Below are 223766 nucleotides of genomic sequence, written 5' to 3'. Positions count from 1 at the left end.
ATAGAATGACACACCACTGCTTGGGTACTGCTGGTTAAACTTCTCTTTAATATCAAGAAGTTGCCGTGCTTCAGAGTGCGCGTATCTGCTAAATACGAAGACAATAAGAATTGGATAGTCTGGCGTTAAGTACTTTTGCGCTATTAACTCAAGGGTGCGCTCAACTCTAGACGGGTTAATTACTGTCTGGAATTTGACCTCAACGGCTAGGATAATTTTGTTTGTTTCGTTCTCAATAATTACGGCGTCGTACTGAACTGGCCCATTTCTATTCTCAACCTGCACATGCTGCTCAATGAACTGGCTCTGCGGATCGATTTGTCTGTGCAGCTCAACCAAGACGAGCTTTTCAACCTCGTCAATGCTTTTCGGTGTAACGGTGCGAGGGGTAGATTGAGCAGGGGTGTCGCGCTTGCCGGAGTCGGCGTTTTCGTCGGTGAGTTGTCCGTTATCGTCACCACCACCGCCGTCACTTGCATCGTCGTCCGAGTCCTGGTCGTCCTTGTCCTCATCGCCTGCGGCACGCTCCGCTTCAAGTTCCTGACGGGCGCGCACGTTGTCTTGGCTCATTTTTCGCCAGTTATAAGCAATCTTGCTAACTCCCTCGTGATTGGAGTTAAGAACAGCTGCTAAGAAAAGCATGAAGTTTTCGCTAGCAATGAGAAGTCCGCCTATGAACAGACCGGTGAGGTACACGCTCTCATGGTTCGCGACGACTGCAACCATCAGGATCATTGTGCCGCCGGATATTTTGAAAAGACGATGTTCGCGATCTTTACCGAGTACACCGGCCAGTAGACCTGCCAAAAACGCCAGCAAAGCGGTCAGGCCAAGTAGAGCGATTGCTATAGCCCTCAAAACATCTGAAGGGCTTAAGGCGCCGAGAAGGTCATTCATGTGCTGATTTTAAGCTGAAGGTGGCGTATCAGCAAGCATGTACATTATGCTGTAAAATAATAGTTACAGACTTCCTTCGCCACGGCTCGCCATATAGAATTCGTCCGGCTTTGAACCGACAATGAATGTGCCGAAGGCGCATCATCGCCGGTACGGGCGCTGCCATGCTAACCAGCGTTGACATGGTTAGCATGAGCGAACAACACAAGTAAACTCTCCTGCGCTCTAATTTAGCCCCTATCTTCAGCTGGGCTGGGGATGCTCCACCCTAGCTCATCAAAGTATGCCTTAATCATCTCACTATGTGGCGCTTCCATGCCAAAGTCCCAGTAGAATTGCTCTATTAACTCTGTGACTTTAGAAATTAATGCCGCTTTGTCACTCAGCTTAAATGTGTCGAGCTCTGGAAGCTCCCATTCATATGAGTCTATTTTTTCTAACTTACGTTTGCGCCCGTAATTACTCGCGGGCCAACCGCTTGGCGCAAGCGGATACACTGTTAGTCCTTTTGCATTATCAAGTGTAAGTCTGCAGTTAAGTAGTCCATTAAATCCCGCCAGATTATAGAACTTCCTGGCTACCTCAAGCTGGCGAATTAGGGGCCTGGTGAGGTGGGTCATCCACAGCTGTTGGCTGTCGTCCTTCGGGTCGATATAAAGTACATTTATAATGTTATCTATTAAGCCATTGTCTAAAACAGTACCGTACTCAAAATTTAAAATAGACTCGTCCGTGCTTGAGAACATAATTCCTCGGGGGATGGTTTCCAAAGGGTGTCTAGGAAAGTCGTCATCGTACCTACTTTGCACCTGGTAGTCATCCATGCGGGCTTTGATCATCCGGTAATCGATAATGGGGTCTGCGGGCGCCACGGGTAAAATTGAAATCCTATACGGCACGTCTACGTCAATATCGTACGGCGAGAGTGGCAGGGCAAATGCCGAAGATTTTTCCGCGTGTCGTTTCTCTGCCTTTGGACGTAATGCTGCCCGGTAAACTTCGTACGATAAATCTAATGCGTTTGCGCGAGCCTGTGGTGCTTTTGCTCGTTTTTCATAAAGTTTCTCAAGCTCTCGAGAGTCAGGATTACGCAAGGGCGTACTAACGTTGCCAGTGCGCATCTTAATAGTTAAGTCGTTGGTTGGCATGTATGGAGGCTGATCGCCTTCCGCAATCTTTATCAAAATAAAGACCTTGCCTTTCACTTCATCGGTTGCTCGAACACTGTAGCGAGGAAAAGGATCGACGTTCGACGCATGCTGGTGTATTTGATCAATCAACTTGGCGTCAAAAACAATTCCATCGTATGTGCTGGGCCTTCCGGTACTATCTTCCTCAACGCCAATAATTATTAAGCCACCAAATGTATTGGAGAATGTGGCAAAATGCTTCGACAAGCTGCCCGTCATATTCTTCTTATAGTCTAAATTGAATGACTCTAAGGCCCCAGTTTTACAGAAGGCAACAACATTTTCGAATGTAATGCTATGAAATGGCATAGTAAGGATATTCATGTCTATATTCTAGCAGCCGCTGACACGGCATAATAGTTCCAAACTTCCTCCGCTACGGCCCGCCATATAGAATCGCAAAATCACCCCAACGGGTGATTTTTTGATTCTATCCGCCGTGCACCGCCCGGATCCGAACCGGCGATCAATGTGCCGCCAGGCGCATCATCGCCGGTACGGGCGCTGCCATGCCAACCAGTGTTGGCATGGTTAGCATGAGCGAGCCAAGCGGGCGAATTATCCGGTCGGGCCCGCCATGCAAAATCGCAAAATTCTTTAGCGAAACCCTATGATTCTAAATTTTGTGTTTATTTCTAAACCTCTCCTGCATCTCCGCAAACCGCTTCGAATATTTTGCCAGCCGCTCGGCATCCCGTTTTGAATGCAATAATGGCTTTCCTCTACCAACAACCTGAACGTCCGCATTAGGGAAGACCCCTTTTACGGATACGTAAGGCGCAAAATACTCGCAACGCGTATTGGGCAGCGCAACTGATAGACGAGCATACTCTTCGGTATCAAACTGTCTTGATAGGTCCAGTTCTTCAAGCCTGGAAAGGTTAGCCAAAGGCTTAAGGCCACCCTGCGCGACGCTGAGGTTGGCCAAACATAACTTCCGCAGTGATGTCAAGGCACTGAGTGGCTCAAGAGATCGTAACTTAAGCTTATTCCAGATGCCACCAGTCAGGGACAGCTCGGTCAGCTGCGTAGCGTCACTAAGTGCCGCTATATCATGCAGTTTAGAAAAGTCATTGATACTCAGCTTGATCAGCCTAAGGTTGTCGCGCATGTCCCACAACTCGGTGGTTTTGGTATTCCAGTTCAGCTCTAACTGCTCCACGGTTGATAGTTGAGCGAGTGGCGACAAATCCGTTGCCCGCAATTCGTACAGCCTCAGTGACTTTGGCCGGGCAACCAAGCAGATCTGCTCTAGTTGCGCTTGATTAAGGGTGTAGACTGATAATCGCTCTAGACGATGCATTTCTCCTAGAAATGCCAGGTTCTTGGCATTGCCGTGGATGCGTATCTTTTTGGTATCAGGAGAGAGCTTCGCCAGATCTTCGATAAATACTCTCAGTTTTGGTGTGCGATTGAAGAACTTCATACTTGTTACTATAAACCACTCTCACGGCTTAGTGGCTCACGTGGCGGGTTGGTGGTTTGTTCGTTATGAAGTGTATGATGTATGTATGAGCGAGCAAGAGAAAATGTTCAAGCGCTACTATTTGGAATTGAAAGTGATTCCGGACGTGATCGCGACTTATTCTGAGAATGAGGATCGGGAGGAGTGGGCATTCACGAGCAGTATCCGCAACGCTCTGCCGGTGGCGCTGTACTGGTGGCATAGCGGCGGGTCATTCGTCGGACTCGAAGTTGAAGGTGTTGACTGTGGACATTGGCACACGGCAGAAGAAGAAAATCTCGAGTACCATATAGAACTGGCAAAAGCTGCGCTCATGGGAAGGGTTGGTTACAATCGATCGCCAATCTTTAAATTCAAAGAAGTTTGCTTCAGAGTGGACGGCAAATGGGAATGCACTCTTACGGACAAAGCAGGCTCGTATCACTACATAAAAACCCGTAAGAAAATTAAGCATCCTGCTGGCGTGGCTTGCTTGGTATGTGGCAACATAACAATCTCTGAACGCGGCAGCTTTGATATTTGCCCGGTTTGTCTTTGGGAAGATGACGGCGAATATGACAATCCCAAAGAAGTGCGGGGCGGGCCAAATGGTGATTTGAGCCTTGAAGGAGCAAGGAGGAACTATTTGAAGTTTGGGGCTGTAGAGAAGCATTATATCAAGGATGCTCGTCCGCCTACGCCCAACGAATTAGCTTGATAGTAGTTCCATACTTCCGCCGTTGTGAACCGCCAAGGGTAGTGCTGAAAAACAAGTAAAAGAAGTTTACAGTTTACACTTGACTGTAAACTGTAAACAGTGTATAATGAAAATTATGGATACACCGGCTAAAATAGTTGGATTTCTCAAGCAATCCCCACGCACCGCAAATGATGTCTCAAACTTTTTGGGCATCTCCAGGCAAGCGACGCACCGGCATCTGGCAAGAATGATTGCTAACAGGCAGCTGGTGAAAATGGGTACGCCGCCAAAAGTGTATTACTCAGTGTCTATTGCTCATGATGCACCTATCTCAAAAGCCGTAGAAGTAGATGCTTCGACGAGGCAGATTATTGATGATAATTTTCTCTATATCACCCCGATGGGCGAAAAGCTGCTAGGATGGCCGGGATTTGTTATTTGGGTTACTGAAAGGCGGCAAGATGTTGCACAAATGGCGGTGCAGTACGCTAGGGTTCGTAGCAAGTACGAACAGTTTAAGTCACATGGCCTCATAAACGGTATGACTAAAATGACCACTACATTTAGTGAGGTTGCCTTGGACGCAGTGTACTACGCTGATTTTTATAGCGTAGAAATTTTTGGGAAGACTAAGCTTGGACAACTTCTCTTGCATGCTAAGCAAAGCCAGGATGTTGTACTCATGAAAGAGGTAATTGAGAATATCAGGCCTAAAGTACTCGATGTCATGGATATGTACGACATTGATGGTGTCGCTTTTGTGCCGCCAACTGTCAAGCGGGAATGGCAGTTTATGAAAGTCCTTCAAAAGCAGCTTGCACTACCGCTTAGGAATGTAAGCTTGGAAAAAGTCAGGACGCCAGTCGTAGTGCCGCAAAAAACGTTGAACAAACTGAATGATCGCATAATTAATGCCGAACAAACTATTGTCCTGACGGACAGGAGCGTCTATGGAAATGTCTTGATTATTGATGATGCCATAGGCTCAGGCGCAACCATGAACGCAGTGGCTGCAAAGATTCGACATAGTGGCATCTGTCGGGGAAAGCTTGTTGGACTGGCGATTACAGGTAGCGCTAACGGGTTTGATGTTGTTAATGAAGTGTAATCTAGCCAGTCTGTTATCATAAACCCAATGCCAAAAGACTATAAAACTGTTTGTTCACATTGCGGTCAGCTCATCCAAGGCCAGCTGCCGGCGCTGGCGTTTGCTGCGCCTGCCGCCTGGAACGATAACGATGAGCATAAGTACGGATATTCACTTGGCTCCGACTTCTGCACAATTGATAATCAGTACTTTTTTATCCGCGTCGTCTTGCGGATTCCCATCATTGACTCAGAGGATAGTTTGGAGTGGGGAGTCTGGGTGTCGCTCAGCGAAAAAAACTTCAAACGTTACGGCAAAGTGTACGGTACTGATGCGGAGTTAGAAGAGGAGCCGTACTTTGGCTGGCTAGCGAACGAGCTGCCTACGTATCCTGATTGCTCACGGATTGAAACTTATGCGCACCTAAGGGGTGGGGGATTGCGCCCAATGCTCGAGTTGAATCACGATAACCTACATCCTTTATGTCAGGACCAGCACAACGGAGTGTCTTTGGGCCGTGCACACGAACTGGCGCAATTCGCAGGTATTGACTAATCCGACCAAGCATTCTATTAATACTTAGTCGCATCAATTCGCGTCACCCCCTCCAAGATCGGAGCACAGCATGACCGAAGCACCCACCCAGCCGGCCCCCACCCGCCGCACCTTCGTCGCCGCGGTCCGCGCCGCCGTCACTGAGTACGTCGCCAGCGCGCCCACGCACGACGAGGGCCTCGGGGTCACGGTCATCCGTGAACCGCGGGTGACCCTGCACCGTGAGGGCCTCGGCGTCCGCGTGGTCTGCCCGGTGCTGCACTGCAAGGACGAGTTCGACGCAGGCACCTACAACCGCGAGTGGACGTACGGCCTGCTGCTGGAGCTGACCCGCGACCTGCAGGCCAAGGGTTATCAGGTCTCCGAGGTGATCATCGACGAGGTGACCGACCTGCCGGACGGCATCGACGTCTCGCTGCCCGACGCCGCCTGATCCCAAGCGACCCCATTCACACCCTCTACCGAAGGGAGGCTCCACCACGGAAGCCCCTCGGCCGAGGGTGTTTCCATTTGTAGTGACAGTGCGATAAAGAAAAGTCCCGGCCAGCCCCGCAGATGGGGCTGGCCGGGGAGGAGGACCGCGGCGACTCAGCCGAGCCGCCGGTCCATCCCGAAGCGCTCGGGCCGTCGCCGACCGCGCAGCCAGTGGTACAGATGGGCGCGGGGATCGCGGGGGTCACCCAGCTCGCGCAGTATGTCGCGCATGATCCACAGCAGTACCATGTCGTCCGCCTTTCGGTACAGGAACATTGGCAGCTATATTATACAATATTATTCATGAAATGTTGAACCCGCCATCGCAGCGGGCCCAACATGGACTAGCGGCGGGTGGCGGGTAGGTGGTCTTCGGGCAGGGCTGCCCGTGGCGGGTTCTCGTCCAGCAGGGTGGCGGCGGCGAAGAGCGCCAGCAGGCGGTCCCCACTACTCTTCCTGCCGTCCTCGGCGATAGCGAGGTACTGCTCGGCGTCGTAGCGCGCCTCGTCGTTGGCCGAGGCCGCCCGTTCACGCAGCAACGGTGCCTGCTGTGCGACGTGGCGGCTGACGACGGTGCGCATGTGCAGGTCGAACTCGCGGCGCTGTTGCTCCGAACCGCTGGCCAGCCGCCGCTGGGTGACCACTGCCTCACTGGCCGCGTCGTAGAAGCGGTGCTGCCGCCCGAGGCGCTGGATGGCAACCAGCCGGATGTTGCCGGCCGGCCGCACCGCCACAGCCCCTTCCGGGGTGCCGGCGGGGCACATCGCCACCAGGTAGTACTCGTAGGTCGGCTTGGGCAGCGGCGGGTCGTACAGCTCGGGGATGGCCGGCCGGATGGTCCAGCCGGGTGCCCGGTACTCCAGTTCCTCGCGCAGGACCGCGATGCAGTCAGGCGTGATGTCGCGCGCCGAAGCCGCCAGGACGTCCGGCAGCTCCACCTCGATGAACGGGGTGAGGCTGTCTTTGTGGGCGGCCATCAGCCGGGCGATCTGCTTCAGTGCGTCGTCGTAGTGCCAGTTGCCACTGGAAACCATGGTGCATCCTTTCGGACTTGCTGGGAGAGACGATTACTATTTTATTATAACACAGTTTTTACTTTTGTACAAATCTTCTGCTATACTGCCAGAGGCATTTCGTACGTCCGATCCGTCTGGAGTTTCCATGACCTATGTGAACTACCGCCTCCCGGTCACCGCCCAGGAGTGCAGGCGCCTTATCGGCATCGCCCTGAGGGGCACCGATCTGCGCGTCGTACCCGACGATGGCGGTCTGTCAATGCGCCCCGATGAGACTGATGCCGCGGCGCTCGCCGCCGGTGGAGCCTGGTGCGCCGAGCGCAGCGAAGGTGTCCAAAGCCTGGCCCAGCTCGCCCGCCGGGTACTGGCCGACTACGACCGGGCGCCCGTGGTGGCCCCGGAACGTTTCCTCAGTCAGGTGCTCGGCCCGGACGCCACGGCTGCCCGCCAGCTGCTGGAGCAGGCACCCGGCCACGTGCTGGGACAGATGGTGAACGTGACTATCGACCTGCCAAACGCCTTCAAGCAGGTGCTGCAGGTCTTCGCCGACCTGGCTGCCTGAGGATGGCCTCCCGGGGCGGCTTTGGGCTGCTTCCGGGAGGTCTTTATACATAAGGACGGCCCGACGGATGACATTATTGATTATTTATAATAATGTTATATAATAATATAAATGACCTGTCGTGTTGCACCATAGGGCCACAAGCCCTGCCGCCGCATGTCATCGTTCCCATCATTGCTACTCACTCCGAACCCTGTGCCGCGTGAGCGGCTCCGTCCCTGTGAAAGGGGGTGTGACACCATGATATTCATCATTGGTGCCATCCTTGGTATCATCATCGGCACCATCACCCGGTCAGTCGAACTGGGAGTGGCTGGCGGCAGCGTCGTTGCGCTGTTCCTGCTGACCATCCGGTACATCCTGCAGCTCATCTACGCTTCGTACTTCGACTCGAGGCGGGGGATGACCTACAGCTGGTGGGCGATCGGTGCGCCGCTGTTCTGCCTGACCTTCTGGGGCTACGGCAAGCTGGCTGGCGGCCAGGCCTTCGTGACGTTCCTCGTCCTGGAGGGCCTGTTGCTTGCCGCGATGGGCCTGCTCAAACTGCGCGACACGCTCGATAGCAAGTGGGGTACCTGACCCCGCCTGCGCACCGCTCATCCTTACCACCAACGATCGGAGTACGCACATGACCGTCACAGACCAGCGCCCTGCGGGCCGGATCCTCGATGAGGCCGCCATCGAGCGGATCGTCGCCGGCTACATCAACAGCGCCCCGTCCTACGACCAGGCCTCCGGCTGCCACGTCAGCCGGCAGTACCGCCTCCACCGCAGTGAACCGGGTGTCATCAACCTCGGCTGCCGTGTCCGGCACCTCGCCGACCTGGAGGGCACCGGAAGCTACAACGGCACCTGGACCCGCGGGCTCCTGATGGAGCTGGCGGCAGAGTTGCGCAGGCACGGCTACGTCGTGAGCGATGTCATGGTCGGCGTTCTGCTGAACGTCGACGTGTCGCTCGGCTGAGCTGGCAGTGAGGCGGGGTGAGTCATCGCCCCGCAGTGGTGGGAAAGGCCCGAACGCACGGGAGCCGGCAGCAATGCCAGCCGGCTCCCGTGTCAGTAGGGCCTTTTTCTTTTTAAAGTGTACATGGGCCATAGAAAGACAAATGGCCCCGCGTCACCGCGAGACCATCTGTCTCAAGCGGTGCGCGGGGCCGTGGGGCCTGGCGGTGGGTCAGGCGGTTGCCGGCAGCGGGTCTGCGGCCAGTGCCGCCACCGCTTCCAGCAGTGCAGCCTGCTTGTCCGGCGCTTCAGCACCCGGCAGCAGGTAGACGCCGGTGACCTGGCTGTTGCCGTCCTGGGTGGTACGGGTCACCACCCAGGTGGGGTTGCCGGTGAGGTGGTAGGTGACCATCGACACGTCGCGGCCGCCTTCGCGCACCGTGGTGCCGTAGCGCCGGATGCCGCCGTCGGATGTGGCGCGGGTGTTCAGGCTGAGCGCCCGGGTGGTGGGGATGCCACGCACCGGGAAGATCTGCCAGTTCTCGACACCGAGGTTTCGCAGGGCGGCGATGAGCTCCTCGTACGGCTCGACGGGCTGTCGCGGGTCGAGGACGAAGCTGCGGAGCCCGTTCTCTTCCTGGTTGCCGTAGAAGCGGATGGTGCCATTCCGCACCGTCTCGCGGCTCCGCTTGATCATGATGACGTAGCCGTCCGGATGGGTCCGGCTGAGGCCGACGCGGTGGGCGACGAAGCGGTGCTCGCCGTCGAGCGGGTAGTACCGCCCGGGTTCGATGAGCGTGCCGTCGCCCAGGTGAATGGTGCGGTCGGCGAACCTGACGAAGATTTCCAGCATGGATACCTCACTGGTCGATGTGGCAGGGAATGAGGGCTGCAAGAGCCCAATATATGTATTATAATATTTTTTACTAAAAATGTCAAAGCAATAGGATGGATTGTTATTGATTTATACAACGTTTTCTTTTATAGTATAGCAATCCAGATTGACCCACCGAGAGAAGTTTGGAGTACACCGCATGGCCAACCCCCTGGCCATCCCGGCCACCGACTGAACGGAGAACGACTGATGGACACCGACGAGACCCTGCCGCTGCCCGCGACGGTCGAGGACCTGCGGGTGGAGATGGGGCTGCGGCTGCTGGACATGATTTTCCAATCGGAGGTCGGCACTGACGCGCCGGACGACGTGAAGCGCAGCGCGCCACGCCACCAGCTCACCGCGGCGGCCAACCTCTGGATCTCGCAGCACGAAGCCGGCTTCACGGCACTGGCCGTGGCGGCCGAGCGGGCACTGCGCACGGAAGATCACGACCGACGGCTGGACAGCTTCCATTCGGACATCCTGACCGGCAACGCCCGCGGCGCGCTGGAGGTGATGGAAGGCCTCGGCGACAAGTACCTGATGCGCCTGCTGCTGGCCGCCCTGCGCGGCAGTGAAGATGACTTCCGCCAGCTGATGGAGCTCTTCGGCGCCCTGAAGCCCGTCACCGGGTAGCCCGTCCATCGACGGACAAACCCCAGATCATCTGGGCCGCCCGGCCCCGAAGCGACCCCGGAGCTGCGCTGCAGCTGGTGGCCGCTCCGGGGCCGTTTTAATTGTAATTTTTACTTTTTATGCTATAATAAATATAGGACAGGCCCAGACCTGTTTTTTCGTACCCATACATCGTGGCAGCCGTGTGCTGCCGCGCCGACCCGAAGTGAGAGACTGATGTCGGAGAGAATCAGCCGTACCACCCTCGACCCGGATGACCTGCACCTCGTCGACGGCATCGTCGCCGAACTTGGCAACGAGGCGGACGACGAGGCATACCTGCGCCGCGCCCTCGAGCTCGGTGCCGGCCACGACGTCCTGGTGCTGGCCTGCGTCCGGTTCCTGGGGCGTGACACGGTAGACCGCAACCGGGTGACCGGGCTGCGCTACGTGCCCATCATCAGCCGGGACCGGGGCGACGAGACCGCCCGCCGGGTGGTCGAAAGTCTCTGCCTGACCCCGGGCGATGACCACCATTCGCCGTACCACCACCTGCTGGGCTTCCTGCGGGATGGGGCGGCACAGCGCCTGTTCGCTACCCGCGGACAGGTGATGGGCTTCGCCACATCGCTCATGCGCTACCACGCGCCGGCGCTCCTAAGCTCCGACAACGGGCTGCTCCGCGAGTGGCTGGCATCGACCGGCGTCATGGAAGAGGGTGACCTGATCTGCATCGAGCTGGCCGGCGCCCTGCGGCTGTACCGCATCGCCGACGAACATCAGCTCGGACTGGTGCTCAGACTGGACCCGTCCAGCCGCCTGAAGGTGGCCGAGCGGTGCCCGGCCAGCAGCTGGAGCCTCGTCCTGATGGCCTACTGCATCGCACAGGACGAGTGGTCCGACCGGTTCGCCGTGCTGCGCCAGAAGATCGATGAACACCTGCAGAGCCGTCCCAGGCGGGCGGCACTGATCTACCGGCTGTACTGCGACGGCGTGCTGCGCTACCAGCAGGATCGGCAGCGCACCAGGGGCACCCGCTCGGGCCGCACGCCCGAGGAGGCGATGGCAGCCGCCATGCACGACTCCTGGATCCGTGCCGTCCTGGCAAGCCAACGCCACGGCTGGCACTTCTTGCAGCTGGACGGCAACCTGCGGGTGACCATTCGCCGTCCGCGCGGCTTGCCGCTGATCCTGCAGCACCAACCCGGCGACGACGTCCCCTGGCAACTGCAGCCGGGCGACGAGGTCATGGTGCGCCCGGGCATGATCCGGGGACGCCACGGCCACATCGGTCCCGCCGGCCAGCTGTACACACTGCCGCTGCCGCCGACCCGGCCGCTGCTGTCTGAGCTGGCAGCCCTGCCGCCATTGGCGGACGGCCGCGAGCGGCTGCAGTGCCTGTTCTCTGACGGGCGGCGGCCGGAAGACCTGCCGCTGGCCGGCTGGGAACTGCCGTACTGGGCCTGAACCACTGCCCGGACCGCGCTCCTTCGTGGAGTGCGGTCCGGGCACTATTTCGTATATCTCCGCGGCAACCCCGGTGTCGGCAAAATCACCGTCGCCCGCATCCTGGAAAAAGAGCTGGATTGGAAAGTGTTATGGTTCCATGATCTCAAGAATGCCGTGTACAACATCGTCAAGGAGCACCGCATCCCGCGCCTCATGGATGAGGTGACGCAGCCAGTCATCCGGCACCTGTTGGGGCAGGGCGGCAACATCATCTATACCCGCTGCTCGCCGGACAAGGTGACGGTGGATGGCGTCCGCGCGGTGGTCGCGGATAACCCCGATTACATATTCAAGCCGATCCGCCTGATTGCATCATACGAGACGCTGCTGGAGCGGGTGGAAGGCCGCCATGACCCGTATCGGATTGAGAATAAACAGGATCTTGATGAGTATCTGAACAGCCGCGAGACGGCCGAGATCGGGGATGAGCTGGTGATCGATACCGACGGCCTGACACCGGAGCAGGTGGCTGAAAAGATCAAGGCCGCCTTGCGATAAAAAGCTTTGATACTTTAAAATATTATGATATCTTGGTCAAGAAGCTGTGACAACGATGTCATCAAGCCCGTACCTGCACGACTCTAGAAAGGGGTGTAGATGGCAGGGTACACGTACCGCGGTGCCAGGGTGTTGATCGCCGGCACGGCGGACATGCCGCGCACCATGCGGCCGGGCGGGCGGTTCTCCGGCCTTGTCCAGGAGCTGCTCGACGAGATCGACCCCTGGCGGGGCAGCCAACACATCATCGAGACGCTCTGGGACACCGGCGAGCCGGTGTTGCCCATGGCCGTTCCGGTGCTGGGGCGCCGGCGCATCTGGGGCGTCCACGTCCGCCACCGGGCCCGCGAGCCCAAGCTGTCGCCGTTCGTTGCGCCACGTACCAAGTGGGTCAATCAGGGTGACCGCAGGGTCGAGGCCATTACTGAGCCGACGGGCCCATTGACGATCGAGCTCACCGGCACGGTCGACAAGCCCACGCTGATCCGGGCGTACGGTGGCGAATACACGCCGCCGTTGCCCTGGATGTCCAGTGCCGACAAGGCGGAGGGCGGCCGGGACGCCTGTCTGGCGTTCTGGATGGAGCATGCCTACCTCATGAGCACCGACGCGCTGATCAGGGAGGGCAGCCGGACCACCAGGCCGCCACGCTGGTTCGCCGGCCGTCCGGGCGACAATCCCGGGCGGCGCGATGATGCACCGCGCCGCTCCCCTGATGGCGTCCAGCGTCGTGGCCGTGGGCGTCGCGGTCACGGCCGTGGACGCGGGCGCGACAGGGGTCGTGGCCCCAACGACGGCAACCGGTCGGTGGCCTAGCAGCTTGGCCCTGCGCACTCCTCTGGTGGGGGTGCGCAGGGCCATTTTTCTTTGTCACTGCGTCATCCGCGCCGTCCGCGCAACGACGGCTGTGCGCCAAATCATTGACTAAACTACTGTAAAATGATATAATAGAAAGGTCATCGTACGACCAGTAGTTACGACATCTGGAGGTAGTCATGATCGATGCAGTTGAGTACCGTGCCCCCTCGGGCCGGCCCGTACCATACGGTGCTGCCGCCCTGCAGGGCGCCAAGGTGGTCAGCGGCATCGTGATGCGATGCGGCACGTTCAAGGGAGTGGCGCTCCAGGGTGGCCGGTACCTGAGCGTAGAGGTGGGGCAGGCGGCCGGTACGCCCAGCATCGTCCCGGCCTTCACCGACATCAGCAATGACGATGTCATCACCTGCCACGACTTCTCGCACCACAGTGAACGGCTGGCCGGGCTGATGGACACGATGGAGATGTTCAGCGTCGAACGGCTGAGCCTCTACGACCGGATGAGCCTGCTGATCCTGTCGGAGCTGAAGCGGGTGGGCGAGGGCAATCCGCTGCGGGCCGGTAACATCTGGGCCGTGTTCGGGCATCTGGTGTTCCGGCACGTCCACGTCACCGCTTGCGACCGGCGGCTCTACGAACACCGCTCGGCGTTCGCCATGGCCTGGCGGGCGATCGTGGCCGCCTGCCGGGACTAGACACCTAGCCCCGGATAGGGTATAACCGAATGGTCGTATGTCTACGGATGGAAGTGAGGTGACGCGCCATGCGCAACCGCGACTGGTGATCACGCGGGGCGAATGCCCCCCCAACCGCCGGCCCCTGCAAGGAGGCCACATGCGCAACTGGAACTGGTGACACCCGGCCCCGGTGGCCGCTGTCGCACTGCCGCCGGGCGGCGGGTCTGCTCCCTGCCCCGCCGCACGGCACCCCGCCGCCCCGCACTGCAGGGCGGCGTTTTCAATTACTACAAAATATGCTATAACTGCCTCGTCATGCACTACACGACCCGTTAGGAATGTCACATGGCCATCAACCCCGATACGCTGTACGACCACGACCGGCTGGAGCACTTCGCACTGGCCACGGCCGCGGTGCAGATGAGCATCGGTGCGCTGCGCCGCAACTCGTTCGCCACCTACGTCTGGCACAACGACGAGGCGCACTGCGACCCCACCAGCTACCTGCCGGTGCAGCGCATCACCTTCGACCTGCTCGAGAACGGTCTGCTGGTCGGCGAGCACGACGCCGGCTGGTACCTCACCAATGCCGAGGGCAAGGCCAGGATCTGTGCAACGACCCAGCGGGACAGCCTGGAGGTGGCACACCTGGATCCGGCGCTGATAGTCGGCATCTCCGGCGCCTACCCGCACGGCGGCGGTGTCATCGACCGGCAGAGCGGCATCATCGTGGCCACCTCAGGGTTCGAGGAGGACGAGGACGTCCAGTTCTCGCGCCTCGTCCTGGACCGCATCAACCTGGAGCGCAACCGCACCGGCAGGCTGGTCCGGGACTTCGTGGTCCGGCGCAGCGACGACCCGCAGACGGCCGCCCAACGCCTGATGCGCGGCCCCGACCTCGAGGAGGTCCTGGCCGCACTCGAGGAGGAGCGGGCTGCCGCAGCCGCCTGAGCATCTCCCGTTCCACCCCCGTCGCCACCACTGGCGGCGGGGTTTTTAATTGAAACGTCCCAGTCTGCCGGCGGGGCAGACTGGGACGGGGGCGCTATTGGCGCGCTTCGGCGGGGGCGGGCATGGCACCGGCCGGCGCGTCCGCGCCATTGGTGCGTGCCGCCGTCGAGGCCGGTACGCCCCAGCGCTGAGTGATGTGGCCCTGACGGCCCACCGACAGGCCACTGCCGGACAGCGGCCGTACCTCGATGTCGTAGCTCGGCCGCTTGTCGCTCCGGCGCTCGAGCAGCTCCCGCAGCGCGCGGTGTACCGCCTCGGCGATCCTGGTGCGCCGCACATCCTCCGGCAGGGGGCCGCCCGCCAGGAGTTCCGGCTGGATATCCAGCCAGACGTCGGGCACGTTCTTGCTCAGGGGGTGGTAGTGATCGGCGAGAATGATGACCTCATTCTCGTCCATGGCGCTGCCATCCACCCCGTTGACGGCGTTGATGACGATGCCGGGCAGCTGGGCCAGGATGTCGCGCAGCAGTGCCTGCTCGCGGCTGCTGGCCCCGCAGCCGGGGGAGACCAGCCACTCGTACGAGGCCTTGACGGAAACGACGGGCATGTTCTTCTCGCTTACCGGAGTCGGGATCTGTGACGCCGGCCAGTCGGCCGGGTTGCATTACTTTTACCATATTGAAGCCTGGGCTGCAATCTTCTACCATAGGAAAGAAAGGTATGCGCCGCCCCTATGCCGGCGCCAGAATTATCCGTCATGACAGACCTACTCTATATGCAGGATTTCGATGTCGAACACTGCGAGGCTACCGTCGAGGCAGTCCGCGACACCGAGGACGGCCGGGTGGCCATCATGCTTGACCGCACCTGCTTTTACGCCCGCGGCGGCGGCCAGGACTGGGACCAAGGCACCATCAGCAGCGGCGAGGCCGTCTTCAGGGTCGAAGAAGTCCGCCTTGATGAGGCGGGCGTGGCGCACCACATCGGCAGCTTCGAAAGTGGCCGATTGGCGCCCAAAGACCACGTGGTCTGCCAAGTGGATTACGACCGGCGCCGCATCAACACCCGGCTGCACTCGGCCGGGCACGTCATCGACATGGCCATCGACCGCCTTGGCCTGGACTGGGTCGGCGGCAAAGGCCAGCATTACCCGCACCTCTCGGCGGTGGAATACACCGGCACCTGGCAGCCGGAGCAGGCCGAGCCGCTCCGTGCCGCCATCGAACGTAAGGCGAATGAGCTGATCGGGCAGGGTATAGAGAACACTATCCGCTTCATGCCGCCGGAGCAGATGCACACCGTTTGCCGGCACGTACCGGAGAATCTGCCAAAGAACAAGCCGGGCCGGGTGGTCATCTACGGCGACGACTTCGGTGTGCCCTGCGGTGGCACCCATGTGCGCAGCCTCGACCAGGTGGGTGCCATCCGCCTCACCAAGCTGAAAGAGAAGAAGGGCATTATCCGCGTCAGTTACGCCGTGGATGGCATCAACTAGTCAATTTGCAATTGCATCTTTAAGCTTGTATCATCTGCATAGCGCCCATCTGTTGGGCGCGGTTCCGCGTTTTCCGAGCGACCAGAGGCGAGCATATGAAACTCGAGTATCGAGATGTCGAGCCCATCAAGGTGCAGCGCCACCTGCTGCGGCGAAGCCAGCTGACCTTCCGCATCCACACTGTCATCATTCAGGGACAGTGGCACATCACGGCCACTGTCCTGCAGGACAGCGCCACGGCCATCAAGGCCGGGCGGATCGTCACCACCGTTGAACCTTGGTCCTCCGAGGACATCACCGACGCCACCGACACGGCGGCCGTCTGGGTTCAAGAATGGTGTGAAAAGAACAATTACGCCGTGGAGGGTGAGATCCAGCCCGAACGCCGGCAGGGCAGCCGCCCGGGTTCGCCGGCGGTACAGCCCACCGAGATCGCCGGCAACTTCACCCTGGAGGTGAAGCGGCCATCCGCCGGGGCCACGTGAACGCCCCATGGGGCCGCTCCGCGCGGCCGCCGCCCCTTACCGGGCGCCTTTCGTCCACAGCAATGCAAGACGAGAGGTGCCCGTAAGGGGCATCTTTCGTTTCCGGAGTGTCTTGGCGGCTGTATACTAGGGGTATGATGCGTCGTGCCGCTCCCACCAGTGATGTCCAGGCTTCCATACCACCCGGACGGCTCCGGTTACAGGCGCCCGTTGAGCTTGTCGATCAGCTATTGACTGCCGCTGAGCTCGCCCCGGAGGCCAGTCTGCTTGGATATGGCGCTGGCACCGAGCAGCTTGGCGCGCAACTGGCGGAGCATGGCCACACCGTCACCGCCGCCGACCCAGCCGATCTGCCATCCATCGCCTTCGACCTGGTCTTCGCCGCCACCGCGCTCCATGTCCAGGAGCCAGCCGAAGTCTACGACACACCATATGAATTACTGAAGGACGATGGCTATCTGGCCATGCTGCACAGCTACCACATCACCGACGGGGCAGGTGACAAGCCGCTCACAGCCAGCCTCCCCCTGTATGACCGTTATTTCCACCCGGGCCTGCACAAACGCCTGCCACTGCCGGAACTGGCCGCCATCCAGCCCGCCCAGGCCGATGTCCGGCGCTTCAAACCAATAGGCTTTTGGAAGGCGCCGCTGGTGGTACGCTATACTACCGAGCGTTATGCCCAGCTGTTTGAAAGTCTGCCCGCCGTCCAGTCATTGGTGCCGGAAAAGCGTGACGCGTTCATGGAAGAGCTGCGCCAGCTGGTGGATAAGCAGTTCCGCGGCCGCGTCAGCAAGCACTATGCCGTCGCCCTGACACTGGTGCAGAAGACGCGGCCAAAGGACGGCCCGGCTCTGGCTTGTGTCCGCCGGGCGCCGCATTTCTTTGATGAATAATGTGCCGGCCGCGCCCGTGGCAAGCTGTAAGCAAGGCATATTGACAAAATTACAATTTTGTGCTATGGTCAATGGCGTCCATTGCCCGTCCGGCCGGCTCCTGTAAGAGCAGGCCGAGCGGACAGGTTCGTTGATAAACAGGCTGAGGCCATATGCGGCGTACGGCCGCCGATGATTCAGCCCCGATACGTCTTCCGACAGAGAAGGTGACACCGTGAAGAAAACACCGGCGCGCCATCGCGCCACCCGCCGGCGACTGCCCCTGCGCCTCGACTCCCGCGTTATTCGCGTGGGAGCGGTCGCCTTGGTCGTCATGGCAGTGGTGTCAAGCATCACGCTCGCCATCCGCATGACACAGCCGCCCGCACCGCAGACCCTGAGCGCGGCTCAGGGTGGTTCCGGTGCCCGCTGGCTCATCAATGGCCGGCAGGTGCTGAACGACCCCTTCCAAACATTCACCAGAGATGGTGAATGGGGGTTGCCACAACTGCACAGTGAATGGCGCCAGCTAGAGGCGCCCGTCACCCTGGAGTACGCCGATTTTCCGGCCGACCTCCAGCAGCTCACCATCGAGCAGCGCGCCATCCGCTTCTTCCAGGAGCGGGCGGCCGACCACGGCAAGGTCAATCAGCTCACCGGTCTCTACCGGGCTCTGCCGCCGCCCGCCGATGCCCCGCTTGGCGGGACGGCATGGGGTGAGCGGCAGGCGGAGCTGAGCTCCTTCGCCGACCCGTTCGCCTACTTCGAGCGGCGCGATGGGCAGCTGTCCATCGTTCTGACGGGCAGCGGCGAGACCAACCAGCCGCGGTTTGATGCGGCCCGTGCCCTGGGCAAGCCGATCGGTACCGGCAATGACGCCTATGTTGCCGCCGGCGTCCTATACGCCCTGGCGGACAACGTCAGCAGCGTCCATCCGCCAAGCGGCGACCCGGAGGACTGGCTCGACAAGCGCGTCTGGTGGGCCAGGGGCTTCAAGGCCGGCTGTGCGCCGGACGAGCGCTCGGCGCAGTGTCTGCTGGTGGCCTCGCGTGATGAAGGCCTACTGGTACTGGTCAGCAATCTTGATTTCGTCGAGGTTGACGAGCCGGCACCTGGCCCTGTGCCGGACACGCTGGCCCGGAGGCGCCTGACAAGCACCGCCTACGTGCTGCGCTTCGGCACCGAACCAGGCCGGCTGCTGGCGGTGGACTACGCCGCCGGTGACTACGCCTCGGGTGGCATCGACCTGGGCACCCTGGAGGCCTACGGGCCATGAACCCCGTCCGTCCGCGCCGCCACTAGTGCAGCTAGCTGGTGGCGCGGACGGGTAGGACATGGATCAGCCTGTTTATCAGACCGTTTTCGTACATGCGTGTGTGCGCTGATGATTCCAAAAGGATGAAAAACGGGCAGGATGGGGCAGTGCCCACGGCAGATGTTTGCTATAATAGGCAGACAGCGACTATGTTACCCAAACAAGAATTCAAGAAGTTTGCCCGCGATCGGCTGGCCCTCGGCATGGCTATCGGCCTGGCTTTGACCTGCCTGATTGTTTCGGCGTTGCTGGTGCTTTGGCTGCAACCCAGCGATGTCCAGATTCCGATACGCTATAATGGCTTCGGCCTTGAGCTGGGCAGAACCCAGGGTTCGCTGGCCAGCGACCAGTGGTACGAGCGTATCTCGTTCGTCGTCTTTGCCGTCTTCATGTCGGCCGCCTGCCTCTGGTTGTCGGTCAAGATGCACGAGAGCTACAAGGTGTTGGCCAAATTCCTGCTGGGCAGCAGCCTGCTGCTGCTTATTATCCTGGCGCTGGTCGGCTTCTTCGTCAATCGGACCATTACGCTCTGAGCCGCACCCTAACAGATTTGGACTATCCATATGCATGATATTGAAATTCCCTTAGGCAAGCGGTCCAAGCTGTACCGCTTCTTTGAGATACTGCCTGGGCTGTTGAGCCTGTCACTACTACTGTTGCCGATTATCCTGGCCGTCTTCAATCCGCTGCTGGCGGCTATTTTCATCATCGTCTATACCATCAGCTGGATCATCCGGGCGCTGGTGCTGGCGGTGCGGACGCTCCAGGGCTATAGCATCATGCGCGTGGCCGAGGACATCGACTGGCAGGCCAGGCTGAACGACCTGTCCGACCCCGCGCGTGCGCTGGGGCAGGCCGCCGATGACGGTGGCAAGCCGCAGTACCGTGCCGCTCACCTCGCCAATCTGAAGCGTCTAAGCGGGCAACGGTATCCGCTGCCGTCGGAGATTATCCAGGTGGTCATCATCGCCACCTATAACGAGGCACGGGAGGTGTTGGAGCCGACGGTCCAGTCGGTGCTCAGCAACAGCTTCCCGGCCAAGCAGACTATCCTGGTCATCGGCTATGAGGCCCGTGGTCCCGAAGCGACCCGTGCTACCGCCCGTGAGCTGGCCGACCAATACCGCGAACATTTTTATGCAGCCTTCGCCTTCGAGCATCCCAGCGACCTGCCCAATGAGGTGGTGGGCAAGGGTGGTAACATCGTGTACGCCGGCCGGCAGCTGCAGGCCTGGATGGAGAAGCGGGGTGTCAATAAGGAACATGTCATTATCACGACGCTCGATTCCGACAACCGGCCGCACCCGTCCTACCTCAGTTACCTGGCCTATGAGTTCATCGTCAACGAGCGCCGCCACGAGTGCGCCTACCAGCCGATAGCGCTGTTTTTGAATAATATCTGGGATGTGCCGGCGCCGATGCGTGTCCTGGCTACTGGCAACTCCTTCTGGAACATGGTCAACTCGCTGCGGCCGCACATGCTGCGCAACTTTGCTGCGCACGCCCAAAGCCTGGTCAGCCTGGAGAAGACCGATTTTTGGAGCACCCGTACCGTCGTCGAGGACGGCCATCAGTTCTGGCGCAGCTATTTTGCCTTCAAGGGACAGTATGAGGTGATTCCGATTTATGTGCCTATCTATCAGGATGCCGTGTTATCCAGCACCTATGTCAAGACGCTCAAGGCCCAGTTCATCCAGCTGCGCCGCTGGGCATACGGCGCCTCTGATGTGCCGTACGTGGCCACGCGGGTCTTTAGCCGCCACCGCGAGGTGCCGCTGCTGGATGGCTTCTTTAAATTCCTGCGCCTGCTGGACGGCCATGTCAGCTGGGCCACCTCATCTATCATCCTGGCCTTCGGAGCCTGGGCGCCGCTGGTCTTTGCCAATGAATCCAACCGCAGTATCGTGGCGCATGAGCTGCCAGACCTGGTCAGTTATCTGCAGTGGCTGGGCTATATCGGCCTGGTGCTGAGTATCTTCCTCTCGATGAAGATGCTGCCGCCGCGGCCGGCCCGCTATAAGCGCCGCCGCAACCTCTGGATGATCCTGCAGTGGGCCCTGATGCCCGTGACGTCCATTCTGTACGGCTCGAGTGCGGCCATCTACTCGCAGACGCGGCTGCTGCTGGGTAAATACCTCGATAAGTTCGACGTTACCGACAAGTCGGTCGTCAGTCAGTCCGGCTCCGGCCGCGTACAGCACACCGCCAGCCATGAATAAATAAAAATGTGTTCAGTGACGGCTTTTGCCCGGCTGCTACAGCCGGGCTTTGTAGTTTGCGGCCAGTAGTTCGTCGTATGCCGCCAGCGTCGCCATGACGATGGCCACATACTCGTCAGCCGGCAACGTGAACTGCCGGGCCGCGGCGACCCGCATGGCCCGTGCCGCCGCGGTCTGCGCCAGCCACACCAGGTCGTCCTGACGCTTCACGTGGCCGCCAGCCGTGAACAGCTCGCGGAGCAGGCCGGCATGGCTGAATGGCCGGCGGTCACGCTTGCGCCGGCCGCGGATGATGACAAATCCGCCGGAATATTCTGGTAATTCATGCGTAGTGAACGTCAGGCCGCATGTCGTACAATGACGTCGCCGCCACACCCTGGTCTCACGGGGGTGTTTGCGGGAATTGGTGGTCTCCAGTTTCGTATTGTCACAGGCGAGGCAGCGCATATTCGATTATCCTTATGTCTACATAGTGTCATAACGCTATTGTTTTTGCTAGTGGATAAACGGCACCTCTGGTGGAAAAGCTTGCAGCGGGCAGCTGCGTGGTATAGTGGTGGCAGTATGAGCAGGGTGGAACTTTTCAGGCACAAGAAGACGGCGAACGGCACCGGCTTGCGGCGTGGGTTTACTATCGTTGAGCTGCTGATCATAGTGGTAATCATCGGCATCCTGGCTGCCATCGCGCTTACCGTCTTTTCACGGGCACAGAAGCAGGCACGGGATTCGCACACCATCTCGACGGTCAAGGCGTACCAGAAGGCGCTGATAGCCTACGCGACAGATAACCGGGCCTACCCGACCACATGGGCCGCCTGTCTTGGCGAGGGCAATGCCGACGGGTGCTGGGCCGGTAGCAACGACGCCACGTTCAATACCCGGATACGGCCGTATATGAGCAACGCCAACCCATTGCCGCTGCCGAGCATCGTCGACTTTACCGGCTGGGGCGGCACGCGTGAAGGCGCGACTTTTTACCCGGACAACATGTTTACACTCGATGGCAGTACGTACCCTTGGGGACTGACCTGCTACCTGGAAGCGGCCACCAAGTGCCCGGTCGGGCCGATTATGGCTCCGGCCGAACCACCGTACTGGCCGAATTTCTCGAGCACGCCGGCCCAGAGCAACTACACGGAGATACGGGGGAGTGAGATTATGTGCCGGCTGAAGTTGCCGGATCCTTCGACGTTGTAGGGAATAGGGATTGTTGTAAAAAAATATCATTAAATAACAGTAGTAGCTGAGTGGATCCGGCAGGATAATTCTCTCGCTGCGCTCATGCTAACCCTGCCGACACTGGTCGGCAAGGCAGCGCCCGAACTTCTTACGGTTCGGATCCTGCCGGAGACGCCAATGAATATAAAAACCACCCGGGAGGGTGGCTTTTTCATATTCATCTGGTGGATCCGGCAGGATTCGAACCTGCCACCTCCGCAACGTCAATGCGGCGCTCTAGCCAAATGAGCTACGGATCCAAATTGTGAAATACGCGTGCTTTCGCACTGGTCTACAGCATAGTAGCAAAGACAGGGGCGGGAGGCAAGCATAAGCAGTGTGCTACAATAGGCACATTATGAAGCGCTCTTCTTCACCTCTCGCCAGTGCAGCCAGCAAAGGTTTCAGCATTACCGAGCTGATTCTGGTCATCGTCGTGCTGGCCATCATCGGTGTCATCGCCAGCAGCACATATAACTCCTCGGCCCAGCGCTCGCGCATCCAAAAGGCCAATGCCGACATGACGCAGCTCAAGCGTGTCATGCTCAACTACAAGGATCGCAAGGGTGAGCTACCGCCCGTCGGCGATGCCTGGAACGGCGACACCAATCCGCCCTCGGCTCCTGAATGGGAGCGGACGATCGACGCCCTCAAGACCGAAGGCCTGGTAAATAATGAAGCGCCGACGCGTGATCCCTGGGGCACTCCCTATGGCTACGACGACAACGACTGTCTCAGCGGTGCCTCGGATTATGTCTCGTCAGACATCTATTCGTCCGGTCCCGACCGCTTGGCATACACCAGCGACGACATCTGGATGAACATCTCGCGCGGCTGCCGCACCTAAGCAGTGGGTATGTGTTAATCACTCAAGGCTGTATTCTCCAGGCCGGTGTGCTACACTAGAGGCAAGCAACGAAGCGGCCTCACCACCCGCTGAGCTTCGCGGGAGTGACGACGACGGGCGAACCGAAGGTCGTAAGAGTAATAGTCGAGGTGGAACCTCCTGAAACTGCACATAACGCAGCGCCAGGACCGAGACGCACGGAAGCACCATATGCCATTGGCAGTCAGGAGCAACCGGGCGGCTTTTTTATTGCTAACAGCGGTAGAGTTTACATATTTTTCACAACATTAAACGCACGAAAGAGGAGACTGCCCATGTCCCACCAACACGATGACCTACACCCCATGCGCCACAGCCTGGCCCACATCATGGCAACGGCCACCATGCGGCTCTGGCCGGAGGCCCGTCTTGGCATCGGCCCAGTGGTAGAGAATGGTTTTTATTACGACATTGATATCCCGAATGTAAAGATTTCCGAAGACGATTTCAAAAAGATCGAGAACGTCATGCGCAACATCATCAAGGACGACCAACCGTTCGAGCGCTCCGAAATGAGCGTCGACGAGGCAATCGTCTGGGCCAAGAAAGGCAAGCAGCCGTACAAGGAAGAACTGCTGAACGACCTCAAGCGTTCCGGCACTACCGTTGCCAAAGATCTGGATGCCAGCGAGATGGGCACTATCGCCGAAGGCGACGCCGCCATCGAAACCGTCTCGTTTTATACCAATGGCAGCTTTACTGACCTCTGTCGCGGCCCGCACGTCGCCAGCACCGGCAAGGTCGGCGCCTTCAAGCTGATGCGCGTCGCCGGCGCCTACTGGCGCGGCAGCGAGAAGAACCCGCAGATGCAGCGGCTGTACGGTGTGGCCTTCGCTACCCAGGAAGAGTTGGATGCTTACTTGGAACAGCTCGAAGAAGCCAAGAAGCGTGACCACCGCCGCCTTGGCAAAGAACTTGACCTCTATACGACGTCGCCACTGGTCGGCGTCGGCCTGCCGCTCTTCACGCCGCGTGGCACAGTCCTGCGAGAGAAAGTGGCGCAGTACTCCAATCAGCTGCGCGAGCGCAATGGCTTCACCAAGGTCTGGACGCCCCACATTACTAAGAAGAACCTGTATGAGACCAGCGGCCACTGGGCAAAGTTCGGTGGCGAACTTTTCTTGGTGAAGAGCCAGGAAACCAGCGATGAAATGGCGCTGAAGCCGATGAACTGCCCGCATCATACCCAGATTTTCGCCAGCCGTCCCCGTAGCTACCGCGACATGCCAGTGCGTTTCCTGGAGACCACCACTGATTACCGTGACGAAAAAACCGGTGAGCTAGGCGGCCTGAACCGCGTCCGCTCGCTGACACAGGACGACAGCCATGTCTTCTGCCGACAGGACCAGATCGGACAGGAAATCAACGGCCTGCTGGCGGCCGCCAACGAGCTCTATGTTTCGTTTGACATGAAGTTGCGCGTCCGCCTTAGCTACCGTGACGACAGCGATGGGTATCTTGGTGACGCCGACCTCTGGCAGTCCGCCCAGGAACAGCTTAAGTCCGCAGTTATCGCTAATAAGCTCGACTACTTCGAACAAGAAGGCGAAGCTGCGTTCTACGGTCCCAAGATCGACTTCATGGCGACCGATGCCATCGGCCGCGAGCATCAGGTGGCCACGGTCCAGCTTGATTTCGTGCAGCCTGAGCGCTTCGGCCTAGAGTACATCGATGCCGAAAACAGCATCCAGCGGCCAGTCATGCTCCACTCCACCTTGCTGGGCTCGATTGAGCGCTTCCTGAGCGTCTATATCGAACACACCGCAGGCTGGTTCCCGCTATGGGTAGCACCGGAACAGATTCGCATCGTCACCATCAACGACAGCATTCTGGATTACGTCGATCGGATCAAAGCCGTCCTCGACAACACTGTCCTGATGCAGCCGGTCAAGTTCAATGAACTCCGCTACACCGTCGACGCCCGCAACGAATCCCTCGGCAAGAAGATCCGCGAAGCCACCGGCCTGAAGATTCCGGTCCAGATCATCGTCGGCCCCAAGGACGCCGAAGCCGGCGAAGTCAGTCTGCGCCTGCGTGACCGTGAAGAGAAGGTGAAACTGAGTGAACTCAAGGCCTACATCGAGGCGCTCTAAACGCTCACTGATACGCAAGCAGGAAAGCGCATAATGTCAGCATCATCACATCAGGAACACACCCCTGGCGGTTTCCGCGAGCGCGTATACGAACTCGTCGCCCAGATACCAAAGGGCAGGCTCATGACGTACGGCGATATCGCCGGCATGGCCGGCAGTGCCTATGCCTCGCGCCAGGTCGGCCAGATAGCCCACTACGGCCCGCCTGAGTTGCCGTGGCAACGGGTCGTCAACCGCCACGGCGGCCTGGCGTCGGCGTATACCTGGGGCGGCCTGGATGGTCACAAGGCGGCACTTGAGGCGGACGGCGTCGCCATCGATGAGATGTACCGCGTCGTCAACTTTGCAGAGCTGCGTTGGCACCCCGATCCCACGACAGGGAAGCCGCAGTGAGCGCTACGGATCTCATCGCCATCGTCGGCCCCACCGCCTCCGGCAAGACCGGCCTGGCGCTCGGGCTCGCCGCCCGCCGGCCGGTAACTGTCATCTGCGCCGATTCCCGTACTATCTACCGGGGGCTCGACATCGGCACCGCCAAGCCCACGCCTGCCGAACGCCAGGCCACGCCGCACTACGGCCTCGACCTGGTGACGCCGGCAGACACCTATAGCGCCGCCCAGTTCCAGCAGGCCGCCCGTGGCTGGATTGCCGAGGCCCGGGCCGCAGGCCGTCTGCCGGTCATCGTCGGCGGCACCGGCCTCTACGTGGAGGCCCTGTTGTATGAGTACAAATTCGGTGCGCCCGTCGACCCGGAGCGTCGCGCCCGGCTCGAAGCCATGGATCTGCCCGCGCTGCATGCCCTCTGTGCCGAGCAGGGAATACCACTGCCAGAGAACAAGTTGAACAAACGCTACGTCATCCGCGCCATCGAACTGGCCCTTGACCACGGCGTTCAGCGCGCTCAAAGTCCCAGGCGCCAACGCCAGCTGCCACCCGGCACCCGCCTGATCGGCCTCGACCCCGGCCGCGAAATCCTGCGCCAACGCATCACCGACCGTGCCGACCAGATGTTCGCCGGCGGTGTCATCAAAGAAGCCCTGAAAGCCGCCAGTGCCTACGGCTGGGACGCCCCCGGCCTGAGCGGCAATATCTATCCAATCATACGGAAATTAAACGACGGTGAAATCAGCCGGCAGCGGGCCATAGAATTGTTCATCACGGCCGACTGGCAGCTCGCAAAACGCCAACTGACCTGGTGGCGCCGGGACAAAAACGTGCAGTGGTTCGGTTCGGCCGCCGAGGCGCTGCCGGCCATGTGCTACAATGAACAAGTAAACGAAAAAGACGACGAAAACCGGTAAACACCTATGATTGACACACTATTCGGTTCAAAGACGCGGGTCAAACTGCTGCATCTCTTCCTGAACAACCCCAGCAGGTCGTTTTACGTACGGGAAATTACCCGCAAGATTGATGAACAAATAAATTCCGTCCGCCGTGAGCTGGCCAATCTGCAGAACATCGGCATCATCAAAAGCGACAGCTCAAACAACAACCGGCTGTACTACGAAGTGAACCAGGAATATGTCCACTTCAAACCGCTCAAGGCCATTTTTCAGGACCAGTCGGTGGCCCGCGAAGTGCCCACCGGCATGGTCGCCAGCGACTGGAAGAAGCGCCTCAAGCCACTCGGCGACGTCCGGCTGGCCATCTTCAGCGGCAAGCTGGTCAAGGGGTCCAACTCCGCCGCCGACGTCCTGCTGGTCGGCGACATCAACAAGACCCAGGCCAAGCGTTTCATGAAGGAACTCGAAGAGGACGAGCGGCTGACCCTGAACTATGCCGTCATGTCCTACGATGATTTCTACTACCGCTACAGCATCAAGGACCGTTTCGTCGTCGAGGTGCTCGACCGCTCCAACATCATCCATGACGAGGACGGCGTCCTGACCAGCCAGCAGAAGTAACCCCACCCCGAGGAAAGAGGAGACCACAATGACCGACATCACCTACAAAGGCGCCAACTGCGTCACCATCCAGACCAAGACCACGGCTATCATCACCGACCCCGTCATCGACGGCGCCAAGCCTCCCAAGGAGCTTGCAAAAGCCCGCGCCGTCCTGATCAGTCAGCCGCGCTACGCCGTCGACATCAACGAAGCCGAGCAGATTGCCTTCACCGTCCCCGGCGAGTACGAGGTAGGGGACTTCTCAGTCTCCAGCCGCCAGTCCGAAAGTCAGCTTGACCCCGCAGTCAAGGCGACCGTCTTTCGTATCGAGACGCCTGATGTCCGTCTGGCCACCCTCGGCCATGTCAACCCCGACAAGGTGGACGACGCCCTGATCGAAGATCTCGGTGTCATCGACGTCCTCATCCTGCCCATCGGCGGGGCCGGCTACACCATCGATGCCCATGGTGCAGCCAAACTGGCCCGCCGTATCGCGCCGAAGGTGGTCATTCCCGTCCATTTCAAAGAGGACGGCGTCAATTACGAGGTGCCACAGGGCACGATCGAAGACTTCGCCCGCGAGCTGGGCGTCCAGATCCAGGAAGAAGCATCCCTGAAAATCAAGCAGGCCGGCCAGTTGCCCGAGAGCCTGAGCCTTATCCGCTTGACGGTTTAGCCTAATTCGGCTAAAATAACCCCTTAGTTACCGGTATCCGCCTGGCTACTCATGCCTGGATAACCGTCATGCGAGACAGCATAGTGATAAAGAATAGCGATTAGTAGAAGCAAGGAACCCATCATGGCAACAAAATGTGAACTGACCGGCAAGGGCAAGATGTACGGCAAGAACGTCCCGTTCTCGCTGCACCGCACCAACCGCACCTTCAAGCCGAACCTGCAGAAGAAGACCTTCGAAAGCAACGGCCAGAAGATCACCCTGACCCTGAGCACCCAGGCAATCCGCACCCTCAAGAAGAAGGGCCTGCTGAAGCCAGTCGGCGCCAAGGCCGTCGCTGCCAAGTAGCCGCCGGCGAACGCAGCAAGAAAACGCACTCCATCACGGGTGCGTTTTTTGATTCCAGCGCCGTACGTTTGCTATAGTAAGGGCACCAACCAAGCGGGAGTCACTAGAGTCATCGTATGAAAACACACGCCAAGCCGCGTCCCGGCATCAGCCCCGTCATCCTCACCGTCATCCTGTTGAGCGCCGCCGTCCTGGCCTACGCCGCCTTCACGGTCGCACCCCGGGGCCCGACTACCAAGCGCGAAGCCGAAGACGCTGCCGGCAAGAACTCGACCGTCGAAGTCGTCAACGACGAGGAAGCCTCCGGCGAAAAAGCCCTGAAGTTCTGAGGCGCCCGGCCTGCACCCCGTCTTGCCGTCCCGATTGCTCTTATGGTTAAATAGTGGGTAAGTGAAAAAGAAAGAAATCCATCCTATGCACCAGCCCGCCGCCGCCAAGGCACGGTCAAACAGCAATGTTATAATTTCGGCCGCGGCTGGCATTAGCATCGCCGTGGTCGGTTTCGCCATCTTTGCCGCCCTCGCGGCCGGCCCGGCGGCTTTTATCGAGGCCGAAGACGCCGACGGCAGTCCAACCACCGGGGCCAGTGTCATCAGCGACCCTGCCGCTTCGCAAAGCCAGGCCGTCCTCTTTGGCCAGGTAGCGACCGACCCGGGTGGCGACCCCGGCGACGATCCGGGCACTGACCCCGACCCAGGCAGTGATAAGGACGGCACCCAGGCCGCCAAACTCCTCAACTGGGGACCAGTCATCAACGGTGACGAATTTGATTATGAAGGTGCCCCCGGTCCCAAATGGAGCCCATACGACGGCCCCGGCCACGCCGGTAATGGCATCCGCAGCCCGGGTGCATTCTCAGTAGCAAACGGCATCATGACCATCTTCGGCGATCAGGGCGGCACCACCGGCGGCGCAGCCTTCAACGACGCCAGCTCCATTACATATCGCGACGAAGCCCGCGTCCGCATGTACGCCACCGGCGGCGGCAGCGGCTCGCAGTACCACCCGGTACTGATCCGCTGGCCGGACAGTGACGAGTGGCCCGAAGGTGGCGAGGATGATTACATGGAGACTGACATCGGCGACCCCGGCGTCTCAACCTTCATCCACCATCCCAACCAGAGCAGCGGCAGTGCCCAGTCGCACGCCGAGGTCGAAGTGGATATCACCCAGTGGCACAACTACGCCATCGAGCGCAGCGACACCCACATCACCGGCTACCTCGACGGCAAGCAGTGGTTCCAGTTTACCGTCGAAGAAACCAACGGCCAGGTGCCCGGCCCGATGCACCCGACCTTCCAGATGGATAACTTTGGTGGCGATTCGCACTTTGAAGCCAAGTTTGAGATTGAGTGGTATCGGATTTACGCTGCGCCTTGATAGGGTAGGCAACAGATCATGCTTATAAAAGCTCCGACCTCGCGTCGGAGCTTTTTGAATGCTCGGCAGACCCGTCTTACCAAGCATTATGGCCACGCCTAAGCCCCCGTGCACGCTTATGTTTATAAGACGACCATATTGACATGGTCCCGCCTTTAACAGCCCCACGGCCTTCCTGCGTTGCCACAGGGGCAAAATACGCGGCAATATGACCCATCAACCAATCTGTTTTTCCCACCAACAATGCTATAATGAATCCCAGTTACCGGACAACCGGACATTTCGGGGTGTAGCGCAGTTGGTAGCGCGTACGGCTGGGGGCCGTGAGGTCGCAGGTTCAAGTCCTGTCACCCCGACCAAGCAGAATCCAAAAAGAACTCCCACGCAGGGAGTTCTTTTATTTAGCTCTTTCGCCTTCTTGAGAGTAATTTGTGCATCGGATGCCGGTCAACAAGGACTGCGGCGACCTTTCGGACTGAAGGGTCCGGATGGAACATTGCACACACTGAAAACAGCAGATAACTTCCCAATAAGGACAAGATGATACAGGCCAGCGCCGCCGCTCCAAGCAGGGGGTAGGGGTCGGGAACGTTTGCCAGTGCCCGCTGTAGTGACTGGATCCCGGCAATGCCGTTACGTACCCATTCCATTTCCATCCCCTTGTGAATCCGTGAGCCAGCGCGTGGTGTAATGCCTGTGGTCCATAGCGTATCTCCTCACTTTCAAAAGATGAGCGGGGTGTGTAGACGCTTGCGCCAAAAATGCGCTCAGCCTTTGTGAAGGTGTTTAGTAGTGATGTGTTGCGCCCCGGACAAGGCAGTAATAGCTGCCGCGGGACGGCAAGAGAAGCAGGCTACCCCCGCCACCTGTCCTTTGCGGGCACGTGGGAGGATATTGCTTCTGGCGCTGCGATAACCGCGTGTTCCATGTTCCTCCTAGCGGGTTATGTTTGCCTGAGCCTGGAGTCTCCACCGAGACCGACCAAGCTGCTAATTTCAGCTTAATAACTTTTTATAAGCAACACAATACAGGTTTTTCGAGGGGTAGAAATTATCAGATATACAACGACGCATGTGTAATGAACAACGAAAAACGCCAAAAAAAGCAAAAAAATCAGCCGAGGCTGACAAGCATGAAGCGAAAATAACATCAGGTGCTCACAGCCTGAAACGAACCACTTTTACCCTGCAACAAAACAGGTGGGTGCTCGCAGACCGTCTCCACGGAGGCGGACCATTAGAACTCCCAATATAAAAGCATTCAGGAAAAAATACATTCGCTCCAGGAGCTGTGAACACTACTAATTATAGCAGTACAGGGGTCAAGGACTAGTCTTGACTTAATTTTCACGACACTCTTACGGCGGCGCCACTAAAGAAGCGGCAGCTAGAACGTCACCTGCACGCCGGACAGCGCCGTGATGACCGTCGCCATCACGTTGCCGAACGGCCGCGCCAACACCGTATAGAACAGGAAAATAAAGATAATGATTGCCATGAACCCGAGGCTCTCAATGGACCGCATCAGTGCCCGCACCGGTTCCGGCGCTACGGCGTAAAGGAAGCGCGACCCATCAAGCGGCGGGAAGGGGATGATGTTGAACAGGAAGAAGCCGACGTTGACCGCCATGAAGGTGAACAAGAACTGCCCGAGCACCTCATTCTGCACCAGGCCGAGCTGGAAAACAGCTCCAGCCAGCACCGCCAGTACCAGGTTAGTAAACGGACCGGCCAGTGCCACCGTCGCCGCGCCAAAATCTCCCCAGCGTAACCGCTCCGGGTTGAACGGCACTGGCTTGGCTGCACCAAAGATTGGCAGCTGGGCAATGGCTAGGAAGACCGGCAGCGCCACAGTAGTAACTGGATCGATATGAGCCAGAGGGTTGAGTGTCAGCCGTCCCTCGTGCCGGGCAGTGTCGTCACCCAGCGCATTGCTGGCAAAAGCGTGCATCGCCTCGTGGATGGTCATAGAAATAAGCACCGACGTCAGGGCGAATATGATGAGTAAGGGGTCGAAGTTCATATGTCTCTCTAGTATAGCAGATGGGAAGGGTGGTGGCTTGGCGCGCCGGCCTTGCGCCGCTCAGACTGCCCTGGGCTCACCCTAAGCATAACCATCATTGCAATTTAATTAAATTCGTGCTATAATTATGTCATAAGCAGTATGGTTTCATTAAATACCCGAACGTTTAATGAAACCAACCACCCATCCGCGCAAACCTTCATGAAACAAAAAGTCTCAGTCTACGCCATCATCAAACACAACGGCAAAGTCCTGCTGCTCCGGCGTGCCCTGGGCCGCAGCGACATCATTGGTAAGTATGAGCTGCCTGGCGGCGAGTTGCCATACGGCCTGTCGCCCCAGCAGGCCATGACCAAGTTTATCACCGAGCAGACCGGCGCCGACCCGCAGACCCTGCAGCTCTACGATGTCCGGGCCTACCCCTCGGTCTACGATGACCGTACCCAGCGCGTCGACATCGTCTTCCTGGTCTCCATCCATTCGCCGCCCGGCATCGAGCTCTCCGGCCGCCACAGCAAATACGCCTGGCGTGCCATGCACGAGATCCATCAGAGTGATGTCACCGAAGCCACCTACAATCTGCTTGGCCTCGACAAGACCCCCGAATTCCTGTTGTCCCTTGGCCTCACCGCCGCACCCCAGCTCAACAAAAACGCCGCCGACATCCTGGTCATCGCCTATGCCGACGGTGGCTCGCGCGGCAACCCTGGCCCCTCAGCCTCCGGCTTCGTCCTTTATGACGAGCACGGCCATCTGTTGCAGGACGGCGGGGAATACCTGGGTATCACTACCAATAACCGCGCCGAGTACGAAGCCGTCCGCCTCGCTCTCGAAACGGCCATCAAGCGGGGCGTTCATCGCATCCAGTTCCGTCTCGACAGCCAGCTGGTCGTCAACCAGATGAACGGCACCTTCAAGGTCAAGAACAGTGAGCTCAAGCCTATCCACGACCACGTCACGTCGCTGATCAAACAGTTTGAACACGTCACATTTGGCCATATCCGTCGTGAATTCAACCACGAGGCTGACGCCATCGTCAACCGTATTCTTGATGAGCATGCCGCAGCCATCGCCGAAGATGATATAATGGCCGATGTCAGATAGCTGGATGATCGCTCCCGCACCCGCGGGAGAGGAAAGTCCGGGCAGCAGAGAGCAAGACAGTTGCTAACGGCAACCGGGGGCGACCCTAGGGAAAGTGTCACAGAAACGAAACCGCCGGCCCATGCGGCCGGTAAGGGTGAAACGAGTGGGGTAAGAGCCCACAGCGGCGCATGGTGACATGCGACGGAGGTAAACCCTGTCTGCTGCAAGGAGGTCTGCTCACCGTTCTTTTGGAATGGGAGTTGCTCGCTTGGCGGGCCGTTTATAATCCGCTAGAGCCGACGGGTGACCGGCGGCGTAGATAGATGATCATCCAGTGGCTTCGCGCCATGGACAGAACCCGGCTTACAGGCTATCTGATATGAGGGGCACCGCTGTAAAGGGCGGTGTTTTTCATGCCCATTCCGCTTACGTTTATATTGACAAGTTAAGTAAAAAGTAGTATAATTATATATGAAGCAGCAAGCATTAGCGCTATGTTGCTCGCCCTACGAAAGGTACTCCCGTGACTGAGTCTGCTGCCGCCCGCCGTGCCGCCGCCACCGCTGCGCTTCTGGCGGAAGGAGCGTCCGTCCAGCGTGACTTCGCCGTCAAGGCGGAGCACCTGCTGGTCGCCCACCGGCACTCGACCGCAGGGGACCTGCCCGTCCACATCGCGATTCCCGGCGGCTACTTCACCGTCCGGTTCCGCGAGGGAGAGGTCTACCCCTGCAAGACGAATCACCCCGCCGGCCACGGTGCCTGCACGCTCTACTGGTCCTACGTCAGTGAAGACCGGCTCGTCGCCTTCCACCTCCCGGAAGACGGCAGTGATGCCATCTTCTACGTCACCGACCGCCAGCGCCGCTTCCACCTCGCGGTGGACCCGGACCCGGCCCTCAACCAGCTGATCGCGCGCAACGCGACCAAGGATGAGGCGGCCTGGCACTTCGGTGATGGCACCCGCGGCTGAGGCCGCACTTCGTAGGGTAGCCCCCTCTGCGCTCTGGCGCGAGGGGGCTTTCCCTTTGTCAAAAAAGTTGTCACAATGAAAAACACCGCTGTTGAAGGCGGTGTTTTTACTGCAACGATACTGGCTATTTGTAGTAGACGCTGCCGTTGCCGGTCAGGGTACAGCCGATTGATTTGGCCATGCTCTTGTGCGCCGAGACGCCCGGCTTCAGGACGGAACACATCTTGCTCCAGGTCTTGGGGCCGACGATGCCGTCAGCCGACAGCTTGAAGCCCTGTTGGAAGGCGACGACCTTGGCCTTGGTGTTCTTGCCAAAGATGCCATCCTGCTTCAGGCCGAAGTACTTTTGGACGACCTTCACACAGGAGCCGGTCGAGCCCTGCTTCAGTGTCTTGCTGCGGCAGCTGGCGCTGGCCTCACTCTGGCCGACCATGATGGCGGCCGTGGCGACGATGACGGCCGCTACGACCACGCCGGCCAGAACCTTCCAATTTGTTTTTGCCCCTGCCTTGGCGGCGACGTTTTTTGAGGCGGCAGCTGCTGCCGGTTTTTTGCCCTTTGCGGCCGTCGTGGTCCGTTTGGTCCGGACGGCTGGTTTCTTTGCGGCGGGCTTTTGGGTGGCCATAGAGCTATGATCCTTTGTTAATGTCTTACTGTCATGCTACGGTGTCGCAGCGGCGGTTGTCAATGACACAAGCCCTAAAAATGAAATAAGCACCCGGAAGTGCTTATTTCACAGAGGAGGGGAGGGGTCCTACTTCTTGGCGAGCTCGACGATAGCCTTGAAGGCAGCCGGTTCGGTGGCGGCCAGTTCGGCCAGCATCTTGCGGTCGACTTCGACGCCGGCGGTCTTGAGCTTGTTCATGAAGACAGAGTAGCTCATGCCTTCTTCGCGGACGGCGGCGTTGATGCGGGTGATCCACAATGCACGCAGGTCGCGCTTACGGTTGCGGCGGTCGCGGTAGGCGTACTGCAGCGCCTTGATGACGCCCTGCTTGGCCAGACGGAACGAGCGGGTGCGGTTGTGCTGCATGCCCTTTGCGAGCTTCAGGATTTTTTTGTGACGGTTGCGGGCGGTAACGCTACGTTTGACGCGCATTAGTTAGCTCCTTTCGCGGCGGTGCCGGCACTCTTTGTGGCGCGGGCCTTGCCGCCCTTGACGCCGAGGGCGCGCTTAAGGTTGGCGGCGATTGAGCCGGTAATAACGGCGCTGCGGCCGATGGTGCGCTTACGGGCGGCGCTCTTCTTCTGCAACAGGTGGTTGCCAGAAGCGCGGCGGCGCATCAGTTTACCGCCAGCAGAAATCTTGATCCGCTTGGCGGTGCCCTTGTGGGTCTTCATTTTTGGCATTACTTACTCCTAATTACTATACTCAGATTTCGTCCTGCCATCTGAGGTTTGCCGTCAACTATAACGTTTTCACCAAGTGTTTCCACGACGGTCTCCAGCAGCTTGTAACCAAGCTCCTGATGAGCCATTTCGCGTCCACGGAAGAAGGCAGATATCTTCACTTTATGGCCGTCCTCAAGGAATTCACGGACTTTACGCAGCTTGATATCAAGGTCGCCGCGGCCGATTTTCAGGCCAAGACGAATCTGCTTCAGTTCGCTCACCCGGGCATTCTTGCGGTTCCGCTGCTGTTCCTTCGTCTTTTGGTACTGGTATTTACCCCAGTCGATTATCTTGACGACAGGCGGAGATGCGCCAGGTGAAATTTCTACCAAATCAAGCTCATGCTGTTCGGCCGCTTTGAGGGCGTCGCCTATTGATAGGATGCCGAGCTGGGCACCATCAGGACCAATGACGCGGACCTGCGGAGCACGGATAGCTCCGTTAATACGCACAGATGTATTGATAGAAATACTCCTCTTCTTACTACAACGTTATTGCTGTTCGCAGGACAGTATAACAGATACGAACGAGTAATTCAACAGGGAAGGCGGCAGAATGGTGGTGTGCTGTCCAGGGCGAGGCTGGCCTGTGGTAATGGAGCATGGCGGCCGGATGTGCCGACCTCGGGGTGGCAGGCGAGAGGACATGGAGTGTCCCTGTGTGAAAGTAACAGAGGTAATAAAGAACAATAAAATTGTTCAAAGTGGCAATAAACGCCTTAACTTACGCACATTTACAGATGAAAAAGTACGTCTTGTTATGCTACGGTGCCCGCTGCCGGTACTGCAGCGCCTCGCTGACGTGGCCGCTCAGAATATCCGGGGAACCTTCGATGTCGGCAATGGTACGTGCCACTTTGAGCGTACGGAAGTGGGCGCGGACCGACAAATGCATGCGTTCCGAGGCTTGTCTCAAAAATGACAATGCTTGCCGATCCGGACGCATCAGCCGGGCAATGTCGTGCGTCTCTGCCGCTGCGTTCGTCGTATCATCGCCATAGCGTTCGAACTGAGCTTGGCGAGCCCGCTCAATCATGTGCAACGGCAGGTGACTGCCGGGCAAGCCCACCGTTTCGTCGCTTGAGTTGTATAAATGATCTGCTAATAGCTGGGGCGGTAGTCTTGGAACGTAAACGGTCATGTCAATCCGGTCCAATAGCGGACCCGACAACTTGCGGTGGTATCGTTCAATGTCTGCTGGCGGGCAGATGCACGGCTTCTCCTTGTCACCCAAATATCCGCAGGGACACGGGTTCTGTGTGGCTACCAGCATGAAATCTGCTGGGTATGTCACCCGGCCATTGACCCGGGCCAAATGGATGCGGCGATCTTCAAGGGGCTGGCGCAAGGCCTCAAGTGATGGACGGGTATACTCAGGCAATTCATCCAGGAATAAGACGCCGCGATGCGCCAGACTCACTTCACCCGGGCGGGGTGGCGAGCCGCCACCGATGATAGCTGCATGACTGGCAGAATGATGCGGAGAGCGAAAAGGACGAGTATTTACCACATCGTTATTGTCCAAGAAAAGACTATGTAATTTTGTAAGAGAAATTACTTCGTTTTGGCTCGGTTTTGGTAGTAAATCAATCAACGATTTTGCCAGAAGGCTTTTGCCCGTGCCAGGCGGCCCATTGAATAAAATATTGTGTCGGCCGGCAGCGGCCACCACTAGTGCCCGCTTGGCGAATGCCTGGCCGATAATGCCGGCGAACGGCTGCCGGTGGGGCGGTAGAACGTCGCTATCGTTAGCGGTATACGCCTGCACATCTCGCTGCTTTTTCAACAACACAAAAACCTCCTGCAGGCTTGACATTCCGTAGACGGGCAGCCCCTGAATCAATGCCGCTTGTGCAGCATTGCATTTTGGCACTATCAAGCCACGAGCGCCAAATCGTAAGGCCGCCTCGGCAATATGGACGATACCGCGCACGCCTCGCAGCTGCCCATCCAGCGTCAGTTCACCGGCGAAGAAATAATCGTGGCTGTCACTGGGACGAAGTATCTTGCCTATTGTCATTACGGCAACGGCAATAGCCAAATCGTAATGGCTGCCATCCTTTGGCAGATCGGCTGGCGCCAGGTTTATAATCAGCCGCCGCGCGGGCGGACTGAAGCCGCAGTTGCGCAAGCTGGCGCGTACGCGTTCGCGTGCCTCATCGATAGCCTTGTTGCCCAGTCCGACAATCTGCATGCTGGGCAGGCCCTGGGTGCTATCGCACTCTACATCAATGATACGCGCGTCATGGCCATAAGGCGCGGCGGTTTTTATTACAGCAGTCATAGCCAATACCTGCTGTAGAACAGGGGTGAGCAGGCTGATATTCTTTTTCTCATGACCCTATGGTACAGGGTAAAAATTAAATAGACGTGAACTGCAGCAACAGAGAGGCAATTATCTGTATATTGATAGGTGGGGCGGCGCATCCGAGCCGTAACAGGGGTAAGAAATATATTTTACGACATTGACCCAACCCCTTCAGCAGGTATCAAAGACCGCTAAAAGTACAAATGTCGAATTTTCGTCAGCGCATCTGCATGCGGTGTTGCCCTAATAATCGCAAGTCCGCGATCTTCAAACGGCATAAACTCACGGGGGAGTATATTCAGAAGCTCTTGTGCTATAAAGCGGGAATCATGTATATCATGCGTGATATAGCCAAGTCTCAGCATATACCATGCGGCGATGAATAATGAGCAGGGATATTTTTTCGTGCGGATATAGTCGCAGAGTTGACGCTGCAGCTTTATGTCAGTCATGAGGCCGATAACCGTGTCGCAGGCTTCTATGAGCTGTGACTCACGGATCATAATGTCCGGCGTGGCCTGTTCGTCCGCTAGCCAGCGGCGAAGGCCGGCGTAATCAAACATCGGCTCGGGGCAGGAATAGTCATCAACCATCACCACCAGGGCCGTCGCGGTGCGCGGTACGGTTGCCAGTTGCTCGTGAAGCAGTGCCACCGAGCGCCGTTGCTCGCTGCTAATGGTCTTGTTGGTATAAATGTGACAGTATTCAATGGAACACCGCTTGGGGGCGGGAACGGTACGAGGACGCGGCTGTTTGGCAGGTTTAGATGTCATTATTACATAATAGCAAACAGAGATGACGATTGGCACTGTTAATGAAGTTTTAATGAAACGCAGTGCGGTAGGGCGGTGAACAATCGCGACGAATTAAAAAAAAGAGGCCCCTGGCGGGCCTCAATACTACGCAACATGGTGGAGCTGCGGGGAATCACACCCCGGTCCGTCTGGTAACCGACTAGCCGTCTACAAGCATAGTCCAGTTCAGGGTGATTAACGAACAGGGCAGCAAAAGATCTGGACGAAGTAACTGCACTGCTCGCGCTGAAAGTTTCATTCCATAGCGCTAGCGGGGCACTTGAAACTGAGCACGATAGATATGACACCGATCGACAATACCGTGCATCTTGCGATCGACGGCTGCTAGTTAAACTGCAGCTGGCGCAAAAGCGAGTTGCGGCGTGCGGACTGCGTTAACAGCCGAAGCGACAAATTCTTTTGCTTTGGTGAATGCGTTTGCATCTATTAAAACTGTTGCGGGAGTTATCCGGCTTGCAAGCATAGTCTGTTAAAGTCCTGACGTCGAAGCTTAAGTCAGCCCCATGTACCCATAGTATATAAAGACTGGCGCCACCTGTAAAGCCTGGCGGCGCAATAATAAGCATTACCTCTATATAATTCTTACAACTTTTTATGATGGTATACTACAAAGTATGCCGCAGAAGTACGCCATCAAGCAGCTGGAGCCGGAGTCATACTGTCATATCTTCATTGAAGGTGCCGGCGGGCAGGCTATATTCCGGGATCAGGCCGATTACCAGTACTTCATCAGCCTGTTTAGCCGGTACCTGGATAGGACGATCAATCGCCGCGACCTCGGACGTGCGTATCCGCACTACTGGCGTGATATCGAGCTGGCAGCTTATGCCTTGATGACGCGTCAGTTGCACATCGTCGCCTACATCCGTCAGCCCGATGCCTTGCAGGCGTTGATGCGCAGTTTGCTCACAAGCTACGCGCGATACTTCAATCGTCGCCACAAACGCAGCGGCGCGGTCTTTTCCAGCCGCTATAAAGCCCGGATAATTCCCGCGGAATACGTGCCTGCCGTCAGCCGCTTCGTACATCGCAGCCCGCGGAACTGGCAGACATACCGGCATTCCAGCCTGGCATTTTTCATTGATACAAGCCCGCCTGGATGGCTGGCGCCGCGCCATGTGGCCGGGTATTTTGCCACGCCCTACGCTTACGCAAGCTATATGGAGCACGATGCGGAGGCGGGGGAATGGCGGGCAGCGTTAAAAGAACAACTAGCCATATAGACGCTGGCCAAGCGAAATCAATAGGATCTCGTACTTACATAATTATTACAACGTATGAAGATTAAAGAACAACATAAGTATTCAGTGTATAGCAATGAAAATACCTAAAATAACAGATATAACGATGCATAAAAGTCTACATAATGCTTATGGTTACTGCTGTGCTTTTTCATGCGCCGCCGCGCAGCAAATACAAAACATAAGCTGATAATACGTAGAAAAAAATGCTACAACTAGTAGTGCCCGGCCGGCATTTCTTTGTCTGGCGTCAATCATAAAATCCTTGTATAATACCTTCCACTATGAGCGTGACCGTGCAGCTGCTTCCACCCTCCATGTCCAGCCGGGCAGGGCAGCTTGCGCGGCTGGAGCAGGGTCTGCCGATCGACGTGGTGGCCGACCGACCGCTCCGCATCAAGGTCAATGATGTCTGCGGCAATGCCTGCCATTTCTGCCATAACGAAGGCACGGCCGTCGCGGGCAGTGGGCGTGGCATCAACGCGCTGCGGCGCTCCGTATATATACGCGCGGACGGCCCGAGCGGCGCCAGTGACAAGGCGCGCACCCTCGTGCCGGCCATCGTGCGGCCCGATGCCGAGTACGCCAGGACGATTACCTGGTTACGTGACCATTGCCGCACCACCGAAGCCCATTTGACGGGTGACGAGCCGACGCTGCACCCTGAGCTACCCGCACTGGTCGAAATGACCGCCCAGACGTATAACGTTGTTAAAATGACTAGTAATGGCGAACGTGGTAGTATTGGCTGGGCAGAGCTTGGCCGGGCCGGGCTGAGCAGTGTCAACTTCAGCATCTACGGCCTCTCGATTGAACATTTTTTGCAGACACAGACACCTGGCTTCCCCGCAGCGATGGCCGAGCACCGCATTGCAGCCGTCCAGGAGGCTATGGCCACATCACTGGCAGCTCTAACCAGCATGTCGCATACCGTCTGGCGGATGGCCGACAGGTCAGCCTGAAGAGTTTCCGCCATTCGCGCCTGCCAGGCGTCTGCAACGGTTGCACTATTGATGCGGCCGGCAACTGTCAGGAAGGGCACTACGGCTTGCGGCTGTACCAGGAAAAGCTGGGAAAATTGGTAGTCGGTCTCTGTGTCCAGCGGGTAGGGGACTTGACGATGACTCTGGCCGAACTGCAGGAGGACCTCGCCTTACACGAAGGAAGCTCATTGGCCGCCCGGCTGCACGACCAGCCCTGGGCCGATGCGCTGCATACCGTTCCGCGTGACCAGCGCACCGCCTGGCGCTTCCGTATCGACGATAAGCGCTACTTTGACGCAATCCCGCTTTATGATTCCATCGGTGTCCAGACCGTCTTCATGTCGACTGGCGGCCACAGCTTGGCCACGTGGAATGGCGACCCGCTGGAAGTAGGGCAGTTGGCGCGGCAGATGTGTGAAGATGCCGATCCGAATCTGCCGGCACCGCTGCGCAGCACTGTGGTCTGGGGCTGGTAGCGCGTTGGTACGGCTATTGCAATAGAAAAAATAAAAGTATATAAAAAGTAGCTGTACTGTCGTTGTGCCGTCCGTCTTCGACCCTACGTCACAAGGAGCATGCATCCATGACACAGCCCCTTACGGACCTTGGCGACCGTCAGCGGGGAATCGAGAACATCCCATGGCCGCAGCTGCGACGTTGCCACATGGCCTGGTGGCCACCCAGCCACTGGCGCCTGGAGCTACTGCAACGCCTGAATGCCAATCGTCTCTCGCCGCTCGGTGGCTTCAGCCGGCTGGTGGCACCGACGCCCGGCATCCCGGCGCACGATTGCTACTCCCGGCTGACGTTCTGGCCCGATGAATGGCGCTGGGGCACGACGTATCCGGAGCGGATTTACACGCTCCTGGTGCCGGTGCCGGGCGCCCGGCTTGGCCCGAAGTTCCGGGGCTACCTGGTCTGCAGCGGTGCCACCTGGACCGATCGCGGCGACTATGTGCTGTACCTGCCACGTAACTTCCGCTTTGCCTTGCCGCCTGGTTGGAGGTACTGAACCGCAGTCACGCCTGCCGGCACCGCCCCTTCGAATGGGTGGTGCCGGTAGGCGGTTTTGCTCTTTTTACCCTGTAAAATTGCCTGTATATAAGAAAATGACCGCCTGCGAGTAGCGGTCATTTTCCTTTTAGTTCGTCTTTTTGTGTTTGGCTCATGAACACTTTATTTATTCATGAACTACCCCTATATTAACGACGAAAAGAGCTAGTGTCAACAGGTTTTTTACCATTGTGCATATAGTGTGGAAAACCATCATTTTGCTTGTGCCTGGCACTGTATTTGGGGTCTGGCGACCCTGCGCCTACGCCATCGGACAAAAAGCTGACTGCCAGTCTCCGGGCGGGCGCTGCGGGTGGGGCCGTACCGCAAATGTACTGCGGCTGAAGCGGGCAGGGACATGGAGCGGCGGGTCCGACGTACCCGGAAAGCGGAGTGTGGTTGCGACGAAGATCTTCAGGTGCTTTTGCGACATGACGGCCGGCTGCATGTGTGCCGCCAACACCCGCATCAGGCCGGGTTCTGATGGCTTCGGGTAGTGGCGCCGCGGGCAAAACGCGGGCGGCTGGGCGGCATGGTAGATCGCAATCAAAAAACAAAATCGTATGATGCGCAAGTAGCGGTGGCGCGTGTTTAAAAAACTGCCTATAGCACTGTTTTGCAATTATGGCCATAAACGTACATGCATATAGTAAGCGATATACACCAGCCACGCGGGCCGCGCGGCCGTGCTGGCGCCACGACGCGCCGGCGGGCCGCGCGGGTGTGCGCAGGGCTGCCCGCGTTCGCGCCGGCTGGCAACGTTGCGGCCGCGGCGGCGGCAGGTGCGGCCGCCATGCAGGCCGCGCACGCAGCCTAATTGTCTGCGCCATGCATGTACCAGCACGTCCACGCCCGGCCCGCCGCCACGAGCCTTTTGCAGGCTTTAGGCGGTGCCCGCTACGGCAGCTCACGCGCCTCGGCGGCCATGCTTTCGGCTGGCGTGGAGGGCCGTCAGCGGACGCGAGGGAAGGGACGTGGAAGGCGAGGGGCGAAGTAGTTTTACGTTATCAAACATACAACGCGTTGTATAAATTATTATTACAACAATTAGTATTTACAGATTAAAATTTAATGAAATGTATGAATTACTACAAATAAAACACCGTAAATTATTGACTTACGCCCCTATCCGTGCTAAGGTGATAACAAGCTCCGATGCGACAAAAGCATCCAGCCAAAACAAACATTCGTACCCGCACCTTAACATCTACAACTTGTCACTCGACCGTCCCTTAGACGGAGCCATTGGCAACAGACTACCGGCTTTTTGCCACCCGGTCGGTTGCCATTACTCCGCCAGTAATGGCGTAGCTTGCGTCCACCGAAGCGCAGCAAGAGTGACCCGCACGAGTAACAATCTTTGTTATTTGAGTGGTATAAGTTGTGCTCCCTCGTCCCTTCATTGGGGCAGAGAGCGATCGGTTTGCCTGGTGCAGCGAGCGCCCATAAATCTATATACAGCGGCGGATTCGCTGCCCAGGTTCTTTAACTCCCGACAGTCAGGTTGGTTCGCCAGCAAGACTGGCAGTATGATTCGTATACCTGTGTACCGCGGACGCAAGTACACTCACCATACACTAAGGAGTCAAGATATGGTCATATCACAGTGTTCTGGTCTATGTTCTCATGGCATCAGGGCAGTATGGACCTATCTATCGTCGGCGCATTGTGAGAGGTGCGGCCCGAGTCCGTTCTCACGGCCTGTTCGTCGGCCGCAAGTGCACTTCTTCCGATCAACCGAATCTTTATAACCCGACGGCCGAGAGGCTACGGTGCCGTAATGCAAGACGGCGTAGCAGCAGTTCAGTAGATAAGCAGTAGGCAATAAGCATGCAGCCAGTGGCTATGCAAGCGAGCAGCCCCAGGTATGTGACATCCGCGCAGTGGCGCAGGATGTATACTTGACGGCGGGCGCATAGTGCAGGCGGCGTACTTGCGGCTTATGTTCGCCCATCTGTTATTGGGCGATGTATTGGTGACATCGAAATTTTCAAGCTTATGCTTTTAACTTTTGGTGTTCTCCGGTTTTTGCCGTGCTTTCAGGCACGGCGGTATCCAACTAATCCGCGCGTCCGCGTCGGCCGTATGGCCATGCGATCTGGATGTGTAGGGAAGGAATGTCGATCATGAGACAGGCGGCAGATTTCCTCAATTCATTACCGGCAGCAGCATTGCTGTTGGTGTTGACGTTGGCGGCGCTTATCGGCGTCATCGTCACTGTCAGTCCGCTATCGGCCGGTCCGGCCGGTGCCATGGCGGTCTTTTTACTGATGTACCTGTGTTTCTTCGCGCTGTTCCTAGTGGGCGCACATATTTATTTTTTACTACGATATCGGCAGGATGCCCCTGATGAACAGCATGCGCCGCAGCGTCCGGCGCCTTCTTCGCGGGTGGTGGCGGCCACCGCCACCTGGGCTATCGCGCCCATTATCATCCTGGCTCTGAGTTCGCTGCAGCAGCTCGATACGGTCAGTGTCATATTGCTCATAGTCTTTGAAATACTGGCCAGCGTCTATGTTTTTCGTCGGTAGTAGATGGTACAATAGAAGCTAACATGCAGCCTGAACGATTTGCACCAGCGCCTGCGCCCCAAGAGGCTCCACAGCTTCCGCCGGCGGGCAATGAGAGGGTCCAGCAACCGGGTCAACAGCCAGAGGTGGCGGCAGCGCCTGCCCATTCGCCCGAACAGCAGCGGTCCGCTGAAAGCCGCGAACAGCTGGCTGCGCAGGCCGCCCAGCAGGCCGGACAGCCGATGGCGCCTGTGCCACCGCCAGCCGCCTTGCCGCCACCGGCGTCCGCGGCACCGCCGCCCGCTCCGGCTGCCAGTGCCAACCCGCTCGCCGCCGATGATGCGGATGTCATCGAGAAGGAATGGGTCGACCGGCTCAAAGCCACGCTCAAAGCAACCGAGGGGGATCCATTCATGAAGGAGCAGGAGGTCAGCAAGATGCAGGCCGATTACCTGGAGAAGCGGTTCGGCGTCAAGGTCAAGTTACCGCAGGAATAAGTAAAGGCAATAGCAATAATCGGCAGACGAAAAGCGTGAGGTAAAGGTGGGGTTAGAAATCTTCCTGGTCATATTGTTGGTAACCGGCGCGCTCGGCGGCGCCAGCTATGCTGGTTTCGTCTACTATCGCAAGATTCTGCGCGAGGCCAAGAATTACGAGCGCGGCCTCAAGATGGTGCCGCTGCGCATCCACTTGCCGCCCAGCAGCGACGATATCGAAGGCAACGGCCGCGATGCCCGTGACGTGACCGAAGAAGCCCTCAGCCAGGCCCAGGTGATGTACAACATCATTGCCAGCACGGCCACTAAGGGGTTCAAGAGCTCGGTCTACGGCCAGCGCCACGTCGCCTTCGAGATCGTTGCCAGCAAGGGGCTGATCCAGTTCTACGTAGCCGTACCTCTGGTGATGGAAGACGTCGTGCGCCAGGCGGTCATCGCCGCCTATCCTTCGGCGCGTCTGGAGCAGGTGGAAGAGCAGAACCTCTTCAACAAGCAAGGCAAGCTCAGCGGCACTATCGGCGGCGAGATGAGCATGAAGAAATCATATGCCAACCCGATTGCCACCTACACCGAGACCAAGCGTGATGCCATGCAGACCCTGATGAACGCCTTCACGACGCTTGGCGACGGTGACGGTGCCGGTGTGCAGGTCCTCATCCGTCCGGCCCACGAGGGCTGGACCAAAGTCGCCATGAAAGAGGCCATCGACCTTCGCGGCGGCAAGGAAAAGAAGACCGGCCTGGCAGCCCTCGGTTCCGCCAAGGACTTCGCCGGGGCGCTTTGGAAGCCGCCGGAGGCCAACCAGAACGACAAGAAGCCCGAGGACAAGCCGGTATCGGCTGTCAGCCAGGCCAAGGCCGAGGCCATTGAGGAGAAGGTCAAACATCCGGGATACGAGACGCTGATCCGTGTCGTGGCCAGCAGCAACACGGCCGCCCGTTCGCAATCCATCCTGAAAAACCTGGTTTCGTCATTCTCGCTGTTCGAGGCAAGCGGCCGCAATGGTCTCAGCTTTACGGTTGCCAAGAACATTGATGCATTTACCACATCATACATCCTGAGGATGTTCCCCCAGACTTTTAATAAGACCATCCTTAATACCGTCGAGCTGGCCACTATCTTCCACCTGCCGGATCAGAAACACACCACAACGTCACAATTACAACGCCAAATGTCGAAGCAGGTGGACGGCCCGTACCAGTCGGTAGAGAAGGGTATCCTCCTGGGCTACAACATCTACCGTGGCGTTAAGAAGCAAATCCGTCTGGGTGATGTTGACCGTCGTCGTCATACCTACATCATTGGGCAGACCGGTACCGGTAAGTCAAAGCTGCTGGAGAACCTGGCCCTGCAGGACATGCTGGACGGCAAGGGCTTCGCCTTCATCGATCCGCATGGCGACTCGGCCGAAGCGCTGCTGGGTATGGTGCCCAAGGAACGTGTCGAGGATATCATTTACTTTAATCCGGCAGACATGGAATTCCCCGTCGGGCTGAACCTCTTCGAGTTCGAGGACAAGGAGCAGCGTGACTTTTTGGTGCAGGAAGCCATCGCCATGCTGTACCGCCTGTATGACCCGGGCCATACCGGTATCATCGGGCCGCGCTACGAGCACTGGTTCCGCAACGCCGCCCTGACCATCATGAGCGACCCGGCCGGCTCCAGCTTCATCGACATCCCGCAGGTCTTTAATGACAACGAATTCGCCAAGAGCAAGCTTAAGTATGTCACCGACCAGACCGTCCTCGACTTCTGGAACAAGGAAATGGCGCAGACCAGCGACTACCACAAGAGTGAGGTGCTGGGATGGTTCGTCTCTAAGTTCGGCGCCTTCCTGAGCAACGAGATGATGCGCAACATCATCGGCCAGACCAAGTCCGGATTCAACTTGCGTGACATTATGGACAACAAGAAGATTCTGCTGGTCAACCTTAGCAAGGGCCGTACCGGCGAGCTGAACAGCCAGTTGCTCGGTATGATCTTCGTCATGAAGTTTCAGGCCGCCGCCATGGGCCGGGCTAACATTCCCGAGGACGAGCGCCAGGACTTCACGCTGTATGTGGACGAGTTCCAGAACTTTGCCACCGACTCCTTTGAGAACATCCTGAGTGAGGCCCGTAAATACCGCTTGAACCTCGTACTGGCCAACCAGTTCATGACCCAGCTGACCGATAAGATCCGCGAGGCCATCATCGGTAACGTCGGCACCATCATCTCAGGCCGCATCGGTGTGACCGATGCCGAGCTGATGGTGAAGAAGTTCGCCCCGGTATTTGATGTAGAAGATATAACGAAGTTACCAAACTTCGAGGCGATAGCCAGCGTCATGATTAACAACGTTCCCTCCAGCCCGTTCAGCATGGCCCTGATTCCGCCGCTGGGCAAACCGAACCCGCAGCTGGCCGATGCCTTGCGCCGCCTCTCGGCCGCCAAGTTCGGCCGCAGCCGCGGCATGGTCGAGCAGGAAATCTTCACCAGGCTGCGTGCCGGTGATGATGCCAAGAAGCAGCGCCAGCAATCGGCCCTGGATTCCTTCAAGAAGCGGGTCGGTGCAGGTGGTGCCCAGGGCGGGGCAGCGCCTGCTGCGGGCGGAGCTGCCGCGCCTGGCGCCATCGCCAAGCCCGGTGCCGGCGCCAAGCCGGGCAGTTCTACTTTCTTGGACGAATGGCTGGCCAAGCGCCGCGCCCAGCAGGGGCTGCACCAGGCGCCTGCCATGCCGGCCCAGCCTTCAACGCCAGCTGCGCCGCAACCCGCCGCACCGCAGCCGCCCGCCATGCCGGCGCCGGGCGCTACTGGCACATTGCAGCCCCCGGTTATGCCGCCCGTCCAGCCCGGCATGGGCATGACGCCGCCGCAACCCAAGCAGCCTGAAGGCCTGACAGACCCTCGGAGCCTGGCGCCGAACACCAACGTCACCTTCAAGCCGAATACGATCGGCAACGCTCCTGATGCCGCTGCGCAGCCCACAGCGGCCGACCTGCAGCTGACGCACGAGATTGCCAGCCAGCAAGCCAATAACAACCGGTTCACCGGCGTCAACTATAAGCAGCCGCTCGATACCGAAGCCGGCGACCCGACGCCACAGGACGCCCAGAAGCTTGATACCACCCTAACCGCGACCGAGCACGAAATCCTCCGCAAGAAGCACGAGGAAGAGCGCGAGCGCGCCAATGCCGCCCCGGCTCAGCCGGCCGACACGCTGACCGTCAATGGTCCCGATACCAAGCAGGACGAGGGCGATCATCTGCAGGAAATCGATATCGACCTGCGTGGTAATGTCCACATCGTTGATGATGAAGAGAACCCGATCCAGGGAAGTGTCAAACACTAGCGGGTGAGGGCGGGTGTATCCGTGCCGTAGCGCGCGCCATATTCCACTACTGTTACAGCGGGCAATATGCCCGCTGTATTTTACTCTACGATAATAGCCAGAACGCTTATGGTTGCTGATGCGTCTGCGTGCCAATCCCGCCCTGGCCGCCACTTATGGCATTCGGTCGCAGGAAGCGGTATGTCACAAGACTGAAAGCAGCCGCATCAACAATATGCGACAGCAGGTCCCAAGGCAGGTGCCCGATAGCTTCCTTGTCGCCACCGGTGCTGCCGACGACAGCCAGCAGGGCGGTCAGGGCCAGCGACAGCACCGAAAGCCCGACGAAGCACAGCGTCGCGGTCAGCCGGGCGCGTGCGGCATCGGCAAAGACGAATAGTTCACGGACGATCAGCGTACCGACATAGGCACTCAGGGCAGTTACCACTAGGCTGGCGGCATATATGGCCGGCAGCATACCGGGGAAGTCAAAGGAGTTTTCACTCCCGGGGCCGAAGGCGCCCGGGTCACTGAGGGCGATAATCATCATCACCGAGCCGCCAAGCAGCGTCAAAAGCATGCCGATTGCAATCGGCATGACCACCCCTCCGAATAAGAATTGCATGAACCCGGCGAACGTGCCGGATCGGAGTGGCTTGGTCTGCGTGGGGTGTGGTGATGTCATGTCTCCAGTGTACGGCCGATGCTGAAAAGCCGCAAACATAGGCGCCATACTAATGTATCCCGTGTGACCGCGCAGGAAGCCCTAGGAGGGCCGTTTGCCCCGGAACAGCAGCCTGATAGTGTCGAAGCTTGAACCAAGCACCCAGCCGATCAGGAAGGCCAGGAGTGGTTCTGTGCCCGAAAGCGGAAAGCCGATGTAATGGGCGATGCCGTAGGTCGCGCCCATCAGTACCAGCGCCGTCAGACTGCCGAACAAAATCTGGTTCGGCCGGGCGATCGACGAGCCGATGACCTCGGAAGCCTTCTCGACTGCCGGCGTATGTATGATTTTGCTGAAACTGCGCGACGCCGGCGTCAGCTTGGACTGTACGCTGGTCATCGTCTGTTGGTATTCCTGCTGCTTGGTCTTCTTGGTGGCCACGGGTTTCACGGAAGGGCCGGGCTCGCCGCCGCCTTTCTTTTCGCCGCCTGCTTCTTTGCCAAAGACAGCTTCCAGCTCGGCCTGCTTGCGGGCATGCTCGGCGGCGCGTTCCTGGCTTTTGGCGTCCCGCTCGGCGCTGTTCTCGGGGGACTTCTTAAGCCGTTCGAGCTGCTCGCCGGCTGCCTCCGCCAGGTCGTTATGCCGTTCGGCTGAGCGGGGTTCTGGTAATCGTTCGCCATCTGCCATGACGGGTTCTCCTGTTTATGGTTGGTGGTTGTTTTTCGGGCTACAGTGTGCCGGCTGCAAATTCCTTGCGGACCAGGCGTATCTCTTTGCCAAGCTGCCGGCTGCGGGCGTAGAAGTAGACGGTAGTCATCAGCAGAATGCCGGCAAACAGCATATTGGGGCCGGCACCGGTGCTGGGCAGGGTCCGTACCACGGCCTCCACCACCTTGGGGGCGGGGCATTCAACCTTGGTGTTAGTGGTCGTGCCAAAGCTGTTGGTCATGACGCAGTTGTATGATTCCGGGTTGCCGACGTTCAATGGTGAAGCAGGAATCTCGCTCTTCACCTGGACGGTCACCGTGCGTACCAGCTTCTGTCCGGGCTGAATCTTAGCCTCGGGCCAGGTGATATAGCGCAGGGAAGCCTGGGTGGCGTCGTCGTCCAGCACGCCGTCGTTCTTGTCGACGATGGTGGCGTATTCCAGCACGTCCGCCAAATTCTCACGCAGCGTCATGGTGCCAGTGGTCTTACCCTGGTTCTCGACGGTCAGGGTGTACTGCAGCTTGTCGCCCGGCTTGACGGTGGTGTTGTCGGCGTTGCCGCCGCCGGCGCTCAGGTTGATGACAGATTTGCTGGGCACCAGCTCTGCCTTGCAGTCCTCATCTTTGTACCAGAGGCCATTGGAGTCAGGGCAGGGCTTGCACTCCGGACTGCTCTCCGGAAAGTTGACGTTATATTCACAGCGGGGTTCCGGCGTCACCTTCAGCGGTTTGGCGCAGTCGTCGCTGGTCTTGGCGCCGGCGCTGGTCTGCACGGTCACCTTGGCCAGGAAGTCGCCGTCGTCCGGCACGGTCAGCTCGGTGCTGGCAGTGGCGTCGGTACTGGGGACGTTGCGCTCGACGACCGTCTCGCCATCATAATTTTTGATGACAAAATCATAACGGCTGACCGTAGCGCCACCCTCGGTCTTGGCGCTGGCTTTCAGCACGAACTTGTCACGGCTACCCTGGACAGGTGTTATCTGCAGAGCGGTGCAGACGGCGGCCGGGGTAGGGGCCGGAGGGGTCGGTTCCGGCTCTGGTGCTGTGGGAAACTCTACAAAATTCAGGTTGCCGCAGTCGATGGTGATGGCGAACCATTTACCGTCGACGGCGCGCTTGCCGATGATCGCCCGGTAGTGGGTGCCCCTGTCGTTGCGGTCGTAACGGTGGAGCTTGCGGGCATAGACCGTGCTGTCGGTGCCAGGGATCTTGTGGGCCTGCTCGTCACGGCTGCCGGCATCCCATTCCAAGCGGCCGATATCCCAGATGCCCAGGTTAAAGTCACGCGAGTGGAAGCTGCCTTCCTCGGCGTTCTCTATGTCCCGGATGGTAACACCGAAGTATTCGTAAATCTGCCGGATATCAGTCCGGCCGGCGCCGTCCTTCCCGCGCCGCAGCGCGTCCACCATCTGTTCCTTGCTGGTAACGCCTTCGTAGATAATGTTGTTGTAATTGGCCTGGGCCTGCGCCTCAGGCGGCGAGAACACCGACAGCGACTGGACGATGATCGCCAGCGCCGTGAACACCAAACCAGCCCGACGCGTCATCTCTTCCTGACGCAACCGCCGAGCGTAAAATCCCACCTGACCGATCAGCGCCGGGCTGAACGGAAGATTCGACACCAAGTTTTTAAACATTTTTGTTTGTACTCCTAGGCCCAGAATAGCACACAGAATTTGTTCAGGGCAACGGTATTTTTGAACACGGGAATAACGGGGAAGAGTGGCGGTCATGGCCCGAACTTGGCCTTCAAACAAGCATTGAAGAACAGGGTCGGGGCCGGTGGCCGCCACACCCCGCGATTGGGATGGGTGGCCACCGGAGTGGCAGATCAGCCGACCCTGCCTGCGCGCAGTGCGCGGTGCCAGGCGTCGTAGCGGCGCCAGGCCTCCAGGGCGTGCGGGTCGCGGGTGGTCCCCCGCCAGCTGGCAACGGACGCCCGCCGCTGAGTGCGCCCTTCCGCCATGTGGACGGTGTAGGCGGCGTGTCCGCGGCGGTCGACCCAAAGGTCCACCACCAGCAGGCGCCCGGCACCGTCCTCCTGCCGCGCCAACTGCCGCTGCTGCTCCCGGGCGAGGGGCAGTACGGACAGGTCGCGCGGCATCGGGCCGAGGTAGAGCCACTGGTCGTTCGGTGGGCCGTCGAAGTACGGCTCCGTAACCATCAGCTGCGACAGGTACTGCGCCGCCGTGGCCGCCAGCACCGAACGTTGCCGTTCACCGATCGGCATAGCATCGCCGAAGGTGTCGAGCCGGTGGATCCAGGCGAGCTTCTCTTCACCCCACGTCAGGCTGTCGGGCGCCATGCGGAACATGGCTGACAACTGCTGCGGCGTGAGGTCCGGCTGTGTGGCCAGCCACCGCACGATCGCCTCCGCCGCCATCGCTGGCGTCCGGGCCGCGTACGGGCTGAGGTCGGCCTCCGCCATCAGGCGGAAGGCCACCTCGTCGAACGTGGCGAGCCGGGTGAGCGGGGTCGGGGTGGGCACGGGGTCGGTCATAACAAATCCTCCAGGTTGGAGACGGGGCCGTATACTCTGCTGTCTACGGCCCGGCCCCAGTACTCAAGCCTCTATGGCATATAGACTTGAATCCTAAGGTCGGGCCGGTGGCCGCCCAGTCCCAAGGGGGAAGGGCGGCCACCGGTATGGCGGACCGATCAGGAGGCGTCGAACCGCCGCCACGCCTCCCGCAGGTGCGGGTCGGTGACGGCGTCACGCTGGCCGGCGTCACAGGACTGCCGATCGCCGTGTGCGTTGGGCAGGTACTGGACGTAGACGGTCCGGCCGGTGCGGCGGGCCCAGAGGTCCACCATCAACAACTGCGGACTGACCGGCCGCTGTCCGCGCTCCACCAGCTGCTGCTGGGCCCAGGTGAGCCCAAGCACGGAGGTGTCACGCGTCAGCTGTCCCAGGAAGACCCACTCGTCGTCCAGCTCGCCGGTGAACAGTGGCGGAGCCCAGGCCAGCTGGTGCAGTCGCTGGGCCACGAGCGAGGCCAGGACGGCCCGCTGCTTGGAGCCGACCTGGACATCCGGGCCGGTAGCGGCGAGCCGTTCACTGCGCCAGCCGTTCAGGCCGGGCTCGAGGCTCAGCTCGGGCGCGATCTGGACGATCTGGTGCATCTGCAGCGGGTCGAGCCCGGCGAGAGTCAGGCCGATCGCCTCGACGTTGAGCGATGCGGTCATTCCCGCCTCGTCCCGGCTGAGGTCCGCCGCCGCCATGCAGCGGAAGACGAAGACGTCGAACGCGGCAGGTCCGGTCACATCGAGGTTCTCGATGGAAACGGTCGTGGTGGTCATGAAACTGTCCTTACTGACGTGGCTGCGATCCTGATTGTCGCGGCCGGATTCCCGCCATAGTAACGAGGGCAATATGAAAGGAAACCGGCCACGCTGTCCTGCCAAAGTACACTCAAAGAGCATCTTATAATTATAGCACAAAAACATACTTTAGTCAATTTGTTAAGCATGAGCAGCATACCAGCTGCCGGCTAATGTTTATTTCCAAGGCCCTTCAGAGCCTCCCTAAGCCCTTTTTCTTGAAAAGACGCCATCTATACCGTATAATTGGAATTAGTTAATTGCTGGCGCGTATATTCACTGCGCCTCAAGAGATGCTGAGACGAGTCAGGTACTAATAGAGGGAGTAGAGGTTGTCTGTTTATGGCTGCGACGAAACAAAAAACTGATAGCTATGATGCTAGTCAGATCCAGGTGCTGGAAGGCCTCGAGCCGGTCCGCAAGCGCCCCGGCATGTACATCGGGAGCACCGGCTATGACGGTGTCCATCATCTTATCAAGGAAATCGCCGATAACTCGATCGACGAGGCTATCGCCGGCCACGCCTCCAAGGTAGAAATTACCTTGCTGGCCGACGGCGGCGTCCGCGTCGACGACAACGGCCGCGGTATCCCGGTGGACAAGCACCCCAAGACCGGCAAGAGCACGCTGGAAACCGTCCTGACCGTGCTGCACGCCGGCGGTAAGTTCGGCGGTGGCGGCTACAAGGTATCAAGCGGTCTGCACGGCGTCGGTTCAAGCGTGGTTAACGCGCTTTCCACCAAGCTGATCGCCGAGGTCCACAAGGATGGCAAGCTATACCGCCAGGAGTACGCCATCGGCGTGCCACAGGCCGAGATCAAGGCCGTGGGCAAGACCGACAAAAGCGGCACCTCCATCACGTTCTACCCGGACCCGACCATCTTCGAGACCGTCAAGCTGGACTACAAGTGGGTCGTCGATTACATCCGCCACCAGGCCTACCTGACCAAGGGCATCTACCTCTCCGTCGATGACGAGCGCACCGGTGAGCGCATGGCCTTCTACTTCGAAGGCGGTATCAAGTCGTATGTCAAGCACCTCAACATCGGCAAGGAAGTCATCAGCGACGATATCTTCTATGTCGAACGGCCGGTCGAAGACTGTATGGTCGAAGTGGCCATCCAGTACAACGACACCTATGTCGAGAATGTCCGCGCCTTTGCCAACAACGTCTTCAACCCCGAGGGCGGTACGCATGTCGCCGGCTTCCGCGCCGCCATGACCCGCGTCATCAACGAATACGCCCGCAAGAACAGCCTGCTCAAGGAGAAGGAAGAGAACCTGACCGGTGACGATATCCGCGAAGGCCTGACCGCCGTCATCCTCGTCAAGCTGCCCGACCCGCAGTTCGAAGGCCAGACCAAGAACAAGCTGGGCAACACCGAGATGCGCCGCTATGTCGAACAGGTAATGAACGAGTACCTGGCCTACTACCTCGAGGAAAACCCCAACACCGCCAAGAAGATGATCAACAAGGCGCTGCTGGCCGCCCGCGCCCGCAAGGCCGCCCGGGCCGCCCGCGACAACGTCATCCGAAAAGGCGCGCTCGATGGCATGAGCCTGCCGGGCAAGCTGGCCGACTGTTCCAGCCGCGACCCCAAGAATTCCGAGCTCTACATCGTCGAGGGTGACTCGGCTGGCGGTTCAGCCAAGAGCGGCCGTGACAGCAAGACCCAAGCCATCCTGCCGCTGCGTGGCAAGGTGCTCAACGTCGAGCGGGCCCGCCTCGACAAGATGCTGAGCAACAACGAGATCGTCAGCCTCATCAAGGCCATGGGCGTCGGTATCGACGAACAGTTCGATTTGGGCGGCCTGCGCTACCACCGCATCATCATCATGACTGACGCCGATGTCGATGGCAGCCACATCTCGACACTGCTGATGACCTTCTTCTTCCGCTATATGAAGGAAGTCGTCGATGGCGGCCACATCTACCTGGCCAAGCCGCCGCTGTTCCTGCTCAAGGGGCAGGGCAACAAGCGCTACTACGCCTACAGTGACGAGGAGCGCGATAGCATCATCCGCCAGCTGATCGAAGACCGCGCCGCCCGCGGCACTAAGATCAACGACAACGACCCGCCAAACAAGCAGGCCGGCCTGATGGATATCCAGCGCTACAAGGGTCTGGGTGAAATGGACGCCGAACAGCTTTGGGAGACCACGATGAACCCCGAGAACCGGGTGTTGATCCAGGTGCGCGTCCAGGACGCCGAAGCGGCCGATGCCATCTTTACCAAGCTGATGGGCGATGAAGTCAGTCTGCGCAAGACCTTTATTCAGAGCCGCGCCAAATTTGCCAACACGGAGGACCTTGATATATGAGCCAGACCAACGATGCCGATAAAGATCACGGCGAAGATATCATCCCGGCTGCCGAGGGCGACACCAGCCTCGGCCACGATGCCGCCCACGAAGCCAACAATCCGGTTGAAAGCCCGATTGTCTCCGGGGAGATCCTGGAGCGCCAGGACCACTCGCGCCAGGTAGAGCTGCGTACCGTCGAGAACGTCATGGAGGACAGCTACCTCCGCTACTCAATGAGCGTCATCATCTCGCGCGCCCTGCCGGATGTCCGTGACGGCCTCAAGCCGGTGCACCGCCGCGTCCTCTTCAGTATGGAGAAGAACGGCTGGCGCCCGGGCGGCAAGTTCGTCAAGAGCGCCCGTATCACCGGTGACGTCATGGGTAAGTACCACCCGCATGGTGACGTCGCTATCTATGACGCCATGGTGCGTCTGGCCCAGGACTGGTCAACCCGCTATCTGCTGGTGGACGGTCAGGGTAACTTCGGCTCCATGGACGGCGACCCGCCAGCCGCCCAGCGGTACACCGAGGCCCGTATGGGCAAGATCGGTGCCGAGCTGCTGACCGACCTCGACAAGGACACCGTCGACTTCCGCGACAACTACGATGGTTCCGAGCAGGAGCCGGCCGTCCTGCCGGCCAAGCTGCCCAACCTGTTGCTCAACGGCCAGATGGGTATCGCCGTCGGTATGGCCACCAACATCCCGCCGCACAACCTCGGCGAGCTGGTCGATGCTACCGTCCATCTGATTGATAATCCCGAGACCACTACGCTAGGCGACCTCCTGCAGTACATCAAGGGGCCGGATTTCCCGACCGGCGGCATCGTCTATGGCGGCGACAGCATGCGCCAGGCCTACGCTACGGGCCGCGGCAGTGTCACCGTCCGGGCCGTCGCCGATATCGAGGAGACCAGCAAAGGCCGCTCCCGCATCGTCGTCACCGAAATGCCATACGGCGTCAACAAGGCGACGCTGATCGAGCGCATCGCCGACCTGCACAAGGAGAAAAAGGTCATCATCCAGGATATCCGCGATGAGTCCGCCCGTGGTAACGTCCGGGTCGTCATCGAGCTCAAAAAGGATTCCTACCCCAAGAAGATACTGAACCAGCTGTACAAGCTGACGTCGCTGCAGACCAGTTTCCACTACAACATGCTGGCCCTGGTCGATGGCATCCAGCCGCGCATCCTCGGCCTGCAGGAAATCATCGCCGAGTATATCAAGCACCGCCAGGTCGTCGTCCGCCGCCGCACCGAGTATGAGCTGAAGAAGGCCAAGGCCCGGGCGCACATCCTCGAAGGCTACATGATCGCCCTCGACCATATCGACGAGGTCATCAAAGTCATCCGCGCCAGCCAGACCACCGACGAAGCCCGCACCAACCTCATGGAGAAGTTCAAGCTGAGTGAGATCCAGGCTAGCGCCATCCTGCAGATGCAGTTGCGTGCCCTGACCGGCCTGGAGCGCCAGAACATCGAGAACGAGCTCAACGAGCTGCGCAAGCTGATTGCCCGCCTCGAGGAGATTTTGGCCAGCGAAGAAGAAATCCTGAAGATCATCAAGACCGAACTGCTCGAGCTCAAAGAGAAGTTCGGTGATGCCCGCCGCAGCAAGATGGTCGGCCACGAGCTGGGTAAGTTCAGCGATGAGGAACTGATCCCCGAGGAAGACGTCGTTATCCTGCTGACCTCCGAGAACTACGTCAAGCGCACTAAGATGAGTGAATACCGCCGCCAGAACCGCGGCGGCAAGGGCAAGAAGGGCATGACCACCAAGGAGACCGATGTCATCGAGCATCTGGTGGCCGCCAGCACCCACGATTGGCTGCTGTTCTTTACCAACAAGGGCCGGGTCTTCCGCCTCAAGGCGCACGAAGTGCCGGTCGCCGGTCTGAATGCCAAGGGCGTGGCCATCGTCAACCTCTTGCAATTACAACCCGAAGAGCAGGTAACCTCTATCATCCACAGCGACAAGGCTGAAAAGGGTGAAGGCTTCCTCTTTATGGCTACCGTCCAGGGCACCATCAAGAAGACACCGCTCAGCGACTACGCCAACATCCGCACCAGCGGCCTGATCGCCATCAAGCTGGACGACGGCGACGAGCTGCGCTGGATCCGCCAGACCAACGGTCGTGACGATGTCATCATCTCTACCTACCTTGGCCAGGCTATCCGCTTCAGCGAGGAAGATGCCCGCCCGATGGGCCGCACCGCCCGCGGCGTCCGCGGCATCCGCCTGCGTCCCAAGGACCGGGTCGTCGGCATGGACATCGTCGAGCGTGACCGCCAGCTGTTGGTTATCTCCGAGAACGGCTACGGCAAGCGCACCAACGCCGCCAACTTCCCAAGCCACAAGCGCGGCGGCGTCGGCATCAAAGCGGCCGTGGTGACCTCCAAGACGGGCAATATTGTCTCCGTCAAGGCCGTCGATACCGACACGCACGAGTTGCTGATCATCTCGGCCCAGGGCCAGGCCATCCGGGTAGCCATCCGCGATATCCCGCTGCTTGGCCGCACTACCCAGGGTGTCCGCATCATGCGCCTGCGTGATCAGGATACCGTCGCTTCCTTTGCCATCATCGAGGCCCCGGCCGAGATTGAGGACGAAGCCGAAGACATCGTCATCGAAGCCGTCGCCGCCTAGGCACGCCGAGAAGCACCAAAAACTGCAGTCCAAAGATGGGGCTGCAGTTTTTGCGTTGTGCCGTTTGCGACATGTTGTTGCCTTAATTAAAAGTTAATTAAATAAAGCTGGACACACTAGACGCTTATGGTATACTGGCATTTGTGTTTAACGAAAAACAGGGGAAAACGGCACGTTGTGCTATCTATAAACATGACAAAAAATAGACTTACTTACGGATTTACCATCGTCGAATTATTAATTGTCGTCGTCGTGCTTGGCATCCTGGCACTCATCGTCATTTCGGCCAACCGCGGCGTCCAGGCCGAGGCAAAGGAGGCCAAGGTGGCTAGCGACCTGCGGGTCATGGAAAAGGCCATCCTGACGGCGCGCGAAAGCAGCGGCCGGACACTCTACCAGATCACCGGCCAGAGCTGCCCGCGCTGCAGCTGTCCGACGGCTCCTGGCGACGCCACCGCGTATCATACCTTGCCCAAGACACACGCCTGCTGGACCAATTACTATAATGCCCTTGGCGCCATCGAGTCAGCCTCCGGCGCCAACCTGGCCGACCTGCGCGCCGGCGACCCATGGGGCAGTCCATACCTGCTCGATCCCAATGAGGGCGAGGTGCCGGCCAATCCATGTTCCCGTGACCACATCGAAAGTGCCGGCAGCAGCGGCAACCAGGGCGGCGGCACCATCACCGGCCACACCGACCTGCGGTACTACCTGACGCAGTGCTAGGTATATGCAACAGCCAGCCCGGCTGTTGTTTTTATTTGTTAAGACATAAGCTTTTTGGCATAATGGAGGGGCTATGAAGTCGTTCACGCACATATCAAAAATACTGGAGCGGTCGCGGCAGGGAAGACGGGCGGGCTTTACCATCGTTGAGCTGCTGATCGTCATCGTCGTCATCGGCATTCTGGCTCTCATCGCCGTCACTGCCGTGAGCCGGGCCCAGGACGACGCCCGCGTCGCCAAGGTCAATAGCGACCTGCGCCTGCTCGAAAAAGCCATCATGGCTGCCCGCGAGAATAGCGGCGAGACGCTCTTTCAGATCACTGGTAACGGTTGTACCCGCTGTGCCTGTCCATACTCCGGCGGCAATACGACGCCATACAACACGCTAGCCAAGACCCATGCCTGCTGGACTAATTACTATGACGCCCTGACAGATATCGGCAACGCAGCCGAAACCAATCTGTCAGAACTGCGTGATGGCGACCCGTGGGGCACGCCGTACATCCTTGACGAGAATGAACTGGAGCTGTCAGCAAGCGATTGCCGCCGCGACCAGATTTCCAGCGCCGGCAAGGGCTCCAACATCAACGTCGGCCCGGTCGTCGGCGTCCGCAACCTCCGTCCTTTCGCGTCAGCCTGCGTCTAATAACAGGGGTGACGCCCCAGTTGTATTTTTAATATCAATTTTCTTTGTGGAAAACGTTGACAGAGTGAGAATTCTAACCTAAGATGAGTATCAGTCTGTGTGAAACGCCACTCCACTGGTCACTCGCTAAAGAGTAACCGACAAGATGGCATAAGTATTCATACGTATGAAGTTTTTTAACAATTGTGCAGTGCAAGTCAACAATGTCAATTAAATCCCTGAATTATATTCATAGAATATATTCGCAATCAGGGTAGTTCTCTTATCTCACGCCAGTGAGGTAAGACAATTCTTTTTGGAGAGTTTGATCCTGGCTCAGGATGAACGCTGGCGGCGTGCCTAATACATGCAAGTCGAGCGGCAGCGCGGTCTTCGGACTGGCGGCGAGCGGCGGACGGGTGAGTAACGCGTAGGAATGTACCCCAAAGTGAGGGATAAGCTCAAGAAATTGAGTCTAATACCGCATGTGGTCTGAAGACAATCGTCTTCGGATTAAAGCTTTAAGCGCTATGGGAACAGCCTGCGTAGGATTAGCTTGTTGGTGAGGTAATGGCTCACCAAGGCGACGATCCTTAGCTGGTCTGAGAGGATGATCAGCCACACTGGAACTGAGACACGGTCCAGACTCCTACGGGAGGCAGCAGTAAGGAATCTTCCACAATGGGCGAAAGCCTGATGGAGCAACGCCGCGTGCAGGATGAAGGCTTTCGAGTCGTAAACTGCTTTTATTAGTGAGGAATATGACGGTAGCTAATGAATAAGGGTCTGCTAACTACGTGCCAGCAGCCGCGGTCATACGTGGGACCCGAGCGTTATCCGGATTGACTGGGCGTAAAGCGTTGCGTAGGCGGTCTGTTAAGCGAATAGTGAAACCTGGTGGCTCAACCATTCAGACTATTATTCGAACTGGCAGACTAGAGAACAGTAGAGGTACCTGGAATTTCTAGTGTAGGGGTAATATCCGTAGATACTAGAAGGAACACCAATGGCGTAGGCAGGGTACTGGGCTGTTTCTGACGCTCAGGCACGAAAGCGTGGGGAGCGAACGGGATTAGATACCCCGGTAGTCCACGCCGTAAACGATGGATGCTAGCAGTGTGCCGTATCGACCCGGTGCGTTGCGAAGTTAACGCGTTAAGCATCCCGCCTGGGGAGTACGATCGCAAGATTAAAACTCAAAGGAATTGACGGGGACCCGCACAAGCGGAGGAGCGTGTTGTTTAATCGGATGGTAAGCCTAGAACCTTACCAGGGTTTGACATCCTAGGAATTATGTCGAAAGACGTGAGTGCCGCAAGGAACCTAGTGACAGGTGTTGCATGGCCGTCGTCAGCTCGTGTCGTGAGATGTTTGGTTAAGTCCATCAACGAGCGCAACCCTTATGGTTAGTTGGATTTTTCTAGCCAGACTGCCTCGGTAACGGGGAGGAAGGAGGGGATGATGTCAGGTCGGTATTACCCTTACACCCTGGGCTACAAACGCGCTACAATGGCCGGTACAATGGGCAGCCAAGTCGTGAGACGGAGCAAATCCCATCAAAGCCGGTCCCAGTTCGGATAAGAGGCTGAAACTCGCCTCTTTGAAGTCGGATTCGCTAGTAATCGCAGGTCAGCACACTGCGGTGAATACGTTCCCGGGTCTTGTACACACCGCCCGTCAAGCCATGAAAGTCACCAATGCCCGAAGTCTGAACTTGTTTCGGCCTAAGGCAGGGGGGATGATTGGGGTTAAGTCGTAACAAGGTATCCGTAGCGGAAGCTGCGGATGGATTACCTCCTTTCTAGGGAGTTACGCCATAGATTCGAGCAATCAATCTATGAAGCGAGGTCGGTCCTGTTGTTTTGCCGGATCTACAAAATAACATTAGCCTCGTAAGAGGTAGGACGAGATTCAAAACCCGATATTGATTGACCTGCACTGCACAGTTGTGAATACACAGACCAAAAAACACCTTTCGTTATGAGAGGTGTTTTTTGTTTTACGACACACTTATTTTTCACAAAAGCTGGCCTGCTTATCGCTACGATATGATGATGCTGACTAGCATATACACCGCATACAGCCCACCAAGCACCGCCACAATCCGATACGTCCACGGATTATTCGCATCCCGCACGAACGAAGTTCCAATCACATCGTCCACAAGCCTGGCCACTTCCTCTGCATAAATGAACAGCAGCACACATGCCACGAGCCCCACAAGCGTTTCTATGAAGTACATAAGCACTAGCATAAAGCCAAACCGCTTACGCTGCAATTCTAGCGGGGCAATACCGAGAAGCAACAGGGGTCAGATCGAACACATCCATTGACTAAACACAAGCATTATGCTATAATTAAAAGTACGACAACATAACGATTGTTGCCGCGCACACCCGCACACCAACAGGGCAGAGCACCCGGCTCGCCCTGCTTCACCCAAGGAGCATCCCATGTCCGTCACCACCAACGGTTTCTACGCCCAGGCCCCCGAGCAGCTCTCGACGGCCACCGCGCTGCGCCGTCTGGTGGGCGGCGTGCGGCACAACAGCGGCGGCCAGGCCATCAGCCTGGGCATCGCGCTGGTGCTGGGTGCCATCGGCATCCTGCTCCCGCTGCTGGACTCACTCAGCTACGCCTGGCTGCTGGTCCCGGCCTTCGGGCTGTGGCTGGTCCGCCGGTGTGACTCGCGCCTCACGTGTGAGCGAGAGTACCGGAGTGAACAGTGCGAACACTGCATCCAGCAGGACGACGCGCAGATCGCGCTGGGCCTCGCGCCCTCCGTGCTGCCGCGTGCTCGGGTGCGTCGGGTCGTCTGACCCACACCGCTGCGGCGGGGGATTGAGTGTACGGTCACTGACCGTCGGCCTTCCAAAGGCCCTCATCCTCCGCCCGGCGGTTTTCGTTTTTTCTAAGCACCAACGGCCGCACGTAACTATTGACTAAACATAATCAAAGTTATATAATAAGTGTAGTGACAGCCTTCAGTTTCCGCTGTCCGCACCCGATAGGTTCCGAGTTTCAGGAGTGATCATGTCCGTTCCGTCCATCGTCACCGACGGTCTGCCCATCAACACCAACATGCACCCCAGCGACCGCGAGACGCTCGACGCCCTGTCGTCCGTCCGACAGGCCCGCCGCACCCGCTGGCTGGGGCTGCGGCACCTCACCATGGGGCAGTCCATCATCCGGCTGCTCAGCTGGTCGATGATCGGCTTGGGCATGGTGCTGGGAGTGGGTTTCGGGCTGTTCCTGCCCGGCGCCGCGTCCCTGCTGTTGGCCGTGCCGCTGGTGCCGCTCGGCATCCTGCTGCACCTGGTAATCCACTGGGACACCTTCCTCGCCTGCGTGCAGGAGGGGTTCACCAAGCCGGGCATGCCGGGCCTCTGCGCCTCATGTGCCATCCAGCACAAGGCGCAGGTCATCCTGGGGCTCACACGCTCAAGTGGTGAAAACCAGTAACCCCTGCAGCCGCACACCCCTCTGGTATGCGCACCGCTGGAGCGGAGGATCGAGTGCGCGGTCATCGACCGCGTGAGAGCCGTCGGCTCCTCACCTCCGCCCAGCGGCGAACGTCCATAACTCGCAGGTTATGCTGATGAGTCCAGTAGGACGAAACGTTCGTACCCCTGTTGGGTAGCAGTAATTCATTGACTAAACGCAAGCACTATGCTATAATTATATATAGGCCCGCTATGGCAGTATGCCCGTTGTGCGGCCTGCACCTCACCGTGTTTCCCAAGCGAAAGGACTGTCCTGATGGATGCCGAGCTGTTCCCCTACGCCCTCATCGTCCTGCTCCTGCCCGCGCTCCTCGCGCTGGTCAAGATCAGCTGGACGGATGGGGGCTGGAAGCCGACCATCTTCACCAGCCAGGAGGTGGTCCTGCACATCTTCGTCCTGCCGATCCTCAGCTGCTCGCCACTGCTGGTGCTGCCGCTGTCGGTCGGCGCTCCGTGGATCATCGCCGCCATGCTGGCGGTGGCGGTCACGACGGAGGCGATGCTGGCGGTCCTCGTCCCCAACCAGAAGACCGCCGACAGGAGTGAACGGGTCGCCGGACACGTGTGACAAACCGCTGCGGCGGGGGATTGAGTGTACGGTCACTGACCGTCGGCCCTTCGGGCCCTCGTCCTCCGCCCAGCGGTGTTCCATTTTCAGACTATCGTTGCGACGCGCAGAGCGGCGGACAGCATTGCAAAAACAGATGAAGTTCTATACAATAACGTGGAACTTGTCGTGAGACATTTTGATAGCCATTCCATACGATCATGGGGCGTTAGCTCAGTTGGCTAGAGCACCTGCTTTGCAAGCAGGGGGTCCAGGGTTCGAGTCCCTGACGCTCCACCATATGTGAGCCTGTACGTATGGGGCTATAGCTCAGTTGGTTAGAGCGCGTCACTGATAATGACGAGGTCTCTGGTTCAAGTCCAGATAGCCCCACCATGCAGCACTTCACAGGGAACTTAGGCGACCGTCCGGTCGTTTTTTGTTTGTCAACGATTTTTATACAACATGCTTATGCTATAGTAATTTTATGTATAAGCGCCGCAATGGTTTTACAATCGTAGAACTTCTTATCGTCATAGTAGTGATTGGCATTCTGGCCGCCATCGCTCTCAATTCGTACGCTGGCATTCAGCGTAACGCCCGCAACCAACAGAATGTCTCGTTGGCCCAGGCGTGGCACAAGGCCTTGCTGGCCTATGCGGTGGCCAACGGCAACGCATACCCCTCAGAGATGGCTGGCGGCACCGAAGTATACTTCTGTCTCGGCAGCTATCCCGATGTCGACTCCAACGGCACGGGGGATTGCCAGGTAGCAGCAAACGGCACCACGTCGTTGGCCAGCACCATCCCCAGCTTCAATACCAAGATGAGGGCTTATATTGATACGACCGCGACGGCCAGCGGAGCCAAGTACCTGGAGGGAGATAACAGCAACTCTTCGGGCGTATGGCTATGGATTATTCCGTATGCGACGCTGAACGGTACCGCGCACGCCTGGTATCTGGCGTACGTGATTGAGTCGCCGGCTACTTGTGCGTATGGTAAGCCGATATACGAGACTGGCGGCTGGGGAGTATTCGGTACGAACGCCCCAAGTGGCTATACCTATGGTGGAAGCGCCGCGCGCTGGTGTGCGATTCCATTGCCCGATCCTGCAAAGGTATAGAGAAATCAGTTCGCCACGTAACACGCCTTCGCCGCCCCGTTCCCAAAGCCGGCGGTACCGCAGTACGTCGTCTCTCCGGCCAGTACGAACGAGCTGCCGGAGGTGCAGTAGTGGGCGTGCCGGAAATTTTCGGGCGACATGCGCAGTGCGAACTCGCCGCCGGCAGTCGTGACCTCCGGGATGGTGAAGCCGCGGGACGGCGCCCTGCTCATCGCCGTGACCTTTTCCCTCCTGAGAATACTTCCTGCAGGATGACGAACACCGCCGCCAGGAACAACAGCTGCAGCGCGTAATTCACGCCCATGATCCAGATGACCGGTGCATGGTCCTGCTGGCATTCATCATTGTAGTTGGCTCGGAAAGGGAAGCCGACGGCATTGTGTTCGACGATGGTGCATTTGCAGACGTGGCTGACGCTGACGCTGGCAGCGCAGGCCTGGCGCGTCCGGGCGAACGGCATCTCCAGGAACCAGATGCCGCTGTAGGTCAGTAGGTGCAGCAGGCCGAAGGCTGCGGCCAGCAGCAGGGCGGTCAAAGTTTTTTGTGCGTTGGTCATGAACATTCCTCAATTACCCGCTAAGTATTGCCCTCATTGTATAGTGTCGGACTGGCGTGGGGCAATCGTGATGCTTATGGTATAATCGCCGTATTAGCTATGAAAACATCAAAAATAGTTAACAATCTGCTCGGCGCAGGCCGGAAGGGGCGGAGTTCCCGGGGTTTTACCATTGTCGAACTGCTCATCGTGGTGGTCGTCATCGGCATCCTGGCGGTCGTGGCCATGAATTCGTATGCCCGTTCGCAGGACCAGGCCAGGGCCGCCCGCATCAACTCCGATCTTTCGGCTTTGATGAAGGCCATTAAGACGGCCCGTATCGCACGGGGTGATGTCGCCCTGATGGCCATTACCAATGATGCCGGCACCGCCTGGGAATGCGTCCATAAGGTCGGTGGCACTAACTTTGCCACGCTTAATAAGAATACCGACCCCTGCTGGACGGATTACAAGGCAGCCCTGCAGGCGATCGGCAATGCTGCCGGCACCAACCTCACCGGCCTGGAAGACCCTTGGGGCCGCCCGTATTACATCGACGAGAACGAGACCGAGGGCGGCGGCTGCGGTTTCCTGGATAAGATTGGCATCTTTGCGACACCGCACCAGCTGGATACCTGGGCTACCGTGGCCCAGCATGACCAGTATGTGCCGTACATAACCTTAGGGTGCTAAAATTACTACACCTTAGCACTCAAAAACTATTGCAATAGTAATAACTTTCACTTACTATTACTTTCAGTACGCGAATGTTTCGCCAATAAGTCATCAACGACTTGGGAGAAACCTCTGGCCGCCACGAGGTGTGGCATCGGAGGTTATTTTTATACGGCTGCGCTAAAGCAAACCGCATAAGGATGACACGACGAAAAAAGTCCTTTACAAACAGAGGTAACTACTGTTACACTATCCTGAGTTGTACAGAGTTGCGTTCTGAATTGAATTCTCAAAACAGGAGCTGACGAGGTATGTCCGAGCGAATACCATCCGATGAGCTACTGTTTCGAGAACTCAATCGCTGCACGGCCCACAGGCCGCGAGTGATATTGGTGGAGTTCTGCAGATTAACAATTTGATTAGATGATGAAAGGACGACGGCAGTTGTTGTGCATGAAAGTGTATACCAACTACTAGTCGACCAATGCATAAAAAGGTACTCAAGGGCACACAATGGATGCCTTGACACGTAATACCGATGAAGGACGTGGAAGACTGCGATAAGTTTCGGGGAGCTGTCAACAAGCTTTGATCCGGAAATTTCCGAATGGGGAAACCCGGCTAGAGTCATGTCTAGTCACCGTTACCTGAATATATAGGGTAATCGAGAGGGAACCCGCTGAACTGAAACATCTTAGTAGGCGGAGGAAAAGAAAGTAAATAACGATTCTCGGAGTAGTGGCGAGCGAAACGGGAAGAGCCCAAACCTTATATACTTTTGTCTGCCCACTTCCTTGGATTTATCCTGGGAAGCAGGCATAGAAAAAGTCGCACTATGCGATTTTTTCTAAGAAAGACAAGTAAGCTGACAGGCGAATGTATAGAAGGGGTTGTGAGATAACACAAGACCATGTCATAGGACTTAACCTCGGTTGAGCACTATGACATGCGATACTGAGCTGTCACTTCAGTAGTAAAGTAAAAAATTAGCGTTGTTAGTAGAAGCTTCTGGAAGGGAGCGCCAAAGGACGTGAGAGCCGTGTATACGAAAACGACGCTAGCTTTATATGTGTTTTCTCGAGTAGGCCGGGACACGAGAAACCCTGGTTGAAACCGGCTGGACCACCAGCCAAGGCTAAACATATTACGTGATCGATAGTGAACAAGTACGGCGACGGAAAGGTGAAAAGAACCCCGGGAGGGGAGTGAAATAGATCCTGAAATTGTGTGCCTACAAGGAGTCGGAGCCGATTTATTCGGTGACGGCGTGCTTTTTGTAGAACGATCCAGCGAGTTAATTTGTAGTGCAAGGTTAAGTCAATTGACGGAGCCACAGTGAAAGCGAGCCTGAATAGGGCGAATTAGTACTACGGATTAGACCCGAAACCGGGTGACCTAACCATGGCCAGGCTGAAGCTGCGGTAACACGCAGTGAAGGGCCGCACCAGGACACGTTTCAAAGTGTTTGGATGAGCTGTGGTTAGCGGTGAAATGCCAATCGAACTCGGAGATAGCTGGTTCTCCTCGAAATAGCTTTAGGGCTAGCGTCATGTGGTAGCAAACGGGGGTAGAGCTCTGTAAAGGACTGGGGCTGGCAACGGTACCCACCCTTAACAAACTACGAATACCGTTTGTGGAATCATGGCAGTTAGAACGTCGGGGCTAAGCTCGGCGCTCGAAAGGGAAACAGCCCAGACCATCGTCTAAGGTCCCTAAATGTACACTCAGTGGGAAACAAAGTGGAGTTTCTTAAACAGCGAGGATGTTGGCTTGGAAGCAGCCATTCATTTAAAGAGTGCGTAACAGCTCACTCGTCAAGAGATTCTGCGTGGAAAATGTAACGGGGCTAAAGTGTACTACCGAAGACATGGATTGTACGCCTAGCGTACAGTGGTAGAGGAGCGTTCCTCTCTGCAGTGAAGCAGTATTGGAAAGTATTGTGGAGCGTGAGGAAGTGAGAATGCTGGAATGAGTAACCATAAGATGGGTGAGAATCCCATCGGCCGAAAGAGCAAGGTTTCCTGGACTATGATAATCAATCCAGGGTTAGTCGGGCCTAAGCCGAGGCTGTTTAGCGTAGGCGATGGACAACGGATTAATATTTCCGTACCGGTTATACTTTGTAACATGTGCACGGCATAGTAGATTAAGCGGATTCATGGTTATATCCGTCTAACAGGAGTAACGACCTGGAATGCGAGTTTGCCTTCGGGCGAACGAGTTAGTCGAAAGTGCTGGCTAGAAAAGCAATGTTACGCGTGGGTATAGCCGCCCGTACCGCAAACCAACACAGGTGCTCAGGTCGAGTAGACCAAGGCTTACGAGAGAACCTTCGTTAAGGAACTCGGCAATACAGCGACCGTAACTTAGGGATAAGGTCTGCCCCGCACCAATCGGTGTGAGTGATATAGAAATATATCTGTAAAGCTGCGTTTTCTCAGCGTTGAGATGAACGTAAGCGTGTCACGAAAGTGGCGCGTAAAAAATGGTATGAGTATACCTTATGTAATCGAGATCAACCGGACAACCGGAAGATCAATCATCGTCTGAGACAGACGCAGCGACTCTCGTACCAATTGGTGCGGGGCCGCAGCTAAAGAGCCCACGGAACTGTTTATCAAAAACACAGGTCTCTGCTAACACGAAAGTGGATGTATAGGGGCTGACTCCTGCCCGGTGCCGGAAGGTTAAGGGGAGAGGTTTACGCTTTGAACTGAAGCCCCGGTGAACGGCGGCGGTAACTATAACCGTCCTAAGGTAGCGAAATTCCTTGTCAGGTAAGTTCTGACCCGCACGAATGGAGTAATCATGTGGGCACTGTCTCAACGAAGGACTCGGTGAAAGTGCATTGGCGGTAAAGATGCCGTCTGTCCGTACCAGGACGAGAAGACCCCGTGGAGCTTTACTACAGTTTTACATTGAATCGGGTTACAACTTGTGTAGCATAGGTGGGAGACTTTGAAGCAGATACGCCAGTATTTGTGGAGTCACCGGTGAAATACCACCCTAGTTGTGATCTTATTCTCACGATGACCGTTATCCGGTTATCGGACAGTGTATGACGGGTAGTTTAACTGGGGCGGTTGCCTCCTAAAGAGTAGCGGAGGCGTTCAAAGGTCGGCTAGCTTCGGATGGAAATCGAAGTGATAGTGCATACGCATAAGCCGGCTTGACTGTGAGGAGGACATTCCAAGCAGGGACGAAAGTCGGAGTAAGTGACCCGCTGGTCGTACATTTGTACATGAATGTGGGATTGCCAGCGCAATCGGATAAAAGTTACCCCGGGGATAACAGGCTTATAGCGCCCAATAGTTCACATAGACGGCGCTGTTTGGCACCTCGATGTCGGCTCATCACATCCTGGAGCTGGAGCAGGTTCCAAGGGTTCGGCTGTTCGCCGATTAAAGTGGTACGCGAGCTGGGTTCAGAACGTCGTGAGACAGTTCGGTTTATATCCGGTACGGACGTCAGGAAATTTGAGAGGATTTGCCCCTAGTACGAGAGGACCGGGGTGAACGAACCTCTGGTGTATCGATTGTTCTACCAAGGGCATTGTCGAGTAGCTATGTTCGGAGCAGATAAGCGCTGAAAGCATCTTAAGCGCGAAACTGACCTCAAGATTAGATTTCCCTATGAGGACACAGATAGACGATCTGTTTGATAGGCGCAAGGTGGAAGTGCGGTAACGTATGGAGCCGAAGCGTACTAATAGTCCCATTGCCTTTTTATGTTCCATGATTTGTTCGCTAGGCGTATCGTTGATACGCTGTGGTCAGTGATGACACGGGCAAGTCATGGGAACCAGAGGCGAGCTAAGCAATTAGCAACACACCTGGTAGGTCGACTAGTAGTTAGTGTACAATATCTACACTATACCGATCGTTCTTTCACATCTTTTCGTACACCGTATGGACATCGAGTTGGTCCTATCCCAGATAGACCCGACTCGGTGCCCATGGCGCTAGGGAAACACCTGTTCTCATGCCGAACACAGAAGTTAAGCCTAGCAGCGGCGATTATACTGCTCAGTCGAGTGGGAAACTAGCACGGTGCCGAATTGACAAGAAACGAGCCCCTAGAGGGCTCTTTTTTGTTGTTCAGACGCATGCGACGGGCTGCTCACATCGTGCTGTGACAGTGGTGAAAAACAGACTGCTATCTGTTAGATATGTGCATAAATAATATTTGAAACGTATGCGTAATGCGTTATAATGGTGCTAACGATAGCGTAAAAATAAATATAAGGAATCAGTCATGAAAACCAGACCAGTCACCGCCAGGCAACTGAAACTAGGGATTAGCACTAAGTTCGGCAAGACGCCGCAGGGTAAGCAGTCGGCCGTCGGATTTACGATCGTCGAGCTGCTGATTGTCATCGTCGTCATCGGCATCCTGGCCGCCATCGTGCTGAACACCTTCAGCGGCGTGCAGGCTCGCGCCCGTAATACCGAGCGCGCTACGGACATAAAAGCTATTTCCGGCCAGCTTGAGGTGTACTACACCAACAATAACAGCACATATCCTCTCGCTTCTGCGCTGGATTACAACGACACCGTACCAAAGACGGGTGATGACGTCGCAACTATTCTGACAGGTATCGATAAGAATGCCTTATTGGCTCCTGGTGGCACCGGCACGAACAATATCGATAACGCTCAGCCGGCATCAACGGTCACTAACCTCTACGGGTACCGCGCCTTCCAGTCGGACGGCACCACCAACTGTGCGGCCACTCCTTGTCCCAAGTACATTCTGTACTGGACTGAAGAAGGGGTGAACGGCAGTGCTGCAGTCCAAAAGACCAAGGCCAGTCTGAACTAGACCGTTCCGTCCTTCGCACGAAATCCCCTCAAGTATGAGGGGATTTTTTGATTGCAGCCAGATGCGATCGGTGAAGTGCGGAGAGCAACGAACGATACATAGGGTACCTCCCGTATGCAAGGCGCCAAGTAGATGCTCCGCATACATTATATATGTCGGGGCGACCCCTGTCAGCACCACAATATTAGCCCTGTGAGGCCGTAGGAGCCCCGTATAACCCGTTTATGGCTGAATATAGTCACGAATTACCACTTCGGGCACACAGCGGCCTGAGAGCCGCTACGACCACCATAAGCGGCAGAATCGCGCCGTATGTAGCCGAGTGGGGCCGCGTATCGCCAGTTGATCGCCGTGGTCCGCCGATAAGAATATAAGCATCTGACGACAAAAGAGGATAAAAGTGCAGGCCAATAAAAAAACGACCCGCCTCGCACATGGGTCGTTTTGTCAGTCGGTCACATCTGTTATCTGACTACTCACAATGATATATCACCAGCCGGGAAAACGCAAATATATTAAAAAAATGTTAAATCGGTTATGTAAATATTGACAAAATGATAAAATATTGTTATTATGCTTACGTACACATATCACATGTGAGGTAATACAATCCATGCTGCACGGCCTACCCCTGTTGGACGGCGTTGTGACCTGTGATGGATACATAAAGGAGAAGTATGGCAGGAACTAAAGAAGGCGGCGCCAAGGCCGCTGCTACTAACCGTGCTCGCCACGGCAAAGATTTTTACGCACGTATCGGTGCCAAGGGCGGCAAGCTCGGTAAGACCGGTGGTTTTGCCCACAACCGCGAACTGGCCCGTATCGCCGGTTCCAAGGGTGGTAAGATCAGCCGCCGCCGCAAGGTCAGCGAAACCGCTGTCCAGTCGGACATCAAGCCGGTTGACACTGCTCAGACTGCTGTCCAGCAGGCCGAATAGGGCACACCAGCCTTTACTATTTCCAGTATTTTAGCCCAAGCTACAATCTGGTTCGTTGCAGACGACGCCTCCGGGCGTCGTTTGCATGCCAGGTGGCAGGACAGTTCAAACAGGCGTAATGGCCGCCGGGATGCTGTAGTCCGGTCTGCTGGCAATCGGGGCAGCGACTACGGGCATGCAGCCAAAAACGGTACGTATCCAGCTGGTCTTGGATAAAATCATCATCAAGCGCCACGCCAAACCGGCCGGCAGCTTTGCGCGCCCACTCCCAGGCATCAACTTCGTGGCCAAGCAGTTCCACGTCAGTCGTATAATCAGCATGCTTCAACCGGGCGTGGCCGATCTCGTGCAGCAGGCACCAGATGTCCTCCGCCGTCTCTGCTGGCCGGTAATGCAGCTGTTCGTCGCCGGCCGACCAGAAAAAATCATCATCAACCACAAACGTGATGTCGCCGTAGGCCGAGCGTATCCGGCCGGCCAGCTCTGCGGGTGTCAGTGTGGCGGGGGTGCTGGCAAGCAGCGCCTCTTTAGCGGTCATCAAGCTTGTCTTCGGCAAAATAATTGCACCCGTACAGTACGGCTTCTTCAGTGTGCTGCGCCTGAATGATCGGCGGCAGGCTGATGAAACTGCTGAGCCGCTCGGAAAGTATCGATTCCAGCTCATGGCGCCAGTGGTTATCAAAGTGGCTGCCCACGCCGCCGCCGATGACGATGGCATCGGGCTGCAGGGCAGGGATGAGCGCCAGTAACCCGTCGGCTACGCGGTCGGCGATATCATGCCAGACGCGCGGGTCGCGGATTTCGGCTGCCAGCTTATGGGTGCGTGCGTGCAGGGCTTTGCCAGAGGCGAACGACTGCCATTTCAGGTAGCCTTCCGGCCGCCGCAGTACCATATGGCCGGCCTCGGAGCCGCTCAGGGCGGCAATCAGCTTGCCATTGACCACCAGGCCGGTACCGATGCCGGTACTGACCGTCACGTAAAGCACCAGGCGGGGAATCGGCACCAGGGCGCGGGCTTCGGCCAGTCCTGCCAGGTTGGCATCGTTTTCAAGATAGATCGGGCAGTTAAAATGCGCCGACAGCGCCTTGCGCAGCCGGAAATCCTCCCACGGCAGGTTGCCGCACCGGACGACGCTGCCGGTGTAGTGGTCGATGATGCCGGGCGCCGCCAAACTGATGGCTTCCGGCTTCGTCCGTCCGGCGTGCTTGCGTAGCACCGGTAACAGGTCGGCCAGAAAGGTCTCGCTGTCGGCGACGGTGGCAAAACGGGTCTGTCGGACAATCTGTTGGCCCTCAAAGTTAGCAACCAGCGTCTTCGTGCCGCCGATATCGACTGCGATTATCATGCTACCAGTATACAGCCCTTTGATTTATTGTAAAAAGAGTGGTATTGTATTGGCACTATGGAAGACAGAGGTAATAGCCCCCGCAGGTTCATCGTCTATTCGGTCGTCGGCCTTCTGCTGATCGGCCTGTTGATCGGTGGCCTGTTTTTCTTTAAGCAGCGCAATGAACAGCTTGCCCAGCTGAACGGCCAGGCCGACCGCCCGGCTGCCGCCCAGAACGACACACGCACCAACGAGCAGAATAACAACCAGCAGGGCGATGCCGCCGCAGACGCCCGCCGCCAGGCCGAAGAGGCCAGGAAAGCCGAAGAAGCAAGAAAAGCCGAAGAAGCCCGCAAGGCCGAAGAGGCGCGCAAAGCGGAAGAAGCCAGAAAGGCAGAAGAAGCCCGCAGGGCAGAGGAGGCCCGTCGCGCCGAGGAAGCCCGCCAGCAGCAAGCCCAGCAACAGGCCCAGAACCAGCCAGCCCGCCCGCAATCCGCCGTTCCCAGCACCGGCCCGGCTGCGCCAGCTGCTCCGTCAGCCGTCCCCAGTACCGGACCTGTCACCGACATCGCCCTGGCTGCCAGCGGCCTGACCCTGGTAGGCTTCGGCATTGTCCGTTGGCGCCAGAGCCGCGGCGCTCTGCGCCGTGCCGCACTTGTCTAGCCGCATCCATCGCCAGACTTTACTTATATCTGTTAGTGAGGCATAATAAGAAGTAATCTCCGAGGCCCATTTTTCCTATGCGCCATAAACGTATAGCCCGGCTGTTGCAGCTGTGAACGATGACTGGGAGAAAATACTTTTTGGAAGGAGTCATTACCTTATAATGACAAAGCAACACATCACTATGGATGAACTGCTCGCCCAGGCAGAAACATCCACTCTCACCCCTGGTGAGGTCGTCGAAGCCAAAGTTCTCTCCGTCAAGAAGAACGAAGTTTGGCTCGACTTGGGCGGTTACGGTATCGGCCTGGTGCCGCGCCGCGAGATCGGTTTTGGCAAGGCACTCGAGCCGGGCCAGCCTGTCGTGGCCAGCGTCGTCGACGCCGACATGGAAGACGGTTACGCGCTGCTGAGCCTGCGCAAGGCCGCCAAGGACCGCGGCTGGGACGAAGTCAAGCGCATGTTTGACGCCAGCGAGACCATCGAGGTCACAGCCTACGACGCCAACCGTGGCGGTCTGCTCATCGAACTCGAAGGCATCCGCGGCTTCATGCCGGTCAGCCAGCTGAGTGCCGAGCACTACCCGCGCGTCGGCGGTGCTGACAAGGACGAGATCCTGCAGCGCCTCAACGCCATCGTCAACAAGCCGCTGCGCGTCAGGATTCTTGACGCTGACCGCAAGGCCAACAAGCTGATCTTCAGCGAGAAGGAAGCCATCAAGGAAGGCCTGGCAGAGCGCTTCGAGAAGCTCGGTCCTGGCGACGTAGTCCGCGGTGTCGTCACCGGCGTGGTCGACTTTGGTGCCTTCGTCAACGTCGACGGTATCGAAGGCCTGATCCACATCAGTGAGATTAGCTGGGAGCGCGTCAACAACCCGGCCGACTACGTCCGCGTCGGCGACAGCGTCGAAGCCAAGATCATCTCGATCGACAAGGAACGCCTCAGCCTCAGCATCAAGCAGCTGACCGAGGATCCTTGGGCTAAGGAAGTCGAACAGTTCAAGCGTGGTGACGCCGCCGAAGGCACCGTGACCCGCATCACGCCGTTCGGCGCCTTTGTCCAGCTGAGCCCGGCCGTCGAGGCCCTGGTCCACGTCACCGAACTCGGTACCAGTGGCGAGAGCGTCGACCCGGAGAAACTCTTCAAGCTCGGCGAGAAGAAGACCTTCACCATTCTTGATATCGACAAGGACAATCGCAAGATTTCCCTGAGCCTCAAGAAATAGTCGAAAGGTGATACAGAGCGGGGGAGACCCCGCTCGCATCACCTCTGGACTCGCGGCCGCCCACCTACCGGCGCCGGCCGCCCCAACAAGAACCCCTAAAGGACAAAGGAGCGCCCCATGGCCGATGCAAACAACAGGACCCTGGTCATCCCGGAGATGATTACCGTAGGCGAACTGGCCACCCAGCTTAATCTGCCGGTCACCAAGCTGATCGGTGAGCTCTTCAAGAACGGCATCATGGCCACTGTCAACCAGCGGATCGATTTCGAGACTGCCCAGATCATCACCGAAGAGCTCAGCCTCGGCGTCACCCTGCAGAAAAAAGAGGCCGAAAGCGTCCTGGCCGCCCGCGCTTCCGCCCAGCGCGCCAAGAGCGAGAACGCCAGCGACCGCCCGCCCATCGTCGCCGTCATGGGCCATGTCGACCACGGCAAGACCAGCCTGCTCGACGCCATCCTCGACCTGAAGGTCGTCAGCGGCGAAGCCGGTGGCATCACCCAGCACATCAGCGCCTATCAGGCCATCCGCAAGAACCGGGCCATCACCTTGCTTGATACGCCGGGTCACGAGGCCTTCTCGGCCCTGCGCCAGCACGGCGCCGCCCTGACCGATGTCGTCATCATCGTCGTGGCTGCCGATGACGGCGTCAAGCCCCAGACCGTCGAAGCCATCAAGTTCGCCCAGGCCGCCCATGCCAAGATGGTCGTCGCCATCACCAAGGTCGACAAAGAGACCGCCGACATCCCCCGCGTCAAAGCCGAGCTCGCCGAGCACGGTCTCCAGACCGAAGAGTGGGGCGGTGACACCGTCATGGTCGAAGTCAGCGCAAAAACTGGCCAGAACATCGATCGCCTCCTTGACCTCGTCCTCCTCGTCGCCGACCTCGAAGAACTCAAAGCCGAGACCGACGGCCCCGCCGAAGGCCTCGTCATCGAGAGCAATACCGTCCTGGGCCGCGGCTCCGTCGTCCGCCTGCTGGTAGAGCACGGCATCCTGAGGAGCGGTGCCTACCTGGTCGCCGGTAAGGCCTACGGCAAGATCCGCACCCTCGAAGACTACGCCGGCCGCCCCCTGAAGGAAGCCGGCCCCTCCACGCCAGCCATCGTCACCGGCTTCAAGGAGCTGCCGCAGTTCGGTGACCGCTTCGATGTCGTCAAGAACGAAAAAGAAGCCCGCCTGCGCGCCGCCGCCAACGCCGCCGACGCCCGCGAATCCGTCACTTCCAGCCTCTCCAGCACCGACCTGCTTGGCATGATGAACCGCCAGGCCGAGACCGTCGTCCTTAACGCCATTGTCCGCGCCGACGTCCAGGGCTCACTGACCTCCGTCCTCGACAGCCTGCGCCTCATCGAGCAGAAGGACGCCGTCATCCGCATCGTCTCCTCCGGCGTCGGCCATATCTCCGAAAACGACGTCCGCCGCGCCGCCGGCTCCGGCGCCGTCATCTATGGCTTCAACGTCCAGCTGCCACCGGCCGTCAAGAAGGTCGCCGCCCGCGAAAAGGTCGAGGTCCGCCTCTACCGCGTCATCTATGAACTCCTCGACGATGCCCGCACCAGCCTCGAAGACCTGCTGGCCCCAGAGGTAGTCGAAACCGAGGTCGGCTCCCTCGAGATCAAGGGTGTCTTCAAAATCACCAAGGAAGAAGCCGTCGTCGGCGGTGAAGTCACCGAAGGCAAAGCCGTCCCAAAGACCCTGGCCCGCGTCATCCGTGGCGGCAGCCAGCTGGCCGAGGTCAGCGTGGTCAACGTCCAGCGCAACAAGCAGGACGCCCGCGAAGTCTTCCAGGGCGATCTCTGCGGCCTCAACCTCAAGACGCAGGGCAAGCTCCAGATTGAAATCGGCGACCGCCTCGAATTCTTCACCCGCGAGCTGCGCAAGCGCACGCTGTCCGGCAAATAAACCCCGGCACATAAAAGCAGAACGCCCCGGTTTAGCCGGGGCGCTTCGATATAAGTATTCGGTATGAGACAGGGAAGAGAACCAGGTTTGCCGGGGGGGCCGCTCTCGCTTTCGCGATCACGGCCCACCCGGGCCCCCCTACTGCATCACACGTTGAGCGCGGTCGCGGCGGCGTCGACGGCGTCGACGGCCTCGTCCTTGCCCTTGAGGAAGGAGCCCTTGATGTTCGCGACCGCCTTGCGGATGGCCGCGATCTGGGTCTTCACGTCGGACTTCGGGCAGGCCTGGGCCTTCTCGACGTGCTTGGCCGGGTCGAAGAGGGTTCCGCCAACCGGGGTACCGGCAGCGGGCTTCTTCTTCTCGGCGTCGAGCTCCATCGTCAGCCGCTTGACCTCCGCCCGCTCCCTCTCGAGCTCGGTACGGAGATCCACGACCGCCTTCAGGTTGGCGTTGCCGCCCAGCTTGGGGTCGTTGGGAACGACCGCCCAGTCGGCGCTCGCCGGCTGGAACACGATGTTGCCGAGAACCTCGGCGATCGCGTTCCGCCGCTTGGCGTCACTCACGCCCAGCAGCTCCTCGAGAACCTCGAGAACCTGCGCAGCCGCCTTGGCGTCCGAAGTCGCGAGCGACTCGAACTTCTCCAGCGTCTGCTCGTTGGCGCCACCACCACCGCCCAGAGCCTTCGCAGGCTTCTGGTCGGCATCACTGTCACCGAGCAGGGAACCGGCCTGTCCGTCACGCAGCCGCGCGACGTACTGGCGGGCCTGCACCGGCGTCATGCTGCCGAGGATCTGGGTCACCCCAGCCTCCACGGCCTTGACGAGCGCCTCGGTGTCACCCGAGGTGTTCTTCTCCGCCACCCCGCTCAGCAGGGCGACGATCGAACGGATGGTGCGGATGATGGCCGCACGCTCCGTCGGGTCGACCGTGTCCCCGTCGGGGACGCTGATCGCGATGGATTCACCTCTGCTGCCGCCGACCGAAGCCGACAGCAGGTTGAGCTCGCCCGTCCGCTCGTACTCCGAGAGCAGCGCCCGCACCTGGTGGAGCGGGAGCTTCTCGCGCACGATCTTCAGGAGGACCTCGTACAGCGAGAGGTAGCTGATGGTCATGCCGGTGTCGTCCGACTTGGCGATCTGAACCGCCTGAGCCTGGACCTTCTTGAGGAGGAGCTTGATGCGCTCGACCTCGGTGGCGTCCAGGGCGTCGTCAGCGGTCACACCGAGCTGGTCGAGAAGCGACATGGTAGTGTCTCACATCCTGCGTCCGTAGACGCGGTCTGTCCGATTGCTCGGACTCTGGAGAAGCGGCGGTCGCCGCAACCCCTCAGCGCTACTGCAGTAAGCGCCGAGATTATGCCGGCCTTTATCAACATGTACGGGCGGGTGTACATATATATGGTCAATAAAGCAAAAAGCCTGGCATAATCTCGGCACTACGTGCTGGAGCAGAAGTGAGAAAACTGAATGTGAAGTGTGTAATGCTTGAATGTAGGGAGAGTGCTGTGAGAGCGATAAGGCTCAAACACAGCGAGAAGGGGAGTCGAATAACGGTAAGGCCCACCCTTGTCGCTGTGCTGGAACTGCGCTTGCACAGTCTCATAATACCGTTGTGAATGACCGCCTTAAAGAGACACGATAGTGAATCTATTAAGGTAATGTTATAAATATACTACATTATTTGAAAAAAGTCAAGCATATTCTTTTATATATTGACAATATTAAGCATGTGTGCTATAAATAAGAGCGTAAAACGTAATCAATTACAAAAAAGCAAAAAGCAAAGCACTATACAAGAAGTCTACTACTATGACGAATCCCAATACCTTGAATACAGATCCCTCACAGGCAGCCGCTAATACTGCCGAGGCAAAGTACGACCCTAAGTACTTTGACTTTTTGCGCCCCGATAGTGTTGATACCCTTCGCGTTGAGCAGCACAGCCGCGTTCATGAAGCCGTCAAAGATATCGATGCGATGGATTTCAAAGCAGTCCGCGATGCTCGCAATAATGCCTATGCAGAGTTCGACGGCCATCTTGACGAATACCTTACCAATAACGGCATCGCCGATGACGATCCAAGCCGTGACGGCTACAAGGCTGTCCTGCGCGAGTTTTCCGTCGACAGGATGAGCGATGCCACCTGGAACCTGCCACAAGAGCATGTCCGGCCCGGCCAGGACCCGAACGCAGCCATCCTTGATATGGAAACCATCACTGGCCGCGAACTTCTCAACCGAGAAGTGAACCGCTTTGAAGCCGACGTCGTCGACGACACGATGCTTGACCGCGCCATTGCCGACAACGAAACACACGACCGCAACGCCCGCACCGAAGCCGCCAACGCCCTTCGCGAATCCGATGAATTCAAGAATGCCCACATCGATTACGAGATTGCCCGCGACAAGCTGGCCGCCCTGGGCGCCAAGCACGCCTCCAGCCTGCGCACGCGTATGAGCCGCTCGAAGCGCCAGGAAATGGCAACCGCCCGCTACGAATACGAAGCCGCTATGATAGCGCTTGGCCACCGTGAACTGGAAATTTTCCGCACCGAAAACCCGATCACCGATGACGACCCGGCCCGTCAGGCCGAGCTGACCGCTGAAAGCGACCGCCAGTTCGCCCTTGCTTACGCCCTGCGCAGCGAGCGCGACCTGCAGATTGATACCAACGAACAGATCAAGGATACCCGGCTGAACCGCATCCTGGGTTCTGCCGTCGTGCAGTACATGATCAACGGCCAGCTGTTCAGCAGCAAGGAGCACGATGGCTGGCACGGTGCCGTCGTCAAGGGTGCCAAGGGCGTGATCTTTGGTGGCGCCATCGGTGCGACCACCGCCGTGTTCGCCGGCCTGGGTCTGGTGACGGCCGCAGCTGCCGCCACGGGCTTTGCGCTTCGTGCCGGCCGTGGCTTTGCCATCCGTGACGCCCGCGAGGGTAACACCTTGGCTGTCGTGGAAGATGGCGGCGCCTTTGACAAGCGGCTGCAGGAGAACCACGAAGCCACGACCGCTAACGCCGACTTCGATACCGTCCTGTCCGAAGCTGCCTTTGTCGGTCGCGAGCACTACGACACCAGTCTCTATGACGAGCGTTCAAAGCGCCGCAAGTCCGCCATCAAGTCTGTCGGCGTGGCCGCCCTGGGCTTTGGTATCGGCTACTCTCTTACGACGGCCGCCGATGCCTGGAACGACATTCCGGTGCGCCCACCCGAAGAAGCTCCGCGCGTCATTCCTGCTCCTGGCGACAGCGCCCCGCTGGGCGATGAGGCCGTACCTTCACGCGGTCCTGACACTGAGTTCAACCTGCCTGGCGGCCTTGGCCATGACTCTACCCCGGGCGAGGTCAGCGGCAACAACTACAGCAACATGGACAGCCTGCCAAACCCTGAAAACCAGCCTGGCGGCACCACCCCTGATCAGCTGGAAGACTACATTGATTCTGGCCACGACGCGGCGCCTGAGATCAGCTCGGCTGTCGACTCGACAGAGATTGATGCCGACACCGGCGTTGACACGGATGTTGATACTGGTGCCGACGGCGGTACTGGCGGCGAAGGCACTGGCACCGATGGCGGCGACAGGCTCAGGATGCCTGAACTGTCGAGCTACACCGTTGACCGTGGCATGGGCTTCTACGAGCTGATGGGCGATATCGGTATCGACCACAGCCAGTACGCCCAGGTACTGCAGGACGCTGGTCCTGAACTCCGGGACCAGGGGTATGCCTACTGGGACGAAAGCCGTGGCAACTGGGGTCTGCGCTATCCTGAAGGCGGCAAGCTGCCGAAGGAAGCTTTGCAGATTCTCTACAAGCACGCAACCAAAAGTTAATGTAATCATCTGGCGACGGATGGCAGAAGCGGCTCAATGAAGCCGCTTTTGTTTGTGTTACAATACCAGTAGCTAAACGAGGCACACCATGCAACCATTCCAACTTGACGAGAATTTCTTAAACGACCTGGGCCTAGGTGGATTGCCGGATGATCAGAAACAGGCTTTTTTGGGGCATGTATTGGAGACGCTGGAACTGCGGGTGGGCACCAAACTGTCGGAGGGACTGAGCGAAGAGCAGCTGACGGAGTTTGAGAAGCTGACACCATCCCCGGAGGACACACCGGAAGTGCAGGTAGAGAAGCAGCAGCAGGCACTGGCCTGGCTGGAGGCCAACCGTCCTGACTATAAGGACGTGGTGGCAAACGAGATGGAGGCGCTGAAGGGCGAGATCCAGCGCAATAGCAATGCTATTCTTGGCATGACGAACTAGAACGTTTCATTAAATACGCCCGGGCCGGCGAGGCCGGGCGAACATTTCATTAAATTCTTCAGATGCGGACGCCGCGCAGAAAATCTGCGGCGTCCATTTCTTTTTTGCCGGCGGGCTTGAGGCGCTCGATGATGAGCTGGCCATCGCTGGTGTGCAGGATGATGCAGGTGCGGTCGTCGGAGACACTGATATCGCCGGGCTGATGGTCGGGCTCGGGCGGATAGTGGGCGGCATGCGCCCGGGTGACGGTGGCGTCGCGGCCGAAAAGCTGCAGACGGCTGCCGGGCCAGCCGATGAAGGCGCGGACTTCGCGCTCGAGGGTGATGGCGGGCTTGGCGGCATCGAGCAGGCCGTCGGTTTTGCTGAGCTTGCGGGAGTAGGATACGCCATCGGTGCCCTGGGGTTGCGGTGTGAGGTCGCCGGCCAGGTATTGCGGCAGGCTGTCGCGCAGGAGACTGGCGCTGATGGCGACGAGCGTATCGGTCAGTTCGGGGGTGGTGATGGTGGCAGGCAGGTCGTAGGTCATGCGGGCCAACAGCGGTCCTTCATCCATCTTTTGGACGAGCAACATCAGGCTGACGCCGGTCTGGGCCTGCCCCGAGAGGATGGCGAAGGTGATGGGGTCGGCGCCGCGCCACTGGGGCAGCAGCGAGAAGTGGCTGTTGACGATGCCGGCCGGGAAGGTGTCGATGACGGCCTGGCTGACGATGATGCCATAGTCGATCAGGACGGCGACGCGGCTGGTGAAGCGCTGGGCGGCAATCAGGGTGTCGAGCTCGGCTTTGTTGGCGGCCAGCAGCAGGGGCAGGCCGTGTTGCCGGGCGACCTCGATGACCGGCGCGGCGTGCTTGTGATGCGGCGGGTTAGGCTTGGTGACGACGGCTTCGATGGTGAAGCTGCCATGGAGACGTTCCAGTGAGGCGGCCGCGACCGGGCCCGTGCCAAAGAAAACAATCGGGATGGTGGTGTGCATGGACATCGCTTGTGATTACTCCTCGGACAGGATGCCGGACTGCTTGACGGTTTCGAGTGGCACTGGTTCGAGGTGGCCGTTCTTGTCGAGGTGGAAGAAGCCGTCCTGGCCGCGGACATGGTCGACGAACAGGATGCCGTTGGTGTGGTCGATCTCATGCTGGAGGACGCGGGCAAGGAAGCCCTCGGCTTTGACGCGGATCTCCTGGCCGTCCAGGCTGAGAGCCTTGACCTTGATGGCCGGGTAGCGCGGGACGAGGCCGTAGACGTCGCGGACGCTGAGGCAGCCCTCGTGGTCGAGTTCGGGTTTGCCGCTGGTTTGGATGACCTCGGGGTTGATGAGGGCCAGGAAGGTGCGGTCGTCCTTGTTGTCGAAGTCGTTGCGGACGACCACTACGCGTTCCAGGCGGTCGATCTGGACGGCGGCCAGCGCCACGCCCAGCTCGTGCTTGCGGCTGGCTTCCCAATCGAGGGTGGCGGCTTCCATGTCGGCGACCAGCTGGCGGATGCCGTCGCTGATGGACTTCACTTTGCGTGAGCGTTCGCGCAGGTGGGGATGGGGGAGGGTGATGATTGCGTCTTTTGTGGCCATATTCGTAGTAATCAAAATAACTTCAGTGTTCTACAGCAAGCAATTATAACAGATGAAGGCGCGGCGGGCTAACCTAAGTGCATGGCGTTTAGCTGAGCAGGCTGTGCGGATCGAGCTCGACCTGCCAGGCTTTGGGCATGGCGGCGGCAATGCGCTGCAGACTGTCGCGCCTGGCACTGCGGACGATGACCTGCCAGCGGTAGAGGCCGCGCAGCCGTTCATAAAAGGCGGGGGTGGGGCCGATGACGGTGACGTCGGGGTGGTCGCGGCGCAGGGAGCGGGCCAGATCGCGGCTGGCGCGGACGGCGCCGGCTTCGGTCTTGTAGCTGCAGACGGCTTTGAGCAGATAACTGAAGGGCGGGTAGTGGCCGGCGCGGCGCTGGCTGATCTCGTCCTCGTAGAAGCGGGCGTAATCCTCGGTGGTGCCGCAGGCGATGGCCAATTCATCGGGATTGAAGGTCTGAACGAAGACGTCTGTAGCATGGTCCTGGCGGCCGACGCGGCCGGAGGCCTGGGCGATGAGCTGGAAGGTGCGTTCGCGGGCGCCGTAATCGGGCATCAGCAGGCCGGTATCGGCGCTGACGATGCCGACTAGGCCGAGGCGGGGCAGGTCGAGGCCTTTGGCAAGCAGTTGAGTGCCGATGATGATGTCGACGTCACCGTCGTAGATGGCCTGGTATTGCTCGTGCAGCTGCTCGCCCTTTGTGGCGTCGGCGTCGAAGCGGGCGATGCGGGCCCGTGGAAACAGCTTGCTCACTTCGCTTTCAATGCGCTTGGTGCCGATGCCTTTGAAAACGATGTCGGCGCGGCGGCACTCGGGACAGCAGGGTGGGATGGTCTGGGTCGCGCCGCAGAGGTGGCAGATGAGGCGGGCGGCGTCGGCGTGCAGGGTGAGGGGCAGGTGACAATCCTGGCACTGGGCGTGCCAGCCGCAGCCTTCACAGAGCGTCGAGCCGGCCGTGCCGCGGCGGTTATGGAACAGCAGTGCCTGGCGGCCGCCGGCGATGTGTTCCTGCATGGCGGTGATAAGCGGCGTCGCCAGCACCGGATTGCGGGTGAACTGGTCGCGGCGGGTGGCATTGATGACGGTGATGGACGGCGTGTGGACGGCTTTGGCCCGGACATCCAAGGTGATGATGGTGCCGTGCTGGCGGGCCAGGTAATACTCGTGGACGCTGGGCGTGGCGCTGCCCAGCAGCAGGGTGGCGTGCGCTGCCATGGTCAGTACCTTGGCGGCGCGGGCGGTCTGGTAGCGCGGCTGCTGCTCCTGTTTGTAGGAAGGCTCGTGGCATTCATCGATGATGACGGCGCCAAGCCGGGCGACCGGCATGAACAGGGCGGAACGCGGGCCGATGATGACCTGCGGCCGCTCGGCATGCAGTACATGGCGCCAGGCTTGATGGCGCTCGGTCTCCTTCATCTGCGAGTGGGTGGTGATGACGTCTGGAAAATGGGCGGTGAACTCTGCGACCAGCTGGGGGGTGAGCGAGATTTCCGGTGTCAGTACGATGACTGACAGGTTCTGCTCCAGCAGGTGGCGGGTCAGCTCGATGTAGACGGCCGTCTTGCCGCTGCCGGTGATGCCGTGAAGCATGGCGGTACGCCCGCCAGCCGCAAGCAGGGCCTGCAATGCGGCTTGCTGTCCGTCGTTGAGCACAAAGTTTGTTCTTTTTCTCACAGGGGTGGCGCGCTGGTTTTTAAGGGCACGGCGGTTCTTATCCAAGCCGGCGGGCAGCATGGTCTGCAGGACGGTTGCCAGGTGAACACTATAATAATCCGCCATCCAGCTGGCGGTTTTGAGCAGGGCCGCGGGCAGCGGTGTCGGCTCGATGACAGCCAGCACCGGCTTGGTGTCGTAGGCCGGACGGGCTACTTTGCGCCAGACTACGGCCAGGCATTCGGCCGAGCCGACACCGACCCGGACGATAGTGCCGACTGCAAGCGCCGACTCACTATGGTAGGTGAGGACGCTGGTGGTGGCTCGGATGATGCGCGTCGGAGCGACTTCGTAGTACTGCATGATGGTCTCATTATAGGCTAATGCTCCCGGCGGGTTCCGGGTGATGTCTATATCACGCTGCCGGCGGCTTGCTGCCCGGCACGGGTCGTGACTATACTGGGGCTGTATGTATTTTACGAACCGGATGGCCGCTGGTCAGCAATTGGCGGACCGTTTGGCGAAGTATCGCTATGAGAACGTGGTCGTGGTGGCTATCAGTGAGCCGTCAGTGCTGGTAGCCCGTGAGATTGCCGCCGAGCTGCACGCGACGCTATTGCTGATGGCGCTTGAAAATATCGAGGTGCCGGGCGAGAGCCTGACCTTCGGCACGCTCAACCATGTCGGCGAACTGTCGTATAACCCGGGCATGTCCGAGGGGCAACGCGACGAGTATTACAGCGAGTTCCATGGCTCGCTCGAAGAAGAGCAACGGCTGTCCTTCCAGCAGCTGAACCGGCTGCTGAGTGACGGCGGCTACGTGGAGCGCGACCTGGTGCGGCATCAGACGGTCATCCTGGTGGCGGACGGTATCAAGTCGGAAACGATAATCGAGGCGGCTGTGCGCTTTTTCCGGCCGGTACGGCTGGAGAAGCTGGTGGTGGCGACGGTACTGGCATCAGTTGGGGCGGTGGACCGGATGCATATACTGAGCGATGAGATCGTCTGCCTGAGCGTTACCAGTAATTATCTGGACACCGACCATTACTATGATGAGAATGTCCTGCCTGGCCACGCAGCGGTCGTGGACATGATCAATCACAACGTCCTGTATTGGCGCTAGGGCCGCTCTACGGACACTGCAATCCAGGTTTTCATACGATTTTAAGCGGGAGAGCGGTTGCGGAGCGGGCGGAAAGAATGTAGAATAATTAGCAACGCCCCCTGATACCGGCAGCTAGCGTCCGCACAGTGGCCACCCAGACGGTACTAGGGCAGACGGGGCGGAGAACTGATACATAAAAAGCTAATTCCGGCCGGCGCCAAGCAGCCGGTAGCAGGATAGTGCCAGCAGAAGGGAGGCAAATAGCATGTTGGACGTTTTCATTACCTCGCGCGTCCGTCGCAAGATCGTAGTGGTGTACGCGAAATACCCGGATTTTAAGACGCATGTCCGCGGGCTTGCCAAACTTATCAAGGAGGATCCGGGCAACATCCAGCGCGAACTCAAACGTTTGGAGAAAGCCGGTTTCCTGCTGAGTGAGCGGCAGGCCAACACAAAGATCTACTCGACGAACCGTCATTTCCCGATCTTCAAGGAGCTGCAGAGCATCGTGCTCAAAAGCCAGCAGATGTCTCAGAAAAAGACGAAACGGGCAGCGTAGGCGCCCGTTTTTCTTTGCCTCCGCGGCAGCCCATGCAGTATGCTGGAGGCAGTTATGAAGAGGGCGGAAGACATTTTCGAACAGTTGCTCGCAGCGCGCGGTCTTGCCGACCCTGCTGCCCGGAAGGCATACCTGCATCCCGGGTACGAGGATTTCCGGCACGATCCCTTTTTATTGCCGGATATGGAACCGGCCGTGGCGCGCATCATCACTGCCCGCGATAAGGGCGAGAAGGTGTTCATATACGGCGACTATGATATCGATGGTCTGACCGCCACCTCTGTCCTGCTCGATGCTTTGCCCAGATTCGGCATCACCGACCTGCATGCCTTCATCCCTAACCGCTTTGTCGAGGGGTACGGCCTGACGAAGGAGGCCGTCCAGCAGCTGGTCGACCGTGGCGCCCAGCTGATTATCACGGTGGACTGCGGCAGCCTGTCGCACAAGGAGATTGAGCATGCCAGGGCGGCGGGCGTCGATGTCATCGTTACCGATCACCACAACGTCGCACCGGTCATGCCGCCGGCTGTGGCGACGATCAATCCCAAACGACCCGACCACTCGTATCCGTTCATCGACCTGGCCGGCGTCGGTGTGGCCTTCAAACTGGTGCAGGCGCTGCAAAGCCGTATCGACGGTCTGCCGGTAGGGCATGAGAAGTGGCTGCTCGACCTGGTGGCGCTTGGTACGGTCTGTGACGTGGTCACGCTCAAAGATGAGAACCGGGCGAACGTCCACTGGGGACTCAAAGTCATGCAGAAGACGCGCCGCCCTGGCCTCAGGGCGCTTGCGGCGGTGGCGGGTGTTGATATTGCGGCCGTCTATGCACGGCAGCTGGGTTTCGTGCTGGGGCCGCACCTGAATGCCAGCGGACGGCTGGAGACGGCGCAGCGCAGCCTGGACGTGCTGATCGCACCGGACATAGATGCCGGCATGGAAGCGGCCGGCGTCCTGCGGCAGATGAACCTGGACCGCCGCGCCCAGCAGGACATCATTTTCCAGGCGGCCCGCGAGCAGGCGGCGCAGTATGCCGACGATCCGGTACTGGTGCTGTCGCACGCAGAGTGGTCGCACGGTATCATCGGCATCGTCGCAGCGAAGATACTCGAGCTGTACAAGAAGCCGACCTATGTGCTGCAGGAGATGGAAGGGCAGGCCAAAGGTTCAGCCCGCAGCTACGGCGACTTCAGTGCCGCTGACGCCATCCGTGCCGCCGAGGAGCACATCATCAAAGGTGGAGGCCACAAGTTGGCGGCCGGCGTGACGCTGAGGCCTGAGAAGATTCCTGACTTCCGCCAGGCGGTCAACGATTACTTCCGCTCCCTCAAGCTGGGGCCGCAGGCGCAGCTGCTTGATCCGGTGGCCGACCTCACCCTGACGTCGCTGACCGGCGTCGATGAGCGCTTGGTGGACATGATAGACGGCATGGAGCCGTTTGGTAACGGCAATCCGCAGCCCGTCTTTCGGCTGGCGGGTATGCGCGTGCTGGCCCGGCGCGAGATGGGCGCCGAAAAGACCCACCTGAAGTTGACGCTGGGAGATGAAGCGGAACGGCCCATCGATGTCATCGCTTTTGGAAAGGCGCAGGAGATAGGCGCCCGGCCTGGAAATCAGGTGGATGCCTGGTGTACGCTCGATATCAACGAGTGGAACGGACGGCGCAGCGTACAGGGCAGGCTGCTGAAGATCGAAGCCTAGTGGATGACGACATCAAGGCCGTCGTCGGCCAGCTTGTCAGTCTTGGTGATTGATTTGCCCTCACCCTTGCTGCGGTGCGGACGGCGGCCTTTGCCATTGGTGGTGGGCTGTTGTGGGGCAGCTTCGGCCTCAGGCGCCGGAGCGCTGGCGGCACGTTCGTTGCCGTTGTCATGGTTGCCGCTGCTGCGGTTCCCGCGTGGCTTCTTGTTGAAATCACGGTAGGCCAATTTGCCGCGCAGGTCGTTCATGAAGGTGAAGTAGGTGTCGCCGAACTCGTCCAGGCGCTTGAACAGGGAGGAGTAGGTATTGCGGTTGGGGATGATTACCTGCTTGAGCTTGCCGGTGCCGGCCAGGTGGCGGATCAGGCCGGCGAAGTCGCCGTCACCGCTGATGATGACCGCCTGTTCGTAGCGCTCGAAATCGACCATGGTCTGTAAGACCATGTCGGCATCGACATTGCCCTTGACGGTGCTGTCGTCGTGACGCACCAACGGTTTGAAGTGCAGGATGAAGCCGGCCTCCTGCAAGGCGCTGTATAGTGGCTGGTGCTCTTCCATGAAGCCGATGAAAAGATAGGCGCGCTTGACATCATGTTCGGTGCGCAAGTACTCACGGAATTTCTTATAATCAAGTTTCCAGCCAAGCGAGTCGACGCCGGCGTGCAGGTTTTGCGCGTCGATGAAGGCGTAGTTGTTCGCCTGCTGGTCGGGATGTTTTTCGTGTGTCATGCGCCTATCATAGCAGACTGCGTCCGAGTGTTGCACGATTACATCTGTTCTGTTACAATAAGCCCCGATATGATTACAGTGACAAGAAAAGACAGTAACGAGGCTAACGAGAACCTGATTCGCCGCTTCAGCCGCAAAGTACAGCAGTCCGGCGTCGTCGCCACCGTTAAGAGCCTGCAATATTTCGAGAAACCGATGAGCAAGACCGAGCGCCGCAAAAAGGCGATTGTGCGTCGTGCCCGCAAGGCCGAGAAGACCCGCCGCATCCGTCTTGGTCTGCGCTAGGCCGACCCGACTTTCAACCGACCGTGGTCGGGCGCATTGGCGCAATAAGCAACTAATCGATTGAAAGGGAGGACATGAGTCTTAAAGAACGTCTCGACGCCGACATCAAACGAACTATGCTGGCCGGAGAGCGCGACAAGGCTGATGTTCTGCGTGGACTGAAAAGCGCCATCCTCTATGAAGAAGTAGCCCAAAAGAGCCGTGACACCGGCCTGGATGATGCTGCCATCGAAAAAGTAGTGGCCCGCGAATGCAAGAAGCGCGAAGAAGCCGCTGCGCTTTATGACAAGGGTGGTAGCCCTGACCGTGCCGCCAAGGAGCGCAGCGAGCGCGACATTCTGTCGGCATATCTGCCGGCCCAGCTTGACGACGCCGCACTTGATGCCGAGGTGTCTGCCGCTATCGCCGACCAGGGCCAGGATGCCCACGTCGGCAAGCTCATCGGAGCGGTCAAGGCCCGCGTCGGCAACAGTGCCGATGGTGCCCGCATCGCCGCCGCAGTCCAGCGCGCCCTGAAAGGCTAAGCCGGGTACCAACGAGTTATTTCACAAGAGTAAAAACAAGCGGTGCGAATGCCAGGTCTCCGCATGACGAAAGGGAAACGATGATTCTATTTTTTGGCCCGCCCGGTGCCGGCAAGAGCGTACAAGGACAGCTACTGGCCGCCCGGCACGGCTGGCGCTGGCTGAGTTCCGGCCAGCTGCTGCGCGACAAGCATGACCCCGAACTGGCCGCCCAGCTGGCAACAGGCACGCTGACCGATGCCGAAACGGTCAACCAGGTCGTGGGTGAAGCCCTGAAGCGCTCGCGCGACATCGAACACGTCATCGTCGACGGCTATCCACGCCAGCTGGGGCAGGCCAAGTGGCTGATTGATCACCAGCCGGAGCATGAACGGGCCATTGCCCTGGTCATCATCCTTGAAGTGCCGAAGGATGAACTGGTCCGCCGCTTAAAGCTCCGCGGCCGGACCGACGACACAGAAAGCATCATCGAGGAGCGCCTTCACATCTACCGCACCGAAATCTATCCGATCCTGACCTATCTGACCGAGCAGAAAATCCATATCGCCCATATCGACGGCAACGACACAGTCGGCCAGGTGCACGACAAGATCGAAGCCGAAGTCGAGGCGGTCTTCGGCACGAAGGATGACGAAAGCGACGATGCTGACGCGAGTTAAGACTGCGGCTGAAATCGCGGCCATGCGCGAAAGCGGGCGGATGCTCGCGACCGTCCACGCTGAAATTAAAAAGTTTGTGCGGCCCGGTTGCAGTGGCCTGGACGTCTCCGAATTGTGCAAACGCGAGCTCAAAGGCATGGGTGCCACGGCGCCGTTTCTGGGGTACCTCGGCTTCCCTGATGTCATTTGTATCTCGGTGAACGACGAGGTTGTGCACGGTATTCCTAACGCTATCCCGTTCAAAGAGAACGACCTGGTCAGTTTTGATTTTGGCGTGACGTACCAGGGCATGATCACCGACTCGGCGTTCAGTATGCTCATCGGCAAGAAGGCCATGAGCAACCCGAACAACAAGCAGGTAATCGCCCTGATGCAGGCAACCGAAGCCTCGCTGGACGCGGGTATCGAAGTTGTTCGCGCCGGCGCACGCATCGGCGACATCGGCGCAGCCGTCCAGGAAGTGCTGGACGCCGGCCGGTATGGCATCGTCCGCGAACTGGTCGGTCATGGGGTGGGGCATCAGGTGCATGAGGACCCCGACATTCCAAATTACGGACGGGGAGGTACCGGCATGGAGCTCAAGGCCGGCATGACCATCGCTATCGAACCGATGGCAACGCTCGGCGACCGCCGTGTCCTGCTTGATGCCGACGAATGGACCGTCCGTACCCGCGACGGCAGCCTGGCCGCCCATTTCGAACATACCGTACTTGTCACGCCGGCCGGCGCGGAAGTCCTAACCCGCTTGGGGTAGGGACCAGCTGAACCATCGCCCCTTATTCACTTTTCACAGCACAAGCGTTATACTGATGAACATGCAAGAAAATGGCCACTACATCGTCGGCCTGGATGTCGGCACTACCAAAGTACGCTGCGTCGTCGGCTACGAAGACCCGGGCACTCCCGGTATCAATGTCATCGGTAGTGGGGAAGCCAGGAACAGCGGCGGCATGCGCAAAGGCGTCGTCGTCAATATCGTCAACACTGCCCAGGCAATCGATAAGGCGCTTGACGCCGCCGAACGCATGAGCGGTTTTGAAGTCCATGCTGCGACGGTCAGTATCAACGGTGCGCACATCACCGGCATGAGCAGCCGGGGTGTCGTCGCCGCCGGGGCCCATGGCCACGAAATTTCCGAAGAAGACCTGGCGCGGGTCCTGGATGCTGCCACTATCGTCCAGATGCCAGCCAACCAGGAAATCCTCCAGACCACCCCGCGCAGTTTCCAGCTGGACGGCCAGGATAACATCAAGGATCCCGTCGGTATGCAGGGCATGCGGCTTGAGGTTGATGCCCATGTAATTACGGCGTTGGCCCCGAATGTCCGGAACTTGGAAAAAGCAGTTGAAATGACGAAGACTAGTCCGCGGGGCCTGGCTGTTTCGAGCCTGGCAGCCGCCCGGGCTGTATTGAATGAGCAACATATCGAAAATGGCGTCGTGCTGATCGACCTTGGCGGCACTACTACTAACATCGCCGTCTTTGAAGACGGCGACCTGCAGCACGTGGCTGTCCTGCCGGTCGGCAGCGTCAATATCACCAACGACCTGGCCATCGGCCTGCGTACCGACCTGGCCGTGGCTGAGCAGATCAAACTTGAGCACGCCATCGGCGGCCACCGCCCGGAAAAAGAGCAGGGCAAGAAAGTCGGCGTCACGCACGACAATGAAAAGCATGAGTTTGACATTGATGAGATTGACATGATCGTCGGCGCCCGCCTGGAAGAAATCTTCGAGATGATCGATGGCGAACTGGCCACCATCAAGCGCGCCGGCAAGCTGCCGGGCGGTGCCGTCCTGACCGGCGGTGGCGCCCTGATGAAGGGTATCGAGCTGACCGCCCGTGAGCACCTGCGCATGTCGGCCCGTATTGCCACGCTCCAGGCCGGTTTGACCGATGTCAGCGGCGTCGTCCACCAGGCCGATTACGCCGTGGCCGTCGGTCTGATGCTCCTCGACAGCGAATCCGGTGGCACCCTCACGCCCGCCGGCGGTGCCAAGGCCAAGCCGATCAGCAAGACCAGCGGCGGCGGTGGGGGCGGGCTCGTCAAATCCCTCGGCGGCTTCTTGAAGAAGCTGAAGCCGTAGTCCACAAAGCGCCAAAAACCTTCGACTTTGCACCGACCGCCCGGCCCCGCCAGGCGGTCTTTTCGTGCCGTAAAGCGACTGCAGCCGGAGCGGACTGTCAGTGCCGTGCCCTAAGTGCAAAATAAGTGTTCGGGGTCAAACAGGCTGTAGCCGCTCACCAAAATCAGTCCGCCCCGCGCGAAAGGCGGCACAAAAAGACCGCCTGGCGGGGCCGGGTGAGATAGCGAATCATAAGCTTTTATCACTTTATGTATACAGATTCATATCTGTTAAAGAGGCAATTGAGGCGTTTTACGAGCCTGCCCCCATCCCGCTCAAGCTTCCCGTTTTGCCATGCATAAAATTAGTGTATACTGGAGCATATGCCTGAAGTAACACCATCCGATATCCAAACCTTCGCCGCCATCAAAGTCGTCGGTGTCGGCGGCGCCGGCGGCTCCGCCATCAACCGCATGGTTGAAGCCGGCGTCCAGGGCGTCCAGTTCATTGCCGTCAATACTGACGCGCAGGCGCTGCACAACTCCAAAGCCGACGTCAAGATCCACATCGGCCGCGGCACCACCCGGGGCCTGGGTGCCGGTGCCGACCCAAGCGTCGGCCAGCACGCAGCCGAAGAATCACGCGAAGAAATCAAAAAGGCTATCGATGGTGCTGATATGCTCTTCATTACGCTCGGTGCCGGCGGTGGCACCGGTTCCGGTGCCGGTCATGTAGTGGCCGATATCGCCCGCGAACTCGGCATTCTCGTCGTCGGCGTCGCCACTAAGCCCTTCAGCTTCGAGGGTGAGAAGCGCCGCACCAACGCCGAATGGGCCATCTCCCGCCTCGGCCACTCGGTCGACACGCTTATTACCATCCCCAATGACCGTCTGCTGCAGACCATCGATCGCCGCACGCCGCTGCTCGAGACTTTCAAGATTGCTGATGACGTCCTGCGCCAGGGTGTTTCCGGCATCTCGGAGCTGATCACCGAACACGGCCTGATCAACCTCGACTTCGCCGACGTCAAAACCATCATGAGCCGCGCCGGCTCCGCCCTGATGGGTATCGGCCGCGCCAGCGGCGACAACCGTGCCGCCCTGGCCGCCCAGCAGGCAATCGAGTCACCGCTGCTTGAAGTATCCATCGATGGTGCCCGCGGCGTCCTCTTCAACATCACCGGCGGCTATGACATGTCCATGCACGAGGTCAACGAAGCTGCCGAGGTCATCACCAACGCCGTCGCGCCCGACGCCAATATCATCTTTGGCGCCACCCTCAAGCCTGAACTCGAAGATGAGGTCATCATCACCGTCATCGCTACCGGCTTTGATGCCGCCTACTTCCAGCAGCAGGAGGAGACACCAGCTCCGACCGCCCACTCTGCACCGCACGCCGAGCCGGCACCTGTGTCTGCCGCTACTGCCGATGAGCCGCAGCCCATCGACGAATCCCAGCTCGACCAGGAAGAAATCGAAGAAATCGACATGGACATCGACAAGCACGATGCCGAGCCGGTCAAGAAAATCACCGACGAAGACGACATCCCCAAGGGTAACATCTGGAACTACGACGACGAGGCTGACACGCCAGCCTTCCTGCGGCGCAAAAAGAAGTAGTGCGTCCGGCGCTTGGCCGTCCGGCTTGGCCCTATCTTGTGACATCGTAAATAAGGCCGGCCTGCGAGCGTGGCCTTATTTCTATTTCATTAAATGTTCGGAACGGCATCACGGGCCGGTCAAACTGAACGGGTAATGAAATGTTCGCGAAATACTAGCAATAAACGCGACCGAAACATTTAATGAAATATTCAATGCTTCGGTCGCGTGAGACAGAGGGCGCCGCCCCTGCCGCGCGCGACCCGCCTAGTCCTTGAACAGGATGACGGAGAGGCGATAGAGCGACACCAGGGCGCTGACCACCATGGCCGCACCGGAGGCGGCGGGGAATGGCGGCTGATCGTCACCGGCAAAGATGATGCCGCCAGCCACGCCGGCGCCCACTGCCATGACGAAGATCGCCAGGCAGATGATGCCCCGTATCACTTCCCGGCGCCGTGACAGCGTGCGCCAATCGGTGTGCTTGGCTGCCCGTTCATTGCGGCGACGGGTCCGGTTGAAGGGGGCTAGCCCTACGCGTGACCCATCGGTGATGAAGGTAATGCCGAACAGCAGTAAGGCGATGCTGTAGCCCGCCTGCCCATCGAAGAACACGGCGATGGCGACCACTATGGCCACCGCGCCCATCCCGATGCGGGTCCTGCCTATCAGGGTCCGGGGACCCGCCAAGCTGCCGGGCAACAGCCTGGTCTCATCGTGTTGGCGGCCGGGCGGGCGCAGGCCCGGACCGGCCGGACTGCCTCCTGGTTGCGGCGCAGGGCCGGCCTGCCTCATCAGGCACCAGATACACTCAGCGGGGTCATGGCCGGGCAGGCTCTCGTGGTTCTCGGGAATGTCAAAATCACCGGTACTGGTCATGGCGCTCCTCTGTCTCGAATACTCAAGAAGTGGCGGGAACTTCCCGTAGGCACACTTCTATGGCATCATCTTGATAACAAAATAAATTTTTGTCAATAAAAGTCAAGTCGTTCAAACTAATAAGTTGTATCGCGACCCATGATTTCAAATGGCGGCACTTGCCATATTTGAAACCATAGGTCGCGTGAGACAGAGGGCTGGCCGCCCCCGTCGCACGCGAGTGCGTCACTTGCGGGCGAGCAGTGTGCCGCAGCGGATGGCCACGAAGGCGCCGCTGATCAGCAGCGTGAGGCCCTGGGCCGGGGTCAGGTCCAGCGGGTTGTAGCCCACCGTCAGGTAGCCCGCGCCGAACCAGAGCATGCCACCGGCACAGCACAGGAGCAGCACGCATGGCACCGTCCGGATGAGTAGCGCGCCAGGCCGCCGTTCACTGCGGGGGTGGCCCGCGAGCGGCGCCTGCCCGATGTCCAGGCCGTCGATCAGCACGGTGATGCCGACGACGATGACCACGGTCGCATACATCCATTCGCCCAAGGCGAGCAGGATGGCGAAGGGTGCCCAGGAGACGTACCCCAGCATGACGCGGCCGACGCTGCGCCCGGTGCGCACGTCCTCCGCCGGGGCGGGGGTCCGCTCGTGAACGCCCGGTGTCGTCTGGTCATCCGCCGGCCGGACCGGCCGCTTGATGGCCGGGCTCGGTTCGATGGGCGTCTCGGGGTTCATGCTGCCCAGAATGCAGTCGGCGCAGGTGTTGGGGTCGTGGCCCGGCTCGTCATCGTGGCCGCCGGGGCAGCGTCCAGTCATGGAAGGCACAGTGGCTCCTCTGTCTCAAATTGCAGAAGTGGCGGGTTGGTCCCGCTGACACACTCCTATACTTATATTATAGCAAAAATATCTTATTTTGTCAAATAAGCGTGAGAAGAATCAGTTTGTAAAAAGCTGCAATACGCGACCCGCACCTTCAAACACGTTGAAGACACAGGTCGCGTGAGACAGAGGGCCATGACCCCCGGCCGCACGCGCCACCTCAGCGCGCCATCAGTCGGACGGCGCGCCAGATGTGGTACAGGCCGGCGAGGCACAGCAGGACGCTCTGCGGCCAGTCCAGAGTGACGGGCTGTCCGACGCTCAGGAAGGCCAGGCAGAACACCGCCGATCCCGTCATGAAGACACCGCTCAGGCCGAACGCCCCGAAGAGCATGGTGCGCCGCATCGGCGACGTCGGCGGTGCCGGCTCGATCTGTTCACTGCTGTGATTGGCGGTGCGCCGCTGTCCCGTGGGGGTCCAGAGCCCCGCGTACAGGAAGGCGGCGAACGGCGTCGTCATCAGCAGGGCGTAGAACGTCTGGCCGATGACCAGCAGGACGATGCCGACGGTCAAGCTGACGCAGGCGCCCACGAAGGGCAGCCCGTAGGCACGTGATTCGGTCGGCATGTGATCGATCAGCTCCCGGGGGTCGTGGGAAGGCTCGCCAGCGGGGCTGGCGGGGTAGTGCTGGCCGGTGACCGGCATAGTGCGTGGCTCCTCTGTCTCAGGAACGGAAGTGGTGGGCGGGCTGCCCACAGACACACTTCAGTGAATATATTATATCAAAAAAATGTTATTTTGTCAATAAAATAAGCATAAGCAGGCATTGAAGGCGCCCATGCGAAGCGCCACGCGGCCAGGCAGCTCGATCATCCGATCAAGCGGTCTGGCCGCGTGAGACAGGGAATCCCGGCCGCACGCGCCACTGCTATCGCCGCAGCATCCTGGCGCAGCGCCAGATGATGAAGACGGCGGTGCCGATCATGGCCATGCCATGTCCCGGCATCAGGGCAATCGGGCTGTCGATCTGCAGTGCGGCCGTGCCCACCAGCGCCAGGGCGCAGGCCGCCAGGATCACGATGACGATGGCCGCCAGCTCCAGCCGGCTGGCCGGATTGGCGACGAAGCTGTTGGACCACGGCGGCTGTTCGGCGGTGGGCGGGTACGCTTCATCCGGCCGCAGGCACTGTTCCATGGCCCGGACGGCCAGTGCGGCCAGGCACAGCCCGCCGTAGACGTACTCACCAAGACCCAGCAGGGTCAGGCCGCCCAAACCCAGCAGGACGACCAACATGGTGGTGAAGCCAAGGCGCTCCGTATGCTTGGACCGCTTTGGCCGCCCGGGCCGGCTGTGGCGCGCCAGTGCCCGCCGGATATGCCGGTCGGGCCTGGAGCGCCGGTCGACGCGGGCCGGCGGCAGGCCCTTGATACCCGCGATGATGCAGGTGGCGCAGTCGGGCGTGCCGCACTGATGGTTGTGGCTGGCGGATGGCATGTCACTCGCGGTGGACAAAAGGTCTCCCTGTCTCGATGTGCAGAAGTGGGAGGAGGTCCCTGCACACTTCTATAAGCTGTATTACATAAAAAGATGCGGCCATTGTCAATATATAGACGGTCACGCGGACAGGAGGCACGCGGCCGCCCGTCCGCGCGACCGCTTCAGCGGATCAGGCTGCGGATAGCCACGGCCATGCTGGTGATGGCGATGAGGATGACGGCCGCTCCGCCGATGGCACTCTGGTCGACGCCGGGCACGCCCGACAGTATCAGCGCACCGCCCAGCAGCGTGCCCATGCCAAGCAGCAGCAGTACCGCGCAGCCGATGATGTAGGCCACGATGTGGGAAGTCGGGCTGTGTGGCGCCGAGAGTTCGGTGCTGGATGGCGGTGCGTCGGGTTCGTCCGGCTGATGGTTGATGTCGGCGGGCCGTGAGACGCACACCGCCGAAAGCAACCCCAGGCAGACCAGGGCCATCGCGCCGGGCACGGTGCCGGCATACAGATAGCCCAGACCCGCCACGATCAGCAGTCCGCCGAGCCACCAGCCGGCCCGGCGGCTGATAACCGGCCGGGCGGGAAAGGGGGTGGAGCCGGGGGAGTGCATGCATGCCTCCTGTCTCATTTTGGAAGGTGCGCTACGAGGTCTCGGTGCTGATTGCCAGGCAGATGCCTGCGAACAACAGTACGGTGGCAGCACTGACTGCGATGAGGCTGCCCGGCACGCCACCGAACGGTGCCAGCATCAGCATTGCCACTGGCAGCGGGAATGCCCAGTTCAGCAGGACCAGTACGAAGACGGCCCGGCCCAGGTTGAACTGCTCCACGGTGGGGATGCGGACGCCGAGCCGGCGGCGCCGGGGCAGGCCTGCCCCTGATGCGGCAGTCATGGCGGTTTCTCCTTCGTCTCAAGCGGGCCGGTCTGTCCGGCCGCGCATGCGCCACCAGATTATGCCAACGGGCAATAATTTAGTCAAACAATCAACCCGTCCAGGCGGTTTTCACGTTGCGGAAAACACCACCAAAAATGCTTGCGCCAGCCCACATATAGCGCTATGCTTATTAGCAGCTACACTATTTGTGAGGTGTAGGGGGTACCTTGCTACGCTATATATGGCACAGACCGGCTGGTAACGCACCGGCTGCCACCCTGGAAATACAGCGGCGAACAATGTAAAAAACGCCTGTACGGTGGCGGCAGACGCGTGAAGCCGGTATGATATGTGTGTATCAGACTTGGAAGAGGCATCCAGGGCAAGGGAAACAATTAACGTAATTACGGAAACAGAGGGCAGGGCAGACGACGTGAAATGTCCAAAATGTCAGACCATCGCATCCAAAGTGGTTGAATCGCGTGATGTCGCCGATGGCGACTCTATCCGGCGCCGCCGCGAATGCCTGAAGTGCGACTACCGCTATACGACCTACGAGCGTATCGAGCGGCCGAATCTCGCCGTCGTAAAGAAAGACGGCAAGCGGGAGCTGTTCGACCGCGACAAGCTGCTGGCTGCCATCCACCGTTCGGTGGGGAAGTATTTCCAGTCAGAGTTGGAGATCGAAGCGATTGTCGCCCGGGTGGAAGAGACACTCTATGGCAGAGGGAGCCAAGAGGTCGTCTCGTCAGAAATCGGTGATCTGGTACTTGGCCAGCTGGCCGGCTGCAACAAGGTGGCGTACGTCCGGTTCGCCAGTGTCTACAAGGATTTCCGTAGCCTGGATGAATTCGAAGCCGTGCTGCACCAGTTGCGCGCCGCCTAGCCGTCTCTGCAGGAGTATACGGCACTGTCTCTGCAAAGGGAGTGTCGCCGGGGTATAAGGGTTACGTTATAACACAAACATCACACTAACATCATCAGGGCAGACTTTCTGCGTATCGGAGCAGTCCATATGCTTGTTTGCTGATAATTAAGGAGGGTTCAATGGCACAAAATACTGCAGCTGCGCTCGAGGTAGAGCGCTTCTTCACCAAAGAGGGGGTCCACCCGTACGACATGCTCACCTGGGTCAAGCGTGATTCAGAAATTATCAATCCCGGCACGGGCAAGGCAGTATTTTCGCAAAAAGGCGTCGAATTCCCGGATTTCTGGAGTCAGAACGCCATCAACATCGTCGCTCAGAAGTACTTCCACGGCACGCCCGGCACCAAGGGCCGTGAAGGTTCGCTGCGCCAGCTCGTCGACCGCGTGGCCGACACTATCACCAAGTACGGATACGAGCACGGCTATTTTCTGGATGAGCAGGAGGCCGATGTCTTCAATTCCGAGCTGAAATACATCCTGGCCACCCAGCGCGCCGCCTTCAACAGTCCGGTTTGGTTCAATATCGGTACGCCCGACCGCAGCCAGCAGGCAAGCGCCTGTTTCATCCTCAAGGTTGAGGACACCATGCCCTCGATCCTCAACTGGTACACCGAGGAAGGCATCATCTTCAAGGGTGGCTCCGGTGCCGGCCTGAACATCAGCTCCATCCGTTCATCAAAAGAGCCGCTGAGCTCCAGTGGCGGCCGCGCCTCAGGCCCGCTTAGCTTCATGCGCGGTGCCGACTCCAGCGCCGGCGCCATCAAGAGCGGCGGCAAGACCCGCCGTGCTGCCAAGATGGTCATCCTTAATGTCGACCACCCGGACATCCGCGAGTTCATCTGGTGCAAGGCCCGCGAAGAGCGCAAGGCGCACGTCCTGCAGGAAGCCGGCTTCGACATGGGCCTCAACGGCGAGGACTCCATTTCTATCCAGTATCAGAACGCCAACAACTCCGTCCGCGTCACCGACGACTTCATGCAGGCCGTCGAGAACGATAGCGACTGGGACCTGGTCGGCGTCAAGGACGGCCGTGTCCACGACACTGTCAGCGCCCGTGCTCTCTTCCGCGAGATCGCCGAGGCTGCCTGGCAGTGCGCCGACCCCGGCATGCAGTTCGACACCACCATCAACGACTGGCACACCACCCCTAACGCCGGCCGCATTAACGGCAGTAACCCATGCTCCGAGTACATGCACCTCGACAACTCAGCCTGTAACCTGGCCAGCCTCAATCTGCTCAAGTTCCTTGGGGATGATGGCAGCTTCGACGTCGACGCCTTCCGCCACACCACCGCCACCATCTTCCTGGCACAGGAAATCCTGGTTGGCTACTCCGAATACCCGACCGCCGGCATCACCAAGAACGCCCGCGCCTACCGTGAACTTGGTATCGGCTACGCCAACCTCGGCGCACTGCTGATGGCCCAGGGCCTGCCATACGACAGCGCCGAAGGCCGCGCCCAGGCTGCTGCCATCACCGCGCTGCTTACCGGCCACTCCTACGCCACCAGCGCCCGGGCCGCCAAGCGGGTCGAACCGTTCGACGGCTACGCAAAAGATCGCGATGGCATGCTGCGCGTCCTGCGCAAGCATCGTGAGGCCGTCGGCGACATCGATGCCAGCCTCGTCAGCGAAGACCTGCTCCAGGCCGCTGCCGAAGCCTGGGACGAAGCCGTTGAGCTTGGCACCAAGTACGGCGTCCGCAACTCCCAGGCCAGCGTCCTGGCCCCGACCGGCACCATCGGCTTCATGATGGACTGCGACACCACCGGTATCGAGCCAGATTTCTCCCTGACCAAGTTCAAGAACCTGGTCGGCGGCGGTTCGATGGTCATCGTCAACCAGACCATCCCGCGTGCCCTGCAGCGCCTGGGCTACGACCAGCAGCAGGCTGACGCCATCGTGGCCCACATCCACGAGCACGGCAACGTCATCGGCGCCCCGCACCTCAAAAAAGACCACTACGACGTCTTTGCCTGCGCCGTCGGCGAAAACGCCATCCACTACAACGGCCACATCAAGATGATGGGCGCCGTCCAGCCGTTCATCTCCGGTGCCATCAGTAAGACCGTCAACATGCCCGAGAACGTCACCGTCGAAGACGTCGAGCAGCTCCATCTCGATTCCTGGAAACTCGGCCTCAAGGCCGTTGCCATCTACCGCGACAACTGCAAGGCCTGGCAGCCACTGAGCGGGGGCAAAAAGGACAAGGGTGTCAAGAAGGGCAGTGAGGAATCGGTTGCCGCAGCCGTTGCCGCCGAGATCACCGAGATCGTCACCAAGCCCATGGGTGCCCGCCGCGAAATGCCGCGTACCCGCGCAAGTAAGACCTTCGAGTTCCACGTCAGCGAACTCCACGGCTTCTTCACCGTCGGTGAGTACGAGGACGGCACCCCTGGTGAGATCTTCATCACCGTCGCCAAGATGGGCTCGACCATGGCCGGCCTGATGGATGCCTTTGGCCGCTCCATCAGCTACGGCCTGCAGTACGGCGTGCCGCTTAAGGCCTACGTCCGCGGCATGAGCAACACCGCCTTCGCCCCGGCCGGCCTGACCGACGACCCGGAGGTCCGTACCGCCAGCTCCATCGTCGACTATATCTTCCGCCGCATGGCCGTCGAGTACCTCTCGCTCGATGACCGCCTCGAGCTCGGCCTGGCCAGCCTCGAAGACCTGGAAGCCGAGATGACCAAGGCGCAAACCAGCCTGCTGGATCAGCCTTCCGAAAGCACCACCGGCGACCTCAAATCAGAGGCGGATGCCGCCCAGAAGCCGGCCAAAAAGTCAGATCAGGCCCCGGTCGCCCAGGCCCAGCCGGCAGTCGCCCCCAGCCTGGCTGCGCAAAAAGCCACTGGTGTACAGACCCACCAGAGCGTCGCCGAAAGCTCAGCGCCACTCTGCAGCAACTGCGGCAACCAGACCCAGCGTGCCGGCAGCTGCTATGTCTGCACCTCCTGTGGCAGTACGAGCGGTTGCTCGTAAGCCGGCGCTGACCACATAGCAGACCAGCCTCTCGCACAGGCCACCCGCTACAAAAACCCGGAGATCCGTCTCCGGGTTTTTGGTGTTAAACAACAGGGAAGCATCACGGCAAGCGCTATTTACTAAGTTCGCTCATACGTCCAAATCATAGTATACTCATTGACTTTTTAACAAACTTATGCTAATAATATGACTACGACGTAAGCACCACACTTACAAAAGTTAAAACAAACAAGGAAACCAACTATGTCAGCACCAGTAGCTGAACGCCTCGGCGGCGGCCCCGCCGGCAAGGAACTCGCAAAATTCTCATGGGCCGAAGAGACCGAAGCCCGCAACCGCCTGGCCGGGTCTGAAATAACTGACAACGGCGAAGACGACGGTATCGATGATGCCGAAATCATCGCCGTCAACGAAACTCCCGGCGGCCGCCACCGCGCCGAAATCGTGCAACCGCAGGAACTGTTTGCCCGCCCGACAGGCGAGAGCACTTCCACTGAGTCTGAAGGTAGTCTCTTCACCGACCACGCCAGCGCCGAAGGCGTCCAGTACGAGCCCACTCCTATAGTGCCTGGTCTCAACGATCGCAATGACCGTATCGGTGCTTTCCGCGCCGGTGCTGCCACCGCCCGTGAAGACATAGCCCGTGGCCATGAGGCCACAGCCGCTGCCACCCGTGCCGAGGAAGCCATTAACCGCCAGCCACTGTTCGACAACACGCCGCCCGAAGGTGACGAAATCTTCGTCGGCCGCTCCCAGCGCCCGTGGCCCCGTGAAGCCGAGTGGCAGACCATTGCCCGCAACCAGATGGATGCCGAGCAGGCAGGCGGCCGCCACCGCCGCCCCGACACCGAAAACCGCCACCGCCGCGGTGGCGAAGGTACCCACTCTGTCGCTGACCTGATCGGCCGCGAACAGGCTGAAGCCCGCCAGAACCAGGATGAGGCCTACGATTCCTACCAGGAAAACATCACCACCACCGCCCGCCGCGAAGCCATGGACAATCTCCACGGCGACGCCCTGCAGATGAACGAGCGGTTCGACCGCCGCACCGCCCGCCGTGAAGCCCGCCGCGCCCTTGGCCGCCGTATCATCGCCGCTGTCAATAACGCTGCCCGCCAGTCTGCTGAACTGGGCTCCGATATTGCCGGCCAGATGGCTGCTGGCGCCCAGGAGCGCGCCGCCCGCCGCGCCGACATCCGCCAGGAAAATGAAGCCATCAACCGCCAGAAAGCCGAAAACAAGCAGGCCGAACGCCAACAGCGCGCCGAGGCCAAGCAGGCCGAACGCGACGCCGCCGCCATGCGCGAACTTGGCGAGCTGCACTTCAGGGAGCGCCGCCGCGCCCGCGAGGCTGCCGTCGAGGCCGCCGAGAAGCGCCACATCGCTGCCCAGAAGCGCGCCCGCGCCGAAGCCCGCAAGGCCTACCGCACGCAGGTAGTCTCTGAGGCCAAGGCCACCGGCCGCGAAGTCGTCGACAGCGTCAAGAACCGTATCCGCACCAGTAAGATCGGCCGCGTTGCCAGCGCCCTGCGCTTTGGCGCCAAGGCCGCCAAGTCGGCTACCAAGGCACACTACCGCTCGACTGCTCCGACCGGCCGTCACCACGCCTAGTTGGAATCATCACAGCAGCCGGTACGCCACAGGCACTATACTGGTACCGAAATACATACGAACGAACATTTCATTAAAGGAGTAGACTCATGCAAGACTATATCACCATGGACGATCTGGAATCCGCCGGCATCGTCATCGACGGCCAGGACATCGATGCCGTACTCGACAGCCTTAATGAACAGGTTGAAGAGCGCATCGGCGCCGAGATTACCGAATCTCTGGACGAAGACAAGCTCGAAGAGCTGCTGCAGCTCCAGGAAAACGGCACCGACCAGCAGCTGGGCGAATGGCTGACCGCCAACGTACCCGACCTCCAGGATGTCATTGAGGATAACGTCGATATCGTGCTGGGCGAGCTGGCGGCGGAGAATGACAAGGAAGTCGCCGCCACTAAGCTTGACGACGACGAGGACGACGACCTCTAGGCCGCTTGGCAAAACAAAGATATTAAGCAAGAAGCCCGGTACGCCACCGGGCTTCTTGCTTTGTGCTTTGCAAGCGTAAGCCTTTTGCATATACTGGGATATATACAACAAAGGGAGGCTGGGGCGGACTGCCGACGGCGTGCGCTTCTGGAGACAAAAAAGGGGCAAGCGATGCAGATGCCAAGGACTTACACACTACGTTCCGTAATGGGGAGGACGGGGGTGCGCACGATGCGGCGGCGGGTGCTGGGCATCGTGACGGCGATTATCCTGCTACTGGCGGCAGTGGCGTGGCCGGTGGCCGTGAAGGCGGTGGAGGCGTCGGCTGAAGCGCCGGTGCAGACCTCGCTGGGGGCGTTCAACGTGGAGGCGCTGTATGCGGCCGGCGATACCTCGGTGACGGCGGGTTCGTGCAACCCGGGCGACCATGTGGCGACCAGCCTTAAGACGGTGGAGGATGGCATCGTCAGCGGCCAGGTGAAGCGCCAGGGCATGCTGGACTGGTATGCGCCGATCTGCGGACCGAGCGGCATGACGGTCGCCCGGGACGGCACGGTATATGTCTATCAGGCCCAGGATCTTGGCCTCGCCCAGAACCGCCGGCTGGCGGCGTACCGGGGTGGCGAGTTGATTCATGCGCCGCAGGCCGTCGAAGTCTGCGAAGGGCTGACCGGACCAGGCCGCTGGGGCGAACTGCTGTACCCGACCGAAGGGGCTGACAACAGCCTGTACTTCCTGGCCGGCGGCAATGTGGGCTGCGAAGCGCCGCAGGCCAAGCTCGTGGCTTTGAATACTGATACTGGTGAGGTGAAATTCACGGTGCCGCTGCTGGCTGGCGGTGGCGGACAGGGTGAGCCGTACGCCCATATCTTCCCGAGCCGGAGCGGTTTCGCGGTACTGGACGGCCCGACGCTGCGCTTCTTTGGGCTGGATGGCAGCGAGCAGGTCAACAGCCGCAAGCCGGTGGAGGGGGCGCGTATCGTTGAGACGCGGAGTAACGGCGAGGGGCGGATCTATCTGCGGCTGAACCCGGTGACGCCGGTGGTGAATGACTGCAAGGCCGATACGGAAATCATTTATTATGACATCAACGGCAGTTCGGGCACCATCACGACTGATAACTGCGTGTTCAAGACCGGCTCGATGGCGCCGGCGCCGGGAGACGGCCTGGTGCTGATGGGTGGCCGCGGGGACGGGCCCGACACCTTTGATGACCGGCTGATCAAGTATGATGCGGCGGGCAAACAGGTCTTCTCGCGCAGTCTCAACCGGTTTGACGTGTATAGCGAACACAAGGTCGGCCGGCCGCGGGTCGACAGCCATGGCAACACGGTACTGCTGAGTACTGGCAAGCACGGCAGCACTGGCGATGAGCATGTGGTGGTCAGCGTGGTTGATCCGACGGGTGCGGACCGCACCATCGTCTTTACGACGCTTGATTGGTCGACTGAGGCGTACGACAATTTCCGCACCGGCATGAACTTCTCGCTGGCGCTGACACCGGGGCGGGCGCACATTGCTACCTGTCATTATAACCAGCCGACGTTTACCAGTTGTTCGGAGGCGGCGGATGTCTCGCTGACGTCGATACCGGTAGTGGGGCTGGGCGCGGAGTATCCGGCATCAGATTTCATGAAGCCGCTGGCGCGCTATGCGGCGCTGGGTGACGGCTATGCGGCGGGCGATGGCGTACCAGGCTTCATTCCGCCAAGTGGCGAGAACGGCTGTCACCGCAGCAACCGGGCGTTTGCGCGGCAGCTGGCGGATGACAGTGGCCTGGGTCTGGGGCTACGGGCCTTCGTGGCGTGCTCCGGTTCGACGACCAGCGACATCATCAACGGTGGACTGAAGGAAGGCGAGAGCCAGCTGAAGGCACTGGACGAGCCGACCAGCCTGGTGACCCTGACGGCCGGCGCCAGCGATGTAGGGTACCGTGAGTTCCTGCGCACCTGCGTCTCGGCGGGAAATTGCCTGCAGGCAGGCCTGAACGGTGCCACTATGCGCAAGATCGAATCGGAATTGCCGGGCCGGCTGGACGCGCTGTATGCGGCCATTAAGGCGCGGGCCGGTGTCAACGGAGCGACGAGAGTGCTGGTGGTGGGGTATCCGACGGCGGTGACGGATCCGCGGACGGAGACGCTGTGTGCGGACTTCACTAATCCGGAGCGGAATGCAGCCATGCACATCACCGCTTCGCTGAACGCCTCTGTCAGGACGGCAGTGGAGCGGGCGGGTGCGCCGTTCGAGTTCGTGGACGCGGCCGGTACCGACTCGCCGTTCGCTACCCATCTGCCGTGTACGGCGGACAGCTACTTCAATGATAATGGCAATCTGCCAGCCGTCGTGATGTTCCCGGACGAAGAGGGGCAGGCGGCTTACGCCCGACTGCTGCGCAGCCGGTTGGTAAAAACGGCGCAATAACGGCCCGCAAGCCGGTTGTCCTAGGGCGGCGGTGGCGTATACTAGAAGCATGAGAACTATTATTGTGTACCGGCCGAATACGGAGGTCGAGCGACCCGTGGTGGAATTCATGCGGGAGTTCGAGCGCCGGACGGGCCGTCAGTTGGAGTCGCTTGACCCGGACAGCCGGGAAGGCAGCGGGTTTATCACTACCTACGACATCGTTGAGTATCCGACTGTCGTAGCACTGGACGACCAGGGCCAGATGCAACAGCTGTGGCGCGGGCTGCCGCTGCCGACCATCAGCGAGGTGTCGTACTATGTTCGCTAGGCTGTTGCCGTGGAAGCGCGGCGGGCAGGACCTGCGGCGGGCTGACCGTTGGATCTTTGGGACGATGCTGGCATTCGGCGCGATCGGGCTGTTATCGGCCTTCGTGCTGACGGTAGAGCGTATCCACCTGCTGCAGAACCCTGACGCATCGCTCAGCTGCAACTTCAACCTGGTGCTGAACTGTGCCACGGTCATGAAGACCTGGCAGGCCAGCCTGTTCGGCTTTCCCAACCCGATCATCGGGCTGATGGGGTATTCGGTGGTAGTGACGGTGGCGATGGCGGGCCTGGCGGGAGTGCGTTTTCCGCGGCCGTTCCTGATTGCCGCCCAGATCGGGTATGGCCTGGGGCTGATCTTTGCCTACTGGCTGTTCTTTCAGAGCGTCTATGTGATCGAGGTGCTGTGCCCGTGGTGCCTGATCGTGACGTTCTCGACGACGCTTATCTTTGAGACGCTGCTGCGCTACAACCTGCGCGAAAATACCTTCGGCCTGAGCAAGAAGGCGCATGCCACCGTGCTGCAGTTTTTGAAGGCGGATTACGACAAACTGCTGGTGGCCGGCTGGCTGCTGCTGATGGTGATATTGGTATTGGCTAAATTCAGGGAAGGGCTGCTGTAAGCAATATGGGACTTTCGACGTTCTTCGCACATTTCTTGGTGTTCGGGTTGGCATTCGGGCTGCTTGAGGCAGCGTGGATGGCGGGGTACCGCCGGCGGATGTATCAGCAGGAGCTGGGCGGACAGTTGGCTCAGCGGGTGGATGTCCGGGTCATCCTGCTGCTGTATCTGGTGTATATGGTGGGCGTGACGGTCTTTGTCATGCAGCCGGCCTGGACCATAGAATACTGGCCGGTGCTGGCAATGGGCGTGTTCTTTGGCGTGGTGACCCATGCGACCTATAACCTGGCCAATCTGGCAGCGCTCAGGCACTGGTCGCGGCGGGTGGCCGTAGTGGATGTTATATGGGGCGGTGCGGCTACCGGCCTGGCAGCATACGTGAGCGTAATGGTATTAAAAGGGGTGGTGGTATGATTGAGGGATTTTCTTTGGCCTGGGTGGCGGCTGCGGCCCTGGCATTCGTAACGGCGGTATTCTTAGTGGCGAATGCCTGGCGGCGGCCGGGCCTGGCAGGGTTGTCCTGGGCGGGCAGTCTGATAGTGGCGGCGCTGGTCAGCTTCTTGCTGCAGCCTGAGGCCGATTCTTTTACCGTCATCATACGTATTCTGGTGACGGTCATGGTGATTGTCTGGGGGATGCTGACGGTCAGCCGGGTGCTGGCGGCCGCCGGCAGGCAGAAGGCCGACCGGTCTGGCCGGACGCTTGCCGTCTATGCGCGCGACTATCTGGCGCAGACCGCGCTGGCGGTTGTGGTGGCAGCACCGGTGCTGCTCATCAACCTTTCGGCCTATGACCTGGCGGCGGCGCCGGCAGTGGCGGCGACGGTCATCGGCTTTGCCATCTGGCTGATTGGGCTGGCGATGGAGATGGCGGCCCAGGGCCGGTTGCCTGGTTTTGTGCCGGCGGGTGCGGCCAGGCGCGGCAAGCAGATCTTCGGCGGCCTGCTGGGACGGCTGGGTCAGCGGCCCGAAGCGCTCGGGCTGTCAATTGAATGGTGGGGTCTGTTCGTCATGGGCCTGGGTTTGCCGATGGGATGGCTGGGTATTGTCAGCCCGTTGATCCTGATGCTCCTTGGGCTGGCCTTGCACGAGGCCAAGCCGGCACGCAAGGCGGCCTAGGGCTGCGTTCGGCGGCCTGAGTCCGCGTCCGTCCGGCCACCTCTTGAGCCGGGCAGGATAACGGGGTATACTGAGGGTATATGCGTTTCCCGGCTGCCTCGGCGGCGGGAATGAGCGGTTATCAGCCGCGAAGCAGCGGGAAGAAATCACCCCAAGCGACAGCACTGCCGCCGAACGGGTGGGAGTAGAACCCGACGGGCCGCCCGTGACAGCGATGAACTGAGCGCTAAAGAACACTCTTTAGAAGTTGGATGGTACCGTCCTGGCCTGCCAGGATTCCAACAGTTTCTATGGAGTGTTTTTATTTTATGCAACCAATAACGAGAAGGAGACGGACATGAGTGCAGCGGTCAGACACGAGAAGACATACCTGGTGCGATACGTGCCGGCGCAGATCGAGGGGGCGGCGTCGGAGATTATTGAGGACGCCTACATTCCCGAATCAGCCGACCATGGACGGCTGCGGCTGCGTCATCGCGGCGATCGCTACCAGTTGTCCAAGCGCTTTGCCACCGACCAGGCGGATTTCTCGACGCTGAGCGAGCTGACCATCGAACTGACCGGCGAGGAGTACGCCGCCTTCCGCAGCCTGACGGCCAAAGTGGTGCGCAAGCGGCGGTTCTACTGCACCATCTACGGGCGGCCGGCTGAAGTGGACGTGTTCCTGGATGAGCTGGACGGACTGATGATTATCGACTTCCCATTCAATGATGCGGCCGAGATGAGCGGGTTCCAGCCGCCGGAGGTCTGTCTGGCGGATATCACCCAGGAGCCGGTGGCGGATGGCGGCTATCTGGCAGGTAAGACGTACGGTCAGATCCAGTATGAATTAGAGCGGTTCGACTATGTGCCGCAGTTTATTGAGAAGGAGTATTAAACCGTTATGAAGTTTCACAAGAACACCCGGCGCCGGGCCCTGGAGTACGAAAAGGACCTGGTGCGCTATTGGAAAGAGCACAAGACATTTGAGAAATCAATCGAGCAACGCCCGCGTGACAGCGCCTATGTTTTTTATGATGGGCCGCCGTTCATCACCGGTGTACCGCACCATGGCACCTTGCTGAGCTCCATCGTCAAGGATGCCGTGCCGCGCTATCAGACGATGAAGGGACGGCGCGTCGAACGCGTCTGGGGCTGGGATTGCCACGGGCTGCCGGCCGAGAACTTCGTCGAGAAGAAGCTTGGTATCACCAACCGGCGCGACATCGGCACCAAGATCAGCCTGGAGGATTACATCACGACCGCCCGCGAGAGCATGGTACAGACCAGTGGCCTATGGGAAGACACCATTGACCGCATCGGCCGCTGGGTTGATTTCCGTGGCGCCTACAAGACGATGGACCGCGACTACATGGAAAGCGTCTGGTGGGCCTTTAAGACCCTCTACGAAAAGGGCAAGATATACGAGGGCGAGCGGGTGCTGATGTACGACACCAAGTGGGCCACGCCGCTGTCCAAAGCGGAGGTGACCATGGACGCCGGCGCGTATGTGGATGTGACTGACCCGAGTGTCTACGTAAAATTCCGGCTGACGGAGGCCAAGACGCCGACCTTCCTGCTGGCCTGGACGACGACGCCCTGGACGCTGCCGGGCAACACCGCCGTGGCGGTTAATGAAAACTTCACGTATGCGGAAGTTGAATTAGACAACACTCCTGGTGAATATTTCATCTTGGCGAAAGATTTGCTTGATACGGTACTGACGGACGAGAAACATCAGGTGCTGCCGTACCGTATCGTCCGCGAAGTAAAGGGGAGCGAGCTGGTCGGCCAGTCGTATGAGCCGCTGTTTGCGCACCGCGGCAAAAAGGCCCATCTGGTCTGGCATGCCGATTACGTGTCGCTGGAAAGCGGTTCGGGGCTTGTCCATCTGGCGCCGCCATACGGCGAGGAGGACTTCGCGCTGGCGCAGGAAAAAGGCTTCCCGTCGGTCCATGTTCTCGACGATTATGGCAAGTACACCGAGACCGAATGGGAAGGTCAGGACGTTTGGGAAAGCAATAAGCCGATAGCCAAGACGCTGCATGAGCGTGGCGTGGTCTGGAAGATCCAGTATTACCGCCACCAGTATCCGCACAACCCGCGCACCGGCCACCGGCTGATGTACCGGGCGCACCCCAGCTGGTTCATGGATATCGAGGGCCAGCGCAAGGGCATGTTAGTGGAAAATACCGAGAACATCACCTGGTTTCCGGAGCACGTCAAGCACGGCCGCTTCGAGAAGACCGTCCAGACCGCGCCCGACTGGAACCTGAGCCGCGACCGCTTCTGGGCTACGGCCATGCCAGTCTGGAAAGGCGTTGATAAGGATGGCCGGGAGCACATCAGGGTGGTGGGCAGTTATGCCGAGCTCAAGGAGCTGAGCGGCGTCGAGCTGAAGGATTATCACCGGCCGTGGGTCGACGATGTCACCTTCACGATCGATGGTGTGGAATACCGTCGCATAGAAAAAGTACTCGATTGTTGGTTCGAGAGCGGCAGTATGCCGTTTGCACAATTCCATTACCCATTCGAGAACGTCGAGAAGTTCGAAAGCAACTTCCCGGGCGATTTCATCGTTGAGTACATCGGCCAGGTGCGTGCCTGGTTCTATTACCTGCATGCCGTCAACGTGGGACTGTTCGGCAAGAACGCCTTTAAGAACGTCATCGTCACCGGTAACGTCGGCGGCAATGACGGCCGCAAGATGAGCAAGAGCTACGGCAACTTTACCGACCCTAACGTGTTAATGGATCAGTACTCGGCTGACAGCCTGCGCTTCCTGCTCCTGTCCAGCCCGCTGCTCAACGGCGAGGACTTCAGCCTGCAGGACAAAGAGGTGGGCGATGTCGCCCGCAAGCTCAGCATGGTCTGGAACATGTATGATTTCTTCACCATGTACGCCGAGGTTGACGGCTGGGAGTTCAAGGGCGACGCCAAGCTGATGGCCGACCCGCTGGAGGAACTGACGAACCCGCTGGACCAGTGGGTGGTCAGCCGCGTCCACCAGTTGACGGCAGAAGTCGAACGCAACATGGATGCCTATAACATTCCTGACGCCATGAAGCCGATCCTGCCGTTCATCGAGGACGCCTCCAACTGGTTCGTGCGCCGCAGCCGGCGACGGTTCTGGAAGAGCGGTGATGACCATGACAAGCAGAACGCTTACCGGACGCTGCACTATGTGCTGGTGCGCCTGTCTATGGTGATGGCGCCATTCACGCCGTTTTTGGCGGAGGAGCTGTATCAGAAACTGACCGGAGGTGAGAGTGTGCACCTGCTGGACTGGCCGGTCGCCGGACGGGTCAATGAGCTGCTGGTGACGGAAATGGAAACCGTCCGCGAGCTGATCAACAGCGGCCTAAGCCAGCGTGCCCGTGCACAGGTGAAGGTGCGCCAGCCGCTCTCGACGTTCACGGTCCGCGGCCAGGGCGCCACTGGACTGAAGGGGTATGAGGAAGTCTTTAGGGAGGAGCTGAACGTCAAAGCGGTCATGTTCGATGAGGCCGCCGACGGGGCAGCTGCTCTGGCCGGTGAGCTGTCGCTTGCAGTAACACCCGAGCTGAAGCGCGAAGGCCTGATGCGCGAAGTGATCCGCTATGTGCAAAACGCCCGCAAGAATGCCGGTCTGAACGTTGACGACCGTATCAGGCTCCACCTGGCAACGGAGGACAGGGGATTGCAGGCGGCCATAGACGAGCACGAAGCGGCCATCATGGCCGAAACGCTGGCGGTGGCTATGGTCGACGCCGAGTGTGTCCACACGGAGACTGTCAAAGTTGAAGGCGCCGCTATGAGGGTGTCGTTGGAGAAAGTACCGGTCAGATAGGCAAGGGTTGCCAGCCGGGCGCACAGCTGGCAACAAATCGATTAAAAAACGCCGGGCAATGCCCGGCGTTTTTTAATGTGATGTATGGATGATGCGTAGTAAATTTTTATGACCGCGAGGGGCCCCGGGTAGCGCGCTTGGTGCGCATCCGGGACCGCCTCGCGGCCTCTCGTGAGCCTGCCCGTTAAGCATGGACGCGGTGGGCTGGCTCGGGCCTACAGGGGTCTTCCGGCTCGGATCAGCCGGGGTCGTATGGTTCTCCCGTCAGGGGATCCATACGGCACCTCCTTCATGAACTTCCGGGGGCCGTCTTGGGGGCGGTACGTCGTGGGGAGCTTGATCCCCGCGGTGCTGACGTGCTGCCCGTGCCTGCGGTGTCATGAGGGCGGTGCCCTCGGTCTCGCCGATCGGTCTCCCGGGGCCGTCTTCACGGCCGGAGTCGATCAAGGACCGCCGTGCGGTCGGCAACGCCCGGTCGGATGACCGGGGTAGGGATGGGGCGGCATCGTGATGCCATCCCCGTTCTGAACTACCTGCATACGCGCGTGATCCTTCGCCAGTGCATCCCCGAAGCCGGGTGACGCGAAACCGATGGAACTGATGGTGCGGTGTACAGCTCGCCGCCCGAATTGCTGTGGGCGACCTTACTACAATAGCATAGCGGGAAAAGCGCGCAATACTATTGTTGTGCACAGGTTTTCCACAGTGCGTTACATAGTTTCCACACCGATAACACAGGGGTAGGCATGAAGAACGGCCGCAATGACCCCCTACGCCACCTCGTGGGTGGGCAGGGGGCCTCGCGGCCGTGGGTGAATCGGCCCGAAGGGGCCTACTCCTCGCCGGTCTCCTCGAACTGCTCGCGCTGGTACACCGGCTCGGTCTCGTCGGGGTCGTGTGCGCCGGCAACGTTGCTGCTCGCACCGGTGGCGGTCGTCTGCCGGTGCGTGTCCGCCGGGTGCGGCAGGCGTATCGCGTCCTGCTCGTCCATGGGCTGCATCAGTGGAGCTCCTTTGATGGGGCAGCCGGAGCTGCCGGGTGGGTCAGACGTGCGGGCTGCCTTCGCCGCCCGAGTCGCCGTCGCCGGGGTCGTTGTCGTCGTCGGCGCGACGCGGGTCGACCGGTTCTGCCATGACGCTCCAATCTGAGCGCGCTTGTGCGGATATGACCATTATATTTTATAATAATTATTAAGTTATTGCAATATGCGCATTATGCATGCGAGTGATTATTTACAGAAGTCACATAATCTGTTACAATCTATCGAAGTCAAACGTGTAATCGTAAAGGTAAGACATGAAAGCAATCGTCAGCATCGGCGGCAAGCAACACCTTGTGGCCGAAAATGAGACCCTCCTGGTGGACCGCCTCCCGGATGGCACAAAAGAGCTCTCGCTTGACGCTTTGATGACTCTCGACGGCGACAAGGCTACCGTAGGCAGCCCGCTGGTAAGAGGCGTGAAAGTGACCGCGAAGGTGCTTGAAGAAGTGGTGAAGGGCGACAAGATCCGTATCATCCGCTATAAGGCCAAGAAGCGCGTCAATACGCAGACCGGTCACCGCCAGCAGTACTCCCGCATCCAGATCGGTTCGATCAAGTAAGGAATACGGGCCAAGTCAGGAAGAACGCCTCACTCGGGGCGTTTTTTCGTGCAGCGTGAAAACTTTTTCTTTTCACGGCCACTATTGGTGGTATAATAAGGCCATACAAGGGTATAAGGGTACAGGTAGCGATACCTCAACACAGACATGATCATCGCAGTAACCAACCAAAAAGGTGGCGTCGGCAAGACGACTACCACCGTCAATCTGGCCTACTATTTTGCCAAGTCGGGCAAATCGGTCCTGCTTGTTGATGCCGACCCGCAGGGCAACGCTACCAGCGGTCTGGGTGTTGATAAACGGGCGCTCAAGGGAACGCTGGCCGATGTCATGCTTGGTGAGCGCATGGCCGCCGATACGGTCATCGCCACCGAAGTGGCGAACGTCTGGCTGCTGCCCACCACCCCGCAGCTGGCCGACGCCGAAGCCCAGCTGGGCAATGCCGACCAACGATTCTCACGACTGCGCGTAGCACTGGCCGGCCTGACCACTGAGCGTCCCGCCGATGCCGCACTGCCGGCCTTTGATATCGTCCTTATCGATTGTCCGCCCAGCCTGAGTCTGCTGACCGTCAACGCTTTCATTGCAGCCGACAAGCTGCTGCTGCCGGTCCAGGCGGAGTTCTACGCCCTGGAGGGGCTGGGGCAGCTGCTGGAGACCATGAAGCTTATCCGTGAACGCCTTAACCCCGGTCTCGATGTCCTTGGCGTCGTTCTTACTATGTATGACAGCCGCACCACGCTTTCCCAACAGGTGTACGAGGAGGTAAAGAAGTATTTCCCGGACAAGGTCTGCGAGACGGTGATTCCGCGCAACGTCCGGCTGGCCGAAGCACCCAGCCACGGCCTGCCAGTGGGGATGTACGACCGCTGGAGCAAGGGCGCCAGGGCATACAAGGGACTGGCGAAAGAATTACTGAAACGGCTTGATGCGCCAGGCACAAATACAAAGAAATAATGATAACAAGGAAGGGGAAGGGGCGACATGGCGATTAAAAAAGGCTTGGGCCGCGGGTTCGATGCACTGATTCCGACCCAGTTGGTTGACGAGGCGTTTGACCCGACCGCCGCAGAAGATACGGCGGTGTCACGCCTTAAGGAAGTGCCGCACGCGGCCGTCGAGCCTGACCCGGAGCAGCCGCGCCGCCATTTTGACGAGGCCGCCCTGGCCGAGCTGGCCGCCTCTATCAAGACGCATGGCGTCATGCAGCCGCTTGTCGTCACGCAGCACGGCAGCGGACTGTACCGTCTTATTGCCGGTGAGCGGCGCTGGCGGGCGTCGGCTTTGGCCGGCTTGGCCACCGTGCCGGTCATCGTCCGGACGGTCACTGCCCAGCAGCGTCTGGAGCTGGCCCTGATCGAGAACCTGCAGCGCGAAAATCTCAACCCCCTGGAAGAAGCCACCGCCTACCTGAAGCTGCACCAGCAGTTCAATATGAAATACGATGAAATCGGTCTGCGCGTTGGCAAGGCCCTCAGTACCGTCAGCAACATCCTGCGGCTGCTCAACCTGCCCGAGCCGGCCAAAGATGCGCTGGTACGGGGAGCTATCAGCGAGGGCCATGCCCGCCAGATTCTTGCCCTGGAAGACCCCAAGCTGCAACAGCAGCTGCTGGAACTGATAACGACGCACGGCTGGTCGGTCCGCAAGGCCGAGCAGTTCGTCGTCGCTATCCGTGAAGGTGCCAAGAGCCAGGCCGGTGCCGTCAAGAAGACCCAGTCCGAGACCAGGCAGACCAAGCAGCTGTCGCGGCGCCTGGGCGCTCCGGTGCAGGTCAAGGCCATGGCCAAAGGCGGCCAGCTGATTATCCGCTACGCCTCGGACGACGAGCTGGAGCGGATTTACGGGCAGTTGCTCTAGCTGCCGTTCCGTTCATATGAAAAACCGCGCTGTATCGGCGCGGTTTTTTCGTGTGCGGGCTTGTGCCGACGGTGTCGCTAGAAGGTCTTGAACTGCGTGATCGGGAAGATACGGGCGGCCACCGGCCCCTGTATGAACTCGATCGGTACGGTGCCCAGGCCGTTGCGGGAGTCGAAGGAGTACTCGCCGACACGGTTGTCGCCGGCCACAAAGACCTCACCGGCCGGTACGCGCAGGTCCGCCGTACCCGAAGACGGGGATTTGGGGCCGGTGTACAGCTTGTCGGGCTGAAAACCGTCGGGGTTCTCCTTGTTGTAGACGGTCAGGACGCCTTTCTTCAGGACGACGTGCTCGCCTGGCAGGGCCATGACGCGCTTGACCAGGTATTCTTCGCTCTGCTGGACATGGAACAGGGGATTGCTGAAGACGACCACCTGGCCGCGCTCCGGCATGTACTGTTTGCCACTCATCTTGGCCGAGGAGACGGCGAACTTGTTGACCAGAAGGCGATCGCCGGTATGCAGCGTATCCTGCATGCTTGGCCCCTGGACCGAGTAGGTCTGGAAGACGAAGGTGTTCAGAAGGAAGGCGCCCAGCACGACCGACAGGATGAAGATGGCGACACCTATCAGGTCACGCAGGACGGTATGACTGCTTGATTTTTCAACCGGCACGATGATCCGGTCATTGTCGTTTGGTTGCATTCCTACTATTGTATCGCGCCTTGGGCCGAAATGCCATTGCCGTGGAATAGTGCAGGCCGGCTAAAAGAACGTCTTGCCGGAAAGCGGGAAGATGCGCGCCATCAGCCGCCCGTCCAGCGTATCGAGCTTGACCGGCCCGAAGATGCGCGAATCAAGCGAACCACCAGCCTGGCGGTTGTCGCCGACCACAAAGACTTCGCCCTTTGGAATGGTCAGGTCGATAAGGCTTGGCGTGAAGGTGGGGTCCAGTTCGAGGCCGAGCTGCTTGTCGACGTCGAACCCTTCGGGATGCTCCTTGTTGTAGACCATGATTTTGCCGTCACTGATGGCCAGCCGCTCCCCAGGCAGGCCGACGACCCGTTTGATAAGCTGTTCGTACTCGCCGTTCTGGTCGCGGATACGGCTGTCGACGATGACGATGTCGCCGCGTTGCGGCTGGTATGGCTTGCCGGTGATGTGGGCGGCCGAAGCCGAAGCCTTGTCGACGATCAACCGGTCGTTATTGTGCAGCGTCGGTGCCATGCTGGTGCCTTCCACATAGTATGACTGCAGCAGGAAGGTGTTGATGAACAGGGCAATTCCCACGACGCAGCCGATCAGGCCCAGGTTTGCCAGGGCACTGCGCAGCCGTGAGGACCCGCCGCGCAGCCGCGGCGCACTGCCGCCCCGGCCGATACGCAGCGGATCCGGGGCGTCATCCAGGGGCAGCGGCCGTATCGAGGCAGCATCAGACCGCGCCGCCGAGGGGCGGGGAGTGGCCGCGGGCGGGGCGGGCCGGCGACCGGGAAGCTGGGGGCGCAATCTGATGTTCATATGCTACCCTTAGTATAGCTTGTCCGGGCATTTTTCGGGTGTTTTTTATAGACCAATCATTAAAAACTGCATCATGGTGTGAATAATTTTATAGCGCATTTTTTCTTTACGCTCGAGCTTAAAAACGCTATAGTGGTGTCGTAACCCGTCCAGAACCTGCACTGCATGGACGCAGTGCCGACCGACTGATATGATACCGGGCGACACACGACAAGCGTATGTGGCACAAGCGTCGCCTGCGTCCTACTAATCGTTGATAAGGAGTAGCTGTAGTGAGTAATAATAGCAGTTCTGTTGACGGCTTTTTCATCCCACGGCGCGAACGCCGCGAGATCACCGCCAGCAAACCGCAGGCCCGCCCTAAGCCCAGTGCCGCACCGGCGCCACGCCCGACTATGAACCAGACGGCCAAGGCCGAAGGCGAGAGTATCCAGAACTTCTTTGGCGGCAGCGCCGACCATGCACTTCCTTCGCCCGATCTGCCGGACATCAAGCCGCGCCGCCGTGGCAGCGCCAAGAACGGTGCTGGCGGCAATAGTGGCAAGAACAGCAGTGAAGGCAAGGGCCGATTCCATTTTGGCAAGCCGTCGCGCAAGGCCGTCAAGCGCGGCATCATCATCCTGGTCATCCTGTTGCTGCTGGTTGGCGGCTATTTCGTGTATCGCTTCTTCATGACGACCGGCAAGGTCTTCCAGGGGAATGTCCTTAGCGCCATCCTGTCGCAGGGCAAGCCGCTCAAGACCGACACTATGGGCCGCTCCAATATCCTGCTGTTCGGCACCTCCGAGGACGACCCGGAGCATGAGGGCGCCGAACTTTCGGACTCTATCATGGTAGCCAGCATCGACCAGAAGAAAAACAATGTCTTTTTGATAAGCATTCCGCGCGACCTGTATGTCAAATATGGCAAAGCTTGCATATCCGGCTACGAAGGCCGTATCAACGAAGTGTATATGTGCGGCAAGGGCGACCGCCAGGACGGCGACGAGCAAGCCGGCCAGTCCGCCTTCCGCAAGACCGTCTCCGAGGTTACCGGCCTGGACGTCCAGTACAGCGCCCACGTCAATTACACGGCCCTGCGCCAGGCGGTTGACGCCGTCGGTGGCATCACTGTCACAATTGAAAGTGATGACCCCCGCGGTATCCTGGACCGCAACTTTGACTGGCGCTGCAACTACACCTGTTACTTTGTGAAGTACGAGAACGGCCCGGTTAACCTCGATGGCGAACACGCCCTGGCCCTGGCCCGTGCCCGTGGTGCCGCCGGCGGCTACGGCCTGCCCAATGCCAACTTCGACCGCGAGAAGAACCAGCGCAAGATCATCGTCGCCCTCAAGGACAAGGCCACCAGCGCCGGTACGCTGGCCAACCCGGTCGCCGTCGACAAGCTGCTCTCGGCCCTCGGGGACAACGTCCGGACCAACATCGACGCCGAAGAGATCAAGACCGTGCTGCGCGTCGCCAAGGATACCAAGACCAAAGATATCGTCAGCATTCCGCTGAACGACCCGGAGGAGCCGCTCGTGACCACCGGTGACGTCGGCGGCCAGAGCATCGTCCGTCCGATGGCCGGCCTGTACGACTACGACCAGATAGCCGCCCACGTCAAGGCCGTCGTCTCCGGAGACGCCGCCATGCTTGAGAAAGCCAAGGTGGATGTATTGAACGCTTCCGGCGAGGCCGGTGCTGCCGGCAAGCAGGCAGAGAAGGTGACCGATGCCGGTATCGTCGTGGAAGTCGTCGGCAACGCTCCGTCAGAGCTGAACACCGCGCCGCTGCGCATCTATGACCTGTCCGAAGGCCAGAAGCCGGCCACCCTGAAGAAGCTTGAAATGCTCTTTGGCAGCAAAGCCGTCCAGACGGCGCCGGCGGGCGTGACCAGCAACTCTGATTTTGTTATAATCGTCGGAAGCAATGGAACTCCTCAAGACCAGTAGGCGGGCGAACGACTTTGGCGACGTGCTGCACATCGCGGCACAGGTCGCCTTTGTCGGCCTCATCGGTGCGCTCGTGCTTATTTTCCAGCTGCCGGCGGTCGCATTCCTGCTGGCCATCGTCAGCAAGTGGCGTATCTTTGCCGTCCGTCCGCGCTACTGGCGGGCTAATCTGACGACGAATCTCGTCGACCTGCTATTCCTGGTCGGCGTGACTGCCCTGATCATCAAGCCCTGGGTCATCCCTATCAGCGCTACCAACCACGAGCTGCAGACCTCATCGCAGGCCGCCAGTCTGCTCTGGCTGGCAGTGCTTGCCGTCTGGCAGATCTGGCTGAAACCGCGCACCACCCAGACCATGGTGCTACTGCAGGCTGGCGTCGCCCAGTTCGTGGCTATCGTCGCGCTATGCACCTATGCCGGCATGACGCCCGAGCTGAACACCATCAACCAGCTGGTGTTCATGATGCTGGTTGCCGGCACCTGGCTTATCGCATATGCTTCGGCCCGGCACGCCATCAGCAGCTACGAGGCCGAACCGAAAATCAGTTTCCTGGCGCAACTCTGGGGCTTTCTGATGGCGTCACTGGCGTGGCTGTACGGCCATTGGATGCATGTCTATATCATTACGCCTGATCTGCAGATTCCCCAGTTCGCCCTGATAGTCCTGCTGTTGTCATTCTGCGCCATCCGCGCCTATGGTTTCCAGCGTCACCTGAATAACGATAAGGCTATAGCCCGCGTCAAGACGCGCCAGAGCCTGCGCGATCTCTATGTCGCAGCTATCTTCACCGGCATCTTCCTGTTCGTGGTCATCGCCTCGACCCGTTGGAGCGTCGCGCTGTAGGCAGCTCCTGTCTCCCGCGGCGGCACGTGTAGTAAGATTGTAATAAGTGCGGACACCAGCGTGTTCAGCCATTATTAAGTCAAAAGGGGGTTAATAAAGGTATATGGAAGACAGAATACCCACTCAACAGGACCAGCAGGCGACCACACCGCCCGCTGACGCGCCACTACCCGCGCAGGCACCGGTCCGTAACGCGCCGCCTGCCGATAACCGCCCGCCGGCCTCTCAGCCGCACCGTCTGCCCACCGGGGCGCTGATTGCCGGCTGCTTCCTGGTCAGTATGCTGGGCAGCGGCCTGGTCATCGCTGGCAGCCGTGCGCTCGACGAGGATGCCGCGCCGCCTTCCGTCAGTGAGACCAAACAGGTAGTCAGCAGTGAAGGCGAGCTGGTGGCGGACATCGCCAAGAAGGTCGGCGCCAGCACCGTATCCATCACCACCCAGAGCCTCTCGGCACAGGATTACTTCGGCCAGGCATCAGTGCAGGAAGGGGCTGGTACCGGCATCATCCTGACGAAGGACGGCTATATCATGACCAACCGCCACGTCATCCCCGAAGGCACCCAGAACGTCTCGGTGACGATGTCGGATGGCACGCAGTTCGATAACGTCACCGTCGTCGGCCGCGACCGTCTCAACGATATCGCCTTTTTAAAGATTAATGATCCCGGCCGTGACCTGCCGGTGGCCACCATCGGTGATTCCTCCAAAGTACAGGTCGGCCAGAAGGTCGTCGCCGTCGGCAACGCCCTGGGCCAGTTCCAGAACACGGTCACTACCGGTGTCATCTCGGGCTTGGGCCGTCCGGTCACTGCCGGCGATGAGAGCGGCGGCGGCACCGAGTTGCTCAGCAACCTCTTCCAGACCGACGCCGCCATCAACCCCGGCAACTCCGGCGGCCCGCTGGTCAACATGGCCGGCGAGGTCATCGGCATGAACACGGCGGTCGCTTCCGACGCCCAGGGTATCGGCTTTGCCATCCCGGTCAATGATGCCAAAGGACTTATCAAGAGCGTCTCCGAGCAGGGCAGGCTCATACGGCCCTTCCTGGGTGTCCGCACCATCCCGCTGACACCGGTCACCGCCAAGCAGCTGAACCTCTCTGTCTCCAGTGGAGCATACGTCACTACGGAGAACGGCGTCGTCGGCGGCAGCCCGGCCGAGCAGGCTGGCATCCGCGGCGGCGATGTCATTACCAAGATAGACGGCCAGGCCATCGATGCCAACAACCCGGTCAGCAGCCTGGTGGCCCGCCATGGTGTCGGCGATGAGATTGCCATTACCGTGCTGCGCGACGGCAAAGAGGAAACGCTCAAGGCCACGCTGGCCGAAGCCGAGCAGTAGACGATACCGGAACAAATAAGCTTTAGGGCCGCGCCAGATGCACCACGCACCCCTGGCGCTGCCGCAAGACAAGGCCCGATTCCAGGGCCTTTTCCGTTATGCGGTCAAGCTGGCGCGGATCAGCCTCAAGCAGCAGCTGGCCGCCAGGACGCAGCAGGGCGGGTGTCATGGCCAGCAGCTCGTTGATGAGCGCCAGGCCGTCATCATCGGCGTACAGGGCTTCTGGTGGCTCGTGGGCCAGCTCTGGCGAGTTCTGCCACGCCGGGTTTACGTATGGCAGGTTGGCGGCCACGACATCATGCTGCATGCCCTGGTGCTGCCGAAAATCCTCAAGATAAAAATCAACATCGGCACCAAGCGCCCGTGCATTGTCACGCGCCATCGCCAAGGCGGCCTCGGAAACGTCGATGGCGCGGATGATGGGCGCGGGTATCAGTCCCTTCATTGCCAGTCCCACGCTGATGGCGACACAGCCGGATCCGGTGCCGATATCAAGCATGGCCGCGCCCGGTGTCATGGCGTCGACGGCCATCGCTACCAGTACCTCCGTCTCGGGACGCGGTACCAATGTCGCCGGTGATACGGCAAAACGATGACCATAAAACTCCTTGTAGCCGGTCAGATAGGCAAGGGGAACGCGTTCCAGCCGTCGCTCAAGCAATGCCTGCAACTGCACCAAGACCGGCTGCGAAAGCGGTTCATCATCATGACTGATTAGATACGGCCGATCAACCTGCAGCACATAGGTCAGTAACAACTCACTATCTAACCGGGCCGATCGGATGCCGGCCGCCTGTAGCTGTGCCGCGGCCTGTCGCAACCAGGTCTTAAGCGTTACTGGCGCCGCTGGCCTGGAGTTCGCGTTCATACGCCTGAAGCTGTTCGATGATATCGTCGATGTCGCCGCCCAGGGCCGCTGGAATATTACTGCGTGAGTAGCCGATGCGGTGGTCAGTGATGCGGTCCTGGGGGAAGTTGTACGTGCGGATCTTTTCGCTGCGGTCGCCCGAGCCGATCAGGCTGCGCCGCGCCTCGGTCTGCTTGGCCTGTTCCTCGGCGATGCGCATCTGCAAAAGCCGGCTGCGCAGCACGCCCATGGCCTTGTCCTTGTTCTTCAGCTGCGATTTTTCGTCCTGGCAGGTGACGACCATGCCGGTGGGCAGGTGAGTGATGCGCACGGCGGAATCCGTGGTATTGACGCTCTGGCCGCCGTGGCCGCTGGCCCGGTAGACATCGATGCGCAGGTCATTCGGGTTGATGGTCACGTCTACCTCCTCGGCCTCGGGCAGCACTGCTACCGAGACGGTGCTGGTGTGGATGCGTCCCTGGCTCTCCGTGGCTGGCACGCGCTGTACGCGGTGGACGCCGCTTTCGAACTTCAGACGGGAGTAGGGTGATTCGCCGCGGATACCGACGATGACTTCCTTGTAACCCCCGACCTCGTTGGGACTTTCAGAAATAAGCTCGGTCTTAAGGCCGCTGCGCTCGCAGTACCGCAGGTACATCCGCAGCAGTTCGCTGGCAAACAGGCTGGCCTCATCGCCGCCGGCGCCGGCCCGGATCTCGACGATGACGTTCTTGCCGTCGTTGGGATCCTTGGGCGCCAGCATTTCAAACAGTTGGGCGTCAAGCTGCCCAAGCTTCTCCTCGATCTCACCGATCTCCAGCTTGGCCAGCTCCGCCAGCTCATCATTGCCGCCGGCCAGCTCGCGGGCGGCGGTCAGGTCGGCGTGCAGCCGCTGCTGGTCCTCGGCCAGGGCGACGATATCAGTCAGCTCGCTCAGCCGCCGGGTCTTGGCGGTAAACTCGCTGTTGGCGTAGGCATCCGGCAACGACAAAAAGGCCTGAAGCTCGTTTTGCTCAGCTTTGAGTGCTGCAACATCAACGTGTATCAGGCCCATTTATACGTTTCCCTCGGAGTAGGCGTCGTCCGCCTGCAGTTACGCGGCTTTCGCAGCTTTGTCGTTCTTCTTGACGGTGCGTTCTGCAGTCTTCTTGGCCTTGTTGGCCAGAGCCTGGCGGCGCTCTTCGGCGGCCTTGACGCGGGCGGCGAACTTGTCGACGCGGCCTTCAATGTCCAGAACCTTCTGTTCACCGGTGTAGAAAGGGTGGGAGGCGCTGGAAATGTGCACCTTGATCAGCGGGTATTCCTGGCCGTCTTCCCATTTTACGGTGTCCTTGGTGGGTGCCGTCGAGCGGGTCAGGAAAGAAAATTTCGCGCTTTCATCCTGGAACACGACAGGGCGGTAGTTGGTGGGGTGTAAGTCTTTCTTCATAATTGACGATATTGTATCTGTTTTTCTCTATATTGTCAAAGGGTGACGGCAAGCGTTGCAACACGAGTTGACTTAAAGATGTATATATGATATAAATAAACCTATTGTCTCACGCAGGTGGGACACGTTTGACTGGCCAAGCGCCACGGCTATCAGTCTACCCAACAGAGGTGGCTGTCGCGCTTGCCCAGTCTATACAAAAGGAAGAGAGGACTCCCGCTGGCAAGTCGGGACACGTCATATGTTGACGACACTCATGGCCGCTTCATCCGAGGCGCCCGGCAACATCCTCCTCAACGTCCCCTTGTGGGAGTGGGGGATGCTGTTCGGCATCGTGCTGACCTGCATCATGGCCGACATGCTGGCGCACCGCATCAACCGGCTCAAGAACCTGTCGCCGGGCGTCATGGTGGGGGTCTTCGTGGCCATCGGTGCGGCCTACGGGCTGTTCATCCTGATGCGCCACGGCGGTGAAGCCGCGTCGCTGTACTACGCGGCGTGGGTGATCGAGTACAGCCTCAGCATCGACAACGTGTTCATCTGGATCGTGATCCTGGACACGTTCAAGGTGCCCGGGCAGTACCGGCACAAGCTGTTGTTCCTGGGCGTCTTCGGCGCCCTGGTCTTCCGCTTCATCTTCATCGGGCTGGGCGCCATCCTGCTCGGCAAGTTCGCGGCCTACGTGATCCCGATCATGGTGATCGTGGTGGCCTACTCGGCCTACGTCGTCTGGAAGGACGACACCGAGCCCGAGATCGAGAACTCGCTGGTCTACCGGATCTGCGCCCGCATCATGCCGATCGCCCCCGGGCGGAACCACGGCGGCCGCCTGACCGTCCGGCTCGTGAAGCCCGGCCACACCAAGCCGAGTTTCATGTTCACGTACCTGGCGCTGGCCGTCGCGGTCATCGAGGGCGTGGACATCGGCTTCGCGTTCGACAGCGTCCCCGCGGCGCTGGGCATCACCAGCAACGCCTACCTGGTCTTCAGCAGCAACGCCATGGCGATCCTGGGCCTCCGCGCCCTGTTCTTCGTCATCGCGCTGCTCAAGGCCAAGATGTCCTGGCTCAACGAGGCGCTGGCTGTCATCCTGGCCTTCGTCGCCTTCAAGCTGGCGCTGACCTGGGAGGTGACCTTCGGCGGCTTCTCGGTCTTCGGCTTCGAGGTGCCGGTGCTGTTCACCAAGGGATCGCACCACCTGCCGATCTGGCTCAGCCTGGGCTTCATCGGCCTGTGCCTGACGGTGGGCGTCGTGGCCAGTATCAAGCGGCCCAAGCAGGAGAAGCACGCCGGCCCGGTGGCCGAGCGGCCGGTCGAGCCGACCAGGCACCGCTCTTCCTGATCCCTGTGGCTGTGCCCGCAGGGTCCTGGCATCAGCTGGGATCCTGCGGGCCGGCCCGCCATCCAACCCCCGACCTGCGGAGATGCCCCTGGCCCCGCTGGCCGGGGGTATTTTCGTTGTAATTGTCTGGTATGAAAATGGAAGAGGGGCGACCCCTTCCGTCCGGATGTGGTCCGGGGAAGGGGTCGCCCCTGTGGGCTGTCCGCATGGCCTGCGGACGAGGCTGGCTCAGCGCCGGCGTGCCGCCCGCTCGATCTGGCGGACCAGCACGTCGACCTCGCGGCCGAAGTGCTCGCGCACCGGCTCGTGCTCGTCGCCCCCGAAGTGGGTGGCGTAGACGGCGTCCACCTTGTCGCTGGCGCCCATATGGCGGTCGTCCAGCATCTGCGGCAGCTTGTCGTCGCCGTCCTGGTCGCCGGTGGCGAACACCAGCTTGATGAAGACCTGCCGTGGCGACAGGGCCAGTTCATCGATCAGGGCGATGAACTGCTCGGCGTCAGTGATCTGGAAGTCGCTGATGATGGTGACGATCCCCGGCTGGTCCGCCGGCAGCTCGTCGAGCGCCATCTGCAGGGCGGGGGCCAGGGCCACCCGGCCGTAGGTCCGCCGCTCGAGCAACGTGGCCACCGTCGGCGGCTGGGCGAGGTTGATGGGCCCGTGCTCCATGGGCTGGTCCCGGGCGACGATCAGCGGCACCATCTGGTCGGTGTCGTAGACCCGAAGGGCCACGACGGTCTCGCCGAAGACCCGCTGCAGCAGGCCGCTGCGCAGCTCACGGGCGTAGCTCTCGCCGCCGTGCAGGATGATTGCCGCGTTGAAGATACGCTGGGTGGACACTGGAAAAACTCCCTGAACTCGTGCCTGATAGCAGGCGCCTACGCAGCCAGCATGGATGCCGGCTGCATCGTCACGGTTGGTGACTCGCGGTATATTACTATAATAATATGTTTTTGTCAATTGTTGAAAAGTGGCGCTACCCCCCCTGAAATTAGAAGAGGGGTGACCCCTTCCACGGCCGGAGCCGGAAAGGAGCCACCCCTGTTGGGATGGTGGTCACCAGCGCGCGGCTGCGCACGGTGACCGGGGGTCACGCGCTGATCTTGGTGACCTTGGCGGCCCACTCGTCGAGCTCGCGCCCGACGACGCCGCGGACGTCCTCGAGGCGCGCGCCGGTGTCGTCGGTGGCGTGCACGGTGTCGCACACGTCGTTCTCGCCCTCGCCGAGGTCGTCCAGCTTCTGGGCGAAGTCCGCGCCGCCCTCGGCGTCGCTGACGCGCACGTTGAGCAGGAAGCGGTTGCCCTGCTGACCGAGCCGCAGCACCAGGTCGCAGACCTCGTCCTCGTCCGCGACCTGGAAGTCGCTGACGACGGCGATGGCGCCGGGCTCACCGGCGGGGAGCGCCAGGGACGCGGCCTCGATGGCCGGCGCCAGGCGGGTCACCCCGCTGATGCCGTCGAGCAGGATGTCGGTCTCCAGCTCGCGCAGGTTGATGTCGCCGGCCGGGATGACCCGGCTGCCCGCGAGCACCACCGGCGCGATGCCGTCGGTGTCGCGGTCCGCCAGGGCCAGGCCCGTCTCGGCGACGATCTCCTGCAGGAGGCCGCTCTTGCGCTCGCCCTGCAGCGTGTCGCCGCCGTCGATGACGATGGCGACGTTGATCTTGCTCTTGCCCATGGAATACCTTCCGTCGGTCCGAAGCCGTAGCCCCGGAGCGTTGATGCCACCCCACACGTTCGCGGATGACTTTAAGACATTACTACATACTGGATTTTATGTCAACAATTATTTTTAGTATTTAAAATATAGTTACTATAAGCTGATAAGAGTGATAAGAACGGCTGGAATTTGAAGGGGGTGACCCCTCCACCAGCCGAAGCCGGGAAGGGGCCACCCCGTAGGTGGCTCCGGGCCCTGGGAGTCCCTGAGGAATCCGAGTCCGGAGGTGGCGCGCGAAGCGCCTCGGTTGTGTTGTTGCCGCGTCAGGCGGCCAGGTACAGCCCGTTCTGCGGGTTACGCACGAACTGCGTCCAGGGGCCGAAGTCCTTGGCGGCCGCGGCCGCGAAGGCGTCGGGCTGCAGGTCCTGGAAGCTCGGGAACGACGCCATGTTGGAGTTGTCGGCGTAGCGGCCCGGCTGGTTGTCCAGGGTGCGCAGGTAGTCCGCGCCGCCCGGCTGGTTGCTGACGTAGACGTACGACCAGAACTTCGTGGTCCAGGACGACACGAACTGCGTGCGCTCCGCCTTCGGCTTGTCGTGCGGCAGCCCGTCGGTGAAGATGAGGGTCTTCACCGGCTTGCCCGGAATGGGCTCGAGGCCGGGCTGCTGCGGTGCGGCAGCCGCCGGGGTGCTCCATCGCCCCATCCTCCAGCGACTCTGGCGCGGAGCGGGGGCGCTGGACAGTGCCGGCGTGGCGACGCGGTAGTTGAGCACGTCTGCCATGCGCGGGCACTTGGCCTCCTCGGCCGCCATCCGAACCGCCAGCTCCATGCCGGCGCCCAGGTGGGTGTAGCTCTCTAGGTGTCGCTTGTTCCGCCGCAGCCAGTTCTTGTAGTTGAGGAGGTCGACGTGCGGGGCACGGTAGACACCCTCTCCGAAGAAGAACACACCGGCCCGGTGGTCGGGGTCGAGCACCGAAGCGTAGGCCAGGCCCAGCTGCAGCGCCTTGTCCACCGAACCGTCGTCGAACTCGTCCTGCATCGACAGGCTGATGTCGATACCGATGATGGTCTCGACCTTGCCTTCACCGTCGTAGCCGGCCTTCTCGAGCTCGTCGGCGGAAATCTCCACCAGGTCGACGAACTGCTTGTCGCCGTCGGTCTTCTCCAGGATGTCGTCGAGGTCGACGGTCACACCGCTCATCGCGGTTCCTCCGTATGGATCGGGCCACCCTTTGGAGGCGGCATCGGTTGGTTCCGTCACACAACGTGACAGGCAGAGTATACGGGTGCTCAAGATTATTGTCAAGCAACAAAGTTGTAATAAAAGAAAAAATGTTTCAAAGTATTGACTTTTGAGCCGCGACTGCTATACTCCAGGATGTTCCAGGAGACTGGACGCGTCAGAAGTACGTCTACGGCAGCAATGCCACGAGTACGGAAAGAAGGTGCCCATCATGGGCGACGTGGAGATCGACGAGAGCACCCTCCTCAAGGACGACGTGCTCAGCATCGACCTCGACGACCTCGAGAAGGACGTCGACACCTGGCAGGTCGGCCACGGCTGGAACCCCCTGGGTGTCGCCACGGACTTCGCGGAGACCGTCGGCGCCGCCGGCGACGACGAGGGTGAGGACGTCGACTCGGACCTCTACCTGATCTCGATCGGCGCCAACGGTCCGCGCGAGATGGTCAAGTTCAACCCCAAGGACCGCCACGCCCGCGTCGACAGCGCCTCCGGTGCGCTGTCGTACCTGGGTGACGACCGTTCGGGTCGCGGCAGCCGCAAGGGTGACGACGAGAAGGGCCTGATCGTCACCGACCTGGTTCTCAGCACCGGTGCGACGCGGGTGGCGGTCCTCGCCAACCTGCACACGCCGGGGCTGACCTACGACCAGATCGGCGGCGCCTACGTCCGCATCTACCCCAAGGGTCGTGAACACGACAAGATGGCGGCGAGCGTCATCCAGCTCACCACCGAGGCCCGGGGCGTCCGCTGCGTCATCTTCGGGTTCCTCGAGTACGTCGACGACCCCAAGAAGCCGGGCCAGAAGAAGTGGATCTTCCGCCGGGAGCCGCAGTCGGCCCCGGACATCAAGACCGCGCTCGAGCTGCTCGGGGTGAAGATCCGGCGGCCCGCCAGCTGATGGTGGAGCCTGGCGCCTGAGGGTGCCTCCTGCAAGAAGGGGTGCCGGCGGTCAATCCGCCGGCACCCCGAGTACTATTCCACGAAAGACAGCCGCAGGGCTGTATTTTTTATGTAAGAAATAATCAGAAAGACGGCCTATTGTATCGGCCGGAACTCAGGCAGGCTGCCGTCTTCGTCATCGCCAGCTTCGCTAGTGGACGCCACGGCATCAGGGCTCTTAGGGTCGAGTCCGGTGAAAACGGGGAGTGCAGGGGTGGCTTCGGGTGCAAGTCCGGTGAAGACAGGCAAAGCAGTGTCGGTTTCAGGAGCGATTCCGGTGAAGGTGGGCAGGGAGCCGCCGGCGTCTCTGTTTGCCGCCGCTTCACTCTCAAACATCGGCTGGAGCGGGGGAAGTGTTCCGACGGTCTCTGTTGCAGCCTCTGCCGAACTGTCTGTCATGCCGGTATAAAGGGCGCCCGGTTTAAATTCCGGCAAGCTGGCGGCACTGTCAGGTGCCGGCTCGTCTGTGAAGCGCACCGATACGAACTCCGGAAGTGAGCGGGCCGGTGTAATCTCCACGGCGAGGCCAGGTGCCGCGGACGGGTCATACTCACTGTCGGCATGGCCACCCAATAGGGCTGGGTCAAAGCTTGGCAGTAGCGGGATGACGGGGGCGGGGGCGGAGGCCGCACGTGCGGCCCGCTCTACCTCGGCAGGTTCCGGCACGCGGTATAAGTTTGTAGTATCAAGCTCCGCCAGCCGGCCTGGTGCCGGTTTCTTCTTGCGCGGCAGGCGCATGTTCGGGTCGCCAGTGCGCGGCACCAGCTTGTTGACGCCCAGTTCGACGGCGGCTTCAAGCAGCTCCGTCAGTTGGGCATAAATAGTCCGGCCTGGTTCGACATTAGGGTCGCTGGTGGCCGCCCATTCATCGGTCAGCCGGTCAAAGGCCAGCTCCAGCTCATGAATAGTCCGCTCGACATCATCTTTATAAGGATTATAAAAGTCCGCGCGGTATGGCGCATCAACGACGGCGTTGATGCCGGGGTGTTGTACGTAAATGATTTCCCGGGCCGCCGCGATAGTGGCGTTGACCAGGTCGGGGGAGATACGCTGCCGGGCGCTGGGCTGCGGCCAGCCGACGGCCACGTCCACCTGCGGATCCGTCAAGGTAAAATCGGCATCCGCATTGACGGTTTCCCGGTACTGCAGCCAGGTAAGGGCCTGTTCGTAATTGCGGGCTGCCATCTGCTGGATGTCGGTCGCAATCCGCCCGTCTTTCCGCTCGTTCCCCGCCTGTACCAGCATGGCATTGCCGATGACCTGCCGGCTGGCGGCCATCCAGGTGGCGGCGCAGTACATCTGGTGCCGGTCGCTGGCGTCCCAGATGTGTTCACGGTCCTGGCTGATCTCGACGACGACGGCCTGCATGTCATGCAGCATGGCGTAGGGGTTCCATGTGTTGCCGTAACGGTAATCCTCAAGCGACGCATCCATTGGGGCGCGTTCAATACCGTCGGGGTCTGGTCGTTCTCCGTAGCCGAATCTTGTCATCTCAGTTTTCCTAAACAGCTACTCTACAACCAAATGTACAAAAAAGCAATATTATTATTGATTCATGTCAGTGCACAATCCTGGCCCCCTCCCAGAAACGAATAGAGGAGGGGGCCAGGACCGGCACGTCGCGCTACGTGGGGTTCTGCACCGTGAAGCCGTAGGCCTCCAGGGCCGCCTGCAGGTCGGTGAAGTGCATCTGCTGCGGACGGCGCTCGAACCGTTCACCGCCGATGACTTCACCGAGGACGATGACGCCCTGACGGATGTCGATGGAGTCGGAGAAGCCCTCCATCACCATGGTGATCTGTCCGCCGGTGGCGTTGGACGCGATGAGCAGGATGAGGCGGGTGGCGTCGCAGCGGTCGAGGTCGATGGTCATGCCCGAGGTGATGGAGATCACCTGGCGGCCGCTCCGTACCGCTTCGCCCTCGGCAACGACGTAGTCGTCACCCTCGTGGTAGAACAGCCAGGCGGGGTCGCTGTCCTGCGGACGGCCTGCCGTCATGCCAGTGTCGCCACCGGGCAGGACGAAGGCGCAGAGCAGGTCGACGTCGTGGATGGCCCGCGCCGGGTCCGCGCGGGGGTCGCCGAACTCCGGGTTGGTACCGGTCTCGCGGATGGTCAGGATGCGGGGCTTACTCATAGGTGCTCCTTGGACAGGTACCGTGTGGTACGCGATGTGCCGGCCAGTTCGTCAGTGAACTGGCATGAGTCAATAAAGGTAATGGTTGGGAAAGGGCCACACAGTGTATCATATAATTATATCACAAATACCTTAAAAAAGCAATAGTGGCGGTCAGCACTCCTCGAGAGAGGAATGCTGACCGCCGCGGATGGGCCGCTCAGGCCCGGATGAGGCTGTCCAGCGTGCCGGCCGGCACGCGCACCTCGGCGACGTCCACCAGCTTGGGCATGAGTTCGCCCGGGCCGCCTCGGGACACCGTGTCCCGCCACATGCTCGAGCGGGTGATGTCCGGCGGAGCCACGACAGCTCCCGACTGCCACAGCCAGAAGTTGCCGGGCTGGACGCGATGCGGGCCGTCGTACCCCGAGTAGGCGGGCAGGCTCTGGTGCAGGCGGAAGGTGACGCTGGGCTGCTCGCCCGGCGCGGTGTGGATCACCCGCACCTGCGTGGTGTAGTCCAGGGTGATCAGGTGGGCCCGGCCGCGCTCGGTGTACTCGATGGTCAGCGCCCAGTTCTGCCCGTCGCCGTAGTCGTTTCCGGCGTGCGGGTCGAGGTGGATGGGCCGGGCGCTCGGCCCGGCTTCACCAGTGGATGCGGACGGGTACGACTGGCCATCGACGATGCCGAAGACGGCTGCGTAGTCCCGCGCACCGTACTGGACGGTGTCACCGCTGGGCCCCAGCAGGTACACCAGGCCGCACGACAACAGGTACGCCAGCACCAGCGCCGCGCCGGCGGTGGGCCAGGGGCGCCGGCGCCAGAAGCGCTGACGGGGCACGGGCTGCTCCATGTGGGGGTGCATCGCGGATGCTCTCTTTCGCTCATGCCCGAAATAGCGGGCGGGGGGAAGGAACGGTAATAATATAAAATGAAGTAAAAGTATTGTCAATATCCGTATAGATACGCTATTCTAAATTGCGTCCGGCAGTGCCACTGCCATCATCCAACGCCGGGCACCATTGCCCGGCCGTCCTAGTAAGGAGTGACATGACGCGCTCATCGCGCCTGCGCCGTGCCTTCGGTGTGCCAATGCCGATCTGGCTGCTCGGCCTGCTGTCCGGCGGCATGATTGCCGCCTGCAACGATGTCGACGGCCTGCCGCCCAACGGCCTGGCCAACAACTACGTCATCCTGGCCGTACTGCAGCTCATCGTTGCGGTGCTGCTGGTGGCTGCGGTGGCTGGTGAAGTCCGCCACCGGCGCGTCAACAAAGCGGATGAACTCGCCTTAACGCGCGAGGAGGGCATCGGCCATCTCGGCGTCGAGGTGCCGCACGTGGTGCGGACGTCGGTGTTGGCACTCATCCTGCTCAGCGCCTCGGCCTGCATCCTGGGGCTGCGCATCGTGCAGGGTACCCAGTGGCTGCCGGCGCTGCTCACTGTCCTGATGGGCGGGGTGGCCAGTGCGGCCACGCTGTACATCATCGCTTGGATCGCCTCGCGCCCGCGCGAGCAGCAGAAGGGAATCTAAGACCGATGATCGACGACCTGTTCGATCTGGTGGCCGGCATTTTTGGCGGTTCGGGCGGCTCGGACACCAGTCCAAGCCGTGCTGACGACAGCAACCGCCGCGAGCGGAGCTGGAGCAGCGACAACGACGGCAGCGAGAGCGCCTCGGGCTCCCGCGACAGCGGCACGGACACCACCGGCCGTCACGACGAGTCCGGCCATCCGGAGTACGACAGTTCCAATACCGCTGCCGACGACCTCTGCCTGGTCGATGACGACGAGGACGAGGACGACGACGACACCGTCAAGCTCATCATCCAGGTCCGCCTGCCGTTCGGCCGGTCCGCCCGGGTGAAGCAGCTCGTCCAGGCTGCGCGCGGCCAGTCCGACCAGACGCGCCACTACCGTATGTGGTGGCCCGGCTACGGCGTGCGGCACCGGGTGGTCTGCCACTGTACGGCCAGCCAGCGGCGGGCCATCAGCCGTTTGGCCCGTCGCCTGCTGGCCAACTACACGCCACGGCTGCGGCCGGACCTTCTTTCATAGCCCCAGCGGCGCGGAAAATCTCAGCATGAGTACCGCCGGCTGGGGTTTTTCGTTTCCATCAGTTATTCATCCATGTCAGGTCAAAGTCAGCGCCACGGTGGCGCGGGGGAGTGGGTCATCGCCCCGGCCGGCCTGTGTGGCGGCCGGGGCGATGCCGGTATCACTCCGGGTGGAGGTCGTGCTCGGTGTCCGAGGTGACCAGTGTCAGCGGGGTAGGAGCCAGCAGGCCCCGCTCGCGCAGTTCTGCGACCAGACCGGGCAGCTGTTCACTGAACCGGGCGACCAGCTCGGGGTCGGGCTGGGACGGGTCGGCGTGGGCCTGTAGCCCGGGCCGCTCCCAGCCCCAGTCCTGCATGGCTTCTGCCAGCTGTGTCCGGACGGGACTGTTCAGGTAGCCCACGTGCAGCCAGCAGCTCCGACTGAGGTTGGCCAGTGCATATAGCACGGGCCGGTAGCCGTCGTGGAGCTGGATCCGCTGGCGCTCTATGTCGCGACCGTTGAGCACGGTCTCCATGTCGAGCCAGAGGTGTGACTGCGTGGTCTGGACGAGTACCAGCAGGGCGCCGACCTGTCCGGGGTTGAGCGTCAGCGTCAGCTGCAGACCGTCGTTGTCCAGCACCGCCCAATCGGGCAGTGCGGTGGACGGGTGGCTCATTGCGATGTGTGTCCGGCAGCGGGGCTGAACGTGGGCGGGCCGGTCGCGGTTGAGCTCGTCGTAGCCCCGGTGGGCGATGATGAAGACCGGCCGCTCTTCCGACGCCAGGGATCCCGTCAGGCTGAGCGTGGTGCGGGGCACCTGTGGCCGGATGCGCTCCGGTCCGTCGAGCTGCAGCACGGTGGACTGCTTGTCAGGGCCGAACGTGAATAGCATAGTTACTCCTCGAGTGTGCGAGTGGGCAGGGGGTGATACCAACCAGTTCGTCGTTGAACTGGCATGGATGAATAAGTTATGCATCCGTGTCAGATCAGGGGCGGATCCACCCCGGCCGGCCTGGTGGCGCGGCCGGGGTGAAGCCGGTGTCACTGTGGCTCAGAGCTGGCGGGGATGGAGCATGCCGCTCCAGTCGCCGCCGGTGCCGGGAGCAGGCCGCGCCTGCCACGACTCCGACTCTGGCATCTCCCAGCCCGCGTCGGCCATGGCCATGCCCAGGCCGGGCCGGCGCGGCGCGTTGAGCGTCGCCACGTGGAGTGCCTGGTCGGGGAGCGCGGCAGCCACCAGTACGGCACGGGTGCCGTCCAGGAGCTGCAGCTCGTAGGGCTGCGCCACCTCCTGGCTGCCGGTGGTGAGCCGGACCTCCAGCAGGCCGCTGTTGCCCGCGTAGACCAGCGCCATCACCAGCAGGCCGGTGACGTCCCCGGACCCCGGGCTCAGGCGCAGCTGGCGGCCGTCGTCCGAGAAGTCGAGCCAGCCGGGGCGGTGGCCGGCCTGGTGGCCCATGACCATTTCCGGGCCGCCCCGCCGCTTCGGTTCACCGTCGGTGCGGGGCGCCTTGTAGGCGACGATCAGCTGGGGCAGGGTGGTGCCGTCGGTGCTCAGCAGGGTGAAGCTGAGCTGCGATGACACCGGCGTACCGTCAGGATCCTGCAACGGCAGGGTGGTGCTGTTGGCAATGTAGCGGGACATGCGGGCCCTCCTCGGGGTCGGGTGTAGCAGTGTAGTGATACCGGCCAGCTCGTCAGTGAGCTGGCACGGATGCATAAAGGTGTCAAAGAACAATACTGTGCCGACTGCAGCTTGTTGTCTCATGTCAGGTCACGGTCTTTGTCAGAACGCAGGGGCGGGGTGCTGCACCCCGGCACCATCATGATGCCGGGGTGCAGCTGCCATCGCCGGACCTCAGGGCCGCACGGGCAGCCAGTCTTCTGCTTCCTCTTCTTGCTCGTCCCCATCGGGGTCGGGGGAGTAGAGGTCCCAGCCGCAGGCCAGCAGGGCTGCCGCCAGGGTGTCGTGCGCGCGGTCGAAGACCGGGCAGACACTCAGCGTCCGCCCGTCTTCATCGGGGCTGAGCACGGACAGTATGGCCGCGTAGCCGGGCTGGATGGGGACGAACAGCTGCCGGGGCTGCTCGTCGCCGGGGTGCTGCAGGATCTCGGCGGACAACAGGTTGTCGCAGATGTCCCCGTCCAGGACGACCAGCAGGTGGTCGAGGACGTTGCCCTGCAGGCGCAGCTCCAGCGTCCGGCCGTCGGCCGAGTACCCGAGCCAGTCGACGGCGACCGGACTGGTGCGTCCGGTGCTCATGAACGCCACCCGCTGCTGGCCCTTGTCGAACCGCACCATGGTCAGGCGCGGTCCGGGCAGTCCCGGCGCGGCGAACGGCCGTCCGTTCTGGGGCAGTGTGAAGCGCAGCAGGCACTCGGCCGGCCTGCCATCGAGAGCGGTGATGGTCAGCCGTCCGGTGTCGCCGGTCGGTGCCCAGGCCTGTTCGGTGGTCACGGGCGGCGTGGGGTGGGAATCGGGGCGGTGCATGGCAACTCCTCGGGGGTAGTGGGTCACGGTGATGGTGCCAGTTCGTCGTTGAACTGACATGAGATAACAAGCTGACAAGGTGCGGCCTCTACACAGTCGAGAGTGTATCCTTATAGTATATCACAATTTGCACTAAAAAGCAAACACGTCCGGCCCTCTCGCCAAGCTCATTGTTACTACCCCTGGACAAACAGAGGTGCTTCCTGTACAATACCGACTTGTAATAAGTTGTAACGACACAACAGGTCGCACATATCCTCCGGAGCGCATACATTTCTGCGATTACCGGGAGCAGCCTGTGAGGTGAAAGGATCAATCCAATGACAGTATCTGTCGATATCAAAGCATTGCTCGCCGCTGGCGCGCACTTCGGCCACAACACCAGCCGCTGGCACCCGGCCATGGCTCCCTATATCCACTCTAAGCGCCAGGGCATTCACATCATCGACCTGACCAAGACGGTCGAAGCGCTCGAAAAAGTCCTGCCGGTCGTCACCGAGACTGCTGCCCGCGGCCGCGCCGTCCTGTTCGTCGGCACCAAGCGCCAGGCTAAGGACATCGTCCGCACCGCTGCCGAAGAAATCGGCCAGCCCTTCGTCACCGAGCGCTGGATGGGCGGCATGCTGACCAACAGCGCCACTGTTAATACCCAGATCCGCCACCTGAAGCAGCTCGAGAACCGCATGGCAAGCGGCGACCTGGCCAAGCGCTTCAACAAGCTTGAAGTCCAGCGCTTCCAGGAAGAGATCGACAGCCTCAACCTCAAGTACGGCGGCATCAAGGAACTCAACGGCAAGCCGGGCCTGGTCTTTGTCACCGACATCATCGAAGACCGCAACGCCGTCCGCGAAGCCAAGAAGCTGGGCGTACCGGTCGCCGCCATCGTTGACAGCAATGCCAACCCCGGTGAGGTCGACTACCCGATTCCAGCCAACGACGACGCCATCCGCGCCCTCCAGCTGATCATCGGCTACATCGCCGAAGCCGCCCAGGAAGGCAAGAACGACAAGGCCGCCGCCGACGTGCGTGCTGCTGACGCCAAGACCGCTCCAGCTCAGAAATAACCAGTAACAGTACTAAAAAGGGAATACGACCATGGCAATCTCTCTCGATGACGTAAAGAAACTCAAGGAACTGACCGGTGTTGGCCTGACCGACGCCAAGACCGCCCTGACAGCAGCCGGCGGTGACTTTGACAATGCACTGGAAGAAATGCGCAAGAAGGGCCTGACCAAGGCCGAGAAGCGCGGCGAGCGCGAAGCCCGCGAAGGCCTGGTTGACTCGTATGTCCACAGCGGCCGTATCGGCGTCGTGGTGGAGGTCAACTGCGAGACCGACTTTGTCGCCCGGACCGACGACTTCAAGACCCTGGTCCACGATGTCGCCCTGCACATCTCCGCCTCCACCCCGCGCTACATCAGCCTCGAAGACGTACCGGCTGAGGAAAAAGAGCGCGTCACCGCTGAGTTCCGTGAGAAGGGTGCGAATGAAGGCAAGCCTGAGAACATGCTCGACAAGATCGTCGAGGGTCAGGTGGCCAAGTACTTCGCTGAAAAGACCCTGCTGGAGCAGCCGTTCATCAAGAATCCTGACCAGACTGTCGGCGCCCTCGTAAAGGAATACAACGCCAAGCTCGGTGAGAACATCGTCATCCGCCAGTTCAAGCGCATTGAGCTGGGCGTCAGTGAGTAGCGCGCGCCACGCCTAAATACCCACGCAGTGTGGGGTATGTGAAATCGGTCTATACCGATTTCAGCCTAACGCTTAAAGAGACTTCCAGTGGAAGTCTCTTTAAAAAGTGCCCCCACACTGCGTGGGTATTTAGGCGTGGCGGCACCTCACAAACGCTCGAGCTTGATGAGTGGCACGACGCACGCTGTCACGCCGGAGAAACTACCGGAGTTATTGGCCGGGTTGGTCATGGTGTAGGTGTTGCCGCCGGTCGAAGCGGCGGTCTTCAGTCCGCAGTTCAGGCCTTCGCCTTCCAGGAAGTAACGGAGCGAAAGGTCGCTTGCCACCCCGTCTATGACTGAGGCGTCGTACACCAGGAAGGGCGCGGAGTTCGAATTAGGGCCGATATACAGCAGTGGGTACGCCCCCGAGATGGATGAGCCATTCCGCATCCATGTCGTGACGACTGGTATGCTGCTACGGTAGACGGTAGTGCCTTCGTAATAGCAGTCGGGGGTGCTGTCGCTGTTGGCGTCAATCATGCCTTCGCCGATACAGGCACTTGTATCGACACCCCAGAAATTCGGTACCGGCCCCGCTTGCAGCCGCGCACTATATAAGGCTTTTTCGATTGTTTTGACGTACTGGATCCGTGACTGGTTGCGGCTGTTGCGCTGTATCTGGCGGAAGCTACTGATGACTATCAGTGCCAGGATGCCGATCACCACGATGACAATCAGTAATTCCACGATCGTGAAGCCACGGTTTTTGTTGGTGTGCATTGTGCTTATGATACCACAGCGGCCAGTCTCCATTGCGTGCATACATTGACTAAACATAAGCATTATGGTATATAAAAAGGTAGGTATACACTACGATCATGGTCCCACCCTCATCCCAGCCACCCTCCGACACCCCGCAGCACCACGTGCCGCTCTATAGCGATGAGTATTTCGCCGCCTTTGCCTCCGGCCATTCGCCGGCTGGGTCCCGTGCACCGACCGATCCGCCGTTCATGCACCCCGACCGGTCCGACGCCATGATGAAGAAGCGCCATGGCCGCCAGCGCCAGCTGTATTCCGTGCAGTCAGATGCATATATCCGTAAGTCTGATCAGCTGCGCAGCATTGAGAACCGTTTTCACCAGTACGGCCAGTTTGCCGGCCTGAGCGGCGACCAGACCAATGCCAACGCCATGCCGGATGCCTACAAGCAGGCCAAGCCGGCCGAATCGCGCCATGAGCAGGCGCTGCAGGCCATTGCCAAATCGCAGGGTGAAAAAGCGGCCACGGGCGAGAGCAAGGCGCCCGCCCAGGGCGTCGCCCGGCGCGAGTTCGTCGAGCCGCAGGCGCCGGCCGCCGCACCTGGCCAGAATAGCAGTGCCGGCCAAGGCCATAACGCCGGTTCGCAGACCATCTCCGGCCAGCAAACAGGTGCAGGCTACAAGCCCGGCCAGACCATCGCCAACCGCGTCTACCACGATTTCCGGCCGTCATTCCTCGATAAAGACCGCGGCTAGTCTTACGCCGCCAGCTCAAACTGGTCAGCCGTGCTGCGCGGTGCAAACTGCTGCCGCTGCGGCTGGTAGACGCGTGCCGGCTCTTCGAGGCCGTGCCGCAGCTGGGAGAGCTCGAAGGCCTGGATCGGTTCTTCGATCGGCGCCCATTGCCGGCCGTTTTCGGTGACATGCACCGTCTTGTGCCAGCGGCCGGCCAACTGGACGAACTGCTCGGTGACGGTGACGGAGCCGTCGTCGTACTGCATGTGTTCGGCTTGCCGGGTGATGACCAGCGGCGGAACGTGGGTTTCTTTGGCAAGGTCGTCCGGCGTTTCGGCGATGGTCAGGATGGTGGCGTTGCCCTCGATGTCGTGGGTGAGAACGCTGACCAGGCTGGTTTCCGGCTGGCCGGGCTCGTGATAGATGTGGTCGGCTTCGGCCTGTACAAGATGTTCGGCTGCATGGGCCAGGGCGCCGGATTCGACAAGCATTTCCTGGTCACGGTCAACTTCACCGCCGGGCAGGCGGGCTGGGCGCTCGGATTGTCCGGCGTGCGCAGCGAAAGCGACTCCAGAAGTAGTCATACTTTAATTATAGCACATTTAAATAAAATAGTCAAATAACCGCAGGTATCATGCATTGGTGAAACAGAGGTACCCCATGCTATACTGATACATATGTTCGATACCAAGCCATACGAAGACCGCCTCCAGACGGCAGTCGCCCACACTGAAGAAGAATTGAAGAAGCTGCGCACCGGCCGGGCCCATCCCAGCATGCTGGATGGGGTCATGGTCAACGCCTATGGTGCTTCGATGCCGCTGAACCAGGTTGGCAACGTCACCGTGGCTGACAGCCAGATGCTGCAGGTGACGCCGTTCGACCCCGGCACGCTGCAGGCTATCGCCGCCGCCATCCGCGACAACCAGAGCCTGGGCCTTAACCCCTCCGACGACGGCCGTATCATCCGCGTGCCGATTCCGGCCCTGACCACCGAGCGCCGCCAGGCAATGGTCAAGCAGCTGGGCGAGAAGGTCGAGGAATGCCGCATCGCCCTGCGTAATGTCCGCCATGATGCCCTCAAGGCCGCCAAGGCCGCCAAGGACAACAAAGAAATCACCGAGGACGACTACAAGCGCATCGAAAAAGGTTTTGATGACACCATGAACACTGTCCAATCCAAGCTCGACGGCGTCGCAAAGGCCAAGGAACAGGAGATTATGACGGTCTAAGCGGCAGCTCGCCGAGTCCTTCATACTGACGATTATGGACCAGGAATCTGCACCAGCCGTCCCGCGTCACGTCGGCATCATTGCCGATGGCAACCGTCGCTGGGCCAAACAGTTCGGGCTGCCGGCCTGGGAAGGGCATCTCGCCGGGTACAACGCCCTGAAGGACGCCATTTTCCAGCTGGTGGATGCTGACGTGGCGTACATTTCCACGTACATCTTCTCGACCGAGAACTGGCAGCGGCCGCGGCCCGAGGTGGCCAAGATCATGGAGATCACGCTGCGTATCTTCACCTCTGACCTTGATGAGTATATGCGCCGCGGCATCCGCATCCGGGTGCTGGGCATAAAGGACGGCCTCAGCGACAAGCTGGTGAGTGCCATCAATGATGCCGAGACCAAGAGTGCCCACCTGGCCGAGGCGACGCTCTGTATCTGCTTTAACTATGGCGGCCAGCGCGAGATCATCGATGCGACGCGGCGGCTGCTGGCGGAAGGGGTGGATCCCGAATCCGTCACCGAAGAGTCCTTTGCGCAGTACCTGTACGCGCCGGATGTGCCGCCGGTAGACATCGTGGTGCGCACCAGCGGCGAACACCGGCTGAGCAATTTCATGTTGTGGCGGGCGGCCTACAGCGAGTTCCTGTTCATCGATAAGTTTTTGCCGGACCTGCGCAGCGAGGACGTACAGGCCATCATTGATGCTTATGGCGGGCGACACCGCCGTTTTGGCGCATAGCTGCTATAATAATCTGCAAAGTGTAAGGGGAGAGTCAGTGGAAACAATCTTATTCATCGTAGGGATCATCCTGTTCATTCTGCTTGTTGTCATCCACGAGCTGGGGCATGCCATTGCAGCGCAGCGCAACGGGGTGGTGGTGGAGGAGTTCGGTATCGGCTTTCCGCCCAAGGCCTGGGGCAAAAAGCTGAAGAACGGGGTATTGTTCACCTTGAACTGGCTGCCGCTCGGTGGTTTCGTCAAGCTCAAAGGGGAGACTGATGATGCCCGCGGCAAAGGCACCTATGGCGCCGCACCGCTGGCGGTCAAGGCCAAGATCCTGCTTGCCGGCGTGGTCATGAACTGGGTGACGGCGGTGCTTATCTTTACGATCCTGGCGGTCACCGGCATGCCGCGCCTGGTGCCGGGACAGTTCACCGTCGCGGCTGATACGCGCGTGGTCAGCCAGCCGGTGGTGGCGCTGGCGGTAGAGAAGGGCAGCCCGGCCGACAAGGCGGGCATCCGGGATGGCGACACCATCCTGGCTATCAACGGCCAGGCCATCGCCTCGGACCAGCAGCTGCGCGATACGACGAAGGCCAACACCGGCCAGACCGTCAAGCTGACCTATGCCCGTGACGGCGCCGAGAAGACGGTCGATGTCGCCCTGCGCGACCAGAAGACCGGCCAGCTGGGCGTAGCGCCGTTCTTTCAGGAAATGACGTATTCCACCTGGTCGGCACCGCTTGTCGGCGTGGGGTTGACGGCGCAGCTGAGCGCCATGACGGTCGAAGGCGTCGGCAAGGCGCTGTGGAACCTGGTAGCCGGCCTTGCCCAGAAGATCATTCCAAGTGAGCAGGTGCAGAAACAGGCCAACGAAGCCCTGACGGAGGCTGGCGGCAGCGTCGCCGGGCCGGTGGGTATCATCAACCTGCTGCAACAGGTAGCCAAGAACATGGGGCTGGCTGGCGTGATGCTGATCATCGCGGTCATCTCGCTGACCCTGGCCGTCATGAACGTCCTGCCGATACCGGCGCTGGACGGCGGCCGCCTGTTTGTCACCCTGCTGTTCCGTGGGCTTAAGAAGCCGCTGCGCCGTGAGACGGAAGAGAAGATCCACGGCACTGGTTTCATCGTACTGATGCTGCTCTTTGTCGTCATTACGGTGCTCGACGTCTCGCGATTGGCCCGATAATGCCAGCCGCCCGGACGCAGCAGGGCGGCGCCTGGCAGCGGGTGCGGCTGGCCACGGCCGTCATGCTGTCGATGGTAGCTGCCTACTTTGGCAGTATGATACTGGCGGGGTGGCTGGTGCCGCCGGCTTCGAGTCTGCCATGGCTCTCCGGGACGGCGTATGCGGTAGTGGCGGGCGCGGTCTTCTACGGTCTGCTGGCCGCCGTCCTGCTGTTGCTGGCCCGGCAGGTATTCCAGGCTGGACGGGAGCATGTGGGAGTGGTGCGGGTGCGCCGCTGGCGCTATGCGGTCTTTTTGCCTGGCATACTGCTGCTGTACTACCTGTTCTCGTTTCTCGTCAGCGCCGGATTGCTGCTGCTTGTCCCGTCGGCGGAAGGGTCGGGGCAGGATATCGGTTTCCATCCGCAAGGCACTGCCGACCTGGCACTGACATTCTTCCTGTTAGTAGTGATGGCGCCGCTGGCGGAGGAATTCGTCTTCCGCGGCTACTTCTTCGGGCTGCTGCGGCGGGCGGTCAGCTTTCGGACGGCGGCCATCATCGTCAGCCTGTTGTTCGGCCTGGTGCATGTGCAGGACTTCGGTAATATCGCCTGGACCCTGGTGATCGATACGGCGGCGCTGAGCCTGGCGGCCTGCTGGCTGCGGGAGCGCAGCGGCCACATCTGGTTCGGCGTCCTGCTGCATAGTTTGAAAAATCTGGTGGCTTTTGTGTTATTGTTTATAGTGAACATATCCGCGGGCTAGCCAGTCCCGTGCGATAAGCATAGAGCAAGTATCACATGCGCGATATGACCACCCCACCAGCAATGACCATCATTCCGGCTATCCCGGCCTGCCGGCCGTAATTCTTTTTTCACCGCATTTTTTCTACAAACCAGACAACCAAGGATACAATCTATGAAAATGTCACGCTTATTTACTAAGACGCGCAAGCAGGCTCCTGCCGACGAGGTGGCCCGCAATGCTCAGCTGCTTATCAAGGCCGGCTACATCCACAAGGAGATGGCTGGCGTCTATGCCTACCTGCCGCTCGGTCTGAAGGTCATCGAGAACATCAAAGCCATCGTCCGCGAAGAGATGAACGCTACCGGCGGCCAGGAACTGATAATGACCAGCCTGCAGCGCAAAGAACTATGGGAAACCACCGACCGCTGGGATGACGAGAAGGTGGATGTCTGGTTCAAGTCCAGCCTGAAGAACGGCACCGAGGTCGGTTTTGGCTGGTCGCACGAAGAGCAGATCACCGAAATGATGAAGAATTACATCACCAGTTACCGCGACCTGCCCGCCAACGTCTACCAGTTCCAGACCAAGCTGCGCAACGAGCTGCGTGCCAAGAGCGGCATTATGCGCGGGCGCGAATTCGTCATGAAGGATGCCTACACCTACTCACGCAGCGACGAAGAGCACCAGAAGATCTACGACGCCATCACTGAGGCGTACCTGCGCGTCTTTGAGCGGGTCGGTCTGGGCGACGTCACCTTCGTCACCTTTGCCTCCGGCGGCGCCTTCACGCAGTACAGCCATGAGTTCCAGACACTCAGTGAAGCCGGTGAAGATATCGTTTTCCGCGTGCCGTCCACCGGCGAGACCTTCAACGAAGAAATTGCTCCCGCCAAAGCGGCGGCTGTCAAGGCCGACAAGGAATTGTTGCCGATGCAGTCAATCGAGGGCAAGGGCGTCATCGGCGTCGAGGCGCTGGCCAAGCAGATGGGCATCGCGCCTGAGAAGACCACCAAGACCATGCTGTATCAGGCCGCTGATGGCGCCGTCATCGCCGTGGTTATCCGTGGCGGCCGCAAGATCAACGAAGAAAAACTGGCGGCCATCGCCGGCTCATCAGTCAAGCTGGCCGACGAGGCCACGGTCAAGCGGGTGACTGGTGCCGAGATCGGCTACGCCGGCCTGCTGAACCTGCCTAGCGATGTCCGCATCATCGTTGACGATTCCTGCGCCGGCCTGACGAACTTCGAGATGGGCGCCAACAAGACCAATTACCACAACTGCAACGTCAACTGGGGGCGTGACCTGCCCGAGCCCGAGCAGTTCTACGACATCAAGATCGCGGTAAGCGGCGACCTGCACCCGGAGACCGGCGAGGTCTACGAAGTGCATAAGGCAGCAGAGGTGGGCAACATCTTCAGTTTCGGCACTACCAAGAGCGAGCAGCTTGGCCTGTACTTCTCGGACGAGGACGGCACTGAGCGGCCGGTCGTGCTGGGATCGTACGGCATCGGCATCACCCGGCTGATGGGCGTGCTGGTGGAGCATTTCGCCGACGAGCGCGGCATCGTCTGGCCGGAGAACGTCGCGCCGTACCAAGTGGTGCTGGTGCGGCTGGGCGCCAGTGACGAGGTCACAGCCGAAGCCGACGCGCTGTATGAAAAATTACAGTCAAGTGGCGTCACAGTATTGTACGATGATCGTGACGCCCGTGCCGGCGAGAAGTTTGCCGACGCCGACCTCATCGGTATCCCGCACCGGGTCGTCATCAGCGAAAAGCTTGTAGCAGCCGGAAAAGTTGAATACAAGCACCGTACCAAGGCCGAACCCGAACTGCTGACCACCAAAGAACTAGAGAAGCGCCTACGATCACCCATGAAGCACTGACGCATAGCATTGCAAAATAATAAAGAAAGAGATAGAATAAGTTTCCCAGCTCCTATCGGACACCCGACAGGATGCCTCCGGTTACCCCAAAGTTCCGGAGACCGGGGAGAAAGGAAGGTTGCATAACACCATGATTAAAAAAGATTACCAATTGACCAAAGACGGCAAGCTCGAGCTTGAGAACGAATTAGACGAACTGATCGGCCAGCGTGGCGTCATTGCCAGCAAGATCGCTACTGCCCGCGATTTTGGGGACCTGAGCGAAAACGCTGAGTACAGCGCCGCCAAGGACGAACAGTCCCAGGTAGAGACCCGTATCGCCGAGATTGAGAGTATTCTCAAGCACGCCACCATCATCAAGGGCGGCAAGGGAACCAAGGTCGGCATCGGCAGCACTGTCGAGATGAAGACCGAAGGCAAGACCGTCACCTACACCATCGTCGGTTCGGTCGAGGCTGATCCACTCGAGGGCAAGATCAGTAACGAATCGCCTATCGGCAGCGCCCTGATCGGCAAGAAGATCAGTGACAAGATTACCATCACTACCCCCAAAGGCAAGATGGAATACGAAATCACCAATCTGTCTTAAACCAGTGTGTATATGAAAGAGCGGTACCGGCGTATGCACGGTGCCGTTTCTTTTTTGTGGCGGGTGGCCCGACTGGAAAATACGGCTTCTAACAGATATACTGGAGGAATATGGCAACACTGAAAGACTACCGCAACGAACGGCTGAGGAAGCTTGATGAACTCAAGACGAAGGGAATCGATCCGTACCCGGCCAAGGCACACCGCAGCCACGAGCTGGGGGCTATTACTGCTGACTTTGCAACGCTCGAGAACACGGACGTCAGCGTGGTGGGGCGCGTCACGGCTATCCGTAAGTTCGGCAAGATCGCTTTCATCGCCGTCCGCGATGCCAGCGGCAGCCTGCAGCTGTTCCTGCGGGCCGACAACGTATCACCCTTGGATGTCGCGGCCGGTACTATCGGTTTTGCTGAACTGCCCCTGCTTGATACCGGTGATTTCATCGAGGCAGCCGGCCCGGTCATCAAAACCAAGACCGGGGAAGTCTCCGTCGATGTGCAGCGCCTGCGCCTGCTGACCAAAGCCCTGCGCCCGTTGCCGACCAGCTTTGACGGCCTCAAAGACAAAGAGGAGCGCCTGCGCCGCCGCTATGTCGACACCGCTATTAATGAAGAGGTGCGCCAGCGCTTCATCCGCCGCAGCCGCTTTTGGCAGGCCGCCCGTGAGTTCTTGCTGGCCGAAGGCTTCATCGAAATCAACGTGCCCGTCCTGGAGCACACCACCGGCGGAGCTGACGCCAATCCCTTCGTCACCCATATGGATGCGCTCGACGAGGAGTTCTACCTGCGCATCAGCCACGAACTGCCGTTGAAACGCCTGATCGGCGGCGGCTACGAAAAAGTCTTCGATATCGGCCCGCGCTTCCGCAACGAGAACTACTCCGATGAACACCTGCCGGAGCACGTTGCCATGGAGTGGTACTGGGCCTACGCCAACTGGGACCTCGGCATGGAACTCACGCAGCGGATGTTGCGGTGCATCGCCGATGCCACCTGGGGCACCCGCCAGTTTACATTGGCGAATGGCATGACGGTCGACTTTGGCAAAGACGGCACTGATTGGCCGCGTGTCAGCTTCGTCGAGGTCATCCGCGACCGTTACGGCATTGATGTGTTCAACTGTACGCTCACCGAAGTCCAGGCCAAGATAAAAGAACACAAGATTGAACTGGAGAAGGGCGACAACGTCGGCCGCTGCATCGATAAGCTGTGGAAGAAAGTCCGCGTCGAACTGGCCGGTCCGGCCTTTCTGGTGGATATCCCGACCTTCCTGCAGCCCCTTGCCAAGCTACAGGCCGCCGATGGCCGGCTGACCGAGCAGTTCAACCTGCTGCTGGGCGGCACCGAAGCCTGCAAGGCCTATAGCGAACTCAATGACCCGGTGGATCAGCTGAACCGTTTTCTGGAGCAGCAACAACTGCGTGACGCCGGTGACGATGAGGCCATGATGCTTGACATCGACTTCGTGGAGATGCTCGAATATGGTATGCCGCCAGCCTGCGGCTATGGCCATTCCGAGCGTCTCTTTTGGATTCTAGAGGGCGTCACCGCCCGTGAGGGCGTGCCGTTCCCGCAGCTGCGCCGCAGTGTCGATGACGTGACGCGCGGTATCTATCCTGAAGTGTTCAAGGCGGAAGGGTAGGCATCGATGCTCGAGGTGTCGGATAAAGAATTTGAACAGATGATTGCAGACGCCATGGACGAGCTGCCCGAGCACTACGCGCAGGAGATGAACAACGTCGCCATCACCTGGGACGACGAGCCGACGCCGCACCAGCGCGAGCAGCTCAAGCTCCGCTGCGATCAGACCCTGTTCGGCCTCTACGAAGGCATTCCACAGACTCATCGCGGTGCTGGCTATAACCTGGTATTGCCCGACAAGATCACCATTTTCAAACTGCCCATGCTGGCGGCTGTCAGTACCATGGAAGAGCTGCGCGGCCAGGTCAAGCACACGCTCTGGCACGAACTGGCACATCACTTCGGCCTGGAGCACCACCGCATCCACGAAATTGAGCGGCAGCGGCAGTCGCCGTTCGGCGATGCCGCGACCGCCTGAATGTAAGTCTTGAATTCCGGCTATGATAGGCGTAGTGTATTCATAGCGTCAAATAAAATCTTGAGAGAACACTATGGATATTTTCGGCTTTTGCGCGGCAGGCGTCTTCTTGGCGGGGTATACGCTCATTACTTTGGAACAGCGGCTCGGTACGCATAAATCGGCGATTGCCCTCTGCATGGGCACCGTCCTGTGGATTATCGCAGCAGTACAGCTGCACTCTAAAAACAGCGAACAACTCGAGGCGGCGGTGCATAACACTGGCGCCGAACTTTTTGGCATTGTCGCGTTTTTGCTGGGTGCCATGGCGTTGATTGAGATACTGGTGCATTACCGTCTGTTTGATCTGATCCGCTCAAAGCTTATTAAGCTGAAGGTCGGTGACAAGCAACAGTTCATCCTTATTATGGTCCTGACCTTCTCTTTCTCGGCCATCCTGGATAACATTGCCATCACCATCGTTATGTTGCAGATTGCCCGCCGGTTCTTCGAAGGCAAAAATCTGCTCGTCGCCGGCGCGGGCATCGTCATCGCTGCCAATGCCGGCGGTGCCTGGTCGCCGATCGGTGACGTGACGACAGTACTGCTCTGGCTGGCGGACAAGTTCACGGCAACGGAAGTGATCCGCTACGCATTCCTGCCGGCCTTCGCCATCTTCCTGACGGCGCTTGGCCTGCTGTATCGCCAGCTGGATAATGCCAGTTTCATGAAGCGCGAGGAAGGTGACGTCGTGAAGCTTTCATTGAGCGAGCGGCTGATCATCTCAACTGCGTTGCTCAGCTTCCTGCTACCGCTCGGCATGAATACTATCGGTCTGCCGCCGTATTTCGGATTGCTGTTTGGACTGGGTCTCACGTGGCTGATGATTGAAGGCGCTAAGACAAAAAGCCGCCACGATCACCAGACGCACATGACGGCAAACATCGAGAAACTGATGCAGGCCATCGATATCTCATCAATCAAGTTCATCATAGGTATCCTGCTCAGTGTCTCGGCGCTTGGCACTATCGGTGTGCTGGCGTTCCTTTCGGATATAGCCGTCGGGCAGTCGCCTTCGGATCTGCATCTGATCTATGTGAACATTGCCATCGGCCTGATGTCGAGTATTCTCGATAACTCGTCTCTCGTCGCCATGGCCATTACCGTCCTGCCGATGACCGATCCGGAGCTGTGGGCGTTGACGGCGCTGGCCGCCGGCACGGGCGGGTCCATTTTCATCATTGCCAGTGCTGCTGGCGTCGTGGCGATGGGAAGCCTGAAGCAGCTGGATTTTGGAACATACTTCCGCATCGGTACGCTGCCTGCGCTGGCCGGGTTCGCAGTCGGGATGGGCGTCTGGGCGGCGCAGTACTATCTGCTGTAGCCGGCCGCCAAAATGTTATATTTCACGTGAAAAGTAAGCATAAGTCAAATTAAGGTATAATCAGGACATGCCAGGGTATAAGGGTCATACCATCGGCGCGGCTGTGGCCTGCGCCATCTATGTCGCGGTGCTGACAGTATTGCCGTTCGCTTTTCTAACGTATACCAGCGGCTTGCTGACCGACTGGCAGCTGGTAGTAGGCCTGTTCATCGTGGCCGTGCTGTTCGGACTGTGGCCGGATATCGATACCAACTCCAAAGGCCAGGATATCTTTTATGGCCTGGCCTTTGGCGCTGATGTGCTCCTGATCTTCGCCGGGCAGTTCGAAGCGGCAGCCTACTTCGGCCTGCTCTGTATGATGCCGGTCCTGAGCCACCACCGCGGCTGGACCCATAGCAAGTGGGCCATGATGCTGGTGCCGTCACCGATCGTCATCATTCCATACCTGTACAAGGACGACGTCCTGCCGACGGCCCTGCTGGTGTACGGCGCCGCCGTCATCGGCTTCTTCAGCCACCTGCTCCTGGACGGCAAGATCGTCCGCTGGATTCACGTCAAAGGTCAGACCGGTTGGCGGGGATAAACGGCACGGGCATGAGTTTTGCAGCCGTGCAAGGCCGGCTTGTCCGCTGGTGGCGCGGTATCTTTCCGCGGCGCTACCGGCTGGCGGCGCCATTCGACCGTGGACCTCGGCGCGGCCCGACGGTGGTACTGCTCCATGGCATCGCCAATAATCATAAGGCCTGGGATTTTGTTCATCCGCATATCAGAAGCCGCTGCCGGGTAGTCGCACTAGACCTGTTGGGCTTTGGCGATTCGCCGGCGCCGCAGGATATCGGCTATACTGTGCAGGATCATGCCGATGCGGTCATCTATACGTTACGCAAGCTGCGCCTAAAGCGGAATGTCATCCTGGTGGGCCACTCCATGGGGGCGCTGATCGCCGTCGAGGTCGCCCGGCGGCAACCGCAGTTGTTCAGGCAGTTGATCCTTTGCAGTATGCCTGTCTATCGAACCGATAAGTTACTCGGGATTCTGCCCCGGCAGGATGCCGCCTATGTCGCCCTCTATAACTTTATTATGCAGCGGCAGGAATTCACTATCAAGACCTTTGAGCAGGTGCGGCGACTGGCTGGCAAGCTGGCGCCTGGTTTCGGGCTGACCGAGACGCAGTGGTATCCCTTTAAGCAGAGTCTGGCCAACACCATCATCGGCCAGACCACCCATGAGGACCTCTCGGGGCTGTCGGTGCCGGTGCGGCTGCTGGTGGGGCGGCTCGATATCTTCATCATCCAGCGGCATCTGGCCCGTTTGGCGCGCCGGCACGACAATATCACTTTGGTCAAGTTGTACGAGCCGCATGATGTGGGTGAGAACTTTGCGCGCTATGTGGCCGAAGAAATAGACGCCGCCGTAGAAGGGCGTCCGGTTGATGCCGGCCGGGTGCGCCGGGTGTTGCCCATCAAGCCTGTATTGAACAGTAACCGGCTGCGCCGTTAAGGCTGCAGCGCGCTGAACCACACCTGGCTGCCAGTGGTGGTATGGGCGGAAACGTCAGTGCCGCTGATGTAGTACAAAAAGCCGTTATACGCGTGGGCGGCACCGGCTTCGCGTTTGCTTGGCAACGAATAGATGGCGTTGCTCCAGGTGCCGATGGCGCCGGTGCCACTGTCGATGGGAGCGTAGTAGATCGAGCGGCTGACGGAGCCGCCGAGGACGTAGGCGTAGGAGTTGGTCATGGCCAGGCGGCCGCAGTCACGGTTGGCGGGTATCGGATAAGCGGTGAAGGCGCCGAGCGAGCCGTCGGCGTTGATGGTCGCCCGCAGCAGCTTGTTGAAGGTCAGCACGTACATGCGGCCGTTGACGATGGCGCTGTCCAGGCAGTATGGATCTTCGCCGTTGAACCAGTTGTTCTGGCTGGTCTCGCCGCTGAGCGCGCCTGTGCCGCTATTGATGGCATAGCGCGTCACTGCCGTATTGTTGGTGCTGTTGCCGTTGACGGAGTAGAGGCCGCCGATCAGGTAGAGCCAGCCGTTGTAGGCCTCCATGGTGGCGCCGTAGAGGTTGGTGACCGTGCTGGTGGCGGGGGAAATGTTCCAGCTGCTGGGCATTTCACCATTGGCCTGCGGCGTCGAATAATAGATGTTGGCGCGGTTATTGCCGCCGCCGGCATAGAAGCGCCCATTGTACACGGCCGCGGCGCCATGGCAGGATGCGAACGGCAGACCGAAGGTGGCAGTAGCGGCACTGGTGGTGCCGTTGGCATTAAGCGGTGAGTACGATATCGAGGCGGTAGAGGCCTGTGCGCTGTTGCAGCCGCCGATAGAGTACAGGTAATTATTATGAATCAGAGAACTGAGGCCTTCGCGGGCGTAGCTGGTGTTGTTGCCGGCGTACCAGATGTCGTTGCTGCCGGAGGGCAGCGAGCTGTTGCCGCCCTGGCCCTGCTTGATGATGTACCCGATCATGGCGACATCCTGCGGCGGGTTGGTGAGCGTGGTGGTGCCGAATTCTACGCGCGGTGTCAGCTGGCCGGGCGCGACGTTGATCTGGCTGGTGGCCCCGAACGTGACCATGTCGGTCGATTCGTTGACGGTCGTCCAATCAGTCCGTGTCCGCCAGCCGCTGATGCCGGTATCGCCCGGATCCTGGGCTTGCATCGCTGCCGCGCCCACCTTGATGTCGCCGGCGGCCGGAGTGCTGTCCAGTGCAAATGAGAAAGTGGCATCGCTGGTGGCGCTGTAAAAGGAGCTTTTAGGCGAGACGATGGCACCATCCGGATCGAAGTTCTTGTATTCATGGACGTACACGGTGTAGGCCCAGACTCTGGCGGAGCCGGCATCGACCGTCACCTGCAGGTTATTGGGAGCAGTGGCACCGACGAAGGCAGCGAAGGCTTTGACGGCCACGTCGCACGGCGCATTCTCGGTCGAGACACCCCTGCCTTCGACGGTACTCCATGACAGGCCGCCTCCGCTCAGCGTGACGGTACTGGCGGATGAGTCGAAGCTGTGGCTGGCGTCGCAGTCCTCGTCGACAACGACCGTGGCAATCAGCAGCGTCCTGGGTCGGGGAGTAAAGCTGTCGAGGGGCGTGTACGGTCCGGTGCCCCAGGCGCTGTTGCCGCCGGTCGATACCTGCAGGCGGCCGGTGCGCGTCAGTGACGAGGTGTTGGTGATGCCGGTAGGCGTGGCGGCGTCAATAAAGGCAACGTACTGGTTCTGGGCGATGCGGCGGGTGGCGGAGCCCTGTTTGATGATGACGTAGCCCGTACTGACAAAGCGGCCCTCCGACACTTCCTGCACTCTGAAAGTGGTGCAATAGCCCGGTTCGGTCAGGACGTACGGCGCCAGGGTGGGGCTGGTGTTGGCGCAGTCCGTGGGCGCGGCGCTGCCGCTGTAGGTATAGGAGGCGGCGACGCGGTTGTAGGCATATTCGATGCCGGATTGCGCCGCGTCGTTGGCCAGCCGCTTGTATAACTCGGTTTCCAAGGCCCGGCGGGCGATGTTGGCGGTATCGAAAATGGCGAAGCTCAGGATGGTCATGGCTGTCGTCAACATCAGGATCGAGGCCAGCAGGTAGCCGCTCGCAGGGGTGGCAGGGGAAGGTGTACGGCCCATCAGTCGTCAACATCCCCGCCGAGCGGCTTGATTGAGAAACGGTGGCTGTACGTGTAGTCTGCGCCGTCGACGAGGCGGGTAATGCCAAGCACAATGGTCAGGACGGTCGCGTCAGCAGTGGCGTCCGGGTATTCGCAGGCCTGCAGGTAATCTTCGGTCGATTCCGGTTCAGTGCCGACTGGACACAGCATGTTGGGGTGGTAGCCGGTAGTCGGCGTCTGGTAGCGTACTTCAAAGCGGCTGACATTCTCGGCGATCAGCCGGTCCTTGGGACAGCTGGTCTGGCCCGGGCTCGCCGGACAGGTCGGCACCTGGGCGGCGGTGCCGCAGATGTCGGGCGGTGTCGTGTCGGTCAGGGTGCGGCGGTATAATTTTTCGTCCTTCACGAAGAAGACGAAGTTGTAGACGAACGGGGGATTGCCGGTCATGGTGTTGACGTCGCAGCCGTTCTGGGCAAGCCGGATGATAGTGCGGTTGGGGTCAAGGGCATTGACGGTCGAGGTGGCCGGCATGGCCATGATGAGCGTCGAGTAGGGCTCCTCGTTGGTGGCTGCCCAGCCGCCGGGCGGCGCGGATGAATCAGTCACGCCGTCACTCAGAGCCATGACCGGGCCGTACCCGGTGCCGATGACCTCGCGCATCTGGTTCAGGCCGGCATTGACTTCGCTGACCACGTCCATGCGTCCGACCTGCTTGAGATTGTTCATATAGAGCGTCACCATGAAGGTATAGAGCGTTCCCATGATGATAGCGCTGATGGGAATGACGATCATCAGCTCCGAGAGGGTAAAGCCGCGTTGCCGGCGACGCCGCCAGGGAAGTTTAATAGTAGAGCCCTCCCGAGTAGCGCACGAAGGCGCTCATCGTCACGGTCTGGCGGTCATTCGGCGGCCCATACGAAATGCTGACATTCGCTTTCTGTAGCCCAGGTGCCTGGGTGGTCACCCAGCTGAGGCGGCGGTAGGTGCCGCGGGCTTCCGGCTGAGTGTAGTACGGGGTGGGGTCGCCCTCGGCGACGTTGAGGTCGGAATCGATGATGACATAGCGTTGCGCATCAGTGAAGCGTGCCTGGTCAAGGTAGCGTGCCGCCATGTTGATGGCGTAGGCACGCTCCAGCGTCGTCTGGGAGATGCGGACCGTCTGGTTGTATAAATCATAAAAGGCAAAAATCATAATCGTGCCGAGAATCAGCGTGATCATTGCCTCGACTAATGAAAAACCAGCTTGCGTATGTCCCATAATGTGCCGCTTCAAACGTTACATTAATCATAACCGTTTTAGGGGCGGCAGTAAAGAAGTACAACAGTCTGACGGGTGCCTGCGGACGTTACGGCTGAATCAGGCTGTACCACATCGAACTGTGGGCGTCGTAGGAGTGGTCGGCTACCATTGAGCCGTTCATAAAGTACAGGTACCCGTTGTGGTTGAGCAGGGCACCGGCCATACGCCGTGCCGGCAGCTTGTTGGTGCTCAGGCTGGTCCAGGCGCCAATGTCGCCGGTGGTCGGGTTGATGTCGGCGCGGTAGCCACCGTCAAAGACGGTAGAGCCGTTGGTGCCACCCCAGAAATACACCTTGTTGTTACTCGCCATGGTGATGCTGGCACAGGTGGCCTCGCCGCCGCTGACCGGCGGAATGCTCTCGTAGGATGGCGTACCCAGCGAGCCGTCGGCGTTGATGGTGGCGACCCGGATAGAGTACGGCGTCAGGACGACCATCTTGTTGTTGGTAATGAAGGAAGATGCACAGTATAGCCCCATCTCATCACCTTCGGCTACCGACTGCGGGACGAACCAACCCACCTGCTCGACGACACTGCCTAGCGCGCCCGTCGATGAGTTGATGGAGCGGCGGAAGACACTGTCATTATCAAAGTCGTCATACTGCCAACTGCCGGCCATGTAGTACAACCAGCCATTGTGGGCAATCATGGTGTGGCCCTCAAGCTCGGTTTCATGAATCGTCGTCTGAGAAGTCCAGGAACCAAGTGTGCCATTGGCATTGATAGTGGCATAGGCCGTCTTATCAGAAGTAGTGACGCCGCCCTGGACATAGATACGGCCGTTGTAAATGGCGGCGCCAGGGTGACAGGAGTTGAAAGGAATAGAGGTGGTAGCGTTCCAGGTACCCATGGTACCGTTGGCGTTGATGGGAGCGTAGTAGACGTTGCTGCGCGTCATATCATCGTCATCACAGCCGCTGATCATATACATGTAGCCATTGTGAATGAGGGCGGCGTGGCCTTCACGCGCGGGTGGGGCATTAGTGGACAGCCAGGGGTTGTTGTCGCCGGATTGCGGACCGCTGGCAACCGAGCCGTCATGTTTGACGATATAGCCACTATAGACCGTATCCTGCGGGTCGTCCCAAAGCGGATTGGCAAAACGCCATTCGACGGTCGCCGCCGTCGATCCAGTGCGGCCGATCAGCTGGCTTGTCACACCCCAGGCCGGCGTGCTGGTGGTGGCCCGCAGTTGCGTCCAGCCTGTACGGACATCAAAGCCGCTGCTGCCGGAATCGATGACATCCTGGGACTGCATGGCGCTTACACCCATGACATAGTCTCCCGCTGCCGGCGCCTGCGGCAGGGCAAGCGCCCAGGTAGCGCCAGGTGCTGACGACCGGCCACTGGAGGCAGCGCCGAACACCGGCGTCGTCGGGTCGTAATTGATGAACTGGTTGACGTAGACGGTATACGCCCAGACGCGGCTGCTGCCCGCATCGACGGTGATATTCATGTTGGCCGGCGCCGTGCTGGGCACGATGGCGTAGAACGAACGGGTAGCGGTGTCGCACGGGGCATCGTCTGAGTTGCGGGAGCGGCCGGTGATGGCCGTCCAAGTGAGGCCGCCGCCGGCGATCGTCACCTCAGTGGCGCCTGAGGTCAGGGTGTAGGCGGAGCAGTTATCATCGACGATGACATTGGCAACCAACAGGCTGCTGCCGGCCGGCGTGAAGGTGCCGCCGGTGGTCCAGGGTCCCGTGCCCCACTCGGTGGAGCCGCCGGAATCAGCGTAGAGGACCTCGGTGCGGGTCAGCGGACCGCCGCCACCACCGCCACCGCCACCACCGCCACCGCCCGCCAGGGCGGCATCGATGAAAGCGACATACTGCTGCTGGACGACAGGGATGGCCGTAGCGCCGGTGACGCGCAGGACATAGCCGGTGCTGACGAACTTACCATCGGATGTCTCCTGTACGGTGAATGTCGAGCAGATACCCGACGCATTGATGAGGTAGGGCGAAAGCGAGACATTACTGTTGCTGCAGGTGGTGGGGGCGGTGGTACCGGTATAACCAGGCGTGGAAGCCACCCGGTCGTAGGCAAACTCAATGCCGGATTGAGCGGCGTCGCTGGCCATCCGCTTGTATAGCTGCGTCTCCACGGACCGCCTCGAAGTGTTGGCGGCATCAAAGACGGCAAAACTGAGAATGGTCAGGGCGGTCGTCAGCATCAGGGCGGAGGCGAGCAGGTAGCCGCCGGTAGTAGGGGTGGTGGTGCGAGATAAGGATTTCATTCGTGTCTGTTGTTTACGGTTGTAGTGGGCTGTACCACAGGTTACTCAAGGCGTTGGAATGGACTGCTGTCGATGAGCCATTCATGTAATACAGGTACCCATTGTTGAACAGCAACGCACCAGCCGTGCGCGGGCCGATCATCGGCTCCGTATTCAGTGCGGTCCAGGCACCGATGTCGCCGGTGACGGGATCAATGTCGGCGCGGTAGCCAGTGTCGGATACGCTTGAATTGTGAGCGCCGCCCCAGTAGTAGACCTTGTTGTTGGTGGCCATCAGGAAACCGGCGCACTCGGACCTGCCGCCCGTTACCGGTGGCAGACTTTCATACGATGGCGTACCGAGCGATCCGTCACCATTGATGGTCGCTACCCGGATGCGCCAAGGGCTCTGAATGACAATCTTATTGCCAGTAACGAACGCAGTGGCGCAGTACATGCCTCCGTCCTGGCCTTCGGCGGTTACCTGGGGAACGAACCAGTCTATCTGTGCGGTCACACCCCCAAGCGCTCCGGTCGAGGGGTCGATAGGGCGGCGGTAGACGTTGTAATTGTCGTAGGCTGCATTATCCCAGGTGCCGGCGAGGTAATACATCCAGCCGTTGTGAGCCACCATGGCGTGCCCTGCCAGCCAGGACTGGGTGCTGGAAGAACTGGTGGACCAGCTGCCGACCGTACCGTTGGCATTGAGGGTGGCATAGGCCGTGTTTGCATAGCCGATTTCGCCACCTTGGACATATAGCCGGCCGTTGTAAATGGTGGCAGCCTGATGGCAGGTAGAGAAGGGCAGCACAGTGGTTGCCGTCCAAGTCCCAACCGTGCCATTGGCGTTGATGGGAGCGTAGTAGACGGTATTGGTGTTGTTCATACTGCTGTTACAGCCACCGATCATATACATATAGCCGTTATGGACCAGCCCGGAGATACCTTCACGTGCCAGCGGGGCATTGGTAGAGAGCCAGGCACCGTTGTCACCGCTCACGGGGCCGCTGCTACCACCACCGCAGTTGGTCGTCGAGCCATCATGCTTGATGATGTAGCCGCTATAGACCGTATCCTGCGGCTCATCCCAGAGCGGGTTGGCATAGCGCCATTCAACGGTCGCTGCCGTCGTGCCGGTCCGCCCGATCAACTGGCTGGTGACACTATAGGCCGGCGTCGCCGTCGTCGCCTTATACTGCGTCCAGCCGGCGCGCATGCCAAACCCGCTGCTGTTGGAATCGCCTATGTCCTGAGCCTGTATGCCCGCCACGCCCATCACCACGTCACATTGGGCTGGCGTGTCAGGCAAGGACAGTGCCCAAGTGGCACCAGAGGCGGCTGAACGGCCACTAGAGGCAGCACCGGTGATCGGTGTCGTCGTATTGTAATTCGTGTACTGGTTGATGTAGATGGTATAGGCCCATATGCGGCCTCCGGTCGTATCGGCCGTGACGGTCATATTGCTCGGGGGCGTGCTGGGCACGATGGCATAGAACGTGCGGACGGCAGTATCGCAGGGTGCATCATCAGAGGTGCGTGCCCGGCCTGTCAGCGCCGTCCAGGTCAGGCCGCCGCCGCTGAAGGTGACCTCGGTAGCACCTGAAGTGAAGGTGTAGTTACTGTAGCAGCCCTCGTCGACTAAGACGTTGGCTATCAATAGACTGCCCCCGGTCGGCGTGAAGGTACTGCTTGGGGTGTACGCGCCTGAACCGAACTCGCTATTGCCACCGGTGTCGGCGTACAGGACTTCAGTCCGCGTCAGTGGGCCGCCGCCACCGCCACCACCAGGTGCTGCCGCCAGTGCTGCATCAATGTGGGCCACATACTGCTGCTGGACAAGCCCAAGATTAGCACCGCTGCCGGCCCGGTATACGTAGCCGGTGCTGACAAACTTGCCATCGGCCGTCTCTTCGACCTTGAAGGTCGAGCAGACGCCTCCTGCATTGATCAGGTAGGGCGCGAGTGTGTTGTTGGAGTTGTTACAGTCGGTCGGAGCGTTGGTGCCGGTGTAGCCTGGCGTTGAAGCTACCTGGTCGTAGGCGAATTCAATGCCTGACTGTGCCGCGTCATTGGCCATCCGCTTATACAGCTCCCGCTCCAGCGAGTTGCGAGAGTTGCTGGCCGCATCAAACACGGCGAAGCTGAGGATGGTCATGGCCGTGGTCAGCATCAATACTGATGCCAAAAGGTATCCACGCTCGTCGTCGCCTCCAGTAAGTGTCCGCATCTATTCGTCCTCATCTCCAGTAAAGTTGCCAACGGTGAAACGGTGTGCATATGCGAAGTCTTTGCCATCGATCCGCCGCGCCTGCTCAAGTACGACCGTCACTACGGACGCGCCGGCAATCGTGTCGGAATCACAGAGGTATAGCACATCTTCCGCAGTGTTCTGATTGAAGGTGGAGCCTGCCGGGCAGCTCTCACTCGGGGCATTGCCGACGGTACCTACCTGGTAGCGGGCTTCAAACTTCGTGACGTGGGTGGCGAGCAGCGTATCCTTGACGCAGTTTGCCGGTGCCGTTACGTAGGTAGGGCAGGTCATGGTCTGGATGGGCGTCTGGCAGAGTGACGGCGGTGTCGAGTCCATGACATTGCGGCGGTAAAGGTTATTTTCGTGCACATAGTAGACCGCCCGGTACGAATATACTGGGTTGGATGCCATGGCTGCCGCCGTGCAGCCGTTCTGGTTGATACGCACCAGCTCGCGGTTGGGGTTGACGGTCGGTGCCGTCGTGGTCGGCATCTTGACGATCAGGGTTGAGAAGGGAGTGCTGCTGCTCCCGGCCCAGCTACCACCCCCGGGAGGCCCGTACGAATCGGTGACATCGCCGCCAAGGTTGGCTGACGGCCCCATGCTTAACGCAATATCTTCCCGCATGATGTTCAGCGAAGCATTGACCTGACTGACGACGTCCAGCCGCCCGATATGCTTGAGGTTATTCATGTACAAGGTCACCATGAACATGTACAACGTTCCCATGACGATGGCGCTGATAGGAATGACAATCATCAGCTCCGACAGCGTGAAGCCGCCATCCCGCCGCTGCTGGCCTTGCTGCCGTCGCATCAGAAGTACATCCCCCCGTCATACCGGATGAATGCTTTGAGCGTCACCGTCTTACGGGCGTTCGGCGGCCCGTATGTGATGGTGGTAGTGCGCAGTTGCAGCGTGGGCGTGTAGTTGGTGGTCCAGGATTGCTCGCGGAACTTGCCGCGGGCTTCGGGCATGTACTGCATCTGGGCCAGCTCTGCCTGGTTGGAGGCCGTCTCCGTGTCCGTGTCGTAGTAGCGCAGACTGGCGGTGTAGCGCCCTTCATCGAGGTAACGGGCGGCCATGTTCAGAGCGTAGGCCCGCTCCAAGGTGTCCTGCGAAATGCGGACCGTCTGGGTGTATAGGTCATAAAAAGCGAAGATGACGATACTGCCTAGCACCATCGTGATAATCGCCTCCACCAACGAAAAACCGTCTTGTTTGGATTGTTCCATGTTTGCCCTCAAGTGTCCCCTCAATCATAACCGTTTTGGATTGCCGGGTAAAGTCTTGCGGACCATTGGAGAATATTGCCGCGGTTGCGACTACGGGTTGCATCAGGGCATGCCACCGCCACAATCGCTCACCATGCTGGATATACGGTGAGCGGCTCTGGGGGTGGGAGACAGAGGTGCATCTCCCGGGGCGTCGTCGTTGACGCCCCCTGTATTCATTTGTATGCCTGGGTCGCGATGAGCACGAGCCCCAGCACCGCAACAACGAACATGCTGGCCAGCGACCCGGCGGCGCCGAGAAATATCATGACGTTGCCGCCGTCCAGTACGGTGCCGATCATCGACAAGTAGTCTCCCTTGAACGTGGAGTCCTTGTGGATGATGAACAGCTGCAGGCTGAAGCCGATGAAGCCGCAGGCCAGGACCAGCTCGGCGATGGCCATCGATACGAAGGCGGGGATCACGGCGACTCCTCTGTCTCGAATTGTGGCCGCGTCAGGCGACACGGCAACAAAGAGCAGGTGAGTGCTCTTATATTATAATTATATCACAAAATTGTTAAAAAAGCAATAACACATTGAAAGAAGGTGCAGTACAAAGAATTTGCCCTGGTGGCGCCGGTACTTGCCCGGCGCCACCAGCATTGGCTACCGCCTCTCCCAGACCGGCAGCAACATCACGCCGAAGCCGGTCAGGCTGACCACCACCATGGCGAACGAGCCGAGGGCGAAGTCGCCCAGATTCTCTTCACTGGTGCGGATCAGCGTCAGGAACGAGCCGGCACCCTTGAGGGAGTGGTCGACGCTCAAGACGGCGAACAGCAGGTTGATGCCGCCCACGACCGCGACGGCGGCCAGGACGAGCATGAGCAGGATGCGCAGTGCGAGGGGCACAGGAACCTCTGTCTCATCGGTGGGATCCGGATACTGTGTCGGCGAACGGTTTCCCGGTAGCCAGCTTACAACTACATCACAATATTGAGTTTTAATCAATAAAACGCTGTCATTCAAGCGTCAGATGCAGTATAATCAACCCCAATAGCAACAGCCTCGGGCACGCCTGCACGCCATATCGGTGGCGCGGGCCGCATGTCGGTGGGGAAGTCATCAAGGAACATCATGAGCACTAACAACACCCAGGATCCGCAGCAGATCCGCAATATCGCCATTATCGCCCACGTCGACCATGGCAAGACGACGCTGGTGGACGGGCTGCTGAAGCAGTCGCACACCTTCCGCGACAACCAGGCCGAGATGAGCCAGGATCTCATCATGGACTCTGGCGACCAGGAGCGCGAGCGCGGCATCACCATTACTGCAAAAGTGACTGCAGTACAGCATGGTGAGTACCGCATCAACATCATCGACACCCCGGGCCACGCCGATTTCTCCGGTGAGGTCGAGCGCACGCTGAACATGGCCGATGGCTGCCTGTTGATCGTCGACGCCCAGGAAGGCCCGATGCCGCAGACCAAGTTCGTGCTGGGCAAGGCGCTGGCCGCCGAACTCAAACCTATCGTCGTCATCAACAAGATTGACAAACCGGGCAGCCGTATCCAGGAAGTCGAGGATGAGCTGGCCGACCTGTTCCTGGAGTTGGCCGTACACGAGGACCAGCTGCACTACCCGGTGTATTACGCCATCGGCCGCGCCGGCAAAGCTTGGACCGAGGTACCGGAAAATCCTGAGTCTGATGCAGACCTGGCACCCATCTTTGACGCTATTATCAACAAGGTCCCGGCCCCACAGGTCGAACTCGACAAACCCTTCCAGATGCTGGTGACCGCCTTGTCCTGGGATAGCTTCAAGGGCAAGTACGCTGTGGGACGCATCACCCGCGGGCAGATCCGCGCTGGCGACCCCGTCATGCTCTGTAAGAAGGATGGCAGCCAGGTGCGCGCCAAAGTCGAGGCCGTCTACATGAGCCACGGCGTCAGCAAGTTCGAGGTTCCGGGCGGCATCGCCGGCGATATCGTCCAGCTGACCGGCATTGCCGGGGCAGGTATCGGTGAGACCATCGCTGATGTCAACCAGCCGGAAGCCTTGCCCGTCCTTGAGGTAGAGGCCCCGACGCTGCAGATTTATCTTGGGCCGAACACCTCGCCGTTCAAGGGGCAAGAGGGTGACTTTACCACTGGCCGCCAGATCGGCGACCGCCTGGAGAAAGAGCTGGAGACGAATGTCGGGCTGCGCGTCGAGCAGAGCGAGATCGGTTTCCTTGTCTCCGGCCGCGGCGAGCTGCACCTGAGCGTGCTGATTGAGACCATGCGCCGCGAAGGCTATGAATTCGAAGTCGGCCGCCCGCAGGTCGTCACCATCGAAAAAGACGGCCAAGTCATGGAGCCGGTCGAAGAAGTCATCATCGAAGTGCCGGCCGAGCACGTCGGCAGCGTCCAGATGGAACTGGGCACCCGCCGCGCCATCCTCAAGGAGCAGTTCAACGCTGCCGGCAAGGGCGTCACCAAGCTGGTGTATGAAATGCCGACCCGCGCGCTCTTGGGCATGCGCAGCGTGCTTATCACCAATACCAAGGGCACCATCATCATGAACAGCCTGGTCACCGGCTACCAGCCGCTGGGCGCAGCCCTGCAGCAGCTGCGCAACGGCGTGCTGATTGCCTATGAGAACGGCGTGACCACGGCCTACTCGCTGGAGAATGCCGAAGCCCGCGGTACCTGTTTTGTCGGGCCGGGCGCCAAGGTGTATGCCGGCCAGATCGTCGGGCTGAACCGCCGCGGCGAAGATATGGAAATCAATGTCTGCAAGGCAAAGCACCTGACCAACATGCGCAGCTCCAGCAGCGACGGGGTCATCCAGCTGACGCCGCCGACCATCTTCAGCCTGGAACAGTGCCTCGACTTCCTCGAAAATGACGAACTGCTTGAGGTCACTCCTAAGAACCTCCGTCTCCGCAAGCGCGAGCTTGACCCGAACATGCGCAAACGCCAGAAGTAGCTTATACTGGGGGCAGAAGGAGGAGCGTAGAGTGAAATTTGCCCGCGCCCGCATCATCCCTATTACCATTCTGGCCGTCACCCTGACGGCACTGCTGGGTGCCGCCTTGGCACCGGCCGCGCGGGCCATCGAATTCCGCGCCGGCGGCAACAACACCACCGTCGATTCCGGCCAGACCGTCGACTCGACCCTGTTCATGGCCGGCAGCAAGCTGGAGATCCGCGGTACGGTCAATGGCGACCTGTTCTGCGCCGGTGAGTCAGTCGTCATCACCGGCACCATCCGGGGTGACGTGCTGTGTGCCGGCCAGCGCCTGGACATCCGTGGCACCATCGAGGGCGATGTGCGCCTGGCGGGGAGTGAGGTGGCGGTCGACGCTGTGGTCGGCGGTAATGTCAGCAGTGTCTCAGAACGTTTCACGCTCAAAAAAGCAGCCCAGGCGACCGACGTCCACGCCGCCGGTAACGAGGTCTATCTCGAGGGCACCGTCCGCCGCGATGCGGCCGTTTCCGCCGGTTCGGCCGATATTACCGGTACTATCGGCCGCAATGTCCGCGCCGACGTCGGTAACCTGTATCTGGGCCCTGGCGCCGTCGTCACCGGCAACCTGGCCTACCGCAGTGCCAGCGAGTACAACCGCGCCGAAACCGCCACCGTCGGCACCGTTAAGTACGAGCAGGCCACTGATGGCCGCAGGCCGTTCAACACAGCCGGTCTGCTGGCTGGCGTGGCGTTGTTCTTCGCGCTCAATATACTCGTGGCAACCCTGCTACTGGTGCTGTTGTTGCCGCGCTTTTTCTACAGTCTTTCCACGTACGGCCGTGAGCAGCCGGGCTGGACCGTACTGTGGGGCGTAGTGGCACTGGCGGCCGGCTTCTTCATACCGATGCTGCTGCTATCGTCGCTCATCGGTGCCGGGCTGGGCTGGACCATTCTGGCCGGCTGGCTGCTGATGATATTTTTGAGCCTGCCGGCCTTCGCGTTTTTCATCGGCCGGTTGCTGATGGGGCGGGTTACTCAGAACGTCTTCCAGTATGCCCTGGTCGGCGCGGGCGTCCTGGTGGTACTGATACTGACCCCGGGGCTCGGTGTAATTGTCACGCTGATCGGTTTCGTCTACGGCAGCGGCATGCTGGCCGGCGAGCTTATGCGCCGCTTCCCGCCGCCGCGCTATACTCTGCTTGACCAGCCACACACCTATGCCGGCCGGCTGGCGCCGCATGATCCACCGAAGCACCCGCCTGTGGAGTCGTCCACCAAGCCCGCCACATCGACCAGTAAACAGAAGCGTAAGTCACGAAAGGACACATCGGATGAAAGCTGAATTCAACGGAACCGTCATCGCCCAGGCACCCAAGGAAGAACTGATATACATTGAGGGAAACTGGTATTTTCCGCCCGACCGCATCACCCGCGAGTACTTCGCGCCGAGCGACCTGCACACCATCTGCCCCTGGAAGGGCGAGGCCAGTTATTATGATGTTTCCGCTGGCGGCCAGACCAGTCAGGGCGGCGCCTGGTATTATCCGGAGCCCAAAGCCGGTGCGCTGACCCGTGTCGGCCAGGACTTTGGCAATTATGTCGCTTTCTGGCGTGGCGTCACCGTCAGTCCGCAGTAATCTATGGCAACAGTCAACAACGAATAGGGGAGTGGGCATGATCGAAATAGACAATCTGGTAAAGACCTACGGCAAGCGGCAGAACGCCTTCCAGGCGCTCAAAGGGGTCAGTTTCGTGGTCGAAGACGGGGCGAGCGTAGCCATCGTCGGCAAGTCCGGCTCTGGCAAATCGACCCTGATGCACGCCATGAGCGGCCTTGACCGTCCGGACAGCGGCCGGGTCATCATCAATGAGCGGGATATCCTGCGCCTGCGGCACCGTAAGGTTGATGAGTTCCGGGCCAAAGAGATCGGTTTCATCTTCCAGTCCTTCTTTGTGCAGGGCAACGAGACCTGCTACGACAACGTCAGCCTGCCGCTGGAGATCGCCGGCGTGCCGCGCCGCAAGCGCCGTGCCATGATCGAGGAGGCCCTGGCCAAGGTCGACCTGGCCGACAAGATCAAGAACAAAGCCCGCAACCTCTCCGGCGGCCAGAAGCAGCGCCTGGCTATCGCCCGGGCCATCGTCAACAGTCCGGGCATCATCTTTGCCGACGAGCCGACCGGCAACCTCGACTCCGCTACCGGTGAGCTGGTAGAGAAGATGCTGTTCGGATATAACCGGCGCGAGGGCGTCACGCTGATCATCGTCACGCATGACCCCGAACTGGCGGCTAAGTGCGACATGCAGATATTCGTCAAGGATGGCGAGGTGGAGCGCATCACCTATCGGGATGAGCTGCCCGAAGCTGCGAAGCCGAAGCCGAAACCCAGGCCCAAGCCACATGTGCCACCCATGAGACAGCTGCCGCCGGACGCGCCGGCGCCCACTCCGCGGCCCGTCGTCCATCGCATCACAGTCAGCGGCCACGAACCGGCACATCACGATGACCACAAACCCGCAAGGAAGATCCAACTATGAAAACACTCGACATCGCCCGCCGCGCCGGCCGCGCCCTGGGGCAGGCCAAGATCCGCACCTTCCTGACTGCCCTGGCCATCGCCGTCGGTGCTTTCACCTTGACCCTCTCGCTTGCTGCCGGCGAAGGTGCCCGCCAGTACGCCGAGCGGCTCATCAGCTCCAATACTGACCCGGCCGAGCTCTTTGTGGCCATTGACCGCAAGATCTTCGGCACCGATACCAGCGGCTTCACGGAGCCGCAGGAGTACGATGAGAACGCCCGTCAGACCGGCGGCCTGACCCTCAAGCAGTTGACCGAGGCCGACCTGACCAGGCTGCGCCAGGTGGATGGCATCGAGTCCGTCTCACCGCGTTATAACGTCACGCCGCAGTTCGTCACCCGGGCTCCGGCGGAAGAGGGCGGCAGCACGGAGGAGTTCAAAAAGTTCACCACTACCGTCGAGTCATACAATCCCGGCCTGCGGCCAGAACTGGCGGCCGGCAGCCTGGGCGATACCAGCAGCCTGCCGCGCGGTGCCGTGCTGATTCCGGATAGCTACGTGCAGGGTCTGGGCTTCGGCTCGGCCGAGCAGGCGGTCGGGCGCGAGGTAGTCGTCCAGCTGCGCCGTGCCGTCGACCTGACGCCGGAGCGCGTCCAGGAGTTTCTGCGCGAGAAAGGCCCTGAAGCCCTGAACGAGCTGCAGCCCTTCGAGACCAGACAGTTCCGTCTCAGCATCAAGGCAGTCACTAAGAAGTCGTCAACCTCGTTGATTGCCACGCCGACACTCTATGTCTCGTCCGCCGATGCCCGTGACATGGCCGACTTCACCACAGAGGGCACCGAGAACTATCGCAAATACATCGTCGCCAACGCCCGCGTCGAAGGTGGCCGCGACAACCCGCAGAAAGTCGCCGACGTCAAACAGGAACTGATAGATAAAGGCTATAACGTCCAGAGTGCCAAGGATGCCCAGGCGGTGCTGTTCCAGTTCGTCAATATTTTGCAGGGCATCGTGGCCGGCTTTGCCGTGCTGGCGGTCATCGCTTCGGTCTTTGGCATTATCAATACACAGTACATCAGTGTGCTGGAGCGTACCAGCCAGATCGGCTTGATGAAGGCGCTGGGCATGCGGAAGTTCGATGTCGGCAGCCTGTTCCGTTTTGAGGCGGCGTTCATCGGGCTGCTGGGTGGCGCCATCGGTATCGGTCTGGCTTTGGCGGCAGGGTACTTTGGCAATCCGCTTATCAATGAGGCGCTTGATCTTGGCGAGGGTGTCAACCTGCTGGTATTCCAATGGGAGCCGATAGCGGTGTTGCTGGCGGCCCTGATGCTGATTGCCGTCATTGCCGGGCTGTTGCCGGCGCGCAAGGCAGCCAAGCTGGATCCGATTGAGGCGTTGCGTACCGAGTAGGGATCGGCACCATGTGGCTCTGTAGCCCTACCGCCGCCACGCTCGAATCGTGTTCAAGCGCATCGGTGGTGCCCGGACCATGCGCCGCTTGGATGCAGCGCATGGTCCGGATGGTATCAGCCGGTCAGATCGCCCAGCAGTGGCCGTAGGTCGGCCTCCAGCTCGGAGAGCAGATCGCTGATGTAGCTGGCCAGCTCTGGCGGCAGCATCGCCAGCAGTACCGACGAAGTGTCGCAGTAGTGGACGCTCAGCCGAAGCCAGGCTGCGGTGCTGTCCGCCTCGACGAAGGCCGACAGGACCAGCCCCCAGCGCTCCGGGTGCTCATCACTGCCGAGCGGAATCAGGCAGAGCTGCCAGATCTCGCTGTACGTCTCCAGGTGCAGGTTCCCGGCCACCTTGACGATGCCTGTGAGGCCATCGTCGTGGTTGCGCCCCAGCCGTTCGCGGACGCGGGCCCAGCGCTCGTCATCGGGTGCCAGCTCGTCGCCGAGGCCGGGCAGATCGATGCTCCGCGCAGCCCACTCTGCGGGGTCGTAGATGCGGTGGTCGGTCATGATTCACGCTCGGTCAGACGCATGAGGATGGGGCGCAGGCCGGCCTCCAGCTCGTCGAGCAGGCCGGAGACGATGGGGGTGGCGCTTTGTGGCACCGTCTCCATCATCACCGTGCCGTCGCCGGGCCGGTCCACGCTGACGCGGAGCCGCATGTCGCCACCGTCCTCGTCGGGCGGCTCGAGCCAGGCCATCAGGGACAGGCAATCCAGTCCTGAATCGCTCTGGTCCAGCAGCGGCACGAGGCACAGCAGCCAGCTGCGGCTGTACGGCGACTCGTCCAGGCCCAGGCCCACCAGGACGGGGGACTGCAGGGCGTCGGTGCGGCCTTGGGCCACTCGGGCCCGGACGTTACCGATTGCCGCATCCAGCAGCGGATCAGTCCCGTCGAAGTACAACGGGATGATGAACTCGGCCCATGTACGCTGGGTGTTCATAACAAGCCTCCTTTAGGCTCGACAGTACGTACTCTTATATTATATCAAAAATAATAACTTTTGTCAAATAATACTGCGGTGCTGTGCCATGTGATAAAATTGAGGCAACTAAGCATATACGGAATACGGGCACATGTATATATCCAGGGTGGGGAGAGGGTCGCGGCAGGGGTTTACCATTGTCGAGCTTTTGATTGTCATCGTTATCATCGGTATTCTGGCAGTGCTGGCCATCGGCGCTTTCAGCCGCTCCCAGGAACAAGCCCGGGCGGCAACCGTCCAGTCTGACCTGAAGGCATCAGCCAAGCAACTGGAGCAAGCCAAGGCCGACACGGGCACGTATCTACGGATGCGTATTGCCTGACCGCCAACAACGGCTCATCGACCTACAAGGTCACTAGTGAGAACCGCAGTGCCGCCACTGGTAGTTGTCCGGGACACGGCATCGGTGGCGTTCCGCCGATTACTAACCTGGCGATCAATCCGGCACTTGCTAACACCAGTGGCAACTACAACTCAGCCGGCTCGGTATCCGGCTCCAACCGTGTGGCGGTCGGTGACCTGCCTGGCTTTGCCCTGGGCCTGGCAGACCAACACCACGGCTTCCGCCGACCGTATCTATCATTCGTCCGGCTCTGGCCTGACCACCGGCCAGCAGTATACTGCTAGTGTCTGGGCCAAGCTGTCGGCAGTGGGTGTCCCGATAGCTTTGCAGGCCGCAGATTCTGCCGGCACCAACTATCTCACCTCTAGCAATGTTAACTCGACAGGCGGCTGGCAACGGCTCTCAGTCACGTTCACGGCTAATGCGGGCAGCTGGCGCATCGCCGTCCGTCAGCAAGCTGCTGCGACCGGCGTCCTCAGCATGACCGGTGTCATGCTGACCGAAGGCGTGACGGTACACGGCTATGCTGACGGCAACGCCGCCAACTGGATATGGAATGGGACGGCGGGGAGTTCGACTTCGACGGGGCCGGCGCTGTAGTTTATTAAATATTCATTATAGTAAATTTACTATTTTGCAATAAAATTTTATAATTGTTATCCATGCGCTCAAAAGGCGTGAACCTTCATAGACTATCCTCATGAAAGGGGAGAGACGTGCTGCGGATTCCGCACTACGACGTGCCTGAGTACCCACGGCTACAGATGGGAAGGGGTCGAAGTGTCCACATGCTCGAGATAGTCGACTTTCTCAAATGGGTCATCAAGCGTGACCGCCTGGAGATTGCCGACTACTTCCAGCAGATGGGCCAGGACCCATTCTTCCTTGTGGCCGCGACTGGCCTCGGGAAGACTGTTGGTGTGCCAGTGCATGCGCTGCTCCGGCAGCTGCAGCGCTCTGGTGCAACTGCCGACGATCCGGTTGCCGTCTGGGTGGTTGAACCGCGTATTCCTATCGCGGTCGACCAGCAGGCGTTCATGAATTCGCTCTGGCAATCCTACCGGCAGCATAAACGCCGACAGGGGAAGCTGGCGCTGTTCGGGTGCATCACATCGGTCAGCGGTAACGTCAACCGTGATGCGCCCATCAAGTTCGTCACGACTGGCATCTTCGAGATGCTTGCCAAAAACGGAGAACTCGACCCACAGCGTGACCGCGTCATCATCGATGAGGCACACGTGACGGTCGAGCAGAATCCCGGCGTCGAGCTGGGCATCGCCCTGGCTCGTGCGGCGGGCGTGACAGTTGACTACATGTCGGCTACCGTCGACACGTCAAATCTGTCGGACGCGCTTGGTGTTACCAATATCATCCGCGCCGACAAGTCACGCTTCAATGTCTGGAAGAGCAATCTGCTGGAACCGATGGACAAGGCCATTGTCCCATTGGTCGAGGCAACGCTCATCAACCCAGATCCGACGAGCCGGTACTTTCCGACGCCAGAGTATGCCGATGCTGCTGCCGTGCATGCCGCCGTCTTCGAGACGGGGCGATCGCATGGCATGCTGGCGGTCATCAACTCGTTTGCCGGCAGCCATAGCGATGCACGTAAGATCGCCAAGCTGCTGAACCAGGCGTTTCCGCAACTGCCCGTGCTGCTTTTGGCTGGCGAAGTCGTCCGCGACGACCGCCGACTGGAGGCATTCAAGGCCGAGCTGGCCGCCATTGAGGCACGCCAGCAGAACTACGTCATTATTGCCACTAGCGTCGTCGAGATGGGGATAACCTTCCCGACCCTCGACTTCGTGGTGACGATGGACAGCGGGTACGACCAGGAGACCATCGGTGAAACGACCTTCCCGGTCGTGGCGCCGCTCGGTGTCAATTCGCTCCTGCAGCGGATTGGTCGCGTCGGCCGCCGTCGGCCCGGTATCGCCTACATCACTCACGAGGTGGGGGCGGACTATGCCGAACTGGAAGATGACGAGCTGAACCGGCCCGGAGCCTTGCGCTACGAGGCAATCCGTTTCCCGATGGCCAGTGCTTCCATGCTGCCGCTGGCGTTCTACGCCTGCAAGCAGGGCTGGACTGACGTGACCGGAGAGGTGGCGCGCCTGCGTCTACCCTCCGGGCTACATGTCATGCCTGACCGTATGGCTTATCTGCTTGAGCAGATTACCATGCTGGAATCGCTTGGCATTGCCGAGGGCGGCTCGCTGACGGAATTCGGCCGGCGGATGGAGCAGTGGATCGGACGGGCCGACCTGGCCTATGCCACCACGCTACAGCGCCGGCTCGAAGAAGGTGCCAGTCAGGCGGAACTTTTGTTCTGGCTGGTGGCAACCACTTTCAGTACCACGCCGGTTGCCACACTGTGTCCCCAGCACAGCTACTTCGTGGACTACGATGGCCAGCATGCCGAACTTCCACATGCCGTGGACGTTTGGAGTGGCCACGACCATGAAGACCTGGCACTATTTGCCATGCTGGCGAAGGTGTCGGCGCTGATGCCGGGCCACTTTTGGAACAGCGGCAAAGCGGCAGATCCTGACGACGAACTCCGTCTGATCGGTCTGTGCAATGCCTCTGGCGTGGACGGCCGCAAGCTGCTGAAGGCCGCCAGGGCTATTCAGGAGATGTGGCAGGTGCTGCGAACTGCGAATGACGGCAATGAGACGATTCGTTCGTTCTCGCCGTCGGCGGTCGATTGGGCTGAGTGCCTGAGCTTGCTCGATGTAGCGTCGGCTCATCGGCAGCTGGCTGAATTGCCAGGTGTGACGCGAGTCGCGCTGGCATTCAACGAAAGCCTCGGTGCTTTCGAGTGGCAAGAGTTGGACGGCGAACGGCAGGGAATTGTCTCACAAGAGGATTCGCCTATCCGACTCGCCGACGGCGAAGTGCTGGCCAGGCTCGTTCCCGGTCGCGACCGCGATTCGGGCGAGACATCCTGGCGGTTGTCACACCTCGGTGCCCAGCCGCCACAACCCGTCGCCGAACCAGAGCCAACAGGCTTGCTGGCACGCGCCGGACGGCTGTTCCGTTTTCGCCGCACCGCCGACTAGAAGGGAGCCGCATCGTGACCGACCGGCCGGTGCAAGTGTACCAATGCGTGGCTGCCGGGCACCTGATGCCCAGCAGAGACTTTGATGCCGCACCCAAAGAGTGGTTCACGGCCAAGGGCCTGAGCACTCCGAAGTACTGCGGGCACTGCAGGCAGATCATGGGCAATCACCGCGATCGCACGATTGCATGCGTGAGTTGCCAAGACCCGATCCCGCTCAACGGCAAGTACATGATCACGTACCACAAGCACGTGGGTGTGTACAAAATTCCCGAGCAGTGCGTGCCATGCAAAGAAGGCAAGGCGAAACGTGTACGGCGCGGTTCTCGTCCAAAGCGAGAGCTGCGCCGTAGGGCGGTCGATTTGCAACAGGATCGGTTTGGAGGTTTGCCGGAAGGCAGACCTCCGCAGCCGTTGCCGGTAGAAACTGATATTAGTCAATATCAGCACCGACTGTCTCGCGGCGAAACTCGGGAAGAGCATATCGAACGCCATATACTGTTGGCTCCTGGCTCAAAGGTGGGGCAGATAGAGCCCGGCAGGACTACCGCTACCTCCGAGAGTGCTTTGTTCGCGGATATCCGAAGCGTACCTGATGCGCTGAAGAGGGTCGAGGTTGCCGTTAGAGAGGTGGGTGCCGATGTGACGCGTGAATACTTGCTGCCACGTGGTAGAATTGCAAGAGTGTTCCTGGTGGATGATTCCATAGAGGTTACATTCTTGGATCCTCGCCCGGACGGCAAGTATGAAGTTGTGTCATCTTACGACAATAACACCTTGCAGGCAGTACGCAATCTGGCGCGAGGCCACAGGCCCAACCTATAGAAGAAAGGAAGGCTCCCGTGAAAGATCAGGATACGAAGCAAAGCGAACTGCTCGATGAATGGCGTCGTGCTCATCCTGGAGTGAGCTGGGAGGTGCAAGACCGCATTCTTCGATGGGTTATGATGGAGACTGCCCCTCACGAGGTGCAAACAGTCCTGGACTTCCTCGAGGACTGGCTTGCTGGCGGTGGTGCCACGCCCGACCCCATGCAACCCCTGGGTGCTTTCGGGCGTCTCTGCTATCAGCTTCGCGATTGGCAGCCGCCCATCGTAGTCCAAGCTGAAGAGATGCAGCGCTGGCATGATGCTGGCTTCCTGATGACGCGCGAAGACTTCGACCAGCCGCTCGCCGACATGGAATCCGGCTTCCTTGAAGTCGCACGGGCCGACCCTCAGCGCGTTGTCGACCTCATCCTGGAGCATCTGGGGGAGATGGTGGCAAGGATGCGCGAAACCGCATCCTTGCCACTCAGCTTTTATGTTCCGAGGGAGATTGATGAAGAGGATTGGATGGAAGGTGAGGCATGGGCTGAACAAGAGCAATTCGACCGCCCCTTCTCCCTCGCCGAACGCCTCCTCTGCTTCAACTGGGGCCTCGAGAAAGCCCGCGCCACCGCCATCACGGCCCACGCGCCGGTCATCGGCCTGCCGAACCGTGAGCTGTTCGAAGAGCTGTCGCGCATCAAGTCGCACGACATTCTGCAAGCCCTGCGCGATGTCGAGCCGCAGCAGCGTGCCATTCTGGAGCACTTGGCTGGCCAGGGCTACTACGAGCTGGCCGATCCGCTGGCTCCGCAGGTCTTCTGGTGGCGGCACTACCGTGCCAAGCCGACGCAGAAGCCGCAGGAGCGTCCACCCCGCCGTGAGGATCAACGTCAACGAGGGCGCCGACCGCGCCCGACCAGTTGACGCGACAAGTCTATGAAGAAGAGCCCGTTTCCGGCGATCCCGGGGCGGGCTTTTCTCATACTCGGACTATGTTGTATAGTGCCCTTATGAACTCTTCGAGCAGTATGTCAAAACGTCCTTTAGACCTAGACCTGATTCTTCCTTGCAACGCTGCATATGCGCCAGAGTATATAGTTGGTCATAAGGAAAACTATTTGCTTGTGCTGTACGACTGCCCCGATGACTATAGTTACTACAGTGTAAAACAAATTATCGACAGGCTAGAGGTGGAAGCAAGCGATATAGAGCGCCTTGTACTCGATATGAGACAAAGCGGCTTTAATCGTCAGTGCTGCACCGAGCTGCTCAATAAGTATCACGGCAGGCCATATGCTTGGCTTAGGCGTTCGAGTCCTCTGCACAATTACTACTATGTTTTGACTATGCCGGAGCTACGAGCTGCAGAGGTGGCACTTATAATGCTGCAGCTACCAGCTTATAACATGGACGTTAGAGACATCAGAAGAAGAGTGGATGACGCAAAACAAAAAATATGGGTTAACTTGCCCGACTTTTATAAGGGCCATCAAGATCCTATGCTTAAGCCATTGAACTACGAAGCAGCTAAGCCATACCCGAATACTTTTATTCTGGAGAAGATGCAGGATAATGGTTTCCGTACTAAAAAACTTGGACATTATGCATGGATGTATGAACTAAGCAAGGGATATTTTTCACGCAAAAGTGAAGCTGCAGAAAATTTTAGAGTTATAAATAACAAATATAGTTGCAAGTTGGTAAGTCAATCTGGCGCTGAATGCATTTACGGCGGTGAATATTATTACTCCGATCCGTATACGCCGATTCCTAACTTTGTGTTTGATGTAATGACCAATAACGACGCTGCCTATATGCTGTACGACCTTGAGGGTGATGACCACTACATTATGACTGCACCCGGCAAGAATAATCAGACCGTCAGGGTGCTTATATTCAGTAACTATTTGTTGACTGATGAGGGTAAAAAAACATATAAAGATATCGAAAAGTTTATGTTTAAAGGCACGTTTAATAGGTGGCAGTTCTGCCAAGAAATGCTCAAAGTGTACGAAAATGACTATATGACAGAGATGGCACTGGCACATGAAATAGGAAGTGCGTGCAAAAAAGTTGAAGAACTAATGTGATTGCAGCGTCACTGACTCCCCACCAATCCTCCCCGCAAAATAACTATCATGACTCACATACAACAACGCCCCATGATAATCGCCCAGCGCATTCTCCAGCTCCTCAATCGAAGGCAAGTCCAAGTGGTTCGTCGGCTCATCCAAAATCAGCAGGTTCGGGTCATTGGCCAGCATCCGCATCAGCTGCAACCGCGCCTTCTGCCCACCGGATAGCTGGTTGACCGGCAGTTCGCCGTCGCTATGTGGGTTGAACAAATAGTTGCTCAACAACGCCTTGATCTTCTCGTCAGTAATCGCAATGCCCAGCTCCGTATGGATATGCTCGATGGCATCATGCAGCCGCATATCCAGCAGGGCAGGGTTGATCTCCTGGTCGTAGACGCTCAGGCGCAGCTTGGAATCATTAAAAATACTGCCGCCGCGCCACGTGTCAGCCCGCCGTCCGCCGGCCGCCGCTACGATGGCCCGCACTAAGGTCGATTTGCCGGCACCGTTGCGCCCCACCAGTTGCAGCCGGTCGCCATGCCCCAGACGGAAGGAAAGCGGCATGAAGAGCGGTGCATCGCCGTAACTCAATGTTAAATCTTCAACTTTCAGCAGCTCCCGCGCATCCTCGCCGGCCTCCGGCTTAGTAATCCGTATATTCTTAGCCTTGTACTTTTCGTAATTTTCGCTGGCGCCCTTCTTGAGCCCGGCAGCAGATTCCCGGTCAATCCAGAAGCTCGGCTTCTCAATCTTCTCCAGCTCCTCCAGCTCGGCCATGGCCTGCTGCTCGCGCCGCTTGAACTGCTTGATGGTGTCGGGGTCGCGGGCACGCTCCTTCAACCGCCGGAACTGGATGATCTTGGCTTTCGTGTTGGTGATCTGCCGGCTGGTCACCTCGTAATCATGCATCTTGGTGGTGGTCGAGACGGCATTCTGTTTGAGGTACGCGTCGTAATTGCCGCGGAAGGAAAGGGCGCCGCCATCCTTCATCTCAATTATCTTATCCACGTGGCGCAACACGTCCCGGTCATGGCTGATGACCACCACGGCATGGCGGACGGCCTTCAGCCACTCAATAAAAGCTTCTTTGGCAATGTAATCCATATGGTTGGTCGGCTCATCAATCAGTGCGATGTCGGCATCGGCATGCTCGATCCGCACCAGCTCCACAAACCGCTTCTGGCCGCCGGAGAGCAGACGCATCGGCATGCGGGCCTTGGCCTCATCAATCTGGTAGGCGTCCAGGCTGAGCAGCACGTCCGTCTCGATGGTGTAGTAGCCCAGGCTGGAAAAGTGCTCCAGGGCGTTGGTGTAAGCCTCGATCTTGCGCATATCCTCGCCCATATGTTCAGGATAGGTATCGATGATGTGCTTCAGGCGGCTGTAATCCGGCAGGTTCTGCAGAATATATTCTACGGCCGACTGCTCGCCCACGTCATGGTGTTCCTGCTTGGTAATGGCGATGCGGATGCCGCGCTTAAAACTGATATCACCCTCAAAATCACCGTCCTCACCGGTCAGCAACCGGAACAGGGTCGTCTTGCCGACGCCGTTACGGCCGATGATGGCCGTCTTCTCATTGGCCTCCACCGTAAAACCAAGCCCGGCGAACAGTTCCTTGTTGCCGATGGTCTTTTTTTCGATGTCGATGGAGAGTAGCATTGCACCATTGTAACAGATGAGGGTGGGGAACGGCACAAGTATTACGAACTATTTCACGTGAAAAGCAATGCGTGAATACTTCATTATGCTTATGGTAAGCTAGGGCTAATCATGCGCGTACGTTCTCTCAAGTCGGGCTTCACTATAGTTGAACTTCTAATTGTCATCGTGGTGCTTGGTATCTTAGCGGTCATCGCCATCGGCGCCTTCAGCAACTCCCAAAAACAAGCCCAGGACACCGCAGTGAGATCCGACGTGCAGGGTGCCGCCAAGGCGATGGAGACGGTCTACGCCGACACCGGTTCATTCCCGACGCAACTCCCAAGTACCGTTAATACTTCACCGAATGTCGGCCTGTCGCTCAGCACTACCGGTAGTAGCGACAGTTTCTGTATCAACGGCCACGACATTACCAATGCGAATGTGCGCTGGTTCTATCAGAAAGGGCAGGGCGCTAAAGCGGGTAGTTGCACCGGCAGCACCATCCCACTGAGCGAGAAAGGCATTCCTGCCAACCTGGTGACAGACTCCAACTTCACTAATCTGAGTGCGTCCGGCTGGTGGCTGAACATCCAAGGTGGCACAGCGGGCGTCACGTTGGCGACCCGGCCGGGCCAGGCGGGCGATCCCGACCCCTCGCGTCCAGTGCTGACCGTCACCAATACCACGTCCAAGACGGTAAGCTGGGCGATATTGAGCACCCCGCAATTGCTCCACTCATCAATCCTGAATGGCGACCAGATAGAGCGTTCCTACTACGTCCGCAAGATTGGCGGCTTTACTGGCGGCACTAGTATCTTCGGTATCATGGACAGCAACGGCACCAATACGACGATCTCAAATGGCTCCCATCTGAATACCAACACTACCTGGACAAAGGTCTCCGGCACTGCCACGGCCCAGCGCAATGCTACTAGCGGCAACAACGTCTATCTGTCGATGAATACCGGATCATTCACCGCCACGGGCTGGACATTGGAATTCCAGGATATACAGGTGAATAAGCAATAGGATGGGCAAGATGAAAAACGCACGAGGGTTTACTATCGTGGAGCTGCTCATCGTTATTGTGGTCATCGGTATCTTGGCGGTCATTGCCATTAGTACCTTCGGCAGCGCCCAGGTCCGGGCTGAGAACACCAAGACCGCCGAAGCGGTCAAATCGTATATCAAAGCCATCCAGGCGTACAAGGCCGATAATGGCACGTACCCGATCGCCTTCAACACCTGGCCGTGTATCGGCGCCAACGCCATCAACGACTGTGCCCGCATTAGCGGCGCCACCACATGTTTTGGCGCCGGTGGCACCGGTGTCAATGCAGCCTTTGACGCTCTGGTGCAACCGTACCTTGGCAGCACCAAGCCTGAAATCAGTAATCAGCAGATGAACTGCGGCGGATCGATGTTTGCCGCCGGATACTACGAAAGCACTGCCACAGGCACTAGCGGTCAGATTACTTTTTATCAGAAGACTAATGTGCCGTGCTCCAAGCTCGGCGGCGTCTCCGATACTGGCCGCGCCCAGAGTGACGACACGACGGTCTGCTATCTATACTTCAACTAGTGCCAAAATCCACACCCCCGTTGTATAATCAGTCGCATGTTAGACATACGATTCATCCACGACAACGCCACGCGCGTGCAAGAAGCCAGTGAGCAAAAAGGGTATAAGGTCAATATCGCCGAACTGCTGAGTATCGACGACAGTCGCCGCGACCTGTTGGCTTCGGTTGAATCGCTCCGTCAGAAGCGCAATGAGATTGCGGGCTCCATGAAGGGTGGCAAACCATCTGCGGAACTTGTTGAAGAAGGGAAGCGTATCAAAGCTGAACTGGCGACGCAGGAAGAGGAACTGCGCGCCATTGACGAGCAATTCTTGAAACTATTGAAACAAGTCCCGAACATGCCGATGCCTGACGTGCCGGTCGGTGCCAGCGAAGATGAAAACGTCGTCGTCAAGACGGTGGGCGATAAGCCTGAGTTCGCCTTTGAGCCCAAGAGCCACTGGCAATTAGCAGAAGCCCGTGACTGGATCGATAAGGAACGTGCCGCCAAGGTGGCAGGTGCCCGCTTCGCCTACGTAAAGGGCGAGCTGGCCTTGCTGTGGCTGGCGGTCGTCAACTTCGGCGTCAGCGTTCTGACCAATGAAGAGACGTTAAAGAAAATCATCGCCGATGCCGGCATTGACGTACCAAGCACGCCATTCCGTCTGGTCTTCCCGCCGGCCGTCGCCAAAACGGATGTGTATGAGGCCACCGGCCGTCTCAACAAAGAGGAGCAGACGTACAAGCTGGCCGATGATGACCTCTGGCTGAACGCCAGCGCCGAGCACACCCTCTGCGCCATGTACTACAAAGAGATTCTCGATGAGGCCCAGCTGCCGCTGCGCTATGTCGGCTACACCACGGCCTTCCGCCGAGAAGCCGGCACCTATGGCAAGGACACCGAAGGCATCTTCCGCCTGCACCAGTTCGATAAGCTTGAGATGGAGAGCTTTACGACGGGTGACACATCCCTGCAGGAGCACTTCCTGATGATTGCCATCCAGGAATACCTCATGAGCCAGCTTGGCCTGCCATACCAGGTGCTCAACAAGTGCACCGCCGACATCGGCAAACCCAACGCCCGTGGTGTCGACATCGAGGTCTGGCTGCCAAGCCAGGGCAAGTACCGCGAGACGCACACTGCCGACCTGATTACTGACTATCAAACCCGCAGTCTGCAGACGCGCGTCCGCCGCACTGGCGGAGAAGTCGAGCTGGCGCACACAAATGACGCCACCGCCTTCTCTCAGCGTCCGCTCATCGGAATTCTTGAGAACTTCCAGAACGAAGACGGCACCGTGACCGTGCCGGAGGTGCTGCGGCCGTTCCTGGGTGGCCGCGAAGTATTGTAGTCATGTACCAGTTTGAGTTGCCACCGCGCTATGAGGACTGTTCGGATATGGCGCATATGGCTTTGCAGCTGGCGCGCCTTTCTTCGCGGCTTGCCCTTGAGGAGCGCACCCTGGTGAATCATCCGACCGGCCGCGCCGAGAACGTCGCGGAGCATTCGCATATGTTAGCGCTGGTGGCGCCGGCCATCGCGGAGGCGTTCTATCCTCAACTTGACGCCGGCCTGGTGTCCCGTTTTGCCACCGTGCATGATGTGGTCGAGGCGTATGTCGGTGATACGACGACCCACAAGATCACAGAAGAAGAGCTGAAGCTCAAGCAGGAGCGTGAAGCGAAAGGCTTGGAGCAGTTGTTGATAGAATATAGCTGGTTGTCTAATTTTACGCGGCTTGTCGAACAGTACGAGGCCCAGGAAATACCGGAGGCCCGCTTCGTCAGAATCATTGATAAATGGATGCCTATCCTAGTGCATTTTTCCGACGGCGGCAAGACTTTGAAAGAGTATGCGTCTAGTGGCGAGCTTAAGAATAATATCAGTACGAATGCCAAGCGGCTTACGGCAAAGTACCCGGAGTACGAGGAGCTGATTGCGGTGCGCGCCGAACTGTCCCGGTTGTCGTCCAGGCATCTGCTGCAGACTGAGCTTTGAATCAATACGGAATAACTCTGCTATTGACATTTAATACAAAATTATGCATAGTATAATAATTCTCCTGACTATTTACTGAGTTTGGGAGTGGACAAGGTAGCTCGCCACCCGGCAACTACCCCGCATCACACGAAAGTGGAGCATCATGATCAAGAAGTTGGTCGTCATCGAGGCAGCCCCCGATCGCATGGTGGAGGCTGTGCGCCACCACGCAGCCACTGAGGGCATCACGCTGGTGGTGGAAGTGCTCGACAGCGAGCGCATCGCCGCCATGGCGCGCAAGATCGAAGGCTTCGTCGCTGAGACCGGCGACGAGGCGTACCTTTCGCGGCTCCCGATCGCCGAGATGGCGCGCTCGCTGGCCGCCGTCGACGACCTGGGCGCGCTGTACGGCCTGCTCTCGCCCTACCACCACGGTGAAGGCGAGGCGTCGTGCGACTGTCCGTCGCGGCTGGTGCTGCAGGGCGAACCGTTCTGTGAGCTGGCCCTGGCCACCATGGTCCTGGCCGCACTCGCCGAGAAGGACGGGCGGGACCACGTCGAGTGGTACGGCAACATCCTCGCCAACCGGGACCTGTGTGGCTTCGCCTTCCGCTTCGTCGGCGGCAGCTACGACCTAGCATGGGACGCTGGCGTCGCAGAGTGATCTGAACATGCGGGACGGGCGGCGGCTACCTTGTCGCCCTACCTTGACGCTGGTCTATTATGTGATATACGAGCGCCATGGCAGGGTATTCTGACCACTTCATGGGCATTGCTTGGCGCACCAGTAGGTAGTCAGGATGTTTTGACAAAGAACACCGACAGAACAGGACAGACAATGCACCTCCTTGCTCTCTGCGACCTGGATCCCGATGTCTCCCGTGCCATCATCATCGATGCCGAGGGGCGCGGCATCCCCCCCGAAGGTACTGACCGGCCACCGCGCCAGGAGTGGTTCAGCGGTTCCTGGTACGACGGAATCCCCGGGTACTTTCTGTACCGCTGTCTGCCTGTCTAGGCCGGCATTCGTCGAGCAGTCCGCTGCAAAAGGGGCGGTACGGCCGAGCGATGTTCTTTGTCGCTCAACCCCGATGCTTGTCGCTGTGACGAGCGGCGAGGTTGAGTGTGACTTATTTCATACTTCTTTAATGTCCCGATAGTATAATGGAAGCATGATAAGACAGATCGACATCACCGGTATCAATCTCGACCTCGGGGACGATTTCAAGCGGTATGCTACCCGTAAGATTGGCCGCCTGGAACGCCTCATCCCGCGCCAGAACCGCGGCGATAACCGCGCCGAAATACGTGTTAAAGAGGTGAACGAGAGCCACGGCAACAAATACCGCGTCGAAGTCATCCTGCATCTCCCTGATGAACAGATTTCCGTCCAAGACAGTACCATGAACATGTTCGCCGCCCTTGATATCGTCGAGGAGAAGCTCAAGAACTGCCTACATAAGTACAAGGACAAGCACAGCAACCGGCCGCGCATCCAGGGCGGCGGTATCTTTGGCCGCTTCAAGCGCCAACGCGAACAGAGTGATTCAGGGGTGGGGACTGAAATGGCCGAAGTCGAATAGCCACATCTGCCGCTCCAGAGCACGTATAAACGTCATTTGACGCTTTTTCCTCTTTATTACCCGTGACTGTCGACCGTAAAACCGCTATACTATGCAATAGTTAATTCATAGCGTCCGAAAAATGCGGTATGCCGCATTACATATGCCTTAGTGACGAGCGAGGAGTACAAGCATGGTAGACAGAAACAAGCTATTAACGAAAGTCTTTGGGGATCCGCAGGCACGTACTGTCCGCCGTTTGAAAAAACGCGTGACCGAAGTCAATAAGTTGGCGTCGAAGTATGAGAAGCTCAGTAATGAAGAGCTGAAGCAGCAGACTGAGAAGCTCAAGTCCCAGATCAAGCACAAAGGCACCGACAAGGCCGCCCGCGAACTGGACAAGATCCTGCCTGACGCTTTTGCCCTGGTGCGTGAAGCAGCCACCCGCCAGCTGAAGATGCGCCACTTCGACGTCCAGCTGATCGGTGGTATGGTGCTGCACGAGGGCAACGTGGCCGAGATGAAGACCGGCGAGGGCAAGACGCTGGTGGCGACGCTGCCGGTCTTTTTGAATGCCCTGGAAGAGCAGGGCGTCCATGTGGTGACCGTCAACGACTACCTGGCCCAGCGTGACGCCGGCTGGATGGGGCAGGTCTACCACTTCCTGGGTCTGAGCACCGGTGTCATCATCGCCGACCACTCCTACCTGTTTGACCCTGATTACGACAACGCCGCCCACGACGACCCTCGTATGAAGAAGCTCCGCCCCTGTACCCGCAAGGAGGCCTACGCCGCCGACATCACTTACGGCACCAACAATGAATTCGGGTTTGACTACCTGCGTGACAACATGGTCGACGAGACCGACCTGCTGCGCCAGCGCGGCCTGCACTACGCCATCGTCGATGAGGTCGACTCCATCCTGATCGATGAGGCCCGCACGCCGCTTATCATTTCTGCCCCCGCCAGCGAAAGCCCGGAAGGCTACATGCTCTTTGCCCGTATCGCCAAGCGTCTGGGCGAGAACGATTACATCCTGGACGAGAAGCACCGCGCCGTCTCCCTGAGCGAAGAGGGCGTCGAGAAGGTTCAGAAGGATCTTGGCATCAAGAACCTCTATAGCCCCGAGAACGTCCGCATGGTCTACCACCTGGACCAGGCGCTCAAGGCCCAGATCCTGTTCAAGCGCGACAAGGACTACGTGGTCAGCAGTGACGGCGAAGTCATCATCGTCGATGAGTTCACCGGTCGCCTGATGCACGGCCGCCGCTACAACGAAGGTCTGCACCAGGCCATCGAAGCCAAGGAAAGCGTCACCGTCCAGCAGGAAAGCATGACGCTGGCGACCATCTCGTTCCAGAATTATTTCCGCCTCTACAAGAAGCTGGCCGGCATGACCGGTACCGGCTTTACCGAGGCCGAGGAATTCCACCAGATCTACAGCCTGGAGGTCGTCCAGATTCCCGCCAACCGCCCGGTTGCGCGCGAGGACCGTCTGGACATCATCTTCAAGACAGAGCAGGCCAAGTTCGAGGCTATTGCCGATGAGGTCAAGAAGCACCAGGAGGCCGGCCGGCCGGTGCTGATCGGCTCAGCTTCCATCCGTAAGAACGAGGAACTGAGCAAATTACTGGCCAAGCGCGGCATCGAACACGAGATTCTCAACGCCAAGAATAACGAGCGCGAAGCAGCCATCATCGCCAAGGCCGGTGAGAAGGGTGCCGTCACGCTGGCGACCAACATCGCCGGCCGTGGTACGGACATCGTGCTGGGCGAAGGCGTCAAGGAGCTGGGCGGCCTGGTGGTCATCGGTTCCGAGCGCCACGAAGCCCGCCGCATCGACAACCAGCTGCGCGGCCGCGGCGGCCGTCAGGGCGACCCCGGTGTCAGCCAGTTCTACGTCTCGACAGAAGACGACCTGATGCGCATCTTCCAGGGCGAACGCCTGCGTACCGTCATGGACCGCCTGCGCCTGCCGGATGACACGCCTATCCAGAACAAATCTATCTCCAAGATGCTCGAAGGCGCCCAGAAACGCGTCGAAGGCTACAACTACGATATGCGCAAGAACGTCGTCCAATACGACAACGTCATTAACCGCCACCGCAAGGCCGTTTACAGCATCCGCCGCCAGATTCTGGAGTCAGAAGATGTCTCCAGCCGTTTCTACGACCTGATCCGCGAGCAGGTGATCGTCCTGACCGCCGAGGGCCCCAAGCGCAACAAGAAGTTCGTTGAGGCCTTCGAGGCCGTCTTCCCGCTGGGCACCGAGGCAATCACCAAGATTTCCGAGAATCCCAAGCCGTCCGCCCGTGCCGACCTGGCCTACAAGGCCGTCGAAAAGCTCTACAAAGAACGTGAAGATCATTTTGGCAGCGACCTGACCCGCAAGATGGAGCGCGAAATCTACATGCAGGTTTTGGACACGCTCTGGATGCAGCACCTGGAGAACATGGAGCATCTGCGCAACGGTATCCACTGGCGCAGTATCGGTCAGCGCGACCCGCTGGTCGAGTACCGCCAGGAATCGCAGCGCCTGTTCGAAGGCCTGCAGGCTACCCTGCGCGAGGAAGTCCTGCGTGCCGTCTTCCACGTCACCGAGAACGACCTGGCGACCGCCCGCGACGACACCTTTGAGACCCAGCTGACCCGTGCTGCCGAGCGTGCAGTGGAGCAGGGCGTCAATGAGGTAAACGAGAGCAACCCGAACGCCGACTTCGAAGACGCCAAGCTTGCCCGTGCCAAGAAACCGACCGCCAAGGCCGTCACCCACGATAAGCGCAAGGCTGAGCGCAAAAATAAGAAGAAGGCACGCCGCAAATAATGAAACATACTGTCCACGAGCTTAAACTCGGTAACGGTACCGAGGGTCTGGTCATTGACGTGCCGGGCGCTACCGTCGCCAGCTACCAGATACATTTCCGGGCCGGCAACCGCTATGTCGCCCGGCACGACGCCTACGAGGCCGCACACGTCATGGAGCACATGGCCTTCGGCGCCAATGCCCAGTTCAGCGACACGCATGCCTACGAAGCCGACTTCACCAAGAACGGCGCCTACCACAATGCCTACACCAGCGACATCAGCATGGTGTATGTGGCCGATTGCGCCGATTTCGAATGGGAACGCATCCTCGACCTCAAGCGTGTGGCTATCTGTTCGCCGCGCTTCAACGCGGAAGAACTCGAAGCCGAGCGCGGCAACGTCCGCAACGAGCTGACCGGCTACCTCAACCAGCACGGCCGGCTGCTCTGGCCGCGCGTCCAGCAGGCGCTGGGCGAGCAGATCCTGACTTTTGACGAGCGCCTCAAGCGCCTCGATAACGTCACACTGCAAGACATCATGCGCCACTACAAAGAGACGCATACCCGCCAGAACATGCGCTTCGTCGTCGCCGGCAAGTTCGGCAGCCGCCTGGATGATGTCCGCGCTGCCCTGGAGCGCTGGGACCTGGGCGAAGGCCAGCGTATGCAGATCCCGCACGAGGAACTTAGCGGCAATAAGCCGTTCATCATCCGCCGCAAAGAAGCTTCCAACATCACCTTCGGCTGGGCAATGGTGGCACCGCGCCGCCTGGAAGACCCGCAGCTGGAGGCCATGGCCTGCGTCGACCATATCCTCACCGGCACGTTGCACTCCAAGATCCTGGGCAAGGCCCGCAAGGCCGGCTTGGCCTACGGCATGTTCTCTGACGCTTCGGCGTATCAGTACGACAGTGCCTGGGAGTTCGGCGGCCAGGTCAACATCGACACTGCCGACCGCTTGTTCGACATCATGGTCGATGAAGTCCGTGCCATCCTCGACGGCAAAATCGATGATGATGATATTGAAGCTGCCAAACAATATGCCCTCGGCAAGCACCAGATGGGCTGCCAGACCGTCGGCCACATCAACAGCTGGTACGCCGATCGCTACTTCTTTGATGGCACCATCGAAGACTTCAGCAAGCGTCCGGCCGCCATCCGCGCCATCACCAAATCGGCCATGGTTGAGACCGTCCGCGAGTTCGCCAGCGCCAACCGCTGGGTGCTGGGCGCTGTCGGCAGCGTCAAGCTTGACGATGTGAACCGGCTCAACGACAAGCTGGCCACGCTGTTCGCTTAGGGGCGGACAAGCTATACTGGGACGTATGAAAGTTGCAATTTTGGGATACGGGCTCGAGGGGGAGTCAGCGTTCAACTATTATCGTAAGCGCGGAGTGGCACCCGCTGATTTCACCGTCTTCGATGAGGCTGACGAGCCGAAGCGCCCGCTGCCGGCCGGGGTGCGATTCGTCGGTGGTACGGATAGCTTTGATCGGCTCGCCGGCTTCGGCGTGGTAGTGCGTACGCCGCAGATCAGCCCTGCCCGGATTATCACGGATGGCACCGTCACCTCCGTCACCAAACTTTTCTTTGAGCACTGCACACGCCCGATCATCGGCATCACCGGCACCAAGGGGAAGGGCACGACCGCCTCACTGACCCATGCCTTGCTGTCAGCCGCCGGCGTCAAAAGCTGGCTTGTCGGCAATATCGGCACGCCCGCCCTGGATGTGCTTGATGAGGTCAATGCGGCCGCTGACGGTGTCGTCATCTACGAGCTCAGTAGCTTCCAGCTGTGGGATATGACCGTGAGCCCGTCGGTTGCCATCGTGCTGATGATCGAGCCGGATCACCTCGAAGTCCATGGCGACATGGATGACTATGTCGCCGCCAAAGCCAACATTGCGCGGTGGCAGACGGCAGGGGATACGGTCATATTCCACCCGCATAATCCGCTCTCGCGCAGCATCGCCGAGTTGTCAAAAGGGATACGGATCCCGTACGGTCAAGCGCCTGCGGCCCACGTCAAAGACCAGGCAATATATATCAACGAACAAAAAATTTGTTCAATTTCAGAGGTGTTATTGCCAGGAAAACACAACGTAGAGAACATATGCGCCGCCCTGACTGCTGCCAGCCGCTTCGTGAACAATCCTAGTGTTTTTGCAGACACTTTAAGAAACTTTAAAGGCCTGGAACACCGTCTTGAACTGGTCGCCACCGTGAACGGCATCCTCTACTACGACGATAGTTTTTCATCCATGCCTGGCGCCACGGAAGTGGCCATCGCCGCCTTCACAGAACCAAAGCTACTGATAGTGGGCGGCTACGACCGCGGTCTCGATTTCAGTAAGTTGGCAACCGCCATAGCCGCCGACGGCAGCGTCAAGACGGCGCTGCTGATAGGTCAGACCCGACACCGACTCGCCGAAGCATTGGCGGCTGCCGGCTTCAGCAGCTACGAAATCCTGGATGACGCGACCATGCCGGCCATCGTCAGCCGCGCCGCCGCCCTGGCCCGGCCCGGTGATGTCGTCCTGCTCAGTCCCGGCTGTGCCAGCTTTGATATGTTTAAGAACTTTTACGACCGCGGCCAACAATTCAAACAATGCGTGCAGGAGATGCTATGAACGACCAGCCAACCGACAATTTCGTCTACGAATCGTACGATTTCAACCCGGCTGCCGCCACAGCGACATTCCGCTACAGCTTCAACGGTACCTTCCACTTCACTGAAGAAGTCAGCTTCACAGCCATCAAAAGCAACTATGATGCACAGGTTCTGGATGCAGCCCTAAAGTTGTACTTTTACCTGGCCGGCGTCTCATATTTCAAGTTGTATCCGACACCGAACGTCGTGTTCACTACGGCACCGCCGGATGGCAATGCCGCCACGCTCCTCAATAATGTCTACACCCACGGCCTCAGCCAGTTCCTGTATGAAAACGATGTGCCGCTCTCGCGCCTGCCGGTCTTTGCCGCCCAGGCACCGACTACCGCACCGCACCCGTACGCCGGGCAGGGGACTGTCGCCCTGCAGAGCGGCGGCAAAGATTCCTTGCTGACTGCCACGCTGCTGGAGCGTCAGGGCATCGCCTATACGCCGTGGTACATGACCTATGGCGCCACCCATCCTGGCGTATTGGATACGCTCCATTACGTGCTCCGCACCGTCAGCCGCAAGCTCGATCTGGACGCCCTGCGCGAGGCCCAGTCCGAAGGCGGCCTTAATGGCCACGTGCCAATCACGTTCATGGTCATGGCACTGGCGGTCATCGACGCCATTCTGCACGGCGAAAACACCATCCTGGTATCCAATGGGGCAGAGGGTGCTGAGCCGCACGGCCATATCGGCGATATTCCGGTCAATCATCAATGGTCAAAGACCTGGGAGGCCGAACTGTTGTTCTCGAGCTATATCACCCATGCCGTCTCGCCGGACATCAGGGTCGGTTCGCCGCTGCGCGCCCTTAGCGAGCTGCGCATCGTCGAGCTGTTCTCACAGCTTGCCTGGCCGCGTTTCGGCCATGATTTCTCCTCCTGCAACCAGGCCAATTACCGCCAGGGCGGCGACAACCGCCGGCTGTTGTGGGACGGCACCTGTCCCAAATGCGCTAATGCCTTCCTGCTGTTCGCGCCGTTCATCGAGCCGTCCGAGCTGGCCGGCGTCATCGGTGGCAACTTGTTTGCTAACCCGGCGCTGCATGATACGTTCCGCGGCCTGTTGGGCATCGACGGCGTCATGAAGCCCTTCGAATGTGTCGGCGAGACCGAAGAGCTGCGCCTGGCTTACCACATGGCTCGCCAGCGTTGGGGCGAGGCAGCCTATGCTTTGCCGTTTGAAGTGCCCGCTTCCAATTTTGATTACCGCGCCAAACAGCCGCAGCAGACCTGGACCCGCCAGTACGCGCCGCAGGCCTAAATTAAAAAGTCCGCCATAAAAGCGAAGGGCGGGGCGCGGCAGACATGGTGTCCGCCGCGCCCCGCCAGGTGTCAGGCGAGGTGCAGCCGTTGCAGCTGCCTGCTGGCCTCGGTGTCGAGCGGGATGCTTGGCGCTTGCTCCGGACCGGCAGTGGCCGGGCGCAGCCCTGCCGCGTCCTGCTGCGCGTGGCGATGCAGCGCCTCTACGATCAGCGGCAGGCAGAGCTCGAGCCGCCCAGCGGCCAGAGCAGCATCGTGAGCCGATGTAGCCACGCTCAGAATGAGGTAGCTGCGTTCACTGCCGAGGCGTCGCAGGCCGTCCAGCCGCACCCATTCGCACATGATCAGCCGTGGCACCAGCAGGTACTGTTCCGGTAAGTCGGCCACCGACTCCTTCTTGGGGGAGTCTGTCCGTATCCGCCGCGCCAACAGCAGCAGCGACAGGCTCAGGCAGAGCACTCCGATGCCCAGAAGCCAGGGCAGGAGCTGCCGGACGTCACCTTCGAAGGCCGAATTCGCCAGCTGCAGCTCGTCGTCGTACAGGTTGTAGAAGTTGATCAGCACCGAGAACAGCAGTAGCGCCTCGCCACCGATCAGCAGACAGACCAGCTCCAGCAGCCAGAGGGTGCGGCGGGCGTCCCACTGGAACGCCTTCGGCTCCTCCTGTGGCCCGCCCGATACGATGATGTCGGGAAAGGCAATGAGTACGCGTTCGTCCAAGGAATGCACGGTAACCTCTCTGTTTGGCGTGCCGGGCGGCACGCAAGGACTGACTAACAAATTATATAATAATAAACAGTAAAAGTAAATAGAGGGAGCGGTCGGCGCCAAAGTTTACCGCCGCCGCGCCGGCAACACCCCTTTGAACTCCAGCAACTCCCGCACCCGCTGCCCAATGCCCATCGCCGGATCCAGCACGGTGGCGCGCCCCCGTGCCGCCAGGCTGATGGTCTCTTTTATCCAGCCATACTGCGTCGACCCCAGCACGATGATGTCGGCACCTTTTGTAATCACCTCGCTGATCAGGTCGCTGACCCGGTAGCGGTTGGAGAGCACCGGGTCCTTCATATAGGGCCATTCCGAGCAATCCGGCTCCAGCACCGTCAGGTCGTGCGCCCAATAGCGCTTCAGGGCCTGGTAGTGTTTGCTGACCAGCGTCAGGCGGGTGGCGCAGACGGCGATGGTGCCGCTGACCGTCTGCTGCGCGGCAATCTTCATCAATGGATCCAGGCCGATGAACGAGACTTCGGGGTGCAGGGCCTGCAGCTCCTCGATGGCTGCCGCCGTCGCCGTATTGCAGGCGATGACGATGACATCGCACTCTGCTTTGAGTAGCACCTGTACGGCCTTTTCCGTCAGCTCAATAACCTCCGTGTGGCTGCGGGTGCTGATCGGCGTACTGCTGCCGTCACTGGCCACCACCACGATGGCGTCCGGAAATTCCATGCGCAGGCTCGCGGCGATTGCCGCGCCCCCGATGCCGGAATCGAAAACGCCGATCTTCATACTCTTATCGTAGCAGAAAAACGACCCGGATCCGGGACCTGAAGCAAAAGGAAAAGGGCGGGGCGCTCGCGATGAGCACCCCGCCCGTTCACAGATCCTCGATGCGGCGCAGCTTGTCGCCGATCTCGCCCTCGGCGACAGCCCGGCCCACCGGCGCTTCCAGTTCGGCCCGGGTCGTCCGCTCGCTGCGGATCTGGTCGAGCTTGGCCCCGAACAGCCGCTCCAGCTGCAGCCGGCACTCGTGCCGCTGCTGGTCGTCGACTGCATGGCCGTAGGCTGCCGCGGCTGCCTCCAGGATGGAGAACTCCCGGTCGGCGTCCACGTGCGTGTCGCCGCGCAGTCGCTCCCAGTCCTGCAGAATGACGCCCGGTACCATCAGGCGCCGGCCGTGTTCACCGCCACCCCGGCTGAGCATGTCCCGCAGGGTGTGGGTCGTCGAGACCAGGATGAAAAGCCCCGAGAGGGCGTACATCGCCCACATCGCGAAGCTGCCACTCTCCATCTGCAAGCCGATGAAGCCGAAGATGAACCCAAAGACCAGCGTGGCGTTTGACGTGGTGTCGTCGATCTTGCCGCGCTGCCGCGGCGCCACCCGGTCACTCCGGTGCGTAAAGGGCACCAGTCCGGTGCCGGCCTCATCCGGCCGGTCGTCCTGCTCCTCGCTCATGCTCACTCCTGAGACGTCGTGATCCAGTCGAACCTGTCGCTATAAAATACAATCTTTCACGTGAAAAGTAAACGACAGGTGCCCTGTACGTGATTATTAAAAAGGAAGGGGCGGGGCGCTCGCGATGAGCACCCCGCCCGGGTGGTCAGCTGTTCTCCAGCTGGGTCAGAAGGTCGGCCAGGCGCACGTCCTGGCGACTGGCCTCCACCGCTTCATCACCTTCCTGAACGAGGCCCTTCGCCTCGCTGGCTGCCGCGATCTTGCGCTGCAGCGTCTCGAGGATCACGGGAAGGTACTCGTCCAGCTTGCCGGCAGCCGTGGCCTCGTTGAAGAGCGCCGTAGCGTCCGCCAGGATGATGGTCGCCCGGGCCTCGTCGAAGGCCAGGTGACCCTGCAGCCGCCGCCATTCACTGAGAATGGCCTTGGGCACCTGTAGGTTGTGCTTGGTGGTGGCCTGTGCCTTCTTCTCCGGCGTCTGCAGCATCAGCGCTGCCGACAGGCCGACGCATGCTGCCAGGAACGGCCACTTGTACAGCGGCGCGAAGAAGTTGAAGAACTCCCAGGCCTGGAAGCTCTTGCCGTCTGCCAGCGCAGTGCCGATGAACACGATCTCGATGACGAGCAGCAGCGCCAGAATGCCGCTACCGCCGAAGCCGAGGGCGGCGAAGGCGCCGGCCACCGCATCACGCGGATGGGTGGACTGCCGCTTCTTTGCGGTCGGCTCCGTCGTGGCCTCGGCCGGGGTCGTCTTGGCGGTGTCGCTCATGGTGAGCCTCCGGATGTCGGGGAACTGCAGTGCTCTGACTGTTGTATTATAGCACATTTTATATAAAAAGTAAATAGCTACCTGCCACTGACAGGTGCGCAGAAAGTGGAAAGGGCGGGGCGTCAGTGCGACGCCCCGCCCGTGGCGGGTAGAGGCTCAGGCCTCCTCCAGCTCTGCCAGCTTCGCCGCCAGTGCAGTCCGGCGCTCGGCCAGCTCGCCGGCGAAGGCTGCGGCGTCGAACGACCCGGCGTCCTCCTGGATGTGGTCCAGGCGCTGCGCCAGGATGCCCAGCACCGCCGTCTGCACCTCCGCCCGTTCACTGTCGGTGCCGTCGGTCCGCCACAGCTCGGATGCCTTGGCCAGGAGCGTGAACTCCCGGAGCGGGTCGACCTCGGTCTCGCCGCGCAGGCCCTCCCAGCCGCAGAACAGCTCGCGGGGCACCTGGATGGTGCGGGGCAGCTGCTGCTGGGGCCGGGGCTGGGTGGCGATAATCAGCCCCGTGCCCAGGCCGGCGGCCAGACCCCAGCCGCTGAAAGCCATGATCAAGCTGGTGCGATCGTCGCCGTACAGCAGTGCGATGACGGCGATGAAGCTCAGTACCAGGCAGACAGCGGCCAGGAGGCCCACGCTCACATACCGCAGGAACGACATCGACGACGGCGCGGTGGTCCCGCTCGTCGGCAGCGTGCGGTCCTCGGGGTGGGTGAGCAGGACGACGTGCTCGTGGTGTCGCATGGTTCCTCGTTCCTCAGGGGTGTGTGGACTATACTTTTATATAACAAAAAAATAAAAAAGTCAAATAATCATGAACGTGCCCGCCGCTTCGTATATACTAAACGGCAATGCACAACCTCACCGACCGTACCACCGCCCTCATCGATGGCCTTGCCAAAGACATGGCCAGCCTTGACGTGCCGGCATTAACTGCTCAGGCAGAAGCGCTCGAAGCCGAACTCGCCAAGCCCGAAGCCTGGAACGACCCCGACACCGCCACCCGCCGCTCGCAGGACCTGGCCAAGCTCCGCGCCCGCATTACGCCGTGGCAGGAGCTGGCGGAGCACGCGGCCGGCCTGCGTGATCTGCTTGGGCTGAATGACGCCTCTCTGGCTGACGACATCACAGCCGAGCTAGTCCAGGCCGAAACCCGCTACGCCGGCCTCCGCCGCGACCTGCTGTTCAGCGGCCCCTACGATGACCACGACGCCATCCTCAGCCTGCACGCCGGCGCCGGTGGCGTCGACGCCATGGACTGGACCGGCATGCTGCTGCGCATGTACGTGCGCTGGGCCGAGGATAAAGACTTTAAGACCGAAGTCATCGAGCAGTCCAACGGGGAAGAAGCCGGCATCAAAAGCGTCACGCTGGCCATCCGCGGCGCCTTTGCCTACGGCCGTCTGCGCAGCGAACATGGCGTCCACCGCCTGGTGCGCCTCAGTCCGTTCAACTCCGATAATCTGCGCCAGACCAGCTTTGCCCTGGTGGAGGTGCTGCCGGCCATCGATTCGCCCGAGGAAGTCGCCATCGACGATAAGGACCTGCGCATCGATGTCTTCCGCGCCGGCGGCCACGGCGGCCAGAGCGTCAACACCACGGATTCCGCCGTGCGTATCACCCATATGCCGACCGGCATCGTCGTCGCCATCCAGAACGAGCGCAGCCAGTTGCAGAACAAGGCCACGGCCATGGGTATCCTGCGCGCCCGGCTAGCGGCTGCACAGATGGAGCAGCACGCCGAGACGCTGGAACAGCTGCGCGGGCCGAGCAAATCGGCAGAGTGGGGGAGCCAGATCAGAAATTACGTGCTTCACCCCTACACTTTGGTCAAAGATGCCCGCACCAAGTACGAGGAGCATGATGCTGCCGGGGTGCTTGATGGCCGATTGGATGGGTTTATCGATGCGTATCTTGAGGCGCAGGCGGGTGAGCAGTAGTTTTACACTCAAGACACTACATTGATTTTTTATCACGCTTATGCTATAATTAAAAATAGGCATCCCGCTCCTTCTACCAAAGGAACTTCTATGAGCACCTCCAGCAACGTTGTCATCAACCACACCCAGTTCACCAAGGTCCGTGGCATGTTCGCCGACCTGGTCGCCAAGCAGGACGTCGCCGGCATCATGCGGCTCGCCAAGGCTCGCCTGGAGCGTGAGCGGCACCCCGTGGCAATCGCCGCGGTGCACGTCTACGCCGCCATCGCCGCCGGCCGAATGCTGGGCCGTTCGCCCCTCGCCATGCAGCACCTGCTGCAGGCCAAGGAGCTGATCGACGGACTGGAGTACGCGTCCGTGCCCATGCGGCTCCGGGTCGTGCTGGCAGTTAACCTCTGCAAGTACGCCACCTGCTCGGACAGTGAAGCCCTCATCCAGATCGAGAAGCTCGAGCGCGACTACGACCAGCTGGTCGGAAACGCGTTCGACGCCACCGAGAAGGAGGAGCTTCGCGCCCAGGTCACCCGGACCGTCGCGTCGTTGAGGATGGCCGCTGCTGCGGCCTGAATCTCGCGGGATGTCCAAGCCCCGTCACCCCGTCCTTCAAGGATGGTGGTGGCGGGGTGTTCCGCTTTTGGGGCAGGATGTGAGTGGTGAAACTTATTATCTTTTTATTTTTTCGACAGGTTGTATTACAGTGGTAGCGCTGATCCGCACCGGGTGGATCGCTTTTGGAGTTCCAGGAGGAACCATGAACATGTGGTCGTTGCACTCGGCCTCCAATAGCTGCAGTACGATCGTGCTTGGCCGCGCCAGGCCGGAGGCGCTGTTCCGTTTCAGGGCGCCCAGTCCGCCCGCAGAGGGGACGAACCTGCTAACGGCCCTTACCCGCGCCAGCGTGCCCAAGCGCCACCTGATATGGCTCAGTAAAAATCTGCAGGGCTACTGCCGGTGGCGTGCCGACCCCGGTGCGCTGAAGGTGCGGGTGCACCATCGGGTAACTGGTGTCGTGTACCTCGGCTATCGGCCGGAATCACTCCGAAGCGTCATGTGGACGCCGCCCGATGGGTGTGGCAAGGCGGCAATCCACTACGTGCGCGTCGCGATGGGCAGGGAATGGCTGCTGCTCACGTATGATCCCCAGGATCCTTGCCTGGGCTACGGCACCACCTTCTTCTCCATGCTGCGCATGTCAGGGAGTGCCGAGAGTGATGCCTTCAGGGCTTGCGCCGAGGAAGCGCGGCGCACCGGCAGGGCGTCGCCGCACCAGGTGGTCGCTGACGCCCCGTGAAAGATCCCGCCAATGCCGCCGACATCGCGGCATTGGCGGGAATTTAAATTTATGATATAGTATGTCGTTATGGTTCGGAGAGACCGGACTGGTCTGAAGCAACGGAGGCATCATGGCCACGGCGCCATACCGCTTGCAGGTCACCCGTAACGGTGACCTTGTCACCATCATCACCACCATCCACCCCAGCGAGCTGCTGCTGCGGCTCTCGAACCCGCCCAAGCGCGGCACGAACCGGGTGGAAGCCTGCGAGAAGGCCCGCACCAGCGTCAAGCGCCTGGTCTGGTTCGCCGACCACACGCGGGGTGCCCGCAGCTGGAAGGTGGATAACGGCGCGCTGCACGTCGTCGTCAGTGAACCGGCCTTCAAGAACGGGCTGTTCCACGGCTTCCTGCCGGCAACAGTGCAGGAGGCACGCTGGGAGCCGGCTCCTGGCGGTGGGGCCGGGGTCATCACCTACGCCCGGCAGTCGCCGACGGACGGACGGTTGACGCTGATCTACGATCGGCGCAACCCCTGCACCGGCTACGGGCTGGCGTACTTCACGCTGCTCGGCATGGTCAACTGCGATGAACACCTGCAGATGATCAGTGCCGCCCGCAAAGCCCGTGAAGCGGGCGCTGGGCGGAAGGCCTGACAGACGCCGTTCCGGTGGGGAAGGGAGCGCCCAGTGCGCGGCCCACCCCGCCGGAACTGGCGTCTTTTTGCATGTCTGATGACATATACGCTACAATTAAGCATAAGCAAAAAAGGAGCGGCATGGCAATTGACAGGCGTGGCGGATTCACGGCGATCGACGGGCTGCTGGTGGCGATCGTCATTGCCGTCATCGGCTTTATCGGCTGGCGGGTCTATGACGGCATCAATCTGGCACGGAGCCAGGCCGATGATGCTGCGACTATCAAGCCGGCCCGGCAGTTGCCGCCCAGGAAACTCGCTGCTTTCAAAGAGGCGCATGGCTGGTATAGCCTGGAGTATCCGCAGGATTGGCGGTTGCGCACCGATGACCGGCAGGAGCAGGTGGGTGGCAAACCGGTGTCGAACATCTCCATCACGAGCAGTGACGGCAACGTGCTGCGCATCACCCTGGCCCCAGAAGGCCCGCCGCCGGAAGCCTGCACGCCCGACGCCGATGACCGCCCGCACACCGCCGGCAACAACTGCGTCTCCATGACGTATTCTGTCGTCGAGAAGCTCGACACTTCCGTGCGCAAGAAAATCGGGAGCACGGGTGCGTACATCGTCATGGCAAAACTGAGTGGCTACGGCAAGACCGAGACCGGCTACACTGTCGGTCTGCTGCAATCCAAGACGGAGCCGCCGGTAGATACGCCCGTCATGGGCGATGACCCCGATTTCAGTGTCAGCCTCCGCGTGCCGGGGCAGGAGAGTCCGTATCAGTTGTCGGCACGCGCCGAAAGCCACGACCCGGCCTTCCTTAACTCCGACGACGCCGCGTATATCAAAGCAGTCCTTCAGTCCTTGCGCCTAGAATAGTCCAAAATACTTACGTTTTAAGCATTACATAGCAGCATAACTAGTGGTACAATAAGCGATAATGATTCTTCTCGACAGGGTTACCAAAGTATACGGTAAGGAAGCGAACCCGGCGCTTAACCGCGTCAGTCTTCATATTGGGCCGAAAGAGTTCGTCATTCTGGTAGGTACCAGCGGTGCTGGCAAGTCGACGCTGCTGAAGCTGCTGACCAGGGAAGAGAAGCCGACCAGTGGCAAGATCGTCGTCGGCGGTATCGATTACGACACACTCAAGGACAAGCACATCCCGTTGCTGCGCCGCAAAATCGGCACCGTCTTCCAGGACTTCAAATTGCTGCCTAACCGCACCGTATACGAAAATGTCGCTTTCGCCATGGAAATCGTCGGCATGAGCAACCGCGAGATTGCCAGTACCGTGCCCCGCGTCATTGAACTGGTGGGACTGGAAGGCAAGGCCAAGAAGTTCCCGCACCAGCTGTCCGGCGGTGAGAAGCAGCGCGTGGCCATTGCCCGTGCCGTTGCCCGTCAGCCGAAGATTCTGATCGCTGACGAGCCGACCGGCAACCTCGATCCCAAGCACAGCTGGGATATTGTCCGCCTGCTGGAGAAGATTAACCGCTACGGCACCACCGTCCTGCTGACCACCCACAACCAGGAGATCGTCAACAAGCTGCAACGCCGCGTCATTACCATCGACCATGGCAAGCTGGTCGGCGACCAGGCGGTCGGTACCTATCAGCAGGGTGTCGCTCCGACCGATGAGGCCGCGTCTGCACCGCAGGCACCGCCAGCAGGAGGACAGCCACGCGTATGAACCGTCAGATGATCACCCTGCGCCGCGTCATGCAGTACGGTTTTTACAACTTCATGCGCAACACCTGGTTGACGACGGCGGCTACTATCGTCATGACTATCACCCTGCTGGTCATCGTCAGTTCCATCATGCTGCGGATGATTTTTGAAGACACCATCGGCGATATCCGCAAGCGCATCGACGTCTCTATCTACCTCAAGGATGACATCACCGATGCGGAACGCCAAAAGCTCGAGACCGCCTTGCGCAAACTGCCGATCGTGACTGATGTCGAGTACGTCAGCAAAGACCAGGCGCTCGATAATTTCCGTGAGGGCAACCGCGAGAACGTTGAGCAGCTCAACGCCATCAAGGAGTTGCAGGAGCTACAGAACAATCCCTTGCCAGCATCGCTGCGTGTCAAGAACAACGACCCAAGCCGTCTCAAGGAAATCAGTGACCTGGCCACTAGCAACCAGTTCAAAAGCCTGATTGCGCCAGACATCCCGCCATCCAATGCCGGCGAACGCCGTGCCGCCATCGACAACATCGCCCAATGGTCAGTCACGTTTCAGAATCTCAGCCTGATAGCATCCATCATCTTCATCGTCATCTCGGTGCTGATCATCTTCAACACCATCCGCATGGCCATCTACAACCGCAAGGATGAGATCGAGATGATGAGGCTGATCGGCGCCAACCCCAGCTTCATTCGCGGTCCGTTCATCGTCGAAGCCACCTTGTATGGCACGCTGGCCGCCCTGATCTGTTCAGCCCTGCTGTACGCCTTCATCCTGGCGCAGCCCAAGATACTTGGCGATTACGCCCAGAAGGGCATCCTGATCGAGCAGACCTTCGCCATCTTCCAGCACTGGCCGTTCGTGGTGATCCCAGCGTTGATCGCCGTCGGTGTCGCCATCGGCTTCTTCTCCTCAACGCTGGCAATCCAACGGTACCTCAAAGATAAATAATCCGCCAAGATTTCATTAAACAAATTTCATCCCACAGGGGTAGGCGGTGTAAGAATTTCCACAGTGTATTTGACCAATTCTTGCTTTGGGCGCATAATGAGACTCGCTTACAAATAATAAAAAAGCAGAACATATAAAAATTAGACCAGATACGCTACTAATATCATTACTAGCACTAGTTCAAAAGGGCATCCGATACTTGAAACGTCGCAATAATCCGTCACAGCATGTACAAAAGTTTGGCCTGGCTGCCATGGCCATGCTTATTGCTTGTGCGCCGTTGCCGGTGAATGCCATTGATTTCCAGGCCGAAATCAACCAGCTGCAAGGCGAGATCAACCAGCTGGACGGGCCGCTGCAGGAGACCATTGCCCGCGCCAGCAGCCTCCAGGAAGCCATCGACCGCCTGAATGCCCAGATCGCCGACCTGCAGGGGCGCATCGTCGCCAACCAGCAGAAGCGTGATGAGCTGAACCGCAATATCGAGCAGGCCCAGGCCGACATTATCAAGCGCACCGAAATTCTGGGCCAGAACCTCAAGTCGATGTACGTCGACAGCGACGTCACCGACCTCGAGAAGGTCGCTTCCAGCAAGAGCATTTCCGAATTCATCGATAAAGAAGAATACCGCAATAAGATGCGTGACCGCGTCCAGCAGGCCATGAAGCAAATCCGCGAACTGAAGGCCCAGCTTGAAGAGCAGAAAAAGAAGGTCGAGCAACTTATCAAGGACGACGAGACGCTGCGCGGCCAGATTGCCAACCAGCAGGCCGCTCAGGCCCAGCTGCTCAGCCAAACCCGTGGCCAGGAGGCTGAGTATCAGAAGCAGATTGCCGATAAGCGTGAACAGATCACCGGTCTGCAGGCTGCCCAGGTGGCCGCCAACCGCGCCCTGAGCGGAGGCGCCAATGTCGTAGCTGGCGACCCAGGTAAAGGCGGCTATCCGTCCTATCTGGCGGCTGCACCCAAAGATGCTTTAGTTGACCCGTGGGGCATGTACAACCGCGAATGCGTCAGCTATACCGCCTGGAAGGTCCATCAGAAGACCGGCCGCATGCCCTACTGGGGTGGACGGGGTAATGCTAACGAATGGCCGTCCAGCGCCCGCGCCGATGGCATCCCGACTGGCTCTACGCCTCGCGCTGGCTCCGTCGCTATTTCTATGGCCGGTTACTATGGCCACGCCATGTGGGTAGAGCGGGTGTTGCCGAATGGTATGATCCACGTCAGCCAGTTCAACTATGACTGGCAGGGTCATTACTCCGAAATGGTCATCAGCAGCAGTGGCCTGACGTACATTTACTTCTAGCCCTTCCGCGAGACATTGTAAAAACATTAGCTTTATGATATAATCTATACTAATAAGCTTTAAAAACAAAAATGCCTCCCCAGGACACAAACACCAGCAAGACAGATCGGTCAGCCCGCCAGGGCAGGGTGGCTCATATCCTTGCCAGCCGCGATGCCCATGGCCGTTCCCGCCTGGTCAAATTCCTCCTCATCGCCCTGATGGCACTGACGCCGATCGCCCCGGTACTGGCGCTTGATTACAACACGCAGGTAGAATCCGTGGAAAGCGAGATAAAAAGCTACGAGCAGGCCCAGGTCCGCCTTGGCGAGTACGCCAACTCACTGCAGACAGCCCTCATCGATAGCAATGCCCAGCTTGCCGCCGTCCAGTCACAGATCGCCCTTAATGAGGCTCAGTTCGACGCTCTGACCAGCGAGCTCGAGTTCCGCGAGGCCGATGTGGCCGCCAAGAGCCGCCAGGTGGGCAGTGTGCTGCGCGCCAACTATGTCGACGGGGATGTGACACCGTTGGAGCTCCTGGCCTCCAGTCAGAACCTGAGCGCTTATGTTGACCGCTTTGAGTACCGCGACCGGCTACGCAGCCAGCTGCAGCGCGACCTGACCCGTCTGACCCGCGCCCAGAAGCAGGTAGAGGCCCAACGGGACGAGGTGGCCCGGTTGCTGCGTGACGGCAAGGCCATGCGCACCACGCTTGAGGTCAAGCGCAAGGAGCAGGAGGACCTGCTCATCCAGACCCGCGGCCAGCAGGAGATGTACACCCAGCTTATCGCCGAGCGCAACCGCAATATCGCCGAGATGCGCGCCCAACAGCTCAGCGCCAACCAAGCCACTTTTAGTGGCGGCAAACTGATCGAGGGTGATCCGGCCAAGGGTGGTTATCCGGCGCATTGGGCCGATGCTCCGCAGGACAGTCTGGTGGACGATTGGGGCATGTATAACCGCGAATGCGTCAGTTATACCGCTTGGAAGGTCCATCAATCAGGCAAGCGCATGCCGTACTGGGGCGGGCGGGGAAATGCCAACCAGTGGCCGACCAGTGCCCGTGATGACGGTATCTCTACAGGCACTGAGCCGCGGAAGGGAGTGGTGGCGATCGCGATGATTGGGCCGTATGGGCATGCTATGTATGTTGAAGAAGTGCTGGATGGGGGTAAAATCCGTATTTCGGAGTTCAATTACTTCGTCAATGGCACCTACACTGAACGCATCATTTCGCCCGGCAATCTTACGTTCATCTATTTTTAGTCGGTGCGCCGGGGGTTGTTTTAGTCTTTTTGTAAAAAGCCTCCTCATGGTCAGCGGGGGAGGTACGCTTCGCTAGCAAATCCGTGCTAGGCGCGTTTACATTTTACAAAATGACTAAAACAATCCCCACCAACGTCTGTGCCAGGGTGACGGAAGCGGCCGGCAACGCATTTGTCAAAGTTTGGCAATTGAGCGACCCTCACTTTTACCCACCGGCTGCGGAGGAAAATATTTCCCTTCATTCCAAAATGTAAACGCGTCTAGCACGGATTTGCTAGCGAAGCGTACCCCCATCATCGTCGCTGAGAGAGCTTTTTGGAATGAAGGGAAATATTTTCCAATAACCACCGACTGAGATAAACCTGAACCCCCGCTCAATTTCCAAACGCCGCCAAATTTGTTACCATAAGCGGGATATATGACGAGAACTCAAAGACATCCAGACGGCCCCCCACCGTCGCCTACCCAATCCGGTAGCACTACCAACCCAGCGCCCATCCAGACGCCACTAAAAAAGCAGACCACCATCACGCTGCCGACCCTGATTTTCGTATCGATCCTGGTCGCCGTCGCCGGTTTCGTGCTGGGTTCGCGCAACCCGCAGCTTCTGGCCAGCCTCAACCCCAGCAACAGCCGGCAGAACACCACCTTGCCTTCAGAGCTGGAATTCGGCGAGCTGAATGAGGTGTACGGCCAGCTCAAGAACCGCTACGACGGCAAGCTCGACGCCAACAAACTGCTTGAGGGCGCCAAGAAGGGCATGACCGAAGCCACCGGTGACCCGTATACCGTCTACTTCACCGACGAGGAAGCCAAGGAATTCCTGAGTGACCTGGAAGGCAAGTTCAGCGGCATCGGTGCCGAGCTGGGCAAGAAGGACGAGCAGCTCACCATCATCTCGACCATCGATAACGCCCCGGCCCAAAAAGCAGGCCTGCTGGCTGGTGATATCATCGCCAAGGTCAACGGCGACGACTCTATCTCCTGGTCCGTCGAGAAAGCTGTTTCCAATATCCGCGGCGTAAAGGGCACCAGCGTCAAGCTGACCATCGTCCGCGGCAGCGATGTCAAAGAATTTACCATCACCCGCGACGACATTGTCGACCCGAGCCTCAAGAGCGAAATCGTCGGCGATAACATCGGTTACATGCGCCTCTCGCGCTTCAGCGAGTCCGACACCGTCGCCCTGGCCGAAAAGACCGCCCGCGAATTCAAGGACAAGAATGTCCGCGGCATCATCCTCGACCTGCGCGGCAACGGCGGCGGGTATGTCGAAGCGGCCCGCGGCCTGGCCGGCCTCTGGCTCGACGGCAAGGTGGTGGTTGAAGAGCGGCAGGGCAGCCGTGTCATAGAGAAAGTTACCACCGATGGCGGCCGCGCCATCCTGGCCGGCATCCCGACGGTCGTACTGGTCGACGGCGGCAGCGCCAGTGCCAGCGAGATCATCGCCGGCGCCTTCAATGACTACGGTGTCGCCAAGCTCGTCGGCGAGAAGACCTACGGTAAGGGCTCCGTCCAGGACATCAAGAATGTGCCTGGCGGCGGCCAGCTGAAGGTGACGATCGCCAAGTGGTACACACCCAAGGGCAAGAACATCAACGGCGAAGGTATCGAGCCGGCCGAAAAAGTCAGCGCCGACGCCAATACGCCAGCCGGCAGCGACCCGCAGAAGGATCGCGCCCTGCAGCTTCTGCAGCAGTAGCGCCAGTCTTGCAATGAACGACAGGCCGCGAGCACTCCGCCCGCGGCCTGTCTTTGCGCTGACTTGCCCGGCCGCTGGCGGCAGGGTATTATAGTGCTTATGAATCCATCTGGCACTCCTACATCCGCACACAAGATATTACTGGTAGAGGACGACGATGTCCTGGCAAACGTATACCTGTCACGCCTGACGCTTGAAGGCTTCGAGGTCAAACACGTCCCCAACGGCGAAGAAGCCCTGGCGGCCGCTATCGAATATCACCCCAGCCTGATCGTCCTGGACGCCATGATGCCCAAAATTACCGGTTTTGACGTATTGGATATCCTGCGCAACACGCCGGAGACCGCTAACGTCCGTGTCATCATGCTGACCGCCCTCAGCCAGGCCAAGGACAAGGAGCGCGCCGAGAAGCTTGGCGTTGATGAATATCTGGTGAAGTCCCAGGTAGTGATTGGTGATGTGGTGGCGCGGATTAAGCACCACCTCGGTATTGCCCAGCAGTAGCAGGTGGGGCCAAAGGCAGTCCCGCCGGCAAAGCAAGAGCATACGCTAATTGACGAAATAGCAATATTATGCTAATGTTTTGTCATGAGTACCGCTCATGCCGGCGCCGAGTATGAGCGCCGGCCCGAAACAAAAAGCACCCCTGAAACACGCGAACGCTCGGCCCGCTATCTGGATGCCGCTGCTGATGCGTTTGAAGCCATGCGCAGAGAAATGCCCGAAGTTATCGGGCTGACGGCGTTTGGTTCGACGGTACGCGGCGAGGCAGGCCCGGAAAGTGACGCCGATGTGTATTTGTACGTCGAGACATCAGATACCGCACCGTACCAGACTGTCAAACCGGGCATGGAGGCAGTGCAAAGGCGTGACAGCGGCAGCCTGGAGGGCACGTATGAGTTCAATCCTGCCATTGCCATGAATTATAAGTGGAAGTTCTACACCGACCTGAAAGAGCGGGGCATACCGAAATCCGATATCGTCCTGGCACCGATCAACGACGAAATCATAACCTCTCAGGTTGATGAGATGCTGGACTATGCCGCCGCGTTCGACATGGAAGACCTGAAGACGGCCGACAAGAAGTGCCCGCGCAATGTCCGCGGCCTGTTCCACGCGCCAGTGCAGGACGAGGGACTGAAAGGGTATCGCGACAAGGTGCTGGCCCGCCTTGTCGATTCCGAGCACGGCGAAAAAGTCTGGATGATGATCAGCCACTTCGTTGAAGGCTTTGAGCGCCGCAAAACTGATGCAACCAGCTCGCGGCCGGACCACCGCACCATGCCCCGGACGCTTGGCGAAGCGATCGAGCACTATAATGGTACGGATGGGATACGCGAAAAAGCCGCCTAGAGGGCGGCCTTTCGTATAAAGATGGGGCGGTCTACTCGACCACGACCTGCGTACGCGTCTCAGTCTTGCCACTGAAGCGGCGGACTTTGACTTTTTTGAAGCCGACGATGCCATCTTTTGCGGCGTGGATGGTGTAGTTGCGGCTTACGAAGGTGCCAGGACCAGCGGTCTTGGTTTGGCCTACCTGGCGGACCAGGACTTCACCGGTACTGACTTTTTGACCACCGAAACGCTTGACGCCGAGGCGCTGGCCGGGTGAATCACGGACGTTTTTGGCGGAACCACCCGCTTTGACATGTGACATATTCGTTACATCCTTATTTTATAATCTACTGGTATCGCTCTGACTTATCGTTTTTCGAGCACTAACAATTCCCGGGCAACAACCTGATCTTCCCTGAAATAGAGCATGTCCCGTCGTGCCACGTAACTGAAATCTGTTTGATTATACCCCAGTGAGGCCAGTTCGTCAATAACGGGGAGGTGCCGGAATTGCTCGTAGCCAGGGGCCTTGGCGCTGGCGGCAGGAGTAAGGCGCCAGGCGGGGACGGCCACGCACAGCGGCGTGCCGGCGGGCAGCTGGGCGGCCAGATTGACGAAGAAGCGGCGGTGCAGCTCGTCGACGTCGGCGACGATCCGGTCGAACCTGGCCGGGGCGGGCAGTTGCTGCATCGGCTGGCCCAGGTAGGTCTCGGCCGCGACGCAGTTGATGGGCGGCTGCCACTGGTGGGTAGTGGCGTCGCCGGGTTCCAGACGCACGTCTTCGGCCTCGATGCCGGCGGCAGGGAACTGCTCGGGCAGCCACTGCAGGTTGGTCCGGCTGAAGTCGATCATGCGCTCGGACACATCGGTGCCATAGGCCGAGAGGCCCATCAGCAGCGCTTCCTGCAGGACGACGCCGGTGCCGCAGAACGGGTCCAGCAGGCGCGGGGCGGCTTCCGGCTCGTCGGTCTGGCGCTGGCGCAGCAAGGGGCCGGCGGCCAGGTTGATCATAATCTGAGCCAGTTTGGGCGGCAGCATGCCGACGAAGGCATCGCGCTTGGGGCGGCCATAATCACGGGCGGCGTAGGCTTCGATGTACTGGCAATTAAGCGTACGGCCGATCAGCGTCTCCCGGCCGGTGTTGACCACCAGCAGCTCAAAGCCGAGCGGTCCGGTCAGGTTGTTGTGCAGCACCTGGGCGCTGGACAGGGCGGTGTCCTGGTTGGGGATGATACGGACGGAGCGGCCGCCGCTGCGGATCTGTTTCTTGAGGTCGAGGGCGGTAGCGCCAAGCTTGCGCGGTGCCACGGGCAGCCCGTAAAGGCTGATGCCGAATTTGAGCTTGCCTTCGGGTATGTCTGCCAGGTATGCGTCCAGATGCTGCTCCAGGTGGCGTATGATCTGCGGCCAGGCCGTGGCGCTTGTCCGGTCCAGCAGCCGGCCGACCTTGATGCTGCCGCCGAGACGGTGGAAGCCAAGCGCTTCCACTTCGTCTTCCGGTGCTGCGGGCAGCGTCAGCAGGGCGGCCGAACGGCCCGCCGGAGCGACCTGTGCCGATCCGTAGGCGGCTTCAAGCTCAGCCAGGCCGAGGGCTGGTTGGCGGCCAAGAATGTGGATATACGTGCTACTCATAGGTTCGATGTGTATTATACTTTATACTAGTTGTTATGTCTTTTAGAAGATGGGTCAGTATTATCTCGTTCGCGGCAATCATCATATTGCTGGTCGCGTCATGGAAAGATATCCTGCATGCCTGGCGTTTGCTGGAGCAGGTCAATCTGCTGATCCTGTCACTGCTGATCCCGCTGCAATTCGCCAGCTACTACGCCTCGGGCGAGATCCTGGCCAGCTTCCTGCGCAGCAAGGGCGAGCTGAAGGATGTCTCGCGCATGGAGGTGGCGCGTTTCTCGCTGGAGTTCAACTTCGTCAACCACATCCTGCCCACGGGCGGCCTTTCGGGCGCCTCGTACGCCAACTGGCGCTTCAAGCATATGGGCGTACCGGTGGCGCGGGTGACGCTGGCCAACCTGCTGCGTTTTCTGGTGACGTTCGGCGTCTTCATCATCTTCCTGTTCATCGCCGTCTTCATCCTGGCGCTGGACGGCAACGTCAACCGCGTGACGCTGGTGTTTGCCAGCACGCTCTCGACGCTTATCATCGCCGGCTCGTTCTTTCTGGTCTTCGTCGTCAGCTCGTTGCCGCGCCTGCGCGGCTGCGGCAGCTGGTTCACCCGGACGGTCAATGGCCTGACGCGCCGCCTGCTTCGCCGCAGCCGCCCGGTCGTCTCGGAGGAGCGGGTGCACCATTTTCTGGGCTTGATGCACCAGGATTACGTGGAAGTACGCAAGAGCCCGGCCCAGCTGCAGGCACCGTTCATGTGGGCGGTCATCTTCACGCTGCTTGAGGTAAGCATGTTCCTGGTGACGTTCGCGTCGCTGCAGACCTTCGTCAACCCGGCGGCCGTGCTGATCGCCTATGGCTTTGCCGGCTTTGCCGCCGTCTTTGTGGCGACGCCGGGCGGGGCAGGGGCGTACGAGGCGGTGATGATCAGCTTCCTAAGCGGTGCCGGCATACCGCAGGGAACAGCTATCGCCGGCGTACTGCTGACGCGCGTCATCCTCATCGTCGTCACCATCGTCAGCGGCTACATCTTCTACCAGCTGGCCTTGATGAAGTATGGCAAGGGCCGGCAACTGACCGAGGTAAAACCGCCAGCCTCATGATGGGTCCGCTCGACAACCTGACCGACCAGCCGCTGAGCGTCAGCGGTTGTATCAGCCTGCTGAATGAAGTGCTCGAAGCTGCGGCGCCGGCCCTGATGGTCGAGGGTGAAGTAGCCAGTTTCAAAATCAACCAGTATAAGTACGTCTTTTTCGACCTGAAGGATAGCGAGGGTACCTTAGGCTGTTTCATGATGGCCCACCAGCTGCGCGTACCCCTCGAGGACGGCATGCGGGTACGGGTGGTAGCCGTGCCGCGCATCACGCCGTGGGGCAAGTTCAGCCTGACGGTCAAGGTGGTGGTGCCGGTGGGCGCCGGCAGTCTGGCCCGGGCGTATCAGCTTTTGAAGCAGCGGCTGGAAAAAGAAGGGCTGTTCGCCGCCGAGCGCAAGCGGCCGCTGCCGGAGTATCCGGAGCGTATCGCCGTCATCTCCTCGCGGCAGGCGGCCGGCTTCGCCGATTTCATGAAGATTGCAGCCGCACGCTGGCCGCTGGCCGACATCACCGTGGAGCATGTGCGCGTCCAGGGCGTGGGAGCGGCTGATGATATCATCGCCGCGCTCGAGACCATCAACAGTGCCGCCCATCCGCCCGAAGCCATCGCCCTGGTCCGCGGCGGCGGCAGCGCCGACGATCTGGCCTGCTTTAACGACGAGCCATTAGTGCGGGCCATCGCCGCCAGCCGCGTGCCGGTCATTGCCGGTATCGGCCATGAGGTCGACGAGACGCTGGCCAGCCTGGCTGCCGACAGGACGGCCAGTACGCCCAGTAACGCCGCCGAACTGCTGCTGCCCGACCAGGCGCAGGTCCGCCAGTATCTGCGTAGTGGCGGCAAGGCCATGCAGGATGCTGCCGGCGGCCTGCTGCGCGGGCACCGCACCGATCTGAAGCGCGAAGGGGAAGCGCTTGATGAAGCCATCCGGCGCCTGCTCCGCCATCACCACGATGTATTGGAACGGGCCCGGCTGCTGCTGCGCCAGCTGGATCCCGCCACCGTGCTGGCCCGCGGCTACGCCATCGTCCGGGCCGAGGGCAGGGCACTGCGCGACGCCACGACGCTGCAACCCGGCACCATCATCCAGACCCAACTCAAAGACCACCTGATAGAAAGCGAGGTACGCCATGTCAAAGCCAACCGATCCCGGTAACAACGCCCATGAAGCGGTTTCTTTCCGCGACCTGATGACCGAGTTCGAAGACATCACCAGCCAGTTCGACGATCCCGAGCTCGACATCGAGACTGCCGTCAGCCTGCACAAACGCGGTGCCGAGCTGCTCACCGAACTCCACAAGCGCCTCGACCAGGCCGAGCAGCAGCTGAATAACTCCGTGTCCTCGTGATATGCCCGAAGTAGCCGTATTCCTCCTGGGCATCGCCTTGCTCTACAGCCTGAAGCAGGGGGCGCCGTACGTGCCCACCAAGCGCCAGGGCATGGCGCAGGCCCTGAAACTGCTTGATCTGCCCAAGGGCAGTACCATCGTCGATATCGGCAGCGGCGACGGAAGGGTGCTGCGCTTTGCCGCCGAGCACGGTTATCGCGCGGTCGGTATCGAACTGAACCCGGTGCTGTGGTGGTGTAGCCGGCTGCTGAGCCTGCGTCATGGCCAGAACGTGCAGGTAGAGCTGGGCAACCTTTGGCGCTGGCAACTGCCGGCGGAGACCCGGGGTGTCTTCATCTTCAGTGCGGAAGTATTCACCGAGCGCCTGGCCGCTTGGCTCCAGGCCGAGCACGAGCGTCTCGGTCATCCGCTCAAGGTGGTGACATACGGGGCGCAGCTGCCTGGCCGCACCTCACAGGCGGAAGGACAGGGGTGCAGCCTCTACATATTTGACTAATTTTTATACATGTGATATAATAGAATGATGGACTACTGTAAGCCATATGCCAGCATTGCCACCCAGTGGGGCGCTCACCAGAGCGTCATCTTTGCAATGCCGTCAGCCGTAGCCGTGGGCGCCCTCGCGCGTATCCAGGCCGGCACCGACGGTATCACCGGCACCAGCACTATGGCTTATCCGACTTCACACTAAAAATACCCATCTTTTTTGTAACGAGATAAGCCTCCGGACCACGGAGGTTTTTCTATAAGGAAACACTACGCATGACCGGAGGTTTGTCTGGCTCCAAAAGAGCCTGTCATTCACATCAACCCTAAACAGAAAGGCAAGACCCCATGCACGTCAGTCTGCTCGGCAGTCTGCGGCTGCTGCGCGCCGAGGCGATACTGACCTCGGCCCTGTTTGCCATGCCGGTGCTCAACGGTTTCTTCGCGGAAATCGGCATGAGCCAGGCAGAGATCGGCCTGAGCCAGGCGGCCTTTACGCTCGGCCTCTTCGTGCTCAATGTTCCCACGGGCTGGCTGGCCGACCGCTTCAGCCGGAAGTGGTGCAACGCCATCGGTGATCTGATCGCCGGTCTGGCGGTACTCTACTACGCTGGTGTAGACGGGTTCGTCGGGGTTGTGATCGCCGAAGTCCTGATGGGTGCCGGCCTGGCCTTCAGCCAAGGTGCCGATACGGCCCTGCTGCGCAGCTACAGCCTGCGCCTGGGCCGCTCGCACCAGGTGGAGGCCAGCAGGATCGCTACCTTCAAACCCTGGATGCAGGCCGCGGCCGTACTGGCCGGCGGTATCATCGGGGCGGAGGAGCCGCGGCTGGCCCTGGTGGTCAGTGCCATCCCGTTCCTGTTGGGCAGTCTGCTGAGCATGCTGCTGATGGAGAGCGGTGAACGGCGGCGGACGGAACACCATCCGCTCAAGGATATGGGCCTGATCGTCAGGTACGCCCTGCACGGCCACCCGCGCCTGGGCTGGGCCATCGCGGCCTCGGCCGTGGCAAAGGAGATTACGCACGCCATCATCTGGGTGCTGACGCCTTTGTTGCTACTGGCCGGGGTGCCGCTGGCACTGGTGGGAGCCGGCTGGGCGTTGAACCTGGCGGCCGGAAGCCTTGGCGGCTTTTTGGCCGGCCGGCGGCGCGTGCTGGCCATGCCCGCCTGGCAGCTGTTCGTGCTGCCGGCCCTGCTATGCCTGGTGGCGCTAGTGGTGTTGTCCGTGCATGTCTCGGCCCTCACCATCGGCCTCTACGCCATCTTCGGCCTCAGCCGGGGCTGGTACGAGGCGGTGATGCCGCCGATGGTCCAGAGCCGCACGCCCGGCACCATGCAGTCCACGGTCAGCTCCGTGGCCGGCAGCGTCAGCCAGTTGCTGTACATGCCGGTGGTGAGCCTGGTCAACCTGGCCGGCAACCACGGCCCGCAGTGGACCATGGCTGCCAACGCCGCCATCTTCGCGCCGTTGGTCGTCCTGATCGCCGTCCGGCTGAAGCGCCTGAACGGCGGGTGAGTGAATCTGCCCCGGACCGGTTCCGTGTAGCATTGCGCTACGGAACCGGGCCGGGGCTTTCAACGTTCGGATGACAGGTACAGATATCACGGAAGCATTAGCTTTACAAGCCCCGTGCCACTCGGTATAGTTGGGGTTGATATGAGTAAAAATAAAGAATTCAGCAACCAGCAGGGCGAAGTCAACGGCCTCGCCATCCTGCTTATAGTAGCGGTCTTCCTGCTGTTGGCCGTCTCGGGCTTTGCGGTCTGGGCGTTCATGCAGAAGACTGAGGCGCAATCCAACCTCAACGCCAAGATCAAGGCAGCCCAGGACGAGGCCCGCCGCGAGCAGATCAAAGAAGACAATAAGGACTTTGCGGAGCGCGAGAAAGAGCCATACCGCGATTTCACCGGCCCCAAGGACCTGGGCGCCGTCAAGTTCAAATACCCCAAGACCTGGAGCGTCTATGTGGACAAGGGCGGTGCGAACGGTACCTACGAGGCCTATTTCCAGCCGCTGACTGTCACGCCGCTGTCCGAGAAGAAGCCCCGCGCCCTGCGCCTGAGCATCACGCCGCGCGGCTACGACGAAGTGGTCAAGGGTTATGAGAGCAAGGTGAAGTCGGGTGACCTGCGCTCCTCGCCGGTGACCATCGAAGGCTTCAACGGCCTGAAGCTCGAAGGCTCCTTCAGCAAAGAGGTGCCCGAAGCGACAATGATCATCTTTAAGATCCGTGACAAGACCATGATGATCTCCAGCGAATCGCCGGAGTTCTTCCGCGACTTTAACGACATTATCCTCAAGAACCTCAAGTACAACGAGTAGGGCGCACGGACGCCCGGCGGCAAAGACGCGTCAACTCCTGGCGCGTCTTTTGCTTCTGGTGGTATACAATGGGGATGAATGCAGGAGTCAGATACCGCGCCACCACCCATGACCAGCCTTCTGCCCGGAGGTATGCTCAGCCAGCCGACACTGGTAGCGGCGGCGCATGAGCTAAAAGAGCCGCTGGCCTTGATCCGCCTCTACGCCAATCTGTTGTCCGATAGCGTGCTGGACGATGCCGAGCGCCGCCGTTTTGAACGCCGCATCGGCCTGGCCGCCGAACAGCTGCTGGAGCTGACAAGCGGTCTGGTAGAAGGGTATCGCTGGCAGCAGCAGACGCTGCCGCTGGAGCCTGTCAATACGCACGTGGTCTGCCAGGAAGTGGCGCATGATGTCTTTGAGTACGCCCGCGAACATGGCCATACGCTGGAGTACCGGCCCGCCGGCAGCCGGCCGGGTGCTTTGGTGGCGGTGGCGCACCGGGCCTTTTTGAAAAATGTCTTATACAACCTGCTGTGTAACGCTATCAAGCACACGCCGGCCGGCTCACGCGTCAGCCTGCGGCCCGCCCGGACGGCAGGACGGCTGGAGGTGACGGTGCGCGATACCGGCCCCGGTTTCTCCCGTCAGGTGCTGCAGCAGCTGCGCCAGGCCGAAGACCGCCACCAGCCGCTTGGTTCGCGCAGCGGTGGTATCGGCCTGTTGGTGGCCCAGGAGCTGGTGCGCGCCATGTACGGCGAGCTAAGAGTGGTGGCGTCGTCGAGGGGCGGGCAGGTGGCCGTCTCGCTGCCGTCGTCGCAGCAGCTGAGCCTGCTGTCATGAAGCCGCGCCTGCTTGTGATTGATGATGACCGTTGGTTCGCAGAGGCGCTGATGGCCAGTCTGCGGGCGCGGTATACGGCGGAGTGGGTCGCAGCCGCCCAGCCTGCCGCCGAGCTGCTGGATGACTCTGCCAGGCGGCCTGATGTCATCATCCTGGATATGCTGATGCCGGACGGCAACGGCCTGGCCTTTTTGCAGGAGCTGCGGTCGTACGCCGATACGGCCCGGCTGCCGGTGATTCTGTGCAGCAGCCTGCGGCTGGAGCGGCAGGCCGGGGCGCTGGCGCAGCTGGGCATCCGCCATATTTTCAACAAAGCGACCATTACCCTGGCCGAGCTGGAGCGGGCCGTGGCGGACAGCCTGAGGGTGGCCGCCCATGCGTAGTACCCACGAAGCCATCGTGCTGCGCCGCACCGATTACGGCGAAGGCGACCGCATCATCAACCTGTTGACGCCGGATCTTGGCAAGGTCAGTGCCATGGCCAAAGGGGTGCGCAAGCCCAAGAGTAAGCTGGCGGGCGGCATCGAGCCCTTTTCATTATTGAATGTCAGCCTGCTGCGCGGCCGCAGTGAGCTGTATACGCTGGTGTCCAGCCAGATGGTGCGGCACTATGACGCTATCACGCTTGACTACACCCGGCTGACGCTGGCCTCGCTGGTGCTCAAGCGGGTCAACCAGCTGGCGGAGACGCTGAATGAGCCGTCGGTCTTTGAACTGTTAAAGCTGTCGCTGGAGGCCATCAACGACGACAAGGTGTCGCCGCATCTGGCCGAGACCTGGTTCCACCTGCAGTATCTGCGGGTGACCGGGCATGCCTTGAACACCCAGCGAGATAGCAACGGGCAGAAGCTCGCGGCCGAAAAGCGCTACAACTTTTCGCTGAGCGACATGGTGTTTGTGGAACATCCGTCCGGTGAGTTCGGTGTCGATCATCTGAAGCTGCTGCGTCTCATGGAGACACAGACGGCCCGGACGGCCGGCAGGGTCAGCGGGGTGGGGGAAGTGCTGGGTGAATGCGCCGCCCTGCTGCGCATACTGAATGAGGCCGGATAGAGTGTTTTTCGTGGTATAATAGGCACCGATATGAGCATCATGATAGTCAATGACGAATTCCGGTTCACGCGTGGTGGCTTCGGCCTGTAACGCCTTTTCTCAATACCAGCCCACCACCAACCATAACCAGAAAAGAGTCATATCATGAGTGATACTCCTGCTTCCAACGATAACCATGCCAAACAGCCGCCTAAGTTCGGCATCCAATCAAACCTTCCGCCAGCCTTCCAGGCCGCAGCCCACGCCGGGTCGCACGGCGCCGAGGCTGACCTGCCATTGAACAATGACGGAGAGGTCGAGCTGGCTGCGCCCCGTCCTGAGCAGATCAAGGAACCGGCCCATGTCGAACCGAAGCCAAAGTCCGTGCCACTGCCGGAGCCACCGGTGCTGCAAAAAGCCAAGCCAGTCACCGAAGAGCCTGTCGCCAAGGCGGCGCACCAGGCCAAACCCGCGCCAGCCCCGGCCGCCTTCTCGCGCCCGACCCCCGTCGACCACAAAGTCACCCTCGATGACCTGGTCAGCCTGGCCAAGCGCCGCGGCTTCATTTATCAAGGTTCCGAAATTTACGGCGGCCTGGCCGGCACCTGGGACTACGGCCCGCTGGGTGTCACCCTCAAGCGCAACATCGAGCAGCTGTGGTGGAAGATGTTCGTCGACGACCGCGAGGACATGTACGGCCTCGACACCGCCATCCTGATGAACCCTAAGGTCTGGCAGGCCAGCGGCCACACCGGTGCCGGCTTTGCCGACCCGCTGGTCGAAGACCTCAAGACCGGCAAGCGCTACCGCGCCGACCACCTGCTGGAAGACAACGGGGTAGAGAACCCCGAGGCCATGACCTACGAACAGATGAACCAGGTCATCGCCGAGCGCGGCATCACCAGCCCTGATGGCAACCGCTTAAGTGAGGTTCGCGTCTTCAACATGATGTTCGAGACCTACGTGGGCCCGGTCCACGACGAAAAGGCCAAATCTTACCTGCGCCCGGAGACGGCCCAGGGTATGTTCGTCAACTTCCGCAACATCATGGACAGCTTTTATCCTGACCTGCCGTTCGGTATCGCCCAGGCCGGCCGCAACTTCCGCAACGAGATCAGCCCGCGCGAGTTCATCTTCCGCGTCCGCGAGCTGGAAATCATGGAGCTGGAATACTTCATCGAGGAACGCGACTGGGAAAAGCACTTCGAACACTGGCGCCAGCAGTTCTACGCCTATATCAAGGAGCTGGGTCTCAAGGCCGAGAAACTGCACGAGCTTGATGTGCCGGACGAAGACCGCGCCCACTACAGCAAGAAGACCATCGACTTTGAGTACGAATTCCCGTTTGGCATCAAGGAGATCGGCGCCGTCGCTTACCGCACCGACTTCGACCTGCGCAACCACCAGGAGCACAGCGGCGTCAACATGGAATACCTGGTCAAGAGCACGCACGACCGCTTCATCCCGCACGTCATCGAGCCGACCTTCGGTCTGACCCGGCTGGTATTGGCAACCATTGCCGAGGCCTACTCCGTGGACGAGCACAAGGGCGAAAAGCGTATCTTCCTGCGCCTGCCGGAGCACCTGGCGCCGGTGCGCTACTGTGTGTCGCCCCTGCTGAAGAACAAGCCGGAGCTGGTCGAGCGCGCCCGTGAGGTTTACCGTAAGCTCAAGAAGCGGTACGGCAACGTCATGTGGGACGACAACGGCAACATCGGTAAGCGCTATCGCCGGCAGGATGAGATCGGGACGCCGCACTGTGTGGTGATTGACTTCCAGACGTTGGAAGACGGCACGGTGACTGTCCGTGACCGCGATACGACCGAGCAGAAGCGCGTTAACGCCGACGAGCTGACCAAGTAGCCATAGGGAGTACAAAAACGGAGGCGCCCGGGCGGTGCCTCCGTTATAATAAAAGGACAGCTAACCGCGAGAAGGAGCAGCCATGGGACTATTTGAAGGACTAAAGCGCATGATTCAAGGCAAGCCCGTCTTCACCGTCGAGGACGGTGCCGACGACGGCTGGAAAGATTCCGGCGGCAACGATATCGTCAACCCCAGCGGCTACGACCCCTACAAGCCTGATTCCGTAAAAGCTAACGTCAACCGCGACGGCACTAAGATCCTGCCGCAGGTCATCGTCGAACGCATCGACTGCAACCTCAGTGGCAACCGCATGGACTGCTACTTCAACGTCCAGAACAACTCACCGGTAGAGGTGGAGCTGGACAAGATTACCATCCTAGGCACCACCGAGCACCTGGACCGCCCGCTGCAGCCCGGGGAAGAGCACGAGTGCCTGGTGTTCTCTGGCGAGCGGCCGGATAACAACTATGCCAACAAGTGCCAGATTTACTACAAGGATAAGACGGGTGATTACTTCATGACGGAGCATTATATTGATTTTCAGAAGGAGCATGACGGCACCTACTATATTTATCGGGTGACGTTTATGAAGCCTGTGCGTGACGTGTAGTACTTTTAACAGAGGTACTCCGCAATAATTGCACCATAGTGCTACAATTATTGTATGGAAAACTCAGGACCAAAGCCCCGTTCGCACGTCTATGGTTTCATGGACGAGACTGGCTTGTTGCACACGCCTCGCACGGACCGTGTCTTTGCACTTGGCCTCATAATCAGCCAGAATCCTCGGGAGCTGCACCGGGCGGTCGTCATTCTCAAGAATAAGCGCCGCTATCATAAAGAGTTTAAGTTCAGTGAGGTTTCAGACCAAAACCTGCCGATTTACAAGGAACTCATCGATCTGTTCCTGGAATGTACGAACAACCGATTTCATGCCCTGCTGGTAGACAAACATGCATACGCCGCCACTGCCAACAAAAAGTCGCACTGGGAATACAATAAACTTGCAGCCAAACTGATTGCCAGTTCGATTGACTACAAAATAGGCAAGGCGAGCGAGTATCTGACCGTGCTGGCCGACGATGTGTCGACGAGTAAGGACGACAAGTTTGAAAAGATTGTCAGGGACAGGGTAAAGAAAGACCATCGCCGAAATGCGCTGTTTGGTATCTGCCGGCTCGAATCGCATGCCGTATCCGAGATTCAGGTAACCGATGTGCTGCTTGGACTGGTGGCATACGCCTACAAGATAAAGTTTGAGATTGTCCGCGGCTCAGGTGCCAAGTTGAAACTATTGAAGCATCTGCAGCGTCGTCTGGGTGTCGAAGAGCTTGCTAATACGCAGGCCATTAAGCTGCAGAGAGGGGAAGTGTTTGAGGTAAGCGAGCATAAATAAAAATAGATGGCGCTTTGGATCCAACGATCACCAGGGATCAATCCACGCATTCCATCTACACAATTTAGTATACGGCACCGTTGCCAATGCTGTCAATATATTTTTAAATAGTGTTTAGTCCACTACACAAGTAAATGAAATGTTAATAATAATTGCCCCATCTAAAACCATGGAGCTTGCTACAACCGGCTCGCCCTCCCACGCCACTACTACGCCGGTATTTCTTGACGAAGCCACCCAAATCGCCAGCACCCTTGCTATGTTGAGCCCTACACAGCTTACACAAGTAATGAACGCCAGCCCCGCCATCGTGAACAACGTCCACACCATGTACGCGAACTGGCGACCTGACGGCCAAGGCAAGCCCGCCCTCTGGACCTACCGCGGCGACGTCTACAAAGGCCTGTACGCCGACCATCTCAGCCCTGCCGATGCAGAGTGGGCCGAAGAACATCTCCTCATCCTCAGCGGCCTCTACGGCCTGCTGCGCCCGCACGACGCCATCCAGCGCTACCGCCTGGAGATGAAAGCGCCGCTGGCAATAGGGATGCACAGGAACCTCTACGAATTCTGGGGCGATACGCTCGCCAAGTACGTTACTGAACGCGCCACGGATAACACCGTCGTCTGCCTGAGCTCCGACGAATACGCCAAGGCAGTACTAAGACACCTCCCAAAGCACATCCGCGTCATCACCCCCGTCTTCTACGACAACCGCCCAAACGGCACCATCGGCACCGCCCCCATCTACAACAAGATGATGCGCGGCGTCGTCACCCGTTGGCTCGTCGACCATCGGGTTGATACGCCGGAAGGCTTACAAGACTTCACTGGCCACGGCTATGCCTACGACCCCTCGCGCAGCACCCCGGACCGCCCGGCCTATTTCCGCCCGGTTATGAGGCCGCTGGTGTTTGACCGCTTCTAAAGATCGGTGTTCTGGTCAGTATCCAAGAGATAAAGAATCTGCTGGGCCACCGGATGGTAGCGCAAGCGTCCACAGGCGGTGTTGTTGTCGTCGATGATCCTGTCGACATGGGCGGCCACCGACGCGTTGGTGAAGTTGGTGATGTACACATTGACCCCGTCAGAGTCGGTGGAGCATCCGTTATAAGTATCTACATCGTTATCGTACCGCCAGATAATGCCGCTACTGCCAGCGATGGCCGGGGCGGGGAAATCGTTCATATAACGGTTGAAGCCGGGGATATTACTCAGGCGCGGATTGCCGCTGCCAGTCAACGTGGTATCTTCCCACCAGGTGGCGGCACCGGTATCGATAGCCATGGTCTTAAGGGACTTCTCGGCTTTCTTGATACCGTCGGCAATGGTGGTCGCAGCAGCCCGCTCCTGGGCGCCGACGAAGGTGTTCAGGACGATGGCGGCCAGAATACCGATCACCACGATGACGATTAAAAGTTCAACGATTGTAAACCCGCCTTGTCGCGGCTTTTTGAGTATGTTCATTATGTGCTTCCTTTTCATAACCCTGTACTCTGGCTGGTTGCTACGCTGTATACGATCGCGCCGTTTACATGCCGCACGCGTCCGCAGCTTGTATTGCCATCGTCCATCATGCTTTCTATCTGGGTAATAACTCTAGTATTGGAAACATTATTGATATAGAGGTTAACCCCGTTCGTGTTTGCCGCACAGCCATTGTAGGTGTTGCCGTCGTTGTCATAGGCCCAGCCGACTCCGACGCCGGCGATTGACGGCGAGGGTAGCTCATCGGTATTGATGTATTTCCGCAAGGCGGTAAGAGTATATAACTCGGGCGTCTCGGCACCAGTGAATGAATTGTCGTTCCACCAGGTAGTCGTACCGGTATCGACGGCCATGGCTTTGAACGCTTTTTCGGTTTTCTTGAGTGTGTCCACGAGTGAAGATGCCGCCGCCCGTTCCTGTACGCCGGTATAGGTGGCGAGGGCGATAGCGGCCAAAATACCGATCACCACAATAACAATCAGTAATTCAACTATCGTAAAGCCTGCGCGCCGCACCCTGGTATTCATATGCCTCAATTGTAGCATAAGCAGAAAGCTGACGCTGCCGTACAGTATACCCCTCTAAACGGCGAAACCCGCCGCCCGGAACATGTCCGAGCGACGGGAAGGCCGTGAGGGGGCTCCTCTCAGATGTGGGGGAGGGACGTCACCGCGATGGCGGTGTCGTAGACGCACTGCCGCTGGCGGCGGCGGGCGGCGGCGAGTCGCAGCTCGTACGCCGGCCCGCGGTACTGCCTCCGCACGAAGTTCCAGATGCCGCCGCTGTTGGCGACGAGCTGGTACTTGTACGCGGCCCACACCAGCTTGCGGTAGGCCTGCTGGTACGCCAGGAGCGAGGCGGTGGCCGTCATGCACTCCGTGGCCGGGTCGTTCGCCGGGCGGCCGTCCGGACCGATCAGTGTGGCGAACGCCTTGCGGGCGAACTGTTCACTGGTGTGCGGGGTCTCCTGCAGGTGGACGATGCCGCCCGGTCGCAGGACGGCCGGAATCAGCGTCTCCAGCGTGTGCTTGGGCTGGGACTGCAGGTGCATCGGCGTGCCGATCCACAACCAGACCAGGATGTCCCACAGCTCCCAGAGGGTCTGCCGCACCGGCTGGTGCGGCTTGGCCGGGGCCGGCGGAGGTGCCTGGGTGAAGGGCACCTGCATGGGCGGTGCGCCGGTGTCGTAGGCGGCCGGGCGGCCGCCCGCGTACCCGTACTGGTGTTCGTGGGCGGCAGGGTCCCATTGCTGAGTGCCCATAGTGTATCTCCAACATCTCGAAGGGCTCCGTGTCTCTCACGGCTTATCTTTAATTATAGCATAATCACAATAAAAAGTCAATATATTTTAGCAAATATTACCCCTGTTGCGACGGAGTTTTCATACGAAAAGAGCCCGCCGAGGAGCCGCTGCCAGGGAACTCCCCGGTAGGCTCTTCTCGACGGGCGTATCAGACCCGTGTCGCACGCACGACGCGCTGGCGCCGGGCCAGCTCGTCCGCGATGATGGTACGGATCGGGCGGGGCACAGCCGGTGCCCGGTCGGCGAACAGCTCCCTGGGCGGGCCACTGACGAACAGCTTGACGACCAGCGCACCGCAGAAGCAGACGATGAGACCCATGATCGGCCCCAGCACTCCCTTGTCCGTGATGCCGATGACGATCCCGGTCACCATAACACCGATGCCCAGGCAGAGGCCGAAGCCCCAGCTGATCCGTCGGTAGCGCAGCGGCCGTTCGTTGTAGATCGCGCCGATGATGCGCAGCCCGGTCCGGATCCAGCCCGGCCGGTAGTGCCGCTGTCGACCGTCCCATTCACTGCGGATGACGCGGCGGATGGAGCGCGGCGGCAGCGGTTCACTGCTGGAGTGGCGCCGGTACGGGAAGGCCCCGTAGAGCGAGACGCCAGCGACGACGAAGATCGCCATCACCAGCAGCCCCCAGAGGGCGTGCAGCCCCGGCAGGACATCGACGAACAGCCAGAGGCCACCCAGGATGACCAAGACGCAGAGGCCGTCCAGTGCCCACCAGGCGATGAGTTGCTGGCGGTAGGGACGCTCCCGGTAGATGGTGCTGATGATGCGCAGGACGAGCCTGACGGTGTTCATGTCTTCCTCTCACGTAGGGGTAAGGCAATGTATCAATTATAGCATAAATTTAATTAAAAGTCAATTAAATATAGCAGCCGCTACGCTGCAGGTAAGGTATAGTGGAGGCAGAAAGAGAAGAGTCATGCAGCCCGAAATTGAAGCCAAATTCCTTAGTATTTCCATCGATGATGTACGCGCCCGCCTGCAGGCGGCTGATGCCGTCTGTGAGCAACCCCTGCGATTGATGCGCCGGGTCAGCATCGAGGTGCCAAAACATATCCATCCCGATGCTTTTGTGCGTATCCGTGACGAAGGATATCGGACAGCGGTGACATACAAGCAGTTTGACTCTCTGACATTGCACGGTGTCAAAGAGATAGAGCTGGTCGTCGATAATTACGAGCGGGCCATCGAGCTGTTCGCTGCCGTCGGGCTGCCGCAACGGTCCTTTCAGGAATCCCGGCGCGAGAACTGGCGTTTGGCGATAGATGACACTGAAGTAGAGGTGATGATTGACGAATGGCCATGGCTGAAGCCGTATATCGAGATTGAAGGGAAGTATGAGGCTGCGGTACGCCGCGCAGCCGAAAAACTGGGATTTGCCTGGGAGAAAGCGGTCTTTGGGGATGTTATGGCGGCATACCGGGCGGAATATCCTCATCTCACCGAAAAAGATACGGTCGGGCATATCGCCAGCGTAAGATTTGACGATCCGCTCCCGGAATTGCTTATACCAAAAGCACCCAAGGCGGTACAATCAGATACTATGATTACCTACTACACCGATGGCTCCGCCAGCCCCAACCCCGGCCCCGGCGGCTATGCCGTCATACGCGATATGAAACCAGTAGCGCTTGGTTCCGAGCCGGGCGGCACGGCCACCACCAACATCCGCATGGAAGGCTTTGCCATCATGGCTGCCCTTAAGGACGCCGACGGCCAGCCCTGCGAAATCTATACCGACAGTGAGTTCTGGATCAACGTCATCACCAAATGGTCGCTGGGCTGGGAGAAGAACGGCTGGAAGAAGAAGGGCGGCGAAATCAAGAACCTCGACATCGTCCAGGAGGTCTGCCCGCTGTTCCGCAGGAGTCGCGCCACCCTTATCTGGGTGCGCGGCCACAATAACGACCCCGGCAACGAACTGGCCGACCATTGGGCCAACGAGGCGCGCAAACAGCATCTGGGTAAAAAATAGACAGAATTGAAGCGGCGGTACCGGCACCAGGGAAGTAGTGCCGGTACCGCCGGGGAACGCAGCCGGTCTCCGTGGGGGATCAGGGAGCGGGTGGCTGCGAGAGCCGGGCCAGCTGCTCGAGCAGGCGCCAGCCATTGCGCCGCCAGAACTGGCTGAGGCGGTGCATGCGCTGCACGTCGCCCTGGCGCAGGATGGTCGTGCCGCAGGTGCAGCAGATGTTGGCCACGACTTGATCCATGATGCGCAGCCGGTCCATTTCGCCGCAGCCGTTGTTGCATTTCATGATCGGCTCGCTTTGCAGGCGGTGCATCACCAGGTGCTCGTCACAGCAGGCCAGCTCCTCGCGGCAGGCATCGCCGTACGCGGCAGAGCCGGTGTTGGTGGTACGGACACCGCAGTGCTGGCAGCGGTTCGATGTCAGCTGCATGGTCACGTAGAGCGCGGCCACCGTCAGCGCAAGGGACAACGCCACCACCGCCACGATGACAAGCACCACGACGACGACCTCACCGGCCATCACCAGCCACGGCTGGGACAGCAGGGCGGAAAAAGGGTTAGTCACACGCTTGCTCCTTCGACACATAACGGCACCCGCATCCGAATCGGGCACGGGTGTGCTGCAATGGCTGGCTATAGTATAGAATATAAAATAAGAGAAGTGCTAAAAATACAGATGAGAGGCGAGCATGCATACGACTATTACGCGGTACTGCGCTACCTGCGGCCAGACGGCCGAGGCGCAGTCGGCACATAAATACGTCTGCCACGATGGACATGAGAACTGGGTGGATCCGGTACCGGGCACGACGCTATACATCCTTAATCCCGAGGGTGACGCCGTGTTGTACGGCGTGCGCAGCATCGGCGAGAATGCCGGCAAGCTGAACGTGCCAAGCGGCTACGTCGATATGGGCGAGACGGCCGAGCAGGCTGCCTACCGTGAGGCCCGTGAGGAGATGGGGGTCGAAATAGAGCTGCTGGACATCCTGGGCACCTATACCAGCGGCCGCGGCAACCAGTGGGTGCTCAACGTCGTCTTCGTGGCCCGTATCACCTCTGGGATTCCAATGCCCGGCGATGACCTGTCTGGCGGCGAGGCCCGCTGGATCGGCGCCGATGCCCTGCCGGGGCGCGACGAACTGGCCTGGCCGTGGCAATATGCGGCGCAACAGGATCTGCAGCACTGGCTGTCGCGCCAGCCCGTCGCCGTACAAAAGATGCTATAGTAAGGGTATTGCTTAGAGTGAGGAGCGGACGTGAAAGCCGACACCACAATCATCGATGAGTACTTCAGCGGTACCGGCGATAGAGAGGCGGACCTGCGCCGGGTGTACCATGCCGTCTGCGCTGCCGTGCCGCGCCTGGAGCCGTTTTTGTTTGATAGCGGTTCGATTGAGATGGTCAGCTGGGGCATGTTCCACCAGCGCTACGCCAGCGGCCGCGAGGTGGAATGGCCGCTGATCGGCCTCGCCAACCAAAAGAACTACATCAGCCTCTATATATGCGCCGTCAAGGATGGCCAGTACCTGCCCGAGCGCTATGGCGAGCGGCTGGGCAAGGTGAATAACGGTAAGAGTTGCATCCGGTTCCGCAGCGCGGATGACCTCAACATGACTGAACTGCGCCACATGCTGCACGAAGCGGGTGCATGGCTGAAGAGCCAATCCAGATAAACCGCATAAAATTGAACGCCCGCCCGCCGGATTCTGGCGCCTTGGCGCAGAACCCGGCGGGCGGGGCAGTGCCGGCATGCCTATCCGACATGCCAAGGCCATGTGCGGCCAAAACGTGGACGCCGTGGCTTGGGGCCGTAGGTGTCCATGTAGAGGCTGACGAGCTTGCGGCCCAGGTACAGCACGGCGGCCAGCCGGACGTCCAGCTGGCGCCATGACGGCGCATCGTTCGGAAGCAGGATGTTCCGCAGGCCTTGACGGACCTGCTCGATGCCGGCGAGGGCGAGGCGGAATGACCGCTCAGCCTCCGTGATCGAACCCGGGGTTACGTCGGGCCGCCGGTCCGTCTCCGCCTCGTACAGACGGTAGTCGTGCAGGTAGTCGTCCTCCATGCGGTGGAGGATGCGGCCGAGGGGCATCAGTCTTCCTTCCGGTCGGTGGGCCGGCAGTACAGACGGATGTAGGCCGACTGTACCTGCTGCATGGCGACGGCGACGGCCGTGAGCATGAACACCGCGCTGAAGGGCGCCTGCGACGACCCGTGGTCCGAGAGCAGCTTGCTGGCACTGGTGGCGGCCGCGGCCTGCCGGTTGATGAGGTCGCGGTGCTGCCGCTCGGCTGCGCTGAGTCGCGGATCACCGTCGGGCACCGCTGTGACGCGGGCCTGGTAGGTGCGGTCGAGGCGGTGCAGGTAGCGGATGAGCATCTTGATGAGGACGCCGTGCATAGTGCTCCGATCACTGGTGTCGAAACTGCTAGTGGGGTGCCGTGCAAGTGCGCGACGTACAGGGGGCAAGCCGGAGCTCGCTTCCGACGATAATAAAATAAAATACAACTTTTTACCAGTTCCTACTATAAGAGGCTTACGGTATAATCGTTGGCAGTTATCAACAGACTAAACGCCGGAGGGTCACGTTTGCTAGTGTTCCGGCAGGATAGGAATCCTTACCTATGGCAGCAGAAGAAGCAGAGGCGAAGTCAGTCGTCGAAGAAGTTGAAGCAAGTGATACGGCGGAGGCGCCAGTAGACGCCGAACTCCTCGCAGCGGCGGCGGAGCCTGAAGCGCCAGTGCTGACTAATCCCGTCGTGCCGACGGAAGCGCCAGTGCCGCAGTCGGCCGTGCCGTCCACTGCTGCAGATAACAATCTGACCGATATCTTCCAGTGGGCCAACAACGTCGAGGCCGTGCGCGACCTGCTCGAAGTCGAGCTCTATCTCGTCGACAAACACTACGGCGTCTACACCGCCATGTACGATGCCGGCCTGAAGCGTGACATGGCCGCCTACTTTCTCAAGGGCATCCTCAAGGACGTCAACGCCGGCGCCGCCCGCGGCATGAGCGTCCGGGACTTCGAGCTGGCCGAAGACGAAGAAGGCGTGCTGCAGCACACCCGGCTGCCGCGCGTCGAGCATGCGGCCGATGTCATCGCCAATATTGAGGAGGCCGGAGCGGATATCGAGCCGTTCTCGGCCACCAACCACGAGTTCAAGAACATCAAGTGCATGATAGCGCGCTTCAATCACAAGAACCTTAAGAAGCCGTTTTATATCGTCAAGCTGGTGCCGCAGTCGCAGGTGCTCAAGGGCGATTCGGCCTGGATGTTCAGTGGCCGTGGTTTTGAGCCGTTCTCGGCTGACGCCGGCCTGAAAGTGACGCCCGACAGCCAGGTGCTGATCGCTGGCGACGACGTCTTTATCTTTAACCAGGCCAAGTTTGAGAAGATATTCAACTACAACGCCAAGTGGGCCAGCATCGCCCATCAGAAAGTGGCTGAGATCGAGGCCAACTACAACCTGAGTTTTGCTGACGGCCTCGACCTGCAGACGCTGTTGAAAAAGAAGAAAAGCCTGGTCAAGAAGCTGCAGAAGATCGACCTGACGGAGATAAAGCAGGACGCCCTGGTGGATCACTCCGATGAGCTGGGCCTGGAGCTGATGCTTGATGACCTCGGTGCCATCATTATCATGGATGCCAAAGACCTGGATAAGTTCGTCAACCTGCTCAATGATGACTATGTTTCCTCCAAGCTGACCGGCAAGGTGTACGAAGCCAAGAGCAAGAAGCCGCTGAACGAGGAAAAGCCACAGAAACTGCCGGCACCGAAGGAGTAGGGCGGGCGGTTGGTCACACTTGAAGCGCTCAAGATTGCAGTCAGCCGGCAACTGGGCTAGGCTGGATAGTATAAGTAAGAGGGGAGTGATAGGCGGATGAATCAGGCGCTGGCCTTGGAAATCATGCTGTCTGGTGAGAGCGTCATGCTGACCGGTCCGGCCGGGTCCGGCAAGACCTACGTGCTCAACCAGTATATTACGCGTGCCAAGAAACAGGGCAAGCATGTCGCCGTGACCGCTACCACCGGCCTGGCGGCGTCACATCTGGGCGGTAGCACCATCCATGCCTGGAGCGGTATCGGCGTCAGTGATGTGCTGCATCCCAAGTTTGATGAGCACCTGCTCAAAGGCCGGCGGGATATCATTGAGACGACCGATGTGCTGATCATCGATGAGATTTCCATGCTGCATGATTACCGGCTGGATATGGTCGAGGAGGTCGCCCGGCGCGTCCGCAAGAACGACAAGCCCTTTGGCGGCATCCAGGTCATCCTGTGCGGGGATTTCTTCCAGCTGCCGCCGGTCAACCGCACCGATAGCCGGGAGGGCGGGTTCGTGGTGCACTCAGAAGCCTGGGAGAAGCTGGATCCGGTCATCTGTTATCTGGAGGAGCAGCACCGTCAGGATGATGACATCTTCCTGGAGATCCTCAACGCCTTGCGCAGTGGTGACATCAGGCGCCGGCACGCCGAAGCACTGCTGGAGCGGGTCGGCAAGCCGCCGGCCGACGCAGCTGCCGATGTTACCGAGCTCTACACCGTCAACGCCGACGTTGACCGCATCAACCAGAGCCGGCTCGACGCACTGGAGACCGAAGGCTACAAGTACACCATGACCACCACCGGCAAGGAAAGCTATGTGGAGACGCTGAAACGCTCCTGTCTGGCGCCCGAAGAACTGTACATCAAGAAGGGGGCGCTGGTCATGTTTATCAAGAACAGTCCTGACCGGCGTTATTCCAACGGCACCATCGGCACGGTGCTTGATTTTGAAGAGCTGACGCATTTTCCTATCGTGCGGCTGCTGAACGGCAAGAAAGTCAGTGTCGGGCTTGATACGTGGGAGCTGCGTGACGGCGATAAGAAGCGCGCCAGCCTCAGCCAGATACCGCTGCGTCTGGCCTGGGCTATCACCGTCCATAAAAGCCAGGGCATGACGCTTGATGCCGCCAAGATCGATCTGCGGCGGGCATTCGTGGAAGGCATGGGCTACGTGGCGCTGTCACGCGTGCGCACGCTGCAGAACCTGAGTCTGGTCGGCATTAACAACATGGCACTGCGGGTCAGCCAGGACGCCCTTGAGATTGACGACCAGTTCCGGAGCCGGGCCAGTCAGGACCGTAAGCGGTTCGAACATCTTATAGCCAAAGCTGAACAGCGCGCCCAGGATGAAGCCCGCCGCGCCGAGGAGCTGGAAAAACGCCGAGCCCAAGGCTGGAGTGGCCATCCTGGCGACGATGATGATGATTTGGGAGAGGCTGACCCCGCCTTGCTGGAGGCGCTGAAGACATGGCGCAACACCAAGGCCAGCGAAGCTTCGAAGCCGTCCTATATCATCGCCAACAACAAGACGCTCCAGCTGATAGCGCTCAGGAAGCCAGCCGACGACAATGAGCTGATGAAGGTTAATGGCATGGGGCCGAAGAAGATCGAGCTCTATGGGGCGGACATCTTAAAGATTGTCGAGCCGTTTTTGACGAAGGGGTAAGCGCCATAGCGCTATACTAGGGAATAGTAGATACCACTTGAAGGGAGGCTGTCCATGAAGATTACCCGTTATCCGCAAAGTTGTTTGCTGTTATCCCACGAGGGCAGGCAGATAGTCATCGATCCGGGTTCGGATTTCTTGGCTACGCGCCAGCATACCGAGCTCGACATGGTTGAAGCCGTACTCTATACCCACAAGCATTCAGATCATGTCGACCCGGAGATCGCCGACTACCTGGGGAGCAAAGGGGCGCAGCTCATCGGCAACCGTGAAACTGCCGAGATGCTGGGCGATCGTGAGCTCCGCATCGTCGAAGATGGCGAATCGTTCGAGGTTGCCGGCTTTGCCGTCGTGGCACGTGAACTGCCACACTGTCTCTTGCCGGACGGCAGTGCAGGTCCGCAGAACACAGGCTATATCATCAATGGCACATTCTTTCATCCGGGAGACGGCATCGAACTGGCCGGTCTTGAGGTAGAGTCAATGGCGCTTCCTATTCAGGGGCCGGATATTAGCATGAAGGATGCCTTCCGATTTGCCAAAAGCCTGAAGGTCAAGCAGGCGATTCCTATCCACTACGACAAGATGGGTGCCGACCCAGCAGTGTTTGCCGCATTTGCCAAGCGATTTGAGATGCCTTTCACCCTGCATGTCCTCGCCGACGGCGAAAGCCTCGAACTGTAAGCTTATACGCTCAGTGCCGCCAGCGGGCCGCCCTGACGGAGACTAACGTACAGCTCAAGTGCGGCCGCCAGCCGCTTCCGGCCACGGGCGTAGTGCCGGGCAATCTGCCGTGACATGCCAGCTTCGGCGCGGGCTCCGTCCTGCAGGAAGAACTCGTCACTCTCCTCAAGATTGCTAAAGTAGCGGTTGAAAATGGAGGGGGTCAGCGCGCTGACGCGTTTGGTGAGCAGGCCGGCGATGTCGAAGGTCTCCCGTTGCCGGTTGTTCTGGTAGGGGAACGGCTCGGCCAGCTGCAGG

Annotated in this window: 231 protein-coding genes, 4 tRNA genes, 3 rRNA genes, 2 other RNA genes and 1 pseudogene (2 of these 241 only partly in view); 159 read left to right on the top strand and 82 right to left on the bottom strand. The window is 59.7% G+C overall.

Annotated features, from left to right (window positions below; translation table 11 throughout):
• From JNJ66_06095 to JNJ66_06085, 3 genes are all read right to left on the bottom strand, one after another.
• Positions 1-897: the 5' portion of a hypothetical protein gene (locus JNJ66_06095; GenBank protein ID MBL8160000.1), read on the bottom strand. Its footprint begins 81 nt before the window's first position; 897 of the gene's 978 nt are visible here — the first part of the coding sequence; its start codon is at positions 895-897; the stop codon falls past the left edge of the window.
• A gap of 230 nt (positions 898-1127) precedes the next feature.
• Positions 1128-2411 (bottom strand): ATP-binding protein, encoded by a 1284-nt coding sequence (locus JNJ66_06090; protein MBL8159999.1) that lies wholly within the window; start codon positions 2409-2411, stop codon positions 1128-1130.
• Positions 2412-2703: 292 nt separating this feature from the next.
• A complete protein-coding gene (locus tag JNJ66_06085) occupies positions 2704-3513 on the bottom strand; it encodes a leucine-rich repeat domain-containing protein (protein MBL8159998.1) in 810 nt (269 codons plus the stop codon).
• 352 nt (positions 3514-3865) lie between these two features.
• Here JNJ66_06085 and JNJ66_06080 point away from each other — a divergent pair, with 352 nt between their 5' ends.
• The 4 genes from JNJ66_06080 to JNJ66_06065 all read left to right on the top strand — a co-directional run bounded on the left by JNJ66_06080 (position 3866) and on the right by JNJ66_06065 (position 6306).
• Positions 3866-4249, top strand: a complete 384-nt coding sequence (locus tag JNJ66_06080; protein MBL8159997.1) for a hypothetical protein — start codon at positions 3866-3868, stop codon at positions 4247-4249.
• Between the two features lie 106 nt (positions 4250-4355).
• Entirely contained in the window at positions 4356-5339 is a 984-nt protein-coding gene (locus JNJ66_06075; protein ID MBL8159996.1) for a hypothetical protein, read from the top strand.
• 27 nt (positions 5340-5366) lie between these two features.
• Complete coding sequence (locus JNJ66_06070) at positions 5367-5873, top strand: DUF2199 domain-containing protein (GenBank protein ID MBL8159995.1); 507 nt, start codon at positions 5367-5369, stop codon at positions 5871-5873.
• 70 nt (positions 5874-5943) lie between these two features.
• Positions 5944-6306: a hypothetical protein gene (locus JNJ66_06065; protein MBL8159994.1), complete on the top strand. Its 363-nt coding sequence runs from the start codon at positions 5944-5946 to the stop codon at positions 6304-6306.
• 155 nt (positions 6307-6461) lie between these two features.
• Here the strand turns inward: JNJ66_06065 and JNJ66_06060 are convergent, their stop codons facing one another.
• Positions 6462-6623: a hypothetical protein gene (locus JNJ66_06060; GenBank protein ID MBL8159993.1), complete on the bottom strand. Its 162-nt coding sequence runs from the start codon at positions 6621-6623 to the stop codon at positions 6462-6464.
• A gap of 68 nt (positions 6624-6691) precedes the next feature.
• The gene (locus tag JNJ66_06055) at positions 6692-7381 is read right to left on the bottom strand and encodes a hypothetical protein (GenBank protein MBL8159992.1); all 690 of its coding nucleotides are present in this window, start codon (positions 7379-7381) and stop codon (positions 6692-6694) included.
• Positions 7382-7508: 127 nt separating this feature from the next.
• Between JNJ66_06055 and JNJ66_06050 the strand changes: the two genes are divergently transcribed.
• The 3 genes from JNJ66_06050 to JNJ66_06040 all read left to right on the top strand — a co-directional run bounded on the left by JNJ66_06050 (position 7509) and on the right by JNJ66_06040 (position 8889).
• Positions 7509-7925, top strand: a complete 417-nt coding sequence (locus JNJ66_06050) for a hypothetical protein (protein MBL8159991.1) — start codon at positions 7509-7511, stop codon at positions 7923-7925.
• A 240-nt stretch (positions 7926-8165) separates the two neighbouring features.
• Positions 8166-8504 (top strand): hypothetical protein, encoded by a 339-nt coding sequence (locus JNJ66_06045; protein ID MBL8159990.1) that lies wholly within the window; start codon positions 8166-8168, stop codon positions 8502-8504.
• On the top strand, positions 8446-8889 hold the full coding sequence (locus JNJ66_06040) for a hypothetical protein (GenBank protein ID MBL8159989.1): 444 nt from the start codon (positions 8446-8448) through the stop codon (positions 8887-8889). Before JNJ66_06045 ends, JNJ66_06040 begins: the two co-directional genes overlap by 59 nt.
• A gap of 210 nt (positions 8890-9099) precedes the next feature.
• Here the strand turns inward: JNJ66_06040 and JNJ66_06035 are convergent, their stop codons facing one another.
• Positions 9100-9762, bottom strand: a complete 663-nt coding sequence (locus JNJ66_06035; GenBank protein ID MBL8159988.1) for a hypothetical protein — start codon at positions 9760-9762, stop codon at positions 9100-9102.
• A 189-nt stretch (positions 9763-9951) separates the two neighbouring features.
• Between JNJ66_06035 and JNJ66_06030 the strand changes: the two genes are divergently transcribed.
• The 6 genes from JNJ66_06030 to JNJ66_06005 all read left to right on the top strand — a co-directional run bounded on the left by JNJ66_06030 (position 9952) and on the right by JNJ66_06005 (position 14810).
• Positions 9952-10380, top strand: coding sequence for a hypothetical protein (locus JNJ66_06030; GenBank protein MBL8159987.1), 429 nt, complete (start codon positions 9952-9954; stop codon positions 10378-10380).
• 216 nt (positions 10381-10596) lie between these two features.
• A complete protein-coding gene (locus JNJ66_06025; GenBank protein MBL8159986.1) occupies positions 10597-11826 on the top strand; it encodes a hypothetical protein in 1230 nt (409 codons plus the stop codon).
• A 30-nt stretch (positions 11827-11856) separates the two neighbouring features.
• Positions 11857-12366: an AAA family ATPase gene (locus JNJ66_06020; GenBank protein ID MBL8159985.1), complete on the top strand. Its 510-nt coding sequence runs from the start codon at positions 11857-11859 to the stop codon at positions 12364-12366.
• A gap of 99 nt (positions 12367-12465) precedes the next feature.
• Positions 12466-13182 carry a hypothetical protein gene (locus tag JNJ66_06015; protein ID MBL8159984.1) on the top strand — a complete coding sequence of 239 codons (717 nt, stop codon included), beginning with the start codon at positions 12466-12468 and terminating at the stop codon, positions 13180-13182.
• Between the two features lie 179 nt (positions 13183-13361).
• A complete protein-coding gene (locus JNJ66_06010; protein MBL8159983.1) occupies positions 13362-13877 on the top strand; it encodes a hypothetical protein in 516 nt (171 codons plus the stop codon).
• Between the two features lie 327 nt (positions 13878-14204).
• The gene (locus tag JNJ66_06005; GenBank protein ID MBL8159982.1) at positions 14205-14810 is read left to right on the top strand and encodes a hypothetical protein; all 606 of its coding nucleotides are present in this window, start codon (positions 14205-14207) and stop codon (positions 14808-14810) included.
• Positions 14811-14904: 94 nt separating this feature from the next.
• Here the strand turns inward: JNJ66_06005 and JNJ66_06000 are convergent, their stop codons facing one another.
• Positions 14905-15417 carry a hypothetical protein gene (locus JNJ66_06000; protein ID MBL8159981.1) on the bottom strand — a complete coding sequence of 171 codons (513 nt, stop codon included), beginning with the start codon at positions 15415-15417 and terminating at the stop codon, positions 14905-14907.
• Positions 15418-15567: 150 nt separating this feature from the next.
• Between JNJ66_06000 and JNJ66_05995 the strand changes: the two genes are divergently transcribed.
• From JNJ66_05995 to JNJ66_05970, 6 genes are all read left to right on the top strand, one after another.
• On the top strand, positions 15568-16305 hold the full coding sequence (locus JNJ66_05995; GenBank protein ID MBL8159980.1) for a hypothetical protein: 738 nt from the start codon (positions 15568-15570) through the stop codon (positions 16303-16305).
• A 95-nt stretch (positions 16306-16400) separates the two neighbouring features.
• Positions 16401-16790, top strand: a complete 390-nt coding sequence (locus tag JNJ66_05990; protein ID MBL8159979.1) for a hypothetical protein — start codon at positions 16401-16403, stop codon at positions 16788-16790.
• A 134-nt stretch (positions 16791-16924) separates the two neighbouring features.
• Positions 16925-17686, top strand: a complete 762-nt coding sequence (locus tag JNJ66_05985; GenBank protein MBL8159978.1) for a hypothetical protein — start codon at positions 16925-16927, stop codon at positions 17684-17686.
• 214 nt (positions 17687-17900) lie between these two features.
• Positions 17901-18941 (top strand): hypothetical protein, encoded by a 1041-nt coding sequence (locus tag JNJ66_05980; protein MBL8159977.1) that lies wholly within the window; start codon positions 17901-17903, stop codon positions 18939-18941.
• Between the two features lie 188 nt (positions 18942-19129).
• Positions 19130-19513, top strand: coding sequence for a hypothetical protein (locus JNJ66_05975; protein ID MBL8159976.1), 384 nt, complete (start codon positions 19130-19132; stop codon positions 19511-19513).
• A gap of 30 nt (positions 19514-19543) precedes the next feature.
• The gene (locus JNJ66_05970) at positions 19544-21199 is read left to right on the top strand and encodes a glycosyltransferase family 2 protein (protein ID MBL8159975.1); all 1656 of its coding nucleotides are present in this window, start codon (positions 19544-19546) and stop codon (positions 21197-21199) included.
• A 36-nt stretch (positions 21200-21235) separates the two neighbouring features.
• On the opposite strand, the gene JNJ66_05965 is transcribed toward JNJ66_05970, so the two are convergent.
• The gene (locus JNJ66_05965) at positions 21236-21646 is read right to left on the bottom strand and encodes a hypothetical protein (GenBank protein MBL8159974.1); all 411 of its coding nucleotides are present in this window, start codon (positions 21644-21646) and stop codon (positions 21236-21238) included.
• Between the two features lie 117 nt (positions 21647-21763).
• Here JNJ66_05965 and JNJ66_05960 point away from each other — a divergent pair, with 117 nt between their 5' ends.
• Positions 21764-22396 (top strand): prepilin-type N-terminal cleavage/methylation domain-containing protein, encoded by a 633-nt coding sequence (locus JNJ66_05960; GenBank protein ID MBL8159973.1) that lies wholly within the window; start codon positions 21764-21766, stop codon positions 22394-22396.
• A 204-nt stretch (positions 22397-22600) separates the two neighbouring features.
• On the opposite strand, the gene JNJ66_05955 is transcribed toward JNJ66_05960, so the two are convergent.
• A tRNA-Val gene (locus JNJ66_05955) sits at positions 22601-22677 on the bottom strand.
• A 98-nt stretch (positions 22678-22775) separates the two neighbouring features.
• On the opposite strand from JNJ66_05955, the gene JNJ66_05950 reads away from it, so the two are divergent.
• The 10 genes from JNJ66_05950 (at position 22776) to JNJ66_05905 (ending at position 30048) form a co-directional block, all read left to right on the top strand.
• Complete coding sequence (locus JNJ66_05950; GenBank protein MBL8159972.1) at positions 22776-23264, top strand: type II secretion system protein GspG; 489 nt, start codon at positions 22776-22778, stop codon at positions 23262-23264.
• A 314-nt stretch (positions 23265-23578) separates the two neighbouring features.
• The gene (gene thrS / locus JNJ66_05945; GenBank protein ID MBL8159971.1) at positions 23579-25396 is read left to right on the top strand and encodes a threonine--tRNA ligase; all 1818 of its coding nucleotides are present in this window, start codon (positions 23579-23581) and stop codon (positions 25394-25396) included.
• A 33-nt stretch (positions 25397-25429) separates the two neighbouring features.
• Positions 25430-25789 (top strand): MGMT family protein, encoded by a 360-nt coding sequence (locus JNJ66_05940; GenBank protein MBL8159970.1) that lies wholly within the window; start codon positions 25430-25432, stop codon positions 25787-25789.
• A complete protein-coding gene (gene miaA / locus JNJ66_05935; GenBank protein ID MBL8159969.1) occupies positions 25786-26697 on the top strand; it encodes a tRNA (adenosine(37)-N6)-dimethylallyltransferase MiaA in 912 nt (303 codons plus the stop codon). The genes JNJ66_05940 and miaA overlap by 4 nt, the downstream gene beginning before the upstream one ends.
• A 6-nt stretch (positions 26698-26703) precedes the next feature.
• Positions 26704-27303 carry a transcriptional regulator gene (locus tag JNJ66_05930; GenBank protein MBL8159968.1) on the top strand — a complete coding sequence of 200 codons (600 nt, stop codon included), beginning with the start codon at positions 26704-26706 and terminating at the stop codon, positions 27301-27303.
• A 28-nt stretch (positions 27304-27331) separates the two neighbouring features.
• Positions 27332-27961 carry an MBL fold metallo-hydrolase gene (locus tag JNJ66_05925; protein MBL8159967.1) on the top strand — a complete coding sequence of 210 codons (630 nt, stop codon included), beginning with the start codon at positions 27332-27334 and terminating at the stop codon, positions 27959-27961.
• A gap of 123 nt (positions 27962-28084) precedes the next feature.
• A complete protein-coding gene (gene rpmB / locus JNJ66_05920) occupies positions 28085-28309 on the top strand; it encodes a 50S ribosomal protein L28 (GenBank protein MBL8159966.1) in 225 nt (74 codons plus the stop codon).
• 116 nt (positions 28310-28425) lie between these two features.
• On the top strand, positions 28426-28638 hold the full coding sequence (locus JNJ66_05915; GenBank protein MBL8159965.1) for a hypothetical protein: 213 nt from the start codon (positions 28426-28428) through the stop codon (positions 28636-28638).
• A gap of 61 nt (positions 28639-28699) precedes the next feature.
• The gene (locus JNJ66_05910) at positions 28700-29689 is read left to right on the top strand and encodes a glycoside hydrolase family 16 protein (GenBank protein MBL8159964.1); all 990 of its coding nucleotides are present in this window, start codon (positions 28700-28702) and stop codon (positions 29687-29689) included.
• A gap of 283 nt (positions 29690-29972) precedes the next feature.
• Positions 29973-30048 (top strand) — tRNA-Pro (locus JNJ66_05905).
• Positions 30049-31075: 1027 nt separating this feature from the next.
• On the opposite strand, the gene JNJ66_05900 is transcribed toward JNJ66_05905, so the two are convergent.
• Positions 31076-31711 carry a site-2 protease family protein gene (locus tag JNJ66_05900; protein ID MBL8159963.1) on the bottom strand — a complete coding sequence of 212 codons (636 nt, stop codon included), beginning with the start codon at positions 31709-31711 and terminating at the stop codon, positions 31076-31078.
• A gap of 201 nt (positions 31712-31912) precedes the next feature.
• Between JNJ66_05900 and JNJ66_05895 the strand changes: the two genes are divergently transcribed.
• The 3 genes from JNJ66_05895 (at position 31913) to JNJ66_05885 (ending at position 33767) form a co-directional block, all read left to right on the top strand.
• Positions 31913-32815 (top strand): reverse transcriptase-like protein, encoded by a 903-nt coding sequence (locus tag JNJ66_05895; GenBank protein MBL8159962.1) that lies wholly within the window; start codon positions 31913-31915, stop codon positions 32813-32815.
• An RNA gene (rnpB, locus tag JNJ66_05890) (RNase P RNA component class A) lies at positions 32808-33179 on the top strand. The genes JNJ66_05895 and rnpB overlap by 8 nt, the downstream gene beginning before the upstream one ends.
• A gap of 141 nt (positions 33180-33320) precedes the next feature.
• Positions 33321-33767 (top strand): hypothetical protein, encoded by a 447-nt coding sequence (locus JNJ66_05885; GenBank protein MBL8159961.1) that lies wholly within the window; start codon positions 33321-33323, stop codon positions 33765-33767.
• 124 nt (positions 33768-33891) lie between these two features.
• On the opposite strand, the gene JNJ66_05880 is transcribed toward JNJ66_05885, so the two are convergent.
• The 7 genes from JNJ66_05880 to ssrA all read right to left on the bottom strand — a co-directional run bounded on the left by JNJ66_05880 (position 33892) and on the right by ssrA (position 38784).
• Positions 33892-34200 carry a peptidoglycan-binding protein gene (locus tag JNJ66_05880; GenBank protein ID MBL8159960.1) on the bottom strand — a complete coding sequence of 103 codons (309 nt, stop codon included), beginning with the start codon at positions 34198-34200 and terminating at the stop codon, positions 33892-33894.
• Between the two features lie 321 nt (positions 34201-34521).
• Positions 34522-34866, bottom strand: a complete 345-nt coding sequence (gene rplT, locus JNJ66_05875) for a 50S ribosomal protein L20 (protein ID MBL8159959.1) — start codon at positions 34864-34866, stop codon at positions 34522-34524.
• On the bottom strand, positions 34866-35117 hold the full coding sequence (rpmI, locus tag JNJ66_05870; GenBank protein ID MBL8159958.1) for a 50S ribosomal protein L35: 252 nt from the start codon (positions 35115-35117) through the stop codon (positions 34866-34868). The genes rplT and rpmI overlap by 1 nt, the downstream gene beginning before the upstream one ends.
• Entirely contained in the window at positions 35117-35611 is a 495-nt protein-coding gene (locus JNJ66_05865) for a translation initiation factor IF-3 (GenBank protein MBL8159957.1), read from the bottom strand. The genes rpmI and JNJ66_05865 overlap by 1 nt, the downstream gene beginning before the upstream one ends.
• 310 nt (positions 35612-35921) lie before the next feature.
• Positions 35922-37442 carry a YifB family Mg chelatase-like AAA ATPase gene (locus tag JNJ66_05860; protein ID MBL8159956.1) on the bottom strand — a complete coding sequence of 507 codons (1521 nt, stop codon included), beginning with the start codon at positions 37440-37442 and terminating at the stop codon, positions 35922-35924.
• Positions 37443-37657: 215 nt separating this feature from the next.
• Complete coding sequence (locus JNJ66_05855) at positions 37658-38239, bottom strand: hypothetical protein (GenBank protein ID MBL8159955.1); 582 nt, start codon at positions 38237-38239, stop codon at positions 37658-37660.
• 136 nt (positions 38240-38375) lie between these two features.
• Positions 38376-38784: a transfer-messenger RNA gene (gene ssrA, locus JNJ66_05850) on the bottom strand.
• A gap of 111 nt (positions 38785-38895) precedes the next feature.
• Here ssrA and JNJ66_05845 point away from each other — a divergent pair.
• The 4 genes from JNJ66_05845 to JNJ66_05830 all read left to right on the top strand — a co-directional run bounded on the left by JNJ66_05845 (position 38896) and on the right by JNJ66_05830 (position 41517).
• Positions 38896-39504, top strand: a complete 609-nt coding sequence (locus tag JNJ66_05845; protein ID MBL8159954.1) for a hypothetical protein — start codon at positions 38896-38898, stop codon at positions 39502-39504.
• 302 nt (positions 39505-39806) lie between these two features.
• Positions 39807-40484 (top strand): radical SAM protein, encoded by a 678-nt coding sequence (locus JNJ66_05840; protein MBL8159953.1) that lies wholly within the window; start codon positions 39807-39809, stop codon positions 40482-40484.
• A gap of 158 nt (positions 40485-40642) precedes the next feature.
• Positions 40643-40981 (top strand): hypothetical protein, encoded by a 339-nt coding sequence (locus JNJ66_05835; protein MBL8159952.1) that lies wholly within the window; start codon positions 40643-40645, stop codon positions 40979-40981.
• A gap of 107 nt (positions 40982-41088) precedes the next feature.
• Positions 41089-41517 carry a hypothetical protein gene (locus JNJ66_05830; protein MBL8159951.1) on the top strand — a complete coding sequence of 143 codons (429 nt, stop codon included), beginning with the start codon at positions 41089-41091 and terminating at the stop codon, positions 41515-41517.
• Between the two features lie 303 nt (positions 41518-41820).
• Here the strand turns inward: JNJ66_05830 and JNJ66_05825 are convergent, their stop codons facing one another.
• On the bottom strand, positions 41821-42108 hold the full coding sequence (locus tag JNJ66_05825) for a hypothetical protein (protein MBL8159950.1): 288 nt from the start codon (positions 42106-42108) through the stop codon (positions 41821-41823).
• Positions 42109-43675: 1567 nt separating this feature from the next.
• Between JNJ66_05825 and JNJ66_05820 the strand changes: the two genes are divergently transcribed.
• The 3 genes and pseudogenes from JNJ66_05820 (at position 43676) to JNJ66_05810 (ending at position 47053) form a co-directional block, all read left to right on the top strand.
• Complete coding sequence (locus tag JNJ66_05820) at positions 43676-44089, top strand: hypothetical protein (GenBank protein ID MBL8159949.1); 414 nt, start codon at positions 43676-43678, stop codon at positions 44087-44089.
• A 23-nt stretch (positions 44090-44112) separates the two neighbouring features.
• On the top strand, positions 44113-44565 hold the full coding sequence (locus tag JNJ66_05815) for a hypothetical protein (protein MBL8159948.1): 453 nt from the start codon (positions 44113-44115) through the stop codon (positions 44563-44565).
• 172 nt (positions 44566-44737) lie between these two features.
• Positions 44738-47053 (top strand): annotated as a pseudogene (locus JNJ66_05810) (TraM recognition domain-containing protein).
• Positions 47054-48002: 949 nt separating this feature from the next.
• On the opposite strand, the gene JNJ66_05805 reads toward JNJ66_05810, so the two are convergent.
• The 5 genes from JNJ66_05805 to JNJ66_05785 all read right to left on the bottom strand — a co-directional run bounded on the left by JNJ66_05805 (position 48003) and on the right by JNJ66_05785 (position 52651).
• Positions 48003-48560, bottom strand: a complete 558-nt coding sequence (locus JNJ66_05805) for a hypothetical protein (protein MBL8159947.1) — start codon at positions 48558-48560, stop codon at positions 48003-48005.
• A gap of 81 nt (positions 48561-48641) precedes the next feature.
• A complete protein-coding gene (locus JNJ66_05800; protein MBL8159946.1) occupies positions 48642-49226 on the bottom strand; it encodes a hypothetical protein in 585 nt (194 codons plus the stop codon).
• A gap of 40 nt (positions 49227-49266) precedes the next feature.
• A complete protein-coding gene (locus JNJ66_05795; GenBank protein MBL8159945.1) occupies positions 49267-50883 on the bottom strand; it encodes a hypothetical protein in 1617 nt (538 codons plus the stop codon).
• Positions 50884-51077: 194 nt separating this feature from the next.
• The gene (locus JNJ66_05790; protein MBL8159944.1) at positions 51078-51746 is read right to left on the bottom strand and encodes a hypothetical protein; all 669 of its coding nucleotides are present in this window, start codon (positions 51744-51746) and stop codon (positions 51078-51080) included.
• A gap of 158 nt (positions 51747-51904) precedes the next feature.
• Positions 51905-52651 (bottom strand): hypothetical protein, encoded by a 747-nt coding sequence (locus JNJ66_05785; protein MBL8159943.1) that lies wholly within the window; start codon positions 52649-52651, stop codon positions 51905-51907.
• Positions 52652-52909: 258 nt separating this feature from the next.
• Here JNJ66_05785 and gyrB point away from each other — a divergent pair, with 258 nt between their 5' ends.
• The 11 genes from gyrB (at position 52910) to JNJ66_05730 (ending at position 64043) form a co-directional block, all read left to right on the top strand.
• Positions 52910-54889 carry a DNA topoisomerase (ATP-hydrolyzing) subunit B gene (gyrB, locus tag JNJ66_05780; protein MBL8159942.1) on the top strand — a complete coding sequence of 660 codons (1980 nt, stop codon included), beginning with the start codon at positions 52910-52912 and terminating at the stop codon, positions 54887-54889.
• Positions 54886-57516 (top strand): DNA gyrase subunit A, encoded by a 2631-nt coding sequence (gene gyrA, locus JNJ66_05775; GenBank protein MBL8159941.1) that lies wholly within the window; start codon positions 54886-54888, stop codon positions 57514-57516. Before gyrB ends, gyrA begins: the two co-directional genes overlap by 4 nt.
• A 192-nt stretch (positions 57517-57708) precedes the next feature.
• A complete protein-coding gene (locus JNJ66_05770; GenBank protein ID MBL8159940.1) occupies positions 57709-58242 on the top strand; it encodes a prepilin-type N-terminal cleavage/methylation domain-containing protein in 534 nt (177 codons plus the stop codon).
• 73 nt (positions 58243-58315) lie between these two features.
• Positions 58316-58888, top strand: a complete 573-nt coding sequence (locus JNJ66_05765) for a type II secretion system protein (GenBank protein ID MBL8159939.1) — start codon at positions 58316-58318, stop codon at positions 58886-58888.
• Between the two features lie 292 nt (positions 58889-59180).
• Positions 59181-60668 (top strand): 16S ribosomal RNA (locus JNJ66_05760).
• A gap of 652 nt (positions 60669-61320) precedes the next feature.
• Positions 61321-61686, top strand: a complete 366-nt coding sequence (locus JNJ66_05755; protein ID MBL8159938.1) for a hypothetical protein — start codon at positions 61321-61323, stop codon at positions 61684-61686.
• A gap of 214 nt (positions 61687-61900) precedes the next feature.
• Positions 61901-62329 carry a hypothetical protein gene (locus JNJ66_05750; protein MBL8159937.1) on the top strand — a complete coding sequence of 143 codons (429 nt, stop codon included), beginning with the start codon at positions 61901-61903 and terminating at the stop codon, positions 62327-62329.
• A 297-nt stretch (positions 62330-62626) separates the two neighbouring features.
• On the top strand, positions 62627-62938 hold the full coding sequence (locus tag JNJ66_05745; protein ID MBL8159936.1) for a hypothetical protein: 312 nt from the start codon (positions 62627-62629) through the stop codon (positions 62936-62938).
• Between the two features lie 202 nt (positions 62939-63140).
• A tRNA-Ala gene (locus tag JNJ66_05740) sits at positions 63141-63217 on the top strand.
• 19 nt (positions 63218-63236) lie between these two features.
• Positions 63237-63313, top strand: a tRNA-Ile gene (locus tag JNJ66_05735).
• A 91-nt stretch (positions 63314-63404) separates the two neighbouring features.
• On the top strand, positions 63405-64043 hold the full coding sequence (locus tag JNJ66_05730; GenBank protein MBL8159935.1) for a type II secretion system protein: 639 nt from the start codon (positions 63405-63407) through the stop codon (positions 64041-64043).
• A 5-nt stretch (positions 64044-64048) separates the two neighbouring features.
• Here the strand turns inward: JNJ66_05730 and JNJ66_05725 are convergent, their stop codons facing one another.
• On the bottom strand, positions 64049-64255 hold the full coding sequence (locus JNJ66_05725; protein MBL8159934.1) for a hypothetical protein: 207 nt from the start codon (positions 64253-64255) through the stop codon (positions 64049-64051).
• Positions 64252-64599, bottom strand: coding sequence for a hypothetical protein (locus tag JNJ66_05720; protein MBL8159933.1), 348 nt, complete (start codon positions 64597-64599; stop codon positions 64252-64254). Before JNJ66_05720 ends, JNJ66_05725 begins: the two co-directional genes overlap by 4 nt.
• 99 nt (positions 64600-64698) lie before the next feature.
• Between JNJ66_05720 and JNJ66_05715 the strand changes: the two genes are divergently transcribed.
• From JNJ66_05715 to JNJ66_05695, 5 genes are all read left to right on the top strand, one after another.
• The gene (locus JNJ66_05715) at positions 64699-65271 is read left to right on the top strand and encodes a prepilin-type N-terminal cleavage/methylation domain-containing protein (protein ID MBL8159932.1); all 573 of its coding nucleotides are present in this window, start codon (positions 64699-64701) and stop codon (positions 65269-65271) included.
• A gap of 471 nt (positions 65272-65742) precedes the next feature.
• Positions 65743-68983: ribosomal RNA gene (locus JNJ66_05710) — 23S ribosomal RNA — on the top strand.
• 215 nt (positions 68984-69198) lie between these two features.
• Positions 69199-69311 (top strand): 5S ribosomal RNA (gene rrf / locus JNJ66_05705).
• Between the two features lie 196 nt (positions 69312-69507).
• Positions 69508-70074 carry a type II secretion system protein gene (locus tag JNJ66_05700; GenBank protein ID MBL8159931.1) on the top strand — a complete coding sequence of 189 codons (567 nt, stop codon included), beginning with the start codon at positions 69508-69510 and terminating at the stop codon, positions 70072-70074.
• 677 nt (positions 70075-70751) lie between these two features.
• Positions 70752-71012 (top strand): hypothetical protein, encoded by a 261-nt coding sequence (locus JNJ66_05695; protein ID MBL8159930.1) that lies wholly within the window; start codon positions 70752-70754, stop codon positions 71010-71012.
• 40 nt (positions 71013-71052) lie between these two features.
• Here JNJ66_05695 and JNJ66_05690 read toward each other — a convergent pair whose 3' ends face one another.
• Positions 71053-71550, bottom strand: a complete 498-nt coding sequence (locus JNJ66_05690) for a hypothetical protein (protein ID MBL8159929.1) — start codon at positions 71548-71550, stop codon at positions 71053-71055.
• Positions 71540-72358, bottom strand: coding sequence for an ROK family protein (locus JNJ66_05685; protein MBL8159928.1), 819 nt, complete (start codon positions 72356-72358; stop codon positions 71540-71542). Before JNJ66_05685 ends, JNJ66_05690 begins: the two co-directional genes overlap by 11 nt.
• Positions 72359-72415: 57 nt before the next feature.
• Here JNJ66_05685 and JNJ66_05680 point away from each other — a divergent pair, with 57 nt between their 5' ends.
• The 3 genes from JNJ66_05680 (at position 72416) to JNJ66_05670 (ending at position 76130) form a co-directional block, all read left to right on the top strand.
• Positions 72416-73003, top strand: coding sequence for a hypothetical protein (locus JNJ66_05680; GenBank protein ID MBL8159927.1), 588 nt, complete (start codon positions 72416-72418; stop codon positions 73001-73003).
• 163 nt (positions 73004-73166) lie between these two features.
• On the top strand, positions 73167-74228 hold the full coding sequence (locus tag JNJ66_05675) for a S1 RNA-binding domain-containing protein (GenBank protein MBL8159926.1): 1062 nt from the start codon (positions 73167-73169) through the stop codon (positions 74226-74228).
• Between the two features lie 117 nt (positions 74229-74345).
• Positions 74346-76130, top strand: a complete 1785-nt coding sequence (locus JNJ66_05670; protein ID MBL8159925.1) for a translation initiation factor IF-2 — start codon at positions 74346-74348, stop codon at positions 76128-76130.
• A gap of 146 nt (positions 76131-76276) precedes the next feature.
• Here the strand turns inward: JNJ66_05670 and JNJ66_05665 are convergent, their stop codons facing one another.
• Positions 76277-77374, bottom strand: a complete 1098-nt coding sequence (locus tag JNJ66_05665) for a hypothetical protein (GenBank protein ID MBL8159924.1) — start codon at positions 77372-77374, stop codon at positions 76277-76279.
• Positions 77375-77938: 564 nt separating this feature from the next.
• Here JNJ66_05665 and JNJ66_05660 point away from each other — a divergent pair.
• Both JNJ66_05660 and JNJ66_05655 read left to right on the top strand, forming a co-directional pair.
• The gene (locus tag JNJ66_05660; GenBank protein MBL8159923.1) at positions 77939-79963 is read left to right on the top strand and encodes a hypothetical protein; all 2025 of its coding nucleotides are present in this window, start codon (positions 77939-77941) and stop codon (positions 79961-79963) included.
• Positions 79964-80051: 88 nt separating this feature from the next.
• On the top strand, positions 80052-80396 hold the full coding sequence (locus tag JNJ66_05655; protein ID MBL8159922.1) for a hypothetical protein: 345 nt from the start codon (positions 80052-80054) through the stop codon (positions 80394-80396).
• A gap of 58 nt (positions 80397-80454) precedes the next feature.
• Here the strand turns inward: JNJ66_05655 and JNJ66_05650 are convergent, their stop codons facing one another.
• The 3 genes from JNJ66_05650 to priA all read right to left on the bottom strand — a co-directional run bounded on the left by JNJ66_05650 (position 80455) and on the right by priA (position 83980).
• Entirely contained in the window at positions 80455-81375 is a 921-nt protein-coding gene (locus JNJ66_05650; protein MBL8159921.1) for a methionyl-tRNA formyltransferase, read from the bottom strand.
• Positions 81376-81384: 9 nt separating this feature from the next.
• Complete coding sequence (gene def, locus JNJ66_05645; GenBank protein ID MBL8159920.1) at positions 81385-81960, bottom strand: peptide deformylase; 576 nt, start codon at positions 81958-81960, stop codon at positions 81385-81387.
• An 88-nt stretch (positions 81961-82048) separates the two neighbouring features.
• Positions 82049-83980, bottom strand: coding sequence for a primosomal protein N' (gene priA, locus JNJ66_05640; GenBank protein ID MBL8159919.1), 1932 nt, complete (start codon positions 83978-83980; stop codon positions 82049-82051).
• 106 nt (positions 83981-84086) lie between these two features.
• On the opposite strand from priA, the gene JNJ66_05635 reads away from it, so the two are divergent.
• The 3 genes from JNJ66_05635 (at position 84087) to recJ (ending at position 86979) form a co-directional block, all read left to right on the top strand.
• Complete coding sequence (locus JNJ66_05635; protein ID MBL8159918.1) at positions 84087-84740, top strand: hypothetical protein; 654 nt, start codon at positions 84087-84089, stop codon at positions 84738-84740.
• A gap of 247 nt (positions 84741-84987) precedes the next feature.
• Complete coding sequence (locus JNJ66_05630) at positions 84988-85281, top strand: winged helix-turn-helix transcriptional regulator (protein ID MBL8159917.1); 294 nt, start codon at positions 84988-84990, stop codon at positions 85279-85281.
• A 54-nt stretch (positions 85282-85335) separates the two neighbouring features.
• The gene (gene recJ, locus JNJ66_05625) at positions 85336-86979 is read left to right on the top strand and encodes a single-stranded-DNA-specific exonuclease RecJ (GenBank protein MBL8159916.1); all 1644 of its coding nucleotides are present in this window, start codon (positions 85336-85338) and stop codon (positions 86977-86979) included.
• Here the strand turns inward: recJ and JNJ66_05620 are convergent.
• A complete protein-coding gene (locus tag JNJ66_05620; protein ID MBL8159915.1) occupies positions 86976-87707 on the bottom strand; it encodes an NYN domain-containing protein in 732 nt (243 codons plus the stop codon). The genes recJ and JNJ66_05620 overlap by 4 nt on opposite strands.
• A gap of 69 nt (positions 87708-87776) precedes the next feature.
• Here JNJ66_05620 and rpsU point away from each other — a divergent pair, with 69 nt between their 5' ends.
• From rpsU to ftsZ, 6 genes are all read left to right on the top strand, one after another.
• Positions 87777-87992 (top strand): 30S ribosomal protein S21, encoded by a 216-nt coding sequence (rpsU, locus tag JNJ66_05615; GenBank protein MBL8159914.1) that lies wholly within the window; start codon positions 87777-87779, stop codon positions 87990-87992.
• Between the two features lie 74 nt (positions 87993-88066).
• The gene (locus JNJ66_05610) at positions 88067-88516 is read left to right on the top strand and encodes a GatB/YqeY domain-containing protein (protein ID MBL8159913.1); all 450 of its coding nucleotides are present in this window, start codon (positions 88067-88069) and stop codon (positions 88514-88516) included.
• Between the two features lie 80 nt (positions 88517-88596).
• Positions 88597-89175 carry a nucleoside monophosphate kinase gene (locus JNJ66_05605; protein MBL8159912.1) on the top strand — a complete coding sequence of 193 codons (579 nt, stop codon included), beginning with the start codon at positions 88597-88599 and terminating at the stop codon, positions 89173-89175.
• Entirely contained in the window at positions 89159-89929 is a 771-nt protein-coding gene (gene map / locus JNJ66_05600; protein ID MBL8159911.1) for a type I methionyl aminopeptidase, read from the top strand. The genes JNJ66_05605 and map overlap by 17 nt, the downstream gene beginning before the upstream one ends.
• 61 nt (positions 89930-89990) lie before the next feature.
• A complete protein-coding gene (gene ftsA, locus JNJ66_05595; protein MBL8159910.1) occupies positions 89991-91262 on the top strand; it encodes a cell division protein FtsA in 1272 nt (423 codons plus the stop codon).
• Between the two features lie 362 nt (positions 91263-91624).
• Entirely contained in the window at positions 91625-92860 is a 1236-nt protein-coding gene (gene ftsZ / locus JNJ66_05590) for a cell division protein FtsZ (protein MBL8159909.1), read from the top strand.
• A 246-nt stretch (positions 92861-93106) separates the two neighbouring features.
• On the opposite strand, the gene JNJ66_05585 is transcribed toward ftsZ, so the two are convergent.
• The 6 genes from JNJ66_05585 to JNJ66_05560 all read right to left on the bottom strand — a co-directional run bounded on the left by JNJ66_05585 (position 93107) and on the right by JNJ66_05560 (position 96912).
• Entirely contained in the window at positions 93107-93718 is a 612-nt protein-coding gene (locus tag JNJ66_05585; GenBank protein MBL8159908.1) for a hypothetical protein, read from the bottom strand.
• A gap of 225 nt (positions 93719-93943) precedes the next feature.
• A complete protein-coding gene (locus tag JNJ66_05580) occupies positions 93944-94531 on the bottom strand; it encodes a hypothetical protein (GenBank protein ID MBL8159907.1) in 588 nt (195 codons plus the stop codon).
• Positions 94532-94745: 214 nt separating this feature from the next.
• Positions 94746-95282 (bottom strand): hypothetical protein, encoded by a 537-nt coding sequence (locus JNJ66_05575; protein MBL8159906.1) that lies wholly within the window; start codon positions 95280-95282, stop codon positions 94746-94748.
• Between the two features lie 172 nt (positions 95283-95454).
• A complete protein-coding gene (locus JNJ66_05570) occupies positions 95455-96039 on the bottom strand; it encodes a hypothetical protein (GenBank protein ID MBL8159905.1) in 585 nt (194 codons plus the stop codon).
• A 146-nt stretch (positions 96040-96185) separates the two neighbouring features.
• Positions 96186-96629, bottom strand: coding sequence for a hypothetical protein (locus JNJ66_05565; GenBank protein MBL8159904.1), 444 nt, complete (start codon positions 96627-96629; stop codon positions 96186-96188).
• Between the two features lie 31 nt (positions 96630-96660).
• Positions 96661-96912 carry a hypothetical protein gene (locus tag JNJ66_05560; protein ID MBL8159903.1) on the bottom strand — a complete coding sequence of 84 codons (252 nt, stop codon included), beginning with the start codon at positions 96910-96912 and terminating at the stop codon, positions 96661-96663.
• 415 nt (positions 96913-97327) lie between these two features.
• Between JNJ66_05560 and nrdR the strand changes: the two genes are divergently transcribed.
• The 11 genes from nrdR (at position 97328) to JNJ66_05505 (ending at position 111120) form a co-directional block, all read left to right on the top strand.
• Positions 97328-97780: a transcriptional repressor NrdR gene (gene nrdR / locus JNJ66_05555; protein MBL8159902.1), complete on the top strand. Its 453-nt coding sequence runs from the start codon at positions 97328-97330 to the stop codon at positions 97778-97780.
• Between the two features lie 161 nt (positions 97781-97941).
• Positions 97942-100803, top strand: coding sequence for a vitamin B12-dependent ribonucleotide reductase (locus JNJ66_05550; protein ID MBL8159901.1), 2862 nt, complete (start codon positions 97942-97944; stop codon positions 100801-100803).
• Between the two features lie 246 nt (positions 100804-101049).
• Entirely contained in the window at positions 101050-102417 is a 1368-nt protein-coding gene (locus tag JNJ66_05545; protein ID MBL8159900.1) for a hypothetical protein, read from the top strand.
• An 89-nt stretch (positions 102418-102506) separates the two neighbouring features.
• Positions 102507-102845, top strand: a complete 339-nt coding sequence (locus tag JNJ66_05540) for a hypothetical protein (GenBank protein ID MBL8159899.1) — start codon at positions 102507-102509, stop codon at positions 102843-102845.
• 171 nt (positions 102846-103016) lie between these two features.
• Positions 103017-105266, top strand: coding sequence for an SGNH/GDSL hydrolase family protein (locus JNJ66_05535; GenBank protein ID MBL8159898.1), 2250 nt, complete (start codon positions 103017-103019; stop codon positions 105264-105266).
• A 49-nt stretch (positions 105267-105315) separates the two neighbouring features.
• On the top strand, positions 105316-105576 hold the full coding sequence (locus JNJ66_05530) for a hypothetical protein (protein MBL8159897.1): 261 nt from the start codon (positions 105316-105318) through the stop codon (positions 105574-105576).
• Entirely contained in the window at positions 105566-106195 is a 630-nt protein-coding gene (locus JNJ66_05525) for a vitamin K epoxide reductase family protein (protein MBL8159896.1), read from the top strand. Before JNJ66_05530 ends, JNJ66_05525 begins: the two co-directional genes overlap by 11 nt.
• Before the next feature lie 5 nt (positions 106196-106200).
• Positions 106201-106608, top strand: a complete 408-nt coding sequence (locus JNJ66_05520; GenBank protein ID MBL8159895.1) for a DUF2177 family protein — start codon at positions 106201-106203, stop codon at positions 106606-106608.
• Positions 106605-107312 carry a DUF1295 domain-containing protein gene (locus tag JNJ66_05515; protein MBL8159894.1) on the top strand — a complete coding sequence of 236 codons (708 nt, stop codon included), beginning with the start codon at positions 106605-106607 and terminating at the stop codon, positions 107310-107312. The genes JNJ66_05520 and JNJ66_05515 overlap by 4 nt, the downstream gene beginning before the upstream one ends.
• A gap of 337 nt (positions 107313-107649) precedes the next feature.
• A complete protein-coding gene (locus JNJ66_05510; GenBank protein ID MBL8159893.1) occupies positions 107650-108189 on the top strand; it encodes a hypothetical protein in 540 nt (179 codons plus the stop codon).
• A 6-nt stretch (positions 108190-108195) separates the two neighbouring features.
• Positions 108196-111120 carry an isoleucine--tRNA ligase gene (locus JNJ66_05505; GenBank protein MBL8159892.1) on the top strand — a complete coding sequence of 975 codons (2925 nt, stop codon included), beginning with the start codon at positions 108196-108198 and terminating at the stop codon, positions 111118-111120.
• An 832-nt stretch (positions 111121-111952) separates the two neighbouring features.
• Here JNJ66_05505 and JNJ66_05500 read toward each other — a convergent pair.
• Positions 111953-112120, bottom strand: coding sequence for a hypothetical protein (locus JNJ66_05500; GenBank protein MBL8159891.1), 168 nt, complete (start codon positions 112118-112120; stop codon positions 111953-111955).
• A 296-nt stretch (positions 112121-112416) separates the two neighbouring features.
• On the opposite strand from JNJ66_05500, the gene rplU reads away from it, so the two are divergent.
• The 3 genes from rplU (at position 112417) to JNJ66_05485 (ending at position 114582) form a co-directional block, all read left to right on the top strand.
• Complete coding sequence (rplU, locus tag JNJ66_05495; protein ID MBL8159890.1) at positions 112417-112722, top strand: 50S ribosomal protein L21; 306 nt, start codon at positions 112417-112419, stop codon at positions 112720-112722.
• Between the two features lie 147 nt (positions 112723-112869).
• Positions 112870-113679: a ParA family protein gene (locus JNJ66_05490; GenBank protein ID MBL8159889.1), complete on the top strand. Its 810-nt coding sequence runs from the start codon at positions 112870-112872 to the stop codon at positions 113677-113679.
• Positions 113680-113706: 27 nt separating this feature from the next.
• Entirely contained in the window at positions 113707-114582 is an 876-nt protein-coding gene (locus tag JNJ66_05485) for a ParB/RepB/Spo0J family partition protein (GenBank protein ID MBL8159888.1), read from the top strand.
• A gap of 77 nt (positions 114583-114659) precedes the next feature.
• On the opposite strand, the gene lepB (JNJ66_05480) is transcribed toward JNJ66_05485, so the two are convergent.
• Both lepB (JNJ66_05480) and lepB (JNJ66_05475) read right to left on the bottom strand, forming a co-directional pair.
• Positions 114660-115286: a signal peptidase I gene (gene lepB / locus JNJ66_05480; GenBank protein MBL8159887.1), complete on the bottom strand. Its 627-nt coding sequence runs from the start codon at positions 115284-115286 to the stop codon at positions 114660-114662.
• 60 nt (positions 115287-115346) lie between these two features.
• A complete protein-coding gene (gene lepB / locus JNJ66_05475; GenBank protein ID MBL8159886.1) occupies positions 115347-116099 on the bottom strand; it encodes a signal peptidase I in 753 nt (250 codons plus the stop codon).
• A gap of 272 nt (positions 116100-116371) precedes the next feature.
• Between lepB (JNJ66_05475) and JNJ66_05470 the strand changes: the two genes are divergently transcribed.
• The 3 genes from JNJ66_05470 to JNJ66_05460 all read left to right on the top strand — a co-directional run bounded on the left by JNJ66_05470 (position 116372) and on the right by JNJ66_05460 (position 120222).
• Positions 116372-118036, top strand: a complete 1665-nt coding sequence (locus JNJ66_05470) for an LCP family protein (GenBank protein ID MBL8159885.1) — start codon at positions 116372-116374, stop codon at positions 118034-118036.
• Positions 118014-118880, top strand: a complete 867-nt coding sequence (locus JNJ66_05465) for a hypothetical protein (protein MBL8159884.1) — start codon at positions 118014-118016, stop codon at positions 118878-118880. Before JNJ66_05470 ends, JNJ66_05465 begins: the two co-directional genes overlap by 23 nt.
• Before the next feature lie 103 nt (positions 118881-118983).
• Positions 118984-120222, top strand: a complete 1239-nt coding sequence (locus JNJ66_05460) for a trypsin-like peptidase domain-containing protein (protein ID MBL8159883.1) — start codon at positions 118984-118986, stop codon at positions 120220-120222.
• 22 nt (positions 120223-120244) lie between these two features.
• On the opposite strand, the gene JNJ66_05455 is transcribed toward JNJ66_05460, so the two are convergent.
• The 3 genes from JNJ66_05455 to JNJ66_05445 are packed head-to-tail and all read right to left on the bottom strand — an operon-like array spanning position 120245 to position 122498.
• Positions 120245-121090: a peptide chain release factor N(5)-glutamine methyltransferase gene (locus JNJ66_05455; protein MBL8159882.1), complete on the bottom strand. Its 846-nt coding sequence runs from the start codon at positions 121088-121090 to the stop codon at positions 120245-120247.
• Positions 121050-122123, bottom strand: coding sequence for a peptide chain release factor 1 (gene prfA / locus JNJ66_05450; GenBank protein ID MBL8159881.1), 1074 nt, complete (start codon positions 122121-122123; stop codon positions 121050-121052). Before prfA ends, JNJ66_05455 begins: the two co-directional genes overlap by 41 nt.
• 39 nt (positions 122124-122162) lie before the next feature.
• A complete protein-coding gene (locus JNJ66_05445) occupies positions 122163-122498 on the bottom strand; it encodes a type B 50S ribosomal protein L31 (GenBank protein ID MBL8159880.1) in 336 nt (111 codons plus the stop codon).
• Between the two features lie 256 nt (positions 122499-122754).
• On the opposite strand from JNJ66_05445, the gene JNJ66_05440 reads away from it, so the two are divergent.
• Positions 122755-123840, top strand: a complete 1086-nt coding sequence (locus JNJ66_05440; GenBank protein ID MBL8159879.1) for a hypothetical protein — start codon at positions 122755-122757, stop codon at positions 123838-123840.
• Positions 123841-124068: 228 nt separating this feature from the next.
• Here the strand turns inward: JNJ66_05440 and JNJ66_05435 are convergent, their stop codons facing one another.
• From JNJ66_05435 to JNJ66_05425, 3 genes are all read right to left on the bottom strand, one after another.
• Positions 124069-124797, bottom strand: a complete 729-nt coding sequence (locus JNJ66_05435) for a hypothetical protein (GenBank protein ID MBL8159878.1) — start codon at positions 124795-124797, stop codon at positions 124069-124071.
• Positions 124798-124927: 130 nt separating this feature from the next.
• Positions 124928-125515, bottom strand: a complete 588-nt coding sequence (locus JNJ66_05430; protein ID MBL8159877.1) for a hypothetical protein — start codon at positions 125513-125515, stop codon at positions 124928-124930.
• A 305-nt stretch (positions 125516-125820) separates the two neighbouring features.
• Entirely contained in the window at positions 125821-126792 is a 972-nt protein-coding gene (locus JNJ66_05425; protein ID MBL8159876.1) for a VWA domain-containing protein, read from the bottom strand.
• A gap of 160 nt (positions 126793-126952) precedes the next feature.
• On the opposite strand from JNJ66_05425, the gene JNJ66_05420 reads away from it, so the two are divergent.
• Positions 126953-127642 (top strand): hypothetical protein, encoded by a 690-nt coding sequence (locus JNJ66_05420; GenBank protein ID MBL8159875.1) that lies wholly within the window; start codon positions 126953-126955, stop codon positions 127640-127642.
• Between the two features lie 137 nt (positions 127643-127779).
• On the opposite strand, the gene JNJ66_05415 is transcribed toward JNJ66_05420, so the two are convergent.
• The 3 genes from JNJ66_05415 to JNJ66_05405 all read right to left on the bottom strand — a co-directional run bounded on the left by JNJ66_05415 (position 127780) and on the right by JNJ66_05405 (position 130640).
• A complete protein-coding gene (locus JNJ66_05415; GenBank protein MBL8159874.1) occupies positions 127780-129174 on the bottom strand; it encodes a hypothetical protein in 1395 nt (464 codons plus the stop codon).
• A 133-nt stretch (positions 129175-129307) separates the two neighbouring features.
• The gene (locus JNJ66_05410) at positions 129308-129820 is read right to left on the bottom strand and encodes a hypothetical protein (protein ID MBL8159873.1); all 513 of its coding nucleotides are present in this window, start codon (positions 129818-129820) and stop codon (positions 129308-129310) included.
• 199 nt (positions 129821-130019) lie between these two features.
• On the bottom strand, positions 130020-130640 hold the full coding sequence (locus JNJ66_05405; GenBank protein MBL8159872.1) for a hypothetical protein: 621 nt from the start codon (positions 130638-130640) through the stop codon (positions 130020-130022).
• Positions 130641-130849: 209 nt separating this feature from the next.
• Here JNJ66_05405 and JNJ66_05400 point away from each other — a divergent pair, with 209 nt between their 5' ends.
• Positions 130850-131332 carry a hypothetical protein gene (locus JNJ66_05400; GenBank protein ID MBL8159871.1) on the top strand — a complete coding sequence of 161 codons (483 nt, stop codon included), beginning with the start codon at positions 130850-130852 and terminating at the stop codon, positions 131330-131332.
• A 5-nt stretch (positions 131333-131337) separates the two neighbouring features.
• A complete protein-coding gene (locus JNJ66_05395) occupies positions 131338-131856 on the top strand; it encodes a hypothetical protein (protein ID MBL8159870.1) in 519 nt (172 codons plus the stop codon).
• Positions 131857-132016: 160 nt separating this feature from the next.
• Here JNJ66_05395 and JNJ66_05390 read toward each other — a convergent pair whose 3' ends face one another.
• The 3 genes from JNJ66_05390 to JNJ66_05380 form a co-directional block, all read right to left on the bottom strand.
• Positions 132017-132727 carry a hypothetical protein gene (locus JNJ66_05390; protein MBL8159869.1) on the bottom strand — a complete coding sequence of 237 codons (711 nt, stop codon included), beginning with the start codon at positions 132725-132727 and terminating at the stop codon, positions 132017-132019.
• Between the two features lie 159 nt (positions 132728-132886).
• Positions 132887-133480: a hypothetical protein gene (locus tag JNJ66_05385; protein MBL8159868.1), complete on the bottom strand. Its 594-nt coding sequence runs from the start codon at positions 133478-133480 to the stop codon at positions 132887-132889.
• Positions 133481-133693: 213 nt separating this feature from the next.
• Positions 133694-134326, bottom strand: a complete 633-nt coding sequence (locus JNJ66_05380) for a hypothetical protein (GenBank protein MBL8159867.1) — start codon at positions 134324-134326, stop codon at positions 133694-133696.
• A 320-nt stretch (positions 134327-134646) separates the two neighbouring features.
• Between JNJ66_05380 and rpsB the strand changes: the two genes are divergently transcribed.
• Together rpsB and JNJ66_05370 are read left to right on the top strand one after the other, a co-directional pair.
• Positions 134647-135390 (top strand): 30S ribosomal protein S2, encoded by a 744-nt coding sequence (rpsB, locus tag JNJ66_05375; protein ID MBL8159866.1) that lies wholly within the window; start codon positions 134647-134649, stop codon positions 135388-135390.
• 31 nt (positions 135391-135421) lie between these two features.
• On the top strand, positions 135422-136018 hold the full coding sequence (locus JNJ66_05370) for an elongation factor Ts (protein ID MBL8159865.1): 597 nt from the start codon (positions 135422-135424) through the stop codon (positions 136016-136018).
• A 146-nt stretch (positions 136019-136164) separates the two neighbouring features.
• On the opposite strand, the gene JNJ66_05365 is transcribed toward JNJ66_05370, so the two are convergent.
• Positions 136165-136779, bottom strand: a complete 615-nt coding sequence (locus JNJ66_05365; GenBank protein ID MBL8159864.1) for a type II secretion system protein — start codon at positions 136777-136779, stop codon at positions 136165-136167.
• 98 nt (positions 136780-136877) lie between these two features.
• Between JNJ66_05365 and JNJ66_05360 the strand changes: the two genes are divergently transcribed.
• On the top strand, positions 136878-137516 hold the full coding sequence (locus JNJ66_05360) for a hypothetical protein (GenBank protein ID MBL8159863.1): 639 nt from the start codon (positions 136878-136880) through the stop codon (positions 137514-137516).
• Positions 137517-137518: 2 nt separating this feature from the next.
• Here JNJ66_05360 and JNJ66_05355 read toward each other — a convergent pair whose 3' ends face one another.
• Positions 137519-138079, bottom strand: a complete 561-nt coding sequence (locus tag JNJ66_05355) for a hypothetical protein (GenBank protein MBL8159862.1) — start codon at positions 138077-138079, stop codon at positions 137519-137521.
• A gap of 93 nt (positions 138080-138172) precedes the next feature.
• Between JNJ66_05355 and frr the strand changes: the two genes are divergently transcribed.
• The 11 genes from frr (at position 138173) to JNJ66_05300 (ending at position 148755) form a co-directional block, all read left to right on the top strand.
• Entirely contained in the window at positions 138173-138727 is a 555-nt protein-coding gene (frr, locus tag JNJ66_05350) for a ribosome recycling factor (GenBank protein MBL8159861.1), read from the top strand.
• A 34-nt stretch (positions 138728-138761) separates the two neighbouring features.
• Positions 138762-139463, top strand: coding sequence for a di-trans,poly-cis-decaprenylcistransferase (gene uppS / locus JNJ66_05345; GenBank protein ID MBL8159860.1), 702 nt, complete (start codon positions 138762-138764; stop codon positions 139461-139463).
• Positions 139464-139500: 37 nt separating this feature from the next.
• Positions 139501-140637 (top strand): site-2 protease family protein, encoded by a 1137-nt coding sequence (locus tag JNJ66_05340; GenBank protein MBL8159859.1) that lies wholly within the window; start codon positions 139501-139503, stop codon positions 140635-140637.
• Entirely contained in the window at positions 140637-141380 is a 744-nt protein-coding gene (locus JNJ66_05335; GenBank protein MBL8159858.1) for a CPBP family intramembrane metalloprotease, read from the top strand. Before JNJ66_05340 ends, JNJ66_05335 begins: the two co-directional genes overlap by 1 nt.
• 153 nt (positions 141381-141533) lie before the next feature.
• Positions 141534-143246, top strand: a complete 1713-nt coding sequence (gene proS / locus JNJ66_05330) for a proline--tRNA ligase (GenBank protein MBL8159857.1) — start codon at positions 141534-141536, stop codon at positions 143244-143246.
• Between the two features lie 130 nt (positions 143247-143376).
• Positions 143377-143835 (top strand): transcription elongation factor GreA, encoded by a 459-nt coding sequence (gene greA, locus JNJ66_05325; GenBank protein MBL8159856.1) that lies wholly within the window; start codon positions 143377-143379, stop codon positions 143833-143835.
• A 110-nt stretch (positions 143836-143945) separates the two neighbouring features.
• The gene (locus JNJ66_05320; GenBank protein MBL8159855.1) at positions 143946-145475 is read left to right on the top strand and encodes a lysine--tRNA ligase; all 1530 of its coding nucleotides are present in this window, start codon (positions 143946-143948) and stop codon (positions 145473-145475) included.
• Positions 145476-145481: 6 nt separating this feature from the next.
• Entirely contained in the window at positions 145482-145892 is a 411-nt protein-coding gene (locus JNJ66_05315) for a metallopeptidase family protein (protein ID MBL8159854.1), read from the top strand.
• A gap of 73 nt (positions 145893-145965) precedes the next feature.
• Positions 145966-147255 carry a sodium:proton antiporter NhaD gene (gene nhaD / locus JNJ66_05310; protein ID MBL8159853.1) on the top strand — a complete coding sequence of 430 codons (1290 nt, stop codon included), beginning with the start codon at positions 145966-145968 and terminating at the stop codon, positions 147253-147255.
• 67 nt (positions 147256-147322) lie between these two features.
• On the top strand, positions 147323-147838 hold the full coding sequence (locus tag JNJ66_05305; protein ID MBL8159852.1) for a metal-dependent hydrolase: 516 nt from the start codon (positions 147323-147325) through the stop codon (positions 147836-147838).
• 11 nt (positions 147839-147849) lie between these two features.
• A complete protein-coding gene (locus JNJ66_05300) occupies positions 147850-148755 on the top strand; it encodes an alpha/beta fold hydrolase (GenBank protein ID MBL8159851.1) in 906 nt (301 codons plus the stop codon).
• Here JNJ66_05300 and JNJ66_05295 read toward each other — a convergent pair.
• The 9 genes from JNJ66_05295 to JNJ66_05255 all read right to left on the bottom strand — a co-directional run bounded on the left by JNJ66_05295 (position 148752) and on the right by JNJ66_05255 (position 158750).
• Positions 148752-150875: a hypothetical protein gene (locus JNJ66_05295; protein MBL8159850.1), complete on the bottom strand. Its 2124-nt coding sequence runs from the start codon at positions 150873-150875 to the stop codon at positions 148752-148754. The genes JNJ66_05300 and JNJ66_05295 overlap by 4 nt on opposite strands.
• Positions 150875-151648 carry a hypothetical protein gene (locus tag JNJ66_05290; GenBank protein ID MBL8159849.1) on the bottom strand — a complete coding sequence of 258 codons (774 nt, stop codon included), beginning with the start codon at positions 151646-151648 and terminating at the stop codon, positions 150875-150877. The genes JNJ66_05295 and JNJ66_05290 overlap by 1 nt, the downstream gene beginning before the upstream one ends.
• A 49-nt stretch (positions 151649-151697) precedes the next feature.
• Positions 151698-152114 (bottom strand): prepilin-type N-terminal cleavage/methylation domain-containing protein, encoded by a 417-nt coding sequence (locus tag JNJ66_05285; GenBank protein MBL8159848.1) that lies wholly within the window; start codon positions 152112-152114, stop codon positions 151698-151700.
• An 88-nt stretch (positions 152115-152202) separates the two neighbouring features.
• Positions 152203-154392 (bottom strand): hypothetical protein, encoded by a 2190-nt coding sequence (locus JNJ66_05280; GenBank protein MBL8159847.1) that lies wholly within the window; start codon positions 154390-154392, stop codon positions 152203-152205.
• 13 nt (positions 154393-154405) lie between these two features.
• Positions 154406-156598 (bottom strand): hypothetical protein, encoded by a 2193-nt coding sequence (locus tag JNJ66_05275; protein ID MBL8159846.1) that lies wholly within the window; start codon positions 156596-156598, stop codon positions 154406-154408.
• Positions 156599-157438 (bottom strand): prepilin-type N-terminal cleavage/methylation domain-containing protein, encoded by an 840-nt coding sequence (locus JNJ66_05270; GenBank protein MBL8159845.1) that lies wholly within the window; start codon positions 157436-157438, stop codon positions 156599-156601.
• Positions 157438-157857, bottom strand: coding sequence for a prepilin-type N-terminal cleavage/methylation domain-containing protein (locus tag JNJ66_05265; GenBank protein MBL8159844.1), 420 nt, complete (start codon positions 157855-157857; stop codon positions 157438-157440). The genes JNJ66_05270 and JNJ66_05265 overlap by 1 nt, the downstream gene beginning before the upstream one ends.
• Before the next feature lie 215 nt (positions 157858-158072).
• On the bottom strand, positions 158073-158321 hold the full coding sequence (locus JNJ66_05260) for a hypothetical protein (protein MBL8159843.1): 249 nt from the start codon (positions 158319-158321) through the stop codon (positions 158073-158075).
• 183 nt (positions 158322-158504) lie between these two features.
• Positions 158505-158750 carry a hypothetical protein gene (locus JNJ66_05255; protein MBL8159842.1) on the bottom strand — a complete coding sequence of 82 codons (246 nt, stop codon included), beginning with the start codon at positions 158748-158750 and terminating at the stop codon, positions 158505-158507.
• Between the two features lie 225 nt (positions 158751-158975).
• Between JNJ66_05255 and typA the strand changes: the two genes are divergently transcribed.
• Genes typA through JNJ66_05230 form a run of 5 tightly spaced genes read left to right on the top strand, consistent with a single transcriptional unit; the run spans position 158976 to position 164722 of the window.
• Positions 158976-160811, top strand: a complete 1836-nt coding sequence (typA, locus tag JNJ66_05250; protein MBL8159841.1) for a translational GTPase TypA — start codon at positions 158976-158978, stop codon at positions 160809-160811.
• Between the two features lie 31 nt (positions 160812-160842).
• The gene (locus JNJ66_05245; protein MBL8159840.1) at positions 160843-162135 is read left to right on the top strand and encodes a polymer-forming cytoskeletal protein; all 1293 of its coding nucleotides are present in this window, start codon (positions 160843-160845) and stop codon (positions 162133-162135) included.
• Complete coding sequence (locus JNJ66_05240; GenBank protein ID MBL8159839.1) at positions 162125-162430, top strand: DUF427 domain-containing protein; 306 nt, start codon at positions 162125-162127, stop codon at positions 162428-162430. Before JNJ66_05245 ends, JNJ66_05240 begins: the two co-directional genes overlap by 11 nt.
• A 31-nt stretch (positions 162431-162461) precedes the next feature.
• Positions 162462-163331 carry an ABC transporter ATP-binding protein gene (locus JNJ66_05235; protein ID MBL8159838.1) on the top strand — a complete coding sequence of 290 codons (870 nt, stop codon included), beginning with the start codon at positions 162462-162464 and terminating at the stop codon, positions 163329-163331.
• Positions 163328-164722, top strand: coding sequence for an ABC transporter permease (locus tag JNJ66_05230; GenBank protein MBL8159837.1), 1395 nt, complete (start codon positions 163328-163330; stop codon positions 164720-164722). Before JNJ66_05235 ends, JNJ66_05230 begins: the two co-directional genes overlap by 4 nt.
• A gap of 116 nt (positions 164723-164838) precedes the next feature.
• Here the strand turns inward: JNJ66_05230 and JNJ66_05225 are convergent, their stop codons facing one another.
• Both JNJ66_05225 and JNJ66_05220 read right to left on the bottom strand, forming a co-directional pair.
• Positions 164839-165276 (bottom strand): hypothetical protein, encoded by a 438-nt coding sequence (locus JNJ66_05225; GenBank protein ID MBL8159836.1) that lies wholly within the window; start codon positions 165274-165276, stop codon positions 164839-164841.
• Complete coding sequence (locus JNJ66_05220; protein ID MBL8159835.1) at positions 165273-165710, bottom strand: hypothetical protein; 438 nt, start codon at positions 165708-165710, stop codon at positions 165273-165275. The genes JNJ66_05225 and JNJ66_05220 overlap by 4 nt, the downstream gene beginning before the upstream one ends.
• Before the next feature lie 133 nt (positions 165711-165843).
• Between JNJ66_05220 and JNJ66_05215 the strand changes: the two genes are divergently transcribed.
• From JNJ66_05215 to JNJ66_05190, 6 genes are all read left to right on the top strand, one after another.
• Positions 165844-166074, top strand: a complete 231-nt coding sequence (locus tag JNJ66_05215; GenBank protein ID MBL8159834.1) for a prepilin-type N-terminal cleavage/methylation domain-containing protein — start codon at positions 165844-165846, stop codon at positions 166072-166074.
• A gap of 192 nt (positions 166075-166266) precedes the next feature.
• Positions 166267-166695 (top strand): carbohydrate binding domain-containing protein, encoded by a 429-nt coding sequence (locus JNJ66_05210; protein MBL8159833.1) that lies wholly within the window; start codon positions 166267-166269, stop codon positions 166693-166695.
• A gap of 188 nt (positions 166696-166883) precedes the next feature.
• Positions 166884-169157 carry a hypothetical protein gene (locus JNJ66_05205; protein MBL8159832.1) on the top strand — a complete coding sequence of 758 codons (2274 nt, stop codon included), beginning with the start codon at positions 166884-166886 and terminating at the stop codon, positions 169155-169157.
• Between the two features lie 14 nt (positions 169158-169171).
• Entirely contained in the window at positions 169172-169981 is an 810-nt protein-coding gene (locus JNJ66_05200) for a hypothetical protein (protein ID MBL8159831.1), read from the top strand.
• Positions 169982-170100: 119 nt separating this feature from the next.
• Positions 170101-170889 (top strand): hypothetical protein, encoded by a 789-nt coding sequence (locus JNJ66_05195; protein MBL8159830.1) that lies wholly within the window; start codon positions 170101-170103, stop codon positions 170887-170889.
• Positions 170890-170993: 104 nt separating this feature from the next.
• Positions 170994-172055, top strand: a complete 1062-nt coding sequence (locus JNJ66_05190; protein ID MBL8159829.1) for a hypothetical protein — start codon at positions 170994-170996, stop codon at positions 172053-172055.
• Here the strand turns inward: JNJ66_05190 and JNJ66_05185 are convergent.
• The gene (locus JNJ66_05185; GenBank protein ID MBL8159828.1) at positions 172047-173702 is read right to left on the bottom strand and encodes an ABC-F family ATP-binding cassette domain-containing protein; all 1656 of its coding nucleotides are present in this window, start codon (positions 173700-173702) and stop codon (positions 172047-172049) included. The two genes, JNJ66_05190 and JNJ66_05185, sit on opposite strands and share 9 nt — an antisense overlap.
• Before the next feature lie 111 nt (positions 173703-173813).
• Here JNJ66_05185 and JNJ66_05180 point away from each other — a divergent pair, with 111 nt between their 5' ends.
• The 11 genes from JNJ66_05180 (at position 173814) to JNJ66_05130 (ending at position 185515) form a co-directional block, all read left to right on the top strand.
• Positions 173814-174713 (top strand): prepilin-type N-terminal cleavage/methylation domain-containing protein, encoded by a 900-nt coding sequence (locus JNJ66_05180; protein MBL8159827.1) that lies wholly within the window; start codon positions 173814-173816, stop codon positions 174711-174713.
• 10 nt (positions 174714-174723) lie between these two features.
• Complete coding sequence (locus JNJ66_05175; GenBank protein ID MBL8159826.1) at positions 174724-175266, top strand: type II secretion system protein; 543 nt, start codon at positions 174724-174726, stop codon at positions 175264-175266.
• 36 nt (positions 175267-175302) lie between these two features.
• Positions 175303-176598 carry a serine--tRNA ligase gene (gene serS / locus JNJ66_05170; GenBank protein ID MBL8159825.1) on the top strand — a complete coding sequence of 432 codons (1296 nt, stop codon included), beginning with the start codon at positions 175303-175305 and terminating at the stop codon, positions 176596-176598.
• Positions 176599-176600: 2 nt separating this feature from the next.
• Positions 176601-177245 carry an HD domain-containing protein gene (locus JNJ66_05165; protein ID MBL8159824.1) on the top strand — a complete coding sequence of 215 codons (645 nt, stop codon included), beginning with the start codon at positions 176601-176603 and terminating at the stop codon, positions 177243-177245.
• 145 nt (positions 177246-177390) lie between these two features.
• Positions 177391-177891, top strand: coding sequence for a hypothetical protein (locus JNJ66_05160; GenBank protein MBL8159823.1), 501 nt, complete (start codon positions 177391-177393; stop codon positions 177889-177891).
• A 174-nt stretch (positions 177892-178065) separates the two neighbouring features.
• Positions 178066-178245, top strand: a complete 180-nt coding sequence (locus tag JNJ66_05155; protein ID MBL8159822.1) for a hypothetical protein — start codon at positions 178066-178068, stop codon at positions 178243-178245.
• Between the two features lie 154 nt (positions 178246-178399).
• Positions 178400-178810 (top strand): ribosome-associated translation inhibitor RaiA, encoded by a 411-nt coding sequence (gene raiA, locus JNJ66_05150; protein ID MBL8159821.1) that lies wholly within the window; start codon positions 178400-178402, stop codon positions 178808-178810.
• 172 nt (positions 178811-178982) lie between these two features.
• Positions 178983-181613: a preprotein translocase subunit SecA gene (locus tag JNJ66_05145; GenBank protein ID MBL8159820.1), complete on the top strand. Its 2631-nt coding sequence runs from the start codon at positions 178983-178985 to the stop codon at positions 181611-181613.
• Positions 181613-182893 carry an insulinase family protein gene (locus tag JNJ66_05140; protein MBL8159819.1) on the top strand — a complete coding sequence of 427 codons (1281 nt, stop codon included), beginning with the start codon at positions 181613-181615 and terminating at the stop codon, positions 182891-182893. The genes JNJ66_05145 and JNJ66_05140 overlap by 1 nt, the downstream gene beginning before the upstream one ends.
• 25 nt (positions 182894-182918) lie before the next feature.
• A complete protein-coding gene (gene murD, locus JNJ66_05135) occupies positions 182919-184223 on the top strand; it encodes a UDP-N-acetylmuramoyl-L-alanine--D-glutamate ligase (GenBank protein MBL8159818.1) in 1305 nt (434 codons plus the stop codon).
• Positions 184220-185515, top strand: a complete 1296-nt coding sequence (locus JNJ66_05130; GenBank protein MBL8159817.1) for a hypothetical protein — start codon at positions 184220-184222, stop codon at positions 185513-185515. Before murD ends, JNJ66_05130 begins: the two co-directional genes overlap by 4 nt.
• Positions 185516-185586: 71 nt before the next feature.
• Here JNJ66_05130 and JNJ66_05125 read toward each other — a convergent pair whose 3' ends face one another.
• From JNJ66_05125 to JNJ66_05105, 5 genes are all read right to left on the bottom strand, one after another.
• The gene (locus JNJ66_05125; protein ID MBL8159816.1) at positions 185587-186243 is read right to left on the bottom strand and encodes a hypothetical protein; all 657 of its coding nucleotides are present in this window, start codon (positions 186241-186243) and stop codon (positions 185587-185589) included.
• A gap of 105 nt (positions 186244-186348) precedes the next feature.
• Positions 186349-187020 (bottom strand): aspartate/glutamate racemase family protein, encoded by a 672-nt coding sequence (locus JNJ66_05120; protein MBL8159815.1) that lies wholly within the window; start codon positions 187018-187020, stop codon positions 186349-186351.
• An 88-nt stretch (positions 187021-187108) separates the two neighbouring features.
• Complete coding sequence (locus JNJ66_05115; GenBank protein ID MBL8159814.1) at positions 187109-187693, bottom strand: hypothetical protein; 585 nt, start codon at positions 187691-187693, stop codon at positions 187109-187111.
• A 139-nt stretch (positions 187694-187832) separates the two neighbouring features.
• A complete protein-coding gene (locus tag JNJ66_05110; protein ID MBL8159813.1) occupies positions 187833-188510 on the bottom strand; it encodes a hypothetical protein in 678 nt (225 codons plus the stop codon).
• Positions 188511-188609: 99 nt separating this feature from the next.
• Positions 188610-189086: a hypothetical protein gene (locus tag JNJ66_05105; GenBank protein ID MBL8159812.1), complete on the bottom strand. Its 477-nt coding sequence runs from the start codon at positions 189084-189086 to the stop codon at positions 188610-188612.
• Positions 189087-189295: 209 nt separating this feature from the next.
• Here JNJ66_05105 and prfB point away from each other — a divergent pair, with 209 nt between their 5' ends.
• The 12 genes from prfB to JNJ66_05045 all read left to right on the top strand — a co-directional run bounded on the left by prfB (position 189296) and on the right by JNJ66_05045 (position 200547).
• A complete protein-coding gene (gene prfB / locus JNJ66_05100; protein ID MBL8159811.1) occupies positions 189296-190384 on the top strand; it encodes a peptide chain release factor 2 in 1089 nt (362 codons plus the stop codon).
• A gap of 21 nt (positions 190385-190405) precedes the next feature.
• Complete coding sequence (locus JNJ66_05095) at positions 190406-190951, top strand: hypothetical protein (GenBank protein ID MBL8159810.1); 546 nt, start codon at positions 190406-190408, stop codon at positions 190949-190951.
• Positions 190952-191135: 184 nt separating this feature from the next.
• Complete coding sequence (locus JNJ66_05090; GenBank protein MBL8159809.1) at positions 191136-191675, top strand: hypothetical protein; 540 nt, start codon at positions 191136-191138, stop codon at positions 191673-191675.
• 112 nt (positions 191676-191787) lie between these two features.
• A complete protein-coding gene (locus JNJ66_05085) occupies positions 191788-192312 on the top strand; it encodes a hypothetical protein (GenBank protein MBL8159808.1) in 525 nt (174 codons plus the stop codon).
• 122 nt (positions 192313-192434) lie between these two features.
• Positions 192435-193172 (top strand): hypothetical protein, encoded by a 738-nt coding sequence (locus JNJ66_05080; GenBank protein ID MBL8159807.1) that lies wholly within the window; start codon positions 192435-192437, stop codon positions 193170-193172.
• A gap of 61 nt (positions 193173-193233) precedes the next feature.
• The gene (gene ftsE / locus JNJ66_05075) at positions 193234-193986 is read left to right on the top strand and encodes a cell division ATP-binding protein FtsE (protein MBL8159806.1); all 753 of its coding nucleotides are present in this window, start codon (positions 193234-193236) and stop codon (positions 193984-193986) included.
• A complete protein-coding gene (locus tag JNJ66_05070) occupies positions 193983-194936 on the top strand; it encodes an ABC transporter permease (protein MBL8159805.1) in 954 nt (317 codons plus the stop codon). Before ftsE ends, JNJ66_05070 begins: the two co-directional genes overlap by 4 nt.
• 199 nt (positions 194937-195135) lie before the next feature.
• Positions 195136-196245, top strand: coding sequence for a CHAP domain-containing protein (locus JNJ66_05065; GenBank protein ID MBL8159804.1), 1110 nt, complete (start codon positions 195136-195138; stop codon positions 196243-196245).
• Between the two features lie 71 nt (positions 196246-196316).
• Positions 196317-197492, top strand: coding sequence for a CHAP domain-containing protein (locus JNJ66_05060; protein ID MBL8159803.1), 1176 nt, complete (start codon positions 196317-196319; stop codon positions 197490-197492).
• A 418-nt stretch (positions 197493-197910) separates the two neighbouring features.
• Positions 197911-199194, top strand: coding sequence for a S41 family peptidase (locus JNJ66_05055; protein MBL8159802.1), 1284 nt, complete (start codon positions 197911-197913; stop codon positions 199192-199194).
• A 99-nt stretch (positions 199195-199293) separates the two neighbouring features.
• Positions 199294-199698 carry a response regulator gene (locus tag JNJ66_05050; protein ID MBL8159801.1) on the top strand — a complete coding sequence of 135 codons (405 nt, stop codon included), beginning with the start codon at positions 199294-199296 and terminating at the stop codon, positions 199696-199698.
• A gap of 84 nt (positions 199699-199782) precedes the next feature.
• The gene (locus JNJ66_05045; GenBank protein ID MBL8159800.1) at positions 199783-200547 is read left to right on the top strand and encodes a nucleotidyltransferase domain-containing protein; all 765 of its coding nucleotides are present in this window, start codon (positions 199783-199785) and stop codon (positions 200545-200547) included.
• A 31-nt stretch (positions 200548-200578) separates the two neighbouring features.
• Here JNJ66_05045 and JNJ66_05040 read toward each other — a convergent pair whose 3' ends face one another.
• Together JNJ66_05040 and JNJ66_05035 are read right to left on the bottom strand one after the other, a co-directional pair.
• Positions 200579-200851, bottom strand: coding sequence for a 50S ribosomal protein L27 (locus tag JNJ66_05040; GenBank protein ID MBL8159799.1), 273 nt, complete (start codon positions 200849-200851; stop codon positions 200579-200581).
• A 44-nt stretch (positions 200852-200895) separates the two neighbouring features.
• The gene (locus JNJ66_05035; protein MBL8159798.1) at positions 200896-202161 is read right to left on the bottom strand and encodes a hypothetical protein; all 1266 of its coding nucleotides are present in this window, start codon (positions 202159-202161) and stop codon (positions 200896-200898) included.
• Between the two features lie 35 nt (positions 202162-202196).
• Between JNJ66_05035 and JNJ66_05030 the strand changes: the two genes are divergently transcribed.
• From JNJ66_05030 to JNJ66_04965, 14 genes are all read left to right on the top strand, one after another.
• Positions 202197-203252: a flippase-like domain-containing protein gene (locus JNJ66_05030; GenBank protein ID MBL8159797.1), complete on the top strand. Its 1056-nt coding sequence runs from the start codon at positions 202197-202199 to the stop codon at positions 203250-203252.
• Positions 203249-204397: an exodeoxyribonuclease VII large subunit gene (gene xseA / locus JNJ66_05025; GenBank protein ID MBL8159796.1), complete on the top strand. Its 1149-nt coding sequence runs from the start codon at positions 203249-203251 to the stop codon at positions 204395-204397. The genes JNJ66_05030 and xseA overlap by 4 nt, the downstream gene beginning before the upstream one ends.
• Positions 204372-204590: an exodeoxyribonuclease VII small subunit gene (xseB, locus tag JNJ66_05020; GenBank protein ID MBL8159795.1), complete on the top strand. Its 219-nt coding sequence runs from the start codon at positions 204372-204374 to the stop codon at positions 204588-204590. The genes xseA and xseB overlap by 26 nt, the downstream gene beginning before the upstream one ends.
• A 1-nt stretch (position 204591) precedes the next feature.
• Complete coding sequence (locus tag JNJ66_05015) at positions 204592-205086, top strand: class I SAM-dependent methyltransferase (GenBank protein MBL8159794.1); 495 nt, start codon at positions 204592-204594, stop codon at positions 205084-205086.
• A gap of 24 nt (positions 205087-205110) precedes the next feature.
• Positions 205111-205281, top strand: coding sequence for a hypothetical protein (locus JNJ66_05010; GenBank protein MBL8159793.1), 171 nt, complete (start codon positions 205111-205113; stop codon positions 205279-205281).
• A 143-nt stretch (positions 205282-205424) separates the two neighbouring features.
• Positions 205425-206594 carry an MFS transporter gene (locus JNJ66_05005; protein MBL8159792.1) on the top strand — a complete coding sequence of 390 codons (1170 nt, stop codon included), beginning with the start codon at positions 205425-205427 and terminating at the stop codon, positions 206592-206594.
• A gap of 141 nt (positions 206595-206735) precedes the next feature.
• Positions 206736-207401: a hypothetical protein gene (locus JNJ66_05000; GenBank protein ID MBL8159791.1), complete on the top strand. Its 666-nt coding sequence runs from the start codon at positions 206736-206738 to the stop codon at positions 207399-207401.
• Between the two features lie 78 nt (positions 207402-207479).
• A complete protein-coding gene (locus JNJ66_04995; GenBank protein MBL8159790.1) occupies positions 207480-208223 on the top strand; it encodes a HAMP domain-containing histidine kinase in 744 nt (247 codons plus the stop codon).
• The gene (locus JNJ66_04990; GenBank protein MBL8159789.1) at positions 208220-208606 is read left to right on the top strand and encodes a response regulator; all 387 of its coding nucleotides are present in this window, start codon (positions 208220-208222) and stop codon (positions 208604-208606) included. Before JNJ66_04995 ends, JNJ66_04990 begins: the two co-directional genes overlap by 4 nt.
• Entirely contained in the window at positions 208599-209276 is a 678-nt protein-coding gene (gene recO, locus JNJ66_04985; GenBank protein MBL8159788.1) for a DNA repair protein RecO, read from the top strand. Before JNJ66_04990 ends, recO begins: the two co-directional genes overlap by 8 nt.
• A gap of 144 nt (positions 209277-209420) precedes the next feature.
• Positions 209421-211118, top strand: coding sequence for a glycine--tRNA ligase (locus JNJ66_04980; GenBank protein MBL8159787.1), 1698 nt, complete (start codon positions 209421-209423; stop codon positions 211116-211118).
• Positions 211119-211200: 82 nt separating this feature from the next.
• Entirely contained in the window at positions 211201-211731 is a 531-nt protein-coding gene (locus JNJ66_04975) for a hypothetical protein (GenBank protein ID MBL8159786.1), read from the top strand.
• A 54-nt stretch (positions 211732-211785) separates the two neighbouring features.
• Complete coding sequence (locus JNJ66_04970; protein ID MBL8159785.1) at positions 211786-212517, top strand: DUF3800 domain-containing protein; 732 nt, start codon at positions 211786-211788, stop codon at positions 212515-212517.
• 139 nt (positions 212518-212656) lie between these two features.
• Complete coding sequence (locus tag JNJ66_04965; GenBank protein MBL8159784.1) at positions 212657-213445, top strand: YaaA family protein; 789 nt, start codon at positions 212657-212659, stop codon at positions 213443-213445.
• Here JNJ66_04965 and JNJ66_04960 read toward each other — a convergent pair.
• From JNJ66_04960 to JNJ66_04945, 4 genes are all read right to left on the bottom strand, one after another.
• Positions 213442-213984: a prepilin-type N-terminal cleavage/methylation domain-containing protein gene (locus JNJ66_04960; GenBank protein MBL8159783.1), complete on the bottom strand. Its 543-nt coding sequence runs from the start codon at positions 213982-213984 to the stop codon at positions 213442-213444. The genes JNJ66_04965 and JNJ66_04960 overlap by 4 nt on opposite strands.
• A gap of 14 nt (positions 213985-213998) precedes the next feature.
• On the bottom strand, positions 213999-214532 hold the full coding sequence (locus JNJ66_04955; GenBank protein MBL8159782.1) for a prepilin-type N-terminal cleavage/methylation domain-containing protein: 534 nt from the start codon (positions 214530-214532) through the stop codon (positions 213999-214001).
• 119 nt (positions 214533-214651) lie between these two features.
• Positions 214652-215266 carry a hypothetical protein gene (locus JNJ66_04950; protein MBL8159781.1) on the bottom strand — a complete coding sequence of 205 codons (615 nt, stop codon included), beginning with the start codon at positions 215264-215266 and terminating at the stop codon, positions 214652-214654.
• 190 nt (positions 215267-215456) lie between these two features.
• The gene (locus JNJ66_04945; GenBank protein MBL8159780.1) at positions 215457-216113 is read right to left on the bottom strand and encodes a hypothetical protein; all 657 of its coding nucleotides are present in this window, start codon (positions 216111-216113) and stop codon (positions 215457-215459) included.
• Positions 216114-216861: 748 nt separating this feature from the next.
• On the opposite strand from JNJ66_04945, the gene JNJ66_04940 reads away from it, so the two are divergent.
• Entirely contained in the window at positions 216862-217293 is a 432-nt protein-coding gene (locus JNJ66_04940; GenBank protein ID MBL8159779.1) for a ribonuclease HI, read from the top strand.
• A 79-nt stretch (positions 217294-217372) separates the two neighbouring features.
• On the opposite strand, the gene JNJ66_04935 is transcribed toward JNJ66_04940, so the two are convergent.
• The gene (locus JNJ66_04935; protein ID MBL8159778.1) at positions 217373-217855 is read right to left on the bottom strand and encodes a hypothetical protein; all 483 of its coding nucleotides are present in this window, start codon (positions 217853-217855) and stop codon (positions 217373-217375) included.
• A 124-nt stretch (positions 217856-217979) separates the two neighbouring features.
• Here JNJ66_04935 and JNJ66_04930 point away from each other — a divergent pair, with 124 nt between their 5' ends.
• Positions 217980-218519 carry an NUDIX hydrolase gene (locus tag JNJ66_04930; protein MBL8159777.1) on the top strand — a complete coding sequence of 180 codons (540 nt, stop codon included), beginning with the start codon at positions 217980-217982 and terminating at the stop codon, positions 218517-218519.
• Positions 218520-218549: 30 nt separating this feature from the next.
• Positions 218550-218966, top strand: coding sequence for a DUF1801 domain-containing protein (locus JNJ66_04925; GenBank protein ID MBL8159776.1), 417 nt, complete (start codon positions 218550-218552; stop codon positions 218964-218966).
• A gap of 80 nt (positions 218967-219046) precedes the next feature.
• Here JNJ66_04925 and JNJ66_04920 read toward each other — a convergent pair whose 3' ends face one another.
• A complete protein-coding gene (locus tag JNJ66_04920) occupies positions 219047-219385 on the bottom strand; it encodes a hypothetical protein (protein MBL8159775.1) in 339 nt (112 codons plus the stop codon).
• Complete coding sequence (locus tag JNJ66_04915; GenBank protein ID MBL8159774.1) at positions 219385-219762, bottom strand: hypothetical protein; 378 nt, start codon at positions 219760-219762, stop codon at positions 219385-219387. The genes JNJ66_04920 and JNJ66_04915 overlap by 1 nt, the downstream gene beginning before the upstream one ends.
• 155 nt (positions 219763-219917) lie before the next feature.
• Here JNJ66_04915 and JNJ66_04910 point away from each other — a divergent pair, with 155 nt between their 5' ends.
• The 3 genes from JNJ66_04910 to JNJ66_04900 all read left to right on the top strand — a co-directional run bounded on the left by JNJ66_04910 (position 219918) and on the right by JNJ66_04900 (position 223469).
• Positions 219918-221078, top strand: a complete 1161-nt coding sequence (locus tag JNJ66_04910; GenBank protein ID MBL8159773.1) for a DUF4868 domain-containing protein — start codon at positions 219918-219920, stop codon at positions 221076-221078.
• A 96-nt stretch (positions 221079-221174) separates the two neighbouring features.
• The gene (locus JNJ66_04905; GenBank protein ID MBL8159772.1) at positions 221175-222785 is read left to right on the top strand and encodes an AAA family ATPase; all 1611 of its coding nucleotides are present in this window, start codon (positions 221175-221177) and stop codon (positions 222783-222785) included.
• Between the two features lie 54 nt (positions 222786-222839).
• Positions 222840-223469 carry an MBL fold metallo-hydrolase gene (locus tag JNJ66_04900; GenBank protein MBL8159771.1) on the top strand — a complete coding sequence of 210 codons (630 nt, stop codon included), beginning with the start codon at positions 222840-222842 and terminating at the stop codon, positions 223467-223469.
• A 2-nt stretch (positions 223470-223471) separates the two neighbouring features.
• On the opposite strand, the gene JNJ66_04895 is transcribed toward JNJ66_04900, so the two are convergent.
• Positions 223472-223766: the 3' portion of a hypothetical protein gene (locus JNJ66_04895; GenBank protein ID MBL8159770.1), read on the bottom strand. It continues 689 nt past the right edge of the window; the window shows 295 of its 984 coding nt (coding positions 690-984); its start codon lies beyond the right edge, outside the window — the gene reads right to left on this strand; the stop codon is at positions 223472-223474.

It is taken from the genome of Candidatus Saccharibacteria bacterium (genome assembly GCA_016789455.1).
Taxonomy (GTDB): Bacteria; Patescibacteriota; Saccharimonadia; order Saccharimonadales; family Saccharimonadaceae; genus CAIJKY01.
Note: the sequence above shows the minus strand (reverse complement) of the source record. Positions and strands in the feature narration are given on the sequence as shown.

What these genes read in the sequence shown, in the direction of transcription:
- JNJ66_05155 (MBL8159822.1), top strand. Translation starts at nt 178,066, where the DNA reads ATGCACCTCCTTGCTCTCTGCGACCTGGATCCCGATGTCTCCCGTGCC.
- JNJ66_05915 (MBL8159965.1), top strand. Translation starts at nt 28,426, where the DNA reads ATGAAAACACACGCCAAGCCGCGTCCCGGCATCAGCCCCGTCATCCTC.
- JNJ66_05285 (MBL8159848.1), bottom strand. Translation starts at nt 152,114, where the DNA reads ATGGGACATACGCAAGCTGGTTTTTCATTAGTCGAGGCAATGATCACG.
- JNJ66_04990 (MBL8159789.1), top strand. Translation starts at nt 208,220, where the DNA reads ATGAAGCCGCGCCTGCTTGTGATTGATGATGACCGTTGGTTCGCAGAG.
- JNJ66_05680 (MBL8159927.1), top strand. Translation starts at nt 72,416, where the DNA reads ATGGAAGACAGAGGTAATAGCCCCCGCAGGTTCATCGTCTATTCGGTC.
- JNJ66_05505 (MBL8159892.1), top strand. Translation starts at nt 108,196, where the DNA reads ATGAAGTTTCACAAGAACACCCGGCGCCGGGCCCTGGAGTACGAAAAG.
- JNJ66_05360 (MBL8159863.1), top strand. Translation starts at nt 136,878, where the DNA reads ATGGTCCCACCCTCATCCCAGCCACCCTCCGACACCCCGCAGCACCAC.
- JNJ66_05180 (MBL8159827.1), top strand. Translation starts at nt 173,814, where the DNA reads ATGCGCGTACGTTCTCTCAAGTCGGGCTTCACTATAGTTGAACTTCTA.
- JNJ66_05410 (MBL8159873.1), bottom strand. Translation starts at nt 129,820, where the DNA reads ATGAGTAAGCCCCGCATCCTGACCATCCGCGAGACCGGTACCAACCCG.
- JNJ66_05675 (MBL8159926.1), top strand. Translation starts at nt 73,167, where the DNA reads ATGACAAAGCAACACATCACTATGGATGAACTGCTCGCCCAGGCAGAA.
- JNJ66_05300 (MBL8159851.1), top strand. Translation starts at nt 147,850, where the DNA reads ATGAGTTTTGCAGCCGTGCAAGGCCGGCTTGTCCGCTGGTGGCGCGGT.
- rpmB (MBL8159966.1), top strand. Translation starts at nt 28,085, where the DNA reads ATGGCAACAAAATGTGAACTGACCGGCAAGGGCAAGATGTACGGCAAG.
- JNJ66_05635 (MBL8159918.1), top strand. Translation starts at nt 84,087, where the DNA reads ATGTATTTTACGAACCGGATGGCCGCTGGTCAGCAATTGGCGGACCGT.
- JNJ66_05145 (MBL8159820.1), top strand. Translation starts at nt 178,983, where the DNA reads ATGGTAGACAGAAACAAGCTATTAACGAAAGTCTTTGGGGATCCGCAG.
- JNJ66_04920 (MBL8159775.1), bottom strand. Translation starts at nt 219,385, where the DNA reads ATGCCCCTCGGCCGCATCCTCCACCGCATGGAGGACGACTACCTGCAC.
- JNJ66_05940 (MBL8159970.1), top strand. Translation starts at nt 25,430, where the DNA reads ATGTCAGCATCATCACATCAGGAACACACCCCTGGCGGTTTCCGCGAG.
- JNJ66_05820 (MBL8159949.1), top strand. Translation starts at nt 43,676, where the DNA reads ATGTCGATCATGAGACAGGCGGCAGATTTCCTCAATTCATTACCGGCA.
- proS (MBL8159857.1), top strand. Translation starts at nt 141,534, where the DNA reads ATGAAAATGTCACGCTTATTTACTAAGACGCGCAAGCAGGCTCCTGCC.
- JNJ66_05660 (MBL8159923.1), top strand. Translation starts at nt 77,939, where the DNA reads ATGACGAATCCCAATACCTTGAATACAGATCCCTCACAGGCAGCCGCT.
- JNJ66_05585 (MBL8159908.1), bottom strand. Translation starts at nt 93,718, where the DNA reads ATGACCAGTACCGGTGATTTTGACATTCCCGAGAACCACGAGAGCCTG.
- JNJ66_04910 (MBL8159773.1), top strand. Translation starts at nt 219,918, where the DNA reads ATGGCAGCAGAAGAAGCAGAGGCGAAGTCAGTCGTCGAAGAAGTTGAA.
- JNJ66_05730 (MBL8159935.1), top strand. Translation starts at nt 63,405, where the DNA reads ATGTATAAGCGCCGCAATGGTTTTACAATCGTAGAACTTCTTATCGTC.
- JNJ66_05045 (MBL8159800.1), top strand. Translation starts at nt 199,783, where the DNA reads ATGAGTACCGCTCATGCCGGCGCCGAGTATGAGCGCCGGCCCGAAACA.
- uppS (MBL8159860.1), top strand. Translation starts at nt 138,762, where the DNA reads ATGGACCAGGAATCTGCACCAGCCGTCCCGCGTCACGTCGGCATCATT.
- JNJ66_04900 (MBL8159771.1), top strand. Translation starts at nt 222,840, where the DNA reads ATGAAGATTACCCGTTATCCGCAAAGTTGTTTGCTGTTATCCCACGAG.
- JNJ66_05815 (MBL8159948.1), top strand. Translation starts at nt 44,113, where the DNA reads ATGCAGCCTGAACGATTTGCACCAGCGCCTGCGCCCCAAGAGGCTCCA.
- JNJ66_05900 (MBL8159963.1), bottom strand. Translation starts at nt 31,711, where the DNA reads ATGAACTTCGACCCCTTACTCATCATATTCGCCCTGACGTCGGTGCTT.
- JNJ66_05395 (MBL8159870.1), top strand. Translation starts at nt 131,338, where the DNA reads ATGATCGACGACCTGTTCGATCTGGTGGCCGGCATTTTTGGCGGTTCG.
- JNJ66_05540 (MBL8159899.1), top strand. Translation starts at nt 102,507, where the DNA reads ATGCAAGACTATATCACCATGGACGATCTGGAATCCGCCGGCATCGTC.
- JNJ66_05175 (MBL8159826.1), top strand. Translation starts at nt 174,724, where the DNA reads ATGAAAAACGCACGAGGGTTTACTATCGTGGAGCTGCTCATCGTTATT.
- JNJ66_04945 (MBL8159780.1), bottom strand. Translation starts at nt 216,113, where the DNA reads ATGAACACCGTCAGGCTCGTCCTGCGCATCATCAGCACCATCTACCGG.
- JNJ66_05040 (MBL8159799.1), bottom strand. Translation starts at nt 200,851, where the DNA reads ATGTCACATGTCAAAGCGGGTGGTTCCGCCAAAAACGTCCGTGATTCA.
- prfA (MBL8159881.1), bottom strand. Translation starts at nt 122,123, where the DNA reads ATGGGCCTGATACACGTTGATGTTGCAGCACTCAAAGCTGAGCAAAAC.
- JNJ66_05265 (MBL8159844.1), bottom strand. Translation starts at nt 157,857, where the DNA reads ATGGAACAATCCAAACAAGACGGTTTTTCGTTGGTGGAGGCGATTATC.
- JNJ66_05960 (MBL8159973.1), top strand. Translation starts at nt 21,764, where the DNA reads ATGAGCAGGGTGGAACTTTTCAGGCACAAGAAGACGGCGAACGGCACC.
- JNJ66_05510 (MBL8159893.1), top strand. Translation starts at nt 107,650, where the DNA reads ATGAGTGCAGCGGTCAGACACGAGAAGACATACCTGGTGCGATACGTG.
- recJ (MBL8159916.1), top strand. Translation starts at nt 85,336, where the DNA reads ATGAAGAGGGCGGAAGACATTTTCGAACAGTTGCTCGCAGCGCGCGGT.
- JNJ66_05770 (MBL8159940.1), top strand. Translation starts at nt 57,709, where the DNA reads ATGACAAAAAATAGACTTACTTACGGATTTACCATCGTCGAATTATTA.
- JNJ66_05335 (MBL8159858.1), top strand. Translation starts at nt 140,637, where the DNA reads ATGCCAGCCGCCCGGACGCAGCAGGGCGGCGCCTGGCAGCGGGTGCGG.
- JNJ66_05745 (MBL8159936.1), top strand. Translation starts at nt 62,627, where the DNA reads ATGGATGCCGAGCTGTTCCCCTACGCCCTCATCGTCCTGCTCCTGCCC.
- JNJ66_05190 (MBL8159829.1), top strand. Translation starts at nt 170,994, where the DNA reads ATGTCAAAACGTCCTTTAGACCTAGACCTGATTCTTCCTTGCAACGCT.
- JNJ66_05220 (MBL8159835.1), bottom strand. Translation starts at nt 165,710, where the DNA reads ATGAACACCCAGCGTACATGGGCCGAGTTCATCATCCCGTTGTACTTC.
- JNJ66_05085 (MBL8159808.1), top strand. Translation starts at nt 191,788, where the DNA reads ATGGCCACGGCGCCATACCGCTTGCAGGTCACCCGTAACGGTGACCTT.
- raiA (MBL8159821.1), top strand. Translation starts at nt 178,400, where the DNA reads ATGATAAGACAGATCGACATCACCGGTATCAATCTCGACCTCGGGGAC.
- JNJ66_05795 (MBL8159945.1), bottom strand. Translation starts at nt 50,883, where the DNA reads ATGTTTAAAAACTTGGTGTCGAATCTTCCGTTCAGCCCGGCGCTGATC.
- JNJ66_05715 (MBL8159932.1), top strand. Translation starts at nt 64,699, where the DNA reads ATGAAAACATCAAAAATAGTTAACAATCTGCTCGGCGCAGGCCGGAAG.
- lepB (MBL8159887.1), bottom strand. Translation starts at nt 115,286, where the DNA reads ATGCAACCAAACGACAATGACCGGATCATCGTGCCGGTTGAAAAATCA.
- JNJ66_05400 (MBL8159871.1), top strand. Translation starts at nt 130,850, where the DNA reads ATGACGCGCTCATCGCGCCTGCGCCGTGCCTTCGGTGTGCCAATGCCG.
- ftsA (MBL8159910.1), top strand. Translation starts at nt 89,991, where the DNA reads ATGCAAGAAAATGGCCACTACATCGTCGGCCTGGATGTCGGCACTACC.
- JNJ66_05925 (MBL8159967.1), top strand. Translation starts at nt 27,332, where the DNA reads ATGACCGACATCACCTACAAAGGCGCCAACTGCGTCACCATCCAGACC.
- JNJ66_05490 (MBL8159889.1), top strand. Translation starts at nt 112,870, where the DNA reads ATGATCATCGCAGTAACCAACCAAAAAGGTGGCGTCGGCAAGACGACT.
- JNJ66_05275 (MBL8159846.1), bottom strand. Translation starts at nt 156,598, where the DNA reads ATGCGGACACTTACTGGAGGCGACGACGAGCGTGGATACCTTTTGGCA.
- JNJ66_04960 (MBL8159783.1), bottom strand. Translation starts at nt 213,984, where the DNA reads ATGAACATACTCAAAAAGCCGCGACAAGGCGGGTTTACAATCGTTGAA.
- JNJ66_05240 (MBL8159839.1), top strand. Translation starts at nt 162,125, where the DNA reads ATGAAAGCTGAATTCAACGGAACCGTCATCGCCCAGGCACCCAAGGAA.
- JNJ66_05485 (MBL8159888.1), top strand. Translation starts at nt 113,707, where the DNA reads ATGGCGATTAAAAAAGGCTTGGGCCGCGGGTTCGATGCACTGATTCCG.
- JNJ66_05990 (MBL8159979.1), top strand. Translation starts at nt 16,401, where the DNA reads ATGAAACTCGAGTATCGAGATGTCGAGCCCATCAAGGTGCAGCGCCAC.
- JNJ66_05880 (MBL8159960.1), bottom strand. Translation starts at nt 34,200, where the DNA reads ATGGTCGGCCAGAGTGAGGCCAGCGCCAGCTGCCGCAGCAAGACACTG.
- JNJ66_05290 (MBL8159849.1), bottom strand. Translation starts at nt 151,648, where the DNA reads ATGATCGTCATTCCCATCAGCGCTATCATCATGGGAACGCTCTATACC.
- JNJ66_05205 (MBL8159832.1), top strand. Translation starts at nt 166,884, where the DNA reads ATGCTCGAGATAGTCGACTTTCTCAAATGGGTCATCAAGCGTGACCGC.
- JNJ66_04955 (MBL8159782.1), bottom strand. Translation starts at nt 214,532, where the DNA reads ATGAATACCAGGGTGCGGCGCGCAGGCTTTACGATAGTTGAATTACTG.
- JNJ66_05005 (MBL8159792.1), top strand. Translation starts at nt 205,425, where the DNA reads ATGCACGTCAGTCTGCTCGGCAGTCTGCGGCTGCTGCGCGCCGAGGCG.
- JNJ66_05160 (MBL8159823.1), top strand. Translation starts at nt 177,391, where the DNA reads ATGATCAAGAAGTTGGTCGTCATCGAGGCAGCCCCCGATCGCATGGTG.
- xseA (MBL8159796.1), top strand. Translation starts at nt 203,249, where the DNA reads ATGATGGGTCCGCTCGACAACCTGACCGACCAGCCGCTGAGCGTCAGC.
- JNJ66_05120 (MBL8159815.1), bottom strand. Translation starts at nt 187,020, where the DNA reads ATGAAGATCGGCGTTTTCGATTCCGGCATCGGGGGCGCGGCAATCGCC.
- JNJ66_06005 (MBL8159982.1), top strand. Translation starts at nt 14,205, where the DNA reads ATGGCCATCAACCCCGATACGCTGTACGACCACGACCGGCTGGAGCAC.
- gyrA (MBL8159941.1), top strand. Translation starts at nt 54,886, where the DNA reads ATGAGCCAGACCAACGATGCCGATAAAGATCACGGCGAAGATATCATC.
- prfB (MBL8159811.1), top strand. Translation starts at nt 189,296, where the DNA reads ATGCACAACCTCACCGACCGTACCACCGCCCTCATCGATGGCCTTGCC.
- JNJ66_05415 (MBL8159874.1), bottom strand. Translation starts at nt 129,174, where the DNA reads ATGACAAGATTCGGCTACGGAGAACGACCAGACCCCGACGGTATTGAA.
- typA (MBL8159841.1), top strand. Translation starts at nt 158,976, where the DNA reads ATGAGCACTAACAACACCCAGGATCCGCAGCAGATCCGCAATATCGCC.
- JNJ66_05530 (MBL8159897.1), top strand. Translation starts at nt 105,316, where the DNA reads ATGAGAACTATTATTGTGTACCGGCCGAATACGGAGGTCGAGCGACCC.
- JNJ66_05390 (MBL8159869.1), bottom strand. Translation starts at nt 132,727, where the DNA reads ATGCTATTCACGTTCGGCCCTGACAAGCAGTCCACCGTGCTGCAGCTC.
- JNJ66_06010 (MBL8159983.1), top strand. Translation starts at nt 13,362, where the DNA reads ATGATCGATGCAGTTGAGTACCGTGCCCCCTCGGGCCGGCCCGTACCA.
- xseB (MBL8159795.1), top strand. Translation starts at nt 204,372, where the DNA reads ATGTCAAAGCCAACCGATCCCGGTAACAACGCCCATGAAGCGGTTTCT.
- JNJ66_06065 (MBL8159994.1), top strand. Translation starts at nt 5,944, where the DNA reads ATGACCGAAGCACCCACCCAGCCGGCCCCCACCCGCCGCACCTTCGTC.
- JNJ66_05525 (MBL8159896.1), top strand. Translation starts at nt 105,566, where the DNA reads ATGTTCGCTAGGCTGTTGCCGTGGAAGCGCGGCGGGCAGGACCTGCGG.
- JNJ66_05460 (MBL8159883.1), top strand. Translation starts at nt 118,984, where the DNA reads ATGGAAGACAGAATACCCACTCAACAGGACCAGCAGGCGACCACACCG.
- JNJ66_06025 (MBL8159986.1), top strand. Translation starts at nt 10,597, where the DNA reads ATGTCGGAGAGAATCAGCCGTACCACCCTCGACCCGGATGACCTGCAC.
- JNJ66_06090 (MBL8159999.1), bottom strand. Translation starts at nt 2,411, where the DNA reads ATGAATATCCTTACTATGCCATTTCATAGCATTACATTCGAAAATGTT.
- rplU (MBL8159890.1), top strand. Translation starts at nt 112,417, where the DNA reads ATGAAAGCAATCGTCAGCATCGGCGGCAAGCAACACCTTGTGGCCGAA.
- JNJ66_05830 (MBL8159951.1), top strand. Translation starts at nt 41,089, where the DNA reads ATGACACAGCCCCTTACGGACCTTGGCGACCGTCAGCGGGGAATCGAG.
- JNJ66_05035 (MBL8159798.1), bottom strand. Translation starts at nt 202,161, where the DNA reads ATGAGTAGCACGTATATCCACATTCTTGGCCGCCAACCAGCCCTCGGC.
- JNJ66_05165 (MBL8159824.1), top strand. Translation starts at nt 176,601, where the DNA reads ATGTACCAGTTTGAGTTGCCACCGCGCTATGAGGACTGTTCGGATATG.
- JNJ66_05800 (MBL8159946.1), bottom strand. Translation starts at nt 49,226, where the DNA reads ATGGCAGATGGCGAACGATTACCAGAACCCCGCTCAGCCGAACGGCAT.
- JNJ66_05545 (MBL8159900.1), top strand. Translation starts at nt 101,050, where the DNA reads ATGTCAGCACCAGTAGCTGAACGCCTCGGCGGCGGCCCCGCCGGCAAG.
- JNJ66_05665 (MBL8159924.1), bottom strand. Translation starts at nt 77,374, where the DNA reads ATGTCGCTTCTCGACCAGCTCGGTGTGACCGCTGACGACGCCCTGGAC.
- gyrB (MBL8159942.1), top strand. Translation starts at nt 52,910, where the DNA reads ATGGCTGCGACGAAACAAAAAACTGATAGCTATGATGCTAGTCAGATC.
- JNJ66_05610 (MBL8159913.1), top strand. Translation starts at nt 88,067, where the DNA reads ATGAGTCTTAAAGAACGTCTCGACGCCGACATCAAACGAACTATGCTG.
- JNJ66_05370 (MBL8159865.1), top strand. Translation starts at nt 135,422, where the DNA reads ATGGCAATCTCTCTCGATGACGTAAAGAAACTCAAGGAACTGACCGGT.
- lepB (MBL8159886.1), bottom strand. Translation starts at nt 116,099, where the DNA reads ATGAACATCAGATTGCGCCCCCAGCTTCCCGGTCGCCGGCCCGCCCCG.
- JNJ66_06080 (MBL8159997.1), top strand. Translation starts at nt 3,866, where the DNA reads ATGGGAAGGGTTGGTTACAATCGATCGCCAATCTTTAAATTCAAAGAA.
- nhaD (MBL8159853.1), top strand. Translation starts at nt 145,966, where the DNA reads ATGGATATTTTCGGCTTTTGCGCGGCAGGCGTCTTCTTGGCGGGGTAT.
- JNJ66_05855 (MBL8159955.1), bottom strand. Translation starts at nt 38,239, where the DNA reads ATGACATCTAAACCTGCCAAACAGCCGCGTCCTCGTACCGTTCCCGCC.
- JNJ66_05695 (MBL8159930.1), top strand. Translation starts at nt 70,752, where the DNA reads ATGGCAGGAACTAAAGAAGGCGGCGCCAAGGCCGCTGCTACTAACCGT.
- JNJ66_05080 (MBL8159807.1), top strand. Translation starts at nt 192,435, where the DNA reads ATGGCAATTGACAGGCGTGGCGGATTCACGGCGATCGACGGGCTGCTG.
- JNJ66_05030 (MBL8159797.1), top strand. Translation starts at nt 202,197, where the DNA reads ATGTCTTTTAGAAGATGGGTCAGTATTATCTCGTTCGCGGCAATCATC.
- JNJ66_06085 (MBL8159998.1), bottom strand. Translation starts at nt 3,513, where the DNA reads ATGAAGTTCTTCAATCGCACACCAAAACTGAGAGTATTTATCGAAGAT.
- JNJ66_05930 (MBL8159968.1), top strand. Translation starts at nt 26,704, where the DNA reads ATGATTGACACACTATTCGGTTCAAAGACGCGGGTCAAACTGCTGCAT.
- JNJ66_05225 (MBL8159836.1), bottom strand. Translation starts at nt 165,276, where the DNA reads ATGACCGACCACCGCATCTACGACCCCGCAGAGTGGGCTGCGCGGAGC.
- JNJ66_05050 (MBL8159801.1), top strand. Translation starts at nt 199,294, where the DNA reads ATGAATCCATCTGGCACTCCTACATCCGCACACAAGATATTACTGGTA.
- def (MBL8159920.1), bottom strand. Translation starts at nt 81,960, where the DNA reads ATGGCCACAAAAGACGCAATCATCACCCTCCCCCATCCCCACCTGCGC.
- JNJ66_05995 (MBL8159980.1), top strand. Translation starts at nt 15,568, where the DNA reads ATGACAGACCTACTCTATATGCAGGATTTCGATGTCGAACACTGCGAG.
- JNJ66_05295 (MBL8159850.1), bottom strand. Translation starts at nt 150,875, where the DNA reads ATGGGCCGTACACCTTCCCCTGCCACCCCTGCGAGCGGCTACCTGCTG.
- JNJ66_05455 (MBL8159882.1), bottom strand. Translation starts at nt 121,090, where the DNA reads ATGAACGCGAACTCCAGGCCAGCGGCGCCAGTAACGCTTAAGACCTGG.
- JNJ66_04980 (MBL8159787.1), top strand. Translation starts at nt 209,421, where the DNA reads ATGAGTGATACTCCTGCTTCCAACGATAACCATGCCAAACAGCCGCCT.
- JNJ66_05320 (MBL8159855.1), top strand. Translation starts at nt 143,946, where the DNA reads ATGGCAACACTGAAAGACTACCGCAACGAACGGCTGAGGAAGCTTGAT.
- JNJ66_05090 (MBL8159809.1), top strand. Translation starts at nt 191,136, where the DNA reads ATGAACATGTGGTCGTTGCACTCGGCCTCCAATAGCTGCAGTACGATC.
- JNJ66_04995 (MBL8159790.1), top strand. Translation starts at nt 207,480, where the DNA reads ATGCAGGAGTCAGATACCGCGCCACCACCCATGACCAGCCTTCTGCCC.
- JNJ66_05755 (MBL8159938.1), top strand. Translation starts at nt 61,321, where the DNA reads ATGTCCGTCACCACCAACGGTTTCTACGCCCAGGCCCCCGAGCAGCTC.
- JNJ66_06045 (MBL8159990.1), top strand. Translation starts at nt 8,166, where the DNA reads ATGATATTCATCATTGGTGCCATCCTTGGTATCATCATCGGCACCATC.
- JNJ66_05315 (MBL8159854.1), top strand. Translation starts at nt 145,482, where the DNA reads ATGCTCGAGGTGTCGGATAAAGAATTTGAACAGATGATTGCAGACGCC.
- rpmI (MBL8159958.1), bottom strand. Translation starts at nt 35,117, where the DNA reads ATGCCAAAAATGAAGACCCACAAGGGCACCGCCAAGCGGATCAAGATT.
- JNJ66_05840 (MBL8159953.1), top strand. Translation starts at nt 39,807, where the DNA reads ATGAGCGTGACCGTGCAGCTGCTTCCACCCTCCATGTCCAGCCGGGCA.
- JNJ66_05720 (MBL8159933.1), bottom strand. Translation starts at nt 64,599, where the DNA reads ATGACCAACGCACAAAAAACTTTGACCGCCCTGCTGCTGGCCGCAGCC.
- JNJ66_05725 (MBL8159934.1), bottom strand. Translation starts at nt 64,255, where the DNA reads ATGAGCAGGGCGCCGTCCCGCGGCTTCACCATCCCGGAGGTCACGACT.
- JNJ66_05565 (MBL8159904.1), bottom strand. Translation starts at nt 96,629, where the DNA reads ATGCACTCCCCCGGCTCCACCCCCTTTCCCGCCCGGCCGGTTATCAGC.
- JNJ66_06060 (MBL8159993.1), bottom strand. Translation starts at nt 6,623, where the DNA reads ATGTTCCTGTACCGAAAGGCGGACGACATGGTACTGCTGTGGATCATG.
- JNJ66_06050 (MBL8159991.1), top strand. Translation starts at nt 7,509, where the DNA reads ATGACCTATGTGAACTACCGCCTCCCGGTCACCGCCCAGGAGTGCAGG.
- JNJ66_05650 (MBL8159921.1), bottom strand. Translation starts at nt 81,375, where the DNA reads ATGTCCATGCACACCACCATCCCGATTGTTTTCTTTGGCACGGGCCCG.
- JNJ66_05230 (MBL8159837.1), top strand. Translation starts at nt 163,328, where the DNA reads ATGAAAACACTCGACATCGCCCGCCGCGCCGGCCGCGCCCTGGGGCAG.
- JNJ66_05215 (MBL8159834.1), top strand. Translation starts at nt 165,844, where the DNA reads ATGTATATATCCAGGGTGGGGAGAGGGTCGCGGCAGGGGTTTACCATT.
- JNJ66_05185 (MBL8159828.1), bottom strand. Translation starts at nt 173,702, where the DNA reads ATGCTACTCTCCATCGACATCGAAAAAAAGACCATCGGCAACAAGGAA.
- JNJ66_05280 (MBL8159847.1), bottom strand. Translation starts at nt 154,392, where the DNA reads ATGAAATCCTTATCTCGCACCACCACCCCTACTACCGGCGGCTACCTG.
- JNJ66_04930 (MBL8159777.1), top strand. Translation starts at nt 217,980, where the DNA reads ATGCATACGACTATTACGCGGTACTGCGCTACCTGCGGCCAGACGGCC.
- JNJ66_05000 (MBL8159791.1), top strand. Translation starts at nt 206,736, where the DNA reads ATGAGTAAAAATAAAGAATTCAGCAACCAGCAGGGCGAAGTCAACGGC.
- JNJ66_05560 (MBL8159903.1), bottom strand. Translation starts at nt 96,912, where the DNA reads ATGACTGCCGCATCAGGGGCAGGCCTGCCCCGGCGCCGCCGGCTCGGC.
- JNJ66_05420 (MBL8159875.1), top strand. Translation starts at nt 126,953, where the DNA reads ATGGGCGACGTGGAGATCGACGAGAGCACCCTCCTCAAGGACGACGTG.
- JNJ66_05130 (MBL8159817.1), top strand. Translation starts at nt 184,220, where the DNA reads ATGAACGACCAGCCAACCGACAATTTCGTCTACGAATCGTACGATTTC.
- JNJ66_05895 (MBL8159962.1), top strand. Translation starts at nt 31,913, where the DNA reads ATGAAACAAAAAGTCTCAGTCTACGCCATCATCAAACACAACGGCAAA.
- ftsE (MBL8159806.1), top strand. Translation starts at nt 193,234, where the DNA reads ATGATTCTTCTCGACAGGGTTACCAAAGTATACGGTAAGGAAGCGAAC.
- JNJ66_06015 (MBL8159984.1), top strand. Translation starts at nt 12,466, where the DNA reads ATGGCAGGGTACACGTACCGCGGTGCCAGGGTGTTGATCGCCGGCACG.
- ftsZ (MBL8159909.1), top strand. Translation starts at nt 91,625, where the DNA reads ATGCCTGAAGTAACACCATCCGATATCCAAACCTTCGCCGCCATCAAA.
- JNJ66_05465 (MBL8159884.1), top strand. Translation starts at nt 118,014, where the DNA reads ATGGAACTCCTCAAGACCAGTAGGCGGGCGAACGACTTTGGCGACGTG.
- JNJ66_05140 (MBL8159819.1), top strand. Translation starts at nt 181,613, where the DNA reads ATGAAACATACTGTCCACGAGCTTAAACTCGGTAACGGTACCGAGGGT.
- JNJ66_05380 (MBL8159867.1), bottom strand. Translation starts at nt 134,326, where the DNA reads ATGCACCGCCCCGATTCCCACCCCACGCCGCCCGTGACCACCGAACAG.
- thrS (MBL8159971.1), top strand. Translation starts at nt 23,579, where the DNA reads ATGTCCCACCAACACGATGACCTACACCCCATGCGCCACAGCCTGGCC.
- JNJ66_05500 (MBL8159891.1), bottom strand. Translation starts at nt 112,120, where the DNA reads ATGCAGCCCATGGACGAGCAGGACGCGATACGCCTGCCGCACCCGGCG.
- JNJ66_06030 (MBL8159987.1), top strand. Translation starts at nt 9,952, where the DNA reads ATGGACACCGACGAGACCCTGCCGCTGCCCGCGACGGTCGAGGACCTG.
- frr (MBL8159861.1), top strand. Translation starts at nt 138,173, where the DNA reads ATGTTCGATACCAAGCCATACGAAGACCGCCTCCAGACGGCAGTCGCC.
- rpsB (MBL8159866.1), top strand. Translation starts at nt 134,647, where the DNA reads ATGACAGTATCTGTCGATATCAAAGCATTGCTCGCCGCTGGCGCGCAC.
- JNJ66_05620 (MBL8159915.1), bottom strand. Translation starts at nt 87,707, where the DNA reads ATGACACACGAAAAACATCCCGACCAGCAGGCGAACAACTACGCCTTC.
- JNJ66_05365 (MBL8159864.1), bottom strand. Translation starts at nt 136,779, where the DNA reads ATGCACACCAACAAAAACCGTGGCTTCACGATCGTGGAATTACTGATT.
- JNJ66_05305 (MBL8159852.1), top strand. Translation starts at nt 147,323, where the DNA reads ATGCCAGGGTATAAGGGTCATACCATCGGCGCGGCTGTGGCCTGCGCC.
- JNJ66_05655 (MBL8159922.1), top strand. Translation starts at nt 80,052, where the DNA reads ATGCAACCATTCCAACTTGACGAGAATTTCTTAAACGACCTGGGCCTA.
- JNJ66_05670 (MBL8159925.1), top strand. Translation starts at nt 74,346, where the DNA reads ATGGCCGATGCAAACAACAGGACCCTGGTCATCCCGGAGATGATTACC.
- JNJ66_05520 (MBL8159895.1), top strand. Translation starts at nt 106,201, where the DNA reads ATGGGACTTTCGACGTTCTTCGCACATTTCTTGGTGTTCGGGTTGGCA.
- JNJ66_05055 (MBL8159802.1), top strand. Translation starts at nt 197,911, where the DNA reads ATGACGAGAACTCAAAGACATCCAGACGGCCCCCCACCGTCGCCTACC.
- serS (MBL8159825.1), top strand. Translation starts at nt 175,303, where the DNA reads ATGTTAGACATACGATTCATCCACGACAACGCCACGCGCGTGCAAGAA.
- JNJ66_05765 (MBL8159939.1), top strand. Translation starts at nt 58,316, where the DNA reads ATGAAGTCGTTCACGCACATATCAAAAATACTGGAGCGGTCGCGGCAG.
- JNJ66_05110 (MBL8159813.1), bottom strand. Translation starts at nt 188,510, where the DNA reads ATGTGCTATAATACAACAGTCAGAGCACTGCAGTTCCCCGACATCCGG.
- JNJ66_05965 (MBL8159974.1), bottom strand. Translation starts at nt 21,646, where the DNA reads ATGCGCTGCCTCGCCTGTGACAATACGAAACTGGAGACCACCAATTCC.
- JNJ66_06000 (MBL8159981.1), bottom strand. Translation starts at nt 15,417, where the DNA reads ATGCCCGTCGTTTCCGTCAAGGCCTCGTACGAGTGGCTGGTCTCCCCC.
- priA (MBL8159919.1), bottom strand. Translation starts at nt 83,980, where the DNA reads ATGCAGTACTACGAAGTCGCTCCGACGCGCATCATCCGAGCCACCACC.
- rpsU (MBL8159914.1), top strand. Translation starts at nt 87,777, where the DNA reads ATGATTACAGTGACAAGAAAAGACAGTAACGAGGCTAACGAGAACCTG.
- JNJ66_04950 (MBL8159781.1), bottom strand. Translation starts at nt 215,266, where the DNA reads ATGGGCACTCAGCAATGGGACCCTGCCGCCCACGAACACCAGTACGGG.
- JNJ66_05385 (MBL8159868.1), bottom strand. Translation starts at nt 133,480, where the DNA reads ATGTCCCGCTACATTGCCAACAGCACCACCCTGCCGTTGCAGGATCCT.
- JNJ66_06075 (MBL8159996.1), top strand. Translation starts at nt 4,356, where the DNA reads ATGAAAATTATGGATACACCGGCTAAAATAGTTGGATTTCTCAAGCAA.
- recO (MBL8159788.1), top strand. Translation starts at nt 208,599, where the DNA reads ATGCGTAGTACCCACGAAGCCATCGTGCTGCGCCGCACCGATTACGGC.
- JNJ66_04970 (MBL8159785.1), top strand. Translation starts at nt 211,786, where the DNA reads ATGGAAAACTCAGGACCAAAGCCCCGTTCGCACGTCTATGGTTTCATG.
- JNJ66_05860 (MBL8159956.1), bottom strand. Translation starts at nt 37,442, where the DNA reads ATGACTGCTGTAATAAAAACCGCCGCGCCTTATGGCCATGACGCGCGT.
- JNJ66_05010 (MBL8159793.1), top strand. Translation starts at nt 205,111, where the DNA reads ATGATGGACTACTGTAAGCCATATGCCAGCATTGCCACCCAGTGGGGC.
- JNJ66_05270 (MBL8159845.1), bottom strand. Translation starts at nt 157,438, where the DNA reads ATGCGACGGCAGCAAGGCCAGCAGCGGCGGGATGGCGGCTTCACGCTG.
- map (MBL8159911.1), top strand. Translation starts at nt 89,159, where the DNA reads ATGCTGACGCGAGTTAAGACTGCGGCTGAAATCGCGGCCATGCGCGAA.
- JNJ66_05015 (MBL8159794.1), top strand. Translation starts at nt 204,592, where the DNA reads ATGCCCGAAGTAGCCGTATTCCTCCTGGGCATCGCCTTGCTCTACAGC.
- JNJ66_05690 (MBL8159929.1), bottom strand. Translation starts at nt 71,550, where the DNA reads ATGACCGCTAAAGAGGCGCTGCTTGCCAGCACCCCCGCCACACTGACA.
- JNJ66_05430 (MBL8159877.1), bottom strand. Translation starts at nt 125,515, where the DNA reads ATGGGCAAGAGCAAGATCAACGTCGCCATCGTCATCGACGGCGGCGAC.
- JNJ66_05970 (MBL8159975.1), top strand. Translation starts at nt 19,544, where the DNA reads ATGCATGATATTGAAATTCCCTTAGGCAAGCGGTCCAAGCTGTACCGC.
- JNJ66_05605 (MBL8159912.1), top strand. Translation starts at nt 88,597, where the DNA reads ATGATTCTATTTTTTGGCCCGCCCGGTGCCGGCAAGAGCGTACAAGGA.
- rplT (MBL8159959.1), bottom strand. Translation starts at nt 34,866, where the DNA reads ATGCGCGTCAAACGTAGCGTTACCGCCCGCAACCGTCACAAAAAAATC.
- JNJ66_05950 (MBL8159972.1), top strand. Translation starts at nt 22,776, where the DNA reads ATGAAGCGCTCTTCTTCACCTCTCGCCAGTGCAGCCAGCAAAGGTTTC.
- JNJ66_05445 (MBL8159880.1), bottom strand. Translation starts at nt 122,498, where the DNA reads ATGAAGAAAGACTTACACCCCACCAACTACCGCCCTGTCGTGTTCCAG.
- JNJ66_05835 (MBL8159952.1), top strand. Translation starts at nt 40,643, where the DNA reads ATGACTCTGGCCGAACTGCAGGAGGACCTCGCCTTACACGAAGGAAGC.
- JNJ66_05975 (MBL8159976.1), top strand. Translation starts at nt 19,130, where the DNA reads ATGTTACCCAAACAAGAATTCAAGAAGTTTGCCCGCGATCGGCTGGCC.
- JNJ66_05750 (MBL8159937.1), top strand. Translation starts at nt 61,901, where the DNA reads ATGTCCGTTCCGTCCATCGTCACCGACGGTCTGCCCATCAACACCAAC.
- JNJ66_05535 (MBL8159898.1), top strand. Translation starts at nt 103,017, where the DNA reads ATGCAGATGCCAAGGACTTACACACTACGTTCCGTAATGGGGAGGACG.
- JNJ66_05845 (MBL8159954.1), top strand. Translation starts at nt 38,896, where the DNA reads ATGCCGCAGAAGTACGCCATCAAGCAGCTGGAGCCGGAGTCATACTGT.
- JNJ66_05985 (MBL8159978.1), top strand. Translation starts at nt 16,925, where the DNA reads ATGATGCGTCGTGCCGCTCCCACCAGTGATGTCCAGGCTTCCATACCA.
- JNJ66_04975 (MBL8159786.1), top strand. Translation starts at nt 211,201, where the DNA reads ATGGGACTATTTGAAGGACTAAAGCGCATGATTCAAGGCAAGCCCGTC.
- JNJ66_05195 (MBL8159830.1), top strand. Translation starts at nt 170,101, where the DNA reads ATGATGGAGACTGCCCCTCACGAGGTGCAAACAGTCCTGGACTTCCTC.
- JNJ66_06055 (MBL8159992.1), bottom strand. Translation starts at nt 7,381, where the DNA reads ATGGTTTCCAGTGGCAACTGGCACTACGACGACGCACTGAAGCAGATC.
- murD (MBL8159818.1), top strand. Translation starts at nt 182,919, where the DNA reads ATGAAAGTTGCAATTTTGGGATACGGGCTCGAGGGGGAGTCAGCGTTC.
- greA (MBL8159856.1), top strand. Translation starts at nt 143,377, where the DNA reads ATGATTAAAAAAGATTACCAATTGACCAAAGACGGCAAGCTCGAGCTT.
- JNJ66_05790 (MBL8159944.1), bottom strand. Translation starts at nt 51,746, where the DNA reads ATGACCGACCCCGTGCCCACCCCGACCCCGCTCACCCGGCTCGCCACG.
- JNJ66_05070 (MBL8159805.1), top strand. Translation starts at nt 193,983, where the DNA reads ATGAACCGTCAGATGATCACCCTGCGCCGCGTCATGCAGTACGGTTTT.
- JNJ66_05060 (MBL8159803.1), top strand. Translation starts at nt 196,317, where the DNA reads ATGCCTCCCCAGGACACAAACACCAGCAAGACAGATCGGTCAGCCCGC.
- JNJ66_04965 (MBL8159784.1), top strand. Translation starts at nt 212,657, where the DNA reads ATGTTAATAATAATTGCCCCATCTAAAACCATGGAGCTTGCTACAACC.
- JNJ66_05515 (MBL8159894.1), top strand. Translation starts at nt 106,605, where the DNA reads ATGATTGAGGGATTTTCTTTGGCCTGGGTGGCGGCTGCGGCCCTGGCA.
- JNJ66_04905 (MBL8159772.1), top strand. Translation starts at nt 221,175, where the DNA reads ATGAATCAGGCGCTGGCCTTGGAAATCATGCTGTCTGGTGAGAGCGTC.
- JNJ66_05550 (MBL8159901.1), top strand. Translation starts at nt 97,942, where the DNA reads ATGGCACAAAATACTGCAGCTGCGCTCGAGGTAGAGCGCTTCTTCACC.
- JNJ66_06070 (MBL8159995.1), top strand. Translation starts at nt 5,367, where the DNA reads ATGCCAAAAGACTATAAAACTGTTTGTTCACATTGCGGTCAGCTCATC.
- JNJ66_05805 (MBL8159947.1), bottom strand. Translation starts at nt 48,560, where the DNA reads ATGACATCACCACACCCCACGCAGACCAAGCCACTCCGATCCGGCACG.
- JNJ66_05685 (MBL8159928.1), bottom strand. Translation starts at nt 72,358, where the DNA reads ATGATAATCGCAGTCGATATCGGCGGCACGAAGACGCTGGTTGCTAAC.
- JNJ66_05440 (MBL8159879.1), top strand. Translation starts at nt 122,755, where the DNA reads ATGGCCGCTTCATCCGAGGCGCCCGGCAACATCCTCCTCAACGTCCCC.
- JNJ66_05700 (MBL8159931.1), top strand. Translation starts at nt 69,508, where the DNA reads ATGAAAACCAGACCAGTCACCGCCAGGCAACTGAAACTAGGGATTAGC.
- JNJ66_05355 (MBL8159862.1), bottom strand. Translation starts at nt 138,079, where the DNA reads ATGACTACTTCTGGAGTCGCTTTCGCTGCGCACGCCGGACAATCCGAG.
- JNJ66_05630 (MBL8159917.1), top strand. Translation starts at nt 84,988, where the DNA reads ATGTTGGACGTTTTCATTACCTCGCGCGTCCGTCGCAAGATCGTAGTG.
- JNJ66_04940 (MBL8159779.1), top strand. Translation starts at nt 216,862, where the DNA reads ATGATTACCTACTACACCGATGGCTCCGCCAGCCCCAACCCCGGCCCC.